This window comes from Streptomyces sp. NPDC026672 (genome assembly GCF_040638185.1).
Taxonomy (GTDB): domain Bacteria; phylum Actinomycetota; class Actinomycetes; order Streptomycetales; family Streptomycetaceae; genus Streptomyces.
Map to the genome: position 1 here is coordinate 1 of NZ_JBEZXS010000012.1, position 230,686 is coordinate 230,686.

A 230,686-nucleotide genomic window follows, 5' to 3' on the forward strand; every position below is an offset into this window, starting at 1 on the left:
ACGAGGGCGATCCTCCGCCTTGCGATTGCACGCACCAGACGCCGCGGGCCCCGCCCTCCGGGCGGACGGCGCTACTTTCGAAACACGCCCTAGGCGTCCGCCGGGTCCGGCCCGCGCCCCTTCGGAGTGGTGTCCCGGGCCCCGTAGAATCACTGCGTGGCAGGACGGATCAACGACGAGGACGTGAAGGCGGTACGGGACGCCGTCCCGATCGACGCCGTCGTGTCGGAATACCTCCAGCTGCGGAACGCGGGCGGCGGCAACCTCAAGGGCCTCTGCCCGTTCCACGACGAGAAGTCGCCGTCCTTCCAGGTCAGCCCCAGCAAGGGACTCTTCCACTGCTTCGGCTGCCAGGAGGGCGGCGACACCCTCACCTTCGTGATGAAGGTCGACCACCTCTCCTTCTCTGAGGCCGTCGAGCGCCTGGCCGCCCAGGCCGGCATCACCCTGCGCTACGAGGAGGGCGGCTACAACCCCTCCCACCAGCGCGGCGAACGCATCCGCCTGGTCGAGGCCCACAAGGTCGCCGCGCAGTGGTACGCGGAACAGCTCGCGACCAGCCCCGAGGCCGAGACCGGCCGCCTCTTCCTCGCCGAGCGCGGCTTCGACCAGGCCGCCGCCGTCCACTTCGGCGTCGGCTACAGCCCCCAGGGCTGGGACCACCTCACCCGCTTCCTGCGCGGCAAGGGCTTCACCGACAAGGAGCTCGTCCTCTCCGGCCTCGCCCAGGAGGGCCGCCGCGGTCCCATCGACCGCTTCCGGGGCCGTCTGATGTGGCCCATCCGCGACATCGGCGGCGAGGTCGTCGGCTTCGGCGCCCGCAAGCTGTACGAGGCGGACAACGGCCCCAAGTACCTCAACACCCCCGACACCGCGATCTACAAGAAGTCCCAGGTCCTCTACGGCATCGACCTCGCCAAGAAGGAGATCGCCAAGTCCAGCCGCGCGGTTGTCGTCGAGGGCTACACCGACGTCATGGCCTGCCACCTCGCCGGCGTCCCCACCGCCATCGCGACCTGCGGCACGGCCTTCGGCGGCGACCACATCAAGATCCTGCGCCGGCTGCTGATGGACAACGGCAGCGCCCGCGTGATCTTCACCTTCGACGGCGACGCGGCCGGCCAGAAGGCGGCGCTGCGGGCCTTCGAGGACGACCAGAAGTTCGCCGCCGAGACGTACATCGCCATCGCCCCCGACGGCATGGACCCCTGCGAGCTGCGCCTCGCCAAGGGCGACGAGGCGGTCGCCGACCTGGTCGAACCCCGCACCCCGCTCTTCGAGTTCGCGCTCCGCCAGATCGTCGCCCGCTACGACCTCGACACCCCGGCGGGCCGCGCCGCCGCCCTGGACGAGGCCGCCCCGATCGTCGCCCGCATCAAGAACAGCGGCGCCCAGCACGAGGTCGCCGTCCAGCTCGCCGGCATGCTCGGCATCCTCGACACCCAGTTCGTGGTCAAGCGGGTCGCCCAGCTGGCGCGCTGGGCCCGCGAGCGGGGCGGCAAGGGCCCCGCCCCGGCCCAGGACAGGCGCCGTCCCCAGGAGGCGCAGGCCGCCCGTCCCACCGCCCAGGGAGCCGCCCTCAACCTGCGCAACCCGGTGTACGCCACCGAACGCGAGCTGCTGAAACTCGCCCTCCAGCGCCCCGAGTTGGTCGCCCCCGCCTTCGACGCGTACGGCGTGGACGAGTTCACCGCGCCGCCCTACGCGGCCGTGCGCGAGGCCGTCATGGAGGCGGGCGGCGTCGAGTTCGGCGTCCGGGACCCTCAGGAGTACCTGGTCCGCGTCCGCGAGGCCGCCCCCGACGACTCGGTGCGCGCGATGGTCACGGAACTCGCGGTCGAGGCGATCATGCGCCGCACGGTCGACGACAACTACGCGGGCGAACAACTCGTCTGGGTCCGCAGACGCGCCGTCGACCGCCGCATCCAGGAGATCCAGATCACCCTGACCCGGCTCGGCAGCGGCGGTGACCCGGCCCATCTGGCCTCCGTGCAGAACGAGTTGTGGGTCCTCCAGCAGTACGGACAGGCCCTGCGCGAGCAGGGCGCGAACGCGCTGTAGGCGCGCGGTCACCGCCCGGACGCAAAAAGTCACCGCACGCCCCTCGTGGCAGCGATGTGTCGTACCCCACACTGGGTGCGGTGCCTGAGTCCTCGGAGCGCGGCCGATCCGACCCCCACGGGTCCTACACCCCCGCGGTTCCGTTCATCTCGTACGGGACGGACAGCGGCGAGGCCGTCGACTCCGCCCCCGAAGTACCGCTGCCGCTCACCCGGGCAGCGATCATCCTGGAGGTCGCCCCCGTGCAGACCCAGACCCTCACCCAGACCGACAGCAGCACGAACGGCGTGCCCGACGCGGGGAGCGAGGTCTGCGCGGCCGTACCGCCCCAGAACCGTGTCGCGCTCCACCCCGAGGCGGAACCGGAGGCCGTGCCCGAGCCGGCCGAGCCGCCCGCCGAGGAGCTGACCGACGGGGCCCCCGAGCCCGTCGAGCCGCCCGCCGCCCGCGCCGAGACCGGCGGGCCCTCCTCGGACCTGTTCCGCCAGTACCTGCGCGAGATCGGCCGTATCCCGCTGCTCACGGCCGCCGAGGAGGTCGAACTCGCCCGCTCCGTCGAGGCCGGTCTGTTCGCCGAGGAGCGGCTGGGCAGCACGCCCGGCCTCGACGAGCGGCTCGCCCTCGACCTGGACCGCCTCGTCGTCATGGGGCGGATGGCGAAGCGCCGGCTCATCGAGGCGAACCTGCGGCTCGTGGTCTCCGTCGCCAAGCGGTACATCGGCCGCGGCCTGACCATGCTCGACCTGGTGCAGGAGGGCAACCTCGGGCTGATCCGGGCCGTCGAGAAGTTCGACTACGCGCGCGGCTACAAGTTCTCGACGTACGCCACCTGGTGGATCCGGCAGGCCATGTCCCGCGCCCTGGCCGACCAGGCGCGCACCATCCGCGTCCCCGTGCACGTCGTCGAGCTGATCAACCGGGTCGTCCGGGTGCAGCGGCGGCTGCTCCAGGAGCGCGGGTACGAGCCCACGGCGGAGGAGGTCGCGGCACAGCTCGACCTGGCGCCGGAGCGGGTCGGCGAGGTGCTGCGGCTCGCCCAGGAACCGGTGTCGCTGCACGCGCCCGTGGGCGAGGAGGACGACGTCGCGCTCGGGGACCTCATCGAGGACGGCGACGCCGCGAGCCCGGTCGAGTCTGCCGCGTTCCTGCTGCTCAAGGAGCATCTGGAGGCGGTGCTCTCCACGCTGGGCGAGCGGGAGCGCAAGGTGGTCCAGCTGCGGTACGGGCTGGCCGACGGGCGGCCGCGCACGCTGGAGGAGATAGGCCGCATCTTCGGCGTCACGCGGGAGCGGATCCGGCAGATCGAGTCGAAGACGCTCAACAAACTCCGCGACCACGCCTTCGCGGATCAGCTACGGGGTTACTTGGACTGAACGGCCTCGCGGTACAGCCCCGCGCCCCTCCGGGGCGCGGGGCTGCCGGCGTCAGTCGATCTCGGCCACCGCCTGGGCGAACTGGGCCTTGTAGAGGCGGGCGTAGGCGCCCTCCGCGGCCAACAGCTCGGCGTGGGCGCCCTGTTCGACGATCGAGCCGTTCTCCATCACCAGGATCGTGTCCGCGTCCCGGATGGTCGACAGCCGGTGCGCGATCACGAACGACGTGCGTCCCGACGCCAGTTTGGCCATCGCCTTCTGGATCAGCACCTCCGTCCGCGTGTCCACGGAACTCGTCGCCTCGTCCAGCACCAGGATCACCGGGTCGGACAGGAACGCCCGCGCGATGGTGATGAGCTGCTTCTCACCGGCGCTGACCCCCGTGCCCTCGTCGTCGATCACGGTGTCGTAGCCGTCGGGCAGGGTACGGACGAACCGGTCCGCGTGGGCCGCCCGCGCCGCCTCCTCGATCTCCCCGCGCGTCACCTCGCGCGAGGCGCCGTACGCGATGTTCTCCGCGATCGTGCCGCCGAACAGCCAGGTGTCCTGGAGCACCATGCCGATGCCGGCGCGCAGTTCGTCCCGGGACATCCGCGCGACGTCCACCCCGTCGAGGGTGATCCGCCCGCCGGAGACGTCGTAGAACCGCATCAGCAGATTGACCAGCGTGGTCTTGCCCGCGCCGGTCGGTCCGACGATCGCGACCGTGTGACCGGGCTCGACCTTCAGCGACAGGTCCTCGATGAGCGGCTTCTCCGGGTCGTACCGGAACGACACGTGCTCCAGCGCCACCCGGCCGCGCAGTTCGGCGGGCCGCTCGGCCGGCACCGGGTCGGCCTCCTGCTCGTCCGCGTCCAGGAGTTCGAAGACCCGCTCCGCCGAGGCGACGCCCGACTGCACCAGGTTCGCCATCGAGGCGACCTGCGTCAGCGGCATCGAGAACTGCCGCGAGTACTGGACGAACGCCTGCACGTCACCGATCGACAGCGTGCCGGAGGCGACCCGCAGACCGCCGACGACCGCGACGAGCACGTAGTTGATGTTCGACACGAACATCATCAGCGGCTGCATCACCCCGCTGTTGAACTGCGCCCGGAACCCGGCCTCGTACAGCGCCTCGTTCTGCTCGGCGAACTGCCGGGCCGACTCGTCCTGTCGGCCGAACACCTTCACCAGGGTGTGCCCGGTGTACATCTCCTCGACGTGCGCGTTCAGTTTGCCGGTGGAGCGCCACTGCTGCACGAAGTGCGGCTGCGACCGCTTGCCGACGCGCGTGGCGACCACGAACGACAGCGGCACGGTCACCAGCGCGACCAGCGCCAGGATCCAGGAGACGTAGAACATCATCGCGAGCACACCGATGATCGTCAGCACCGAGTTGATGAGCTGGCCCATCGACTGCTGGAGCGTCTGGCCGATGTTGTCGATGTCGTTGGTCGCCCGGGACAGCACCTCGCCGCGCTGGCGCTTGTCGAAGTACGACAGCGGCAGCCGCGACAGCTTCGCCTGCACGTCCTGCCGCATCCGGAACATGGTCCGGTTGACGGAGCGGTTGACCAGCCGGGTCGCCACGGCCATCAGCAGACCGGCCACCAGGAACGTGCTCACGGCGAGCAGCAGGACCTGGCCCACGGCGTCGAAGTCGATGCCCCTGCCCGGGGTGAAGGCGGTGCTCCGGAGCATGTCCGCCAGCTCGTTGTCGCCCCGCGCGCGCATCGCGGCGAGCGCCTGCTCCTTGGACATCCCGCCCCGCAGCTGCCGGCCGACGATGCCGGCGAAGACCAGGTCGGTGGCGTGGCCGAGGATCTTCGGCCCGATCACGCTGAGCGTCACGCTGAGCACCACGCACGCCAGCAGGACGTAGATGGTGACGCGTTCGGGCCGGAAGCGGGCGACGAGCCGCTTGCCGGACCCCTTGAAGTCCATCGAGCGCTGGTCCGGGCCGCCCCCGGCCATCATGCGTCCCATGGGCCCGGCCATCAGGCAGCCTCCGCTTCCGTGAGCTGGGAGAGCACGATCTCCCGGTAGGTCTCGTTGTCCGCCATCAGCTCGTGGTGCCGGCCCGTGCCGACGACCAGGCCCTCGTCCAGGACCACGATCCGGTCGGCGTCCCGGATGGTCGCCACCCGCTGGGCGACGATCACCACCGTCGACTCGGCGGTCTCCCGGCCGAGCGCCGCGCGCAGGGCCGCGTCGGTGGCGTAGTCCAGCGCGGAGAACGAGTCGTCGAAGAGGTAGATCTCCGGGCGCTGCACCAGCGCCCGGGCGATCGCGAGGCGCTGGCGCTGGCCGCCGGAGACATTGGTGCCGCCCTGCGCGATCGGCGCGTTCAGACCGCCCTCCAGATCGGTGACGAAGCCCTTGGCCTGCGCCACCTCCAGCGCGTGCCACAGCTCCTCGTCGGTGGCGTCCGGATTGCCGTAGCGCAGGTTGGTGGCCACCGTGCCCGCGAACAGGTACGGCTTCTGCGGCACCATGCCGACCGTCCGGGCGAGCAGCTTCGGATCGACCTCCTCGACGGGCACGCCGTCCACGAGGACCTCGCCCTCGGTCGCGTCGAACAGCCGCGGGACCAGCCCGAGCAGGGTCGACTTGCCGCTGCCGGTCGAGCCGATGACGGCGGTCGTCTCGCCCGGCCGGGCCACCAGCTCGACGGCGCGCAGCACCGGCTCCTCGGCACCCGGATAGCGGAACCCGGCGCCGCGGATCTCCAGATGGCCGTGCCGGCGCAGCTCGGTGACCGGGGCGAGCGGCGGCACCACGCTGGACTCGGTGTCCAGGACCTCCTCGATGCGCTCGGCGCACACCTCGGCGCGCGGCACCATCATGAACATGAACGTGGCCATCATCACGGACATGACGATCTGCATCAGATAGGCGAGGAACGCGGTCAGGTCGCCGATCTGCATACCGCCGCTGTCGATGCGGTGGGCGCCGAACCAGACGACCGCGATGGACGAGACGTTGACCACCGTCATGACGATGGGGAACATCAGCGCGAGCATCCGGCCCGTGGCCAGCTGCATCTCGGTGAGTTCCGCGTTCGACCTCCCGAAGCGCTCCTGCTCGTACTCGTCGCGGACGAAGGCGCGGATGACGCGGTTGCCGGTGATCTGCTCGCGCAGCACCCGGTTCACCGTGTCCAGCCGCTTCTGCATCGCGCGGAACAGCGGCCGCAGCCGGCGCACGATCAGCGTCACGCAGATGCCGAGCACCGGCACCACGGCGAGCAGCACCCCGGACAGCGGCACGTCGAGGCCGAGCGCCAGCACGATGCCGCCGACGCACATGATGGGCGCCGACACCATCAGCGTGAACGTCATCAGGACCAGCATCTGGACCTGCTGCACGTCGTTGGTGGTGCGCGTGATGAGTGACGGGGCACCGAAGTGACCCACCTCACGCGCGGAGAAGGACTGCACCCGGTCGAAGACGGCGGCGCGCACGTCCCTGCCGAGCGCCGAGGCGGTGCGCGCGCCGTAGTAGACGGCGCCGATGTTGCACACGACCTGGACGAGGGAGACACCGATCATCACGGCGCCGGAGGACAGGATGTAATCCGTGTCACCCTTCACCACGCCGTTGTCGATGATGTGCGCATTCAGCGTGGGCAGGTAGAGGGTGGCGCAGGTCTGGAGGAGCTGAAGCAGCACCAGCAGGGTGATGGGTTTCTTGTAGGGCCTGAGATAGGTCCGCAGAAGTCGTATGAGCACGCTACGTCTCTCGGAGTCGGCGGGTGAGGGGCCGTCGTCCGCCCCTGGCCCCTATCGTCGGACACTCCACCGGTGTTACCTCAACCGATTAATCCAACAGCAGACCAAGGATTCCGCCGCGGCCCCCTCCGCCCCGCCCGGGTACGGCTCCGCTCACACCCGGAAGGCCCCCGGATGGGTCTGTTCGCGCACGGAGACGTACTGCTGGCGCACCGCCTGACCCACGGCCAGCTCGTCGCCCGGCTCCAGCACCTGGGCCGCCGCGCCCCGCCACACGGGCGGATTACGGGGGTCGAGGGTGCCCTGCGACGCGCCGAGCGCCCAGGCCGCCTGCCGGGCGGCCCCGATCGCCGCGTAGTCCGCGGGCTGCGGTACGACGACCTGCACGCCGAACAGCGAGGGCGCCGCGGCCTGCACGGCGGTCAGCTCGGCGGCCTGCCCGAGCAGGAAGACCCGCCGTACGTCCACGCCCCGGCCGCGCAGCACGTCCAGCGCGTCGGCGAGCCCGCACAGCATGCCCTCGAAGGCGGCCCGCGCCAGGTGTTCCGGCCGCATCGACTCGCGCCGCAGCCCGGCGAGGGTGCCGGCGGTGTGCGGCAGGTTCGGCGTCCGCTCGCCCTCCAGGTAGGGGAGCATGACCAGGCCGTGGGAGCCGGGCGTCGACTTCATCGCCAGGTCGGACAGGCTCTCCAGGTCGGACAGGCCGAGGAGTTCGGCGGTGCCGCGCAGGGTGCGCACGGCGTTCAGGGTGGTCACCACCGGCAGGTGCATGCCGGTGGCGTCGGCGAGCGAGGTGATCATCCCGGACTGGTCGACGAGCGCCTCGGGGTGGACGGCCATCACGGAACCGGAGGCGCCGAGCGAGACCACCGCGTCGCCGAGCCCGATGCCCAGCCCGAACGCGGCGGCCATCGTCTCCCCGGTGCCCGCCGAGATCAGCAGCCCCTCCGGAGTCGTACCGGCCGCGTCCGAGGGGCCGATCACCTCGGGCAGCACGGCCTGGTGACCGAGCGCCAGCTCGACCAGGTCCGGCCGGTAGCCGCCGGTGGCGGCGGACCAGTAGCCGGTGCCGGAGACGCCGCCCCGGTCGGTGGTCCGGCGCAGCGGCCGGCCCAGCAGCTGCCACACCAGCCAGTCGTGCGCCTGGAGCAGCAGCGCCGTGCGCTGGGCGTTCTCGGGTTCGCTGCGGGCGAGCCAGCGCAGCTTGGTCACCGGCTGCGCGGCCTGCGGCACGGAGCCCACGGCCTGCGCCCAGGCCTCGCGCCCGCCGAGCGCGTCCACCAGGTCGGCCGCGGCGACCTGGGCCCGCCGGTCCCCGCCGACCATCGCGGGGCGGACGGTGTTGCCCTGCGCGTCCAGCGGGATCAGCGCGTTCTGCTGCGCGGACACGCCGATGGCCTGCACGCCCTCCAGCAGCCCGCCCCCGGCGGCCTCGCCGAGCGAGAGCAGCCAGGACTGCGGGTCGACGTCGGAGGGCCGGCCGCCCTCGGTGTTCTCCACCGGGTGCGGTGCGTATCCCTGGCGCAGCACGGCCCCCGTGTCCGCGTCGCAGACGACGATGCGAGTGAAATCGGGTGAGCTGTCCAGCCCGGCGACTATCCCCATGCCAACTGATTTTGCCGTATGGCTCCGCCTGGGTCGGCCGTGGCCGGGTTCCTTCCGGTGACGGCGGTCGGTGGGGGGTTACGGGGGTTTGGCCGCCGGGGAGGGCCGCCTTGCGGGTGGCCGCGCTTTACGGGTGGCCACGTCCGGGTGGCTACGCCCTAGGGGTGGCCGCGTCCTACGGGTGGCCGCTGCCCCACTCGTCCTCGCCCGTGCCGTTCGTACGGTCCCGCAGCGAGCGGACCCGCTGCGCCACGGACTCGGGGACGCGGTCGCCGACCCGGTCGCTGACCGAGTGCAGCGCCTTGCCCGCGAAGTGGCGGCCCTGCTGGGCGGCGGTCTCCGCGGTGTTGCGGACGGCGGGGTTCTGCGCGATCTGCTGAGCGGACTTCTTCAGCTGCTCGTAGCGCTGGCGTCCCGCCTTCGTGCCCAGTACGTAACCCAGGGCCAGTCCGGCGACGAACGTGAGCCGGTAGCGCATGGCGGCCACCCTTCCCTTGCTTCGGTCTCTGGTGCGGCTTCGGCGCGGGGGAGTACCGATTGGCGGAGCACCCCCCTGCTTGCGCTAATGTATGTGTCGCAGCGAGCACGCGCCGCCTGGCGGATACCCAGGTAGCTGCGTTCGATGCAACGAGGCATTCCTCCGTAGCTCAATTGGCAGAGCAGCCGGCTGTTAACCGGCAGGTTACTGGTTCGAGTCCAGTCGGGGGAGCTCGGTCCTCCGTAGCTCAATTGGCAGAGCAGCCGGCTGTTAACCGGCAGGTTACTGGTTCGAGTCCAGTCGGGGGAGCATGCTGAACGAGGACCCTGAGGGGTCCTTTTTCATGTTCGGTCCATGCCCGATTCCGTGTCCGCGGGAACCGGGCGGGCCTCGGCGCGGTCATCAAGGTCATGAAGGCCGACCATCCGAGGCAGGAGATCGTATGAGCGGCTATGCTGCGGCAGACGGCGCGCACACGTGTACGCGACACGCCGCTATGGGGCGGTAGCTCAGCCGGTTAGAGCAGCGGACTCATAATCCGCCGGCCGTGGGTTCGAGTCCCACCCGCCCCACCATTCGCTGCGCGAGCAGAAACCTTCCGACCAGTAACTTTCCTGGTCGGGGCGAGGGTGTGAGGGTCCTGGCGACCCTGTCATGATCATGATTTCATGATCGTCTGGACGGATTCTGGACGCCGATTCCGCTCAAGTCGGGTGTGGCGCCTGTGGGATGGTTCGTGTCGGCGTCGAGCGGGCCTCCGCCGGCTCGTCTCGTAGCGGGAATAGACCCATGGGAACGCCTCGACGTTCGGCGCGCTGCCCTGGGGTGGTCTGTTTGTGGTCTCTGGCCTGCCCAATGTTGGTGATGTATCCTGGGTGCATACATCGTGGATGTTGGAGGTGTCCGATGTCCGTCACGCAGATTGATCTCGATGACGAGGCGCTGGCCGAGGCCATGCGGCTCATGGGTGTCACGACGAAGAAGGAGACCGTCAACGCGGCGCTTCGGGACTACGTGGCGCGGATCAAGCGGCTTGAGGCCGCGGAGAAGCTGGCCGCGCGAGGTGCGCGTGGTGAGTTCGAGCAGGCCGCGGCGGCGCATGACGCCGAGAAGCGTGCCCGACGCGAGGCCTTCGAGTGATCACGTATCTGGTGGACACCTCGGCTCTGTGGCATCTGTTCCGCACCCCAGGCGCGCTGCGTCCCTGGGAGGGACACGTCGCCGCCGGGGTGTTCCACCTCTGCGAGCCGACACGGGCCGAATTTCTCTACTCGGCAACCAGCCCGTCCCATCGGGATGAGCTCGCAGAGGAACTGGACGCGCTCTGCTTGCTCTCTCCGGTTCCGAAGAACGCCTGGCGTTGGGTCGACACCGCCCAGTACAAGCTGACCCAGCGGGGTCAGCACCGCGCCGCTGGAGCGATCGACCTGCTGGTGTGCGCGACTGCTGTGCACCATGGGCACACTGTCCTCCACGTGGACAATGACTTCGCGACAGTGGCCGGAGTCCTCAAGGAAGTCCAGCAGCGAGACGCACGAGCCTGATCTTCTGGAGGGGATCGGCGATCGTGGTGAGTGTGGCGGCCAGGGTGGCGTTGGCCCGGTAGTCGGCCCAGGTCCACCAGCGCACGTTGGTGTCGCGCCGCCCCTGACGACCACTGTCCCATCGGGGTGGACCAGTTCCGAGCCGCTCTCGCGTGCCTGGGCGAGCGCGGTCTCGGCACGCCAGGTGAGGGTGACCGGCGGGTCGGCACCGAGGAGCACTTCCCGTGCCGCGCGAGTCAGTTCGTACGAGGCGGTCCGGCTGTACCCTGTTCCTCCCCAGCGCGCCTTGCCGCCGCCATCGACCGGTTCGACGAAGCATTGCCGCCGGGACCGGTCGATGTACATCACCTGCCGGCTCTGCCCGGCGAGGAGCAGGCGTCGAGGCCCCACCACCTCTTCGGTCAGCAGCGCGGGATTGATCGTGCCGATCTCGGTACGTCCCGGGAGCACCGTGAATTCCGGAGCCGCGGTGAACACCGCGGTGAGGACCATGAAGTGCCGGTAGCCGAAGCGGCGTTCCGAAGGGACCGAGCCCTCCCCACCATTCCTGCCACAGCCGGTTCCCGACTCGATGCTCCTGCAGACAGAGGGCCGGCACTTGTTGCGCAACGATGTGCCGAGGCTCCGGTGGGGCCACCACCGGCTCCACCCAACCGCGCGACCACAGCAGCAGGGCTGCCGCAGCGATCAGTCCGTCCTCGTCGACGGTGAGGAACAGACAGTTGCGGTAAGCGGCCAGGTCGCCGGGGGCGATATCGATCCCGCGGATGTCACGCTCACTCCGTCGGGGCCGGCCCCGATGTCGTCGCCGGTGGCGGGGAGTGGACGCCGGACAGGCCCTGGTGGATTGAGGGGATGCTCCAGATGGAGGCCGTTAGTGCGGTCGGGCCGGCTTGTACGCCTCGTCCGGCAGATCGAGCACGCATGCGAGCCGGGATCGCGGTGGAAGGGGGCGAGGATGTCCGGCGGGGTGTCGGGCCGGGCCATGGTGCCGTCGCCGGGGGCAGGGTGCTCGCGTCGGATGCGCAGGGCGGTGCGGTACGTCGGCCCGCGGGTTCGAGTCCCACCCGCCCCACCACGCGCTGCGCGAGGGGAAACCTTCTGTCCCCGTGATGACGCGGAGTTCCGCAGGACGGCCCGCCTGAACGTGGGTTCGGGCGGGCCGCGGGGGAGGTCAGGGACCAGGGGTCAGCACAGGCAGGGGTCCGTGGTTTGTCCCAGGGCGATGATGTCCTCGTCCCTCAGCGCGCCCGAATATGCTTGTACCTCGTCCACGTCGCCGTGCAGGTACTCGCCCCAGCCGTCACCGACCTGGGCCCGGCCGATCTGGAGGGCGCCGTTGCTGGGCCGGCCGTCGGGGAGGGTCGTGGTCGCCTGGGTGTTGGTGTAGCCGTCGAGGTAGAGCTTGATCGTGTCGGTGGCGTCGTCGTAGACCACGGCGAGGCGATGGCCCTCGCCCTCGCCGCCGTCCGCGCCCGCGATCTGGGACACCACCCTCTCGGGGGCTCCGGCCTCGTCCTTCTCCGGCATCACCAGTTGCCAGGTGTGCGTGGACGGCTCGTAACGCACCTTGAAGGCGTCGGTGTGCTCACCGGCCTGCGACAGCACGGTCATCGGGTGGGCGGGATCGGAGTCCGCGAGGCGTACGACGACGCCGAGGGTAAAGCTGTCCCCGGTGTCCACGACGGGCCCGTCGGCAGCGCCATACCCGTTCTCGCCGTCCAGACGCAGATGTCCCTCGCCGACGAGTGGCGGCGGTACGTAGGTGCAGTCGGGGTCGATGTCCGGGATGCAGGAATCGTCGGAGCCCCGGTAGATCGAGGCGCCCGTGCCGATCCGCAGCGGCGTGCGGTCCGACTGCTCGGGGCTCACACCGTCCGTTGCGTTCTCCAGCGACCAGTGGCCGAGCAGCTTCGGCTTGCGGTACGCCAGTTCGGCCGCCTCGTCCGGCACCACGACCCGGTCGTGAACCTGTACGTCACCGATGTCCCCGTGCCACCGGTCCCGGTAGCCGGCAGCCCCGCGGACGCGCCCGATCTGGAAGGCTCCGGCCGCCTCGGCGGGAGTCGCGTCGGCCGCGGTCCCGACCTCGTGGCCGTTGACGTACAGCAGCGCCTTCCCGGTCTCGGCGTCGTAGAGCCCCAGCAGATGTGTCCACTCGCCGGTTTCGGGGGCACCGCCGGACACCCGCGCGCCGCCGATCGCGAACGACCAGGCGGGCCCCGAGTCCTGACGGTGCAGACCGAGGCTGAAACCGGGCGCCCCGTCGGCGTCCTGGCTGGCGACGGTCATGTTCCGGTCGGTCTCGGCGGGCCGTACCCACGCGCTCAGCGCGAAGGTCCTGCGGATGTCGGCCGCCGGGGCCTCCGGGGTGAGAAAGCCGTGGCCGCTGCCGTCGAGGCTGACCGTGGCGGTGGTCGTGGTGCCCGCGGGCGCCGGGCCGCCGAAGGTCACGCCGGTCCCGGCACGGGCGGCGGTGCCGGTCTCTGCGGCGGCCGAGCGGGAGCCCGCCGGGTCGTCCAGCCTCCAGTGGGCGACGGGAGCACGGCCGGCCTTCACGTTGAAGTCGTAACGTGACTCCGCGCTGCTGCGGCCCGACCGGTCGATCGCGCGGACCGTCAGCGACTTGGGTCCCGAAGTGAGCGGCAGATACGGAATGGTCACGGCCGCGCCCGGCCGCTCCACGGGGACGGTTCCATGGGGGCCGCCCAGGAAGCCGTACGTGTACGACACCACGTCGTCGGAGGGCGAGTCCACGGTGAAGTGGCCGTAGACGCCCACTCCGTCCACCCAGAACACCTCCTCCGGCTCGGGGTAGTCGGGAGAGGTGATCGTGGCCTTCTCCGGACTCGTGTCGTCGTACACGAACGAGCAGACCGAGCCGTCGCCCTCGTCGCTCCATGCGGAGGTCGACTCACCGTCGTTCGCGCGGACGTGCCAGGAGATGACGGTGTTCGCCGGGATGTCGTTCGGCACCGTCCAGTACTGGCTCTGCCCCGACGTCAGGGTGATGGTGGTGTAGGTGCGCCGCTGTTCCACGCCTGCCGTGTCCGTCCACCAGGCTTCGAACTCGCCGCTGACCGGGCTGGCCTCGGAGGGCTGGTTGTCCTCCTCGGGGTCGTACAGCACTGCGCCGAGTCGGGGCGGCGCCGAGACGTACGGAGTGTCTTCGCCGGTCGCGCATGCCTTGCCTCCCGACCGGAGGTCCTGGACCAGCGGCTGCCTCGGCGGCAGGTTGTCCACCGCGTGCGCCGTCCCGGCGGCCGCGGCCAGCAGCGCCGCCGCACAGCTCCCCACCACTGTCCGTCTGTGTCGGCCCGTCCATCCGAATCTGGTCAAGTGGCCCTCCCCTGTTGGCGCGTGAGAATTGTGGATCACACAAGTGCACGAAGTTAACAGAGGCCACCGACAGCACAGGAGGGGTTTTTCCGCGCATGCCGCCGGGCGGGGAAGGGCGGCCGAGCGCAGCACACGTCGTCGGCGGGTCCGGCCTCACGCCGTCGCGGGGGTGCTCTCGATCTCACGCGCGGCCGTGCTGCCCAGCAGACGCAAAGCCGCCTCGGAAGGTGAGCCAGGTTCGGCCGTACGGGCGATCAGGCGCCGGCCGGACGAGCCTCACCCCCGGGATACGGGTGCGCACCGGATGGCGGGCCCAGCGGGAGGCGAACTCATCGCATGGAAAGGTGGGTTGGCCTACCAGTTCGGCCGGCCGCAGCGAGGCGACCGCGAGCCGCGCCTCGTCGTGCCAGTCGGTGTACAGCGCGCGGTAGCGGTCATCCAGGAACAGCATCCGCGTCACGTTGGGCCGGGTGGCCGGCGTCTCGGGGCTGTCCGAGGGTAGATGTGCGGCGAGCAGTGCGTGCCCCGGCCGGTCAGCAGACCCGCCGGACGGGGAAACCGCCGTGACACGGTGGCGGCGTGTTCGGCGTGCCGTCAAGCCGGTCGTCGATCCACACGGCGGCGATCACCGCGAGGGCGATCAGCGCCAGGGCGACCGCGCCGCGCACGTGGAGCGGGTACGCGTCCCACTTCTGCCGCCGCGCGCTCGGCTTCCGCCGGTGCTCCACCCACCCCGCTGCCGGTCGCCGCCCCGTCCTGGTGGCCAGGGTGACACCCTTGTTCGGGTGGCCGGCCTCCTTCGCGTGCTGTGCCGCCGCCGTCATCTCGAAGCCGGGACGCGTGGGCACGTCGTCACCGCAGTGGCGACACACGAAGTGAGGCATGGGCAGAGCGTAGCCATGGCCGCCAGGAGCCCGGGCTTGAATGCTCTGCCCTCAGCGGCCGCACACCGACCCTGAAAGAGCCGGGTCATGACCGACGTCACGCGCTTGCCGCGCCCGCGAGAGCGCCTTTCCGGCCGAGGGAGAGTCGCGGGCATCGGGGACGGGCAGCATGCCGACGGTATCCATGAAGCCGGGCCTTTTAGAGCTTGCCGCCGATTTCGCAGGCTCGGCACGGCGGGCGGCCGCAGGTGCACTGGGTGATGGCTTCGAGGACGTTGCGGTCGTGGTAGAGGCATTCGTCCTTGCAGGTGTGGCGGGGGATGAATCCCGCCGGGATCTCGCCGGGCCACGGCTCGTGGCCGTCACGGCAGCGGGCGAAGCGTTCGGGGTCGGTGGCGTGCAGGTCGTGCATGCTCGACCGCGCCTCCTCCTCCATTTCCCGCACTCGCTCCACCAGGCTCTTGAGCTCGGCGGCGAGGCTGGAGTACCGGTCGGTGCCGGTCCTCACGTGTGCGGCCCGCAGCGCCATGGCCGCGTTGCCCAAAAAGCGGCCGGCATCCTGGAGATCGGTCACGTGATGCAACTGAATGCCGTTCACGCCCCGGACCCACACGGCGTCCATGTTGCTCACTGATCCACCTTCCCGGCGTTCGCCTCGAATATCTTGCGAAACAGTATGCGCGGCGCCGCTGCCTCCGCATAGAAAAAATCCTTCTGTTTAGCAAACTAAACGTCTCGGCCGCACCCTGCCAGCAGATTCGGGGTGAGTCGGGTCACAGGAAAGGGATCACAGGAAAGGGGGCACAGGAAAAAGATCAAGCGCAACAGGCATGGCACTGCCGAAGGTCCATTAGCCACTGATGTGGTGGATCTTCGGCCGTGTCTTTTGGTGGATCTTCTTTATCCGGTGACCGTGTAGGAGCGCGCTCCCGTCCCGGCGAGTCCACCGCCGTCGACGATCAGGTACTCGGAACGGATGGGGCGCCCTTCGAACCAGCACTCAAGGATCTCCCGGGTGCCGGCCGCGTAACGGGCCTGCGCCGAGAGGGTCGAACCGGACACGTGCGGTGTCATCGCCTCGTACGGCATGGTGCGCCAGGGGTGGTCCGGCGGAGGCGGCTGCGGATACCAGACGTCACCGGCGTAACCGGCCAGTTGGCCGCTGTTGAGGGCCCGCACCACGGCATCCCGGTCGACGATGAGCGCGCGGGCGGTGTTGACGATGTACGCACCGCGCTTCATGGCCCCCAGCAGCTCGTCGTCGAAGAGGTTCCGCGTCTGCGGGTGCAGGGGGGTGTGGATCGACAGCACGTCGACCGCGGAGGCCAGCGAGCGGGCGTCGGGGTGCCAGGTCAGCTCCAGCTCCTCCTCGACGTCCTTCGGCAGCCGGTGTACGTCGCAGTAGTGCAGTCTGACGTCGAACGGCTTGAGGCGGCGCAGTACCGCCTGGCCGATGCGGCCGGAGCCGAGGACGCCGACGTCCATGCCTTCGAGGTCGTAGGCGCGCGAGACGCTGTCGGCGATGTTCCAGCCCTTCTTGGCGGTCACCCAGTCGTGGGCCGGCATGTAGTTGTGCACCAGGGTCAGGATCTGCATGACGGCGTGCTCGGACACGCTGATGCTGTTGCTGAAGGTCACCTCCGCCACCGTCATACGGTGGTTGATGGCGCTCGGCAGGTCGACGTGGTCCGACCCGATCCCCGCCGTGATCGCGAGTTTGAGCCGGGGGGCGGAAGTGATCCGCTCGGGGGTCAGATAAGCGGGCCAGAAGGGCTGCGAAATCACCACGTCCGCGTCGGGCAGTTCACGGTCCAGGGTGGAGTCAGGCGCTTCCTTGTCGCTGGTGACGACATAGGTGTGACCTCGGTCCTCCAGGAACCGGCGCAGTCCCAGTTCTCCCGAGACGCTGCCGAGGAGCTGTCCCGGGGTGAAATCCAGGCCCTGCGGCGTCGGTGTCGTCTGACCGCCCGGATATTCGCTGATGGTCGGAATGTCGGCGCGGGCGTAATCGGGAGGATAACCGCCCACGGGGTCGGGATAGAGCACCGCAAGGATCTTCGCCATGGCCGTCCTCCGTCAATGGGGCCTTAAATTTTAGTTGAGCGTGCGTCGGCGCTGCAATCCCCGCCAATATGCTGCGGGCGGGCCGGTGGATAAGGATGCAGGTATTCGGCGGGGGCCTGCGGCGGGAGGCGGCCACTGCGCCGTCGCGGCGCTCGACGTCCGCGGCGGTCCGCCCGTCGGCCGGGCCGTCACCGGTCCGGGCCCGGCGGGCGGTCGGTCGTGCCAATTGTCGGCGTCGGATTCTGTTACGCCTGCTCCCCGGCGAAGCGTCCCGGGAAAGAGGCGGGGCCGGTCGTCCGGGCTTGACACGTGGATTTACGAGAGGTCTCCTTGAAGGTAGGGAACAGGCTGTGGCGTGCATTCATTCAGGCACGCTTCGTATGATCGGGTCGGCCGGCCTCCACAGACGTTCGGAGTGCTGATGGCAACCTATGAATATCTATGCAGCCGCTGCGGGTCCTTCGATGTGAAGTTGGAAATCGGGACGGCGCCCAAATCCTACGGCTGCCCTGTGTGTGCGGGCGCCGCGAGACGTGTGTATTCCGCGCCGGGTCTCTCGCGGACCTCGAATGAGGTCGCCGCCCTCCGTGTCCGGGAGGAACGGGCGCGTGAGGCCCCGGAAGTGGTCTCCCAGCCGCCGCCGCGCAGCAGGGCGCCGCGGCCCCCGCACCCCGCACTCCCGCGGCTGCCGCGTCTCTGAGGGTGGTGGTCGGCCCCCGAGGGCGGTGGTCGGCGCAGCGGAATTACTCCACGCGGACTTAGGAGGTGTGTCCCCGTGGGAAACGTGGGACTGCTCTTTGTCGGTGCGGTGCTCTTCATGAACGGACTGCTCCTGCTCGGCAAGGTCGATGCGCGAGCGGCCGCGGTGTTCAACCTTTTCGTGGGCGCACTGCAGGTACTGACACCGACGTATCTCATCTTCACCGCAGGCGACGACCCCATGAAGATCCTGGCGGCATCCGGGATCTACCTCTTCGGATTCACGTATCTCTACGTGGGTATCGGCCTGCTCGCCGGTCTCGACAGCACCGGCGTCGGCTATTACTCGCTGTTCGTGGCAATTGCCGCCCTGGGGTACTCGTTCGTCAATTTCCGACTCTTCAAGGACTACCCCTTCGGCGTCATCTGGCTCTACTGGGCATTCCTGTGGCTCCTGTTCTTCTTGCTGCTCGGCCTCAAGATGGACAACCTCAGGGTCTACACCGGTTGGGTCACGGCGATCGAGGGCTGGGTCACCGGCGTGATTCCCGCCGGGCTGCTGCTTTCCGGCTACTGGAAGCACCCCACCGAGATCGCCATCGCACTGGCGGTCTTCGGCGTCGTCGTGTTCGCGGGGCTGTGGCCACGCACCCATAGGACACCCCGGCCGACCTCGGCCGCCCCGCCGGCAGGAAGCGTGGGCGCGCCGACGTGACCGGGTCAGAAATGAGGAGTTCTCATGCCTGACATTCTTTTCACAGTGGACCAGAGCAAGTCGATGCGTGAACAGGACGTTCCTGGACACAACCGGTGGCACCCGGACGTTCCCACCGTCGCCATGGTGCGGCCGGGAGCGGAATTCCGCCTGGAGTGCCGCGACTGGACCGACTGCCAGGTCGGCAACAACGAATCCGCCAACGACGTCCGCGACATCGACCTGACCATTCCGCACATGCTCAGCGGCCCGATCGGTGTGGAGGGCGCGGAACCGGGCGACCTGCTCGTCGTGGACCTCCTTGATCTCGGTCCCGTTCCGCAGCAGACCGGAGACGCGGCGGGCCAGGGCTGGGGCTACACCGGCGTCTTCGCCAAGGCCAACGGCGGCGGCTTCCTGACCGACTACTTCCCGGACGCCTACAAGGCGATATGGGACTTCCACGGGCAGCAGGCCGTCTCCCGCCACCTGCCGGGGATCCGCTTCACGGGGATCACCCACCCAGGGCTGTTCGGAACCGCTCCCTCCGCCGAGATGCTCACCCGCTGGAACGCCCGGGAGCAGGCGCTGATCGACACCGACCCGAACCGGGTCCCGCCGCTCGCCGTGCCGCCGGACACCACCAACGCGCTCGCGGGCAAGGCCACCGGGGATCTCGCCCGACGCATCACCGAGGAGGGCGCACGCACGGTGCCGGCCCGTGAGAACGGCGGCAACCAGGACATCAAGAACTTCACCCGGGGTTCGAGGGTCTTCTTCCCCGTGCACGTCAAGGACGCCAAACTCTCCGGGGGCGACCTGCACTTCAGTCAGGGCGACGGAGAGATCACCTTCTGCGGCGCCATCGAGATGGGCGGCTACGTCGACTTCCACGTCGACCTGATCAAGGGCGGCATGGAGACGTACGGCATCACCACCAACCCCGTGTTCATCCCGGGCAACGTCGAGCCGCGGTACACGGAGTTCCTCACCTTCATCGGGGTCTCCGTCGACCACGACACGGACACGAACTACTACCTGGACGCGACGCTGGCCTACCGCCGGGCCTGCCTCAACGCCGTCGAGTACTTCAAGAAGTTCGGCTACAGCGGAGAGCAGGCCTACCTGCTGCTCGGCTCCTCCCCCATAGAGGGACGCATCAGCGGCATCGTCGACATCCCCAACGCCTGCTGCTCGCTGTACGTACCCACCGCCATGTTCGACTTCGACGTCCGGCCGAGCGCCGCCGGACCGGCGAAGGCCGACCGGGGCCAGTGCGCGTTGGTCACGGCCTGAACCCGACAACGGGGGATACCTGAAACCGACAACGGGGGACAGGAGAAATCCCCTCCGCCGATCGCCGCAGCAGGGGCGGTCGGCGGAGGGGGTTCAGGCGCCGGCGGTCAGGGTGTCGGCGGTCAGGGCGGCGGCGTAGCGGGCGACCGAGACGCGGTAGCTCGGCAGATGGCCGGACAGGGCGGTGAGGGCGAGGGACACGGCCTCGCGTTCGCGGCCGAGGTCGGTCAGGGCCAGGGCGAGGAACGCGGTGAGCGCGTCGTCGAGGTGGTCCGAGGTCCTCGCGCGTTCCGTGAGCAGCAGGTCGGCCGCGGCCTGCGGGTGGCCGAGCGTGCGCAGGGTGCTGGCCAGCTGGATCACGGCCTGCCGGTGGCGGTCGCCGTCCAGGCCGCCCGCCAGGGCCTCCCGGTACAGCTCCACGGCGCGTTCGCCCAGGTCGGTCGCGTCATGGGCGGACGCCTGCTCGAAGGCGGCGACGGGGTGCCCCGGCGCCAGCTCGTCGGTCAGGGTGGTCATCCTCGCGCGGAAGTCCGCCGCGTCGTGGTCGTCGAAGGCGTCCCACAGGGCGGCGCAGCGTGCTTCCCACTCCGGTGTGGTCCTCATGGCCATGGTCATCACCACAGCCTCGCAGACCCCGGCCGGCGCGTACCCGGTGCGGGGGCGGCTCCGGACAACCGGAAACACGCCTCGGTAGTTGAGGAATCAATTAGTTCGGGTGGGTGTTGGGGCGGGCATGAAGCGCATCGGTTTTCTGTCGTTCGGGCACTGGTCCGACACCCGGCACTCCCAGACGCGGTCGGCCGCCGACGCGTTGCTCCAGGCCGTCGACCTGGCCGTGGCGGCCGAGGAACTGGGGGCGGACGGCGCCTACTTCCGCGTCCACCACTTCGCCCGGCAGCTCGCCTCGCCCTTCCCGCTGCTCGCCGCGATCGGTGCCAGGACCTCGCGCATCGAGATCGGCACCGGTGTGATCGACATGCGCTACGAGAACCCCCTCCACATGGCCGAGGACGCCGGCGCGGCCGACCTCATCTCCGGCGGCAGGCTCCAGCTCGGCGTCAGCCGCGGCTCCCCGGAGCAGGTCATCGACGGCTGGCGCTACTTCGGTTACGCCCCCGGCGAGGGCGACACCGACGCGGACATGGCCCGCAAGCACACCGAGGTGCTGCTCACCGTCCTCCAGGGCGAGGGCTTCGCCCGGCCCAACCCGCGGCCGATGTTCGCCAACCCGCCCGGACCACTGCGGATCGAGCCGTACTCCGCGGGACTGCGCGAGCGCATCTGGTGGGGCGCGGGCTCCAACGGCACCGCGGTCTGGGCGGCCAAGCTCGGCATGAACCTGATGAGTTCGACCCTCAAGAACGACGAGGGCGGCGCCCCCTTCCATGTGCAGCAGGCCGCACAGATCCGCGCGTTCCGCGAGGCGTGGGCCGAGGCGGGCCACGAGCACGAGCCGCGCGTCTCCGTGTCGCGCAGCGTCTTCGCGCTCACCAGCGACCAGGACCGTGCCTACTTCGGACGCGAGGGCGACAGCGCCGACCAGATCGGCCGGATCGACGCCGACACCCGCGCGATCTTCGGCCGCACCTACGCCGCGGAGCCGGACGTGCTGGTGAAGCAGCTCGCCGACGACGAGGCGGTCGCCGAGGCCGACACGCTGCTGCTGACCGTCCCCAACCAGCTCGGCGTGGACTACAACAGTCACGTGCTGGAGAACGTCCTCACCCATGTCGCGCCCGCCCTCGGCTGGCGCTGACCCCCATATCCACCACCCCCATGTCCACCACCCCACCCCACCCTCACCCGCCGGGAGCGACCGTGAGCAACGTCCTGATCATCGGGGGGACCGGGTACACCGGTGCCCACATCGCCGCCGAGGCGGCCACGCGCGGCCACGAGGTGACCTCGTACTCCCGCTCGGCCCCCGCGAGCCCGGCCGCCGGTGTGACGTACGCGCACGGCCCGGCCGAGGACGCCGCCGGGCTGATCGCCGGCCGGGACGCGGTCGTCGCGACGCTCGCCCCGCGCGGCGACCTGACGGACCGGCTCGCCGGCCTCTACCGGGACTTCGCCGCCGCCGCGCTCGACACCGGCGCCCGGTTCGTCGTCATCGGCGGGTTCTCGTCGCTGCGCCCCGCGCCCGGCGCGCCCCGGTTCGCCGACGGGGACGTACCGGAGGAGCTCAGGTCCGAGGTGGAGGTCATGGAGGGTTTCCGGCAGTGGCTGACCACCGCCGCGCCCGAGGGGCTCGACTGGACCTTCGTCTCGCCCGCGGGTGGTTACGGCGCCTGGGCGGCCGGCGAGCGGACCGGGACGTACCGGCTCGGCGGCGAGGTCGCCCTGTTCGACGCGGAGGGCCGGTCGGAGATCTCCGGCGCCGACTTCGCGCTGGCCGTCGTCGACGAGATCGAGCGCCACCGGCACTCGCGTGCCCATATCTCGGTCGCCTACTGAGCAGGTGTCGGCACCGGCCGTCCAGAACCGCGCACATCCCGTCATGACGACCCAACTGCCCGCCTCGCCGGGCAGGTTCGGTCATGAGGATTGTTCTCGTTCCGCCGCGGAGGCATGACATATGCCTGCGTGGGAACGATCTGGCGTACGGGCGCGCGGGCGAGGCCGGAGATCCGGCCCTCGGCACGAGCCTCGTACCTGACAGCGACTGCGAGGCAGTACGAGGCATGAGGAGGGCGTCATGGACCGCCGGATCCGTGTACGAGTCAGCCGCCGGCCCGCCGCTCCCCGCGGCCAGGAGATCGACCGCAGGACCCCGTCGGGGCGCATCCTGCCGTACTGACCCGGTGCGCCGGGCCGTTCCCGCGGGCGTCCTCAGGCGGCCAGCGGGTTGAGGACCAGGGGCTCGATCCTGCCCTCCAGCATGGCCCCGATGCCCTGGACGGCGCACACGTCCGGCCGTTCCGCGATGTGCACCGGCATGCCCGTCGCCTCGCGCAGCATCTGGTCCAGGCCGGGGAGCAGCGCGGAGCCGCCGACCATCATGATCCCGCGGTCGGCGAGATCGGCCACCAGGTCGGGCGGGCACTCCCGCAGCACCTTGCCGATGCCGTCGAGCACGGCCGTCAGCGGGGCGTGGATCGCCTCGCGCACCGCGGCGGTGTCGACGCGCACCGACCGGGCGAGGCCGGTGGCGACGTCCCGGCCGTGGATCTCGGTGGACGTGGGGCCGTGCGCGGTCAGTCCGTTGCCGGACAGGGCCAGTTGGAGCGGCCGTACCGACTGGCTCGGCAGCATCAGTTCGTGCTCGTGCCGCAGGTGCTGCACGATCGCGTGGTCCACGGCCTCCCCGCCGACCGGGAAGCGCTCGGCCGTGACGATCGACCCCAGGGACAGCACGGCCACCTGGGTCGCCGCCGCGCCGCACACGATGATCATCGTGCCCTCGGGGCGTTCCACGGGCAGCCCGCAGCCGACCGCCGCGGCGATCAGCGTGTCCACCAGCTCCACGCGCCGCGCCCCGAGCCCCACCAGCGTCTCGATGGTGGCGCGTTGGGCCAGCGGGTCGGCGTCGTGCGGGGTGCAGGCCGCGGCCCGCAGCCGGGGCTTGCGGCGCAGCGCGCGGCGCACCTTGTCGCCGATCAGATGGCGCAGCATGCGCTGGGCCATCTCGATGTCGACGACGGTGCCCCCGCTGACGGGGCGTACCACCCGGATGTAGGCGGGCGTACGGCCCGTCATCCGCTCCGCGAGTTCGCCCACGGCGATGAGCGCGCCGGTCCTGGTGTTCACGGCCGCGGCGGACGGCTGGTCGACGACGAGCCCGGCGCCCCTCACGTACACCCGGGTGCGGGCCGCTCCCAGGTCGACGGCGAAGTGACAGCGGCGCAACTGCTCCAGGCTGACGGTCATCGCAGATCCTCCCGAGTGGCCGGGCCGTGGGCGCCCGCCGGGCGGCGGGGTTCTCTACGCATCCTCCGGGCGTGGCACGGGCGGCGCCTTCTGGAGGGGGCCGGGCGGGGTGCGGCCGAACGGATGAGCACCGGTGCGGATCACGCCCAGCTCGGCCAGGTCCTGCGGCCGGATGCGGAGCCGGTCGGCCGTCGCCCCGGCCTCCTCCGGCGGGCGCTTCAGGATGGCCGCCGCCAGTTCGGGCGCGATGACGGAGAAGTAACTGTCGGGTACGGCCCAGGTGTTGCCGGGCGCGGCCAGCGCGAGCGCGCCGCCCGAACCGCCCTCGCCGATCAGCAGCGTCGTCACGGGTGTGCGCGCCGTCGCGACCGCCGTGAACAGGTCCGCGATCGCGGGCCCCGCGCCCTGTCGTTCGGCCTCGGCGTCGTTGGCCGCGCCGGGGGTGTCCACCAGGGTCAGCACCGGGATGCCGAGCCGGTCCGCGAGCCGGATCAGCCGGGCCGCCGTACGGTAGCCGGCCGGGCGGGTGGCCGCCCCGGTCTGCGCCGCGTACGCCACCGTACGGCCCCCGTGCGTGCCGAAGCCGCACCGGATTCCCTCGGGGTCCCGGCCGCCGCAGCGGTCCCCGGAGATCTCGGCACGCTCGGTGAAGTAGGCGTCCAAGTAGGCGTCCGCGTGCGGGCGTTCGGGGGAGCGGGCGCGCAGCACCGACTCCCGGCCGGTGGCCGGGGGCGCGGTCGTGCCGAGCGCGGCGGGCGGGGGTGCCTGGTCCGCGGGGCGGGTCAGCAGCCGCAGCCACCGCGCCAGTGTGTCCCGCAGCTCGGCGGGCGCTACGAGCGCGTCCGCCGAACCGGCCGCGACCTGGGCCTCCGCGGTGTACGCGGCCGGGTCGGCGTCGGCCGGGCGCACCCGCGAGCCGGCGAAGCCGACCTGGGCGCCGGGCAGCGCCAGGACCACGTCGGCGCCCGCGCCCAGGGTGGCCCAGCCACCGCCCGTGGTCGGGTCCCGCAGCACCGAGACCTGCGGCAGTCCGGCCTCCCGGGTGAGCGCCGACTGCCGTGCCACGCGCTGGAGTTGGGTGAGCGCGACCATGCCCTCCTGCATCCGGCTGCCGCCCGTGGCGACCAGCGCGACCACCGGCAGCCGGTGGGTGCGGGCGTGGACGTACGCCGACTCCAGCCGGTCGCCGGTGCGTTCGCCCAGCGAGCCGCCGAGGAAGCCGAACTCGAAGGCGATCAGCACCGCACGGGTGCCACCGACGGAGGCGGTGCCGCAGACGACGGACTCCTCCTCGCCGGTGCGGGCGGCGGCGCGGGCGCGCGAGGCGTCGTAGCCGGGCCAGGAGATCGGTCCGTCCACCGCCGACTCCCGTGCGGGGTACGGGAGTTCGCTGAAGGTGTACGGGTCCTGGACCAGGTCGAGCACCTCGCGCGCCGACGGCCGCTCAGGCATGGCCCAGCGCCCGCTTCATGATCTTCCCCATGTCGTTGCGGGGGAGTTCGGTCAGGTGGCGGACGACGCGGGGGCGCTTGTGCGGGGCGAGCCTGCGGGCCACGTGGTCGGCCAACTCCTCGTCGCGCGGCGGGTTCGCCGCGTCCTCGGGGACGATCCAGGCCACGATCCGCTCGCCCAGGTCCGCGTCCGGCTCCCCGGTGACGGCCGCCTCGCGCACCCCGGGGTGCTCCAGCAGGGCGTTCTCGATCTCACCGGCGCCGATCTTGTAACCGCCGCTCTTGATCAGGTCGGTGGCCTTGCGGCCGACGATGCGGACGTAGCCGTCGGGCTCGCGCACCGCCATGTCGCCGGTGCGGAACCAGCCGTCGGCGGTGAAGGCGGCGGCGGTGGCGTCGGGGCGGTTGAGGTACTCGGTGAACAGGTTCGGGCCGCGCACCTGGATCTCGCCGACGGTCTGCCCGTCGTACGCGGCGAGGACCGTGCCGTCCTCCTCGACCAGGCGCAGCTCCACGCCGGGCAGCGGCACGCCGACCGTGCCCGCGCGGGGCTCGCCGTCGGCGCGGACGCTGGTGTTCATCAGCGTCTCCGTCATGCCGTACCGCTCGATCACCCGCTGTCCGGTCGCCGCCGTGATGCGCTCGTGGTCGTGGACGGGCAGCGCGGCCGAGCCGGACACCAGGAGCCGGGCCCGGCCGAGCGCCTTCGCCAGGGCGGGGTCGCCGGGCAGGGCCTCGGCGATGCGGTGGTACATCGTCGGGACGCCGAACAGCATGGTCGCGCCGTCGGTCAGCTCCCGGGCCACCCCCTGGGTGTCGAAGCGGCCGAGGTGGCGCACGCAGCCGCCGCGGCGCAGCGGGCCGAGGACGCCGAGGACCAGGCCGTGCACGTGGAACAGGGGCAGGCCGTGCACGAGGACGTCGTCGCCGGTCCACTGCCAGGCGTCGGCGAGGGCGTCCAGGGTCGCGGCGAGGGCGCGGCGGGGGACGACGGCGCCCTTGGGCGGGCCGGTGGTGCCGGAGGTGTAGACGATCAGGGCGGGGTCGTCGTCGGCCGTGCGGTCCTCGGGCAGGTCGCCCGAGCCGTGCACGTCGACGTCCGCGCGCTCCGTCCGCGCGAGCGCGGGCGGGAGTTCGGCGCCCGGTGCCGTCAGGACGAGGGCGGGGGCGCTGTCGGAGAGGATGTGCGCGAGCTCCTTCTCGCCCGACTTGGGGTTGAGGGGCACGGCGGGGACGCCGGCGAGCAGGGCGCCCACCACCGCGACGGCCGTCTCCAGCTCGGGGGTGGCCCACACGGCCACCCGGCCGGCGCCCCGGACACGGGCGGCGACGGCGCCGGCCGCGGCGGCGAGCTCCCCGTAGGTCAGCGCCCGGCCGTCGCCGGTGAACTTCAGGGCGACGCGCTCGCCGGGACCGCCCGTCAGGGCCGGAAAGAGGGTGGACACGCGGCGCACTCCTAGCCACTCGGGGACGACGCCTACCTTCCTACCCCAGCGGCCCCCCGAACACGACCGCACCCAAGCGGTGCGCTAGGGGAACCCAACGGGGAGAGCGGGCGCCGGCACGTTCCGGGCCACGGGTCCACCGTGGCCGGCCGCACAGCTCCCCGCGCCCCTTTGGTCGGACGGGTGGACGGAGTTGGTGGTTCTGCCTGTCATGTGGGCGGTCACCTGCACCACGACCGTGTCCAGGCGGTGTGCAAAGAGAGGTCCGGGGGTGCCGGTTCGTTTCAGGCCGCGGGTCCGCCGCGGCCGGCCGCGCAGTTCCCCGCGCCCCTCTGGGGGCGGTGGGGCCGGCCCCTGTCAGAAGTCCGACTGGGTCACGTCCGCCACCGCGCAGCAGGTACGCGCGGGAGTCGCCGATGTGTGTCAGGGCCAGGCGGGAGCCCGTCCACAGCAGTGCGGTCAGTGTGGTGCCCGCCTCCTCGTCGCTGGCCGCCTCGCGGGCGGCCTCGCTCGCGGCGTCCGTCGCCGCTTCCAGGAGGTTCAGTACGGCGGCGCCGGACAGTTCGGTGGTCTCCAGGTGTTTCAGGGCCTCCACGGCCGCGCTGCTCGCGGGGGCGCCCGTGGGGCCGTAGCCGTCGGCCACGGCCAGGAGGCGGGGGCCCGCGTAGGCGGTGTCCTGGTTGGTGGGGCGTGTCCGTCCGGCGTCCGAACGGGCCGAGTGCCGCAGTTCCAGCATGGCGGTGTCCTTCCTCACGTCGTCGGTCAGGTGTGCGACGAGGAACGTGGCGAGGTCCCGTCGTGCGGCCGTCTCCGCCTCGACCCGTGCCCAGTACGCCCGGATCTCCCGCGCGGCCTCCCGCGCGGGCAGGGCGCACACCTCGCGGATCCGGGCCAGCGGCATGCCGAGCCGCCGCAGCCAGGCCACGAGCCGGGCGCGCTCCAACTGGCTCACGGCGTAGTAGCGGTAGCCGGTGTCCGGGTCGACCCGGGCGGGGCGCAGCAGGTCCAGTTCGTCGTACAGGCGCAGGGCCTTGGGGGAGAGGCGGCCGGCCTTCGCGAAGGCGCCGATCGTCAGCATGGTCTCCTCCACGTCCCACCCCGTCCCGCTCGTCGTCGTGCTCCCGATGCTGCGGCTTCACCAAGGGTGAAGGTCAAACCCGTTGCCGTGGGTCCCGGAGACACGGTTAGCCTGCGGGGGATCAGTCGGACGTCCGTACGAACAGGGAGCCCCCGTGCCTCGTGTCGCCCTCGCCACCTACGACCCCGGGACCGAGCCCCACCGGGACCGCGACCTGCCGGTGCTGGTGCGGGCGCTGACCGACGCCGGGGCCGGGGCCACCGTCGTGGCCTGGGACGACACCGCCGCCGACTGGAGCGCCTTCGATCTCGTCGTCATCCGCTCCACCTGGGACTACAGCTGGCGCGCCGCCGAGTTCGTCGCCTGGGCCGAGCGCGTCGCCGCGGCGACCCGGCTCGCCAACCCGGCCCCGGTCGTGCGCTGGAACACCGACAAGCGCTACCTCGGCGACCTCGCAGCGGCCGGCGTCCCCGTCGTCCCGACCCGCTACCTCGCCCCCGGTGGCACCGACGGACTGCCCGCCGACCGGGAGTTCGTGATCAAGCCGACCTTCGGGGCGGGCGCCCGGTTCGCCGCTCGGTACACGCCAGGGGAGCACGAGCGGGCCGTACGGCACCTGGCGCGGATGCACGAGGAGGGGCTCACCGCGATGGTCCAGCCCTACATGGCGGGCATAGACGCCGGCGGCGAGCGGGCCCTCCAGTTCTACGGCGGCCGGCTGCTGCACGCCAGCCGCAAGCGCGCCGTCCTCGCGCCCGGCACCGCCTACGACGCCGTCAAGGTGCCGCACCCCGACCTGGAGCCGTGGACCGCGACCCCGGCCGAACTCGCCGTCGCCGAGCGGGCGTTGGCCGCCGTGCCCGGCGCGCCCGAGCTGCTGTACGCGCGGGTGGACCTGGTCGACGGCGACGACGGCGGCCCGCGGGTGATGGAACTGGAGCTGGTCGAGCCCAATCTGTTCCTCTTCCTGCACCCGGGATCGCCGGCCGCGGTCGCCGAGGCGATGCTGGCCGCCGCCACGCGCTGACGGCCAGGCGCCGACGACCACGTGCTGACGGCGGCGCGCCGACCTGACGCAACCACGGCCGCGCGCCCACCCGTACGCGCTGACGGCCGCGCGCCCACCCGTACGCGCTGACGACCGCGCGCCCACCCCCACCCGCCGATCGCTACGACCGGGCCGCCGTCCGCTGGAGCAGTCCCCAGGTGAACTCGGCCACGACCTCCCGCCGTACGCCCCGCGCGTCCGGCGCCGTGAACGCCAGTCCCCACCGGGTGGGCGCCGTGCCCTCCAGGGGACGGGCGGGCGCGAACGCGCGGGCCGCCTCGTCGACCGTGCAGGACCAGGGCGTGAGGTCGTCCAGGGTCGCGAGCCGGGGCGCGGGGGCGCCGGGCGCGCGCACCAGCCACTCGTTCCAGACCGCGCCCTCGGGGGAGAGCAGCACCTCGAAGCGCAGATCGGGCCAGAGCGGCAGCCGCCACCGCAGGGCCGTGCACTCCAGGTCGCCGATCACGCGCTTCGCCTCCTCCTCGGGGGCGCCCAGGACCGAGCGGTGGCGGGCGGCGGCCGAGCGCGCCCAGCGGGAGCGGACCATCGCCTGCCAGCGCTTGTTGGCCTCCCGCATCCGCGCGAGCGGCACGCCCAGTTCCCGCCGGGCGTCGTCGACGAGCTCGGGGTTGTGGTCAGCCATGCGGCGCAGCAGCACCAGCTGGAAGTCGAGCGGGGTGAAGGGCTCGGCGGGACGCTTCGCGGAGTCGGGCATGGCACCCATGCTCGCGCAACCCGGCCGCGCGCGACTGCTTGTGGGTGTCCGGCCGCGGGACGGTGGGGGCTTGTCGCGCAGTTCCCCGCGCCCTTCGGGGCGCTCCTGTGCGCCCCGAAGCCCCGGCGCCGGAAATCACGCATTGCCCGGACAACCCGCCATGACTAGCCTGTGATGGTCGTTCGCCATGCCGATCGTCTGTTGAAATATCGAACACAGACGCCGAGACCACCAGGGAGGGGGCCGGACCATGGGACGCCTCGTACCCGCCGTGACCCGTGCTCTCGACATACTCGAACTGTTCCTCGACGGGGACGGCACGCTGTCCGCCCCCGACATCGTGCGCCGGCTCCGGCTGCCGCGCACGACCGTGCACGAACTGGTCACCACGCTCGCCGCACGCTCGTACATCGTGCCCGTACCCGGACAGCCCGGACGATACCGGCTCGGTGTGCGGCCCTACCAGCTCGGCAGCCGGTACGCCGAGCAGCTCGACCTCGCCGCCGAGGGCCAGCAGGTCGCCCGCTCGGTCGCCGAGACCTGCGACGAGACGGTGCACGTGGCCATCCTCGACGGCACCGACGTGATCTACATCGCCAAGGTCGACTCCACGCACGCGGTGCGCATGGTGTCGGCGGCGGGGCGGCGGTTGCCCGCCCACTGCACCTCGGTCGGCAAGATGCTGCTCGCGTCGCTGCCCGAGCCCGAACTGACCGCGCGCATCCCCGACGGTACGGAGCTCACCGCCATGACACCCGACAGCATCACCGACCCGGGGGCGCTGCGCGCGGCGCTCGCCGGCATCCGGGAGAAGGGGATCGCGGTCGAGAACCGCGAGTCCAACCCGGACGTCAGCTGTGTCGCGGCGCCGGTGCGCGACCGTGCGGGGCAGGTCGTCGCCGCCCTGTCCATCTCGGTGCCGATGATCCGCTGGAGCGACGAACGCCGCGTGGAACTGGAGCAGTTGGCGGCCAAGGGCGCCGCCGAACTCTCCGAGCGGCTGGGCCACAGGACCGCGGCGTGACGGCGTACGAGGTCGCGGTGCGCGCGACGGCGGAACTGGGCGAGGGGCCCACCTGGGACGCGGGGGCCGGACGGCTGATCTGGGTCGACATCCTGGGCGCGCGGGTGCACGCCTACGACCCCGCGACGGGGCACCGCACGGTCCGCACCACGCACCAGCACGTGGGCGCCGCGAAGCCGCGGGCGGGCGGCGGCCTGGTCCTCAACCTCCGTGACGGGGTGGGCCTGCTGGACCCGGACGACGGCTTCCGCTGGCTGCACCGCGAGCCGGTACCCGGCCGCCGGGGCAACGACGCCGCGGTGGCGCCCGACGGCTCGCTGTGGGCGGGCACGATGCGCTACGACGAGGCGGCGGGCGGCGGTACGTTCGCGCGGTTCACCGGGGCGGGCGCGGCGAGCACGGTCCTGCCGTCGGTGACGGTCAGCAACGGCACCGGCTGGAGCCCCGACGGACGCCTGCTCTACTACATCGACACCCCGACCCGGCGGGTGGACGTCTTCGACCACGACGGCGAACGGGCCGCGAACCGGCGGGAGTTCGTGACGGTCCCGGAGTCGGCCGGCTATCCCGACGGGCTCACGGTCGACGCGGACGGCTGTGTGTGGGTGGCCCTGTGGGACGGCGCGGCGCTGCACCGCTACACCCCGGAGGGCACCCTGGACAGGGTGATCCCCCTGCCCACCCCGCGCACCACGGCCTGCGCCTTCGGCGGCGCCGACCTGACGGACCTCTACGTCACCACGGCCCGCACGGGCCTCGCCGCCCCGGACCCCCTGGCGGGTTCCCTGCTGGTGATCCCGGGAGCGGGCCAGGGGGTACGACAACCGGTGTTCGCGGGCTAGCCGGCCCCACCGCGGGCACCGACCGGGCCCCCTACAGAACCCCCGCCGCCTTCCACTCCTCCGCGGTCAGCGGGGGCCCGGTCAGCGCCGGTTTCAGCGGTCCCACCACCGCCCCCAGCACCACCCGCGGCGCGAGCAGCGTCTCCGCGCCGCGCTCCAGCGACGTCACGTCCGTCACCCGCCGCGCGATCCGCCCGTTGCCCGTCGCCGTCCGCAACAGCCGTCCCACGTACGCCGACATCACCCGCTCCCGCAGCGTCGGGCCGCTCTCGGTCGCCCCCGGGTAGAACACGTCCGACCCGGTCGACAGGTCCCACGCCGTACGGGCCGCGCGCCCCACGGCCCGCTGCACCTCCCGCGCCAGCCCCGGCGCCCCCACCCCCTGCCGGGACACCACGTCCCGCACGGCGACCGCCGTCTGCGCGGCCACCGCCATCCCGTGCCCGTACACCGGGTTCAGCGCGCACACCGCGTCCCCGAGCACCACGAAGTTCTCGGGCCACACCGGCATCCGCTCGTAGAAGTACCGCCGGTTGGCCGTGGTCCGGGTGAACGCGACGTCCTCGCCCAGCGGTTCGGCGTTGACCATCAGCTCGGCGATCACGGGATGCGCCAGCTCCTCCCGCGCGAACCGCTCGAAGTCCCCCGGGTCGACGCCCGGTTCCCCGCCCCGGCCGCCGTACAGGGTGATCATCCACTTGCCGTCCTCGACGGGCATCAGCACCCCGCCCCGGCCGGGCCGCCCGCTCCGCGGATCGGCCTGCACGGTGACGATGGGGAACCCGCCGCGCGCGGACTCCGGCGCCCGGAACACCCGTGTCGCGTAGGCGATCCCGGAGTCCACCTCGCGCCGCTCGGGCGCGGGCAGCCCCATCGAGGTCAGCCAGTGCGGCGTCCGCGATCCGCGCCCGGTCGCGTCCACGACGAGATCCGCGTCGAGCCTGCGCCCGGCCCCGTTGCTCCCGCCGCTCCCGTCGCCCCCGCCGACCGCCCGGGTCCGTACGCCCGTCACCGCCACGTCCGTGCCGAGCAGCCCCACCGCCTCGGTGCGTTCCAGGAGTTCGATCCGCCCGTCGGCCAGCACCTGCGCGCGCACCACCGAGTCCAGCAGGTCCCGGCTGCCCGGCAGCACGAACGCGGACTCGGCCCAGCGCCGGTACCAGCCGTACGGGGACAGCGCCACCATGTCCGTCGTCACCGGCAGCCGGGTCACCCCGGCCGCCCGCAGCCGCTCCGTCACCCCCGGCAGCAGCAGCTCCAGCGCCCGCGCGCCACCCGACCACAGGTGGTGCACGTGCCGGGCCTGCGGCAGCCCCCGGCGCGGCTCGGGCCCGTCGGGCAGCGCGTCCCGCTCGACCACCACGACCCGGTCGGCGTAGGGGGTCAGGGCCCGGGCGGCGAGCAGCCCGGCGAGGGAGCCGCCGAGGACGACGGCGGTGGTGGTGCGCTCACTCATGTACGGCAACGCTCTCTGCTGGGACGGCCGCACGCGCGCGGACCGCCGCGATCTCGTCGGGATGACGGAGGGCTCGGGACACGGCCCCGATCTCCTGGAGCAGGTTCGTGGTGTCGGGCCCGGTGGCCCCCTCGGGCGGTTCCGGCGTGCGGCCCCGGGCCTCGACGGCGTCCAGGACGGCCACCGCGGAGGCCAGCGCACGCGCCCACGGCTCCGGATGCCCGAGGTCCAGCGCGGCGGCGTACGCCCGGCCGCCCGCCTCGGTGTCGATGTGCCGGGCCAGCGGCAGCAGGACGTCCCTGATGTACGTCTCGCGCCGGGTGAGCCGGAGTTCGAGCGTGGCGCGCAGCACGAGGGGGACGCCGGAGCCGCTGACGGTCCGCATCAGGTGGTACAGGGGCCGCAGTTCGCGGTGGGCGAGCCGCAGCCGCCAGCGGTCGTGGAGGTACTGGCCGGCGTGCGGCAGGATGAAGCCGACCGCGATCACGATGGCGGACAGGGCGGCGACCAGCGGCGCCAGATTGGTGCTCAGCCAGTCCAGGTCCCGGCCGAACCAGCGCGCGGCGACGGCCGTCAGCTTCGACCCGTCGAAGATCAGGTTCAGCGCGTAGCCGCCGCCGAGCAGCTTCAGTCCCCAGCGCAGCCAGGCGTCCAGGCCCTCGGTGCGCACCCAGTTCCAGATCAGCCGGGACGTGATGAGGCAGGCGACGAAGTGCGCGACGAGGTAGAGCAGGATCTCCTCGCGCATGAACGGGGTGGTGGCGTAGTAGGTGTCCAGGTCCCGCAGCCGCTCCACCGGGGCGTCCGCCAGCGCGAACAGCACCCACAGGGCGGCGATCACGCCCGAGTAGCCGCACACGATCCAGCGCATCGCGCGGCGGGTGGCGGCCGAGCGTTCCGACAGGCCGTTGCGCCAGGCGACGATCAGCAGCAGACAGGAGCCGCAGAACGCGGTGAGCAGCGAATAGCACCAGGGCGCCGAGATGTTGGGCACGCCGGTGACCCGGTTGGTCCAGGCGATCGTGGACGGCGTGACGAACACGAACACCGTGCAGGCGAGCAGCAGCAGACCGCCGACCGCGCGCAGCAGCGGGTCCCGCCACAGCCGGATGATCGTGGGCAGCTTGATCACCAGGGCCACGGTCAGCACGGCGGTGGGTATCCAGAAGGAGATGGAGAAGTCGTCCAGGACGCCCGCGGGCGCCTCGGCCGTGCCGTTCACCGCGTCGCTCCGCCGCGGCCGCGGTAGCCGAACGCCCGCTGGAGGGGGTCGGGCCGGGCCGCGAGCCCGGTGACCAGCGAGCGGAACCGGGTGGCGAGCCGGTGGCCGAAGTCGTCGGCCTCGGCCTCGTCGGACTTGCGGGAGCCGTTGCGGGCGGCCACCGTCAGGGCGGCGTCGCTCAGCCCCGGCGCGTCCGCGAGGGCGCGGGCGGCCTCGGCGCCGAGCCGGTGGTGGTGCCGGTGCCCGGCGTGCAGATGCCACAACTCGTGGCCGAGGATGACCAGTTGCTGCACGGCCTCGGCCCGTTCCTCGACGATGACCAGGTCGAAGTCCGCGAACTCCAGCCACAGCCCGGTGACGTCGATCTCGTCGGGGAACCGCTCGAAGCGCAGCTCGACGGGGCGTCCGCCGCGCAGCGTGCTCATCTCCTCGCACAGGGCCACGCACAACTCCCGTACACCGACGGGCGGGTGGGGCCGGGTGCGGACCGCGCGGGCGAGTCCGGCGGCGAGTGCGCGCTTGCCGGCGCCGGCCCGCAGGCCCGGCGGCTTCGCGGCGATCCGGGCCGCCCACTGCCGCGCGCCCGCGACGTCCATTGCCTCCCCTTTCGCCCGCCGAACGGCGGCTCGTCCGACACTACGCGTCCGGACGTGTCCGCGTCATGCGATCCGGCGGCTGTTGTTCAAGGGAGAACGACCGTCTTCGCGGGTGGGCGGGCGTGGGGCGTCACCGGCGTCGTCTCACCGGCCGGGGGAGTCGACAGCCGTCACGGGAATCCCTCCCGCCGCACTTCCGAGCAGCGCCAGCCGGACCTTCCCGGGCCCCGAGACGGTGGTGCCGTCGTGGAGCACGGCGAGCGCGAGCGTGTTGGCGCCGCGGGTGCGCAGGATGCCGTTCGGGAGGACGAAGGTGTGCTGCGGGCCCACGTCGTTGATGTACTGGCCCATGTTCCAGCCGTTCAGGAACACCTGGACGCGGTAGGCGCGTTCGGGATCGTCCTCCAGGACCAGTCCCACCGAGGCGTCGACGCCCGCCGGCACCGACAGCTTGAACGTGGTCCGGTACCAGGTCACGCCCTGCCCCCGGTCCGCGCGCGGGAAGGCGGCCGCGGACCAGCGGCGGTCGTCGAAGCCCGGCAGGTGCCAGCCCGCCCGCTCCCCGTGCAGGCCGCCGTTGTTCTGCGGCCCGCGCACGGGGTCGGGCGCCGCCTCGCCCCGGATGCGCCAGGTCACCGCGGGATCGGCCCCCTCGAACGCGACCCGGGTGAGTCCGCGCGCCACCTTGTGGGTGTCGAGGGCCTTGCCGTCCTGGTCGTGCTGCATCCGCCGGACGAGCACCGACAGCACGTGCCGGCCCGGCGCGCGCAGCGCCCTGCGCGTCCTCCTGGACAGCCCGTCCAGCGACAGGGTGGCGGTGGCCGTCCAACTGCCCTGCCGGACCGTGTCCTTGCCGGGCACGGGCATCCGGTGCGAGCCGAGCGGCACCCCGTCCAGCCAGGCCATCAGCATGCCCTGGGTGCCGGTGCTGTAGGCGAGCGACACGGACTCCAGGCCCTCGCCGCCCTCGAAGCGGCCCCGGTACCAGACGTCCCCGTAGTGGAAGCCGTAGTCGTCGGCGAACAGGACCGGCCCGTCCTCGGGCACGGGGGTGGTGCTGAACGACGTGGTCCGGTCGGCGACGGTCCAGTCCGAGTCGTCGAACCCGGGCGCCGACTCGGGGTTCTCGGTCCTGCGCCGCCAGCCGCCGAGCGCCGGCAGCGCGATCGGCTCCACGCCGGCGAGCAGCGCCTCGGCGACGAGGCTCCCGCCGCGGGTGACCCTGGTGCGCACCGGGCGCCCGTTCCACTCCACGGCGCCGATGCCGCGCGGCCCCCACACCTCAAGACCCGTCGCCCGGACCGTGTCGCCGGTCAGCCGTACCGTCGGGCCGTCGAGCGTGACACCGCGCACCAGCGCCGGGCCGTAGACCAGCACGGTCCCCGACGGGGTGTCGTACGGGAACAGCCGGGTGGCGGTCGTGTCGTCGGCGAACAGGAGCAGCAGCGGTCGTCCGCTGTCGCCGCGCTCGATCAGCACCCGGGCCAGACCGCCCCGGCCGAGCTCCACGTTGACGTGCAGCTCGCCCCGGTCGTACACCCAGGCGGTCTCCTCGTCGAGCCGGGTGACCCGTGGCTCGCTCGGGCAGTCCAGCACGAGGTGCGCCATCTCGCCGTAGCGCCCGGTGAACACGGCGACGTCCTGCGGGCCGGAGGTGAGCACCAGCATGGGCTGCGCGGTGGCGTACTTCAGCTTGCGCCCGCCGAGCGCGAGTCCCGCGGTCAGCAGCCGGGCGTCGTGCGCGGGGACGGTGAGCCGGAGGTCGCCGCCCGCGGTGGGCAGGGTGCTGGAGACCTCGGCGGCGGAGTCGTTGCGCGCCACGTACACATGGGTGCCGGTGTCCGGGTTGGTGAGGTGGTAGACCTTCAGCCCCTCGGCCCGCACGTCGGCGGCCCGGTCCAGCTTGGCGAAGTCCGGGACGTGCCGCAGGAGATGGCCGATCTGGTGCATCGGCGCGATCTTCGGGGTGACGTTGCGGGCCTCGTCGATGGCTGCGCCGTAGTCGTACGACGTGTAGACGACCGGCGCGGGCAGCCAGCCCCAGGAGGTGCCGCCGAAGGTCATGTAGACGTTGTGCAGGGTGAGGCCGTTGGCGAGGTTGGTGAGGTAGAAGCGGCGTTCGTAGGCCGCGTCCCGGGTGCGGCGGGACTCGGCGTAGCCCTTGCCCTGGAACTCCACCCCGCCCCACGGGTCGAACCAGCCGCCGCCGAACTCCGGTACGAAGCCGGGGGTACGGGGGCTGGCGGTGGCGCCGCCCTTGAGGCCGCCGGGCCCGAAGTGGCCCCAGTCGGGCGGGGGTTGGGAGGGCGAGGGGTAGCCGTCGAACCCGTAGAGCCACTTGCCGCTCTCGCCGCCGGTGTCGAACGAGCCCGGGATCCAGTGGCCGTTGCGGCCCTTGTCGTTGTGGAACAGGGGCACGTCGACACCGTCCGCCCGGACCTTGCGGTACAGGTGCGCCATGTAGTCGCGGCCGGTGGCCTCGGTGACGTGGGCGTCGTACTCGTTCTCGATCTGGTACAGCAGGACCGTGCCGTCGCCGTGGGTGAACAGGTGCCGGCGCACGATCCGGTTCACCGCCGTCAGCCACCCGTCGACGTGCGACAGGTACGTCGGGTCGGCCGTGCGTGCCGTGCCCTCGGTGGCCGTGAGCCAGCCCGGGAAGCCGCCCGCGTCGATCTCGGCGTTGATGTACGGGCCCGGACGCACGACGACGTACAGCCCGGTCTCGGCGGCCGTGCGCAGGAACAGGTCCAGGTCGCGGACGCCGGTGAAGTCGTAGCGGCCGGGGGCGGGGGAGTGGACGTTCCAGGAGACGTAGATGCTGACCGCGTTGTACCCGTGCGCCCGCATCTTCTGGAGGACGTCGCGCCACAGGGAGGGGCTCGGCAACCGGAAGGGGTGCATCTCACCCGACCAGACCACCAGGCGTCTGCCGTCCACCAGCAGCGAGTACCGGTCGTGGCCGACCGTGTGCGCACGGCCGTCGGCGCCGGGCGGGGCCGGTGCGGGACCGGTCGGCACGCTGCGCGCGGCGTACGCCGGGGGCGCCACCGGGCCGCCGCTGCCGCCCAGGGCGAAGCCGAGCGCGGCCGAGCCGGCCAGGGCACTGAAGGAACGTCTGCTGAGCGCCAAGGGAGCCTCCCGGGCGATCTTACGGGGCGCGGGCCCGGCCATTGTCCACGGCCACACCCCCCACAACGCCCCCATGAGCCCTCAGCACGCCCGAATTACCCGATACGGACGCCACCGGAGCCTGCCGCGGAGGGGCAGCGCCCCGAAGGGGCGCGGGGCTGTGTCGATGTGCGGCTCCGCCGCGTGGGCGCGACCAGCCACAACGGCGCCGCACCCGTAGCGGACAACGCCTCGCAGGGGCAGCGCCCCGGAGGGGCGCGAGGCTGTGTCGATCTGCGGCTCCGCCGCGCGGGCGCGACCAGCCACGACGGCGCAGCAGACGAACGACGGCACCTCGCGGCACGACCGGTGTTTCGCGGCGCACCCGGTGGAGCTACCCCGCTTGGTTCATGCCCGCCGCGTCCGGCCAGCTCTGGGCGTTGGGCCACCCCGTGGCGGGCGCCGTGGTCAGCCCCTGCGGCGGAGCCGTCATGCCGCGCACCTGGGCCGCCGTGAGACCACCGCGCGCCGGCACGCCCGGCGGGGTGAGGCCGGGGGAAACCGGGGGCGCCTGCGGCGGGACCGGGGTGGAGGCCACCATCGGGATCGGCCCCGTGGAGACCGCGGCCGCGGGGGCCGGGGCGACCGGGACCTGCGGCGGCACGGGCGCGGCGACCGGGACCTGGACGGGCACGGGCACCGGCGCGGCGACCGGGACCTGCGCGACCGGGACCTGGGCCTGGACGGCGACCGGGATCTGCGGTGCCACCGGGGCCGCGGCGACCGCCGGGGTGGGGTGGGCTGCCGCCGGCATCGGGATCCCGCCATGGGGGTGGGCGGCGGGGAGCGGCATTCCGGTGCCGGCGGCCGTCTGGACGGGGCCGGCCATGGCGCTCGCGGCCAGCCCCATGATTCCCGCGCCGTTGGTCTCGCTGACCAACCGGTCGACCGCCGCCGTACCCGAGCTGTAGCTGGTCCCAGTGCCCGGCTCGGGCACGGCGGCTCCCCTCCCGGACCCGTAGAGCACCGACTCCAGGCCGGACACCAGGCGACGCACGTCCACCTGGGGGCGCACCACGAGCCGCAGGAAGCGGCTGGAAGACCCGATCTTGTTGCCGCACTCGCGGACCAGGATGCGGTGCTCGGTGAGCATCCGGTCCCGGACCACGGTGCCCTCGGCGCCCACGGGAAGGCGCACGAAAAGGAAGTTGCCCTGCGAGGGGTAGACCGTCAGACCGGGCAGGGCCGACAGCCTGCTCGCCATGTCCTGACGGTCACGGCGCACCTGGAGCAGGCTCTGCGCGTACTCCGTGCCGTGCTCCTTCAGCATGAACACCACGTGCTCCGCGAAGGAGTTGAGGTTCCACTTCGGCAGCATCGAGCGGATCTTCCCGGCCAGCGCCGGGTTCGCCACGAGATAGCCGAAGCGGATGCCGTGCAGGCCGAAGTTCTTGCCCAGGCTGCGCAGCACGACGACGTTCGGGCGCAGCATCGCCTCCTGGACGACGCTCGGTTCGGCCTCCGCGTCCGCGAACTCCAGGAAGGACTCGTCGATCACCACCAGATCGAGGTCCGCCATCGCGTCCATGAACTGCACCAGCGCCTGCTTGTGCTGGTACCCGCCGTCGGGGTTGTTGGGGTTGCAGACCACGGCGACCTTGGTGCCGCGGGCGCGGATGAACTCGCCGTACTGGCCGAGGTCGAGGGCGAACCCGTTCGACTCCTGGAGCGGGTACATGTCGACCCGCTTGCCCGTCTCCATCGGCTGGTCGGTCCAGCGGCCGAAGGTGGGGACGGGGATCGCCAGCGACTCCCGCACCAGCAGGTGGTCGATCCAGGTGATGAGTTCGGTCGAGCCGTTGCCCATGGCCACGCACTGCGGGGGCAGTTGGAGCAGGCTGCACAGCTCGGCCGTGATGGTGTCGGCGCCGCTCGGGTAGTACGTGATGATGTCCCGCAGCCGGGCCGCCATCTCGTCGAACATCGCCGGCGTGGGGAAGTACGGGTTGCAGGGGATGCAGAAGTCCACCGGGCCGGTTCCGTCGCCGCCCTCCCGCGTCAGCGCCGCCATCGACGGGCTGTGCGCCGCGCCGCCGCGGAAGAGCGAGGTGACGTTGTCGGCCATGGAACCTCCGTCCGGCGCGAGCCCGGCGGGGACGTCCGGGCTCGTCGTTCTGGGTGGCCCGCGCGGGGGAGCACGGGCCGCCCTCTCATACGGAGACACGGGTGGCGTTGTTCAACTCGTGTGAAAAAAGTGTGAGTTGGCCACTCTCCGGGTACGGCCGCTCACCGATCGGACCCGTCAGTCGCTCACCGATCGGACCCGTCGGCCGCTCACGAACCGGACCGCCGCTTGTTCCACACGTCGAAGCCCACCGCGGCGAGCAGGGCGAGCCCCTTGATGACCTGCTGCCAGTCGGTGCCGACGCTCAGCAGGTTCATGCCGTTGTTCAGCACACCGAGGACGAGACCGCCGATGATGGCGCCGAGGACGGTGCCCACACCGCCGCTCATGGAGGCGCCGCCGATGAACGAGGAGGCGATCGCCTCCAGTTCGAAGTTGACGCCCGCCTTCGGCGAGGCCGCGTTGAGCCGGGCGGCGACCACAAGACCCGCCAGGGCCGCCAGGACACCCATGTTGAGGAAGACGTAGAAGGTGACCTTCTTGTCCTTCACCCCGGACAGCTTGGCCGCGGGCAGGTTGCCGCCGATCGCGTAGATGTGCCGGCCGAACACCGCGTTGCGCATGACGTAGCCGTAGCCGACCACCAGCGCGCCCAGGATGATCAGCACGATCGGGGCACCCTTGTAGCTGGCGAGCAGCAGGGTGACCACCAGGATCGCGGCGGTCAGCGCGACCAGCTTGAGCAGGAACAGCCGTCCGGGCAGCACGTCCAGGGCGAACTCCTGCTGCCGGCGCCGGTCGCGCACCTCCTGCCACACCACCGCGGCGATCAGGACGAGCCCGAGGAGCAGGGTGAGGTTGTGGTAGTTGGTGTCCGGGCCGACCTCGGGCAGGAAGCCGTTGCCCATCTTCTGCAGTCCGCCGGGGAAGGGGCCGAGGGTCTGCCCCTTCAGCAGGATCTCGGTGAGCCCGCGGAACAGCAGCATCCCGGCGAGGGTGACGATGAACGAGGGGATGCCCAGATAGGCGATCATGAAGCCCTGGAGCGCGCCCGCCACCGCGCCGACCAGCAGGCACAGCACCAGCGCGAACGGCCACGCCATCCCGTGCTGCACGGTCAGCACGGCCGCGAACGAGCCCACGAACGCGGTCAGCGAACCCACCGACAGATCGATGTGCCCGGCGATGATCACCAGCATCATGCCGATCGCGAGGATCAGGATGTAGCTGTTCTGGAGCACCAGGTTGGAGACGTTGCGCGGCAGCAGCAGGTCGCCGTCGGTCCACACGGCGAACAGCACGACGATCAGACCGAGGGCGATCAGCATGCCGTACTGGCGCATGTTGCGGCGCAGCCCGTCCAGCACCAGCCGGAGCAGGCCCCGGCCGCCGGCCGCCGCGCCGCCGCCCGGCGGCGCCGGGGCCGGGCTCTTGGCGGTGACATCCGTGCTCATCGTGACCCCTCTTCGTCCGTGTGGTCGTCGTCGGCGTGGCCCGCGTCCGCGCGGTCGCCGTCCGCCGGGCCCGTGCCGGCCCGGCTTCCGGCCGTCAGGTCCTTGTCCGCGTGACTGTCGTCCGTTCGGTGCCGCGGCGCGCCGTCCCTGGTCATGTGCCGCATCAGCACCTCCTGGGTGGCCTCGGCCCGCGGCACCTCACCGGTCAGCCGGCCCGCGGCCATGGTGTAGATGCGGTCGCACATGCCGAGCAGTTCGGGCAGCTCGGAGGAGATGAAGACGACCGCCTTGCCCTCGGCGGCCAGCCGGTCGATGACCGTGTAGATCTCGTACTTGGCCCCCACGTCGATGCCGCGCGTGGGCTCGTCGAGGATCAGCACGTCCGGCCCCGCGAAGATCCACTTGCTGAGGACGACCTTCTGCTGGTTGCCGCCGGACAGCCGGCCGACCGTCTCGAACACCGTGGGCGCCTTGATGTTCATGGAGGTGCGGAAGCCCTCGGCGACCTGACGCTCCTCGTGCTCGTCGACCACGCCCCGCCGCGCCACCTTGCGCAGCGCGGTCAGGGAGATGTTGCGGCCGACGGTGTCGATGAGGTTGAGGCCGTAGTGCTTGCGGTCCTCGGTGACGTAGGCGATGCCGTGCCCGACCGCCTCCGGGACGGTCCTGGTGCGGATCTCGGTGCCGTCCTTGAGGACCGTGCCGCTCGCGTGCCGGCCGTACGTCCGCCCGAACACGCTCATCGCCAGCTCGGTCCGGCCGGCGCCCATCAGGCCCGCGATGCCGACGATCTCCCCGCGCCGCACGTGCAGCGAGACACCGTCGACGACCTTGCGCTGCTGGTCGACGGGGTGGTGCACGGTCCAGTCGCGGATCTCCAGCGCGGGCGCCGCGCCCTCCTCCGCGTGGTGCGGGGTGCGGTCGGGGAAGCGGTGGTCGAGGTCGCGGCCGACCATGCCCGCGATGATCCGTTCCTCGGTCGTCCCCGGCGCCCGCACGTCGAGCGTCTCGATGGAGCGGCCGTCGCGCAGGATCGTCACCGAGTCGGCGACCCGCCGGATCTCGTTCAGCTTGTGGGAAATGATGATCGAGGTGATGCCCTGCTTCTTCAACTCCAGGATGAGATCGAGGAGTTTGCCGCTGTCCTCGTCGTTCAGGGCCGCCGTCGGCTCGTCGAGGATGAGCAGCTTCACCTCCTTCGACAGCGCCTTGGCGATCTCCACGAGCTGCTGCTTGCCCACGCCGATGTCGGTGACCCGGGTCTCCGGGTGGTCGTGCAGGCCCACCCGGCGCAGCAGCGCGGTGGCGTGCCTGAGCGTCTCGTTCCAGTCGATGAGCCCGCGCCGGGCGTGCTCGTTGCCGAGGAAGATGTTCTCCGCGAGGGACAGGAACGGCACCAGGGCCAGCTCCTGGTGGATGATGACGATGCCGTGCCGCTCGCTCGCCCGGATGTCCCGGAACCGGCACTCCTCGCCCTCGAAGAGGATCTCGCCCTCGTAACTGCCGTGCGGATGAACGCCGGAGAGGACCTTCATCAGGGTGGACTTGCCGGCGCCGTTCTCCCCGCAGATGGCGTGGACCTCGCCCCGGCGGACGGTCAGCGTGACGTCCGACAGCGCCTTGACTCCGGGAAAGGTCTTGACGATCGAGCGCATCTCCAGGACGGGTCCCGCCATGGTCGTACCCTCCAATCCGTAGGTGGGGACGCTTACTTGAGCTCGGAGTCGGTGTAGTAGCCGCCCTTGACCAGTACGTCCTCGTAGTTGGTCTGGTCGACGCTCACCGGCTGGAGCAGGTACGAGGGCACGACCTTGCTGCCGTTGTCGTAGGTCTTGGTGTCGTTGACCTCGGGCTTCTTCTTGTTGAGCACGTCGTCGACCATCCCGGCGGCGACGTCGGCGAGCTTGCGGGTGTCCTTGTAGACGGTCTGCGTCTGCTCACCGGCGATGATCGACTTCACCGAGGCCAGCTCGGCGTCCTGACCGGTGATCACCGGCAGCGGCTTGCTCTTGGAGCCGTAGCCGTCGGACTTCAACGCGGACAGCACACCGATGGAGATGCCGTCGTACGGCGAGAGCACCGCGTCGACCCGCTGGCTCTTGTAGGACGAGGTGAGGACGTCGTCCATGCGCTTCTGCGCGGTCGCCCCGTCCCAGCGCAGCGTGGTGACCTGGTTGAGCGCGGTCTGCCCGGAGCGCACGACCAGCTTCTTGCTGTCGATGTACGGCTTCAGGACGCTCATCGCGCCGCCGAAGAAGTACTTGGTGTTGTTGTCGTCGTTGGAGCCCGCGAACAGCTCGATGTTGAAGGGACCCTTGCCGTCCTTCAGGCCCAGCTTGTCGACGATGTAGTTCGCCTGGAGCTCGCCGACCTTGCTGTTGTCGAAGGAGGCGTAGTAGTCGACGTTCTTGCTGCCGAGGATCAGCCGGTCGTAGGCGATGACCGGGATGTGGGCGTCCGCGGCCTCCTGGAGCACGTTGTTGAGGGACTTGTTGTCGATCGCCGCGATGATCAGGCCCTTGACGCCCTGGGTGATCAGGTTCTCGATCTGCGAGACCTGCTGGTCCGGGTCGTCCTCGCCGTAGACCAGCTTGGTCTGGTAGCCCTTGGCCTTGAGGTTCTTGACGACGTTGTCGCCGTCCGCGATCCAGCGCTCGGACGACTTGGTCGGCATCGCGACCCCGATGGTGCCGCCCTTGGCGTCCGCGGAGTCGTCCTCGCTGCCACCGGAGCTGTTTTGGCCACAGGCGGACAGAGTGAGAGCGAGAGCGGCCGCCCCGGCTGTGAGGATGAGGGCGCTGCTACGAGTGCGCATGGTGATCGGTCCCTGTTCTTCTCGTCGTTGAGATGGGGTGAGCTGTTCGAGCGGGTTCGGCGAAGGCTCCGTAAGGGGCGCGGGGCTGAGTCGATGTGCGGCTCCGCCGCGTGGGCGCGACCAGCCACAGACGGGCCCGCAGCTCCCATCGGTCATCAGCCAGAACCTTCGGCGGGGAATTCGACGGGGAAGCGGTGGAGAGATCCCGGCAGACGGGACCCGAGCGGCGCCATACCCCCTTCCGCACCATGCCGGGCGAGCAGATCCAACGCGAGTCGCCCCCGCCGCACCCGCTCCCGCGCGGTGTCCAGCGTCACGTCCCGCAGATGGGTGCCCCACGGATAGATGCCGGGCGCCTTCGACAGGCCGAACTTGAGATAGAGCGGGGCGCCGCGCCGGATCAGCTCGGCGACCTCGTACATCCGGACGTAGCCGCCGAGGTCGTCCGGCGCCTCGATGTACATGTCCATGGGCGCGGCCGACACCCGCCGGATCTCGGTGAGGTGATCGAGCGTCAGATCGCTGGGCACGTTGACGGAGTCGGCGCCCAGCCGCTCGATCACCGCGTAGGAGGCCGGGTTGACCGGTCCGACCAGCGCGGAGACCTTGAGCGTGGTGTCCGCCGGGAGGATGCCCGCCGTGCGCGCCCGGTGCAGCGTCCACAGCACGCCCTCGTCGGCGACGAGCAGACACCTGACACCCAGTTCGGTCGCCCGTACGGCGTCCTCGACGCACCCGGCGACGGCGTCGTGGCCGCGGGCGCGCAGCCCCCCGCCGCGCGAGTCGGAGCGCACCGAACCGCCGATGTCCCAGGTGCCGCGCGGGCCCGTGAACAGACACAGTTCGATGTCGCGCTCGGCGGTGGCCTCGACCATCTCGGTGATCTCGGCGTCGGTCAGCATCCACACGCCGCTGCCCTGGCTGATCCGGTGGATCGGCACGTCGAGCCGCGCGGACTCCTTGAGGACGACCGCCAGGGCCTCGGGACCCTCGCACGAGGGGATCTCGGTGCGCCAGCGGCCACCGCCGGGGAAGGAGTGGGCGGAGGCGTCGGCGGGGTCGAGGGCGGGGGCGCCCAGACCGAGGGCGGTGAGCACCTGCTCGCCGGGCCTGCGGACTGCGGTGGCGGAAGAGTCGGTCACAGGCTGTCCTTCGTGTTCGGTATGTCGTACGCGGTTCGCGCACCGGGGCGGAAAGGGGCCCGGCGGCGGACCCGGGAAGGGGGCGTGACGGGGCGCCGCTACGGGCGCAGCAGCACCTTGCCGACCTTCGGGTCGCCCGCCCCCACCAGCTCGATGGCCTGCGCGAACCCGGCGAGGGGCAGCTCGTGCGTGACGAGCGGCAGCGGATCGAGCAGTCCGGCCCCGAACACCCGCACCGTGTGCGCCCAGGCGTCGGGCGGCGCCCCGAAGACGGTGTGCACCTCCAACTGCCGTACGACGAGATCGGTGGGGTCGAGGCCCGCGGCGCCCGGTGCCGGGATGCCCGTGAGGACGAGCCGGCCGCCGCGCCGCAGCAGGGCGGCGCCGGTGCGCGCGGCGGTGGCGGACCCGGCGGTCTCCACGACCACGTCGAAGCCGCCGGGCAGCTCCTCGTCGCGGGTGCGGAAGCCGGTGGCGCCGAACCGCAGGGACAGCTCCTCCCGGTCCCGTCGGGTGCCCACGACCAGCAGCTCGGCCGGCGAGTTCGCCCTGAGGAACTGCACGGCGAACATCCCGAGCGTCCCGGTGCCGACCACCGCGACCCGCTCACCGGGCCGGGCGGCCGCCTTGAGCGCGGCGGCGGCGACACACGCGGCGGGTTCCAGGAGGGCGGCGGCGGTGAGGTCCGCGTCGTCGGGCAGGACGTGCAGCAGCCGGGCGGGGAGGGTGAGGGTGCCGGCCATGGCGCCCGGCCGGGTGAAGCCGGTCTCCTCGTACCCGGCGGTGCACAGGGTGGTCTCGCCCGCGTGACAGCGGTCGCACACCTGGCAGTTGCGGAAGCCCTCGCCGACCACCTTGCGGCCGACCAGGCCGAGCGGCACCCCGGCGCCCACCGCGCGCACCGTGCCGGACCACTCGTGGCCGGGGACGAGCGGGTAACGGACGTACCCCTCGGGCCGGTTGCCCTGGTAGACCTCGCGGTCGCTGCCGCAGATCCCGGCCGCGTGCACGGCGACGAGCGCCTCGCCGGGTTCGGGCTCGCGCGGCTCGTGCGGTACGACCCGGTGGACCCCCGGCGCCTCGATCACGACGGCGTCGCTCATGGCCGGCCGCCCTTCGGCCGCCGCTGCTCCCAGCCCTCGGCCCACAGGTCGAACCGGGCCTGCTGCTGCGGGAATTCGGCGGCGGCGTCGGTGTCGAGCTCGACGCCGAGACCGGGGGCGTCGGAGAGCCGGAAGTAGCCGTCGACGACCTCGGGGGCGCCCTTGACCACCTTCTTGATCTCCGCGTCGGCGAAGTCGTTGAAGTGTTCGAGGATCTTGAAGTTCGGTGTGGAGAAGCCGACCTGGAGGGAGGCGGCGGTCAGGACCGGGCCGCCGACGTTGTGCGGGGCGACGAGCACGTAGTGCGTCTCGGCCGTGGCCGCCAGCTTGCGGGTCTCCCAGATGCCGCCGATGTGGCCGACGTCCGGCTGCACGATGTCGACGGCCTGGCTGTCGAACAGCTCGCGGAACTCGATCCGGTCGTGGATGCGCTCCCCGGTGGCGATCGGCAGATCGACCTTGGCGGCGACCTTCTCCAGCGCCTTCAGGTTCTCCGGCGGCACCGGCTCCTCCAGCCAGGCCGGCTTGAAGGGCGCCATCTCGTGGGCGAGGCGGACGGCGGTGGCGGGGGAGAAGCGGCCGTGCATCTCCAGCATCAGCTCGGTGTCCGGGCCGATGGCGTCGCGCACCGCCTCGATCAACGACACGGCGTACAGGCTCTGTCGGTGGTCCAGCTCGTAGTGGCCCGTGCCGAACGGGTCGATCTTCAGGGCCCGGTAGCCGCGGGCGACGACCTCCTGCGCGGCCTTGTGGTACGCCTCGGGGGTCCGCTCGGTGGTGTACCAGCCGTTGGCGTACGCCTTCACCCGGTCGGTGACGCTGCCGCCCAGCAGCTGCCAGACGGGCACGCCGAGCGCCTTGCCCTTGATGTCCCAGCACGCCATCTCGACCACCGCGATGCCGGACATCACGATCTCCCCGGCCCGGCCGAAGTCGCCGTACTTCATCCGGCGCACGAGGTCTTCCAGGGCGAACGGGTCGGAACCCAGAATGTGGTTGGCCTCGGCCTCCCGCAGATAGCCGATCAGCGCGTCGGTGTGGCCCAGCATCCGGGTCTCGCCGACCCCCGTGATCCCCTCGTCGGTGTGCACCTGGACATAGGTCAGGTTGCGCCACGGCGTCCCGACCACATGGGTGCTGATTCCGGTGATGCGCACGGCAGTTGCCCCTCGGCTGTTCGAGATTTCGTCATGCGTTCGAAATTCTGGCGAGACAGTAGGGAGGGGGTGGTGGGGGTGTCAATGGGTCGCGTCGATAACGGTTTCGACAAGGGATGCGGCAATTGCTCGGAGTCGTCGCGCAACTCACCACGCCGATATGGCGAGTTCACCACACAATTTTCACAGCAGCCCCTATGAACGTTACCTGCGAGGAACTTAGTCTTCCCGCGTCATGGACTACTGCCACCCGTGCCGACGGCACCTCAACGGCGCCCTCGCCTGCCCGGGGTGCGGCACGCCGGTCGAACAGCTCCGCGCGCAGGCCCCGGAGCCGGACGACGCTCCCGCCGCCCCCGCCGCCCCTGCCTCTTCGTATCCCGCCGTCGCGGCGGCGGACGAGGACGCGTACGGCGACGGCCGCGACGATCCGGACGGCCGTGACGACCCGGGCGAGGACGCGTACGACGACGAGGACCCGGACGAGGACGACGAGCCGCACGGCCGCACCGGCCGGCGCCGTTCGGGCGGGCGCGACGGGGCCGCGGACGGCAGCAGGCGTGACCGCAAGGCGGCGGCACACCGCCGCCGGCGCCGCCGGGTCCTGCTGGTCGTCGCGGGCTTCCTGCTGGCGGCGGGCGGCCTCAGCCTGGCCGAACTCGGCACGGACGCCCCCTTCTCCACCTCCCGGCCCGCTGCCGCCGGGGACGAGTCGGCCGACGGCGGCGCGGCCACCGCAGGGCCGGACGAGACGGCGGAGCCGGTCGGCGCGAAGGACTCGCCGGCCCCGGACGACCCGGCCTCGCCCAGCGCGTCCGCCTCCCCTTCGCCCTCGGAGTCGGCCTCGGACGAGGCGTCGGAGTCCCCCGACGACAAGGCGACCGACGGCTCGGCCCAGTCCGGGACGACACCCGCGGACAGCCCGGCGAAGCCGCCCTCGCGGCCGACGACCCGCCCGCCGTCCAGCCCGACGGCCAAGCCCTCGACCCCGCCGGCCTCGCCCAAGCCGTCGCCCACGAAGACCTGCGACCGCTTCCTGTGGTGGTGCACCTGACCTCCGGCCGCGGGCCGGGCGTCAGAGCTTGACGATCATCTTCCCCGTGTTGTCGCCGCGCAGCACGCCGAGGAACGCCTCCACCGCCCGGTCGATGCCCTCGACCACGGTCTCGCGGTACTTGAGCGCGCCCGACGCCACCCAGGGCCCGACCTCCTGGACGAACTGCGGCTGGAGGTCGTAGTGGTCGCCGACGAGGAAGCCCTCGATGCGGCCGCGGGTCTGGATGAGCCGTGCCAGGTTCTTCGGGCCCGGGACCGGCTCGGTGGTGTTGTAGACGGAGATCATCCCGCAGACGGCGATGCGACCGCGCAGGTTGAGGGAGCCGATGGCCGCCTCCAGGTGCTCACCGCCGACGTTGTCGAAGTAGACGTCGATCCCGTCGGGGGCCGCGGCGCGCAGCTGCTTGCCCACCGGCCCGTCCTTGTAGTTGAACGCCGCGTCGAAGCCGTACTCCTCGACGAGCAGCCGCACCTTGTCGTCGGACCCGGCCGAGCCGACGACCCGTGAGGCGCCCTTGAGCCGGGCGATCTGCCCGACCTGGCTGCCCACGGCACCGGCCGCGCCGGAGACGAACACGGTGTCGCCCTCCTGGAAGGCGGCGGTGCGCAGCAGACCGGCGTACGCGGTGAGCCCGGTCATGCCGAGCACACCGAGGTACGCCGACAGGGGCGCGGCCTGCGGGTCGACCTTGACGGCGCTCTTGGCGTCCACCACGGCGTACTCGCGCCAGCCCAGGAAGTGCAGCACGCGGTCGCCCACCGCGAAACCCTCGGCGGCGGAGGCGACGACCTCGCCGACGGCACCGCCGAGCATGACCCGGCCCAGCTCGAAGGGGGCGGCGTACGACTTGGCCGCACTCATCCGGCCGCGCATGTACGGGTCCACGGAGAGGTACTCGTTCCGTACGAGCACCTGGCCCGCGCCGGGCTCGGGCGGCTCGGTCTCGACCAGCGCGAAGTCCTCGGGCTTCGGCCAGCCGACGGGGCGGCTGAGGAGGTGCCATTCGCGGTTGGTCATCACGGTGCCCTTTCCGGTTTACTTCAGTGTCTGAAACAACCATGCGGCTGAATATTTCAGGATGTCAAGTAAGCGGGTATCGTGGAGGGCATGTCCGCATCCGACACACCCCGACCCGACGCACTCACCCTGGAGGTCGTCGAGCTCATCGGTGACGTGGTGGCCCGCTTCCACGCCGACTACGAGGACGCGGCGGCCGAGCACGCACTGACCGGAGCGCAGGCCCGGCTGCTGAGGCTGCTCTGCCTCGAACCGCTGCCGATGCGCAAGCTCGCCAACAAGCTGAAGTGCGAGCCGTCGAACGTGACCGGGATCGTGGACCGTCTGGAGTCCCGCGGCCTGGTCGAGCGCCGCCCCGACCCCTCCGACCGCCGGGTGAAGCTCGCGGTGGTCACGGAGGAGGGCCGCCGGGTGACCGGACGGCTGCGCGAGCACCTCCGCTTCGCCCGCGAACCCCTCGCGGGCCTCTCGGACGACGAACGCCGCTCCCTGCGCGACCTGCTGACCCGGATGCGGGACGCGTAACGCCTGGCGGCGGGCCTGGCCGTGGTCCGCAGGGACCGCCGACCGGAGTCTTGGCCGAACTGGTGGGTTGGCCGAACTGGTGGGTTGGCCGAACTGGTGGGTTGGCCGGTCGGTCGGAGGGCTGGCCGGTCGGAGGGGTGGCCGGCTGTCGGTCGGCTCGGTGCGGTGGCCGGTCGGTCGGCTGTCTGCCGACCTGGCGGGGTGGCCGGGCAGTCGGACAGTTGGGTGGCCGGAGGTGGCTCAGCCGGTCGGCCGATGGTCGGCTCGGTGGAGCGGTCGGCCGGTGGAGCGGTCGGGTGGAAGCGGTTCGTCGGGCGGTAGTGGTCGGGCGGCCGGTGGGGCGGGGCTGCCGGGCGGTCGGGCGGCCGGTGGGATTGGGGGCAGCCCCGCGGCCGCCGCCCCCGCGGGCTGCCCGACCGGGCGGTGGGTCAGGTCGTTGCGAGCAACCGCCGGGCCAGTGTGCGGAGTTGTTCGTCCGGGTGGTGGGGACCGGCCTGGGGCACGTCGCCGAGCAGGCGGCGCGGTGAGTGGGCGAGGTGGCGCAGCACGGGCCGCAGTTCGTCGGGGACCCGCCCGATCGCGGCGAGCGTTTCGAGGGCGTGGAGGCCGACCGGGGTGGGGCCGACCAGCTCGCTGAGGACGGACACGGCACGCTCCGGGGACCCGGTGATCCCGTGGTGCGCCTCGGCGGCCGAGGCCCGCGTCCACTCGTACCCGGCGGTCAGCAGCGCCTCGACGGCCGGCAGCAGGGGAGCGGCGGCGGGGCCGAGCGGCCGGAGCGCGCCCAGGTACCAGTGGGTGGGGCCCCGGCCCGCGAGCAGCCCCTCGACGGTGCGCAGCGTCGGGCCCGCGTCGCCGGTCAGCAGGTACCGGGCCTCGGCCGCCGCGGCGCGCAGCGAGCCGTCACCGCTCTCCAGGGCCTTGTCCAGCAAGGTGCCGACCTCCGGGGCGCGGGCGCCGAGCGTCCCGAGCAGCCGGGCGGCGACGATCGCCGCGCGGCGGGTGCGCAGGCAGTCCACGAGTTCGGGCTCGGCCGGCAGGGCGGCGGCGCCGAACGGTTCGAGGGCCCCGACCAGGGCGATGGCCTCGTTGCCGGTGGCGCCCGCCGCGAGCGCGCGGCGGACCGCGGGTATCAGCAGGTCGCCGGCCTCGGGGAACGACCGGGCGGCCGTGCGCAGCACGTACGCGTCGCCGTGCCCGGCCGCCGCCTCCAGGGCCCAGGGGTCGCGGACGGCCAGCAGCGCGGTCAGCGCGGCCTTCGCGACCCCCTCGTCCCCGTCGCCCGCGTGACGGCGCAGCGTGTCCAGGAGACCGGCGTCCGGCTCGGGCACGCCCGTGATCCAGCGGCCGATCGTGCGCAGCCGGGGGACCAGGCCCTCCGCGTCGTGCCGGTGGGCCAGGCCGGCCGCCAGCAGGGCCAGCACCTCCGCCTCCCGGTCGCGCCAGGTCTCCACGATCTCCCGGGCCAGCCAGAAGCCGCGCGAGCCGACGTCCCCCTCGGCGATCCAGTGTCCGGCCACGGCGAGACCGGCGTCCGGGTCCTCGGTGAGCAGCCGGTGCAGGCGCTCCTCCAGGGTGAGGGTGCCCGACCACGGGTAGTCGTCGTCGCCCGGGTCGGGATCGGCGCCGTCGCGCGCGAGGACCGCCACCGGGCCGGGCGCGTACGGCGGCCCGGACCGCTCGGCGGTGAGCACGGCCGCCGCCAGCCTGACCTCGGGCAGCGCGTCGTCGAGCGGCAGTGCCTCCCCGCCGAACCGGGCCAGCGTGATCATCGCGTCCGCCCGCACCGCCGGCACCGGGTCCCCGTCGTACAGCGCCTCGGTCCGGGCCACCGCCGCGGCCCGCGCCCCGTCCGGCAGCAGCTCGGCCACGGCCGCGACCACCCGCAGCGCCGCCCGGCGCACCCCGCGCTCCGGGTCGTCCAGACAGGGCAGCAGACCGGGCAGCACCCGGCACAGCTCGGCGCAGATGCCGGCGACCGCGCTGCCGGACCAGTGCGGCGAGACGACGTCCTCGGGGTCGTGGTCGGCGAGCACGGCGAGCAGCATCAGCAGTTCGTCGCGCTTGCCCGGGGCGTGCAGGACGGCGTGCGCGAGGAACGGGACCGAGGGCGCCGAGGCCGGATACACCGAGCCCTGGTGGTGGATGTTGCCGAACAGTTCGTAGATCGCCTCGCCGGCCGTCTCCCCGCCCTCGTACAGCGCCCTGATCAGCTCCGGCACGTCCTCGGCCGAACCGTAGGCGTGCGTCAGCTCGTGCCACCGGACGTCGTCCAGTTCGGCGGGGGATCTCATGGCGGGCGCTCCTCGGCTGATCGGGTGCGGCGACCCTATCGATCACCACTGACACCGGGCCCGCGCGCACCGGCCAGATAGGGTGCGCGCATGCGTGAACTCGGGGTGGGTTTCGGTTATCTCCTCAAGGGCCAGCGGTGGGTGGCCCGGCACGGCAGGCAGTACGGCTTCGGCCTGCTGCCCGGCCTGATCACCCTCGTGCTGTACGTCGCCGCGCTCGTCTGCCTCGCGCTGTGGGGCGAGGACTTCGTCGCCTGGTCGACGCCCTTCGCGGACGACTGGTCCAGCCCCTGGCTCGGCCTCTTCCGCGGCTTCCTCACCGCCGTGCTGTTCGCCCTCGGGCTGCTGCTGGCCGTCCTCACCTTCACCGCCGTGACCCTGCTGGTCGGCCAGCCCTTCTACGAGAACCTCTCCGAGACCGTCGACCGGGACGTCTCGCCCGACGGCACCGCACCCGAGTCCGGCCGGCCCCTCTGGCGCGAGCTGTGGGTCTCCGCCCGCGACAGCCTGCGCATCCTGGTCCGCGCGGCCCTGTGGGGCGTCCTGCTGTTCGCGCTGGGCTTCCTCCCGTTCGTCGGGCAGACCGCGATCCCGGTGATCGGGTTCTTCGTCACCGGGTTCTTCCTCACCGAGGAGCTGACCGCCGTCGCCCTCCAGCGCCGCGACGTCGACCTGCGCGCCCGCCTCGCCCTGCTGCGCTCCCGCAAGATGCTCGTCTGGGGCTTCGGCACCCCGCTCGGCCTCGCCTTCCTCGTCCCGTTCGTCGCCGTGTTCCTGATGCCGGGGGCGGTCGCCGGGGCGACGCTCCTCGCCCGCGAGCTGAGGGGCGAGGAGGTCAAGGAGGGCGACGACGCCGACGCCGATGCCGAGGCCCGGGGCGACCGCGTCACCTCCTGAGCGCGTGCCGCCCCGCCGGCCGGCGGCGGTGGGTCACTTCACGAACGTCACTTCACGAACGTCACTTCACGGACGTCCCTTCACGAACGTCGCGTCCGCGGCCACCGTGACGATCGACCGTATCTGGCCGATGATGTCGAGCCGGTTGCGCACGAACTCCGGGTCCGTGACCGTGCCGGTCGCCGGGTCGGTGTTCCCGGCGCCGAACTGGAGCACCGGCGTGTGCACATGGCCGCCCGGCAGTGTGTCGTGCAGCCCCAGCCGGTCCCGCAGCAGCGTGGCCCGGTAGGCGATCTCGTTGGAGAGGTAGTCGCCGCCGCCCCCGGCCCGCGCCGTGGACCCCTCGGTCGGCCCGTCGGGCCGCACCACGGGGGCGCTCCCGCCCGCCGGGATCTCCGTGACCTCCGTGTGGTCGAACACCGGGAACCGGCCCGTGTCCGCGGCCGTGATCGCCGCGTACGGCAGGGTGGTCGTCGTCCACTGGGGCTGCGAGGCCGGGTCGGCGACCGGGACCGTCTCGGTGCGGGACACGTTGTCGTTGTCGGGGAAGCCGCCCCGCCACGCCCCGTTGGTCCGCTCGACGTCGATGCGCCCCACCCGGCCCTGGCTCACCGTGGTGAACAGGTCCACCTTCGGCAGGTACGGCCGCAGCGTCCGCTCCACCGCCCCGTCGGCGAAGTCCTGCCAGCGCACCGGGAACACGGCCGTCTCGATCCGCGCCGGGCCCTTCGACGTACGGATCACCGTGCCGTCGAGCGCCAGCGCGGTCGCTCCGGACGGGTTGGAGATCCGGATGTCCCGGTCCAGCGTGAAGGGGTCGAAGCCGGTGACCAGGATGCGCTTGACGCCCTTGCCGTGCGGATACACCAGGTCGCTCCCGCCGCGCGAGGTGCGCTCCAACGCGTCGAGGAGCCGGGTGCGTTGCGTGTCCGAGAGGCCGAACCCGGGCTCGTACGCGCGCACTTCGCGCGTCATCCCGAGCCGCGCCCAGTACAGCGGCCGGTCGTCGTCCCGGCTCAGGTCGCCGCCCGCAGGACCGCGGCCCTGCGCCCGGTCGACGGCCCGCCGCCACAGCGCCGACCCCTGCCGTTCGACGACCCGGCGGGCCTGCGCGTAGGAGTGCGCGCCGTCGAGCGCGCGGGCGAACTCCGGGGCCACCGCGTCGAATCCGGAGCGCCGCAGGATCTCCTGCGGCACGGCCTGGTCGAGGCGGCGCTCCTCGACGGTGGGGGAGGGCGCGGCCGACGCCGAGGCGGAGGCGGTGGGGGCCGTCAGCCCGGCCAGCAGGGTCAGTCCGAGGACGCCGATCCGAACGCGTATGGAGGTCAAGGGAGTTCAGGTCCTTCCGTCGCTGTGGGGCGCGTGGTGCGGGACGGCGGCAGTATCGCCCGGGACGACCTGCGCGGTCCATGGCGCCCGGTTTCCCGCGGCCGGGAGGTGTCACCGGCCCGTGGCGAGGAAGGATCGAGGAGGGATCAAGGAAGGACCACGGTGTCCACGACGGCGACGAGGAGGGCGGCGGGATGACGGCGACCCCGGCGGACCGGGCCCGGGAGGCGGTCGTGGAGTCCGCCCTGCGCCGACTCGACCTGGACGCCAAGGCCCGGCTGCTGGCCGGCCGGGACATGTGGAGCCTGCCCGCGCTGCCGGAGATCGGACTGGGCTCCCTCGTCATGTCCGACGGCCCGATCGGGGTGCGGGGCGTGCGCTGGACCGCCGATGACCCCTCCCTGGCCCTGCCCTCCCCGACCGCCCTCGCCGCCACCTGGGACCCGGACCTGGCCCGCCGCGCCGGTGTGCTGCTCGCCCAGGAGGCCCGCCGCAAGGGCGTCCACCTGCTGCTCGCGCCCACCGTCAACCTGCACCGCTCCCCGCTCGGCGGACGCCACTTCGAGGCGTACAGCGAGGACCCGCATCTCACCGCCCGCATCGGCACCGGATACGTCCGCGGGGTGCAGTCCGGCGGAGTCGGCGTCACCGTCAAGCACTTCGTCGCCAACGACGCCGAGACCGAGCGTTTCACCGTGGACAACGTGATCGGCGAACGCGCCCTGCACGAGCTGTACCTGGCCCCCTTCGAGGAGATCGTCGCGCACGCCCGCCCCTGGGGGATCATGACCGCGTACAACGCGGTCAACGGCACCACGATGACCGAGCACCGCCACCTCGTGCGGGACGTCCTGCGCGGCGCGTGGGGCTTCGACGGTGTCAACGTCTCCGACTGGCGGGCCGCCCGCTCCACGGCCGCCGCGATCGAGGGCGGCCTCGACGTCGCTATGCCCGGCCCGCACACCGTGTACGGCCCGGCGCTGGCCCGTGCCGTGCGCGCCGGCGAGGTGTCCGAGGAGGCCGTCGACACCGCCGTGCGCAACGTGCTGCGTCTCGCCGCCCGCGTCGGCGTCCTCGCGGGCGCCGGACCCGTCGTCACCGAGCCGCCCCCGCCCGTCGACGGCGAGGCCCTGGCCCGCGAGATCGCCCGCCGCTCCTTCGTACTGCTGCGCAACGAGGACGGAGCGCTGCCGCTGCGGCCGGGCCGGGTCGCCCTCATCGGCGGCGCCGCCCGGGACGCGCGCATCCAGGGCGGCGGCGCCGCCACGGTCTTCCCGGCCCGGGTCGTCTCCCCGCTCGACGCCCTCACCGCGGCCCTCCCCGAGGGCTGCGTCGACTACGCCGTGGGCGCCGACCCGAACACCGAACTCGCCGTCGGCGCACCGGGGTTCGCACTGCGGGCGGTGTGCCGCGACGCTGCGGGCGAGGTCGTGGGCAGCGCCGGTGCGCCCGGCGGGCTGATCCGCTGGACGGGCTCCGACCTGCCCGCGGGCGTCACCCTCGACACCCTGCACACCGTCGAACTGACCGGCACCTTCACCCCGCGCGAGAGCGGCACCCACACCTTCGGCGTCAAGGGCGTCGGCGCCCTCACCCTCGCCGTCGACGGCACCACCCACTACGTCGGCCTCCAACTGCCCGCCACCGAGGGCCCGTTCACCACGTCCTTCGACGCCCCCGTACCCCGGGCCCGGGTGGGTCTCACCGCCGGCCGCCCGGTCCGCGTCTCCCTCACCCACGTCCTGCGCCACCGTGCCGACGTCCCGCTCAGGGTCGTGGACCTCGCCGTCGCCCACCTCGGCCCGCGCCGCGACCCGGCCGAACTCGTCGCCGAGGCCGTCGAGACGGCCCGCGCCGCCGACACCGCCGTTGTCGTGGTCGCCACCACCGAACGCGTCGAGTCCGAGGGCTTCGACCGCACCGACCTGCGCCTCCCCGGCCACCAGGACGACCTGGTCCGCGCCGTCGCCGCCGCCAACCCCCGCACGGTCGTCGTCGTCAACTCCGGCTCACCGGTGGAACTCCCGTGGCGCGAGGAGGTCGCCGCCGTGCTGCTGAGCTGGTTCCCCGGACAGGAGGGCGGCGCCGCCCTCGCCGACGTGCTGACCGGCGCCCACGAACCCGGCGGCCGGCTGCCCACCACCTGGGGCTCCCTCGCCGACGCCCCGGTCACCCAGGTCGCCCCGCAGGACGGCCGACTCGTCTACCACGAGGGCGTGTTCATCGGCCACCGCGCCTGGGAGCGGGCCGGGCGCACCCCGTCGTACCCCTTCGGTCACGGCCTCGGCTACACCGAGTGGACCTACGAGTCCCTGACGGTGAGCGGTACCGCCGTCACCGTGCGGCTGCGCAACTCCGGTGCGCGCACCGGCCGCGAGACCGTGCAGCTCTACCTCTCACCGGCCGCGCCCGACCCCGAGCGGCCCCGCCACCGGCTCGCCGGGTTCGCCGGCGTCACCGCGGTGCCCGGCGAGAGCGTCGAGGTCACCGTCGAGCTGCCGCGCCGCGCGTTCGAGATCCGCGACGGGAACACCTGGGCGTTTGTGAAGGGTTCGTACGAGATCGCCGCCGGCCGCTCGATCACCGACCTCCGCCTCGCCGCCCCGATTAACGTCTGACGTGGGACGGCTTCCCTCCCGAGCAGCCCCGGTCCGGGACCTGACACCCGGACCGGGGCTCGGCGGCGCCGACGGGCCCGTGCCCTACGACCGCGCCCCGAAGCCGTACACCGACTCCGACCGGTACACCCCGCCCGGCCGCAGCAGGGTGCTGGGGAAGTCCGGGCGATTGGGCGAGTCGGGGAAGTGCTGGGTCTCCAGGGCGATCGCGTCACCGGGCGAGAACGGCTCACCGACGTGCTCGGCGGTGTAGAGCTGCACCCCGGGCTCGGTCGTCGCCACCGTCAGCACCCGTCCGGTCGCCGGGTCGTGCAGCTCGGCCACCTCGACCGGTGTGCTCGTGACGCCCTTGTCGAGCACGAAGTTGTGGTCGTAGCCGGAGCCCACCTCGCGCGCCGCGCGGAAGTCGAAGCGCGTCCCGGTCACGTCCCGCGACTCGCCCTCCGGGATGCCGTCCTCGCCGACCGGCGTGAACCGGGAGGCGGCGAGCCGCAGTTCGTGACCGCCCGCGTAACCCGCCCCGGCCAGGTTGAAGTAGCTGTGGTTGGTGAGGTTCACCACGGTCGGCGCGTCCGTCACCGCCTCGTACGCGATCCGCAGCGCCCCGGACGCGTCCAGGGTGTAGGTCGCGGAGACCTCCAGACGGCCCGGGAAGCCCTCCTCGCCGTGCGGACTGACCCGGCTCAGCCGGACGCCGTGCTCGACCGGCTCCGCGTCCCACACGCGCTTGTCGAAGCCGTTCGGCCCGCCGTGCAGGTTGTTGGGCCCGTCGTTGGGTTCCAGCGCGTACGTCAGATCGTCCAGCGGGAAGCGGGCACCGCCGATCCGGTTGGCGTAACGGCCGATCAGCGCGCCGAGGAAGGGCTCCGGGTGGTTCAGATAGCCGTCGAGGTCCGCGAACCCCAGCACGACGTTCGCCGCGCGCCCGTCCCGGTCCGGGACCTCGACGGACTGCACGATCCCGCCGTACGTCAGGACCCTCACCCGCGTGTCCCCGCGCTCCAGCGTCCAGCGGTGGACGGGCATGCCGTCGGAAAGTGTGCCGAAAAGGTCGCTCATGCCGGAAACCCTAGTGCCCCGGCAGGCGACGTCTGCCCGTGGTGAACGTCGCCTGCCGGGGCACTAGGTCACGGGCTCCTCGGCGGTGACGGTCCGGTAGGCGATCGCGGCGAGCCGCCGCTGTCCGTCCGCGCTCGGGTGGAACCAGTCCCAGTGGCTCAGCTGGTCCGTGCCGAACGCGAAGTCGAAGACCGCGCCCCCGTCGAAGCGGCACCGCGGGTCCTTGGCGCACACCTCGCCCAGCACCTTGTTGTAGTCCTGCACCCGCTGCTGCACCGTGTCCCGGCGCAGCGTCGCCGCCGAGTCCAGGGCGTCCGCGTCGCCGAGCATCGACGGGCAGATGCCCAGCTTCCACACCTGCCTGCCCAGCGGGTTCGTACGCCCCTGGGACCACAGGCGCTTGAGGTTGGGCACGCTCGCCACGTACACCTGCGCCCTCGGCAGCGCGCGGCGCAGCGTGGCGAGGGTGTCCTCGAACTCGGCGCGGAAGTCGGCCACCGGGGTCATCGCCGCGGCGGAGGACCGGCAGGCGTCGTTGGCGCCGGCCATCACCGTCACCAACGCGGGCCTGTGCGCCACCGCCTGGGCCATCTGCGCGGGCAGGTCCGCCATCCGGGCGCCCGTCCGGGCGTAGTTCCAGCTGCGGTCGGCCGCCCGGGTGCGCCCGAGCAGCCGGACGGCCAGGCTGTCGACCTGGGTGCTGGTGCCCGTCGCCCAGGACACCTCGGGGCAGTCCGAGAGCACCGTGCAGGCGTCGAAACCACGGGTGATGGAGTCGCCGACGGCCGCGACCGAGGACGGGCTGCGGTCCCACACGGGGGTCGGACGGGCCGTGGTGCGCCGGGGGGCGGGCGTGTGGTCCCCGGCCGCGTCGCAGGCCGCGGCGGCCGGGAGGAACGCCGCCAGCGCGAGCGCGAGGGCGGCGCGGCGACGCCGGTGTCGGATCAGCATGCCCAGGTCCATCCCCTTTTCGTACCGTCATGATCCTCAACCCATGACAACGCGTGCGGGTTCCCGGCGGGCGGCGTGCGACGGCTCACACCCGCACAGGCGTCCCCCCGGGTGAATGGCGGGTGTTCCTGACACCGGGACCGACGGTACGTCACACTCCCCGGTCCGGCGCACGGTAGCCTCGCCATCAGCGCGACCGTCGTGCCACGGCCGCCCTGCCCGACCGTTATGTCCCGCTCTGCCCGGAGGTCCCGGTGACGACACGTGGAGTTCTGTACGTGCACTCCGCGCCGCGCGCGCTGTGCCCGCACGTCGAGTGGGCCATCGCCGGGGTGCTCGGCACCCGCGTCAGCCTCGACTGGATCCGGCAGCCGGCCGCGCCCGGCACCTGGCGCTCCGAGTTCTCCTGGAAGGGCGAGGTCGGCACGGCCTCCAAGCTGGCGTCCGCGCTGCGCGGTTGGCATCTGCTGCGCTTCGAGGTGACCGCGGAGCCCTGCCCCACCGCCGAGGGCGAGCGCTACAGCTGCACCCCCGACCTGGGCATCTTCCACGCGGTCACCGGCATCCACGGCGACATCCTGATCCCCGAGGACCGGCTGCGCGCGGCGCTGCTGCGCAGCAAGCGCGGGGAGACCGACCTGGAGGCCGAACTCGCCAAGCTCCTCGGCAAGCCCTGGGACGACGAACTGGAGCCCTTCCGCTACGCGGGCGAGGGCGCCCCGGTCCGCTGGCTCCACCAGGTCGTGTGACGCGCCACCCGCACATGAAAGGGGCTCCACCGTCAGGTGGAGCCCCTTTCACGTGAGCGTGCTTCTCAGACCGTCCGGAAGGCCAGGACGACGTTGTGGCCGCCGAAGCCGAACGAGTCGTTCAGCGCGGCGATACGGCCCTCCACGGGCAGCTTGCGGGCCTCTCCCCGGACCACGTCCGCGGCGGCCTCCGCCTCCGGGTCGAGGTTGTCGACGTTGATGGTCGGCGGAGCCAGCCGGTGGTAGAGCGCGAGCACGACCGCCACCGACTCCACCCCGCCCGCACCGCCGAGCAGGTGACCCGTCATCGACTTCGTCGCGGAGACGGCCATGTGGTCCGCGTCGTCGCCGAACACCTTGCGCAGCGCCTTCAGCTCGGCCACGTCACCGGCAGGCGTCGAGGTGGCGTGCGCGTTGACGTGCACGATCTCCGCCGGGTCCAGGTCGGTGTTGTCCAGCAGGTTCTGCAGCGCGTGCGAGATGCCGCGGCCCTCGGGCTCCGGCTGCACGATGTCGTGGGCGTCGGCGGAGATGCCCTGGCCGACCGCCTCCGCGTACACCCGGGCGCCACGCTTGGCGGCGTGCTCGGCGGACTCCAGGACGATCACGCCCGCGCCCTCGCCGAGGACGAAGCCGTCACGGTCCACGTCGTAGGGGCGCGAGGCACCCTGCGGGTTCTCGTTGTTCTTGGACATCGCCATCATGTTGCCGAACGCGGCGATGGGCAGCGGGTGGATCGCCGCCTCGGTGCCGCCCGCGACCACGACGTCGGCGCGTCCGGTACGGATCATCTCGATGGCGTAACCGATGGCCTCGGCGCCCGACGCGCAGGCGGAGACCGGGGTGTGCACGCCGGCGCGCGCGCCGACGAGCAGGCCGACGTTGGCCGAGGGGCCGTTCGGCATCAGCATGGGGACGGTGTGCGGGGAGACGCGGCGTACGCCCTTCTCCTTCAGCACGTCGTACTGGTCCAGTAGGGTCGTCACGCCGCCGATGCCGGAGGCGATGACCGTGCCGAGCCGGTCGGGGTCGATGGACGCGTCGTCACCGGCCCTGGCGGTGAAGCCGGCGTCGGCCCACGCCTCCTGGGCGGCGATCAGCGCGAACTGCGCCGAACGGTCGAGCCTGCGGGCCTGGGTCCGCGGGATGACCTCCAGGGGTTCCACGGCGATGGTCGCCGCGATGCGGACCGCCTGGTCGGCGGCCCACTCCTGCTCCAGGGGCTTGACGCCGGAGGTGCCGGCGATCAGGCCCTCCCAGGTAGAGGCTGCGTCGCCACCCAGCGGTGTGGTTGCGCCGATACCGGTGACGACCACGGTGCGATTGGTCGGGCTCACGGGAATTCTTCTCCAACGAGTACGAGGATTCAGCGGCGCCACCGCCGGGTGGCGGGGCTTGCAGCCTCAGACCTGAGGGTGACTCAGCTCTGGTGCTTGAGGATGTAGTCGGTCGCGTCGCCGACAGTCTTGAGGTTCTTGACGTCCTCGTCCGGGATCTTGACGTCGAAACGCTCTTCGGCGGCGACGACGACCTCGACCATGGACAGCGAGTCGACGTCCAGGTCGTCGGTGAAGGACTTGTCCAGCTGGACGTCCTCAACCGGGATGCCGGCGATCTCGTTCACGATGTCGGCGAGACCGGCGACGATCTCTTCCTGAGTGGCGGCCATGTTGGCGCTCCTTCGTTGTGAATCCAGAGGGTGTGGCGGTGGTGCTCAACCCGTACCGGACGCATGATCCGGCACGGAGTGCCTAGGGGAGGGTAACGACCGTCGCGGCGTACACGAGACCCGCCCCGAAACCGATGACGAGCGCGGTGTCGCCGCTCTTCGCCTCGCCGGTCGCCAGGAGCCGCTCCATCGCGAGCGGGATCGAGGCGGCCGAGGTGTTGCCGGTGGTGCGGATGTCACGGGCGACCGTGACGTGCTCCGGCAGTCTGAGGGTCTTCACCATCGAGTCGATGATCCGCACGTTGGCCTGGTGCGGGATGAAGACGTCCAGCTCGTCCGGGGTGATCCCGGCCGCGTCCAGCGCCTGCTGCGCGACCTTCGCCATCTCGAACACGGCCCAGCGGAACACCGCCTGGCCCTCCTGGGTGATGGCGGGGAACTTGACGTTGCCCGCGCTGTCGAGGGGGAGCCCGGAGACGTCGTCGCTCCGGAAGCGGTCCCACGGCACGGTCTGCTTGATGGTCTCGGACTTGTCGCCCTCGGAGCCCCAGACGGTGGGGCCGATCGCGGGCTCCTGCGAGGGGCCGACCACGACCGCGCCCGCGCCGTCGCCGAACAGGAAGGCGGTGGCCCGGTCCTCCCGGTCGGTCAGGTCGGACAGCCGCTCCACGCCGATGACCAGCACGTGCTCGGCCGAGCCCTCGACGACCATCCCCTTGGCGAGCGTCAGCCCGTAGCCGAAGCCCGCGCAGCCCGCCGAGATGTCGAAGGCGGCGGCCTTGTCCGTGCCCAGCTTGTCGGCGATCTCCGTCGCCACGGCCGGGGTCTGGCTGAAGTGCGAGACGGTCGAGACGACAACGGCGCCGATCTGCTCGGCGGAGATGCCCGCGTCCGCGATCGCCTTGCCCGCGGCCTCGATCGACATGGCCGCGACGGTCTCCTCGGGGCCCGCCCAGTGCCGGGTCTCGATGCCGGAGCGCGAGCGGATCCACTCGTCGGACGAGTCGATCTTCTCCAGGATCACCTCGTTGGGCACCACCCGGGTCGGGCGGTACCCGCCGACCCCGAGGATGCGCGCGTACGGGGCGCCCTTGCTCGGCTTGATCTTCGACATGATCGTACGGCTCCTTGGGGCGTCAGGCGTGGGAGTGCTCGGCGATCAGGGCGCGGGCCGCGTCGAGGTCGTCGGGGGTCTTCAGGGCGAGCGTGCGGACACCGGGCAGGGCGCGCTTGGCCAGGCCGGTCAGGGTGCCGCCGGGGCACACCTCGATCAGCGCGGTGACGCCCAGCTCCTGGAAGGTGCGCATGCACAGGTCCCAGCGGACCGGGTTGGCGACCTGGCCGACCAGGCGCTCCAGCACCTCGGCACCGCCGGTCACCGCCTGCCCGTCCTTGTTGGAGACGTACGTGACCTTCGGGTCCGCAGGGGAGAGGTCCGCGGCGGCCTCGGCGAGCGTCTCGACGGCGGGGGCCATGTGGTGGGTGTGGAAGGCGCCGGCGACCTTCAGCGGGACGACCTTGCGGACGCCCTCGGGCTTGTCGTCGTTCAGCGCGGCGAGCTGCTCCAGCGTGCCCGCGGCGACGATCTGGCCCGCGCCGTTGATGTTGGCCGGGGTCAGACCGAGCTTCTCCAGGTGCGCTACGGAGGTGTCGGGGTCGCCGCCGAGCAGGGCCGACATGCCGGTCTCGGTGATCGCGGCGGCGTCGGCCATCGCGAGGCCGCGCTTGCGCACGAGGCCGAGGGCGGCGGTGTCGGGCAGGACACCGGCGAAGGCGGCGGCGGTGATCTCGCCGACGCTGTGGCCGGCGACCGCGCCGGGGGAGACGTCACCGAGTGCCGTGGCGGACAGGATCCCGGCGGCGACGAGCAGCGGCTGGGCCACCGCGGTGTCACGGATGGCGTCCGCGTCGGCCCGGCTGCCGTAGTGGGCCAGGTCGAGTCCGATGGCGTCCGACCAGTCGGCGACACGGTCGGCGGCGCCGGGCAGGTCGAGCCAGGGGGTCAGGAAGCCGGGCGTCTGGGCGCCCTGGCCGGGAGCGACGAGTACAAGCACTCTCACACTCTCTCTTGGGGACGGCTGAAGCCGCCCGTGGGGACAGGGACGAAGAACAGGAGGGGGTTTTGTGGGCCCCCTACAAAAGGCTAGGACTGGGGATCTCCATCGACCAGACGCCCCAGGATCAGTGCGATCCGCAGCGTGAACGCGGATCGTACATCGGATGGCGACCAACCGGTGACGTCAGTCACACGTCGGAGCCGGTAGCGCACGGTGTTCGGGTGGACGAAGAGCATCCGGGCGGCCCCCTCCAGGCTGCTCGCCTGTTCGAGGTAGACGGAGAGAGTCTCCAGAAGGGCCGAACCCGCTTCCTCCAACGGTCTGTAGATCTCCTCCACCAGCTGTTCACGCGCACTGGGATCACCGGCGATGGCGCGCTCCGGAAGCAGATCGTCCGCCAGGACCGGGCGGGGCGCGTCCTGCCAGGCGGAGCAGGCCTTGAGCCCCGCGGCGGCGGCCTGGGCGGAGCGGGTGGCGGCCAGCAGGTCGGGCACGACGGGGCCGGCGACGACCGGTCCCGCGGCGAACGGGCCGATCAGTGACCTGGCGACGGCGAGCGGGTTGTCGCTGCCGCCCGCGATCACCACCAGGCGGTCGCCGAGCACACCGGTGAGGACCTGGAGCTTGGCGTGGCGGGAGGCCCGCCGGATCGCCTCGACGGTGAGTTCGCTGTCGCCGTCGGGCGCGGTGCCGAGCACGACGCACACGTGCTCGGGGGAGTTCCAGCCGAGCGCGGCGGCCCGGCTGACGGCGCCCTCGTCGGCCTCGCCGCTGAGAACGGCGTTGACGACCAGGGACTCCAGACGGGCGTCCCAGGCACCGCGTGCCTCGGCGGCCTGGGCGTAGACCTGGGCGGTGGCGAAGGCGATCTCGCGGGCGTACACCAGCAGCGCCTCGCGCAGTACGGCCTCGTCGCCGGGGGCGGCCACCTCGTCGATGGCCGACTCCATGACCTCGATGGTGGTGCGCACCATCTCCACGGTCTGGCGCAGGGTGATGGCCCGGGTCAGCTCGCGCGGCGCGGTGCCGAACACGTCCGTCGAGATGGCCTGCGGGGCGTCCGGGTGCCGGAACCACTCGGTGAAGGCGGCGATGCCCGCCTGGGCCACGAGCCCGATCCAGGAACGGTTCTCCGGGGGCATGGCCCGGTACCACGGCAGGGTCTCGTCCATGCGCGCGATGGCCTGGGCGGCGAGGGAGCCGGACGACTTCTCCAGCCGCCTCAGGGTCGCGGAGTGGGCGTGGACGTCGTGCGCGGCCGGGTCGGGCCGCCGGGATTCGGGTTCGGGCACGGGGACAAGACTGCCCTATCGGGATGCCTCGGTCCCCCAGGGGTCGCCGTTGCCCCCGCCGCACGCCGCCGTCCCGGCCACGGCGCGTCCACGGCGCCGTGGGGCCGGTGGGGCGGGCGGGACGTGTGGGAACGGGTGGGTGCCGGGTCTACGGTGGGGGTGTGACGGTCGTGCGGCGGAGCGGGGAGCGGTATGCGGGCGGGGAGCCGGGGGAGGGGATCGAGTCCCGGCACGCCTTCTCGTTCGGGGCGCACTACGACCCCGACAACCTCCGGTTCGGGGCGATCATCGCCTGCAACGAGGAGCGGCTGGCGCCCGGCGCCGGGTTCGACGAGCATCCGCACAGCCACACCGAGATCGTCACCTGGGTGGTCGAGGGCGAGCTGACGCACCGTGACTCGACGGGGCACGAGACGCTGGTGCGCCCCGGCGACGTGCAGCGCCTGAGCTCGGCGGGCGGGGTGCGCCACGTGGAGCGCAACGACGGGACCGTCCCGCTGACCTTCGTGCAGATGTGGCTGGCCCCCCGCGACCCCGGCGGCGACCCGGCCTACGAGGTCGTCCGCGGCATCGCCGACTCCACCCCGTACGCGGTCCCCGAGGCCGGCGCGATGCTGCATGTGCGCCGACTGGTCCCCGGCGAACGCACGGCGGTGCCCGACGCGCCGTACGTGTACGTCCACGTGGTGCGCGGCGAGGTGGATTTGGCCGGTGAAGAACTCGCCCCGGGCGACGCGGCCCGCATCACTGAGGCGCGGGACCTTGAGGCGGTGGCCCGCACCCCGGCCGAGCTGCTGCTGTGGGAGATGGCCACCTGAGATCCACCGTAGGGGCCACGACATGCCGTCCGTCGGCTGCGGCATCGTCGTGGCCGCTCGCGCAGTTCCCCGCGCCCCTGCGGGGTGCTCCTCGCCGAAGCGTCAGCCGAGTTCCGCTAGGACCGCGTCCGTGAATGCCGGCCACGCCTCGGCCGCCCAGGGGCCGAACGCGCGGTCCGTCAGGGCGACGGCCGCCGCACCGGCCTCCGGGTCCACCCACAGGAACGTGCCGGACTGCCCGAAGTGGCCGAACGTGCGCGGCGAGGACGACGCGCCCGTCCAGTGCGGGGACTTGGAGTCGCGGATCTCCAGGCCGAGCCCCCAGTCGTTCGGGTTCTGGTGCCCGTACCCCGGCAGTACGCCCTTGGTCCCCGGGAACTGCACGGTCATCGCCTCGGCGACCGTCCGCGGGTCGAGCAGCCGGGGCGCCTGGAGCTCCGCCGCGAACCGCAGCAGGTCCGCCACCGTCGACACGCCGTCCTTCGCCGGCGACCCCGTCAGGGACGTCGACGTCATCCCCAGCGGCGCCAGGACCGCCTGGCGCAGGTACTCCCCGAAGGGAATGTCCGTCGCCTTGGTGATGTGGTCGCCGAGCTGCTCGAACCCGGCGTTGGAGTACAGCCGCCGCTCACCGGGCGGTGCCGTCACCCGGTGCTCGTCGAAGGCCAGTCCCGAGGTGTGGGCGAGCAGATGACGGACCGTCGCCCCGGGCGGCCCGGCCGGCTCGTCGAGTTCGACGGCACCCTCCTCGTAGGCGACGAGCACGGCGTAGGCGGTGAGCGGCTTGGTGACCGAGGCCAGCGGGAAGGGCCGGTCGGCGGGGCCGTGGACGCCGGCGACGGTGCCGTCGGCCCGTACGACACCCGCGGCGGCGGTGGGCACGGGCCAGTTCTCGATCAGCGCGAGGCTCTGGAGCGACATGCGGACGAGCCTAAGGGCTCAGAGGGTCAGCTCCAGCAAGGGGTCGGGCTTGGGCCGGAAGCCCAGGGAGTCGTAGAGCGGGCGGGCCTCGGCGGACGCGGTGAGCTGGACCTGGGCGGCGCCGCGGGAGCGGAACCAGTCGAGGAGTTCGCCCATGCACGCGCGGGCGTATCCGCGTCGGCGGGCGTCGGGGTCGGTGGCGACGCTGAACACGAAGCCGACGGTGCCCAGCGGGTTGCCGGTGCGGCCGATCCGGTACTCGATCGTTCCGGCGACCAGTGACGCCAGGACGCCCGGCCGCTCGGGGTGGTCCACCACGAACGCGGCGAAGTCGCCCTCCGACCCGCCCAGGCGCTCGCGCAGACTGGGCAGGGACTCCCCGTGCCAGTCCGTGGAACGGTCGGTTCCAAACATCGAATCGATCATTACTTGACGCAGACGCAGCACTTCTCGCGCGTCTCCGGGCACGGCCCGACGCACAACAATCATGAACCGAACGCTAGTCACCCCGCGCCGGGCTCGTCCCGCTCTTTCCCGTCGGCGCGGGTTGCTTCGAGCGCACTCGAAGGTCATAGCGTGGAGGTCATGACGGTGATGCAGACCAGGCACGCGGACACCGACCGGTCCCGGAACCCCGCCGACGAGCCCCGGCCCACGCGGCGCGACGGACAGGACACGTACACGATCAGCGAGGTCGTCGCCGTCACCGGCCTGACCGCCCACACCCTGCGCTGGTACGAGCGGATCGGTCTGATGCCGCACGTCGACCGCTCGCACACCGGCCAGCGCCGCTACACCAACGGCGACCTGGACTGGCTGGACCTCGTGACCAAGCTGCGGCTGACGGGCATGCCGGTGGCGGACATGGTGCGCTACGCGGAACTGGTGCGCGAGGGCGAGCACACCTACCCGGAGCGCCACGAACTGCTGATGGCCACCCGCCGGGACGTGCTGTCGAGGATCGCCGAACTGCAGGACACGCTCGCCGTGCTCGACCGGAAGATCGGCTTCTACGGCGACGCGGGCCAGTGCTACGAGAACGGTCTGGTCGCCCCGCGCCGGGCCGCTACAGCTCCGCCAGCAGTTCGGCCTTCTTGACGGAGAACTCCTCGTCCGTGACCAGCCCCGCCCGGTGCAGTTCCCCCAGGTGCCGGATGCGCTCGGCGATGTCCGCCGGGTCGCGGCGGGGGTCCGGGACACGCGCCCCGGGCGTCGCGGTCACCGCGGCCACCGGACCGTGCGCCCGGACCGCGGCCAGCACGGCCGCCGCGAACGGCAGCGACTCGTGGACCGGACCGTAGCCCAGGCCGAACACCACCGTCGCCGGGTCCTGGTCGGGCGGCGCGGGCCGGTCGGCCGGCGGGTCGCGGTGCAGCAGCCGCAGGTGCCCCTCGAAGACCTCGGGCGAGCGCCACTCGACCCCGCTCAGGTCGGCGACCGGGAAACTCTGGTCGCCGGCCTTCCACTTCGCCGAGGACGCGCCCGTCCAGAACCAGCGGAAGTGCACGGACGTCCCGTCGAAGGACGCCTTCGCGTCGTACGCCTTGAAGTGCATCGGCGCCTCGGGCGGCGGCACCAGATGCCGTTCCGCGGGGCCCGACTCGGTCAGCAGGGGGCGCAGTTCGTCCGCGTAGTACTCGGCGAGGGTCTCGCGCTCGGCGGGCAGCACGAGGCGGTAGGGGTCGTGCCCCTCCTTCAACTGTCCTGCCGCGGCCTCGACGAGGGGATCGGCACCGGGGCGGGGCAGGGCCCGCAGCACCACCGTGCCGCGCCGGCCGGGGGCGACGCCCACGCCTTCGAGGGCGGAGAGGGGGACACGCCGTTCACCCAGGGCCTGGAAGAGCTTCGGTGTTCGAATCCCCCTCTCGTAGCGGATGAGCACGGAGTCGGACTCGAACTCCCAGGCGGCATGAAATCCGGCCAGTACGTCACCCATGCGGGTCATCGTATGCGGCACACCCTCGTCCGCGCCCTCCCTTCGCGGACCGCAGTTCCTGCGCTTCTACGCGCGTTTTGCGGCCGTCGTACCGGGCAAACCCACCCTGCACGTGTCACTGCCTCCGGCGCAGCGCACCGATCGGTACGCGCCAACACCGATGTCCGCGAGGTTGCGCAGGCTGTCCGTGCCCGGTTCGAAATAGCCGCTGTGTCCCTGCGCGTCGTGCGCGGACAGCACCCGCGCGCCGAACGCGGCCGACACCGGGTCCGCGCCGTGCCCGAGCCCCCCGACCTCCAGGTACGGCACGTCCTGCACCCAGTCCGACGCGTCCCGCATCGACCACACCCGCGCGTCCGTGCCCAGGTGGGCGGCCTTGGCGACCCGCATCCCGGGGCTCGCGGCCACGGCTATGTCGGTGACCCGCTCCGGCATGCCGCGCGCGGCGACCCCACAGACCACCGAGCCGTAGCTGTGGCAGAACATCGAGAGCGGCGCCCGGCCGGGCAGCGCCCGCAGCAGGGCGTTCAGCCGTACGGCCCCGTCCTCGGCGCGCATCGCCGTGGCCGCCTCGACCCCGAGGCCGTCGGGCGCGGTGTAGTCGGCCCAGGCGATCACCGCCGTACGGGTCGCCGGGCCCGCCGCGCGCTCGGCCGCGTACAGCGCCTCGGCCATGCCGGCCGTCGCGGAGTACTTGTGGCTGGTCTTCTGGTAGGTGAGCAGGTCCGTGTCGACGCCGGGGACGACGACCGAGACCCGCTCGGCCCGCGTCAGGTCGCCGAACACCTCCGCGATCCGGCCCGAGCCGCCGGGGTCGAAGGCGAGGATCTGCCGCCCCTTCGCCATCAGCGCCTCGTAGCGGTGCATACGGCGGCCCGCCTGCTGCTGGCCCGCGGGCGTGAGCCGGCTGTCGTGCATGCGCTTCTTCTCGTCCGCGCGCGCCTCGCCGAGGGCGACCCGGTTGGCGCGGTAGCGCAGCGCGACGGGGGCGCCGTTCATGTTGCCGACCGCGAGGGGGTAGCGCTCCGCGAGGCGGGTGCGCTCGTGCCTGCCGAGGCCGGCGAAGAAGCGGGCGATCAGGGCCGGCGCGGCGTGCGGGTCCGGCAGCCGTCGGCCGTGGACGCTGCCGTCCTCCCACGCGTCGAGCGAGGTCTGGAGGGCGGTGGACTCACGGTGGCTGTGCAGGGCCGTCCAGCCCGTCGTCGCGAGCATCACGAACACGACGGCCAGGGCGAGCAGGGCACGCCAGACGTTGAGTTGCGGGGAGGTGTCGAAGGAAGTCACTGGGAGGACACCCTAGGAGAACGGGCGGGTCGCGAGGAAACCGAGTGGCGGTTATCACGTTTCACCGCCCGTGACTCCGGTCTCAGGACGCGCGCCAGTTCCCGGTCAGGGCCGAGCCGACCTGATCGAGGTGGGACGCGGTCAGCTCGCGCATCGCCGTGACGCTGAAGTCGTCGCCGGTCGACCACCGGCGCTCGGTCACCCGTATCACCGCGCCGAACACCGCCACCGCCAGCCGCGGCCGGGGGTCGGCCGCCGTGTCCAGGCCCTCGCGGTCGGCCAGCACCCGGGCCAGCTCCTCCTCGGTCTCCGCCGAACGGCGCAGGTGCACGGCGAGCAGGACCGGCGTCGACTCGATCACCCGGTACATGCGCAGGTAGAGCTCGATCGGGACGACGGACGCGATGGTCTCGTGCATGGTGTCCCAGCCCTCGAGCACGGCCCGGCGCAGCGCCTCCATGGGCGCCTCGTGCGGCGGGCGCTCGCGCACCGCCCTGACGAAGTGCGCCTCGGCGACCTCCTGGAGGGCGAAGGCGGCCTCCAGCTTGCCGGCGAAGTACCGGAAGAAGGTGCGCTGGGAGACCTCGACGGCGTCGGCGATCTCGTCGACGGTCGTCTCCTCGTACCCCTGGGTGGTGAACAGTTCGACGGCGGCCCTCAGCAGCGCGTCCCGGGTACGCCGCTTCTTGCGTTCACGCAGCGTCTCGACGCACGTCTCCTTCAAACCGTTCTCCCGGTTCACGTTCTATGTGAGTGACGTGACAGTTACCGACTTGTGAATTGGTTTGTCAACTGTCAGAGGCTGTCATTAGCGTGTGCAGTATGACTAGTCAGACCACCATCGACACAGCGGGGCCGGGGGACCGGGCGCCGTCCGTGCCGTCCGACCCGGCTCCTGCCGCCGGCCTGCGCGGCCACCCGTGGTTCACTCTCATCACCGTCGCCGTAGGGGTCATGATGGTGGCCCTCGACGGCACCATCGTGGCCATCGCCAACCCGGCCATCGCGAAGGACCTGCACGCGAGCTTCTCCGACGTGCAGTGGATCACCAACGCCTACTTCCTCGCCCTCGCGGTCGCCCTGATCACCGCGGGCAAGCTCGGCGACCGCTTCGGCCACCGGCAGACCTTCCTGATCGGCGTGACCGGCTTCGCCGCCGCCTCGGGCGCCATCGGCCTGTCCGACAGCATCGCCGCGGTCGTCACCTTCCGCGTCTTCCAGGGCCTGTTCGGCGCGCTGCTCATGCCGGCCGCGCTCGGTCTGCTGCGCGCCACCTTCCCGGCCGAGAAGCTCAACATGGCCATCGGCATCTGGGGCATGGTCATCGGCGCGTCCACCGCGGGCGGCCCGATCCTCGGCGGTGTCCTCGTCGAGCACGTGAACTGGCAGTCGGTCTTCTTCATCAACGTGCCGGTCGGTCTGCTCGCGCTGGTCCTCGGTGTCCTGATCCTGCTCGACCACCGCGCGGAGAACGCGCCGCGCTCCTTCGACGTGCTCGGCATCGCGCTGCTGTCCGGCGCGATGTTCTGCCTGGTCTGGGCGCTCATCAAGGCCCCCGAGTGGGGCTGGGGCGCCGGCCGGACGTGGACGTTCATCGTCGTGTCCCTGGTGGGCTTCGCGCTCTTCGCGTTCTGGGAGACGCGGGTGAAGGAACCGCTGATCCCGCTGGGTCTGTTCCGGTCCGTCCCGCTGTCGGCCGGTGTGGTCCTCATGATGCTCATGGCGATCGCCTTCATGGGCGGTCTGTTCTTCGTGACGTTCTACCTCCAGAACGTGCACGGCATGAGCCCGATCGACGCGGGTCTGCATCTGCTGCCGCTCACCGGCATGATGATCGTCGGTTCGCCGCTGGCCGGCGCCGCGATCACCAAGCTCGGCCCGCGCGTCCCGCTCGCGGGCGGCATGCTGGCCACCGCGGCCGCCATGTACGGCATGTCCACGCTGGACACGGACACCGGCGGCCTCACCATGTCGATCTGGTTCGCGCTGCTCGGTCTCGGCCTCGCGCCGGTCATGGTCGGCGCCACCGAGGTCATCGTCGGCAACGCGCCCATGGAGCTGTCCGGTGTGGCCGGCGGTCTCCAGCAGGCGGCCATGCAGATCGGCGGCAGCCTCGGTACGGCCGTGCTGGGCGCCGTGATGGCCTCCAAGGTCGACAGCGACCTGGCGGGCAACTGGACCGGGGCGGGGCTGCCGAAGCTCACGCCGGCGCAGCTGGACCAGGCGTCGGAGGCGGTGCAGGTGGGCGTCGCCCCCGTCACCAAGGAGATGCCCCAGCCGATCGTCGAGAAGGTCACGGCCGTCGCCCACGACACGTTCATGTCCGGCATGAGCCTCGCGTCCCTGGTGGCTGCGGGCGTCGCCACGGTCGCCATCTTCGTGGCCCTCCTGACCAAACGAGGCGAAAACGCCGACGCGGGCGCGGGAATGGGCCACATCTGACCAACGGCACGTTGTCACCTGCGGCACCCTGCGCCCCGTAAGGGGCGCGGGGAACTGCGCGACAAGCCACAGCGACGCCGCGGACGACGCACGGCGGATCGTGGCGCGGGCGGGCGCGGGCGGTGATCACCTGGTGCCGGGGAGCGCAGTGTGCGCCCCGAAGGGGCGCGGGGCTGTATCGATGTGCGGCTCCGCCGCGTGGGCGCGACCAGCCACGGCGATGCCGCGGACGACGCACGGCGCTTCGTGACGCGGGCGGGCGCGGGCGGTGATCACCTGGTGCCGGGGAGTACGGCTCGCGCCCGGCCAGGTGCCACCCGCGCCCACTCAAAAGCGGCCCGGGCTCAGCGCAGCGTTACGCGTCGCCGCCCGCCGCCCCCGGATCCGCCGCGCTGACGTCCAGGAGCTGGTAACGGTCGATCGCCTGCTTCAGCACCGAGCGGTCGACCTTCCCCTCCCGCGCGAGCTCCGTCAGCACCGCCACCACGATCGACTCCGCGTCGATGTGGAAGAACCGCCGCGCCCCGCCCCGCGTGTCCGCGAACCCGAACCCGTCGGCCCCCAGGGACTGGTACGTGCCGGGCACCCACCGCGCGATCTGGTCCGGAACCGACCGCATCCAGTCGGACACGGCCACGAACGGCCCCTCCGCCCCGCTCAGCTTCCGCGTCACGTACGGCACCCGCTGCTCCTCCTCCGGGTGGAGGAGGTTGTACCGCTCGACGTCCACCGCCTCGCGCCGCAGCTCGTTCCAGGACGTCGCCGACCACACGTCGGCCCGCACGTTCCAGTCGTTCGCGAGGAGCCGCTGAGCCTCCAGCGCCCACGGCACGGCCACCCCGGACGCCAGCACCTGCGCCGGCACCGTCCCGGCCGTGCCCGCGCTCAGCCGGTGGATGCCCTTGAGGATGCCCTCGACGTCCACGTCGGCCGGCTCGGCCGGGTGCCGGATCGGCTCGTTGTAGACGGTGAGGTAGTAGAAGACGTCCTCGCCGTGCGGGTGCTCGGCGTCCCCGCCGTACATCCGCCGCAGACCGTCCTGCACGATGTGCGCGATCTCGTACCCGTACGCCGGGTCGTACGCCACGCACGCCGGGTTGGTCGAGGCGAGCAGCTGCGAGTGGCCGTCGGCGTGCTGGAGCCCCTCACCGGTCAGCGTCGTGCGCCCCGCGGTCGCGCCCAGGACGAAGCCGCGCGCCAGCTGGTCGGCCATCTGCCAGAACTGGTCACCCGTGCGCTGGAAACCGAACATCGAGTAGAAGACGTACACCGGGATCAGCGGCTCGCCGTGCGTCGCGTACGCCGAGCCCGCCGCGATCAGCGACGCCGTGCAGCCCGCCTCCGAGATGCCGTCGTGCAGCATCTGGCCCGTCGGCGACTCCTTGTACGCCAGCAGCAGCTCGCGGTCCACCGACTCGTACTGCTGCCCGAGCGGATTGTAGATCTTCGCACTCGGGAAGAAGGAGTCCATGCCGAACGTGCGGTACTCGTCCGGCGCGATCAGCACAAACCGGCGGCCGAGTTCCTTGTCCCGCATGAGGTCCTTGAGGAGGCGGACAAAGGCCATGGTCGTCGCGATGGACTGCTGGCCCGTCCCCTTCTTCACGGTCGCGTACGTCTTGTCGTCCGGCAGTGCCAGCGGCGCCGAGCGCACGACACGGGTCGGGACGTATCCGCCGAGCCCCTTGCGCCGGTCGTGCATGTACTGGATCTCCTCCGAGTCCCGACCCGGGTGGTAGTACGGCGGCAGGCCGGACTCCAGCTCTCGGTCGGAGATCGGCAGGTGCAGCCGGTCGCGGAAGCCCTTGAGGTCGGCGACCGTCAGCTTCTTCATCTGGTGCGTGGCGTTGCGGCCCTCGAAGTTGGGGCCCAGCGTCCAGCCCTTGATCGTCTTGGCGAGGATCACCGTCGGCTGGCCCTTGTGCGCCTTGGCCGCCGAGAACGCCGCGAAGATCTTTCGGTGGTCGTGGCCGCCGCGCCCCAGGTGCAGGATCTGGTCGTCGGTCATGTTCTCGACCATGGCGCGCAGCCGGTGGTCGTCCCCGAAGAAGCGGTCGCGGATGTACGCGCCCGACTCGGTGGCGTACGTCTGGAACTGTCCGTCCGGCGTGGTGTTCATGCGGTTGACCAGCACGCCGTCGCGGTCCAGGGCCAGCAGCGGGTCCCAGGTGCGGTCCCAGACCAGCTTGATGACGTTCCACCCGGCGCCCCGGAAGACCGACTCCAGCTCCTGGATGATCTTGCCGTTGCCGCGTACGGGACCGTCGAGCCGCTGGAGGTTGCAGTTGACGACGAAGGTCAGGTTGTCGAGGCCCTCGCGGGCGGCGATGGACAGCTGGCCCAGCGACTCGGGCTCGTCCATCTCCCCGTCGCCGAGGAACGCCCACACGTGCGACCTGGAGGTGTCCGCGATGCCGCGCGCCTCCATGTAGCGGTTCATTCGCGCCTGGTAGATCGCGCCGAGCGGGCCGAGGCCCATGGAGACGGTCGGGAACTCCCAGAAGTCCGGCATGGAGCGCGGGTGCGGGTAGCTGGACAGCCCGTCGGGGTACTTCGACTTCTCCTGGCGGAAGCCGTCCAGCTGCGCCTCGCTGAGCCGGTCGAGCAGGAACGCCCGCGCGTAGATGCCCGGGGAGGCGTGGCCCTGGAAGAAGACCTGGTCGCCGCCGTCCCCCTCGTCCTTGCCGCGGAAGAAGTGGTTGAAGCCGACGTCGTAGAGGGAGGCGGAGGAGGCGAAGGTGGCGATGTGGCCGCCGACGCCGATGCCCGGACGCTGGGCGCGGGAGACCATGACGGCCGCGTTCCAGCGGGTCGCGTTGAGGATCTTGCGCTCGATCTCCTCGTTGCCGGGGAAGAACGGCTCGTCCTTGGTGGCGATGGTGTTGACGTAGTCCGTGCTGCGCATCTCGGGCACGGCCACGCGCTTCTCGCGGGCCCGCTCGATCAGGCGGAGCATCAGATAGCGGGCCCGCTCCCGGCCGCGCTCGTCCACGGCGGCGTCGAGGGAGTCGAGCCACTCCTGGGTCTCTTCGGGGTCGAAGTCAGGAACCTGACTCGGAAGGCCGCCAATGATGATCGGGTTTCGATCGGATCCGGAAGCCACGCTGGTCCTTACCTGTCGGAGGGCTGAGTTGTCGCGTCTGCGCGGTACGCGTCCGTGCCTGCACCGTCCCCCATCGTGTACCTCACGACGGTCCGCGTCATCTCTACCCCGGGGTTTACCCCTGGGTGATCGAGGTGTTCGTCCGGTACACAGGGGGCGGACTCGGGCGGGCCCGACCAAAACGAACGATACGCCCGTGACCCGGGGTGATTGGGGAACCTGTTCGATCGCTCGGTCCTCGAAGGGTTCCCCGGAGAACAAAAGGGGCAGAAAGGTGTGATGTGAGCCGCCCGGGATCGGGGTACCGTGCCAGGAGTTGCGGCGACACGGCCCGGATCGTCACCGTTTCGGCGGTCTGGACGGCCGGGTACTTGCGCGATCCGTCCCGCCCGTGTGGACTACGGCCAATGCTTCGCGCACGCGCGTGGCTGAGTTATTCACCAAGACATGATCAGGAGGCAACCCGTGAGCGCGACCGCGGACCACGCGGAGGAGCGGACGAGCCCTGCCGGCAGGCTGGGGTTCCAGCCCGAGCAGGTGGTCCAGGAGATCGGCTTCGACGACGACGTCGACCAGGAGCTCCGCGAGTCCATCGAGGAAGTCATCGGCAGCGACCTGGTCGACGAGGACTACGACGACGTGGCCGACGCCGTTGTGCTGTGGTTCCGCGACGAGGACGGTGACCTGACCGATGCGCTGGTGGACGCCACCACGTACATCGAGGAGGGCGGATCCATCCTGCTCCTGACGCCGAAGACCGGCCGTACCGGGTACGTGGAGCCGAGCGACATCTCGGAGGCCGCGACGACCGCGGGGCTCTCGGCGTCCAAGAGCGTCAGTGTCGGCAAGGACTGGAGCGGCTCGCGTCTGGTGACGCCGAAGGCCGCCAAGTCGAAGCGCTGACCCCCGAGCAGCTGGACGGGCTGGTTTCGCCGGGCCGGGCCGAAAGGCCCGGCCCGGCCGCCGCATGTCCTGCGCGGGGTGCTGCGTAGGGTGTCTCCCACCCGAACAGCCCCTCCGAAGGGATGCAGGATCATGACGATCCAGGTCGGCGACGAGGCGCCCGACTTCGAGCTCAAGGACAACCACGGCCGCCCGGTGCGGCTGTCCCGGTTCCGCGGCGAGAAGAACGTGGTGCTGGTCTTCTTCCCCTTCGCCTTCACCAGCGTGTGCACGGGCGAGCTCTGCGCACTGCGCGACAACCTGCCGCGGTTCGTCAACGACGACACCCAGCTCCTCGCCCTCTCCAACGACTCCGTCCCCACCCTGCGCGTCTTCGGCGAGCAGGAGGGCCTGGAGTACCCGCTGCTGAGCGATTTCTGGCCGCACGGCGCGGTCTCGCGCGCCTACGGCGTCCTCGCCGAGGACAAGGGCTGCGCCGTCCGCGGCACCTTCATCATCGACAAGCGGGGTGTCGTGCGCTGGACGGTGGTCAACGACATGCCCGACGCCCGGGACCTCGACGCGTACACGAAGGCGCTCGACACCCTGTGATTCTTCGGCTCCAGGGCCTGCGGGCGGCGGGAACCCGTCACTAGGATCGAATCGTTGATCCGGTATCCGACGCACGACGGGGCTCCCCGCCCCTGGACACCACATGGAGGACTCGTGGGAGTCAGCCTGAGCAAGGGCGGCAACGTATCGCTGACGAAGGAGGCCCCGGGCCTGACCGCCGTCATCGTCGGTCTGGGGTGGGACGTCCGTACGACGACCGGCACGGACTTCGACCTCGACGCCAGCGCCCTGCTGCTGAACACGGCGGGCAAGGTCGGCAGCGACCAGAACTTCGTCTTCTTCAACAACCTCAAGAGCCCGGACGGCTCGGTCGAGCACACCGGCGACAACCTCACCGGTGAGGGTGAGGGCGACGACGAGCAGATCAAGGTCGACCTCGCGACCGTCCCGGCCGACGTCGACAAGATCGTCTTCCCGGTGTCGATCTACGACGCGGAGAACCGCCAGCAGTCGTTCGGCCAGGTCCGCAACGCGTTCATCCGCGTCGTCAACCAGGCCGGCGGCGCCGAGATCGCGCGCTACGACCTGAGCGAGGACGCCTCCACGGAGACCGCGATGGTCTTCGGCGAGCTGTACCGCAACGGCGCGGAGTGGAAGTTCCGCGCCATCGGCCAGGGCTACGCGTCGGGGCTGCGCGGCATCGCGCAGGACTTCGGCGTCAACGTCTGAGGCCGGGCGACCGGGCGCCCCGTCCGGCGCCGCGCCCCCGCGCGCGGCGCCGGACCCGCAGGACAACCGAAGAGGCACCACCAAGGGGAGGACCAGCACCATGGGCGTCACGCTCGCCAAGGGAGGGAACGTCTCCCTCTCGAAAGCCGCACCGAACCTCACCAACGTCATGATCGGACTCGGCTGGGACGCCCGCTCGACCACCGGCGCCCCCTTCGATCTCGACGCCAGCGCGCTGCTGTGCCACGAGGGACGGGTCCTGGGCGACGAGTGGTTCGTGTTCTACAACCAGCTCACGAGTCCGGACGGCTCGGTCGAGCACACCGGCGACAACCTCACCGGTGAGGGCGAGGGCGACGACGAGAGCATCCTGGTCGACCTGCCGAAGGTGCCCGCTACCTGCGACAAGATCATTTTCCCCGTCTCGATCCACATGGCCGACGAGCGCGGCCAGACCTTCGGCCAGGTCTCCAACGCGTTCATCCGCGTGGTCAACCAGGCCGACGGCCAGGAACTCGCGCGCTACGACCTCAGCGAGGACGCTTCCACCGAAACCGCCATGATCTTCGGCGAGCTCTACCGGTACCAGGGCGAATGGAAGTTCCGGGCAGTGGGACAGGGGTACGCGTCCGGGCTGAGGGGCATCGCTCTAGACTTCGGAGTCAACGTTTCGTAAAGCCGAGTACGGCGCGGGGGAAACCTTCTCTCAGACACCGTCTGGGGGCGCCCCCTACACATGATGGGGTAGCCAGTGCTTCTGAAAACCTTCGGCTGGTCGTTCGCGGTCACCGCGATCGGCCTGGTCTTGGCGGTTCTCTACGGGGGGTGGACCGCATTCGGCATCGTGGCCATCCTGTCGGTCCTCGAAATCTCGCTGTCGTTCGACAACGCGGTGGTCAACGCCGGAATCCTGAAGAAGATGTCCGCCTTCTGGCAGAAGATCTTCCTCACGGTCGGCGTGCTCATCGCCGTCTTCGGCATGCGGCTGGTCTTCCCGGTCGTCATCGTCGCCATCAGCGCCAAGATGGGTCCCGTCGAGGCGGTCGACCTCGCGCTCAACAACAAGGACCGCTACCAGGAACTGGTGACCGACGCCCACCCGGCGATCGCGGCCTTCGGCGGCATGTTCCTGCTGATGATCTTCCTCGACTTCATCTTCGAGGAGCGGGACGTGCAGTGGCTGCGCTGGATCGAGCGCCCCCTCGCGAAGCTCGGCAAGGTCGACATGCTGTCGGTCTGCATCGCCCTCGTCGTCCTGCTGATCACCGCCTTCACCTTCGCGACCCACGCCCACCAGCACGGCGGCGCCCATGTCGACAAGGCGCAGACCGTTCTGATCTCCGGCATCGCCGGCCTGATCACGTACATGGTCGTCGGCGGCCTCTCCGGCTTCTTCGAGGACCGGCTCGAGGCGCAGGAGGAACGCGAGCACGAGGAGGAGGAAGAGGCCGTCCGCAGCGGGAAGAAACGTTCGGCGATCCTGCTGGCCGGCAAGGCCGCGTTCTTCATGTTCCTCTACCTGGAGGTCCTGGACGCGTCCTTCTCCTTCGACGGCGTGATCGGCGCGTTCGCCATCACCAACGACATCGTCCTCATGGCCCTCGGCCTCGGCATCGGCGCGATGTACGTCCGGTCGCTCACCGTGTACCTGGTCCGCCAGGGCACCCTGGACGACTACGTCTACCTGGAGCACGGCGCCCACTACGCGATCGGCGCGCTGGCCGTGATCCTCATGGTCACCATCCAGTACCAGATCAACGAGGTCATCACCGGTCTGGTAGGCGTCGTCCTGATCGGCTGGTCGTTCTGGTCCTCCGTGCGCCGCAACCGCGCGCTCGCGGCGGCCGAGGGCAGCGCCGGCTCGGACGAGAAGACGGAAGTGCCGTCCGGGGTCTGACGGCGGGGGTCCGGCGTCCGGGACCGAAAACCGGGGTGTGACACCCCTGCGGACGAGGAACGCTCTGAAGACGGGGCGGCCGTACACCGGCCGCCCCGCGGGCGTGGACAGGTGCACCGGTGCAGTGGGGGCGGAATGGGATTCTTCGACGGACTGCTGGGCGGACGGGCGGCCGACTTCGACTCGGGCAGCGCCGCGACGAACTCCATCCAGCTCACCAAGCGGCACCAGCAGGTGTCGCTCACCAAACAGGACGCGGCCACGGGCCATCTGCGCGTCAACCTGGCCTGGCGGATGCGGACGTCCGACATCGGGGGCGTCGAGCGCACGAGCCTGTTCCGGCACCCCTTCAAGGCGCTCAAGCCGCCGGAGGTCATGGGACACGGGCAGAGCATGGTCAACGTCGACCTCGACCTCGGCTGCCTCTACGAGCTGGCGGACGGCTCCAAGGGCGTCGTCCAGCCCCTCGGCGGCTACCTCGGGGACGTGAACGCACCGCCGTACGTCAAGCTCAGCGGCGACGACCGGTTCGGCTCGGCGTCCGGCGAGACGATGTACGTCAACCTCGACCACCGCGAGAACATCAAGCGCCTGCTGGTGTTCGTCTACATCTACGACCAGACGCCCGCGTTCGACCGCACGCACGCGATCGTGACCCTGTACCCCAGCAACGGCCCGCGCATCGAGATCGGCCTCGACGAACGCCACCCCCAGGCCCGCTCCTGCGCGGTGGTGATGATCGAGAACGTCAAGGGCGAACTGATGGTCCGCCGCGAGGTGAAGTTCGTCTACGGCTTCCAGGGCGAACTGGACCGCCTCTACGGCTGGGGCCTCCAATGGGGCCGAGGCTACAAAACAAAGGTCGAGTAAGCAGGAACGCCGACTGGAGCGCCCCGTCAGGGGCGCGGGGAACTGCGCGATCAGCCCCCACCGGCCCGCACGCGCCGTCCTGGACAGCCCCCCGCCCCCTGGGCGCAACCCCACTCAGCGAGGTATGAACTGCGGCCCCTGCGGCGGCAGCCGCACCTCCGGTCCCCGCACGGCAGTGACAGGCGGCGGATACCCGTACCCCGCGGCCTGCCCCGTCTGCGCCGCCTGCGGATACCCGTACGCCGGCTGCGGATACCCATACGCCGAAGCCGCCTGCGAAGGCACCGCAGCGGTCGGCTGCTCCGGAGGCAACGGCACCGAAACCTCCGCCTGGGCCACCGCAGGCTCCGGCTCCCGCTCGGGCTCCCCCTCGGACTCGTCCACCGAGATCCCGAAGTCCGTCGCCAGCCCCTTCAACCCGTCCGAATAGCCCTCACCGAGCGCCCGGAACTTCCAGGAGTCCCCCCGCCGGTACAGCTCCCCGCAGATCAGCGCCGTCTCCGCACCCGTCTCCGGCTGGACGTCGAAGTACGCCAGCGCCTCCCCGTCCGCCGCCTGCGCGTCGTACAGCATGATCCGCAGCGACCGCACCTGGTCGAACGGGACCCCGTCCGCCGAGGCGACCAGCAGGATCCGGCCGACATCCCCCTCGACACCGGTCAGATCCGTCTGGATCGTGTCGGTCAGGCCCTCGGCGGTCCGCTTCTTGCCGAGCCGCCACACCTTCCCGGAAGGGTGCCGGGGCTGGTTGTAGAAGACGAAGTCCTCGTCGGAGCGCACACGACCGTCGGGGCCGAGGAGCAGCGCCGACGCGTCGATGTCCGGTACCCCCTGCCCGGGGGTCCAGCGCAGCACGGCGCGTACCGTCGTGACCTCCAGCGGGACGTTCGACCCCTTCAGCATCGCGTGCGTCATGCGGTCATCCTGCCCTCTCGGTCCTGGTCACGACAATGCGGGGTGCCGCGGCGCCGACCACCGTCCACCATGGGTATGTGTGCCTGCGTTACCTGAAATTCATGCCCCGCGGGAACCTCCGACATGGATCCGTACGTACTATTACCGGCCACCCATCCACGACATCCACTGCCTCACCTTGTGCCACGGGGGAGTTCCATGCGTCATTTCGGGCACATCGCCCCTGAGGTGCGGCAGCGCCTCTTCCTTCAGGAGCCGGGCGAGTTCACCGCCGACTCCCCGGCCCGGCTGCTGTCCGCCGCCCTGGGCGCCACGCTCTACAGCCCCGCCACGCGGCCGAGGCTCGCCGACGATGTCGTCAAGCAGGCCGAGCGCGGTGTGGTCTCGATGGTGCTGTGCCTGGAGGACTCCATCGCCGACGCCGAGGTGCTGGAGGGCGAGGAGAACCTCGTACGCCAGTTCGCCGACCTGGACTCCCGGCCGGTCACGACGCTGCCGCTGCTCTTCATCCGCGTCCGTACGCCCGGCCAGATCCCCGACCTGGTGCGCCGCCTCGGGCCCACGGTCCGGCTGCTGTCCGGATTCGTCCTGCCGAAGTTCACCGAGGAGCGCGGCATCCCCTTCCTGGAAGCGCTCTCCGGCGCCGAGGCCGCCAGCGGACGGCGGCTGTTCGCGATGCCCGTCCTGGAGTCGCCCGAACTGCTCTACCGCGAGTCCCGGGTGGAGACCCTGGAGGGCATCTTCCGCGCGGTCGACAAGTACCGCGACCGGGTCCTCGCGCTGCGCCTCGGCGTGACCGACTTCTGCTCCTCGTACGGACTGCGCCGGGCGCCCGACATGACGGCCTACGACGTGCAGATCGTCGCCTCCGTCATCGCCGACGTCGTGAACATGCTGGCGCGGGCCGACGGCACCGGCTTCACGGTCACCGGGCCCGTGTGGGAGTACTTCCGCATCTCCGAGCGCATGTTCAAGCCATTGCTGCGCACCAGCCCCTTCCTGGAGGGGCAGGCCGTCGAACTGCGTGAGACCCTCATCGAGCACGCCATGGACGGCCTGCTGCGGGAGATCTCCCTCGACCAGGCCAACGGGCTGCTCGGCAAGACCTGCATCCACCCCTCCCACGTGCTGCCGGTGCACGCCCTGTCCGTGGTGAGCCACGAGGAGTTCAGCGACGCCCAGGACATCCTGCGGCCCGAGCGCGGCGGCGGGGGCGTGCTCAGGTCGGCGTACACGAACAAGATGAACGAGGTGAAGCCGCACCGCGCCTGGGCCGAGCGGACCCTGCTGCGGGCCGAGGTGTTCGGCGTGGCCCACGAGGACACCGGCTTCGTGGAGCTGCTCGCCGCCGGAACAGCCGAGTGACCGCCGCCGAGCCGAGGGACGCATGAATCACGCAGTGAACGACGGGGTCTGGTCCGGGAGTTGGGTCGCCGAGCGGCTCGGCGTCCGGCTGGAGGGCGATGCCGCGCTGCCCGGCCTGCTGGGGCTCGCGCTACGCCGCAACCCCAAGCGCGCGCATCTGCTCGTCTCCAACGTGCTCGGCAAGCACGTGCCCCAGTCGCCGGCCGTGGTGTACGGACAGGGGGTCGCCCTCGGCCGCCGGGTGCGCGAACTGCTCGGCGACACGGAGGCGGCGTCGGCGGTGGTGCTCGGGTACGCGGAGACGGCGACCGGACTCGGCCACTCCGTCGCGGACGGCCTCGGACTCGCGCCGTACCTGCACTCCACGCGCCGGCCCGTCGACGGGGTCGCGCGGGCGGGCGGCTTCGAGGAGGCCCACTCCCACGCCACGTCGCACCTGCTGCTGCCCGAGGACCCCGCGCTGCTCGCCGGGAACGGGCCGCTGGTGCTGGTCGACGACGAGTTCTCCACCGGCAACACGGTCCTCAACACCGTCCGTGACCTGCACGCCCGTTATCCGCGCGAGCGGTACGTCGTGGTGGCCCTGGTCGACATGCGGTCGCCCGCCGACGCGGGGCGCCTCGCGGATTTCGCGGCGGAGATCGGGGCGCGGGTGGACCTGGTGGCGGCGGCCTCCGGAACGGTGCGCCTGCCGGCGGACGTCCTGGAAAAAGGCCGGCAACTGGTCGCCCGGTACGAGGGTGAGGGTGGCGAGGGCGAGGGGGGTGCGGCGGGTGGTTCGTCGTCCGCGGCACCGTCGTGGCCGCTCGCGGAGTTCCCCGCGCCCCTGGGGAGTTGGCCCCGAGGCCCGCTTCAGGAGCGCCCCGAAGGGGCGCGGGGAACTGCGCGACCAGCCCCCACCGACCCGCACCCGAACGGTCACCGCGCCTCACGCATAGAACTGCGCTGGCCCCGGCGCCTGCCGGACGGCGGCCGACACGGGTTCACCCCCGCCCACCGCACTCGCCTGGAGACCGCGCTGCCCACGATGGGCGCCCGGATCGCCGAGGCCCTGCCGGCCGACGCGCGGAGCGTCCTCGTGCTGGGCTTCGAGGAGTTGATGTACGCGCCGCTGCGGCTCGCCCGCGAGCTGGAACCCCTCGTGCCCGGCGAGGTGCGCTACTCCACCACCACCCGCTCACCCGTCCTCGCCGTCGACGACCCCGGCTACGCCATACGCAGCCGCCTCGTCTTCCCCGCCCACGACGACCCGGCCGACGGCCCCGGCGAGCGCTACGCGTACAACGTCGCGGGCGCCGGCTTCGACGCCGTCGTCGCCGTCGTCGACTCCACCGCCGACACCCCCGAACTGCACTCGCCCGAAGGGCTGTTGGCCCAGCTCGGCGCGCATGTCCCGCATGTCCTGCTCGCCGTCGTACCGTCGTACGTGCCCGAGTCCCCGTACGTACCCGAAAGGCCGGCCATGCTGCCCGAGCCCCTCCGCGGCCCCGCATTCTCCTCGTACGCGCCCGACGAGGTCGGCTGGCTGCTCCAGGACCTCTCGGACACGACCCTGGAGGCGCCCACCGAGGAGCGCGAGGAGGCCATCCAGAGCGGCGGCGCGCACTACGCCGAGTCGCTGCCGGTCGAGTACCAGCCCAGCGACCAGTACCAGGAGCTGTTCCACGCGGCCCTCGCCACCTCCGCCGCCCGGATCGCCCAGGCCGTCGGCGTCGTCACCGAGACCGTCGTCGCCGAACGCTCGCCGCGCCCGGTGCTGGTCTCCCTCGCCCGCGCCGGTACGCCCGTGGGCATACTGATGCGCCGCTGGGCGCGGTTCCGGTACGACCTGGACCTGCCGCACTACGCCGTCTCCATCGTGCGCGGGCGCGGCATCGACGCCAACGCGCTGCGCTGGCTGGCCGCCCACCACGACCCCCGGGACGTCGTGTTCGTCGACGGCTGGACGGGCAAGGGCGCCATCACCCGCGAACTCGCCGACGCCGTACGGGAGTTCGAGGAGTCCGACGGCATCACCGGCTTCGACCCGGAGATCGCGGTGCTCGCCGACCCGGGCTCCTGCGTACGGACGTACGGCACCCGCGCCGACTTCCTCATCCCGTCGGCGTGCCTCAACTCCACGGTCTCCGGCCTGATCTCCCGCACGGTCCTGCGCGCGGACCTCGTCGGGCCGCACGACTTCCACGGCGCGAAGTTCTACCGCGAACTCGCCGGCGCCGACGTGTCCGTGGCCTTCCTGGACACCGTCGCCGCCCGCTTCCCGGAGGTCACCGACGCCGTGGACGCGGCGGTGAAGGAGCTCGCCGCCACCGACCGCGCCCCCACCTGGGAGGGCTGGGCGGCGGTCGAGCGCATCAGTGAGGAGTACGGCATCCACGACGTCAACCTCGTCAAACCCGGCGTCGGCGAGACCACGCGGGTGCTGCTGCGGCGGGTGCCCTGGCGGATACTGGCCCGTGCCGGAGCGGGCGCCGACCTCGACCACGTGCGGCTGCTGGCCGAGCAGAGAGGCGTACCGGTGGAGGAGGTCGGTGAACTCCCGTACACCTGTGTCGGGTTGATCCACCCCAAGTACACGCGCGGGGCGACGGGTGCCGACGGCCGGGCGGTGAACGTCTGATGCCGGTGCTGGTGGCGAGCGACCTCGACCGTACGCTGATCTACTCCGCGGCGGCCCTGGGGCTGACCATGCCGGACGCGCGGGCGCCCCGGCTGCTGTGCGTGGAGGTCCACGAGAGTCGGCCGCTGTCGTACCTGACGGAGACGGCGTCCCGGTTGCTGACCGAGCTGGGTGACACCGCGGTGTTCGTCCCGACGACCACCCGCACCCGCAAGCAGTACCTGCGGATCAACCTGCCCGGACCGGCGCCGGCGTACGCGATCTGCGCCAACGGGGGGCACCTGCTGGTGGACGGGGTCTCGGACCCCGACTGGCACGCGTCGGTGCAGGCCCGGCTGGCCGACGAGTGCGCGCCGCTCGCGGAGGTGCGGGAGCATCTGGAGGCCAGCGCCGATCCGGCGTGGGTGCGCAAGCACCGTGTCGCCGAGGACCTGTTCGTCTACCTCGTCGTCGAGCGTGAGCTGCTGCCCGAGGAATGGGTCAAGGAGCTTGCGGTGTGGGCGGAGAACCGCGGTTGGACGATGTCCGTCCAGGGCCGCAAGGTGTACGCCGTGCCGAAGCCGCTGACCAAGAGCGCGGCCGTGCGCGAGGTCGCCCGCCGCACGGGGGCGGAGCTGACGCTGGCCGCGGGGGACTCCGTTTTGGACGCCGATCTGCTCCTCGCCGCGGATCGGGGCTGGCGCCCCGGGCACGGCGAACTGGCCGACACGGACTGGACGACCCCGACGGTCACGGCCCTCCCGGAACGGGGGGTACTGGCCGGCGAACGAATCCTCAGAGAGCTCCTGAGGACGGCCCAACAGGGCCCGATGGCCTGAGCCCCGGTCGCGCCTGCGGCCCGGCGGGGGCTGATCGCGCAGTTCCCCGGGCCCCTGGGATGTTGCCCCTGAGGTCGGCCTCAGGAGTGCTCCGACCTGAGCCCCGGTCGAGGCCGCGGCCCGGCGGGGGCTGGCCGCGCAGTTCCCCGCGCCCCTGACGGGGCGTTGCGGTCGTTGGCCGGGTGCGGCTTTGTCGTGGTTGCTCGCGCAGTTCCCCGCGCCCCTTCGGGGCGCTCCTGAAGCGGGCCTCGGCGCCGACTCCCCAGGGGCGCGGGGAACTGCGCGACAAGCCCCCACCGGGCCGCGGCCGTGTTCCTACCCGCAGCACCCGCCACCGCAGCAACCGCCCCCGCCCCCGCCCCCCGCCTGCGGCGCCCGCGGCGCCCGCGGCGCGGTGCTGACGCCGCCGACAGCCACCGTCGACAGCAACTTCACCGTGTCGGCGTGACCCGCAGGGCACTCCGCAGGGGACGCCGATTCAGCCATCGGCCGGGACAGTTCGAACGTGTCGCCGCAGGCACGGCAGCGGTACTCGTAGCGAGGCATGCCCACAGGCTAACCGCTGCGGCCGCGTCAGGCCCGGTGCTGTGCCGGAGGCTCCTGCGGCCCGGCCGTCGCCTCAGGGTGCCTCGCCCGCCAGTACGGGTTGTCGGGCGGGAGGGTCGAACTGACCCTGCCGTACATCCCGAAGAACATCAGCAGCACCCCCACGACAAAGCTGAACAGCACGTTCTGGATGCGGAACGCGAGGAAGTTGTGGGCGGTGTCGAGCAGTCCCAGGTTCAGGAACCCGCTCAGGATGAACAGCACCCCGAGCACCATGTTCAGCGTCGACGCGAAGTTGCCGCCGACGACCATGCCCACGCACAGCAGCAGCCCGACGCAGATCGACAGCACGCTCAGCGTGCCGTTGGTGTTCAGACCGAGCGCGGTGTTGTCGCCGGTGTCGAAGAACCCGATGTTGTTCGTCAGACCGAGGATGCCGAAGGCGAGCAGGAACAGCCCCATCAGGCCGGCTCCCACCCGGTAGACCTGGCTCAGCCGGTGATCGACGGGCAGGTGATCGTCGAACTGGATCCGCTTGCGCGACGCCGAGTGCAGTGCGTGTGCAGCCATCTCCGCCTCCCTGGGCGCGTGTGGAGGCCGTACGTACTACCCAATATCCGCCCACCCCCGCCCCCCGGCAAACGCCGGTTCCGGACGGACCGCCGCCGCTCAGTGCGGGCCGCCCCCGCGTTCCTCACGGATGCGCGAGACGACCGACGCCACGGTCCGCCGTACCGCCTCCGTCTCGGTCAGGAAGTGCCAGTAGTCCGGGTGCCGCCCCTCCAGCGTGGCGATCGCCCGCTCCAGCCGGGCCACCGACTCGTCCAGCGGCCCCGCGTGCCGCGGGTCGGGCGTCGAGCGGCCCGCCATGGCCAGCCGCTGCGCGTCCCGGATCGCGAACCGCGTCCGCTCGATCTCCTGCTGCGGGTCCTTCTGCACGGCGTTCAGCCGCCGCAGCCGCTCGCCCGCGGCCGACACCGCCTCGTCGGTGGTGTTCAGCAGCGCCCGCACCGTCGACAGCAGCGCCGCCGCGTCCGCCCAGCGCTGCGCGTCCCGCGCGGCCCGCGCCTCCGCGAGCTTCGCCTCCGCCTGCCGTACGTCGCGCCCGGCCTCCTCCGGCACGTGCTGGAGGTCCTGCCAGCAGGCCGCCGTGAACCGGCGCCGCAGCTCGCTCAGCACCGGATCGACCTGCCCGGCACGCGTGGTCAGCGCCTGTGCGCGCGTGCGCAGGCTGACCAGCCGGTGGTCGATCTCCGCGGCCTTCTCCGGCAGCCGCTCCGCCTCCGTCCGGATCGCCTCGGCCTCCCGGGCGACCCGCTCGGCCCGCTCCAGGGTCTGCGGCACACCGTGCCGGCCGGCGCCCTGGTTGAGCTTCGTCAGCTCGGGCCCGAGCGCGGCGAGACGGGCGGCGAGGTCGTCGGCGCCCAGCCCCGAGGCGCGGGCCGCGTCCAGCGCGTTCGACGCGCCCAGCAGCGCCTGCCGGGCCCGCTCCACGGCGGGCGCGAGCCGGGCGAGCTGGGTCTCGGCCTTGCCGAGCAGCGGGCCCAGGCCCTCGCCGAAACGGTCCAGGTCCTGTTTGACGCGGACCAGTTCGTCCTTGGCGGCCCTCAGTTCCGTGCGCGCCCGGACCGCGGCCGACGCCTCCAGGTCGTCGCGGTCGAGGTCATGCGCGTCCACGGCCTCGATGTAGCGGTGGCTGGCCTCGTCTATGCGTCGGCCGAGACCGTCGAAGTCGGCGACGGCGCGGCGGGCGGCGGGGGAGTCGTCCACGGCCGTGATGGTCTCCACGGAGATCCGCAGGTCCCGTTGCGCGGTGTCCAGTTCGTAGAACGCGGCGGCCGCGTCGTCCTTCGCGGCCTGCGCCTGCGCCCGTTCGTTCTCGGCCCGCCCGCCGAACCAGCGGCGCGTGCCGCCGCCGGCGAACGCGACGGGCAGCGCGAGGGCGACGAGCACGGGCAGGCCGAGGAGGGTGAGGGCGTCCCGCAGGGGCGAGGGTGAGGGTCCGGAGGGTCCGCGCCTGGGCCGTGTGCACGGCGGGTGCGGCTGCGAAGGTGTCGTGGCCGGTGTCGCCGTCACATCCCTCTCCCGTGCTGTGCTGCGCCCTGGGCTGGTGCCATTGTCCCACCCGTGAAGGACGAACACACGGCCCGGTCAGTTCGCGGTTCGCACCGTGACTTTCCCGTCCCGGGTGCGGGCGGTGACCTCGTGGGCGCTCGCCGGGTCGCGCGGCACGGACACGTGCACGCCGCCGTCGTCGCTGTGCGCGCTCACGCGGTACGGCGCGTGCGGCAGCGAGACGGTCACGGAGCCGTCGGAGCTGCGGGCGTCCACCAGGTCGGGCACGGTGCGCAGCCGGAGCCGTACCGAGCCGTCGGAGGTGGTCGTGCGCACCCGGCGGGAGGCGACGTCGGCGCGTACGGAGCCGTCGTCCGTGTGCAGGTCCAGGGGGCCGGTGGAGTCGGTGACGCGCACGGACCCGTCGTGCGTACGGACCGACAGCGCGTCGCGGAACCCGCGTGCCGTGACGCTGCCGTCGTCGTCCGCCACCTTGACGGCGACCCCGCGCGGGACCTCGATCCGGTGCCGGGCGGCGCAGTCGGCGACGAGGCCGGAGCAGGTGACCCGCAGGGTGAGCCGGTCGTCCTTCATGGCCCAGCGGACGTGCGGGTCGCGCCCGACGAGGACGGACGCCTGGAACCAGCGGGTCACCCGGACCCGGTCCCCGCTCCCGCCGGAGACGATCTCCAGCGCCGAGTCGTCGGAGTCCACGGTGAGCACCCGCCCGTGCAGCGGGAAGCTCCGCCGGTCGGGGTGCTCGTCCCCGGAGGCGGAGGCGCCGCAGGCGGTGACCGCGAGGAGCAGCACCCCGAGCCCGGCGACGGCAGGAACGGAACGACGACGGTTCATGAGAATCCCCCTGGAGGAACCGATGGTGACCTCCACGACGCTAGGGACCCGGCGCCCCGCCGACGATCCTGCGCACTACCGGATCGGGGGTGGGGGTAACCCCCTGATTCGGGTTTGCGGTGCACCGTCGGCGGCAATGTAGGCTGTCGACCGATTCGGGGTGCGTAGCTCAGGGGTAGAGCGCCTGCCTTACAAGCAGGATGTCGGCGGTTCGAAACCGTCCGCGCCCACCGGTGACCGTCCGCGGGCGGACATGATCGAGGCCCGGAGCGTGGGGAGTTCCCCGCTCCGGGCCTCGGCCGTTCCCGGTGGGCCCGTCGTGTCAGTGGTGGGCCGGCCGTGTCAGTTGATGTGCAGGTGGATGTCCGGGGTGTCCGTGGGGTGCACCTCGACGTGGGTCAGGTCGGGGACCGTGATCGTCGGGTGGTGGGCGGCGGCCCTGGGGCCCACGCCCACCACGCGCATGCCCGCCGCGAGCCCCGCCGCGATGCCCGCTCCCGAGTCCTCGAAGACGACGCAGTCCGCGGGGGAGACGCCCAGGTCGGCCGCCGCCTTCAGGAAGCCCTCGGGGTCGGGCTTGCTCGCGCCCACCGACTCGGCCGTGATCCGGAGCGCGGGCAGGGGGAGGCCGGCCGCGGCCATGCGGGCCGTGGACAGGGCGACGTCCGCCGAGGTGACCAGGGCGTGCGGCAGGCCCCGCAGCGAGGCCAGGAACCGTGCGGCGCCCGGGACCTCGATCACGCCGTCCATGTCCGACGTCTCCTGCGCGAGCAGCACCGCGTTGTCCGCGTGGTTCTCCTCCGGCGTGCGGTCGGGCAGCAGGACGGCCATGGAGGCGTGGCCCTGGCGGCCGTGGACCACGCCGAACACCGCGTCGCCGTCCAGACCGTGGGTGGCCGCCCAGCGCCGCCAGACGCGCTCGACGACGGCGTCCGAGTTCACGAGCGTGCCGTCCATGTCGAGCAGCAGGGCGCGGGCGGTGAGGACGGTGGTCGGCACGAGCGGCTCCAGGTGGGACGGGAGGGGCGGGGAGGGGACGGGATGAGACGGGGGCAGGGGCGGGAGTGACGGGTTTCCGAAAGAAGGGGCGGTGAACCCCGGAGGGCGCCCCCTGTGGGACTGCGGCCCCCGGAGGGGCACACGGCGCCCCCGGCAGGGACAAGGCGGCCCCGCCCGCCGGTCAGGGGAAGCGGGCGGGAGCCACTTTGTTTCTCCACGGTACAAAATGAGGAGGCCATCCCGCCACCGCACCCGCGAGCATTCACCCGGTGTTCAGCTCACCCGGCGTTCGACGCACGCGGCGTCCAACCCGTGCGGCGATTGGTTCACGCGGCCACCGCCTCCCACAGGCTCCACACCCCGAGGCCCAGCATCAGCACCGCCGCGACCCGCGTGATCAACCGCAGCGGCACCCGCTTCATCAGCGCCTTCCCGCCCACGATCCCGAGCCCGGCCACCGCCCACAGCGCCAGCACCGCGCCGACGCCGACGGAGAGCGGATCGTCGTAACGGGCCGCGAGGTTGGCCGTCATGATCTGCGTGAGGTCACCGAACTCGGCGACCAGGATGAGCATGAAGCCCGCCCCGGCGACCTTCCAGAAGGACTGGTTCTCGGGTTGCCTCACGTGCTCCTCCCCGTCGTCCTTCTTCAGCAGCAGCATCGCCCCGCCGCCGAGGAAGAGCACACCGGTCAGGGCGTGCACGATCTGCTGGGGGAGCAGGGTCAGCACGCTGCCGGCCGCGACGGCGAGCGCGACGTGCAGCGTGAAGGCGGCGGCGACGCCCGCGAAGACGTACGAGGCGCGGTAGCGGGTGCCGAGGACGAGGCCGGCGAGCGCGGTCTTGTCCGGCAGTTCGGCGAGGAAGACGACGCCGAACACGAGTGCCGTCACGGTCAAGCTGATCAAGGTTCCTCAATCGGTCGGGGGCCGCCCGCCGAGAGTGTGGGTCCTTCGCCACGACGACACCCCGGCAGGACAGCGCACTGGGCGCCCCCGCCGTCCGGCGCGGGCGTGCACTGCTTGCCGAAGGTCTCGCTGGCCAACCCCGTACGAGGTTCGCCTCCGGGCGCCGGCTCAGACGTGCTGAGCAGTGTGTCGACGGTCCGGCGAAGAGCTACTCCCCTTCAACGCCGTCCATGGTACGGGACCGCGCACCTGGACCCTGACGTCGGATGTCTCACCCGTGGGGCCGGTCACCGCGGAGGCAATTCCACCGCGTGTCTTGTTGTGTCATGTGCACGTCACTAACTTCTTACCGGGCGCACTCCTGCCCGCAATGCGGCGCCGCGAGCATTCCCCCGCCCGCGGTTCCCACACCCTCACCCTCCAAGGGAGTTCGCATGCCGAAGTTCTACGCGCGTCGACGTGTCGGCATACTCGCGGCCCTCACCGGCCTGGTCGCCTCCGTCGCCCTGTTCAACTCGCCGAGCGCCTCCGCCGCCCTGCCCACCCCGGTCAGCGGCGCCACCGCCCGCAGCTACCTCTCCCAGCTCACCGTGGCCACCGAGAACCGCACCGGCTACAACCGGGACCTCTTCCCGACCTGGATCACCATCAGCGGCACCTGCAACACCCGCGAGTACATCCTCAAGCGCGACGGCTCCAACGTCGTCACCGACTCCGCCTGCGTCGCCCAGAGCGGCAGTTGGTACTCCCCGTACGACGGCGCCACCTGGAGCGCCGCCTCCGACGTCGACATCGACCACCTCGTCCCGCTCGCCGAGGCGTGGGACTCCGGCGCGAGCAAGTGGACCACCGCCCAGCGCCAGGCGTTCGCCAACGACGTCACCCGCCCCCAGCTCCTCGCCGTCACCGACAACGTCAACCAGTCCAAGGGCGACCAGGACCCGGCCACCTGGATGCCGTCGCGCACGGCCTACCGCTGCACCTACGTCCGCGCCTGGGTCCAGGTGAAGTACTACTACGGCCTCTCCGTCGACTCCGCGGAGAAGACGGCCCTCACCAGCTACCTGAGCGGCTGCTGACCGCCCCCGTACGCCCCCCGGCCCCGCATCCGTGCGTATTCTCCACGTCGGAACCTCCCCGCTCGCCCCCGTCGTTCCGTACCGTACGGGGCGACGGAGGAGAGTGATCGTGGGCGGACTGTGCCTGGGGCCCCTGTTGAGGTACGCCGACGGCTCGTCGGCGACCGTCTGGGTCGAGACGAGCCGTCCGTGCGCCGCCGAGGTGCGCTGCGCCGACGGGGCGGGCGGCACCGCCCGCACCTTCCAAGTGGCGGGCCACCACTACGCGTTGATCCGGGTCGACGGGCTCACCCCGGGCACGTCGACGCCGTACGAGGTGCTCCTCGACGGTGCGAGCGTGTGGCCGCCGCCGGATTCCCGCTTCCCGCCCTCCGTCATCCGCACCCCCGACGGCACGGCCGACGTCCGCGTCGCCTTCGGCTCCTGCCGCTGGGCCGCGCCCCCGGCCGACGCGCACGACCCCGTCGGCCCCGACGCCCTCGACTCGCTCGCCGCCCGGATCGCCGCCGACCCCGAGGGCGAACGCCCGGACGTCCTGCTGCTGTTGGGCGACCAGGTGTACGCCGACGAGACCTCCGACGACACCCGCCGCTGGCTCGCCGCCCGCCGCGACCTGACCGAGCCCCCGGGCAGCGAGGTCGCGGACTACGAGGAGTACACCCGGCTCTACTACGAGTCCTGGCTCGACCCCGAGGTGCGCTGGCTGCTGTCCACGGTGCCCAGTTGCATGATCTTCGACGACCACGACCTCATCGACGACTGGAACACCTCCGCCTCCTGGCTCGCCGACATGCGGGCCACCGACTGGTGGCAGGAGCGGCTGCTGAGCGGGCTGATCTCGTACTGGGTCCACCAGCACCTCGGCAACCTCTCCCCGGCCGAACTGGCCGACGACCCGCTGTACGCCGAGGTGCGCGCCGTGCCCGACGGCACCGACGCGCTGCGCGCCTTCGCCGCCAAGGCCGACGCCGACCCGGCCGCCGTGCGCTGGAGCTACCGCCGCGACTTCGGCCGCGTACGGCTGCTCATGGTCGACAGCCGGGCCGCGCGCGTGCTCGACGAGGACGGCCGCTCGATGCTCGACCCGGGGGAGGAGGCGTGGCTGCGCGACCAGGTCCTCGCCGACCGCGGGTCCTACGACCACCTCCTCGTCGGCACCTCGCTGCCCTGGCTGCTGCCGCACCTGGTGCACGACGCCGAGACCTGGGACGCGGCGCTGTGCCGGGGCGACCGCGGGCCGCGCTGGGCCCGCTTCGGGGAGCGGCTGCGGCGCGCGGCCGACCTGGAGCACTGGTCGGCCTTCCCCACGTCCTTCGCCATGCTGAGCGCGCTGCTCGCCGAGGCCGGGTCGGGACCGGACGCGCCCGCCACCATCTGCGTGCTGTCCGGGGACGTGCACCACGCGTACGTCGCCGAGCCGTCCTGGCCCTCCGGCGGGCCCGACGCCCGTGTGCTCCAGCTCACCTGCTCGCCCGTGCACAACTCCGTGCCGCTCTCGATACGCATGGGCTTCCGGTTCGGCTGGAGCGCGCCGGCCAGGCTGCTCGGGCGGCGCCTGCGACGGCACGGCCGCTGCCCCCGACCGCCGGTCGCCTGGCGGAAGACCGGCGGCCCCTGGTTCGGCAACCAGCTCATGACCCTTGCCCTGCGCGGCCGTTCGGCCACGCTGCGGCTGGAGCAGGCCCAGCAGGACGGCACCCTGCGAACCGTGGAGGAGTCCACCCTCACCCGTGCATGAGGGACAACTGTGACCTGTGGGACGCGCGTTGGCTTCCGTGTCGGCCCCCGGCATGATGAAGCGGGCCGTCCGCTTACGACGGCCGTTCCGCTGCCAAGCGCCCCACACGCCCGGGAGTCTCACCTTTGTCTGCACCGACCGAGGAATCCGCAGTCGTCTCCGTCGCCCTGGTCGGCGCCGGCCCCCGCGGTACCAGCGTCCTGGAGCGCCTCTGCGCCTCCGCACCCGAACTCCTGCCGCCCGGCGCGCGGTTGACGGTCCACGTGATCGACCCGGCGCCGCCGGGGCCGGGCCGCGTCTGGCGCGCCGCGCAGTCGCCCGAGCTGCTGATGAACACCGTCGCCGGGCAGGTGACGCTGTTCACGGACGACAGCGTGGACTGCTCGGGCCCGATCCTGCCCGGCCCGAGCCTGCACGAATGGGCCGGCGGTGAGCTGGGCCCGGACGACTACCCGACCCGCGCCCACTACGGCCGCTACCTTGAGTGGGTGTTCGCCCGGCTGGTGGCCGGGGCACCGGAGAACGTACGGGTCGAGACGCACCGGGCCCGCGCGGTACGGCTCGCCGACGCCCCGGACGGACGGCAGACGCTGACGCTCGACGACGGGCGGACCCTCACCGGGCTCGCCGCCGTCGTGCTGGCGCAGGGGCACCTCCCGGCGGTCGCCGACCCCGCCCTGCGCGAACTCGCCGCGCACGCCGGACGGCACGGGCTGCGCCACATTCCGCCGGCCAACCCCGCCGACGTCGACCTCTCCGCGCTCGCGCCCGGCGAACCCGTGCTGCTGCGCGGGCTCGGTCTCAACTTCTTCGACCACCTGGCCCTGTTGACCACCGGCCGCGGCGGTCGCTTCCTGCCCACCGAGGGCGGCGGGTTGCGCTACCTGCCGTCGGGCGAGGAGCCGCGCCTGTACGCGGGTTCGCGGCGCGGGGTGCCGTACCAGGCGCGCGGCGACAACGCGAAGGGCCCCTACGGCCGGCACACCCCGCTGGTGCTCACCCCGGAGGCGGTGGCGGCCCTGCGCAAGCGCGCGGACTCCGGCGAGGCCCCGGACTTCCGCGCGGACGTGTGGCCCCTGGTGGCCAAGGAGGTGGAGACCGTCTACTACGCCACCCTCCTGCGCCTCTCGGCCGGCGCCGAAGTGCCCGCAGGACGCGGCGACTTCGCGGAGCGGTTCCTCGCGCTGCCGCACGGCGACCCCCGGGAGGCGGCGCTGCTCGACGAGTTCGGGGTGGCGCGGGCCGCGCGGTGGAACTGGGAGCGGCTGGCCCGGCCGTACGGGGAGCGGGAGTTCGGCGGTACGGCGCGGTGGCGGGAGTGGCTGCTCGGGCATCTGCGCGAGGACGCGGCCGAGGCCCGGCTCGGGAACGTCGACGGGCCGCTGAAGGCCGCGCTGGACGTGCTGCGCGACCTGCGCAACGAGATACGGCTGGTCGTGGACCACGGGGGGCTGTCCGGCACGTCGCGCCGGGACGACCTGGACGGCTGGTACACCCCGCTCAACGCGTTCCTCTCCATAGGCCCGCCACGCCGCCGCGTCGAGGAACTTCTCGCGCTGGTCGAGGCGGACGTGGTGACGGTGCTCGGCCCGGGACTGGAGGTCCGGCCTCAGGACGGCGCGTGGGTGGCCCGTTCGCCCCGGGTGCCCGGTTCGCAGGTGCGGGTGACGACGCTGGTCGAGGCCCGGCTGCCGGAACCCGATCTGCGGCGCACGGCCGACGCGTTGCTTGCGGGGCTGTGGCGGGCGGGGGAGTGCCGGCCGCATGTCGTGGACGGTTACGAGACGGGTGGGGTGGACGTAACAGAGCGGCCGTACCGTCTGATCGACCGTCAGGGCCGTGCGCACCCGCGCCGGTTCGCCTTCGGGGTGCCGACCGAGGGCGTGCACTGGGTGACGGCGGCGGGTGTGCGGCCGGGAGTCGATTCGGTCACGCTGTCCGACGCCGACGCGGTCGCGCGGGCCGTGCTACGTGCGACAACTCCCGGGGCTGAGGTGGCCGGAGAGACGGAATCATGGCCAAATGTTGAACTTGCAAGCGTAGATTAGGTCTGCCTAACCTTGATCCCTCATCGGTACCGCCGTGCCCCCACGGACCGGTCGGTCACCCCGGCCGGTCACACCGAAACCGAGGGAGTTGCCCCCACATGTCCGGACGCCTCGACAGCGCCCAGCCCTACGTCATAGGCATGTTCCGCATCGTCATCGGCCTGCTGTTCGCCGTGCACGGAACCGCCACGCTCTTCGGTGTGCTCGGCGGCACCACCACGGACGCCGGCACCTGGCCCGGCTGGTACGCGGCGGTGATCCAGCTCGTCGCCGGCAGCCTGGTGCTGCTCGGCCTCGGCACCCGCGGCGCCGCGCTCGTCGCCTCGGGTTCGATGGCCTTCGCGTACTTCGACGTCCACCAGGAGGCGGCCCTGTGGCCGATCCAGAACGGCGGCGAGCAGGCGGCCCTGTTCTGCTGGGCCTTCCTGCTGCTGGTCTTCACCGGGTCCGGCGCGTTCGGCCTCGACCGGGTGCTCGCGCGGCGCTCGGCGGGCCGGCCGCGGGCGGCGGAGGCGGCCGAGCAGGCACCGGTCGCGGTCTGACCGTTTCCGGTTCCGTTTCCGGTTCCGGTTCTGTCTTCGGTCGCGGTTCCGGTTGCGGATTCGTCCGTGCCCGTCATCGTTCGTACGGTGGCGTCCCTTCCGGTCACGGGAGGGACGCCAGGTATTTCCCTATTCTCCACAGCCCCCTGTGACCCTACCGTCACTCGGGCGGCGTACGCTGTATGGCTGTCATCGGGGGAAGTACGGGGAGATGTCTTGCTGGAGAGTGTGGGGTCGCTGACCGCCGGCCCGTGGATCTACGCCATGGTGGCGTTGTCGGTGTTGCTGGACGTGTTCCTGCCCGTGCTGCCGAGCGGGGTGCTGGTGATCACCGCGGCCACCGCGGCCGCCGCCGGGTCCGGTGCGGCGACCGGGGACGTCCCGCACCAGGTGCCCGACATCCTCTTCCTGATCCTGTCCGCGACCACCGCGTCCGTGCTCGGCGACCTCGTGGCGTTCCGGCTGGCCCGGCGCGGCGGTGAGCGGCTGGACCGCGCGATCGCCCGCTCCCGGCGGCTGACCACCGCGCGGGAACGGCTCGGTACGGCCCTGTCCCGGGGCGGCGGGCTGCTCGTGGTCCTCGCCCGGTTCGCGCCCGCCGGGCGTTCGGTGGTCTCCCTGTGCGCGGGCGCGGCGCACCGCCGGGTGCGCGACTTCCTGCCCTGGTCGGCGCTGGCGGGCCTGTCCTGGGCCGGCTACAGCGTGGCCCTCGGCTACTACGGCGCCCAGTGGCTCGGCGCGACCTGGATCGCGACGGCGGTGTCCCTGGCGGCGCTGTTCGGGGCGGGCGTGGCGGCGACGTACCTGATGCGCCGGGGGCCCCAGGGCGCGTAGCCGCCGCGGGCCGCCGTGCGGGGCGGGTGCCCCGGGCGGTGGGGTGGGTTCAGCCGGCCTTCTGCGCGGGCTGGGCGCCGCGGACCTCCAGGTCGGACAGGAGGGCGGCCGTGGCCTCGGCGACGGCGTCGACCGCGCGGTCGAAGACCTCCTTGTTGTGGGCCGCGGGGGCGCGGAAGCCGGAGACCTTGCGCACGTACTGGAGCGCGGCGGCCCTGATCTCGTCCTGCGTGGCCTCTTCGGGCAGCGCGGGCGGGCGGAGTGTCTTGATGCTGCGGCACATGCGTCCAGTCTCGCGCACGCCCCTCCTCGCGCCCACACCCGCGCCCGTATCCGCGTTCACACACACGTTCGCGTGAACCTCGTGAACGAACTCGCTTCGCAAAATCGAACAGGCGTAGCATTGTCGCCGTGGCTGAGACCTATGACTTTCCGAGTGACCTCCTTGCCGGTCAGGAGGAGCTGCATCAGGTCCGGGCCGAGCTGTCGGCCCTGCTGAAGCGCCTGCCCTGGTCCGTGGAACCGCTGGACGGGTTCAGCGACACCCAGGGCTGGCGCATGGTGGAGCGGCCCGCGTCGCCCGGCTGGACGGCCGACGAGCAGGCGGAGGTGGAGAAGCTGCGCCGCCGCGAACACGAACTGGCCGTGTTCGTCAGCGGGCACCGCTTCTGGGCAGAGGTGGACGCCGGGGAGCGGGTCGAGGCGCGCATGAGGCTCAAGCGCGCGGAGCCCGACGGGCGGTGAGCGCGGGGCTCAGGACCGGTCGGTCTCCGACTCCAGCCTGGCCCGGGTGGCCGGTCCGTAGACGCCGGGTTCGTCGCCCTTGACGCCGCGGGTCCACTGATAGGTGCGTACGGCGTCCTCGGTGCGCTTGTCGAAGGTGCCGCTGGGCCTGCCGAACATGGCTCCGGCCTCGCGCAGGCGGCGCTGGAGGTCCATGACCTCGGGGCCCTGGTCGCCGCGGCGCAGCACCGGGTCGGCGGCGGGCGGGGGCGGTGCGGCGGGGGTGCTGGACGTGGTCGTCCCGCTCGGGCGGGCCGTGGCGGACGCGGTGGGGGAGGGCGGGGCGCTGGACTCGGTGGCTGACGGGGTGGCCGACGGGGTCGGGTCGGCGGTGGGGTCGGTGGCCGAGGCGGTGGGGGAGGCCGAGGGGGTCGTCGCGCTCGTGGCGGGGGCCGTGGGGGGCGTGGTCGTCGCGTCGGGCACGCTCTCCCGCAGTTCCTGCGGGGCGGCGCCGTCCCGGGCGGGGCTTTCGTAGGAGAACAGTCCGCTGGCGACGCCGGCGACGGCCACGGTGGCCACGGCGGCACCGGTCACAGCGAGCAACACGGCCCGCCGAGACCGCCGCCGCCGCCTCGCCCGCGGCGCGCCCGACGGTCCTGCCGCGCCCCCCGCTTCCCGCTCGACCAGCTCCGGCTCCCCCGGCCCGGAACCCCCCACGACCCGCAACGCCACGGTGGCATCCCCACCCCCAGAACTCCACCCAACCCGAGGATCCACCCCGCCCCCGGCGCCCTGCGTCACACCGGGCCCAGCGGCAACCCCCGCGCCCGCGTCGGGGCTGGCGGCCCCTGCCGCGCCCGCGTGGTGCCCGGCGACATGCGCCGCCCCCGCCCCGGCCCCCGACGCCCCCACGCCGGGCAGACCACCCGTCCCGGCCCCGGCCGCCCCCGTGCCGGACTCGTAGGCCCCCGCCGCCGCGCCCGCATGGTGTCCGGCGGTGCCGACATGGCCTCCCCCGGCTCCGCCGACCCCCGCCGTTCCGGCACCGGACAGACCGTCCGCCCCGCCCCCGGCGGCCCCCATGCCGGGCCCGGCGGCATGCGCCGCGCCCGCTCCGACGCCCGCCGCCCCCGTGCCGGGCCCGTAGGCCCCCGTCGAGCTGGTGTGGTGGTCCGGGGCGCCGACGTGGCCTCCACCGGCTCCCCCGGCCTCCGCCGCTCCGGCACCGGGCAATCCGCCCGCGCCGACCATGCCGGGCCCGGCGGCATGCGCCGTCCCCGCCCCGGCCCCCGACGCCTCCGCGCCGGGCCCAGTTGCATGCGCCGTCCCCGGGAACGGGTTTGTGGCAACGATGTCAGTTGGTGGGGTTCCCTCCAGGGGAGTGGTGGGCTGGGGGTTGAGTTCTACGTACGGGCGTATGCGGAGGGGGTTGAAGTCCTCCGCCTCGGCCGCCTCCGCCGTGCGTGTGTCGCGGAGGGCGTCGGCCGCCTCCGTGGTGCAGGTGCACGCCGGGGTGTTGGCCGGCGTGCGTGGCGTGCCGCACTGCGGGCACCTGGTGTTGGTCTCGTCGGTCACTTCGTTCCGTCCCATCCCCTCGCGTCCCCTCGCGAGCTTCAGAGATTATGCAGATCTTCCACACAACTCGTTCGCAAGGTCCCGGAATACGGAATTCCAAACGGACTCGACAGGCCATAACGGATGCCACCCGCCAGGATGGAGGATGTTCACGAGGACCCGGGAGGTCTCATGGCCCTGGACACGCACGCCACGCAACGCGACGGGGACAGCGTCTCCGGCAACGTCCTCGTCCCGATGGGTGCCCTGCTCCTCGGACTTCTGCTCGCCGCCCTCGACCAGACCATCGTGTCGACGGCGCTCCCCACCATCGTCAGCGACCTCGGCGGTCTGGAGCACCTGTCCTGGGTGGTCACGGCGTACCTCCTGGCCTCCACCGCCGCGACCCCGCTGTGGGGCAAGCTCGGTGACCAGTACGGCCGCAAGCGGCTGTTCCAGATCGCGATCGTCATCTTCCTGATCGGCTCCGCCCTGTGCGGCATGGCCCAGGACATGCCCCAGCTCATCGGCTTCCGCGCCCTGCAAGGACTCGGCGGCGGCGGACTCATCGTGCTGTCCATGGCGATCGTCGGCGACATCGTCCCGCCCCGCGACCGCGGCCGCTACCAGGGCCTGTTCGGCGCGGTGTTCGGCGCCACCAGCGTACTCGGCCCGCTGCTCGGCGGGGTGTTCACCGAGCACCTCAGCTGGCGCTGGGTCTTCTACGTCAATCTGCCCGTCGGCGTCGTCGCCCTCGCCGTGATCGCCACCGCCCTGCGCATCCCGCGCCGCACGGCGAGCCACGTCATCGACTACCTCGGCACCTCCCTGATCGCCGCCGTCGCCACCTGCCTGGTCCTCGTCGCCTCCCTCGGCGGCACCACCTGGGCGTGGGGCTCGCCCCAGATCGTCGGCCTGGCCGTGCTCGGCGCGCTGCTGGCCGTGGCGTTCGTCGCCGCCGAGCGCCGGGCCGCCGAACCGGTGCTGCCGCTCAAGCTGTTCGGCATCCGCACCTTCTCCCTGGCCGCCGTGATCAGCTTCATCATCGGCTTCGCCATGTTCGGCGCGATGACCTATCTGCCGACCTTCCTCCAGGTCGTGCACGGCGTCTCCCCGACCATGTCCGGCGTGCACATGCTGCCGATGGTGGCGGGCCTGCTGCTGTCCTCGACCACGTCCGGCCAGATCGTCAGCCGCACCGGCCGCTGGAAGGTGTTCCCGATCCTGGGCACCGCCGTCACGACGATCGGGCTGCTCCTGCTGCACCGGCTCGACGAGCACAGCTCCACCACCGTGATGAGCGTGTACTTCTTCGTGTTCGGCCTCGGTCTCGGCCTGGTGATGCAGGTCCTCGTGCTGATCGTGCAGAACGCCGTGTCGTACGAGGACCTGGGCGTCGCCACCTCCGGCGCGACCTTCTTCCGCTCGATCGGCGCCTCGTTCGGCGTGGCCATCTTCGGCACGGTCTTCGCCGGCCGCCTCGCCGACGAACTCACCGCCGCCTTCCGGGGCGTACGGCTGCCGTCCGGGGTGTCGGCGGACGCCCTCCAGGCCGATCCGCGGGGCATCGGCGCGCTGCCGCCCGCGCTGCGTCCGGCGGCGCTGCACGCGTTCTCGACCTCGATCACCGACGTGTTCCTGTACGCCGCGCCGGTCGCCGTCCTCGGCTTTCTGCTGGCGTGGTTCCTGAAGGAGGACCGGCTGCGGGCGTCGGTGACCGCGCCGGACGTCACCGAGACGCTGGCCTCCAACCCGGTCGAGCGGTCCTCGTACGACGAGGTGTGCCGCGCCCTGTCGGTGCTGGGCACGCGCGAGGGGCGCCGGGAGGTCTACCGGAAGATCACCGACCGGGCCGGCTACGACCTGCTGCCGGTGGCGAGCTGGCTGCTGCTGCGGATGCGCAGGTACGGCTCGGTGGAGCCCGGGGTGCTGGCCGAGAGCGGGATCGTCCCGCTGCACGTGATCCTGGACGGGGCCCGGCAGGTCGAGGAGCGGCAGCTCGCCGTGCGCGCGGGGCTGGACCTCGCGCTCACCGCGTCCGGCAGCGAGGTCGCCGAACGGCTCGCGCGGGCCCGTGAGGAGTCCCTGGCGGAGCTGCTGGGCGACTGGTGGGGTCCGGACCGGCCCACCGACCTCACGCGTCTGGTGAAGGAGCTGACGGACGAGCTGTGCGGTTCCCGCCGCGAACAGCCCCAGGACGGCCCCCCGGGCAACCACCGCCCTACGGGCGTGTCCTGACCCCCAGTTCCTTCCGGAACCAGTGCTCGGCGTAGACGTCGTCGTTGTGCCGCGCGCCCTCCGTGTACCCGAGCCGTGCGTACAGGGCCCGCGCCTCCACCAGGTCGCTCCGGGTGTCCAGCACGATCCGCCGCGCGCCGAGTCCGCGGGCCGCGTCCTCGGCGGCGGTGACCAGGAGGGCCGCGCCGCCCGTGCCGCGCAGCGCGGGCCGCACGAACACCCGGGTCAGCTCGGCGGTGTCCGCGTCCAGCAGCCGGACCCCCGCCGACCCGGCCGGCCCGTTCCCGTACCGCCCGATCAGCAACTGCCCGCCCGGTGGGGTCAGTTCGGCCCCCGTGCGGGCGGCGATCTCGCGCTCCAGCTCGGCCGGGTCGGTGCGGTGCCCCTCGTGCAGCAGGTACCAGCGGTCGCTGACCTCGGTGTAGTAGGCCCGCCACAGCTCGGCCGCGGTGGGCGAGTCGTACGGCTCGGGGGAGACGGTCCAGGTCATGGACGGCATTGTCGGCGGACCGAGGCACCCCCGCGCAACGGGGTTTCCGGGCGCGGCCGAGTGCGGCGGCGGCCGGCGCGTTGACGCATGCCGATATGGGAATATGATGGCGCCATGGCACGAGCGGCGACGACCTCGGACGCGTTCAACGCGATAGCGGAACCGCAGCGGCGGGAGATCCTGGTGCTGCTGCGGGGCGGTGAGCGGCCGGTGACCGAGCTGGCGCGGGACCTGGGGATGACCCAGCCGCAGGCGTCCAAGCACCTGCGGGTCCTCCGGGAGGTGGGGCTGGTGCGCGTCCGCGGAGTGGGCAAGCAGCGGCTCTACGGCCTGGACGCCCGCGGGCTGCGGCCGGTCCACGAGTGGGTGGGCGGCTTCGAGCGGTTCTGGAGCGGGAGCTTCGACCGGCTGGACGCGTTCGTGCGGGAGCTGGAGCAGGAGAGACAGGAGGGACAGGACGATGGCGACGACCAGTAGCGGCGGCGAGGCCGCCCACGCGCACGCGACCGCGGACCGCGAGGTCGTGATCTCCCGGGTGATCGGCGCCCCGCGGGAGGTGGTGTTCGAGGCGTTCACGAGCGTCCGGCACCTGTCGCGGTGGTGGGGACCGGAAGGGTTCACGACCACGACGCGGTCCTTCGAGTTCCGCGTCGGCGGGGTGTGGGACTTCGTGATGCACGGGCCGGACGGGACCGACTACCAGGAGTGGATCACCTGGCGGGAGATCGCCCCGCCGGAGCGGATCGCGCTGCTGCACGGCGAGTCCCGCGACGACCCGAACGCCTTCGAGTCGGACCTGACCTTCGAGCCGGCCGGCGGGCACACCCGGATCGTGATGCGCACGGTGTTCCCCACCAGGGAACTCCGCGACGAGGCCGTGGAGAAGTACCACGCGATCGAGGGCGGCGAGCAGACGCTGCGCAACCTGGAGGTCTACGTCACCACGACCGAGCAGGAGACCGGACGGGAAGGGACGGTGCGCTGATGGCCGGGAAGGTGTTCTTCAGCGTGACGATGTCGCTGGACGGCTTCATGGCGCCCGACGCCGTGCCCGTCGAGTACGTGTTCTCGCCCGAGGGCCGGGACGACCCGAGGGTCCGGCGCTGGATGACGAAGTGGTCGGAGCTCCAGGCGTGGCTGCTGCCGCAGCGCTGGTTCCGGGAGAACCTCAAGCTCGGCGAGGGCGGCGAGGAAGGACTCGACAACGACGTCGCGCGGGCGACGTACGAGCGCACCGGCGCGAGCGTCATGGGCAGGCGCATGTTCGACGGCGGCGAGCGGGCGTGGCCGGAGGAGGCGCCGTTCCACACCCCGGTGTTCGTCCTCACCCACACCGGGCGCGCCCCGTGGGAGCGGCCGGGCGGCACCACCTTCCACTTCGTCGAAGACGGCATCGAGAGCGCGCTGCGACGGGCCCGCGAGGCCGCCGGCGACCGCGACGTGCGCATCGCCGGCGGCGCCGAGACGATCCAGGAGTACCTGGACGGCGGCCTGATCGACGAGTTCTCGATCACCCTCGCGCCCGTGCTGTTCGGCACCGGCATCCGCCTGTTCGACCGCGTCGACCCCGACCGCCTCACGCTGGAACAGACCCGCACGGACGCCTCGTCCCGCGTGACCCACCTGACCTACACCACCGCGAAACGCTAGCTAGACGCCGTCCGGGAGGGCCCGGCGGCGGTGCCACTCGCGGACGATCTCCTCGACGTCGTACGGCTTGCGGCCCAGCGGGGGGCCGGGCGGCGGTTTGAACATCATGTCGCGGATCTTCACGTTCACCTCGGTGATGATCTGCCGCGCGATCCGCTCCGAGGGCGCCGCGTACGCCGCCGCGAGCGCGTCCTCCGCCTCCTTGCGCAACGCCAGCGCCGGCGGCAGCATCGCGAGCCCCTCACGGGCCAACTTCCGCTTGACCCACCACAGTTCGTCGTACGCCGTGTCCGTGCCCGGCGGCAACGGCTCGCCCGCGCCCGCCAGTCCGTCGAACTCACCGCGCCCCTGCGCGTCGCGGATCTGCTTGTCGACCCAGGACTCGAACGGGACACCGGGTGGCTTTCGCTCGGTCATGCCTTCATTGTGCCGGACGCGGCACGGCCGGGCGATTTATCATTCGGCCGCTGTGCATGCGCAGTTCAGCACAGTCACGACCTACGCCGGAATCCTTCGGTTCCACACGCACTTCAGGGGGAACGCACGTGCTCGAACTCACGATGGCCACCGTCTCCGGGACGGACGCGGGCGCCACGGCCGGCATGCTCATGGCCGACGCGCCCAGCGATCCGGGCGCCGTGCTGCGGGTCGGCCGGGACGGGGCGGTGTGCCGCCTCGCCACGCCCGAGGACTGGCTGTTCGTCTCCCGCGTGCACCTGGAGTTCCTGTGCGGCCCCGACGGCGTCTGGCAGGTGACCTGGCTGCGCGGCTCCCAGCCCGACCCGTCCTCCGAGGTCCGGCTGACCGTCGGCGAGTACGCCCAGTCCCTCGCCTACGGCGGCAGCGTCCGGCTGCCGCGCGGCGGCTCCGGCGAGGTCGTCGTCGCCGACCGCACCGGACCGCGCACCGTCAACGTCGGCTTCTACCACGAGGCCTAGTGCCCCGACAGGCAACGTTCGCCCCGTCGCGACGCCCGGCACGCACTCTCGCCGCACCGGGCACACACCCGAGTACATCCAGTACGAGGGCGTGCACCCGGCACGCCGGGAGCACGCACCGGACGTCGCTCCTCGACGGGCAAACGTCGCCCGCCGGGGCACTAGCGGCCGCAGGCCGGATTCAGGCCAGCACCCGGGCGAGCGCGAAGCCGTCGTGGCCCTTGCTGCCCACCGTCTGGAGGGCGGCACCGGTCAGCCGCGGGTGGGTGGCCATCAGGTCGATGGCGGCACGGGTGCCGAGCACGTCCGGGTCGGAGTTGCCCAGGTCGGCCACCCGGCCGCCGCGCACCACGTTGTCCACGACGATCAGGCTGCCCGCGCGGGTGAGCCGCAGCGCCCACTCCACGTAGTACGGATTGTTGGCCTTGTCGGCGTCGACGAAGACCAGGTCGAAGGGGGCCGGGTTCTCGTCGGCCAGCTTCGGCAGCGCCTCCAGGGCCGGGCCCACCCGCACCTCGACCACCCGCTCCAGCCCGGCCCGCGCGATGTTGCGGGTGGCGACCTCCGCGTTGTGCGCGCTGTACTCCAGCGAGATCAGCCGGCCGTCCTCGGGCAGCGCGCGGGCCAGCCAGATCGTGCTGTAACCGCCGAGCGTGCCGATCTCCAGGATGTTCCGGGCGCCCTGGATCTCGGCGAGGAGCCGCAGGAACTTGCCCTGGTTCGGGCTGACCGCGATGGCCGGCAGCCCCGCGGCCTCGCTCTCGCGCAGGGCCGAGGCCAGCGCCTCGTCGTCCGGCGCGAGCCGGCTGGAGAAGTAGAGATCGACGTCGTCCCACAGCTGCGAGTCGCTCATGCACCCACGCCTTCCGTACCCGGTGAGGAGTCCCAATCTAGTGAGGAATCCGGACGCCGTGTGATCGATCTCGCTCCCCGCGGAAGCAACCTCACCCCCCTCGGACTATCGTCATCCGGACAAAAGGCGAGCGGACGTCAGGTGAAGCACGGGTTTCCCGCGTCCCCTCTCCGGGGGTGGCGCGGACCCACGGCGGTCCGCGGGACTACACCCGCGCGACGGCGCGCGGGGACGACGGGGCGGGAGGCCGACGAGGCGTGGCGAACGTGGAACACAGCGGGCAACCGGCGGAGACGTTCTCCGGCTCGACGGCCGGGGCACGCCTGAGAGCCGCCAGACTCGCCCTGTGGGCGGTGGTCGCGGTCCTCGGCGTGCGGCAGATGGCCGCCGTCCTCGGCACCCCCAGCGGAGAGCGCCTGACGGACCTGGAGACCTGGGTCGGCCCCGGCGGCGTCCTGCACGTCACCGGCTCCCTCTACGACTCCTCGCGCTTCACCGGCACCCCCTTCGCCGGCCTCGTCCTCAAACCCCTCACCAACGCCGCCGAGCAGGCCCTCGGCTGGGGCTGGACCTTCGGCACCCTGCTCCTCGTCGTCGCGCTCGGCCTGGTCGCCGCCCGCGCCCTGCCCCGGCCCATCAGCCGCCGCACCGCGCTGCTGGCCGCGCCCGTCGCGATCAGCCTGCTCATGGTGTCGCTGCCGGTCCGCAACACGCTGTGGCTCGGCCAGACCAGCATCATCCCGGTCCTGCTCGTCCTGCTCGGCTGCTTCACCGTGCGCGGCGAACGCGCCGGCGGCCTGTGCATAGGCGTCGCCGCCGCGCTCCAGCCCACCGTGCTGCTGTTCGCCCCGCTGCTGTGGTTCACCGGCCGCCGCCGGGCCGCCGTCGCCGGCGCCGCCACCTTCGTCGCGGCCACCGCGCTCGCCTGGGCCGCGATGCCGCACGACTCGTACATCTACTGGGTCCACCACCTGGCCGGGGCGGGTCTTGGCGGTCAGGCCGACGCCCTCGCCAACCAGTCCCTGCACGGCGCCCTGCTGCGTCTCGGGCTCTCCGGGCCCCTGGAGATCACGGCCAGTCTGCTGCTGGGCGCGGCCGTCGCCGCGGTCGCCCTGCGCCGGGCCGTGCGCTACGCCCACGACGGCCAGCTCCTGCTCGCCGTCGCCGTCACCGGCTGCGCCGCCGTCGTCGTCTCCCCGACCACCTGGCAGCACCAACTGCTGTGGGTGTTGCTCGCGGCCGTCGGCCGGGTCGGCAAGCGCGCCTCGGACCGCTACGTCTGGCCCGTCGCCGTGATCCTGGTGACCACCCTCCCGGCCAGGATGATGCTGCCGAACATGGCGCAGCTGTACCCGCTGCGGGACAACCTCGTGCTGCTCGCCGCGATCGCCGCCGCGACGCTCGTGCCGTTCCTGCCGCGCACCTCGCCGTCCTACGCCGCCCCCGTCCCCACGCGGTACGCCGAGCCCGTCCCCGCCCGCTTCCGGCGGGTGCCCCTGCTGCCGTTCCTGCGCCCGGTCCTCAGCCGCCCCAACCTGCTGCTCGAACTGCTCCTCATCCGCGTCACCTACGCGGTGTACCAGCAGATCCGGCTCGCGGCGACCGGCGGCGACCAGGCGGCCGGGCGGGCGACCGCCGAGCGGCACGGCCGCGAGATCGTCTCGATCGAGCGGTTCCTGCACATCGACGTCGAACACGCGCTCAACCACGCCGTCGTGAAGATCGGCTGGCTGCGCGACTTCTTCGACTTCTACTACGAGTCGTTCCACTTCGTGGTCCCGCTGACCGTCATGGCCGTCCTGTACTGGCGCCGCCCGTCCGACTACCGCTGGGCCCGCTCCGCCCTCGGCGTCGCCACCCTGCTCGCCCTGGTCGGCTTCTGGCTGTTCCCGCTGGCGCCGCCCCGGCTGATGCCGGGACTCGGCTTCATCGACAGCGTGCACGGCGTCCAGGACCTCTCCTCGCCCGACTACGGCGCCATGACGGCGATCACCAACCAGTACGCGGCGATGCCCTCGCTGCACTTCGGCTGGTCCCTGTGGTGCGGTGTCGTGATCGCCGTGCTGGCGCCCCGGTGGTGGATGAAGGCCCTGGGCATGCTGCACCCGCTGCTGACGGTCACCGCGATCGTGGCGACCGCCAACCACTGGGTGCTGGACGCGGTCGGCGGCGCGACGGTGGTCGGCGCGGGCTTCGCCCTGGTCTACGTCCTGTCGGGCCCCCGAGCGGCCGCCCAGGAGACCCCCGCGCGATCGGCCCCCGACCGCGTCCCGGCCCCGTCGAGACTCCCGAACTGACTCGTGCGGGGCCGTTGTCCGTGTGCTGCCGGTGGGTTACGGGCGAGGGCTGCCCGTGGGCCACGGCTCGTGGTCCGAGGTGCACTCGAACCACACCGTCTTGCCGCCCTCGTCCGTGGGCGACACCCCCCACTTGTCGACCACGGCGTCGAGCAGCGTCAGCCCCCGCCCGCCCTCGGCCTCGTCGTCCGACGCGCGCGGGCGGCACGGGAGTTCGCCGTGACCGTCCGTCACCTCCACGCGTACGCCGACGGTCTGGCGCGCGAACATCACCGTGCAGCGCCGGTCCGGGACATGGCGTACGACATTGGTGACCAACTCGCTCACCGCCAGCTCCAGGGCGTCCGTGAGCTGCGCGAGTCCCCATTCGGCGAGCAGTGAGCGGACGATGCTGCGGATGTGCCGTACCGAGTGCGCGTCGACGACGAGGTGCATGCGGTAGTGGGGGATAGGGGGAATCTTGAGTTTCACAGGACGAGGCTGACCTGCTGTGACTACCCTCGGCCATGGCATGGATACAACGGGTCCGACCGTGGGCCGCGTTGCGCGAGAGGGGACCGTCCGTGACCAATGTCAATGCGCTCGACCCGAGTGCATCACCGCTTGACTACTACGGCTTCGAACTCCGCCGACTCCGGGAGGCGGCGGGTCTGACTCAACGACAACTCGGTGACATCCTCAGCTACACGGGGTCGCTCATCGGTCAGATCGAAACTGCTCGGAAGTTGCCCACGGCGGAGTTCAGCCAACGGGCCGACGCCGCGCTGGAGACGGGTGGGTTACTGTCCCGACTCGTGGATCTGGTCATGAAGAGTCAACTTCCGGCCTGGTTTCAGCAGATCGGTGAGCTGGAGTCGCGGGCAACAGAGATCTGTGCGTATCAATCGTTCATGGTTCTTGGGCTTCTTCAGACCAAGGCGTACGCAACTGCGGTCTTTGGCGCGCTGCATCATGACAACCTCGAAGACCGCACCGCCGTACGACTGGCCCGTGGACGAATCTTCAAGAAGAGTGACCCGCCGACCTTTTGGGCCGTTCTTAGCGAGGCTGCGCTGTACTTGGAGATCGGCGGGCGGAGAGTCATGCGCGAGCAGTTGGCGCACCTGGCGTCATTCGAGCACAACCCCGGGATCAACATCCAGGTGTTGCCGTTCTCTGCCGGAGCTCATGCGGCCTTGCCGGGCTCGTTTGACCTCTTCCGCTTCACGAACGACCCCACCGTCTTCTACAAGGAGGGGTACGGCGGCGGTTACACGACTGCCAATCCGGACATCGTCAGAGATTGCTCGCTCCGTTACGATTTTTTGCAGGCCGCCGCGCTGTCCATCAAGGACTCGGCGGAGTTGATGCGGCATGTGATGGAGGACCGCTATGGAGAGAAAGTGGCGTAAGTCCAGCTACAGCAGTGACCAGGGCGGCCAGTGCGTCGAGTGCGCACCCCTCGGCGGACCCACCTGGAACACAACCACCTGTACGGCGATGGCCGTCCGGGACTCCAAGGTCCCGAACGGCCCCGTGCTGACCCTCACCCCCGCGGTCTTCAAGACCTTCGTGGAGTGGGCCCGCACCTGCTGAACCCGAGTGGAACGGCTCAGTACCAGCCGTTGGCCTGCCAGAAGTTCCACGCGTCGGCCGGGCTGCCGTAGCGGGAGTTCATGTAGTCCAGGCCCCACTTGATCTGCGTGGCCGGGTTGGTCTTCCAGTCGGAGCCTGCGGACGACATCTTCGAGGCGGGCAGCGCCTGGACCAGACCGTAGGCGCCGGACGAGCTGTTGGTGGCGGTGACGTTCCAGCCGCTCTCGTGCGACACGATCTTGCTGAACGCGTTGTACTGGGCGGCGTCCGGGATCATCTTGTGCGCGACGGCCTGCGCGGAGGACGCCGAGCCGGTGGCGGCCTGGGCGGGACCCGAGGCCAGGACCATGCCGGTCGCGGCGGCGGCGACGGCGACGGTGGCGAGGGCCTTCTTCGGAGCGGCGACGCGACGGATGAACGAGACGGACACAGTGAACCTCTTCGTCGGGGACGTGGGGATCGCCGTAGCCCGTGACCTTTGTGCGGCGGTGGGGCGTACGTCGGCGCCGCGGCCCGGGTGGGCTCGTCGGCGCCTGGCGACGGGAACCAGAGAAACAGGCCGACGAGGCGTCCGCAATGACCCCTTTTACTAGTTGTGGCCGGATGGAGGGTAAAGGCCGGTTGTGTGACGCGGCTCGCATTGCGCAGGTCAGCAGGGGTGCGTGTGCTGACATTCCGGACAAGTCGCCCTACGAAGGTGGATCGTAGGTGACCTGCGTCATGTGGGATGGTTCACCGGGCGGCTGACCGTCCGCGTGCGCACGGTCGCGTACGGCTGATGATCCGGGGGCCTCGAATGTGACGGCGGTCTCGAAGGCGGCGCGGCGGGTGGCCCGGCGCAGGGCGCGCAGCAGGGCGGGGCCGAGGACGAGGGTGAGGACGACCGTGCAGACGGCCCGGCCGAGGTCCCAGCCGAGGGAGGTGGCCACGCAGTACGCCGCGAAACGGGCCAGGTTGGCGGGGACGGCGGCGTGCGGGTCGAAGGCGATGCCCGAGGCGAGGGCACCCATGAAGGGCCAGCCGGCCAGGTTCATGACCGTGCCGTAGGCGAACGCGGCGAGGAAGCCGTAGACGCCGAGCAGGGCGAGTTCCGGGCGGCCGCGCAGGCGGCGGGGGCCGGGGAGGAGGCCGGCGCCCATGGTGAACCAGCCCATCGCGAGCATCTGGAACGGCAGCCAGGGGCCGACACCGCCGGTGAGCAGGGCGGACGTGAACATGGTGAGCGAGCCGAGGGCGTAGCCGAAGCCCGGACCGAGGACACGGCCGCTGAGGACCATGAGGAAGAACATGGGCTCGATGCCGGCGGTGCCCGCGCCGATGGGGCGCAGGGCCGCGCCGGTCGCGGCGAGGACACCGAGCATGGCGACGGCCTTCGGGCCGAGTCCCGACTCGGAGAGTGCGGCGGCGGCCACGGCGACGAGGAGGGCGAGCAGGCCGGCGAAGAGCCAGGGGGCGTCCTGGGCGTGGGCGCTCAGCTGCGCGTCCGGGGGCGCGAGGAAGGGCCAGCCGAAGGCGACGACACCGGTGGCGCCGGTGAGGAGGAGGGCGGCGGTGGAGCGGGGGGCGAGGCGGACGGGACGTGGGGGTGAGGGTGAGGGTGAGGGTGGGGTCATGCGAGGGCCTCGCGGACCTGGGTGACGGTGAGCCACGGCTGCGGGGCGAGGATCTTGGTGACCTGGGGGGCGAACGAGGGGGAGGAGGTCACCACGTCCGCCATCGGGCCGTCGGCGATGACCTCTCCGCCGGCGAGCAGGACCACCCGGTGGGCGATCTCGGCGGCGAGCTCCACGTCGTGGGTGGCCAGCACGATGGCGTGGCCCTTGGCGGCGAGGTCGCGCAGCATGACGGCCAGGCGGGACTTCGCGGCGTAGTCCAGTCCCCGGGTGGGCTCGTCGAGGAGGAGCAGGGGAGGGCGGGCCGTCAGGACGACGGCGAGGGCGAGCGCGAGGCGGCGGCCCTCGGAGAGGTCACGCGGGTGGGTGGCGTCGGCCACGCCCGGGAGCAGGTCGGAGACGAGGGCGCGGCAGGTGCCCGGGGCGGCGCCCGCGTCCCGGTCGGCGGCGGCGCACTCGGCGGCGACCGTGTCGGCGTACAGGAGGTCGCGGGGTTCCTGCGGGACGAGCCCGACACGGCGGACGAGGTCGCGGGGCGCGGCCCTGTGGGGGACGGCGCCGCCGACGTCGACGGTGCCGGTGTCCGGGGCGACGACCCCGGCGAGCACCCCGAGCAGGGTCGACTTCCCGGCCCCGTTGCGGCCCATCAGGGCGACGGTCTCCCCGGGCGCGACGGCGAGGTCCACGTCCCGCAGCGCCCGCACGCTCCCCCGCCTGACCCCGGCCCCACGCAGCTCGGCGACACCGGCGGGGACACCGGGCCCGGCCTGCTCCCGCCCGGGGCGGGGAAAGGGGGGCCGGGGGAGCCGGAGGAAACGCCGCCGGGCGGGCGGGGGCGGGGGCCGGAGCGCGGGCGCGGGCGGGGGCGTGACCGGCTCACCCCCGCGGGTCCGCCCGGCGGTGGGCGCCGGGAGTGGGGGCCGGTCGGAGGGCGGGTCGGTCACGGGGGTCTGTTCGGTGGTGGGTGTCGGGGGGTGGGGTCGGTCAGGGGCCGGGGCGGTGGCGGGGGTCTGTTTGGTGGTGGGTGTCGAGGGGTGGGGCCGGTCAGGGGGCGGGTCGGTCGCGGGGGTCCGTCCGGTGGTGGGTGTCGGGGGGTGGGGTCGGCCGGGGGCCGGGGCGTCGTCGTTCGGGGTGTCGGTCGTGCGGGCCGGGGTGGGGGTGCGGGTGGAGAGGCGGGTGCGGAGGGGGGCGGCCCGGCGGCGGGCGTTCCTGACGGTCAGGGGGAGGGGGTCCCAGCCGGCGAGGCGGCCCAGGGCGACCACCGGCGGGTGGACCGGGGACGTCGCCATCACCTCCGCCGGGTCGCCCAGGACGAGCGGCGCCCCGGGCGAGGCCAGCAGCGCGACCCGGTCGGCGTACTGGATCACCCGCTCCAGCCGGTGCTCGGCCATCAGCACCGTCGTACCGAGGTCGTGCACCAGCCGCTGGAGCACCGCCAGCACCTCCTCCGCCGCCGCGGGATCGAGCGCCGACGTGGGCTCGTCCAGCACCAGCACCTGAGGATGCGGCGTCAGCACCGAGCCGATCGCCACCCGCTGCCGCTGCCCGCCGGACAGCGTGGCGATCGGCCGCTCCCGCAGCTCCGCCAACCCCAGCAGATCCAGCGCCTCCTCCACCCGCCGCCGCATCACCGCCGGTGCGATCCCCAACGACTCCATGCCGTAGGCGAGTTCGTCCTCCACGGTGTCCGTCACGAAGTGCGCCGACGGGTCCTGCCCCACCGTGCCCACCACATCGGCCAGTTCCCGCGGCCGGTGCGTGCGCGTGTCCCGCCCCGCCACGGTCACCCGCCCGCGCAGCGTCCCGCCGGTGAAGTGCGGCACAAGGCCGCTCACCGCGCCGAGCACCGTCGACTTGCCCACCCCCGACGGACCGACGAGCAGCACGAGTTCACCCTCGGGCACCTCGAAGTCAACCCCGCGCACGGTTGGTGCGGCGGCGCCCTCGTAGGTCACGCTGACATCCTCGAAGCGGATCACGACGACTCCCGGGGGACGGTGAAGGCGGGCAACAGGGCGAGCAGGACGACCGCGGCGGGCCACAGCGGCAGCGTCGGCGCCGTCAGCGGTACGACCCCGGGGTGCAGCCCGGCGGGATCGCGCACCCCGGCGTACGCGAGCAGCGCGGCCACCGCCGCCCCCGACGCGGCCACGGTCCAGGCCCGCACGCCCCACGGGTCGGGCCGGTACCGGGTGCGGGGCGAGCGCCGGCCGCCGAGCCGGAGCCCCGCCAGCGCCGCGAGGACCCCGGCGAGCAGCACCGGCATCCCGTACGCGCCGCCCTCCGCGGTCAGCAGCCCGTACGTCCCCGCGCACACCCCGAGCAGCCCGCCCAGGGTGAGCGCGGTGGTCGTACGGCGCACCCGCGCGGGTACGGCGGCGGTGCGGCCGTACCCGCGCGCGTCCATCGCGGCCGCCAGCGCGACCGAGCGCTCCAGCGCGCCCTCCAGCACCGGCAGGCCGACCTGGAGCAGCCCCCGCAGCCCTCGATCGGGGCGGCCCCGCAACCGACGTGCGGCACGCAGCCGTCGGACGTCGGCGACGAGGTGGGGGGCGAAGGTGAGCGCCACCACCACGGCCACGCCCATCTCGTACAGCGCGCCCGGCAGCGACTTGAGCAGGCGGGCCGGGTCGGCGAGCGCGTTCGCCGCGCCGACGCAGACCAGCAGCGCGGCCAGGCGCAGGCCGTCGTAGAGCGCGTACACGACCGACTCGGCGGTCACCCGCCCGCCCAGCCGGATGCCCTGCGCCCAGTGGGGGAGCGGGACTTCGGGCAGCGTGACGAGCACATGCGTCCCGGGGACGCCGGAACCGAGGACGACCGCGAAGACCACCCGGACGACCAGCACGGCGAGGGCGAGGCGCACGAACGCGGCGTAGGAGCGGGACCGGGGGGAGGTGGGGGAGCGGTGCGTGGCGACGACGTACGCCGTCGCCGCCATCAGCAGGCCCAGCAGGAGGGGGTTGGTGGTCCGCATGGCGGCGGTACCCATGCCGAGTGCCCAGAGCCACCAGGCGCCGGGGTGGAGGTGGAGGGGGCGTAGGGGGAGGGGGCGTTGTGGTGCGGGGTGGTCAGGCATGTCGGCGGCGTCGGGTCTGCCAGAGGGCGGCTGCGGTCAGGAGGAGCACGGCGGCTGCGCCGGTGAGGAGGCCGACGGAGGGGCCGCCGGTGTTCTTGTGGGCGGCGGGGGCGGGGGTGTTGTCGCCGTTGCCCTGGCCCTGGTCCTTGTGGTCGGCGATCTGGTCGCCGCAGCCCTTGGCCGGATAACCGGTGATGGCGCAGAGGAGGGCGTTGGTGTCGTAGCGCAGGGGCGGGGCCACCGAGGCCAGCGCCTCCGCGGTCGTCGCGTCGGGCGCCACCCGCGCGCAGGCGGTACGGGGCGCGGGCGGCGTCTCCCCGGCCGGGGCGTCCGCCGCCGTACCGAAGTCGAGCACCAGCGCCACCCGCTTCGCCCCGCCCCGCGCCGGGGTCCCCGCGCAGATCGTCCCGAAGTCCGCGTCGCCGCGCGGGCGTTGGGCGTCGGCGGAGTCCGCGCTCACCGCGAACCTGAACCCCTGCACCTCGCCGTCGGCGGGCCGTGCGGTGGACGGACCCTCGGTGGCGTATGTCCAGCGTGCGCCGTCGCGCTGCCAGAAGGACCAGTAGCGGTAGCCGACGGCATGAGCCTGACCGACGGCGGCCACGAGGACGAACAGGGTGAGCAGCAGGAGGGTGGTGTGGTGGGCGGGGGTGTGGTGAGTGGGGCTGTGGCGGGCGGAGGTGTGATGAGTGGGGCTGTGGCGGGCGGGGCTGCGGCGCGTGGGGGTCACGGCTTGCGCCTCCCGCGGCCGCTGATCAGGAAGCCGATGCCGATGCCGGCGACGAGGAAGGTGCCGACGGTCCACCACACGTTGGTGCCCGAGCCGTCGGAGTCGTGGCCCGAGTCCTTGCCGGAGCTCTTGCCGGAGTCCTTGCTGGAGTCCTTGCCGGAGTTCGTGTCGGCGGCCTTGTTGTCGGCCTTCTCCCCGTCCTTCCCGGCCGTACCCTCCGCGGCGGCAGCGGCAGGCGCCGGTCCGGTCGCGTTCAGGGCGCGGACGAGGTCCGTACCGCCGAAGTCGCGCGGATCGCCCCCGGCGGCGTTGGCCGCGAAGATCAACTGGGCCCAGGCGGCGGGCCCGCTCTGCTCGGCCCAGGCCCCGGCGTTCTTCTCCAACCAGGCCAGCGGCTTCCCGGCCCGCCCGGCACCGCCCTGCGCGGCGAGCGCGACGACCGCGTCGGCGGTGTTGCCGTAGTCGGGCTGGGCGGGGGCGCCGGCGAGGGCGGAGGTGAGGTGGCCGTTGTCGGCCAGGGCCCGGGTGAGGTAGGCGGCACCGTTGGCGGCGGCGCGGTCGGGGGTGGGGGCGCCGGAGTCGGAGCACTGGGTGCTGGATCTGGTGCCGGACCCGGTGCTGGCCCCGGTGGTGGCGCCGGTGGTGGCGCCCCCCTTGCCCGCGTGGTTGATCGCGACCTTGCCTGTGATGTCCATGCCCTTGCCGAGGGCGGCCACGACGGCGGCGGCGGTCGCGTCCGCGTTGGCCGTGAGGGCGCCCTTCTTGTCGGGCTGGTAGGCGAACGCGCCCTGCTTCGCACAGGGCAGGGCGAGCTTGAGCAGGGCGTCGTAGGGGGACTTGCCGTTCTTGACGACGTCCTCCGGTTCGTCCCCGGAGGAGGCGAGCGCGCCGACGACGACGGACGTCGAGTTGGCGTCGCTGGGTCCGCCGGGCGCGTAGCCCCAGCCGCCGTCGGCGTTCTGCACGGACTTGAGCCAGGCCACGGCCCGGCCCGAGACGGCGTCCCGCCCGCCGACGGCCGTGAGCGCCTGGACGGCGGCGGCCGTGCTGTTGCTGTCGACCATGGTCCTGGCGTCGCAGGGCTTGGCGGCCGGGTCGGGCCGGAAGGCGGGGAAGGCGCCGTTCGCACACTGCTGTCCGGCCAGCCAGTCCACGGCCGCGGCGGCGGGCCGCTCACCGACGGAACGCTGCGCGAGCAGGGCGAGGGACTGCCGCCAGACACCGTCGTACTGCGGGTCGGCGCGACCGAAGAGCCCGGAGGGGAGGGCGGGGGTGGGGGACGGAGAAGGGGAGGCCGGGGCGGTGGCCGGGCCGGCGGCGAGGGCCGGGGCGGCGGCGAGGGCGGGGGCGGCCGAAGCGAGGACCCCGACGGTGGCCCCGACCGCGGTTGCGACCGAGATTGCGGCCGTGACGCCGACCGCGGTCAGGGCCGCTGAGCTGCGGTGGACGTTCATGGGTGGGCTGCCTCTCCCTGCGGGTGCGGGTGCGGGAGGCGGGCAGCACGGGACGACGGGACATCCCGGCGGCTCGGCTCCGTAGACCTCGACGGTGCGGCGCGCGGCGGGTGCCGGGCGCGTGGTGAGCCGGTCAACGTTCCGGTCGGGGCGATCCGGCTCACCGCCTCTCGGCGGCTCACGGCTGCGGGTCAGCGCCGGAATTGCACCGGCTTCCCCCCGTACGGGTGTGATGACGACCGACTCACTCTACAAGCCGAAAAAAGATCATGAATTTGGGGGGTTCTTTATCGCTATGTGCGTTTTATCCTGGAAGTGGCCTACGGGACGAGTGAGGGAGTTCGACCGGAGTAGCCGACTCGGGCGCGACGCCGTGGTTAGCTCGCGGCATCCGCTGGGGCCGACGTCGACGGTCGGGCTGAGAGGCCGAACGGCAGTGGTCGGGCCGAACGGCGACCCCTACCACCTGATCCGGACAATACCGGCGAAGGGAACCCGCCTCGTAGGTCCTTCGTGTGCCGGGCCCGGTCACGGAACAAGATTCAGTTCACCGTCGCCGACGAGCCCCTGGTGACCGAACCGTTCACCGACCGCCAGGAGCACTTGGTGATCACGCGACCCGATGCGCAGGCAGGACGCTTTCAGCACCCGCAGGAAGAGCCGGAAGCCGAGGTCGGCGTCGGCCTCCTCGACCACGCCGACCAGGGCGGGCACCAGCCCTGGGAGAGGGACGGTGTCCCAGGCGCCTTTGTCCGCCGCGGCGGTCAGCCGGGGTGCGAAGCGGTCGATGGCCTCCAGCACCGCCTCACGCAGAGCGGAGTCGGCAGGCGGCACGGGCGGGGGCGGACCGAACCCGAAATCCAGCAGACACCGCACGTCCCGGCCGAGCAGGGTGTGCCCCGGCGCGGGAATGTCGGCCACCGAGCGCTCGGCAACGAGGAAGAGGGCTTCCTTGCGACCGACGTCCACAAGACAGTCGAGTTCCGGCACCGTCAGGGTCAGATCCAAGTCATGGCACTGACTGGACATCCAGGAAAGCCCGAATTCAGCGGTCACGATTGTTCTCCAGTTCTTCGGTCGGACGGTGTACTTCATCGGACACACTTGACGTGCCCCGAGGATGCGCGCCTTCAAGGCATTCGTCTCCGATGACAAATGATCCGGCCGGTGTGGAGGAGACCGTGGCCACCTCCACACCGGCCGTAACTTGTTTCGGGCTGCGCTAGCCGTCGAAGACGGCGTCCAGGTCGCTGAGGGCGTACTCGCCATAGTCGAAGGCTGCTGCCAGCTCTACGAACGAGGTGTACTGCTCAGCTGTGATCGCGGCGCGGTGCGATACCTGACGGGCGTTCGGCAGGGCATGCACCAGGAGTCGGAAAGCGAGGTCGGGCGTGCAGGAGCCGACCGTCTTTTCCAGGGTGTCCGCCATTTTCGGGGCCAGGTGGTGACGTACTTCCCGTAGGAGTGCCGTGACTTGGCCGGCGAGTTCGGGTCCGTCGTACTGGTCCGCCGGCGGTAAGTGGCGCGGTGGAGTCCGGCGTGACAGCCAGGCGTCGCAGAGGTCGACCACCTGCCGCATCCAGGCCGAGGCGTCCTCGGCCCCGGCGACCTGGTAGAAGGTCGGACCGCTGTCCGCGCACGATTTCCAGACGGCCGCGTTCTCGTCGGCATCGAGCCCGTCCGCGAGTTGCTGTGCGTCACGGCGTACGAGGAGCACCTCCTCGGGGTCGAGTTCTTCTACGAAGTGGTACGTCACGATGGCGGCAGGCGTCGACCCTGTGTGGTGCGCGTCCTGGTGGAAGAAGCTCATCAGCCACGGGAGGCCAAACATGAACTCACTGAATCGTGCCGTCATCTCTGGCTTTTCCTCCCTTGAAGAAGAAGGGATTTTCGGCTTCGCGGTGACGTGTCTATGACGAGGATGGGGCGAGACTCAGTTCGCCCTCGTCGACGAGGTCCCGGTAGCCGAAGCGTTCGCCGAGTGCCAGGAGTGCATGGTGATCAGGCGGGCTGATGGGCAGGAAGGATGCCTTCAGCACCCGCAGGAAGAGCCGGAAGCCGAGGTCGGCGTCGGCCTTCTCGACGACACCTGTCAGGGCAGGCACCATGCCGGGCAGGGGGAAGATGTCATTCTCCGTTGTGGCTGTCAGTTGGGGTGCCACGCGATTGATCGCCTCTACGACCGCCTCGCTTAGACCGGGGTCGGTGGTCGGTGCGGGTGGGGGTGGAGTGAACCCGGGGTCCGCCCGCTGTTCGGCGTTGAGCCACGCTGTTTCGACCCCGGCCAGCCAGTCCCTCATGCTCTCTTTTTCCCACTTGGGATCGAAGTGCGTTCTGGCCCCGCCGACCCAAACGGTGCGCAGCACGGAGTCATTGAGAGGGGAGTCCAGCAGACGTCGTACGTCCTGGCCAAGCAGGGTGTGGCCCGGGGCGGGTATGTCCGTCACCGAACGCTCGGCGACGAGGAAGAGGGCCTCCTTGCGACCGACATCCACGAGGCAGTCCAACTCCGGCACGGTCAGGGTCTGTTCCATCCAGTCGCACTGCCTGGACATCCAGGAGAGCCCGAACTCAGCGGTCACGATCACCTTTCCGGGCAGGCGGTGGGAACGGTGACGAAGCTGGTGCCTGCCGCGGTGATGCTCTCACCGGCACGGGCACGCCAGCCAGCGGTTTTCCGGCCCCGAACACTCTGTACAGCCATCGCTCAACATTCAGTAGAGGGCGAAGGTTCATGGAAGTCTTTTACGAAGACCGCAGTGCCGTAGGTGTGCCCGTCTGCCTTCTCGGCATGGAAACCCGCCGAGGTGAGGATTCCCAGGAGGGCGTCCCGCATGCAGGTCTGGACCGTTTCGTAATGACGAATTAGATAAGGCAGGTTTGAAGGGGCGACTCCGTCCGCCAGAAGGTTCACGGCGGCGGTTGTCAGTTCGGCCTCCGTGTTCCATTCCACCAGCACACCGCCGACGGCGAGAGGATCCACGTGAACCTCCGCCCCGGGCCTGCCCTCGGACCCGTCTCCGAGGTCACCCCGGTGAACAGGAATCCCGGCTCGGGCCAGTGCGCGGCAAGCCTCTTCAGCCACTGCGGTCCGCTGGGCGATGATATCCGGCGGGGCCTTCAGCGGCAGATTGGAGCCGTTCTCGGTCATGCATCCTTCACCTCTCCACCGGATTCCGTAATGAACGTGGGCCTCAGTGCCGGTGGTAGGTCGGCCATCGTTCACGCCGACGGGGTGAGATTCAGTTCGCCTTCGTCGACGAGGTCCCGGTAGCCGAAGCGTTCGCCGAGCGTCAGGAGCGCATGGTGGTCCGGCGGGCTGATGGGTAGGCAGTATGCCTTCAGTACCCGCAGGAAGAGCCGGAAGCCGAGGTCGGCGTTGGCCCTCTCGACCACGTCGGTCAACGCCGGCACCATGCCAACGAGAGGGACGGCCGAGATGCCTTTGTCCGCTGCCGCAGTCAGCCCGGGTGCCACGCGGTCGATTGCCTCCAGGACCGCCTCGCGCAGAGCGGGGTCCGTCGACGGTGCGGGCGGGGGTGGGGTGAACCCTGGGTCTGTCCGCCGCTCGGCGTTCAGCCACGACGTTTCGACCCCGGCCAGCCAGTCTCTCAGGCTCTCTTTGTCCGCCTTGGGATCGAAGGCGAATCCGGCCCCGCCGACCCATACTGTGCGCAGCACGGAGTCGTCGAGAGGGGAGTCCAGCAGACGTCGTACGTCCTGGCCGAGCAGGGTGTGGCCCGGGGCGGGGATGGCGGTCACCGAGCGTTCGGCGACGAGGAGGAGGGCTTCCTTGCTGCCGGTCTCCACGAGGCAGTCCAACTCCGGCACCGTCAGGGTCTGTTCCATGCAGTCGCACTGCATGGAAATCCAGGAGAGCCCGAATTCCGCGGTCACGATCGTCCTTCCGAATGGGCGGTGCAGACGACCCTGCTTCTTCAGGGGTCCCGCCAGCCGGTCAATGTATTCGAGGCTGGGTTTCAGCACTGAGGGCAGTTCGGCCATCATTCCGAACACGAGAACGTGATTCGGTTTGCGTCGTCGTTTTCCAATTCCGATGAGGAGGCTGTTCGCAGTGAACTGCATCATGCCCGGATCGCATCTCCACTCCACGGATAGGGGTGCCGAGGCCAACTTCCTCCGACCGGGCCCGCACAGCCTCCGCGGACTGACGGAAGACCAGGCAGGCCCCGGGCAGCGACTTCGGTATCCCGTCATACGAAAACGTCGGTCCCCACGGCCATAACCGGGTCGTGGGGGCCGACGTGACGCGAGGGTCGAACTGGCCAACAATGTGGCCAGCGTGCGACTGCCGGGCCGATGATGCGCGAAGAGAGTTAGTTTAGGTTCTGTTGGCACGCCTTGAGTGCGAATTCTCCGAAGCTGTCCGCGATTTTCTCCATGAGTCCGCCGTCGAGGACTCCCGGGTTCCAGGCGAAGATCGGGTACTCGCCGTCCTTGTCAGGCTGAGAAGTGTCGAGCACGACGACGCCCCAGACGTCGTCGTGCATGACGACCATGAAGTGGTGGGGAAGCCCGAGTGCTTCGCGATCGGCTTTGGTGTAGGCAGGGGTGCCCAGCAACTCCTCTCCTCCGGCCGGTGTCTGGTACACGCCGAGGAACTCGGTGGGAGGGACGTCCCACGTACCGAACTCCTCGATCAGATGCCGATAGGAGGGTGGAAAGACAAGAGCCAGCTCGGACTCCGCCCTGGCGATCATCTCGGGTGAACAGCCGTTGCCATGATGCGCCAGACCCTCGTTTTCCCGCACGAGACCGATCACCTGAACCGCTGTCTGTAGACCGTTTGTCATGAGAAGTCCTTTGCCCTGTTCTTCCAGTACGCTGATTTCCACTTCTCGAACTCCGGCCGGTCGATCCCACTGGGAATCTTGGTGCCGGCCTTCCAGTGCAACTGGGAGTAGTTGTCGAAGTGCATCGCATCCGAGACCTCGGCGACCGGTCCGTCCTGCGTCTGAAGCATGTGATGGAGGTTCAAGGGCTTGTCCAGCCCGCCACCACCCGTTCTGCCCGGGCCCATAGGGGCAAGGCCCTGCGTCATTCGCTTCAGGTTGGTCCGCATCTCGCCCAGTGCCTTGGCGCCGGTGGCCAGTGCCTTGGTGGCGTCCCGGTTGGCGGTGACCATCTGGTTGCGCTGGGTGGCCTGGGAGGCGATCTCCTGCTGCCACTCCGCGGAGGCGGCGGCCACTTCCTTGCCGAGGACCTTGCTCGGGTCGATCGGACTGCGCCACGAGCACGCCGCGAACCGTGTCTTCAAGTCCTCCACCGCGAGCCGGAACGCCAGGCTGTCCGGGTCCGGAGCGGTGCGCGGGAAGCCACCGGCGGAGAGGAACATGCGGGCGTCGTCCGCGTTCACGTCGGTGAAGAGGTCGTCGCCGTCGAGCAGGTCCTCGAAAGCCTGCTTCTCGGCGAAGGCCAGCTGCCACTCATCGGTGGGCAGGGTGGGGTCGGGGCTGCTGTAGAGCGGGGTGCCCAGGTCCGTGACCGCCTTGACGGTCGCCTCGTCGGCCACGGGGGTGGGGTTGTCGTAGAGGGTGTCCTCGGGCTTCCACCGCTGGTCACCGAGCCAAGTCGAGTAGCCGACCTGATGGAAGAAGTCGCCTTCGGCGTCGCTGGGCGCAGGCGGCCAGTAGAAGTCGGCGTCGGACTTGAAGCCGCCGGGGGCGGACAGACCCGACAGCGCGTTCTTCCAGGCATCCCGGCGCGGATCCAGCGTCGCGCTCTCCTGGACGATGAGCTCCCTGTCCTTGTCGTACGCGACGGACAGCGGGGTGTTGTTCCAGTACTCGCGGTTCGCGGCGACGCGCAGTTGTTCCGGGCTCTGGTTCAGGGCGTTCTGTGCCAGGCCGCCCATCTCCGTGCCGCCCAGCCGCAGCGCGTCGGTCATGAGGCACTGGTCCTGCCGCAGTTGCTCGGCGGTCTTGGCGTCGAAGCCGTCGTAGCTGTCGGCGACCGTGGCGCTGTCGGGCAGCGACCCGCCGGCCGGGGACCCGGGGCCGAGCAGACCCGCCAGCACCGCCGCGGCGGCCACCAGGGGGAGAAGGGAACCGGAGGCTAAGCCCCCCCGCTTCGTGCGGGAGCGGGCGCGAACAGTGGATCTGCTCGACGAGGTGTCAGGTGATCTGTGGGGGCGTCTGAAGCGCAACGGAGCATCCTTCGGCCGGGATGAAGGCAGCCGGGGACGGACCGGGCCGAGAGCGGCGGGCCCTGACGACGGCTCCCCCTGCCGCCCTGTCACCGCACATCGGAGGAACACCCTTGTCCCCGCCGGACGCGGCGGCCTCATTCACGCACGTGCCAAGATCACCCCACAAGATCCCGCAGAGTGCTTGACCGAAAACGCAGCGCAGTCGGATGAGGTGAATGTGTGTGCAGGGCATGGGGCTCCTGTGAAGAAACGGTGAGTTGTCGCGTCACGCCGCTAGCGGTTTTGACCGAAACCTGTCAGCTGTGCGCATCGTCGCCATCTGTGCCCGGTGTCGGCTCCGGTGTCGTCAGGTCGATCAGGCGGCAGGCCGTTTCGATGTCCGCTCCCACCTGGGCGATCGACGCGCGGCCCGAGAGCCAGGTGATCAGGGCCGAGTGCCAGGTGTGCTCGATCACCCGCACCGCCGACAACTGCCACGCCCCCGGCGCAGCGACCCCCGTCGCGTCCAGGATGATCGCCGTCGTCTGTCGGGAGACCTGGTCCACCTCGGGAGAGACACTGCGGTCGGCGAAGGTCAGCGCGCGGACCATCGCGTCCGCCAGCAGCGGCTCGCGCTGGAGTGCGCGGAACGCGCGCATCAGCGTCTCCGCCACCCGCTCGCCCGGCGTGTCACCCGTCGGCGGCTTCTTGGCCAGCGTGCCGTGCAGCCGCTCCAACTGGTCCTGCATCGTCGCGACCAGCAGATGCACCTTCGAGGGGAAGTACCGGTACAGCGTGCCCAGCGCGACCTGCGAGGACTCCGCCACCTCGCGCATCTGCACGGCGTCGAACCCGCCCCGGGCCGCCAGTTGCGCGCTCGCCCGCAGGATGCGCCGGCGCCGGGCCTCCTGCCGCTCGGTCAGCGGCGGCGAGCCCGGCTGTCTCGCGTGGCCGGTACTGGCTTCCACCTTGGCTTCCGCTGGCATGGGTCCCGTCCGTGACACTCGGTGAGGGCAGGTGATCGCACAGCATGGCAGGGTCCGCGCCGTGGCACGAATCACCTGATCCCCTGCTCGCAGCGCCCCTACCTGCCGGTAGATTCAGAGCCTCCTGAACGATCAAGTCTGAAACTTGTTCTAGATTATCGTCCCGGCGTACGCTCGCCGGACGTGCATGGAGAAGGGGGTCGGAGTGACCGCTGAGGCCAGGGATGCGGGCGCCCGGAAGGACTCCGCAGCCGACGGCGGGCGACCGCTCGACATCGCGCTTCTCACCTATAAAGGGAACCCGTTCTGTGGCGGTCAGGGCGTCTACGTACGGCATCTGTCGCGCGAGCTGGCCAGGCTCGGGCACCGTGTCGAGGTCATCGGCTCCCAGCCCTACCCGGTCCTCGACGAGGGACTCGACGGACTGACCCTCACCGAACTGCCCAGCCTCGACCTCTACCGCCAGCCCGACCCCTTCCGCACCCCCCGCCGCGAGGAGTACCGCGACTGGGTCGACGCGCTCGAAGTGGCGACCATGTGGACCGGCGGCTTCCCCGAACCCCTCACCTTCTCGCTGCGCGCCCGGCGCCATCTGCGGGCCCGGCGCGGCGAGTTCGACGTCGTGCACGACAATCAGACGCTCGGTTACGGGCTGTTGGGCGACATAGGCGCCCCGCTCGTCACGACGATCCACCACCCCATCACCGTGGACCGGCAGTTGGAGCTGGACGCGGCCGAGGGCCGGATGCGCCGCTACTCCGTGCGCCGCTGGTACGCGTTCACCCGCATGCAGAAGCGGGTCGCCCGCCGGCTGCCCTCCGTGCTCACCGTCTCCGGCACCTCCCGGCAGGAGATCGTCGGCCACCTCCGGGTCGAGCCGGACCGGGTCCACGTCGTGCACATCGGCGCCGACACCGACCTCTTCTCGCCGGACCCCTCCGTGCCCGTCGTCCCCGGCCGGATCGTCACCACCTCCAGCGCCGACGTCCCCCTCAAGGGGCTCGTGCACCTCGTCGAGGCGCTCGCCAAGGTGCGCACCGAGCACCCCGGCGCGCACCTCGTGGTCGTCGGCAAGCGGGCCGAGGACGGACCGGTCGCCCACCTCATCGAGCGCTACGGCCTGGAGCACGCCGTCGAGTTCGTGAAGGGCATCTCGGACGCCGAACTGGTCGACCTGGTGCGCTCGGCCGAGGTCGCCTGCGTGCCCTCGCTCTACGAGGGGTTCTCGCTGCCGGCCGCCGAGGCCATGGCCACGGGGACACCGCTCGTCGCCACCACCGGCGGGGCCATCCCCGAGGTCGCGGGACCCGACGGCGAGACCTGTCTCGCGGTGCCGCCCGGCGACGCGGGCGCCCTCGCCACCGCCCTCGGCCGGCTGCTGTCCGACCCCGGCCTGCGCACCCGCCTCGGTGCGGCCGGCCGCGCCCGCGTCCTCGCCCGCTTCACCTGGACCCGAGCGGCCGAGGGCACGGTGGCCCACTACCGCGAGGCCATGGCCGACGCCCCCCACCACCGACCCGTCGGCACCGTCACCTCCTCCGCCCCGCCGGCCGGGGCCGGGGACCGCGCGGCCGGAATCGCCGCACGCGGCGGCGTCGGTGTCTACCCCGAACCCGAAAGCAGGGCCTCGTGCTGACCGTCGACTTCTCCCGGTTTCCGCTCGCCGCGGGCGACCGTGTGCTGGACCTCGGCTGCGGGGCCGGGCGGCACGCCTTCGAGTGCTACCGGCGCGGCGCCCGCGTCGTGGCCCTCGACCGCAACGGCGAGGAGATCCGCGAGGTCGCCAAGTGGTTCGCGGCGATGGAGGAGGCCGGCGAGGCCCCCGCGGGCGCCACCGCCACCGCCATGGAGGGCGACGCCCTCGCCCTGCCCTTCCCCGACGAGTCCTTCGACGTCGTCATCATCTCCGAGGTCATGGAACACATCCCCGACGACAAGGGTGTGCTCGCCGAGATGGTCCGGGTCCTCAGGCCCGGCGGCCGCATCGCCGTCACCGTCCCCCGCTACGGCCCCGAGAAGGTCTGCTGGGCCCTCTCCGACGCCTACCACGAGGTCGAGGGCGGCCACATCCGCATCTACAAGGCCGACGAACTGCTCGCCAAGATGCGCGAGGCCGGCCTCAAGCCGTACGGCACCCACCACGCCCACGCCCTGCACTCCCCGTACTGGTGGCTCAAGTGCGCCTTCGGCGTGGACAACGACCAGGTGCTGCCCGTGAAGGCGTACCACAAGCTGCTGGTCTGGGACATCATGAAGAAGCCCCTCGCCACCCGCGTCGCCGAACAGGCCCTCAACCCCCTCATCGGCAAGAGCTTCGTGGCCTACGCGACCAAGCCCCACCTCCCGTCGGCGGCCGGCCGGTGACCGCACCCCGGACAGAACACCTCGTCCTGCCCGGGGTCCTCACCGCCGAGCAGGCCGCCGCGACCGTCCGGGGCGTCCTCGCCGTACAGCGGGAGGACGGCGCCATCCCCTGGTTCCGCGGCCACCACCTCGACCCGTGGGACCACACCGAGGCCGCCATGGCCCTCGACGCGGCCGGTGAACACGCCGCCGCCGAGCGGGCGTACACCTGGCTCGCCCGGCACCAGAACGAGGACGGCTCCTGGTACGCCGCCTACGCCGACGGCGCCCACGACGACGTCACCGACCCCGCCCGCGAGTCCAACTTCGTCGCCTACGTGGCCGTCGGCGTCTGGCACCACTACCTGTCAACCGGCGACGACACCTTCCTGGACCGCATGTGGCCCTCGGTATACGCGGCGATCGAATGGGTGCTGAGCCTCCAGCGGCCCGGCGGCCAGATCGGCTGGCGCGTCGACGCCGACGGCACCCCGGCCGACGACGCGCTGCTGACCGGGAGTTCGTCCGTCCACCACGCCCTGCGCTGCGCCCTCGCCATCGCCGACCAGCGTGAAGAGGCCCAGCCCGACTGGGAGTTGGCCCTCGGCTCGCTGCGCCACGCGATCCGCAGGCACCCCGAGCGCTTCCTCGACAAGAGCCGCTACTCGATGGACTGGTACTACCCGATCCTCGGCGGCGCCCTCACCGGCCCGGAGGCCAAGTCCCGCATGGAGGAGTCCTGGGACCGTTTTGTGGTCCCAGGACTCGGTGTCCGCTGTGTGGTGCCCAACCCTTGGGTCACCGGCGGCGAGTCCTGTGAACTCGCCCTGGCCCTGTGGGCGATGGGCGAATCGGACCGCGCACTGGAGATCCTCCAGTCGGTGCGCCACCTGCGCGACCCGGACTCGGGCCTCTACTGGACGGGGTACGTCTTCGACGACGACACCGTCTGGCCCCGGGAGTTGACCACCTGGACGGCGGGCTCGCTCCTGCTCGCCGTCGCCGCGCTCGGCGGCCACGAGGCCACCTGCGCGGTGTTCGGCGGCGAGCTGCTTCCGGCCGGCCTGGACCCCGACTGCTGCGACTAGCCGCGCACCGACTGCGACGACGGGCCGCGCGACATCGGGGAACGGCGGGTCAGTGCCGGTGCATCCGGCCGGCCACGGCATGGCCGACGAAGAGGTACACCACGGCGGCGAGGCCGTAACCGGCCACGACCCGGGCCCACGCCTCGTCGAAGGTGAACAGGTCGTGCGACCAACCCGCCAGCCAGGCCGCCGCGTTGTGCACGAACTGCACGAGGTCGTTGCCGCGGTTGGCGTCGAGCAGGTACATCACGATCCACAGGCCCAGGATGAAGGCCATGACGTCGGCGACCACGGCGATCACCGTGCCCGCCTGATTGGCACCGTTGCGATATCGAGTGGACATGTCCTTCGGATTGCCGCTCGTTCCCTCGTGAAACAGGAACGTGCGAAACCGGGGACGGGGGGGTGGGAAACGGGGGACGGGAGAACGGCGACGGCCCCCCGCCCGGCAGGGGCGAGGGGCCGTGATCCGTCGGTGCGGGCGCTCAGCCGCGCTGGATGCCGGAGGTGTCCTGGAGCAGGCCCCGGCGGCCGTCCTGGGTCTGCGCGATCAGCTGCTGGCCGCGCTGCTCCACCGCCAGGTACCAGGTGCCCGGCGCCAGTTCGGCGATCGGCGCCGGCGAGCCGTCCTCCGCGAACAGCGGACGCGGCACCGGCACGGCGAACCAGAACGGCGAGAACTCCGGCGCCGGAGTGGCCGGCGGCTGCTGCTGGCCGTAGGGCTGCTGCGGCTGACCGCCGTACGACTGCTGCGCGCCCGGATAGCCGTAACCGGCCGGGGGCTGCGCGCCGTACGGCTGCGGGGCCGGCGGCTTGGGCGCCGGGATCAGACCCGCCTGGAGGGCCGGGACCAGCGGGGTCGCGACGGCCGCCGCGGCCATCACCAGCGTGGCGATCAGGGCGAGGATCAGACCCGTGCCCGCGCTCGGGCCGTTCGTGGAGTTGCCGATGTTGTTCGCGCCGCCCGCGGGGTCGATGACGTTGCCGAGCGCGCTCCAGGCCGCGAACACCGTGAACGCGACCCCGAACTGGCCCAGGTCGAGACCGGCGACCTTGCGGGGCTGGGGCAGGGCGCGGGAGACGATGACGAGCGCGGCCCCGATGATCCCCGCGAGCACCACACCGAGCAGGACCGGACCGCTGGCCCACAGGCTCGGGAGGTCGAAGCCGGCCGGGGCCGAGTCGTACGAGTAGTTGTCGAGGAACGACGCGATGAACAGCAACACCGCTGCTCCGATCACCACGCCGTCGCCCCGAGTGAGGGAGCGGATGTTCACCTTAGGTCCTTCGTAGGTCGTCTCGTCGTCGGTAGGCGGGGGACGACCTTATCGTCCGCCCGATCACGGTGTCCGCCGGGATCGGCAGGTCGGTCCCTACCCGCGCAGGAAACTCACGATTCCCTCAGAGATCCCCTCGGCCGCCTTCTGCCGCCACGCGCCGCTCGTGAGCAGCGCCGCGTCCTTGCCGTCACGCATGTTCCCGCACTCGATGAAGACCTTCGGGACCGTGGAAAGGTTGAGTCCGCCGAGGTCGGTCCGGGTGACCAGGCCGGTTCCGTCGCCGATGTAGTTCGAGGGGGCGCTGCCGGTGGCCCGGACGAAGTTCCCCGCGATGCGCTCGCCCAGCGCCCGGGAGGGCGCGAGGATCGGTCGGGTGTCCGCGGCGCCGGCGTGCACGGACCCCGGCATGATGACGTGGAAGCCGCGGTTGCCGGCCGCCGAGCCGTCGGCGTGGATGGAGACGGCGGCGTCCGCGTGCGCGGTGTTGCCGATCCGGGCGCGCTCGTCCACGCACGGGCCCCAGTCGGGGGTGCCGTTGTCGTGGGTCAGCTTCACCGTGGCGCCCTGCTGCTCCAGGAGCGTGCGCAGGCGGTGCGCGACGTCGAGCGTGAACTCGGCCTCCGGGTAACCGTCGTTGGTGGCGGTGCCCGTGGTGTCGCACTCCTTGCGGGCGTTGCCGACGTCCACCTTGCGGTTGATCTCGGCGGTGTGCCGGTAGTTGCCGGTGTTGTGCCCCGGGTCGATGACGACGACCTTGCCCGCGAGGGGTTCGCCGTCGGCGGAGGCCGGGGCCGAAGGGGCGGGGGAGCCCGGTGGGCCCGGTGAGTCGGCCGCGGGCGGCGGGGCGACACGGGAGGAGACGGGGCCCGGCGACGCGGCGGAGGCGGAGCCACCGGCCTTGTCGTCCGAGCCGCCGGGCGCGCCCACGGCCTGGTACACGAGCCAGCCGATCAACGCCCCCGGCACCAGCGCGGCGACCGCGACGACCAGCGGACCGCGCCGTCGCCGGCGCTCCTGCGGGGGATCAAAGTCCGGTCCTACGTACGACACGCGCCCACCCTATCGGCTGCCCCCTACACCAACCCCGCCCCGACACCGGGGCCCGCGGTTCTGCGCAGCACGCGCAGCGACCCCGTGTGCGGAAGCTCCGTGTACGCGCCGGAGGCCAGCGCCCGGAGGTAGACGCGGTACGGGGCCTGGCCCGTGAACTCGTCCTGGGGGTCGGGGAAGACGTCGTGGACGACCAGGAGACCGCCCTCCGCGAGATGGGGGGTCCAGCCCTCGTAGTCGGCCGTGGCGTGCTCGTCGGTGTGACCGCCGTCCACGAAGACCAGGCCGAGCGGTGTGTTCCACAGCGCCGCGACCTTCGGGGAGCGCCCGACCAGCGCGATCACGTGCTCCTCGAGACCGGCCCGGTACAGCGTCCGCCGGAACGACGGCAGCGTGTCCATCAGCCCGACCTCGGGATCGACCGTCTCCGGATCGTGGTACTCCCAGCCCGGCTGCTGCTCCTCGCTGCCCCGGTGGTGGTCCACGGTGAGCGCGGTCACCCCGGCCTGCCGCGCCACGTCCGCGAGCAGGATCGTCGAGCGCCCGCAGTACGTGCCGACCTCCAGCAGCGGCAGCCCCAGCCGCGCCGCCTCCACGGCGGCCGCGTACAGCGCGAGCCCCTCGTCCACGGGCATGAACCCCTTGGCCGCCGTGAAGGCGTCCAGGATCTCGGGCTTGGGTGCCGCGGCCATGCAGCCCGCCTTTCCCCTCGGTCGTCCGTCGCTTCGGCCGCCCATGCTGCCGTACCCCCCGCCGCACGGGGCGACGGGGGGTACGGAAGGCACGACGGCGGGAGAAAGCGAGAGGACCCAGGGGAACCGGGGGAGGCCAGGGGAAGCCGGGGGAGGGCTCAGGCGGTGACGGTCTCGCCCGGCAGCGACAGGTCCAGGTCCACCGCCCGGTCGTCCCCCGCGTGCGTCGCCGACGAGGCGTGCGGCCCGTGCCCCGTGGCCCGCGCCGCGAGCACGTACGGGCCCTCCGTCGGCACCGCGAGCGCGTAGCTGCCGTCCTCGCCGGAGAGCGTGGCGCCCGCCTGCCGGCCCCGCCGGTCGATCAGCGTGACCTTGGCCCGCGCGACGGGGGCGCCGGCGGCGTCCAGGACGCGGCCCCGGAACCCGCTCAGCACCTCCTCGGCGTGCGCGATGCCGGCCTCCTCCTCGCTGCTGGCCCGCAGCTGCGTGTGCTGCGCCGCCCGGTTCTGCCGGGGCAGGAACAGCGCGAGCACCAGACCCACCGCCACGGCGGCGGTCGCGATCAGGAAGGAGACATGGAAGCCGTGCATGGTCGGGACCGCCACCCCGCCCACGTCGTTCGCGGTGTTCGCCAGCACCATGCCGATCACGGCGCTGGAGACGGACGTACCGATCGACCGCATCAGCGTGTTGAGGCCGTTCGCCGCGCCCGTCTCCGACGCGGGCACCGCGCCGACGATCAGGGCGGGCAGCGAGGAGTAGGCGAGGCCGATGCCCGCGCCGAGGATCACCGAGGTGAGGACCGTCTGCCAGGCGGCGTCCATCAGGCGCAGCCCGCCGCCGTAGCCGATGCCGATGACGACCAGGCCGATCACCAGGGTCGCCCGGGGGCCGTAGCGGGCCGACAGCCGCGCGTACACCGGCGCCGTGAACATCATCGTCAGACCCAGCGGGGCCACGCACAGACCGGCGACGACCATCGACTGGCCGAGGCCGTAGCCGGTGGCGGTGGGCAGCTGGAGGAGCTGGGGCAGGACCAGGGAGACGACGTAGAAGGAGACGCCGACCATGATCGAGGCGAGGTTGGTGAGCAGCACCTCGCGGCGGGCGGTGGTGCGCAGGTCGACCAGCGGGGCCTTCAGGCGCAGCTCCAGCACGCCCCACAGCAGCAGGACGACCAGGGCCGCGGCGAACAGTCCGAGCGTGGTGCCGGAGGACCAGCCCCAGTCGCTGCCCTTGGTGATCGGCAGCAGGAACAGGACCAGACCGGCGGACAGCCCGAGCGCGCCCAGCAGGTCGAAGGAGCCCTCGGCGCGCGTCGGCGACTCGGGTACGACGAGGAGGGTCAGGACGATGGACAGCACACCGAGGCCGGCGGCGCCGTAGAACAGGGCGTGCCAGTCCGCGTGCTGCGCGACCAGGGCGGCGGCGGGCAGCGCGAGACCGCCGCCGACGCCGATCGAGGAGCTCATCAGGGCCATTGCGGAGCCGAGCCGCTCGCGCGGGAGCATGTCGCGCATCAGGCCGATGCCGAGCGGGATGGCGCCCATCGCGAAGCCCTGGAGCGTACGGCCCAGGATCATGACGAGCAACGCACTTGTGAAGGCGCTGATCAGCGCGCCGACCACCATGACGGCGAGGCTGAGTATCAGCATGCGCCGCTTGCCGTACAGGTCGCCGAGGCGGCCCATGATGGGGGTGGCCACGGCTCCCGACAGCAGCGTGGACGTCAGGACCCAGGTGGCGTTGCTGGGCTCGGTGCCGAGCAGCTGCGGCAGATCCTTGATGACCGGGACGAGCAGGGTCTGCATCACCGCGACCACGATGCCCGCGAAGGCGAGCACGGGCACGAGGGCGCCGCTCGCTCTCCGGGTGGGCTGGTCGGTCGTGTGCGTCATGGGGAATGGCCTCCGGGCCGGAAGAAGAAGGTGGTCGATGATCCGCGCGGGCGAGTACTGGCTCAACCTCGTATGCACAGGCAACTATTCCGTTGCTTCGAGCCGCTAACGAATCCTTGACCTTCCCATGAAGATCTGATCACCCGTCAGGTTCAGAGCCAGCCCTGCTGCCTGGCCTCCCGCATCGCTTCCATCCGGTTGCGGGTGCCCGTCTTGCCGATGGCGGAGGACAGGTAGTTGCGGACGGTGGACTCCGACAGGTGCAGCTTCGCGGCGATGTCGGCGACCGTCGCCCCGTCCACGGACGCCTTCAGCACGTCGCACTCGCGGGCGGTGAGCGGGCTGGGACCGGCGCTCAGCGCGGCGGCGGCCAGCGCCGGGTCGATGACCGTCTCCCCGGCGAGGACGCGGCGGATCGACACGGCGAGGTCCTCCACCGGGCCGTCCTTGACCAGGAAGCCGGCGGCGCCCGCCTCCATGGCCCGGCGCAGATAGCCGGGGCGGCCGAAGGTGGTGAGGATCAGCACACGGCAGCCGGGCACCCGCTCGCGCAGCTCGGCCGCCGCGTCCAGACCGCTCCTGCCGGGCAGTTCGATGTCCAGGAGGGCGACGTCCGGCCGGTGGGTCAGCGCGGCGTCCACGATGGCGTCGCCCGCGGCGACCTGGGCGACGACTTCGATGTCCGCCTCCAGCCCCAGCAACAGGGCCAGCGCCCCCCGCATCATCCCCTGGTCCTCGGCGAGCAGCACCCTGATGTTCGTCACGCCCCAAGGGTAGTGACCGCGGGGCGGTCCCCAGGCCGTGATTCCTGCGACGTGATCTCTACGGCGTGATCTCCACGGTGTGATTCCTGCGGCGTGATTCCTACGGCGCTGTCCCTACGACGTGACCGGAGCCGACGGGGTGGGGTCCAGCGGGGAACCCGTCGGTTCCACGGGGAGTTCCGCCGTCACCGTGAAGCCGGAGCGGCCGCGCGCGGCGTGCAGGGAGCCGCCCGCCGTCGCGAGGCGTTCGGTGAGGCCCTTGAGACCGGTGCCGCCGATGCCCTCCCGTGGCTCGGTGACCACCGCGCCCGTACCGTTGTCGTTCACCGTGAGCCGTACGCGCCCCGCGCTCCCCTCCACGGTGATCTCGCAGCGCGTGGCGTCGCTGTGCCGGACCACATTGGTCACCGCCTCGCGCACCACCCACCCCAGCAGCGCCTCCGTCTGCGGCGCGAGCGGCGTCCCGGACTGCTTCACCACCGGCTCCACCCGCGCCGCGGACAGCGCGGACGCGGCCCGTTCCAGCTCCGTCGCGAGGCTCCCCTCCCGGTACCCGGTCACCGCCTCCCGGATCTCGGTCAGCGCCTGCCGCCCCACGGACTCGATGTCCCCGATCTGCGCGAGCGCCGCGTCCAGGTCCCGCCCCGCCAGTCGCCGCGCCGCCTCCGACTTCACCACGATCACCGAGAGCGTGTGGCCGAGCAGGTCGTGCAGGTCCCGCGAGAACCGCAGCCGCTCCTTCTCCACCGCCCGCCGGGCCAGTTCCTCCCGTGCGGCCCGCAACTCCCGCACCGCCTCGGACAGGGAGAGGATCGCCGCGGTCACCATCGTCGCCAGGAACGTGCTGTACGCGATGTTCACCGCGTTCCAGCCGTCCCGCACCCCCGACACCACCCCCGCGACCGCGGTCAGCGCCAGCCCGAACCGCCCCAGCCGCGGCCCCCGCAGCACCGCCCCGGCCGCCAGCCCCAACAGCGGGAAGAACAACAGCCAGTTGCCGCCGTACCCGATGGCCAGCGCACAGGTCACCAGCCCCATCAGCACCAGCGCCGCCCGCGTGCTCGCGTTCCGCCGCTTCTCGCGGTCGAACGCCCGGAACACCACGTACACGTACAGCGAGTTGAAGACGAGCAGACCGAGCCCGCCCACCCACGGGTTGGCCGCCTCCCCCTGGAGCAGGTTGGACAGCGAGCCCAGCCCCATCAGGAGCCACGGCAACAGCGAGAAACCGGTGGGCGGCGGACCCGGGTGCTCGGGCATCACCCCGCCCGGCTCCCCGGTCCACCCGGCGTCCTGCTGCGCGGCCCGGAACCGGTCCATGTCCTCCTGCCACCGCAGCCGCGCCAGCCGCAACGCGCCCAGTCGGCAGGAGATCCTCCGCCACCACCTCATGCCCAACGCCCCCCGGGGTCAGATGTCGTCCGCGCCACGGCGGTACGAGACTACGGCGTAGGCGCCGAACGCCAGCACCCACACGGCCAGCACCAGCAGCGCCCCGGCCGTCGGCGCGTGCCCGTCCGCGACCGCGGTGCCGAGCTGGGAGAAACGGTTGGTGGGGGTGTACGCCGACACCGTGCGCAGCCACTCGGGGAACAGCGTGACGGGGAACCACAGCCCGCCCACCACCGCGAGCCCCAGGTTGCACACCATGTTCGCCACCCCGGTCGCCGGGCCGGTCAGCCGGTAGCCGTTGCCCAGGCCGAGCAGGGTGAAGGGGATCGAGCCCAGCCACAGCAGCAGCGCGATCACCACCCACTGCCAGACGTCCAGCCGCACCCCGTTGAGCAGCCCGCCCGCCAGGAGCACCGCCACGATCGCCGGCACCACCGTCACCGCGCCGGTCAGCGCCCGCCCGGCCACCACCTCGCGCGGTGTCATCGGCGTCACCCTGAGCTGCCGCAGCCAGCCCACCGCCCGGTCCTCGGCGACCGCGCCGCCGGTGTTCAGGGCGGAGCCGACCGCGCCGTAGGCCGCCATGCCGATCATGGAGGCGGTCCGCCAGTCCGCGTCGGTCGTCCCGATGTTGGTGAACAGCACGTACATCATCACCGGCATCGCGACCCCGCCCACCACGTACCCGGTGTCGCGCAGCGTCCGGCGCACTTCGAGCCTCAGGTAGTCCCACATCACACGGCCTCCGCTTCCAGCGAGTCGGTACCGGATTCCAGCGGCTCGCCGCCGGGCGGCGCCTCGTGCGAGGTCAGCGCGAGGAACGCGTCGTCGAGGGAGGCCAGCGCGACCTCCAGGCCCCGGACCGCGTTCAGCCCGGCCAGGGCCATCACGGTCGCGTCGGAGTCGTCCGTGCGCAGCAGCGCCCGGTCCCCGCGCACCTCCAGCGACCGCACACCGGGCAGCAGGGCGAGGCCGTCGGGGTCCCGTCCCGCCAGGTCGAGGGAGACCAGGTTGCCGCCCGCCGCCCGGCGCAGCTCCTCGCCCGTGCCGTCCGCGACGACCCGGCCCCGGTCGATCACCACGATCCGGTCGGCGTACACGTCGGCCTCCTCCAGGTAGTGCGTGGAGAACAGCACGGTGTGGCCGCGGCTGGCGTAGGAGCGCATCGACGCCCAGAACGCGTGCCGCGCCTCCACGTCCAGCGCGGCGGTCGGCTCGTCCAGGACCAGCAGCGCGGGATTGCCGGCGAGCGCCATCGCGAACCGCACCCGCTGGAGCTGCCCGCCCGACAGCCGGGTCACCCGCCGCTCGGTCAGATCGGTGATCCCGGCCAGTTCCAGGGCCCGCTCCACCGGCATCGGCTCCGGGTAGCGGGAGGCGACGAAGCCCACCAGCTCCCCGACGGTGACCCGGGGCACGGCCCGCGCCTCCTGGAGCATCGCGCCCACCCGGCCGGCCCGTACCGACCGGCCGGGCTCGGCGCCGAACAGCTCGACCCGGCCCGCGTCGGGCTCGCGCAGACCGAGCAGCAGCGAGATGGTCGTGGACTTGCCCGCGCCGTTGCGGCCGAGCAGCGCGACGGTCTCGCCGCGCCGGATCTCCAGATCGATGCCGTCGACGGCGCGCACCGCGCCGTACGTCTTGACCGCCCCCGTGAAGGACACGGCGGGGTGTTCCGTCTGTGTCATGTCTACGACGGTAGGGGCCGGGGGAGCACGCACGGCAGAGGCGGTTGTACGGACCCGGACAGTACAAATGTCACCGGTGGGGGCGCGATCGGTCAGGGGCGGGCCGCGATCGGTCGGGGGCGGGGCGCGATCGGTTACAACGGGGTGTGCCCATTGACGCAGCCACCGCCCTCGCCGCCCCGCCCCTCGTCACGGAGATCGTCTGGGACGACCGGGACGTACGGCTCTACCACCTCGGCATCGGCGCAGGCCGCCCCGCCACCGACCCCGGCGAACTGCGCTACACGCTGGAGACCCGGCTGCGGGTGCTGCCGAGCTTCGCCACCGTGGCCGGCGGCGGCCCGCCCGGCGTCATCCGCGGTCTGTCCGTACCCGGCGTCGACGTCGACCTCGCCGCGGTGCTGCACGGCGGCCAGTCGCTGGAGATCCACCGTCCCCTCCCGGCGCGGGGCCGCGCCACGGCGACCGGGCGGATCACCGCGGTGCACGACAAGGGCGGCGCGGCCCTGCTCGTCCTGCGCACGGAAGTCGCCGACGCCGACGGCCCGTTGTGGACCGACGAGGCGCGGATCTTCGTACGCGGCGAGGGCGCCCCGGGCGGCGACCGCGGGCCCCTCGCCCGCCCCGCACCGCCCGCCGGGGAACCCGACGCGGTCGTCGAGCGCGCCGTCCGCGAGGACCAGGCCCTGCTCTACCGGCTCACCGGCGACACCAACCCGCTGCACGCCGACCCCGGCTTCGCCCGCGGCGCCGGGTTCGACCGTCCCGTGCTGCACGGGCTGTGCACGTACGGCATCACGCTGAAGGCCGTGGTCGACACCCTGCTCGACGGCGACACGGAGCGGGTGCGGTCGTACGACGCCCGGTTCGCCGGGGTGGTGTACCCGGGGGAGACGCTGCGGGTGCGCATGTGGCGCGGGCGGGGCGGCGCGGACGTGGTGCGGGCCGAGGTGAGCGCCGTCGAACGGGCGGGGGCGCCGGTGCTCACGGACACGGTGGTGCGGGTCGGGTGAGCGTTGCGGGCATGGAAAAGGGGGCCGCCCCGGTCGGGCGGCCCCCTCCTTCTTCTCGCGTACCCGTCAGGCCGCGGCCTCGGCCTGTTCCGGCCGGCGGTGGCGGCCGCGGGGGGCCGTCTCGCCGTCCTGGCCCGAGACCGGACCCCGGTGCTTGCCGTGTCCGTCAGGCTCCTGGGAGCCGGTGGACAGCGGCTGCGTTGTACTGGTGTCGCTCATCGGAACTACTCACCCCGTCGACATGATCCTTCTGACAGCCGGAAGAGTGTAACCAAGTCCCCTCGGGCCGTTTCCAGGAGCCCTCGCCAACCGGCACTACTTCGTTACAAGACGTGCCAGGGGCGCTTGCTGCAAGGGCACAGGACGCACCACGACCGGCTCCCGAGGCTCCGGTTCCCCTCCGGCGGCAGCCTCGGGGATCCCTTCGGCGGTCCCTACGCCGGTCCCTTCGGCGTCCAGGTACTCCGGCCCCTCCGGTTCGGGCCGCGCCTCCCGCGCCGCGGCCCGCGGCAGCACCGGCCGCGCCACCCCGCACGGCTCCTCCGCCGTGGCGTACGGCAGCCGCAGCGTCCCGTCCGCCGTCCACAGCCCGGACCCGGTGAGCCAGCCCCGCGGCGCCGGAAGGTGCTGCAATCGCCGCCCTGCCGGACGCCACACCGCCACCCAGGTGCCGAACGCGCCGTCCACGCGCAGCGCCACCCCGCAGTGCTCCGGCGTCAGCACCTGCCCCGGCTGGATCGCGAACGGCGTCACCACGCACTCCGGAACCCGCAGGCACTCCGGGAAGCGGACCGGCAGCGTGCTGCCCAGCACACCCCAGCCCAATCGTTCCTGCCCGGGACTGGGCGCGTCCGAGGCGATCAGCAGCAGTCCGCTGTCCGGGTCCGCGAGCAGCAGCCGGTCGTCGCTGTCGGCCGAGATCTGGAGCAGCGGGGACACCTCGCCGCCCCGCTCCAGATCCACCACGACCGCCTTGGTGCGCCCGCCCGCCTCCCGGTCCAGGGCCAGCATCCGCCCCCTCCGGTCCAGCCACGCCCCGCCCGAGCAGCGCCCGGGGACCTCCGCGAGCAGTTCGGGCCCGAAGCCGCCGCCGGCCACCAGCCACAGCGCCGTGGACCGGGCGCCGACGGCGACGGCGTACGCCCGGCGCCCGCACGGCGCGGGCGGCAGCAGCCGCAGCCGGGTCGCCGGGTCCGGGCACTCCACCGCGCCCAGCGGCAGCTCACCGGTGCCGGGACCGGTCGGGTACAGCAGCAAGAAGGCGTGCCGCCCGTCCACCAGCCGGTGGATGAGGACACGGCCGTCCCCCATCGGCTGGAGTCCGGTGCCGGGCTCCTCCGGCTGGTTGCCGGGCAGCGACACGGCGTACGGCTCGGGGCCGTCCAGGGTCCAGCGCTCCGGGAACCAGGAGCCGCCGGCCACCGCGAGCCGGGCGGCGTAGGCGCCGTCCGCCGTGATGGTGCAGGCCGGCGCGGGCCGCTCCCGCACCTCCCGCGCCCCCTGTGCCCCCTGCGCTCCCCGCACCTCTTGCGCCCTCTGGTCCGCACCGGCAGCCGAGGGCTCGATCGCACAGGCCGTCATCGTTCGGTCACCTCCTGCGACGAACCTAGTTTTCGTACGCACAGGCGGGGGACCGGCCTGCGGCCGCTTCACACATAAGGGTGTCCACGCCGCGGTTCGCCTGAGGAAACCGGGGCGAATGTGCTGGGCGGGGGCCTTCCGGGCAGAGCCGGTAGGTCCGCGCAGGACGGCCAGGTAGCCTTTTCCCCGTGCCCCGTCTCTCTGAAGTCATCACCGTGCTGGAGACCCTGTGGCCCGCCGAACGGGCCGAGTCCTGGGACGCGGTCGGCACCGTCACGGGCGACCCCGACCAGGAGGTCTCCCGCGTCCTGTTCGCCGTGGACCCCGTGCGGGACGTCGTCGACGAGGCCGTGGAACTGGGCGCCGACCTGCTGGTCACCCACCACCCGCTCTATCTGCGCGGGACGACCACGGTCGCGGCGTCCACCTTCAAGGGCCGCGTCGTGCACACGCTGATCAAGCACGACATCGCGCTGCACGTCGCCCACACCAACGCCGACACGGCCGACCCGGGCGTCAGCGACGCGCTCGCCGGCGCCCTGGACCTGCGGGTCGTGGGCCCCCTCGTGCCCGACCCCACCGACCCCTCGGGCCGCCGCGGCCTCGGCCGGATCTGCGCCCTCGACCACCCGGTCACCGTGCGCGAACTGGCCGCCCGCGCCGCCGAGCGGCTGCCCGCCACCGCACAGGGCGTGCGCGTCGCGGGCGACCCGGACGCGACCGTGCGCACGGTCGCGGTCAGCGGCGGCTCCGGCGACAGCCTCTTCGACCAGGTGCGCGCCGCCGGCGTGGACGCCTTCCTCACCGCCGACCTGCGCCACCACCCGGCCTCCGAGGCCGTCCACCACAGTCCCCTCGCGCTGCTCGACGCGGCGCACTGGGCCACCGAGTGGCCCTGGTGCGAGCTGGCCGCAGCCCAGCTCGACGAAATCTCCGACCGCAACGGATGGGACCTGCGCGTCCACATCTCGACGACGGTCACCGACCCCTGGACCACCCACGCGGCGTCCGCCCGCCCGTCGCCCGCCACCGCCCTCACAAGGAGCGCTTCACGCGCCCCCTCGGAATCGCACACCCCTGGAGCCCCCAACTGAACGCCGCGCCCGCCGACCAGATCCGACTCCTCGACGTCCAGGCCCTCGACGTCCGCCTCCAGCAGCTGGCGCACAAGCGGAAGTCGCTGCCCGAGCACGCCGAGATCGAGTCGCTGAACAAGGACGCCACCCAGCTGCGCGACCTGCTCGTGGCCGCGCAGACCGAGGAGAGCGACTGCGCCCGCGAGCAGACCAAGGCCGAGCAGGACGTGGACCAGGTGCGCCGGCGTGCCGCCCGCGACCAGCAGCGCCTCGACTCCGGCGCGGTCACCTCCCCGAAGGACCTGGAGAACCTCCAGCGGGAGATCGTCTCCCTCGCCAAGCGCCAGGGCGACCTGGAGGACGTCGTCCTGGAGGTCATGGAGCGCCGGGAGGCCGCGCAGGAGCGGGTCGCCGAACTGACCGAGCGGGTCGGGTCGGTGCAGGGCAAGGTCGACGACGCGACCGGGCGCCGGGACGGCGCGTTCGCGGAGATCGACCGCGAGGCGGGCTCGGTCACCAAGGAGCGCGAGGTCGTGGCCGCGTCCGTACCCGCGGACCTGCTCAAGCTGTACGACAAGCTGCGCGAGCAGCAGGGCGGCATCGGCGCGGCGAAGCTGTACCAGCGCACCTGCCAGGGCTGCCGCCAGGAGCTGGCCATCACCGACATCAACGAGATCCGCAAGGCCGCGCCGGACACGGTGGTGCGGTGCGAGAACTGCCGTCGCATCCTGGTGCGCACGGCCGAGTCGGGACTGTAGCCGGAGCTGCGGAAGGGCGTGCGGGCGTGCGGGAGTTCATCGTCGAGGCGGACGGCGGCTCACGGGGCAACCCGGGACCGGCGGGGTACGGCGCCGTCGTCCTGGAGGCGGCGTCGGGGCAGGTCGTGGCGGAGGCGGCCGAGTACATCGGCGTCGCCACGAACAACGTCGCCGAGTACCGGGGGCTGATCGCCGGGCTGCGCGCCGCGCACGACCTCGATCCGACGGCCACCGTGCGGGTGCGCATGGACTCCAAGCTCGTCGTCGAGCAGATGTCGGGCCGCTGGAAGATCAAGCACCCCGACATGAAGCCCCTGGCGGCGGAGGCGAGCCGTGTCTTCCCGCCGACCTCCGTCACGTACGAGTGGATCCCCCGCGACCGCAACAAGCACGCCGACCACCTGGCCAACGAGGCGATGGACGCGGGCAGCAGGGGGGAGCTGTGGTCGGTGGAGAACGGGGTTCCCCGGGCGGGGACGGCCGGTGAGGCGCCGCCTCGGGCCGGTGCGGACGTACGGGCGGCGCGCGGTGTCGCGGCCGCGACGGGTCGGGGCGACGCCCCGGAAGGGGCGGAGGACATGGCTTCGGTGGGGGGTACCGGTCGGGCGGAGGCGTCCGTGTCCGGTGTCGGTGACGCGCGGGTGGCTCGGGCGGCCGCCGAGCCGCGGGAGCGGGCCGCCGCCTCCACGGGGTGGTCCGGGTCCGCCGACCTCGGGGCGCCCGCCACCTTTGTGCTGCTGCGGCACGGCGAGACGCCGCTGACTCCGCAGAAGCGGTTCTCGGGCAGCGGGGGCACCGATCCCGCGCTGTCGGACGTGGGGCGCGACCAGGCCGAGCGGGCCGGGCGCGCGCTCGCCCGGCGCGGCACCGTGCAGCACGTCATCGCCTCCCCCCTGACCCGTACCCGCGAGACCGCGGGCATCGTCGGCGCCCACCTGGGCCTGGACGTGACGATCGACGACGGCCTGCGTGAGACGGACTTCGGTGCCTGGGAGGGGCTGACCTTCGGCGAGGTGCGCGAGCGCCACCCGGACGACCTCGACGCCTGGCTCGCCGACCCGGACGCCGAACCGACCGGCGGCGGCGAGAGCTTCGCGGCGACCGGCGTCCGCATCGCCGCCACCCGCGACAAGCTGGTCGCGGCGTACGCGGGCCGCACGGTCCTGCTGGTCACCCACGTCACCCCGATCAAGACCTTCGTCCGCCTCGCCCTCGGCGCCCCGCCGGAGTCCCTGTTCCGCATGGAACTCTCCGCGGCCTCGCTGTCGGCGGTGTCCTACTACGCGGACGGCAACGCCAGCGTCCGCCTCTTCAACGACACGTCCCACTTGCGGTGACGAAGACGCTCCGCTCGGCCGGCTGACAGGTCTTACGCTCGCTGGCCGGCAGGCTCCGCGTTTGCTGATCGACGCGCCCCGTCTGCTCATGGCCGGCGCGTCCGACTTCCGCCGACCGGCGCGTCCCGCTTGTGCTGGGTGGCGTGTCATGTTTCCGCCGGTCGGCAGGTTCCGCGTTTGCTGATCGGCGCTTCCTGCCTGTGCTGAGCGGCGCGTCCCGCTCCCGCCGACCGGCCTGTCCCGCCTTCGCCGGCCGGCATGCCGAACGTCCGCTGACCGGTACCGCACGGCACCCACCGGGCGTCGGCCGGCCGCTAGGCCCTCGTTCGCAGGGCTGCCGCCTCCCGCGCCAGGGTCTCCACCCGGGGCCAGTCGCGGGCGGCGAGGGCGTCCGGGGGGAGCATCCACGTCCCGCCCACGCAGCCGACGTTGGGCAGGGCGAGGTACTCCGCCGCGTTCGCCGGACCGATGCCACCGGTCGGGCAGAACCGCGCCTGCGGCAGCGGCCCCGCCAGCGACCTCAGATACGCCGTGCCGCCCGCCGCCTGCGCGGGGAAGAACTTCATCTCCCGCACCCCGCGTTCCAGCAGCGCCACGACCTCCGACGTGGTCGACACCCCCGGCAGACACGGCACCCCCGACGCCCGCATCGCCGTCAGCAGCCCGTCCGTCCAGCCGGGGCTCACCAGGAACCGCGCCCCCGCCGCCACGGCCAGGCCCACCTGCTCAGGGGTGAGTACCGTCCCGGCCCCGACCACGGCGTCCGGCACCTCGGCGGCCACCGCCCGGATCGCGTCCAGCGCGGCGGGCGTGCGCAGCGTGACCTCGATGGCGGGCAGCCCGCCCGCCACCAGCGCCCGCGCGAGCGGTACGGCGTCGGCGGCGTCCTCGATCACCACGACGGGGACGACGGGCGCGAGATCCAGCACGGAGGCAGCGGCGGGCATGCCCCTCATCCTGCCCGCCACCCGCACCCTGCGCAAAGGGCGTTGCGCATGCTGCAATACGCTCGCCGTACGGCTCAGGGGCCCGCCCCGTGTCGGCGCTCAGTGGACCTCGGTCACCAGCACGTCCAGCGCCCACGCCTGCCCCGCCTTCGAGGGAGCCGTGGCCTCCACGACGTACCCCAGGTCCCGCAGCGCCTCCACCAGCCGCGCCGGATCCTCCGGCACCACCCCCGACGACAACAGGCTCCGTACGATCCGCCCCTTCGTCGCCTTGTTGAAGTGGCTGACCACCTTGCCGGTCGGCGCGTGCAGCACCCGTACCGACGCCGTACGCCCCGCGACCTCCCCCTTCGGCTTCCACGCCGCCGCGTACGCCGCCGACCGCAGATCGAGGACCAGCCCCGCGCCCGCCGCCTCCGGCAGCACCGCGGCCATCGGCGCCCGCCAGTGCGCCCCCAGCGCCCCGAGCCCCGGCAGCTTCACCCCCATCGAGCAGCGGTACGACGGAATCCGGTCCGTCACCCGCACCGCGCCCCACAGCCCCGAGAACACCAGCAGCGACCGGCCCGCCCGCCGCTTGGCCGCCGTGTCGAGGGAGGCCAGGTCCAGCGCGTCGTACAGCACCCCCGTGTAGATCTCCCCGGCCGGCCGCGCCCCCGCCGTCCGCAGCCCGGCGTTCTTCGCGACCTCACCCCGCAGCCCCTCGCTCAGCCCGAGCACCTCGCGCGCCTTCTCCTCGTCCGCCGCGCACAGCTCCACCAGCTCGTCGAGCACGGCCTCCCGCGCGGCGCCCAGCCCCGGCAGCGACAGCGACTCCGCCTTCAACGGGGCGCCGCGCCCCGACGACGCCTTGCCTTCGGAGGGCGGCAGCAGCACCAGCAACACGAACTCCTTCACTAGGACCTGCGCGCCAGCGTACGGCGCCAGGCGCGACACCCGACCCGCGGCATGGAACCGGCCCTGCGGGCGTTGCACCCTGTGGGAGCGGCGGTGAGCGGGCACGGGGAGCGGGCATGGCGGAGACGGCACGGTGGACAAGAGCACGGCTCGGCCTGTGCGGCCCACCCCTCGACCTGCTCACGGCCCGCTTCGACAAGCACGTCTACGCCCCGCACGCGCACGAGGAGTACACCATCGGCGTCTGCGTCGGGGGCACCGAGATCATCGACTACCGCGGCGGCACCGTCCGTACCGGCCCCGGCTCCGTCGTCGTCCTCGCCCCCGGCGAGATGCACACCGGCGGCCCCGCCACCCCCACCGGCGGCTACGCATACCGCGCCCTGTACGCCGACCCCGCACTCCTCGCCGACGGCGCCCTCGGCGGCCGTCCGCACTTCCGCGAACCCCTGCTCGACGACCCCGAACTCGCCGTCGCCTTCCAGCGCGCCCACGCCGAACTCAGCGTCCGCCCCGACCCGTTGGAGGCCGAGTGCCGGCTGCCGTGGCTGCTCACGGCCCTCACCCGGCGCCACTCCACCTCCCGCGCGGCAGCCGACGGCATCCCCGGCGCCGACCGCGTCGCCCGCACCGTCCGCGACCGCCTCGCCGACGAACTCACCGCCCCGCCGTCGCTCGCCTCCCTCGCCGCCGACCTCGGCATGTCCCGCTACCAGCTGCTGCGCGCCTTCCGTACGACCATGGGCGTACCGCCGTACGCCTGGCTCGCCCAGCACCGTGTCAACCGGGCGCGCACCCTGCTGGAGTCCGGGCTGCGCCCCGCCGAGGTGGCGCAGCTCGTGGGCTTCGCCGACCAGGCGCACCTGACGCGCTGGTTCCGGCGGGTGCTCGGGGTGACCCCGGCGGCGTACCGCAACAGCGTTCAAGACGGCAGGTGGTGAGGGCGCCAGACTCCCCGTATGACTGCACGCGGCTGGTTTCTGTTCTCCCTGATGGGAGTGGTCTGGGGCATCCCCTACCTGATGATCAAAGTGGCGGTGGACGCGGTGTCCCCGTCCATGGTGGTGTTCACCCGCTGCGCACTCGGCGCGCTGCTGCTGCTCCCGTTCGCCCTCCGCCAGGGCGGCCTGGCCCGGACCGTACGCGCCCACTGGCGGCCCATGCTGGCCTTCGCGTGCATCGAGATCATCGGCCCCTGGTTCACCCTGACCGACGCCGAACGCCATCTGTCCAGCTCGACGGCGGGGCTGCTGATCGCCGGGGTGCCGATCGTGGGCGTGGCGGTGTCCCGCTTCTTCGGTGACACGGAACGGCTGGGGGTACGGCGGACCACGGGCCTCTCGCTGGGCCTCGCGGGCGTCGGCGTGCTCACGGTGCCCCATCTGACCGGCGGCGACGCGCGCTCCCTCGGCGAGGTGCTGCTGACGGTGATCGGTTATGCCACGGCGCCCCTGATCGCGGCCCGCCGCCTGAAGGACGTGCCGTCCCTGCACCTGACGGCCCCCTGCCTGGCGCTGGCCGCCGTGGTCTACGCCCCCGCGGCGGCGCTGACCTGGCCGTCGCACACCCCGTCCGCGTCGGTGCTCGTGGCCCTGGCCGGCCTGGGCGTGATCTGCACGGCGGTCGCCTTCGTGGCCTTCCTGGAACTCATCAAGGAGGCGGGCCCGACCAGGGCGACGGTGATCACGTACGTCAACCCTGCGGTGGCGGTGGCGGCGGGCGCCCTGTTCCTGGACGAGCCGTTCACGACGGGGGTGGCGGCGGCGTTCGCCCTGATTCTGGCGGGGTCGGTGTTGGCCACGGGGGCGACGAGCGGCGGCGCCGCGCAGGAACCGACAGGGCTTGACCCGGTGACAACCCAGACCGGCTTGCCCGCCCCGGAGGGTCTTCCCGCCCCGGAGGGTCTGCCCGTCCCGGAGGGTCTGCCCGTCCCGGAGGGTCTGCCCGTCCCGGAGGGACTGTCCGGCCTGGAGGGTCTGCCCGGCCTGGAGGGTCTGCCCGGGTCGGACGGGGAGGCGGCCGGGGAGGCGGCCGGGGCCCGGTAACATGGTCGACACGGCAGACGAGCCGGGCGGGCGGCCGCGTGGAGTCCCTTGACGGGGGCTTCCCGAGGAACGTCCGGGCTCCACAGGGCAGGGTGGTGGCTAACGGCCACCCGGGGTGACCCGCGGGACAGTGCCACAGAAAACAGACCGCCGGGGACCTCGGTCCTCGGTAAGGGTGAAACGGTGGTGTAAGAGACCACCAGTGCCCAGGGTGACCTGGGCAGCTAGGTAAACCCCACCTGGAGCAAGGTCAAAAGGAGCGCGCCGTGAAGCGCGCTCTGCGCGGACGTCCGAGGGCTGCCCGCCCGAGTCCGCGGGTAGACCGCACGAGGCCGACGGCAACGCCGGCCCTAGATGGATGGCCGTCACCCCGACGTCCGCGAGGACCCGGGACACAGAACCCGGCGTACAGCCCGACTCGTCTGCCTCATGGCCCTAACCTGGGAGTTTGCCCAGGTCAGGGATGTCTTTGTTGAAAAGGGGTTCCCGCTTCTACCTGCCCATTCCCAAGAGTTCCGGCGTGACTGTGCAACGGTTATGAGATGCGGGAACGGTCGGCAGGGTGTGACTTGGCTTGTCAGATGTGCTGTCGAGTGAGCGGTTGCAGGTTCGACCCCTGGAATGGGATGAGCGAGCAGAACGGTCTGACCGCGCCGGTGGCGAGGGGACCGATGGCGACGAGATACCGGGGTCCTCCGTCGTCAGGGCACTGCATATGTGTCGATCCCGTCGTCAGGCGTGGGCAGTCTCGGCCTCGTCGTCCGGCGTCGTGGACAGTCCGGCCGCGTCGGCGAGATCTGGGTCGTCCAGGCTCTTGTTTCCAGCAGGTGTGTCCGACTCCTCGTTCGAAGTCCGGTCGCCGTCGGCGAGTGTCGGGAGGACGTATGCCTGGGCCAACCCCGCGAGGTGGAGGGGGAGGGGGAGAGATAGGGCGGCGGCGTAGTCCGGGGCCTGGCGGAGCTGGTGCATGGCGAGGGCCAGCGCCTCGGGGTCGTCGGGCTTTTCCAGTACGGGGGCTGCCGAGTCGTCATCTTCGTGGCATCCCAGTACCGCGATCTCCATCAGGGTCGGGTTCCAGGCGCTGGTGCCCGCCTGCGAGGTGAGATTGCCCGCTGCGTTGACCCGGGTGGCGAGGCGGTCGAGTGCGGGGGAGATCGCATGGGTGCCGGGGCGTTCGGTGGTGCTGTAGAAGACCCGCTCGCGCGCCGAAGCCCCGTACTGCTGCTGGGGTTTCTGTGCCCAGAAGCCGGCCGGCTGCCCGTGGGGCTTGCCCGGGTCGGCCAGCCCCCACCACTGGGCGCTCTCGCGACCGCCGCATCCGCGCACGCGTACGAGGCGCAGTTCGTCGTCCAGTCGTCCTGCCGGGGCGTGGCCGGTCTTGGTCAGGTCGCGCTCGGTCTGGCCGTCCTGGAGCCATGGCCAGTGCAGTCGGCTGTTCTGAGCGTGGGTGATCAGCGCGGTGGGTTGCCCTCGGAGGGAGTGCAGTACGCGTTGGAGGAATGCCGCAGTCTCCCTGCGCTGTTGGGCGAGGTTGCTGCGCCACTGCTTGCCGGTGACCCTAGGGGCATCGGGACGTGCGTCATCGTCTGGAGTCTCGGGTTCCGTGAACGCTTCGGGGTCGATCTCCGCCTGTTTCACCAGACCGAGGAGGAACTGCGGATAGGGCACCCATTCCCCCGCGGTGTCATCCCAGCCGCGTACGGCTGCGAGGCCTTCCCCGGCCGGGAGCGGGGTGACGAGGACGGCCACAGGCAGGTGCTTGGGCAACCGGGTCGGGCCGTCCTTGCGACGTTTCACCATCCACACCGCCGCGTATTGCAACGAGTCCGGAAGATCATCATCGAGGGTGTGCTGGGGCAGGACGCGGACGCCGAGCTGGCGCAGTCCGTCGAGCCACGAGCTGTACGTGCGGTGGTCGAGGCTTTCCGCATTGTCGATCTGCCGGTCGATGGACGGGGTGACGACGAACTGAGTCAGCAGGCCTGCGTCGGCGCACCCGAGGCGGATGGCGAACTTGGGGTCAGCCGACGATGGGCGGAACGTACTGCGGTGTGCGACTTCCACGAGGGCGAGTTCGGGGCGGGAGGGGTCCGCGCCGTCCGCGCGGAGCCAGGCGCGCAGGGCGCGGCGCCGTTCGGCGACGGCCGCCGCGAGAGCCGCGCCTTTGGCCTTGACCGCCGCGTCGGGCACGAGCCGGTCGCCCAGTCCGTCGGCGAGGGGCAGGCAGTGCAGCCGGAGTGTGACCTCCGCCGTCCGCCACTCCAGGACGACCGGCGCTCCGGGCGTGGCCTCGTCGAAGTCCCGGTCCGTGACGTGGGCGGCACTGGCGCCGCCGTCGCCGTCGAGGCCCAGTGCCTTGGCGAACTGTTTCACTGCCTCGCTGCGTACCTCGGGCGACTGCCATAGCAGCCGGGCCTCCACCACGGGCTGGCTGGCCTGTTCCGGGCCGTGGGAGGCGATCCGGGCCTGCGCCGCGAGTGCCACGCGGCGTGCCTGGGTCTCGCGCAGCAGCTCGGCTTTCTTGGCCTCGTCGGTCCTGGGCTTGGGCCGCCGGTTCTGCGGCGCGCCGATGCCCTTCCCGCGTCCGCGCGTGAGGTCGGGTACCCGGGCCAGTGTTTCAGGGAGGGCTTGCTCGGCCCATTCGGTGAGCTGGGCCCGCTGGTTGGGCATGAAGCCGGGGCCGATCTCGTGCTTGCCCATCCTGGTGCTGTGGACCACGGCGGCTCGGACGCCACGGCCTTCGCCGATCCAGGAGACCGGTTCGGTGAGGAGCTGTTCGGGGTCGGGAAAGTTGCCGGCGAGGCTGAGTCCGCGCAGGATGCCGGCGGTGTCGTTCTCCGACCAGATGAAAGTGTCGGCGGCCCGGTCGCGGCGCAGGCGTGCCAGTGCGTAGCGTTCGGTGGCCGGTGCGCCGGGCAGCCAGGGGATGGTGGGCCGCAGGTAGACGGTAGTGGCCTCCCGGTAGGGCAGGTTGAGGCGTTTGGTGGTGGTCCGAGGGTGGGTCGCCCAGCGGCGTACACCCCAGTGCAGGTGGAGGCGCGGCCTAGGGTCGAACGGCGTGGTGTGCAGGGAGATGTTCAGAAGGACGGAGAACCACCACTCCTTGCGTTTGACGGTCCGGCCCAGGGGCTGCGACATGAGTTCCGCGCCCTGGTCGCGAGGTCCGCGGGGCAGCGCCCGGAACCGCAGCTCCCCGCCCTCGAATGGGAAGGGGTCGAGGGTCAGGATGCGGCGTGCCAGGGCGTCGGTGGCGAGTTGGAACTGGCGCGGTTCCGGGGCGGCAGTGCCGCCCCGGGTGGTCGGGGTGGTGAGGAGTTCGACGCCGCTGACCGGCTGCCACTCGGGCAGGTTCTGCTTCAGCTCGGTGCTGCTCGCGAGCAACAGCGAGCGGAACCGGGGATCCTCTGCGGAGTCCTTGGGACCGAGGGTACGCAGCCAGGCGTCGAGGAGTTGCTGCATGGAACGGCCCGGGAGGGGGTCGGGCGCCGAGGCCGGTACATACATCCAGAAGTCCTCGGCGGCCTGCGGCCCCGGTTCCACGGGGATCCGCGGCCGGGGGCGGACGATCACATCGGGGGCGAGGGTCTGGAGCACACCGTCGAGTCGGCGGGTGGGCAGCGTCGGCTGCCGCTTCTCCTCGTCCCGCCCGTGGTTGTGCAGTTCGAGGAGTCCGGCGTGCCAGTGCTCGGGGAAAGGGAGTGCGTGGAAGTCCTCGGTCCAGGGGGTGCCCTCCTCGGCCAGGTGGTACGCGGATCGGCGGATGTTCTTGTACATGTCGGTTCTCCCTGCGATGTCCGTACGTGGCGGGTGCGGTTGCCCGCTAACAGTGCTGCCCAGGGCGGTGGTTGGCGTGCCTCAGTCGACCGATCGCGGGCCGGGTGATGTCCCCATGGCGCACAGTGCTTCGTACAGCGGGCGGTAGAGCAGCTTGACGAGTGCGGCGTCGGCGGGATCGGTGCGCGCGCCGTACCCGACGGTGCCGGTGTCCGTGTCGGTGTGCGCGAAGTACGGCGCCAGAACGTCCCGTAGCTTGACCAGCAGCCCGGGGTCGCCTGCGCGGCGTGGACGCCGGTTCTGGCCGGTGAAGGGCGCCTGTGCCTCGGCGAGTTGCGGTGCGAAGGCCGCGTCGACGAACACGACGCGGGCGGGTACGCCACCGCGGACGAGGCGCCCGATGACCTGCCAGATGGTGACGAGCTGGTCCCAGACGAAGGACTTCTTCTCGTCATCGGAGAGCGAGGAGTAGATGTAGGGCCGTGACAGTACGTGCCGCCACACGCCGCGTGCGGTGGTCCTGAAAGCGCTGCCTGCCGCGTTGAGGTCCCCCGCCTGGGTGACCATGTCGCTGAACGTCCCTTCGTCCGGCAGCTTCAGTTGACCGCGTACGAACCGCGTCGCCCAGTCGTTGATAGCGAAGACCGCCAGGGAGAGGTCGTCGGGGCGGGGGTGCGGGCGGACCAGGAAGAACACCGTCCCGAACGCCGCCACCTTCTCCTCGCCGGGCCGTTGGGGGGCGGTGAGGATGTTGTGGCCTCGCTCCACGGCGAGGAGGGGCGCCACGAGCAGTTCGGCGTCCGGGTCGTCGGCGAAGGACGCGAGGTCCCCACGCCGGACCGCTCCTGCGCCCGATTCCGTGGCCGGCGCCTGGCTTCGTGCCGACGCAGTCCCGTCGACGGCGGCCTCCAGTTCGGCGTCGTCGGCGGCCAGGACGCGTACCCGGCCACGCCAGCGCGGAATCTCGTTCAGGGCGGTGGCGGCCACTTTGGCTTCCGCGTAGCTTCCCACCAGGAGCAGGGCGCGTTTGCGGCGCTGGTCGGGGATTCGGGCGAGTTCGCTCTGGAGAGGGGAGGAATTGCCGTCGCTCCGGGATCGGGCGAGCCGGTCGATCATCAGGCGCAGGACGTCCTCGCGCTGGTCGGGGTCCTGGCCGGAGAGCCGGATCGGCTGTCCTGCGGCGTCGTAGAGAAACTCGGTGCGGAACACGGTCTTCCGGATGGCGTCGAGAGCCTTGGGCTGCGGTTTCAGCACGGCGTGGACGGGGACGAGGACGTGGGCCCGGGTAGAGGTGCCGGCCCAACTGGTGCCCGACATCAGCAGCACGTGTGGGCCTGCCTTGCCGAGGCTTGGATCGGCGCCGAGCTGGGGAAGACCCAGGAGCAGTTCCCGGCCCACGCCCGCACAACGGAAGAAGCGCAGGGTGCCGGTGCGGTGTCCGTCCTTGTTGCGGGCGGCGGCCCGTTCGTCCACTAGATACTGGAAGCCCAGGACGTTGCCCATGGGCGCTTCGGGCAGCAGTGGCGCGTAGTCGAGGGGTGGGCGGCGGGTCAGCTCGTGGGCCGCGGAGTCCAGCCGTAGCGCTGCCTCCACCTGAGGCCACAGGAACGTCACCCTGTCCAGGCGTTGGTGCAGGGCGGCGAGGACGAGGGTGAACTCCAGCCGCCGTGCGTTGAGTTCACGCCACTCCTCGGTCAGAGGTACGTCCTCGGGGGCAGACTCCTTGCCTCGCTTGTCAGCGGACATGGGGCGCTGTTCTGGGCCCGGCGCTCCGACGAGGAAGGAGTCGAGGAGCGCGCGGACTCGGCGTCGTGTCCGCTTCTCGTCGAGGGTGTGCAGGACGTCGTGGGCGAGGGCCGTGAGCTCGTCGGCGGGAGTTCCGTAGGGGCCGCGTCCGCCGAGCGGATCGTCGCGGAACGTGTCGAAGAACCCGGTGATCTCGGTGCGTCGCTGCGCCCACGGTGCGTCGGGGATGTGGGAGTCGCCATCGGCCCCGAGCCCTTCCTCGTCCTCGTAGAGTGCGCTCTCGTCCTCGACATCCCCTTCGTTCGTGCTGTCCGGCCACCCGGCGGCCTGGCCTCGCGTCAGCGGGTACCAGGCTTGCAGCAGCTTCTCCTGGAGGGTCCAGGCGCTGAAGTAGTCGATCTGCGCCCAGTCCCGCAGGCCTCCGTCGTCGATGAGCATGGCGTACAGCCGGTCCGCGGCGGAACCTACGACGTCCAGGGCGGCGGACCACCGTTCCACGTCCTGGTCGGAGAGCTGCAGCCGTCCCTGCCGGGCGAGTTCGGCGATCTCATGGGTCTGCAGCTGGTCGAGCCAAGAGTCGGAGACACCGGTGGTGACGAGCGTGGCCGACGGGGCGAACATCTGGTCGAGCTGCATCTGTACGCGGTCGGCCTCGTCGACGACGACGATGTCGCTGCGCAGGCAGGCCAGCTCCAGATAGCGCAGGCGCTCGGCGTTGAGCTGACGCGGAACCGCGGTCTGGACGAGACTGGCCGGGTTGGCCACCCAGATCAGCGCGTCCACGAGGTCACGGGCGGCGGAGTGCCGGGGGCAGTCGCTCCACAGCGGGCAGGCGTGCGGGGTGCCCAGGTCCTCCTCGTCGGTGTCGGTGTCGTCCGCGGCGGCCTCCCTGTCGGCGGCGCCTCGGGCTCGTTCGAGCTCGCGTACCGCGCGCTCGGCCGCGGGCTCCTCGGCGGCGTCCTGGCGCCGAGCGGGGTGAAGGGCACCGCATGGCGCGTCGGTGTAGCGCAGCGGCTCGGACGTGTCGAGTGCGCGCAGGGCGTCCAGCGGGCATGCGGTGCTGAGGTGGGCGAAGACGGGTCCGGTGTGCGCCAGTAGGGAGTGCTGTCCCCGTGCGGCGAGTCTGCGGTGCAGCCGCTGGGTGTGCTGGGGCCGCGTCGTTCCCCCCTGGACCAGGGCGGCGCTCAAGCCGAGCGTGCGGAACAGCTCGGTCAGCGTCAGCTGTTCGGCCACGTCGCCGACGACGAGAGTGATGCGCAGGCCGTTGTGGTATGCCCAGACGGCGAGCAGGGTCATCAAGGTCGACTTACCGGCGCCGACCATGCCGACGAGGTGGGTGAGCCGGTCGAGCGGCAGCGCGGACGCCGCTTCGAAGACGGTCCCGTCCGGGGTACGGGTGTCGAGGTCGAGTTGGGCGAGACGCTGCTCCCAGCTCCCCGCCTTGAGCCCGCGCCGCTGCTCCTCCGCGTCCATCCACCGTGCAACATCCGCGAGTTCGTCGAGTGGCACGTCGAGGGAACCTGCGGCGGCGGGGCGTTCGGCGGTGAGGGGGTGGCCGGGGAAGGGGTCCCGTACGAGATCGGCGGGGACCGTGACGGAAGTGCGCCGGTGGCGGCGGTCCATGAAGCGATGCTCGCCCGCCTCCGCCGGGGGAAGCACCTTCGTGGCGAAGCCGGGGAGGTTTGTGAGCGCGGCGTCGTAGGTGGTGAAGCGGTCGGCCGCCACCTTGAGGGGGACCCGATGGGCGCGCTCCCCGGCCGCCGGGACGCGGTACGCGCGCAGCCGTTCGGGCAGTTCCAGGTAGGCGTCCAGGCTCTGTTGCCACATCCGGCCGCGGCGCATCGGCCAGAGCAGGTGCCGGGCCGCGGCCAGCGCGACCTGTTCGGTGGTGCCAGTGGGGAGCTTTGAGGCCCGTGCGAAGGCGAGGCCGTAGCCGCCGAGGAGCGTCCACGCCCCGTCGGCAGCGTGACCGGGCGCCACGGTCTCCATCAGCCGCAGAGCGAGCTCGACCTGGCAGAGCAGAGCGGGCCGGGTCCCGGCGTGCTCTTCGGGCCAAGGCCTCAGTGCGGCGACGACCGGCTGGTACCAACTGCTGCGGTCACGCATGGTCTGCTCCCTTCTTCCCGGCGCCGTCGGTCGCCGCCGTCTGACTTCCGGGCCGGGACGACGCCGTGCGTGCCCCGCTGTGCTCCCTGGCGGGAGGCACGGTGTGCGGGGGCGCGATGGACGTGTCCGGCCCGCGTTCGCCGGACAGCCGCATCCGCGCGGTCCGTTTCAACTGGTCGTCCGTCAGCAGCCGCAGACCGCCCGCCCCTGCGCCCCGCTCCTTGGCGTACATGGCCAGGTAGTCACGGCGGGCGCGCACCCGGAATGCGGGCACCACCCAACAGGCCTCGTCGTACGGGGGCTCGGGGCGGACGGCGGTGGCGGTGCGTCCGAGAAAGGCGGGGTGTGCCCAGTCCTTGACATCGACGGCCCACACGTGACCGTCGGGGAAGGTGATGCGAAGGTCGTACGCGTCGAAGCCGGGCCACATCTCGATGGCGAGGCCCAGGTCGCGTAGCTCGCCCTCCAGCAAGACCTCGGCGCGTCCGGGCCCGGTGACGAACTGCCTCAGAGGTTTCCGCAGTTGACGCAGCTCGCCCACCTCGGACGCGACGAGTTCCCGGCCGTGCGGTGGGGGACCTTGGTGCCGGCACTGGTCACGCTCGCACCACCATTCGGTGTCGGACACCGGATGGAGCAGGGTCAGGCAGCGGTGACAGCACAGGTACGCGCCGTCCCGGCGGAACCCGAGCGGGACGGGGGCATAGATCTCCTCGACGAGGAAGCGCACGGGGTCGAGGAAGAGATCGGTGCTCACCTCGGCCCAGTCCGCCTCGGTGAGGACGGGCCGATTCACTAGGAGGCGACGGAAGGCCGTGTACGACTCGGGTGACGACACGGCCCGGCAGGCGCGCAGGGCCTCGTGGATCACCAGGCGGTCGTACTGCCGTCCGGTGCTGTCGCCATACCCCTGCACGGCGAGCTCGTGGCAGAGCTGCGCGGGCTCTCCGGAATCCTCGTCGATCAGCCGGTCCGCCGTGTCGAACAGGTCGGTGGGCAGCCGGTCTAGGGGCCAGCTGCCCAAGGGTCGGGCGCGGGCCCAGCGCATCATCTCGGGCACCCCTGCCGGGGGCTTGGCGCCGTTGCGCAGGCATTGGAGTACCAGGGCATCCAGAGCCCGCTGCGCGCCGGCCGGGTAAGGCAGAGTGAAGGAGTCGAGGCGGTCGACGGCCGCCAGGTGCAGTACGGCGGTGGCCACGTCCCGCAGGAGGACGACATCGGGGTTGGACAGCCAGTCTGGTACGAGCTGTTGGTCAGGCATGGGGCGTGGCGTCTCCTTGGGGCGAGGTCAGCGTGTCGGGGCTCGGCGGGCGCGGATGGTCGGTGACGTAGGCGGTGCCGGGCCGACACCAGGTCCGGGCCTGACAGCCGTGGCAGTGGCGTCCGGTCCTCGGTTCGTAGGTGGTGTCGTCCAGGAGCGGCTGGGCGAGTTCGGCGATGACGGCCCGGGCTTCGTCGACGTTCTCGGCGCGGCCGGGGTCGACAGGTTCGAGCCGACTCTGCCCGTGGCCTTCACGTAGGTGCTCCAGCTCGACCCAGGAGCGGCGCGGGTCGTCGCCGAGCGCGCCCGCGTGGAACAGCAATACGCCGAGAGCGAGTTGGGGATAGGTGTGGAGCAGAGAGTCGCGTTCCCACAGCGGGTGGGCCGACGTCTTGGTCTCGCGCCAGATCCACCGGCCGCGGTGGGTGTACACCAGGTCGGGTACGGCGAGGACGACGATGTCGAGTTCGGGCACGTAGGCCGTGACCCGATGCTGTACGAGAACCTGCTCGTCGGCGTCAAGTCCGTTGAGAGGGCACAGGAGCCGGTGTTCCGCGAGCATCCCGGCGGCCTCGCGTGCGGAGGTGTCGTCGAGTGCGGCCCTGGCCCGCACCGCCATCGGCTCGGGGATCTCCCGGTCCCGGCAGCCGCGCACCGGGCGTTCGGCGTGCTCTGCGTCGAGCCAGGCGTCGACGGCTCTGCCGCGCCGTGCCCCCCGGTCCTCGGCCGAGAGGTCGTTGAGGTGCAGTCGCCGCACCAGGTGGTACTGGGCGGGGCACTCGGCGTACAGCCGCAGGTCCCAGACGGAGACGGAGCGGCGTTCACGTGCGAGAGCTGGAGGGCGGCCCCCCCACAGCCGTGGGGTGCGTTTCAGAGCCGTGCAGCCGGCGATGGCCTTGCAGCCGACACAACTCTCCCCGGGCTGCACGCCGAGTCCGGTGGCAGCCGTGACGAAGGCAGGCACAGCGTCGTCCCTGAACCGCTGCCTCGACCCGGCGGGGTCTTCGGAGAGCAGCTCCTCCACGGACCCGTCGGCGCACCCGACGTCGAAGACGCGGACCAATCGGGGCAAGCTGGTTTTCTCGGTCGCGGTGGCCGGAGGCAGGGCGCGTTGCTTGCGGCGAGGAGTGGGCGCGCCGAAGGCCATCACCTGTGCCACGGCCCCGATTTCCGCGTTGGGGCGGCCGGTCTTGGCCCGGCCCATGGAAGGCAGCCACAGGTCGCGCACCCTTCCGTCGGAGGAGGCGTACATGCGGCCCCAGAGAGTGTGCTCGTACTGCCGGGCGCCACGGGCGTCGGGAGCGTCCGTGCGGGAAGTGCGCCACGTCCATGGCTGCATCACCGGCCTGGTCTCAGGCAGTCCGGCCTCAACGGCGGCTGCCTGTTCGCGGGTACGGGCGGCCACGTAGCGCTCCAGGGCGTGGGCGGTCCAGGCCAAGTGGGCGGGGTGGACCGGGGCGCCCCATCCCCGGAAGGGACCGCGGGTGCCCCGGAGTTCCTCGCGTACCCGCTCCACGGACCATCCGTCGTGTTCCAGCAGGTCGAGGGCCGTGAACAGCGGGCCGAACCCGAACTCCTCGCGGGGTGGCCGCCGGAACGGCACGGTTGGATCGGCGACGAGCAGGGGCCGCATCGCGGTGCGTCGGTGGGTGGGGCAGGCCGCGTCGTCGGGCCGGGCCATCCGGGGGCTCGCTCTGATCAACCAGTCGTGGCCGGTGACACCGGGTGGGTTCTGCATGGTGACCCCCGTGGCAGGCGGTATGGGCAGGAGGGTGCCCAGAGCAACGGGAGTTCGAGGACGCCCGGGCGCCACTCGAGCATGGCACAACTTTGTGAACTGAGTCCATGGACGGCTCGTGTCTGGAACCTTTCACGATACGCTGGTGGGACTGATGCGCAGTGGTGCGAAGGGGCACAGTGGTGGACGCGGATACATACAAGCCCGGCGTGGGTGATCTGGTCGACGGGCGCTACGAGTTGAAGGACTCTCTGGGCAAGGGCGGGATGGCCCAGGTCTGGCGTGCTCGAGAGGTGTCCGGGGGGCGCGAGGTGGCTGTGAAGTTCCTGCGCCACGACTCCGAGGACCTGTACTGCCTCGACCCGTACGAGCGGGATGCCGAACTCGCTGTCAGAAACGCCCGGTTCCGGCGCGAGGCCAACCTCCTGGGCGCGCTCGACCACCCGGGCATCACCGAACTGTACGGGAGCGGATCGCACCAGGGCGTCCCCTACATCGCCATGCGCCTGGTGACCGGAGTGAGTCTGCGGACCTTCCTCGACGAGCACAGCCCCCTGCCTCTGGCCACGGCGGTTGCCGTCGCCATCCAGGTGGCAGGGGCGTTGGCCTGCGCACACACGCTCCCGGTCGTACACCGGGACCTCAAACCCGCGAACATCATGATTGATGCAGAGGGGTGGGCCGTCCTCATCGACTTCGGCATCGCCAAGCCGCTGCACGTAGACGCCACCCGTTACACGGCGCACGGTTCGACGCTTGGCACCCGCGGCTATCTGGCGCCGGAGCAGCTTCTGGAGCGCGAGCCCACCACGCGCACGGATGTCTACTGCTTCGGCTGCATCTTCTACGAACTCCTCGCCGGGCGGCCCCCGTTCCCGCTCGGCGCGGAGTCCGGCTTGACCGACAAGCACCTCAATGAGGAGCCGCTGCCACCGAGCACGTACGCCGCGGGCATCGCGGAGCCGATCGACGATCTCGTACTGCGGATGCTCGCCAAGAAGCCCGAGCAGCGCCCGGCCGTTGACGAGGTCCTGGAGGTCCTCGACCCGTTCGCCCCGGGGGTCGGCGATCCCGAACCCCGGCCTCGCACCCACCCCGACCCCACCGCCCCCCTGCGCCGGCCGCGGGACCGGGCTGTTCGTCCGCGCCCGGTCGCTCTCACGCTGCCTGTCGCGTCCGCGCCGGCCGACGAGTGGCTGGACGCCCGTGTGGTGGAACAGCTCTGCGCGCAGGCCGAGTCGGAGATCGCGTCCGGTGAGCCGGGCGACGCGACCGACCGGCTGCACGGTCTGACAGAACGGGTCCGCAAGGAGTGGGGTGAGCGGCGCCCTCTGGTGCGTCGCGTGTGGCAGGGGGCTGCGGACGGATTCCGCCTCTCCGGCAACTTCGGCGCTGCGGCCCGTCTCTACCAAGCCGTCGACAGCGATCTCATTCACGGGGACGGTCCGGCCGAGCGGGCCGATCGCGCGCTGATCCGGCTGCGCACGGCCGAGTGCCGGCTCACCTTCGGGGAACTGGAGGCGGCCATCGCGGCGGTTGACGCGGCGGGCCGCACCGCTGCCGGACTGCCACCGGAACTCGCGGCTCGGGTCGAGGCCGTATGCCACGCGGTCGACGCCCAGCTCACGGCCCGCCTGGCCGAGCCCAGGCGCGGGGAGGTGTGACCCCGGCCGATGCGGGCGAGCCGATGTGCTACGCCTGGTTGGCCAGGCGTCCGGCCGCCAGTTCGTCGCCAAGGTCGCGGGCAAGGCTGGTGCCGAGGTCGGCCGCGCGGCGCAACAGCCGTTCGAAGGCAATGAGTTCGCGGAACGCCTCTCCGTAGCGCCGTTGTTCTCCGAGGGGAACCTGGCGGATCTGAAGCCGGCGGACGTCGATGCGGGAGGAGTTCGTGGTGTGGGTGCCGGCCTGCCGGGCATTGGCGGGAGCACGCAGTGAACCGGCGAGGAACCAGGCGTCGAGCTGTTCGGGCTGTACCCGCACGGCATGCAGTTGTGGGCCGAGGGCGGTCGGCGGCCCCTCGTGGACCCAGGCGGAGAAGGCACGGGCGACGCCCACCACCACGATGTCCCCGGGTTCGGCGATCACGGCCTCGCCGACCGCCGCGGTGCCGGGAGCGAGCCAGCTGCGGGGTTCGCCGTCCACCAGAAGATCGGGGACGGTGAGGAGGGGGAGGCCGTCGTCGGACGGCGGGCCGGCGTGGATCGATTCCTCCGGCGGCTGCTGGCCGCCGCGCAGGGTGAGCGCCCCGGCCCGGGCGAGCTCGGCGACTGTGGTCGCCGTCGGTGTGTCCGCCTCGGCCGCGGCGAGGTCGAGCGCCGCGAGCAGCCTGGCCGACTTGTTCACGTTCGCGGTGAGCCCGGTGAACTCCCGCCAGGATGTGGCCAGTCGGGGTGCCGTGTCCGCTAGGGACGGGGCAATGTGGCGTCCAGGGGTTAGGTCGACCTCGTCGTTGAGGAGTTCGATGACGGGCACGTGCCGTACGTAGGCAGGGGCCTGAGGGAAGTCTGCCTCTTCGACGGCCTCGCGCACGAAAGCGCTGATCGCCGCCCAGTCGGGGGTCCACTTCTCCTCAGCGTCCCGGGGGAACCGCGAGGCCGCGTCGGCGACCAGCAGTCGATCGCCCACCGGTGCGCCTTCCCCGTGGACGGGCATCCGCAGCACCCACAGGTGCAGGGAGACGCTGTGCGGTGCGGCGCAGCCCGGCGGCAGCGCGACGACGGCGCGCAGTTGCCCGGTGCGCAGCAGCGAGCCGCGGATGCGTCGGCCGGCCTTCCTGGCCGCGACGGCGGGCGGCAGCAACAGTACCGCGACGCCGCCGGGCCGCAGCTGGGCCAGGCAGTGCTGGACCCAGGCGAGTTCGGGCTCGGTGCGGGGGGGAAGGCCGTGGCTCCAGCGGCCGTCGGTGGCCAACTCCTCGTATCCCCAGTCCCGTTCGTTGAAGGGCGGGTTGCACAGGACGATTTCGGCGAGGGTGCCGGAGAACGGGTCGTCGCGTAGGGAGTCCGCAGCCCGTACGGAGACCTGCGCCCACTCCTTCTCCCTGTGGCCCTCCCTCTCGGCGAGGGCCATGCGGGAGTCCGCCAGCGAGGCGAGGACGGCATCCCGGTCGCTACCGAGCAGCGTGAGTGCCTCGGCGCCGGACGCCCTCGCGGCGTCGGCCGCGGCCAGGAGGAGATGCCCGGGGCCGCAAGCAGGGTCCATGACCGTGGTGCGGCCGGAGTTGCCCGGGCTGTCGCCCGCCACGCCGCCTGCCGCCCTGAGGGCGAGTTCTGCCATGAGGGATGCCAGTGGTTCCGGGGTCGTGGCGATCTGGCGCACGTGGACGTCGAGCCAGCGACGCAGCAGAAACGCGAACGTTTCCGTGCCCCCTTCACGCTGTCCGAGATCCACGGCCCGTTCGATCAGCGCCCGTGTGTCGGCACGGATCTCCTCGCCTTCGTCACTCGCCCGCCCGGAGAGGAGCCGTCCTACCTCGGCGATCGCGGCCCCGGTCTCGTCACGCCCGCCGAGCGCCTCGAAACCGGGCCAGAGCCATTCCCTCTCGGCGGACCTCTTCAACTTCTTGTTGTCGCGCAGCCAGCCCTCGATGTCGGTCAAGGAGAACTGAGGGTTGGTGTCGGTGCCGGCGATCCGCTCGGGGAAGGACGGATGCCGCCGCCGCCAGTTGCTCACCGCCGCTCGTCCCACACCCGCAAGGCGGGCGATTTCGGCCAAGGTCACCGGTACGGCGCGCGACGTGGACATCTACACTCCCAGGGCATTTCTAGTGGAGGGACGACTTTCCCCTCGGTCATGGGTGTGTGATCAAGCCACCCTTCCTCCAAACTGCATTGGTCAGCGTACATGACCATTGACTTTGTTCACAGATGCGTCAGGCGGGCTTGGGGGCGTACGTCACGTTCTGGTCGGCCAGGCGCGCGGGTCAGCGCTACGGCTGGCCGTGCCGCCCTGGCGTTGCCCCCGTCCGCCCGGGTCGGTCGTTCCGTCCCGATGCTGCCCATGCCCGCACCGGCCGGGCCTCGGGTCCCATCGGGTGGGTGAAGGGCCGCAGCGGGTCCACTTCGGCCCACGGGAGGAGCGCCTGTTCGGGGGTACGGCGCTCGGGCAGCCACACGGCGAGGCGCCGCCACACCTCGCCGGCGTGGGCGGGCCGCTCGTCGGGATCCTTGGCCAGCAACTGGAGCACCAGGTTCTCCAGTTCGGAGGGGATGCCCGCGCGGAGCCTTCCGGGCGGCAGGGGCGGCTGCTCAAGGATCATGCCGGGCAGCATCAGTTCGGATTCGTGCGTGAAGACCGGCTCGCCCGTCAGCATCGCGTACAGCAGGCAGCCCAGCGCGTACAGATCGGTGCGGGGGTCGACCGGCTTGCCCCGCACCTGTTCCGGCGCCATGCACTCCAGGCTGCCGGGGCGCTCACCGGTCGTGGTGAGGCCTGTGGTGTCCGGGTCGAGGAAGGCGGCGACGCCGAAGTCCAGGACCTTGACCACGCCGTCCGTGCGGATCACGACGTTGCTGCCCTTGAGGTCGCGATGCACGACGTCGCGGGCGTGCACGGAACCCAGGACCGAGGCGATCTGGACGCCGATCGACGCGGTCTCCTCGATGGAGAGCGGGCCCTCCTCGACGATCCGGTCGTCGAGCGGGGGCCCGATCACGTACTGCATGACGAGAAAGCGGGTGCCGTTCTCCTCGCCGAGGTCGTAGACGGTGGCGAGGCCCGCGTGGTCGAGTCGCGCGACGGCCTGTGCCTCCCGGCGGAACCTTTCGGCGTCGCGGGCGCGCTGCTCCTCGGTGAGTCCGGGATCGACGTTCATGGTCTTCAGTGCCACGTCGCGGCCCAGGTTCTCGTCGTGGGCGAGCCAGACGACTCCCATGCCGCCCCGGCCGATGAGACGCTTGATCCGGTAGCGACCGGCGATCAGTGTTCCGGTTTCCATTTGCGCTGCGGCCCGTCCCCTCCGTGCCCTGCCGCGCCCTGCCCGGGCTGGTGTCAGGGAGAGTGTGACACGGCGGTGCTTCGAATGCCGCCCGCGCGACGCTTTATTCGTTGACTGAGTTCACATGGTCTTGCTCTAATGGGGTGAAGGCGGGGCGGTTCGTCCCGTGCGCCTCACCCACTACGGTGATGCGTGGATTACGTCGGGAGCTAGTGAGGATCACGTGGACGTCTTCGAGGTGCACCGTCGGCTCATCCGGGACTACAAGGAATACACGTCCGGATCAGTGGTGATCGACGACCCGCGGATCGGCGAGAAAGTGTCCAAGTCCCTTGCCGACGGCGACCAGTGGCCCGACCCCTGGCTCTCGCTCAACCCGAGCTTCGCGAGCGGCGGCACCGTCGACGACCTCGCCGACGACCTCGGCCTCCTCCACCCCGAGTGCAAGCGGATCTTCCGCACCGGCAAGGACAAGCGGGGTGCGACGATCCGTCCCATCCGCTTCCACCGGCACCAGCGTGACGCCATCGAGGCCGCCGACTCGAAGGACTCGTACGTCCTGACGACCGGCACCGGCTCCGGAAAGAGCCTCGGCTACATCGTGCCCATCGTTAGCCGGATCCTGAGCGAGAAGCGTGCCGGAGACCCCCCGAGCATCAAGGCGATCATCGTCTACCCGATGAACGCGCTGGCCAACAGCCAGCGGGGCGAGCTGAGGAAGTTCCTCACCGCCGGATACGGCGAGGGCGACGAGCCCATCACGTACGCCCGTTACACCGGCCAGGAGAAGCAGTCCGAGAAGGACGCGGTCCTCGACACCCCCCCGGACATCCTGCTCACCAACTACGTGATGCTGGAGCTGATGCTCACCCGCCCCGAGGAGCGCAAGCGGCTCATCGGCCGGGCCAAGGGCCTGCGCTTCCTCGTCCTGGACGAACTGCACACCTATCGCGGCCGTCAGGGAGCCGACGTCGCCCTGCTGGTCCGGCGTGTGCGCGAGGCGTGCGAGTCACCCGCCCTGCAGTGCGTCGGTACCTCCGCCACCATGTCCACCAAGGGCACCCCCGCCGCCCGCCGCCGTGAGGTCGCCGAGGTCGCCTCCACCCTGTTCGACACGGAGATCTCCCCGGACCGGGTGGTGGGCGAGACTCTGGTCCGCGCGACCGGCGACAAGACCCCCACGCGTGCCGAACTCGCCGCCCGCGTAAGGGAGAACAACCCTCCGCTGGAGTACGACGCACTTAAGGCCGACCCGCTGGCCCGTTGGGTCGAGACGGCCTTCGGCCTCACCGAGACCACCGATGAGGACGGCACCCGCCTGCTGGTGCGCGCCAAGCCCACCACCGTGGAACTCGCCGCGCGCGCCCTGCGCGAGGACGCCTTCGACATCCCGCGCGACGCCCCCGAGGACGAGCAGTACACTGCCTGCGCCAAGGCCATCCGGTCCACCCTCCGGGCCGGCACACAGGTCCGCGACGCCGACGACCGCGCGCTGTTCGCGTTCCGCCTCCACCAGTTCCTCTCCAAGGGCGGCTCGGCGTACGTCTCCCTGGAGCCGGCGGACAGCCGCCACATCACCCGCACCTACCAGCAGCGGGTGCCCGGAGAGCCGGAGAAGCTCCTGCTGCCGCTGTCCTTCTGCCGCGAGTGCGGCCAGGAGTACCTCACCGTGGCCCGCGAGCAGAGCGACGACGGCAAGGTCTCCTTCCGCACCCGTGAGGATGCGGACGACGAGCAGGGTTACCTCTACCTCTCGGCCACCAACCCGTGGCCCGAGCGTGTCACGGACGCGATTGACCAGCGCCGCTTCCCCGACAGCTGGCTCACCCTCGACCCGAAGAAGGGCACGCCCGTCCTCACTGCGAGCCGCAAGAAGCGCGCCCCGCAGCCCGTGTGGGTGAGACCCGACGGCACGGCGGTGAACAAGGACGGGGACGGCCTGTACGCCGCCTACGTGCCCGCCCCGTTCCTGTTCTGCCTGGAGTGCGGGGTCAGCTACGAGCAGGTCAGGGAGCGCGACTTCGCGAAGCTGATGACACTCGACCAGGAGGGCCGCTCCACCGCCACCTCCGTCGTCAGTGCCTCCATCGTCCGCCACCTCAAGAGCCTGCCCGCGAGTGAACTCGACGACGATGCCCGCAAGTTGCTCACGTTCGTCGACAACCGGCAGGACGCGAGCCTGCAGGCGGGGCACTTCAACGACTTCGTCATGGTCACCCAGCTGCGCGGCGCCCTCTACCGCGCCATGCTGAAGGCGGGGGAGTCGGGCCTGCGCTGGAAGCGGCTGGGCGAAGAGGTCGTGGCCGCCATGGGGTTGGCCCGCCACGAGTACGCCAACAACCCCACCGAGGTGGAGGCGCTCGCCGAGGAGACGCTGAGCGCCTTGGCTCAGGTGGCCGAGTACCGGCTCTTCCTCGACCTGGAACGCGGCTGGCGGATCACCATGCCCAACCTGGAGCAGACCGGTCTGCTGGGCCTGGAGTACGCGGGCCTCGACCAGATCGCCCAGGACGAGGAGCGCTGGCAGCGCGCCGCCGGACCGCTGCGCACCGCGACCCCTGCCACCCGGCTCGACCTGGCCCGCGTCCTCATGGACGAGCTGCGCCGCCAGCGCGCCGTGGACACCCCGTACTTCACCGAGGCCAAGTTCAACGAGCTGGGCAAGGAGTCCGCCAAGCTCAACGACGCCTGGGCCATCGCCGAGACGGAGTCCGCGCCCCCCGCGCCCGGCGTCGCGGTGGCCCGCTCCGGCCGGCCCGGCCGCTCCGGGCGCACCCGCAGCGAGCTGAACCTCACCGGCCGCACCGCCTTCGGCCGCCACGTCCGCAAGTCGGAGACCTTCCCGGACTGGAGCCACGACCTCTCCCTCGACGACGCCCAGAAGGTGATCAGCGACCTGCTGGAGGTTCTCGCCGACGGCGGTGTCCTGAGCCGGATCACCCAGGGCCGGGGTGAGGACCCCGGCTACCAGATCCACCACCCGGTGATCCGCTGGCACGCCCGCGACGACGAGCACGGCGCCGTGGACCGGCTGCGCCGCACCTACCGCACCGGCCGGGGCCCCCGCGTCAACGCCTTCTTCAAGGGTCTCTACAAGGAGGTCGCGTCCACCTTCGCCGGACTGCATGCCGCAGAGCACACCGCGCAGGTCCACCCGGACGTCCGCGAGGAGCGGGAGAAGCTGTTCAGCAAGGGGCTGCCGCTGCCCCTGCTGTACTGCTCGCCCACGATGGAGCTCGGCGTCGACATCGCCAGCCTCAACGCCGTCAACCTCCGCAACGTCCCGCCGACCCCCGCGAACTACGCCCAGCGCTCGGGCCGCGCGGGCCGCTCGGGCCAGCCCGCGCTGGTTACCACGTACTGCGCTACCGGCAACAGCCACGACCAGTACTACTTCACCCGCTCCGACCAGATGGTCGCGGGCACCGTCGCCGCGCCCCGCCTCGACCTGGCCAACGAGGACCTGCTCGCCTCGCACGTGCACGCCATCTGGCTCGCCGAGACCCGCCTGGAACTCGGCCGCACCATGACCAGGATCCTCGACACCGACGGCAAGACCCCCTCGCTGGAGCTGCTGCCCGAGGTGCGGGAGCAGATCGGCGGGCCGGCCGCCCAGCAGCGCGCCCTCGTCCGGGCCCGCACCGTCCTCGCGGGCTGTGTCGACGCCCTGCGCGAGACGTCCTGGTGGCACGAGCAGTGGCTGGAGGACACCGTCGCCAAGGCCCCCGGGCGCTTCGACGAGAAGTGCGGACGCTGGCGGAACCTCTACCGCAAGGCCCTGGAGGAGCGGGAGATCCAGCACGACAACATTCGCAACCGCACGGCGACCGGCCGCTCCCAGGCCCAGGCCGTCCGCCGCCGCGCCCAGGCGGAGAACCAGATCGCCCTCCTGGAGAACAGGCAGGGCGGCGAGCGCACGGTGCTGTCCGACTTCTACCCGTATCGCTACTTCGCCTCCGAGGGCTTCCTGCCCGGCTACTCCTTCCCCCGGCTGCCGCTCGCCGCGTACATCCCCGGCACCGGCCGCACCAGCCGCGGCTACGACGGCGACTACCTCCAGCGGTCCCGCTTCATCGCGATCCGCGAGTTCGGGCCGGGCGCGCTGATCTACCACGAGGGCAGCCGGTTCAAGGTGGACCGGGTGCAGCTGCCGCCGGACACCAGCGGCGAACTGACCACCGAGAGCGCCAAGGTGTGCCAGGGCTGCGGCTATCTGTCCCCCGAGGAGCGGCGCGAGGACACCTGCCTGGGCTGCGGCAGCTCGTACGGCGACCCCCGCACCGGGCTGCTGCACCTGCACACCGTCTTCACCCACCGCCGCGACCGGATCTCCTCCGACGAGGAGGAGCGCCAGCGCACGGGCTACGCGGTGGAGATCTCCTACCGTTTCAAGCAGCATGAGGATGGCCGGGACGGTTCGCTGCGGGCCGAGGCGAAGGCCGCGGCCGGCCGCCTCCTCGCCGAACTGGTCTACGGCGACAGCGCCACCGTCCGGCTCACCAACCTGGGCTACCGTCGCTCGGTTGCCAAGGGCGACATCGGCTTCTGGCTCGACCCGGTCACCGGCCAGTGGCTGGCCGGCTCCACCGGCAGGCCGAGCACGAGCGCGCCCGGCCGGGAGACCCCGGTGGAGGACGAGGGCCTCGCCGACGCGGAGAAGGTCGTGCGCAAGATCCCCGTCATCCCGTACGTCCAGGACACCCGCAACATCCTTGTCCTCAAGCTGGCGGCCCCCGTCGACAAGGACACTGCGATCACCCTCCAGTACGCGCTGGAGCGGGGCATCGAGGCCGAGTTCCAGCTGGAGGACTCCGAGCTGGACACCGAGGAGCTGCCGCCGCACGACGGTCCCCGCGAGCGGTTGCTGTTCATCGAGAGCGCCGAGGGCGGCGCGGGCGTGCTGCGCCGTCTCCAGGCCGAGCCCGACGCGCTCGCCCGCGCCGCCCGCCGGGCCCTGGAGATCGCGCACTTCGACCAGGTCGGGCGCGACCGGGGAGCCGAGAAGCGCAATGGCGACCCATGCGAGAAGGGCTGCTACGACTGCCTGCTCTCCTTCGGCAACCAGCGCCACCACCGGATGATCGACCGCCACCTGGTGAAGCAGCTGCTGATGGACTTCGCGGGCGGCGAGGTCGGCTCCAGCCACGCGGGCCGCACTCGCGACGAGCAGGCCGACGCGCTCATCGAGGGCGCCGACTCCTCCCTTGAGGAGCGGTTCGTCGCCTACCTCAGGACCCACGGCCACCGCCTGCCCGACCACCAGCAGGTCAGGCTGAGCGCGGCCCTGTCCAAGCCTGACTTCGTGTACGACACCTCCTTCGGCCCCGTCGCGGTCTTCGTCGACGGCCCGCACCACGACCACGCCGAAACGACGCTGCGCGACGAGGAGGCAGCGGAGCGGCTGAAGGAGATCGGCTGGGAGGTCATCCGCATCCGTTACGACGACGACTGGTCGAAGGCAGTCGCCGACTACCCTTCTGTGTTCGGCGAAGCGCGCCGCTGACCTCGGGGATGGGGCGGACCCCATCGGCCCGCCCCGTCCCACGGCTCGCCGACGAGCCGTCCGGCCACCGCCCCGGCCGACCCCTACCGCCCCATCCCCGGAAGGCCCGCATGACGACCGCCGCCCAGCCGACCCGGCAGTACGCCGTCGGCTCCCTCGTCCACGCCCGGGGCCGTGAGTGGGTCGTGCTGCCCGACTCCACACCCGACCTGCTCGTCCTGCGCCCGCTCGGCGGCGCCGACGACGACATCGCGGGCGTCCTGCCCGGCCTGGAGACCGTCGTCCCCGCCACCTTCGCCCCGCCCACCCCCTCCGACCTGGGAGACCAGCAGGCCGCCGGGCTGCTGCGCACCGCCCTGCGCATCGGCTTCCGCTCCGGCGCGGGCCCGTTCCGTTCGCTCGCCTCGATCGCCGTCGACCCCCGCCCCTACCAGCTGGTTCCGCTGCTGATGGCGCTGCGTCAGGACACCGTCCGGTTGCTGATCGCCGACGACGTCGGTATCGGCAAGACCGTGGAGGCCGGGCTGATCGCCGCTGAACTGCTGGCGCAGGGCGACGCCCGAGGCCTGGTCGTGCTGTGCTCGCCTGCTCTGGCCGAGCAGTGGCGGGCCGAGCTGTACGGCAAGTTCGGCGTCGATGCCCGCCTCGTGCTGCCGTCCACGATCGGCCGCCTGGAGCGCGAGACCCCGTACGGCCAGTCGGTGTTCCGCCCCGACGGCGCGTACGTCGTCTCCACCGACTTCATCAAGTCCCCCCGCCACCGGGAGGACTTCCTGCGCAACTGCCCCGACCTGGTGATCGTCGACGAGGCGCATTCCTGCGTCTCGGACACCACGGTCGGCGCGTCCGCCCGTTCCTCCCAGCAGCGGTACGCGCTGCTGCGCGCCCTCGCCGACCAAACCGACCGCCACCTCCTGCTGGTCACGGCCACCCCGCACAGCGGCAAGGAGGAGCCCTTCCGCCGACTGATCGGCCTGCTCGACGACCGCCTGGCCGCCGTCCCCCTTGACACCGACGCAGGCCGCAGGCTCCTCGCCGGGTTCTTCGTGCAGCGCCGCCGCGCCGACATCCGCGAGGACTTCCAGGACGGCGCGCACTTCCCGTCCTCCCGGGACACCGCCGAGACCGCCTACACCCTGCACCGCGACTACAAGAAGCTCCTCGACGAGGTCCTGTCGTACGCTCGCGAGACCGTACGCGCGGCCGACGGCGCCCTCCAGCAGCGCCAGCGCTGGTGGTCCACCCTCGCCCTGCTGCGCACCCTGACCTCCTCCCCGGCCGCCGCCGTGCAGTCCCTGAACACACGCGCCGGCGTCGAGGAGGCGGACACCCCTGCCGAGGCGGACCGTACCGGGGAGCGCACCGTCTCCGACCCGGCCGACAGCGAGACCCCCGAGTCCGCGGACGCGGTACCGGGCACCCGCCTCCCCACGGACACCGGCGCCGAGACCGACGACGAGGCCGACGACGAGGAGAAGGCCCGCCTGGTCGCGATGGCCGAGTCGGCCAAGAAGCTGTACGGCCCGACCCGCGACGCCAAGCTGAAGAAGCTGATCAGCACCGTCTCCGACCTCCTCGACGAGGGCTACCGGCCCATCGTCTTCTGCCGCTACATCGCGACAGCCGACTACGTGGCGGACCACCTCAAGAAGGTCCTCAACAAGAAGGGCGCCGAGCACCCGGTCGCGGTCGCCTCCGTCACCGGGCAACTCTCGCCCGACCAGCGCGTCACCCGCATCGCCGAGCTGACCGGCACCGACGAGGACGGCAACCCCGCGCCCGAGCGCCGCGTCCTGGTCGCCACCGACTGCCTGTCCGAGGGTGTCAACCTCCAGGAGTCCTTCGACGCCGTCGTCCACTACGACCTCGCCTGGAACCCGACCCGCCACGAGCAGCGCGAGGGCCGCGTCGACCGCTTCGGTCAGCGCACCGACGTCGTCAAGGCACTCACCCTGTACGGCGCTGACAACCCCGTCGACGGCATCGTCCTCAACGTCCTGCTGCGCAAGCACGAGCGCATCCGCCGTGTCACCGGCATCTCCGTGCCCGTGCCGCAGGAGTCCGAGAGCGCCATGCAGGCCGTCTTCGAGGGTCTGATCCTGCGCGGCGAGCGGTCGGCGTACGAGCAGGAGGGGCTGTTCGCGCAGGAGGAGGTGGCCGAGCAGCTGGAGATCGCCTGGCAGTCCTCCGCCGAACGGGAGAAGCGCTACCGCTCCCGCTACGCCCAGCTCACCATTAAGAAGGACGAGGTGGCCGCCGAGGTCGACGAGATCCGTGCCGCGCTCGGCACCGGCGAGGAGGTACGGGACTTCACCCGCCGCGCCCTGGGCGCCCTGCGCGGTATGCCCGCGGCGACGAAGCAGGGCGGCTTTACCGCGCACACCGACGCCCTCCCGCAGGGCCTGCGCGACACCGTCTCCCACGCGCTCGGCCCCCGCCACCCCCGCCCGGTCGTCTTCCACGACGCCCCCAGCGCCCCGCGCGGCGAGGCCGCCCTCACCCGCACCGACCCGGTGGTCGCCGCCGTCGCCCGCTTCGTGCTGGACGCGGCCCTCGACGACGCCGGCAAGGTCCCCGAGTGGCAGCGCCCCGCCCGCCGCTGCGGAGTCGTCCGTACCAAGGCCGTGGAGCGGAACACCACGCTCCTGCTGGTGCGCCACCGCTTCCAGCTGAACCTGCCCGCCCGTGACGGCTCGGTCCGCGAGCAGCTCGCCGAGGACGCCCGCGTGGTCGCCTACCGAGGCCGGCCCGACGCCCCCGAGTGGCTGCCGGAGGACGAGGCCGTGGCCCTCCTCGACGCCCGCGCCACACAGAACACCGACCCCAAGTTCGCCACCGAGCACATCGCCGAGATCCTGGCCGCCCTGCCTGCGATCATGCCGGAACTACGGGACCAGTCGGCCGAGCTGGGACGCACCCTGGAGGCCTCGCACCGCAGGGTCCGCACCGCTTCCCGCGCCCGTCTCGCGGGCCTGAAGGTCGTCCCCCAGGGCGACCCGGACATCCTGGGCGTGTACCACTACCGCCCGGCCCCGACGTTCCCCCAGGGAGTGGGCGCATGAGCACCGCCAGGACCCTCGTCACCGACACCGTCGCCGCTGTCGGCGGCCTCCTGCCGTACGACCTCCTGGTCCGCATCAAGGAGGGCAAGGAGCAGACCGGCTCCAAGCCCGCCGACTACCGCCTGTACGCCAAGGGCGACTCGGTACGGGATGCCGCCGAGCGCTCCTGGGGCTACCTGCGCGGCGTGTGGGCCGCCTACCAGGACGCTCTGGTCCGCGACGGCGCTGACGCCGACCCCGGCGTGCACGCGGTCGGCGTCACCACCGAACGCTGGCTGCTGCCCCTCTTCGAGCAGCTCGGCTTCGGCGCCCTCACCCCCGTCCCCGCGCCCGGCCTGCCTTCCCGCGACGGAGAGAAGGACTTCGAGGTCAGCCACCAGTGGGCACACGTCCCCGTCCACCTCACAGGCTGGAACGTCCCCCTCGACACGCGCACCACCGAACTGGCCAAGCAGGCCCCCCAGTCGATGGTGCAGGAGTACCTCAACCGCTCGGCGGACTCCACCCTCTGGGGCGTCCTCTCCAACGGCCGCCAGCTGCGCCTGCTGCGCGAGTCCGCATCCCTCACCGGCGCCGCGTTCATCGAGTTCGACCTCCGGGCGATCTTCGACGGCGACCGCTCCGACGACTTCGTCCTCCTGTGGCGCCTGCTGCACCGCACCCGCTTCGAGCCCCGCGCCGAGGGTGAGCCGGCCGCGACCTGCCCCTTGGAGAAGTGGCGCACCGAGGCCATCGACAGCGGCACCCGCGCCCTGAAGGAACTCCGCAAGGGCGTCGAGAAGGCCCTGACCGTGATCGGCTCGGGCCTGATCGCCCACCCCGACAACGCGGACCTCCGCGACGCCCTGCGCACCCGCGACAAGAACGTCCGCGACGACCTGCACCCCGCCCTACTGCGTCTCGCCTACCGCCTGCTGTTCCTTTTCGTCACCGAGGACCGAGACCTGCTCCTGCACCCCGACGCCACCGAGCAGGCCCGCGACACGTACGAGAAGTACTTCTCCACGGCCCGCCTGCGCCGCGTCGCCCGCCGCACCGGCACCCTCCACGGCGACCAGTGGCAGGCGCTGCGGCTGGTCATCGAGGGCCTCGGTACCCCAGGCGGCCGCCCTGAACTTGGTCTGCCCGCCCTCGGCGGCCTCTTCGAACCCACCCCCACGGACCGGATCCTGGACGGCCTGAGCCTGTCCAACCAGTCCCTGTACGAGGCCGTACGTGCCCTGTCCGAGGTGTACGACATCAAGCTCGGCCGCCCCCGCAAGGTCGACTACCGCCACCTCGGCGCCGACGAACTCGGCTCGGTCTACGAGTCACTGCTCGAACTGGAGCCGCGCCTCGGCGAGGGCAACGAGTACGTCCTGGCCAAGCTGGACGGCAACGACCGCAAGACGTCCGGTTCCTACTACACCCCGTCCCCCCTCATCGACTGCCTCCTCGACTCTGCCCTCGACCCGGTCATCGATCAGGCCGTCAAGTCCGGTACGACGCAGAAGGAGCGCGAGGACGCACTGCTCGCCCTGACGGTGTGCGACCCCGCCTGCGGCTCCGGCCACTTCCTGGTCGCCGCCGCCCGCCGCATCGCCCGCCGCCTCGCCGAGATCCGCACAGACGACCCCGAGCCGAGCGCCGAGGACGTACGGCACGCGCTGCGGGACGTCATCGCGCGGTGCGTGTACGGCGTCGACCTCAACGAGATGGCCGTTGAGCTGGCCAAGGTGTCCCTGTGGATTGAGGCAATGAGGCCGGGCCGTCCGCTCACCTTCCTCGACGCCCACATCAAGCATGGCAACGGCCTCCTGGGCACCACGCCGAAGCTGCTCGCCGAGGGCCTGCCCGACGAGGCATTCAAGCCGCTGGAGGGCGACGATTCGAAGCACGTCACCGACCTGAAGAAGCGCAACGCGGCGGAGCGGACAGCGTGGAAGATCGCGCTGCGCCACGGGGCGAACCAGGATGCCCTGTTCGCGGAGGAGGAGGTGCTGGCCGAGTCCAACGCGGGGTTCGGCGAGACGGTCTCGGCGATCACAGGGACGGACTCGCAGGAACTGGAGGACGTCCGGAACCAGGCCAAGGCATACCGCGAACTGACCACCTCCCCGGATTACATCCGGGCCCTGGAGCTGGCCGACGCGTGGTGCGCGGCGTTCGTATGGAAGAAGACGAAGACGGCGACACCGCCCGCGCTGACCACGAAGTCGCTGCTCACGCTGCACTCCGAGGACGGCGGCGCGAGCCTGCCGGGCGGCACGGTGAAGGAGGTCCTGCGGCTCCGGGAGGAGTACCACTTCTTCCACTGGCACCTGGAGTTCCCGGAGGTGTTCCGGGTTCCTGCGGATGTGGGAGCGCCGGGGGTGGACGAGAGGACCGGGTGGAAGGGCGGGTTCAGCTGTGTGCTGGGGAATCCGCCGTGGGAGACCCTTGAGTTCAAGACCGAGGAGCACTTTGCCACTGTTGCCCCGAAGATCGCCAAGGCAGCGAACCAGGCGGCACGTCAGGCCCTGATCGACGAGCTCGCGGAGAGCGAGGACGAGGCAGATCGGGAACTGCACGCCGAATACATCGCTGACAAGCGGCTGTCCGACGGCTTCTCCCATCTCGCGCGCTGGTCGGCCCGGTTTCCGCTGGCCGCGCGCGGCAAGCTGAACACGTACCCGCTGTTCGCGGAGGCGGCGTCGCATGGGATCGCGCCGCGAGGGCGGTTCGGGCTGGTCCTGCAGACGGGCATCGCCACGGACGCGACGACGGCACCGTTCTTCTCCGACTTGGTGCGCTCGAAGCGGCTGGTGTCGTTCCTGGACTTCAAGAACGAGGCGTTCGTGCTGAGCCGGGACGTGGACCATCGCGTGCGCTTCTGCCTGCTTACGGTCACAGGCCCGGCGGCGCGGGTTGATGAGGCTTCCTTCGCGTTCGGGACCTGGTATATGGAGGATCTGCCGGAGCGTCGTTTCGCCATGCCGCTGGAGGAGATCCTGCTGGTCAACCCGAACACCGGGAACCTCCCGGTCTTCGAGACCCGGCGTGACGCGGAGATCACCTTCGGCGTATACAGCCGAGTCCCGGTTCTGCTCAAGGAGCCGGACGCGCACGGCAGGGGCGGCAGCAACCCGTGGGGGCTGACCTTCCGGCAGGGCCTGTTCAACATGGCCTCCGACTCCCACCTGTTCCGGGGCAAGCAGGAACTGGAAGACGAGGGCTGGCAGTTGACCGGCAACGTCTTCACGCGCATCGATGAAGAGGGGAAGACGCGCCGCTATCTCCCGCTGTACGAGGCGAAGATGCTCCACCACTTCGACCACCGCCTCGGCACGTACGAGGGCCAGACCCAGGCCCAGGCCAACATCGGCACCCTCCCGCGCGTGACGCCGGAACAGCACGACGACCCCGACTTCGCGCCGTTGCCCCGGTACTGGGCGCCGGAGTTCGACGTGGACTCTGGTAAGCGGGATAAGAAGCTGAACCCGATCATGTGGCCCGGAGTTAAGACGCGGCTGGCGGACAAGGAGTGGTACGAGGACTGGCTGTTGGGGTGGCGTGACATCTGCCGGACCTCGGACCGTCGGACCATGATCAACACGGCTCTGCGTCGCACTGCCGTTCCTGACGGCACGTTGTTGATGTTGCCTTCCTTTGGCAATCCTGCGCTGCTCCAGGCGGCGCTGTCCTCGTACGTGCTCGACTTCGTGGCACGTCAGAAGTTCAGCGGTACACACCTGAAGTTCTTCACGGCCCACCAGCTTCCAGTGCCCGGCCCCGAGACAGGCGACCAGCCGTGTCCATGGAGCGGCGGCGAGACCGTGGCGGAGTGGATTGCCGCAAGAGTGGCTGAACTTGCGTACACCGCTAGTGACATGGAGGCCTTCGCTAGAGCGATCGGTGTGGCGGGACGCCCGTTCCGGTGGGATGAGGAACGGCGTGGATTGCTGCGTGCAGAGCTGGACGCTGCCTTTTTCCACCTCTACGGACTGGCTCGCGATGACGCGGAGTACGTCATGGACGCGTTCTCCCGTCTCAAGAGCGACGAGGAAGCCGCCCATGGCAGTTACCGCACCAAGGACCTCATCCTCGACATCTACGACCGTATGGAAGAGGCCCGCGTAACCGGCGACGAGTACCGAACCGTGCTGGACCCGCCGCCGGGGAAGGGCCCGCGTCACGCTGCCTGAGTGCCGCAGCCTCGGGCGGGTGGGTCAGAGCCCGTCCCGCCCGAGGTCCGTGACGAACCCGGCCCACGCGCCCCGCGTGAACGCGAGCTGCGGACCGTAGCCCCGTTCCTTGGAGTCCCGTACGCGGACGGCGGTCCCATCGACGGCGACCTCCAGGCATTCGCCGCCCTCGTTGCCGCTGTAGCTGCTCTTGAACCAAACAAGTCGCGCGGGTTCCGCAGTGTTCATCGTTCCCCCAGCAAGTTTTCGATCAGGGATAGGGACTCGCGCATGGTGAGCGCTTGTTCCCTGATGCTGCCGTACCGTGCGGCCAGGATACGGACTTCCTCAGGGTCCGTGATCAACCGGCTGGAGTTCTGTGCCTCGGTGTATCCCAACTGTGCTTTCCCCTTGGGCGTGAGGAGCACGAACGCACCGCCCATCCCCGCGTGCTCGCTGCGGTCGGTCGGCATCACTTGCAGCTCCACATTGCGCAGTCGCCCGAGTTTGAGCAGCTGCTCCAGCTGCTCCCCGTGGACTTCTTGCCCGCCGAGAGGGCGCCGCAACACGGTCTCCTCGATGACGGCGCTGATCATGGGCGGAGGTCAACTGGTCAGGATCTCCTGACGGCCCATCCGAGAGATCACCCGATGCTCGATCGTCTCCTCATCCAGCAGCGGCTTGCGCATCTCGTACAGGGCACGGGTCCGCCGCTCGGTTTGCAACAGGCCCGGAATATCATGGTTGTTGTAGAAGTTGATCTCAACCGCGTCCCGCTCCAACCGCGCATAATCCCTGAACCACTCCGGATGCCGCACCCTCCTCCTCGCCAGCGCCCGCTCCACATCCTCCGCCGTAGCCGCGAACGGCCCCCCATACCCCAGCAACTCATCGACCGCGACCAACAGATCAGGCTGAGGAGTCCGCCGCCCCCGCTCTACGGAGGAGATCGTCTCCTCGCTTTACCCGAGCCGTTCGCCCAGCTCCTTCTGGCTCATCCCGGCCCGTACCCGCGCGACCTTGATCTGCCGCCCGAGCGCCCGGAACAGGTCGGCCACCTCGTCCGTACCGTCCGCCTCACCGCCGGTGGGAACCCCCGAACCGCCCGCCTGTGCCGCCATCCCATACCACCGCCCACTTTCGTCGTACCAGGGGCGAACCGCCGAACGTCCGGCCAGGTCACGGCCGTACGCCCGAACATCCCACCCTCCGCACCTGGACAGTCACTCTCCGTACCTCCCCACCTCCTCCACGCCGTAGAACCACTCCGTCACCCTCGGTGAGGTGATCCAGTAAACTGTCACCGTCGCCGGTGAACCGACCGCCACCATCCACCACTTCCGCCTCACGTTCCCCACCAGCAGACACGGCGCCCACACCGCCCGCCACGCCGCCGAACGCTGGCTCGCCGACCAGCGGGGCTGCCCGGAGGTCGCGGCCGGCGACGAGGGCGCGGCCACGGCCTCCCTCCTCATCGCGGAACTCACCGCGAACGCCGCCCTGCACGGCCGCGTACGGGGCCGCCACGCCCGCCTCGCCCTGACCCTCACGGCCGGCACCCTGCGGATCGAGGTCACGGACGCCCGAGGCGACCGTCTCCCCGCACCGACGCGTGACGCGGACGGCGAGTCCGGGCGCGGCCTGCTCCTCGTCGCCTCACTCGCCGACGCCTGGGGCTGCGAGCCCCACCATCCCGGAGGGAAGACGGTCTGGGCCGAGTGCGTCTGGCGGAGAACCGCGACCCGGCAGTAACATGCGTCGAAAGAATAGAACGCGCGAGCTATTTTCTGTTCGGGCCCCGAGGGCCACGCCGCCCCGTCATACTGAGGCAACGCGCCAAGAGGCCGGAACCAGACGCCCTGCGTCCTTCGAACAAGTACGACGGAGTAGAAGGATGACGACGACAACGATCACGGACGAGCAGCACCGCCTGCTCCTGCTCTGCGCCCTCAGACATGAGGGCGAGACGCTCGACTGGAAGCTGCTGGCCAGGGTCGCGCAGCGACCGGGCGGGCTCGACGAGCTGTACCGGGGGCGGGTGCCCGAGAAGTCGAAGGCGGCCGCGAAGGCCGAGGCCCTGCTCGGCGCGACGCTCGGCTCCCTCCAGGACGAGGAGGAGCGGGTGGCCGCCGAGACGGAGGCCGCCGAGCGGACCGGCGCCCGCCTGGTCACCGTCCTGGACGACGACTATCCGGCGAACCTGCGCCTGATCCCCGACCTGCCGCCCTTCCTGTGGGTCCGGGGGAGTCTTGAGGACCGGGACGCCCGATCCGTGGCCGTCGTCGGGACGCGTGACGTGAGCGAGGACGGACGCAGGCGGGCGGCACGGATGGCCCGCGGGCTGGTCGAGCACTCCGTCGTGGTGACGTCCGGCCTGGCCCGGGGGGTCGACACCGCCGCCCACACGGCGACCCTGGACGCGGGCGGCCGGACGGTCGCCGTGATCGGCACGGGCATCGCCGCGCCCATGTACCCGGCGGAGAACGGGAGCCTCGCCGCACGGATCGTCGCCGAGGGCGGTGCCGTCGTCTCCCAGTTCTGGCCGACGTCCGGCCCGGCCCGCTGGACCTTCCCCCGCCGCAACGTCACCATGAGCGGCTTCACCCAGGGCACGGTCGTCATCGAGGCCTCCCGCACCTCGGGTGCAAAGATGCAGGCGCGCATCGCCTCGGAGCACGGCAAGCGGGCGTTCCTGCTGCGCTCGCTGGTCGTCGCCCAGCCGTGGGCGGCGAAGATGCTGGAGGAGGGGCGCGCGACCGTGGTCGACGAACTGACCGACGTACTGGACGGGCTGGCCGGCGCGGAACAGATGCGCAAGGCGGGTGAGCAGCGCCAGCAGCTCGCGCTGGCCATCCTGTGAGACACGTCGAGGGACTCGACCCCCTCGGCTTCCCGCACTGCGCCCGCTGCCCGTACTACCTGGGCGGCAGCGCCTCCATATGCGCCACCTGCGCGGCCCGCTCCCTGGAACCCGTCCCCGACGCCCACTGCCCGGTGTGCAGCCAGGCCCTCGGAACGGCACGCCGCTGCTCCAACGCGTTATGCGAACTACCGCCGGGCGAGCGGGGGTTCAGCCGGGTCGACGCCATCGCTATGTTCTCGGGCGACCTGGAGAACGCGGTCCGGCGCCTCAAGTACGACGGGGCCTGGGGCTGGGCCACCATCTTCGGGCGCCTGGTCGTCGGGTGGATGGAGCGCAACCCGGACCGGATGGCCGACGTCGATTTAATCGTCGGCAACCCCACCTGGACGGGCCGCACCCCGATCCAGCACATCGAGACGATCCTCAAGGCCGCCGCAGTCGAGGACGCGGCCGGCCGCTGGCCTTTCCCGACATCCCCGGTCCTGGTCAAGCCGGTGGACACCGAGCGCTCGGCCGGAAAGAACCGCGAGGCCAAACGCCTCGCGGCCGCCGCCCACGCCAAGGCCATCCGCATCGAGCGCCGTGTTGAGGACCGCACCATCCTCCTCTTCGACGACCTGTTCACCACCGGCCAGCAGATGCAGGCCGTCGCCCGCCTGCTGCGGGACGCGGGCGCCGCCGAGGTACGGGGACTCGTCCTCGCCCGAGCGCCCTGGCGCGGCACGGACCGCCAGGGCGCACTCTTCGACTCGTGAGAGAGGAGGTCGCCGCGCAGGCCGTCGGCCCGGCGCCCGCTCGCTCAGGCGGTGTCCCGCTTCTCCCAGCGGTCCCGGAACCATGCCAAGGTCTCGGTGAGCAACTCGCGGTTGCCGTTCTTCTCCAGCAGCGACAGACGGAAGTTGGGCCGCAGCTCCAGCTTGCCCTCCGGGATGTCGACGCCGTCAAGCTCGTTGAGCCGCCCGAGGAGTTCGGCGCGCAGTGCGCGGTCGGTGAACGGTTCGCGTGCGGCCAGATACTGGAACACCACCTCCGCCGTGCCGCCCCGCCCGCCGCCCGGGTACAGCGTCAACGGCCAGATCCCGCGGCCCGGCGCGCCCGCCTCCCCGAGCATGAGGAACGCGCTCGTCGTGACCTGACCCGCACCGTGCCCGATCCAGCCGCCCAGCTCCTCCCAGCGGGTGAACAGCGCGCGGACCGCTTCCACCGTCTCGGGGGAGTCGTCCGCCGCGAGCTGACGGAAGAACCGGTCGGCGCGCGTCTCCTCGCCCTGGCCGCCACCCGGCGCACGCTGCGCGGTCTCCTCGCCGTCGGCCCGGTCGTCGTCCTCGGCGACCAGCAGGGCGAGGTCGTCGGCGGTGAGGCGCTGTGCCGGATCAGCGGCTCCGTTCACGGTGAAACGGACGCCGTCGGCGCTCAGCCGGGCACGCACATCACCCCCCTCGTCCTCGGACGTCCAACGGAAGCCGTCGGAGACCTTGCCCTCGGAGGTGAGTACCCGGTACGCGTTGGCCACCCTCGGCGTGCTCGCCATGTGGTTGCCCACGGCCTGGGCACCGAAGCCGAGGAACGCGGCGAGATCGCCGTACGACGTCCACGTGCCGTGGGGGAGCGCCGCGAGCACCTCGTGGGCCAGGAGCCAGTCCCTGCTGCGCTCCGCGCGGCCGACTCCACGCAGCGGGGCCGGCCACAGCGTGACCGCGCGGTCGGCGAGTTCGTCGGCACGGGCGCGGATCTCCTTCACGCCCCAGCGTTCGGTCGCGGCGATGCGGCGGTTCATCTCCAGGTGGCTGCCCCGCAACAGGTCCTGCTTGCGCTCGAAGGGACGGTTCGACAGCTCCGAGTTGACCGCGGTGAGCGTCAGGTTCCCCAGGGTGTGCTGCAACCGGGAGTGCAGATCCTCCGCCCGCTCTCCGTCGGCCGCGTCCTCCTCCAGCATCCTCAGCCACTCGTCGCCGGGCGACTGCGGCATGACGTGCTCGATGGTGAGCTGGGCGGTGGCGAAGTCCACCGGCTCGGGGTGCTCATAGCTCTCCTCCAGCCGCTGCAGGACCATCTTGCGCTGGTGCCAGCGTCCGAACTGGTAGAAGGGCGCCTTCTGGATCTTCTCGCGCAGCTCGTCGTCGTCGGGCCAGAACCGGTTGTCGGCGGAGAGCAGCTGGTGCAGCCCGTCGGCGACGGGCACGTCGAGCGGGAGCTGCCCCGGTATGGCCTGGAAGATCCTGTTGAGATTGTTCGTCGGCACCCGGCACATCATCCGGCGCACCAGGAAGCTCTCTATGTACGACATCGCACGGGCCGTGTCCGCAGAGTCGAGCTCTCCGCGCTCGCGCCGGTCCAGCAGCAGCATCAAAGCGGGGTAGGTGACCTGGGCCTGCCAGGCGTCCAGGCGGCTCAGATGGGCGCGGACCGACGCGTCCTGCTCCTCCTCGGGGTGCAGCAGCCGGCGGAAGAGGGTGGCACGGCGGTACAGCTCCCCTGATGTACGCCTCGATCTCCTCCTCGCTCGCCTCGCCGTGTTCGAACCGCTGCTGCTGGGACGCGTACAGGTCCTGGCGGCGCACCCGGTCGTTTCCGTCGAGGACCAGCTGCAGCCACATGAGCTGTTCCAGCTCTTCGTTGCTCAGGCTGTCCTGCAGCGGCAGCCAGTAGGTCTCGTAGACCTGCTCACCGAGGGTGTGCAGCTTCATGAACAGGTAGTTGCGCAGCAGGTCGGCCTGACTGAGCTTGAGCCCGGTGTTGTTGAGTGACTCGAAGATCCGGTGCACGTTGTCACCGCGCTCGGCGGTCACCGCCACCAGCGTCAGCCGGGAGGTGATGGCCTGCTCGATGCGGAACACATCCTGCGGGGCCGCGGGATCGGCCGCCTCGACCAGCTTGCGGCGGAAGAAACCGTAGGCCGCGTTCACGCTGCCCCCGGTGGACTGCTCCGTGCGCGGGCCCCGGACGTGCGCGGCGAACTGCGGCCGGTCCGCCTGGGTCGGCAGCAACCGGAAGTGGTCGCTGCCACCCTTCCACTTGTTGATCAGGTATTGCTCGTCGATGCGCTCGGCCTCGCCCGGCTCGGCGTCCCTGATGTGATCGCGGATCGCCGCCAGGGCGAGGGAGAGCGTGGTCAGCCTCTGCTGGCTGTCGACGACGAGCCAACGGGGAAAGGTCGCATCGTTCTGCGGGGACGGAGCGAGCACGACGGATCCCAGGAAGTGCGTACTCGCCTTCTCCTCGCGCTCCAGCAGCCCGGCCTGCTCCAGGATGTCGCCCCACAACTGTCTGAGCTGCTTCTCCGTCCAGGAATACGTCCGCTGATAGAGCGGCACCTGGAACTGCTGGGCCCTCCCCTGCACGAGGTCGGCGAACAGCGTCTCCTTCGCCTGCATCGTGGTCCCCCTCGGTGATCGACGCGGTCGTGGCACGTGGGAACGACCTTAGGGCCTCTCCCTGACAGTCAGGGGCGCTTCAGCCCTCGTCCAGGCACGCACACCACAGCGCGTAGGCCCGGTCCATCTCGTCCAGTGCCGCCCGGGTGAACCGGGCGTCCAGGAAGGCTCGGTCGACGATCCGTTCCGCGAGTGCGACCAGGTGCGCCGAGACGTGCTCCACCCGCTCTCCGCGCACCCGGTCCTGTACCTCCTCCAGGCGTTCCTGACGCTCCCACAGGTCGGCGAGGCTCGCGCCCGGCTCCTCCTCGCCGTCGTACACGGACGGTACGCGGGGCAGCAGGTCGGCGGTGAGGGCGGGGACGGAGTCCGGGGTGATCGGCTCGTCAGGTCCGCCGTTGCCGAGGATGCGATTGGCGATGGTACGGACGGCCTCGGAGTGTTCGACACGCGCCGCCTGGGCCCGCAGGGCACCGAGCAGTGCCGGGACCTCGGTCCGGGCCCGGCGCCGCAGGGTCTCCGCGAGTGCGGTCGTCAGGTCCTCGCTCAGGTCCGAGGCGTCGTCCAGTACGTCGTTCGCCGCGCTGACCTCCTCGAAGGCGCGCTGCGCGGTGCGGGCCGCCTCGGTGAGCAGGGCGATGTCCTCGGCGTTCGGCTTCACGCCCGCCTTCAGCCGGGCCACGGCCGCGTCCAGCGGGTCACCGGCCAGATCGAAGAGGTCCACGCAGTCGTCTTCCAGGGCGAGTTGGCCGTCCGTATCCGGTTCCAGCAGTGTCATCTCCCCAACAACCTCAGCGCTCGCGATGCCCCTGTGGCGTGCGGCAACTCCTGCGACGCATCATGGAGGTTCGTAAACACAGTCGACAGATTCATCCCAGCTGCGATCCAAGAACCGCTCACTGCACGCCGTCAAGGATCCGCCAGACCTTCTGGTAGGCCGTTCCCCTGGCCCCGAGGACCGACTGCCACGCGGCATCCGGAAGCGCGGCCAGCCGGGCGCGGGCGTCGACGGGCCGGGCGCGGCCCTGGTCGCCGACGATGGCCAGGGCGAGACGCCCGGCCGCCGACCGGGGCACTCCCGCGAGCCGCATGGCGATGGCGTCCTCGGAGCGCACGCCATAGAAGGCGTACGACGGGATGTTCCGCAGCTCGCGTTGGGTCTCGACGGGTAGCGTCGCGAACTCCTGCCCGAGCGTCAGTGACTGGAGCGCCGACAGTCCCCAGGACACCGTCGGTGCCATGTCGCCGAAGAGTCGCTGACAGCACTTGGTGATCGCCTTGAGGCTGTCGGACTTGCCTGGTTTTGTGAAATGGTCGGTGGCCAGTTGTGGTACGGACGCGCCGTTCACCCAGTCCTGGATGACGCGGGCGATGTAGTCGCCACTGCGGCCCTCGTGCTCGTCCGTGATCTCGTAGAGGCTCTCCCTGAGCTCGGGCACTTCGAGCATCACCCCGACCAACCGGGCCAACGGTTTGCGGTCGCCCTCGAAAAGAGGCGAGTACCAGATCTCACGGTTGATCCGCGCATCGCTCAGCCGCTTCAGCGTGCCCGCCACGCTCTCCCACGAGAAGCCCGTGCTGTCCACGAGCCCCAGCGCCTTGCCCGAGAGACGTTCCGCGTACTCCCGCACACTGCGGGTCAGTTCGGCTGCCCAGCCGCCGTTCACGCGGCGCAGGCTCTGAAAGCCGAGGGTGCCGCGTAGGACCTGCTCGATCTCCTCGGCGAACTCTTCGTGGTCCCCGATCTGCCGGTACGTGTGGGCCAGGTACTGCACAAAGGCCGACCACTGGGGGAGGGCCGACAGTGTGTGCAGGTCGAGATGGCCGTACGAGGTCATGGCGCTGTCCACCATGTCGATGAGCGTGGAGTTCAGCTCGGCGACCTGGCGGCCCACGAAGTTCCGGAGTTTCCGGGCCCGTTCCTCGTCGGTCGCGGCCAGCGCGATGAGGCCCACCTCACCCTGCTCGACGCGACCCGCCCGCCCCGCCAGGTTCCAGAAGTCCGAGGCGGGGATGTCGGTCCCGTACGGGAACTGGTGTGAGGCCAGGACGACGTTCGCCACGGGGAAGTTGACGCCCTGGGCGATGGTCGTTGTGGACACCAGGTGGGCCAGGTCTCCTGTCTCCATCAGGTATTCCGTCAGCACGCGGATGTCGTCCGGCAGGCCGCGATGGTGGATGCCGACCCCCTTGGCGAGCAGCCCGCTGAGCGGGAAGTCCGCGCCGAACTCCTCCTCGACCACCTCCTGCACCGCCCGCAGGTCCTCGCCGGCCTCGGTCACGTGTGCCCGGTCGTCCGCGATCTGCTGGGCGATCGACCAGGCGAAGTCCGGTCGCTGGGCCAGTGTGATGGTCTGCCCGCGGTCGCCGAGGGCCGAGGCCGTCGCCGCGGCCAGTTTGCCGGGACTGCCTGCCTGGGACCAGGACAGGCCGAGCGGTCGGTACCGGTCCAGGGGCAGATCGTCGGGCACGCTGAGCGTTCTCCGGCTGGTGACGAGGGTCTCCAGATTGACTCGGAATCCGCCCTTGCCCGTGGCCCGTTCGCGATGGGCGAGCGCCACGATGCGGTCGTTCGGTGTCCAGTCCACGGCCAGCCCGACCGACTGCCGGCTGCCGCTGTCCAGCCACTCGGCGATGACATCGCCGTTATCGATGAAGGGAGTCAGGAGTAGGAAGCCCGCGTCCTGGGCCTCCCGGTTGACCGTGGCCAGCAATAGCTCCAGCTTGATTCCGCGTTTGTCCACGCCGAGGTGGTGTGCCTCGTCGGCCACCACCAGACACAGCGGGCGCCCGATCCTTTCCTGCCAGCTGGCGCGGAGCAGCAGGTCGAGCTTCTCCGGCGTGGACACCAGCACCCGGAACTGCCGCTCGCCGCGGTCCGTGAGCATGTCCTCTTCCAGACCATCGAACTCCAGGGCGGGACTGACCCGTTCCACTCCGATGCCGAGGTCGGCGAAGTCGCGGCGCAGCCGACGCGTCACCTGGTTCACGAGTGCCCGGTTCGGGGCGACGTACGCGACCCAGCCCTGCTGCTTGTCGTAGGCGTTGAGGGCCTGGAGGATCCGGAACTGGGCGATCAGGGTCTTGCCCGCGCTGGTGGGCAGGCTGACCACCACACTGCGGTGCGCCGTGCGGATCAGGCCCTGCTCGGCGAGAGCAACACGCTGCGGCGGCAGTACCTCGAAGATCGGGCGGGGTCGATGCCGGTCGACGAGGGAGGCGACGAAGGCGTTCACCTCCGGGCTGACCGCGCGTGCCACCGTCCACAGGCTGTTGTCGATGATCTGGTCCGCCGTGGCGGTCAACAGCCGTACGAGAACCTCAAGATCGGGGTCCGAGGAAGCCATGGCCGCTTCCAGCGCGCGATCGCAGTGCGACTGCACGCGCTCGCGCACGCCGTAGTGACGGCTGGGGCGTTTCTCGCGCATGACGTGACCGGTGGCCAGGTATTGGGCGAGCAGTTCCGCCGTCTTGAGCAGGTGGTAGTGGGCGGCCAGCGACCAGGCAGCCGGACGGGCGTCGTACCCCGCCGCCGAGAGGTACGCCTCCTCCCGCCCGGCCTGCTCGCCCCTCAGCCCGGCGATGAGGTGGTCGAGGGCGTCAAGATCGTCCCACCCGCGCTTACGCAGCAACAGCAACCAGGCGTCGGCGGTTCCGCGGCGCACGCGGGTCTCCCAGTCCGCCTCCGGGTCGGGAGGAGAGGGCAGTCCCACGTTCGCGAGCAGCCGGGCGGCGAGCGGGGTCTCGTCCGCGATCCAGCCCAGACAGGCCGTGCGCAGCAGTTCGAGACGCGCCTCGGCGGAGTCGCCTCCGGGCAGCCGGGCACGCGCGAGGGCGAACATCTGCTCACACAACCGCCGGGTGGATTCCGCCTTCGGGTCCTCCGCGATTGCGTCCCAGGCCAGCAGGTCCAGGGCGTCCACCGCGAAGTCGACAGCCTCCCGGCTGCCCGGGGAGCCCTCGGGAACCTCCCCGTCGACGGCCCGCAGGGCGGAACGGATCAGCACACGCTGCGCCCTCTCACCGGCATCCTCCACCAGGTCCGGGTCCAGGGCGCCTTCGAGCCAGCCGAGGTCAGCCAAGGTCACGCACCCCCACGTGTTGGGGCCATGTGGTCATGGCCACCGGGAGGTACCAGGCCGTCAGCAGGGCGTGCATCGGCTCGACGACCGTCTTCGCCAGGTGGGCGGCGCGGTCGCTGAGGTCCTTGTCCTGCGGCGTCGTGTCACGCACCAGGCAGCCGAACAGCTGGATGTCCTTGCCCTGCGATTTCACCCAACGGTTCACGGCAGTACGGTAGGCCGCCTTGTGCTCAGGTGTCCGGCAGCGGGCGTTCAGCCACTTCATGAGTGTGAGGTGGTCGTCCTTGCGTGACAGCCGCTTCAACTGCTCGATCATTCCCTTCGCCCCGACCATCACACCCGGCGGGCAGTCCTCCTGGGACGACGACTTAACCTCGCCGAACAGCAGCCGCGCCGAACCGTCCGCCACACAGAGGCCGACCAGATCGGCACCCGGCAGGCTCGCCTTGCGGGTACGCCGGTCCCGGGCACCGTCCCACACCCACAGAGCGCCGTGCCAGTGCTCCAGCAGCACCTCGGCGAGCGCCTCACCGACCTGCCACGGCAGGGGCTCGGGCTCGGCCTCCAGAAGGGTGCTGATGAACTCGGTCTCCATGTCCGTGGCGGCCAGGGAACGCAGCCCGGACAGGAACTCCCGGGTGGCCTCCAGATCGCCGACCCGCTCGGCCCACGGTCCGGCTCCCAACTCCCGCATCACGTCGGCCGTCAGCTCGACGCCGCTCCATGACACGGCCCCGTCCGAGCCGCCGTACACCTCGATCCCGCGCGAGACACGCGGCATGGCGTCGCTGCCTTCCCCCGCCACTCGTACGTCCTTCCCCCACGCGGCGCCGGTGCGCCGCCCCCCGTGTGACCGTCCGCCGACGCGGCCCGCCCGGGTACGGGCGGGAGCCGGAGCGAGTGGTGCTCGCGACCATTCCTGAGACCGACGGTGTGATCAGAATTCTCTCCATCTCCCCGCCGACTTGTCCACGCCGCGTGTCCGCCTGTGGACGGACTGTGCCGCAAGCGCCGTCAGAGGAGTGGGAGGCAGGCTCCGACGCTCTTGCCCGAAGGTGGATACGGGGGGTGCCCCACTCCTGCGGGGACCACGGAGGTTTTCGTAAACTGAGTCAACAGATAGTCTGTTGGTCGGTGTTGTCGAAGGGTGGGGAACATGCCGCAGATCGCGATCACCAACACGTTCTGGGAGGGCGTCGACCGGCTGGACAAGCCGGCCCGCGTCCGCGTCCACAAGGCGATGGCCAAGTTCCAGCAGTTGACGGTTCCGCAACTCCACGCGGACAAGGGGCTGCACCTGGAGTCGGTGGTGAGCTCGCGTGACCCGCGGATGCGGACCATCCGCGTCGACGACGGCCTGCGGATAGTGCTGCTCGCGCCCGACGACGGCAGCGACCTCTTCGTCTTCGTCCATGTCGTCCCTCACGACAAGGCCTACTCCTGGGCCCGCCGACGGCTCTACACGGTCAACTCCGTGACCCGCTGCCTCGAAGTGCGCGACCTGACCGCCATGGAGCAGATCACCCCGCTCTTCGCTCAGGAGGCTGCCGCGGCCCCCCAACTCCTGTTCGCCCCCTGGTCGGACACCGTCCTGCGGCACCTCGGCGTCGACGACGTCACCCTGAGGGCGGCCCGCACCGTCACCAGTAAGGCGCAGCTTGAGGCGTTCGGGTCGCTGATGCCGGAGGACCAGTACGAGGCGCTGTGGCTGCTCGCCGAGGGCCTCGACCCCGACGACATCTACCGGGACCTCGTCGCCGTACGCCAGAGGACGACCGTCGCCGAGAGCGCGGCGGGGGAGGACACCGCCGGGGACGACCTGGCCGCCGCCGTCACCCGCACCCGCAGCCGCATCGCGCTCGTCACCGGCCCCGACGAACTTGCCGACATCCTGACCAAGCCCTTCGCCGCTTGGCGGATCTTCCTCCACCCCACCCAGCGGCGCATCGCCTACCGGCCCGACTATGCCGGACCCGCCCAGATCACCGGCGGCCCCGGCACCGGAAAGACGGTCGTCGCCCTGCACCGGGTCAAGCACCTCCTGGACCGGGCACCCGACACGCGCGTCCTCCTCACCACCTACACCGGGGCCCTGGCCCGCTCCCTGCAGAGCAGCCTCGCCCTGCTGCTCGACCATGACCCGGCGCTGCTCGCCCGTGTCGACGTCACCACCGTCGACGCCGTCGCCCACCGCGTCGTACGGCAACTGCGCGGCAACCCGGGGACCGCGCTCGGCGACCGGGACGAGCGCACCCGTTGGCAGCGCGTGGCCCGCCGCCTCGAACTGCCGTGGAACGAGGCGTTCCTGTCCCAGGAGTACCGGCACGTGGTCCTCGCCCAGGACCTGTGGAGCGAGGAGGAGTACCTGGCGTGCGAACGGCGTGGACGCGGCAGCGCGCTCGGGCAGGCGCAGCGGCGGCGCGTGTGGGAGGCCGTGACCCTGTTCGAGGACGGCCTGACCCGTGACCGGGCGCACACCTGGCTCCAGGTCTGCGCCGAGGCCACCCGGCTGCTGCGCGACAAGCCGGGTGCGGGACCGTTGTACGACCATGTCGTCGTGGACGAGGCGCAGGACCTGCACCCGGCGCAGTGGCGCCTGCTGCGGGTCCTGGCCCCCGACGGACCCGACGACCTGTTCGTCACCGGCGACCCGCACCAGCGGATCTACGACGCCCGGGTCTCGCTGCGCTCCCTCGGCATCTCCGTCGCGGGACGCAGCGGACGACTGCGCGTCAACTACCGCTCCACCGAGGAGATCCTGCGCTGGGCCCGCCGCCTGCTCGACAGCGAGCCCGTCGCCGACCTGACCGGCGACGCCCACGACACCCTCACCGGATACCGCTCGCTGCTGCACGGCGCACAGCCCGTGTGTGAGGGGCACGGGAGTGAGAACGAGGAGGCTGACGCGGTCGTCTGCCGAGTGCGCGACTGGATGGACGCCGGGGTCGCGCCCTCGGACATTGCCGTCTGCGCCCGCTTCAACACCCTGGCGGGCAAGCTCGGCGACCGCCTCGCCGCGGCCGGCATCCCCGTGGTGCGGGTGCGGGACGGGGAACCGGACAGCGCGGTCGGGGTGCGGGTGTCGACGCTGCACAGCATGAAGGGCCTGGAGTACCGGTGCGTCGCCGTCGCCGGAGTCACCCGTTCCGCCTTCCCGTTCGCGCCGGCCGTCACCCCGGCCGAAGTGGACCGCATCCAGCACACCACCGACCTGGCCGCCGAGCGATGCTTGCTGTTCGTCGCCTGCACCCGGGCGCGGGAGGCGCTGTATGTGTCGTACAGCGGGCGGGCCAGTGAGTTCCTCACGGCGTGATGTTCGAGTGTGGGCTCCGGCACGGCCTCAGTCCGGAACTCCATGGATCTTGCCGACTCCCGTGCGGTGGCGACGGACAGTCGTGATCTCGCGCCCGTCGTGCACCACTCGGAACCACTCGTCCGCCACCTGGACGGTGACGGTCCTGGCGTGCCACTGCATGCCCACGTGAATCCTCTGATGGCCGACCACGATGAACCCTCCGGGCCTGTAGACCTTTCGGCGCACACAGGGGATGTCGGAGGCGAACTCGGGGGGCGGCCCGTCCGTGTCGCTGGGTGGCCCGGTCACGCCGCTCGGTACGGCGTGCGACGGCTCGCGGACCGGACGGGAGGCGCGGATGCGGTTCTCGTTGATCCGCCCTAGCAGCTTCGCCAAGGCCTTGGACTCGATCTGGCGGATCCGCTCCCGGGTGCGGTTCAGCTCTGCTCCGATTGCTTCGAGGGTGAGCTCAGGGCCGTCGTCGAGTCCGAGCCGGAGGGTCATCACCTGGCGCTCTCGTTCGGAGAGGCAGCTGAGCAGCTCACGGACTTCTTCCGGGGACAGTCCACCGTAGTAGAAGTCCGGTTCGGTCCAGTGCGGGCCCTGAATGCTCCGGTCCGCTTCTTCGTGCAAGGCGTCGTCCCCGATGGACTCGGTCAGGTCTTCCAGGGGGAGTACGCGGCGGACCCGGGCCAGCAGGTCGTGCGCCTCGTCGACGGTGACACCCGCGCGGGCGGCCACCGTGGGGAGAGCGTCGGCGGGTGAGTCGTGCCCCGACTCCCGTGCCGCCTTCCGCAGTGCGGCCAGGGTTTCGTGCGCGTGGACGGGGATGCGTATCGTGCGGCCCTTGTCCGCCAGGGCCCGTGTGATTGCCTGCCGGATCCACGGGACGGCGTACGACGAGAACTTGTGCCCCTTGAGGTGGTCGAACTTCTCGATGGCGCGCAGCAGGCCCAGGTTGCCCTCCTGGATCAGATCCAGGAGGTCCAGACCGCGCCCTGCGTACCAGGTGGCCGTACTCACCACCAGCCGCAGGTTCGCCTGGGCGAACTCCGTGAACGCCAATTCCCCGAGCCGGACCAGCTGTTCCAGCTCACGCCGCAGCTTCGGGGGGAGCTTCCCGCCGGCCTCGTCCAACCGCGCGCGAGCCAGTAGTCCCGCCTCGACGGCCTGGGCCAACTCCGCCTCCTGCTGCCGGGACAGCAGCGGGAACCTGCCGATTTCCTTGCGGTAGTGCGTGAAAGAGTCGCCCACGGCCTGACGTGGGGAATCGTCCTCCTCTGGGGACTCGGCGGCGGGCTCGGGGCGGGGGCGTGGCGGAGGCGGGGCGGAGGGAACGGCGGGACCGAGCGCTCGCACGGTCAACGCGGAAAGATCCAGCCTGCTGTCCTGGTGCAGCTCAAGAGTGAAGCACGGTGGTCTGCGTGGTTCCGGCTCCGGCCCCGCTGGAACCTGGCGTTCACTCTGTGTGTCGCTCAACGTCCGCGTGGTTGGGGGAAGTCCTGGCGCGGCCGGGGCCGCCGAACCGCCTCCCAGACCGAACGCGGCCACCGCGGCCGGAGGCAGTGCGACCCCCTCCGCCATCACCCGGCCCAGCACCTCGGCCACCACCGCGGTGTCCACGCCGACCAGCAGCCCCCGCAAGGCCGCCGGAGTCAGGGCTCGCTGTGGCCCCGCGGCAGTCACCAGCGCCTCATGCAGCACGTCCCGCGTCCCGGCCTCGGTGTCCGTCGTCATCAGCGTGCCCCCCCATGTGCCGTACTGCGGTGCGACGAGCCTTCTCGCATTGCACCACCCGCCACTGACAATCAGTCACGCCCCGGCTAGAGCGCACCGTTCACCTGCGGATTCCCCATGCTCCTTATGTGAAGGAATGGTAGAACGTACAACGATGGTCGGTCCCGGGCGAGATCGCGTACGTCCGAGGCGGGAGGGGCGGGACATGCTGGTTGATCCCACGCAGTTGCTGGACGACTGCGAGCGGGCCTGGCGCGAGGCGGGGGAGCCGCCCGCTGGCGGACTGGAACCGGCCGCCGCCGTACGGACCGCGCTCGTCCTGGAAGCGCTGGTGGCGTACCGGCTACTCGCGGACCACTCCGACCTCCCGCGCGACACGGTGTTCGCACGCTGGCCCGCCTGCGCGGTCCACACCGTGGCCCTGGCCGGCGGTCCGGAACTTCCCCGTCTGGTGGCCGAAGCACATGCGCGCGTGCTCGCGGCACGCCCCGACCTGAGGGCACACGGAGCCGCCCCGGAGAGCGCCGGGGAGTGGAGCCGCGCCGTGGACGAGGCCGCTTGCTCGCTGGGCTGGACATGGCGCGCCCCGACCGCCCCGACCGCGACGGACGATCCGGTCGCCCCGTCCCGCAGTGCCGCGCCTCCCCCCGAGCTCCGTCTCGGCCCCGGCGCGGGCACTGTGCTGCTGACCCTGCCCGGCGAGCCGGACGCGGGGGACTGGCAACTGTCCGCCGACGGTGAGGTGTTCGCGGTCCGGGCGCCCTACTGGGTGCTGCCCGGCCCCGTGCGCCGTGTCGAGGCGACGGATGCGACGGGAACCACCCATGTCTCGGCCCTCGTGGACCCGGGCACCGCCCTGCTGGCCTTCGACGCCGACGGCCATCGCATCCCCCCGGACGAGCCCCTTCCCGCCGCCGAGACCTGCCTCCTGCACGCGGGCACCCTGCAGACCGAGGGCGCCGACCCCGGCGTCGTGGAACTGCCCACCCCGTACGGCTGGAACGGCTGGACCCTGAGCCGGGTGTCGCTGACCGGGGTGACACGGATACGGGCCTCCGCCGCGGTCCCGGGCAGCTGGCTGGACGTCGCCGTCGGACGGCCGCTCGGCTGGGAGGGCGGTGCCACGCTGCCCTGGCTCATGGGCGACGACGGGGCACCCATGTGGCACCGTCCGCCCGCTCTCCGGCTCCCGCGGCGCGTCGGCGAGCAGGACGCGCGACTCTGGCAGGCCGAAGTGCGCCGCCCCGGTCACGAGGAGCCTCTCGCCCGTCACACCGGCGCCCCCGGGGCGCTCCTCGACCCGTGGCAGGACGTACCCCGCCCGCTTCTGGGACCGTACGAGATCCTCGTCCACCGCGTCGGCTCCCGGCGCAGGCGCCGACTGGCGGCCTTCCTCGCCGAGGGCATCACGGCCGAACCGACCGCCGAGTGGCGTCTGCTCGCCCCGCACGGAGGCCTGGCCCCCGCTCGGCTGACCCTCGCCGCCGACGGACCGGTCACCGCCTCCGCGCACACCGTCGCGTTCTCTCCGTACGAGATCGCCAAGACGCTGGTTCTGGGCGACGGGATCCGTCGGTTCGCCGTGGAGGCGCGCATCCCGCACTCCGAGGTCCGCCTCGAACTCGCTGGCAGCCCCCAGACCTGGTCCGTCCGGCCGATCGACATCGACGCGACGGACCTGGCCGGGGAGAGCGCCCTGACCGTCCGCCTGCCGGAACAGGCGGTGGCGGTGACCCCCTTGCTGGCACTGGTCGTCGAGGGGACGACCCTGCACACCCTGCGTCCGGAACGCCGCACCCGCACGCGCAGAGGAGACCTCCGGTACTCCCTGGCGGCCTTGGCGGACACCGTGCGCGACTGCGTGAAAGCCGAGGTACGGCTGCTGGTCGCGGGGGAGAGCGTCCATGTCGCGACCGTGCGCACCCAGCCCATCGCGGAGGACGTCGTACCGGACGGCGGCCGACTGCTGCTGCGGGGCCTGCGGCACCCGGGCGAACTGACCGCCCGCCTGTACGCCGTCTTCGCCCCATGGGAGCAGCCGTTGACGGCCACGGTCGACCAGAGCGGCCGTATCCCGCTGCCCTCGGCCTGGCGGTCCCACGGCCCCCTGATCGTGCGCCTGAAAGCGGGCGCCCCCACACCCACCGCTCCCGGATGGCCCCGTCTGCGCGACCGCGAAACCCTTGTACTGCGCCGGTCCCCGTGGACGTTCGCCGTCGGCCATGGAACCGGCGCCAGGATGTCGGAGTACCTGGCCGGACATGGCGCGCTGCCGCGCGGTACCGATGCGATCCCCTACCAGTGGATCGTGGCCGCCCGCGGACGCGACCTGCAGGCGTGCGGAGCCAGGCAGACGGCACCGGCGGAATGCCGCGGCGCCCTCGCGGACGCCGGACCCACCGCCCTCACGGGAGCGGCCGACAGCGCGCTGCGCTCCGGCGAACTCGCCTCCGTGCTAGCGGGCAGCGGTCTTGCCGCCCTGCGGATACGGGAGGTGGCGGACCCTGCCACCGTACGTCACGTCTGGCGGCAGGCACCTTTGTGTGCGCTGCTGCTCACGGCCCCGTTGCTGCCGTATCTCTCTGGTGACCCCGCCTATGACGTCGACGAGCTCTACCCGGAGGAGGCAGAACTCCTCGGTGAGGTGGGCCAGTTCCTGGGCGACGCCACCGCGGCGTTGCTGGCCGGGCAGGCGGATCCGAGTGGTGCGGTCGGCCGGTTCGACGCCCAGACCCGTGCCCTCGACCAGCTCCCCGAACTCCAGCAGCAGGCCGTGTGGCGCAGTGCCCGTGTCGTCCCGCGGGGCCTGCTGGACCCCGACACCCGTGCCGACGCCGCCTGGCAGGCGTTCCGTGCCCGCAAGGACCTCCAATACCACGCTACCCGTGAGGAGTTCCGCGACGGCCTGGACGCCGTAGCGGTCTTCCTGGACGACGGACACCCCGACCTGGCCCAGGCCTTCCGCGGACGGGACCCCGGTCAGTTGCACGGGCCGGGCGAAGCCTGGCTGCGGATCCCCCAACTGTCCCTGGGATGCGCGCTGATCGCGAGGCTCGCCGCCGCCGGCGACGCCCGCGCCGCAGGCCTGGAACGGGGACTGCGCCACCTGTGGACGCCCGTCGCCTCCCACGCGCCGGATCTCACCGCCGTCGACATCGCCCTCGCGGAATGCCTGGTCACCGCGGAGGCTGTGCACAGCACCGGCTGACCACCGGTTCCCGTCCCGCCCCTACCGCAGCGGTACCGCCCCACCTCTCGTCCGAAGACAGCCCTCATCTCGGAGCCTCCCGTGCACAGCCTCGACCCGCTCGCCACCTCCACCGTGATCAGCGACACCTACCGCCGCTATCTGCGTTCCCTGCTGCCCCTGCGCGAGCCCAGCGTGGCCGAGGCCCTCGGTCACGCCATTGACACCAGCCCGCTGCTCACCAAAGGGCCCCTGCTGGAGGCCACCCCCGCCTACGCGCCGGGCGCCACCCTGAACGAGCTCGTCGCAGAGGGCGTGCTTGACCCCGCGTTCCGGCAGCTGACCGGCCCCGCGCTGCCCGCCGACCGCCCCCTGTACCGGCACCAGGAACAGGCGCTGCGCAAGGCGGTCGCCGGACGCAACCTCGTCGTGGCCACCGGCACCGGCTCCGGCAAGACCGAGAGCTTCCTCCTGCCCGTCCTCAACGCCCTCGCCGCCGAACACGCCCGCGGCACCCTCGGACCCGGCGTCCGCGCCCTGCTGCTCTACCCGATGAACGCCCTGGCCAACGACCAGATGAAGCGACTGCGCCGACTGCTCGCGGACACCCCCCACATCACCTTCGGCCGCTACACCGGCGACACCAAGGACGATCCGCAGCGCGCCGCCGACACCTTCGAGCAGCTCAACCCCGGCGAACCGCGCCTGCCCAACGAGCTGCTCAGCCGCCGCGAGATGCGCGCCACACCGCCCCACGTCCTGCTCACCAACTACGCCATGCTGGAGTACCTGCTGCTCCGCCCCCAGGACATGGACCTCTTCGAGGGAGAGCAGGCGGGTTCCTGGCGGTTCGTCGTCGTCGACGAGGCCCACGTCTACGACGGAGCGCGCGGCGCGGAACTCGCCATGCTGCTGCGCCGCTTGAAGGACCGTGTGGGGCAGGGGCGGGAGATCCAGGCCATCGCCACCAGTGCCACCGTCGGCGCGGAGGAGAACCCGGCCGCCGTCACCGCCTTCGCCCAGGCCCTCTTCGACGTCCCCTTCCGCTGGGACGCGAGCGACCCGGCGGCCCAGGACCTGGTCACCGCCACCCGGGTCGCCACACCCGACGGCCTGCACTGGGGGCCGCTGCCGACCACCGAGTACCTGCGCCTGGCCACGACCGCCGACCCCGAACCGGAGATCGTGTCGGCCGCGCGCATGCACGGCCTGCCCACCGGCACGACCGCGGCCACCGCCCTCGCAACCGAGGCCGGCACCGCGGCTCTGCGCCGGGCCCTCGCCGACGGACCCCGGCCCGTGAACGAGATCGCCCGCGACGTCTTCCCCGGTGACCCCGTCGGACCCGCGGCGGTCACCGCGCTCATCCAACTCGCCAGCCAGGTGACCGACACCGACGGCGCTCCCGTGCTCTCCGCCCGCTACCACCTCTTCGCACGCGCCACGGAAGGCGCCTTCACCTGCCTCGACCCGGCAGGCCCCCACCTCGACCTGGCCCGCCACGAGACCTGTGCGCGGTGTGCCCGCCCCTCCTTCGAGCTGGGCGCCTGCCGCCGCTGCGGTGCCGTACACCTGCACGGCACCTTCACCGGCAAGGGGGCACAAGCCCGCCTCACACACCGCAAGTCTCCCGACAGCCCCCACACCTGGCTGCTCCTCGACGGGGACGGCTCGGACACCGGTGCCGACGAGGACGACGAGACACTCGGCGACAGCGCCAAGGGAGGCCTCAAGGAACGCAGACTGTGCACCCGCTGCGCGGCCGTGCACCCCGCAGCCACGGCATCGTGCACCGCTCCCGGATGCGGCGGCACCGAACTGCGCCGCGTCCACCAGCTCGACACCCACGAGGGCACCCCGGCCGCATGCCTCGCCTGCGGAGCGCGCGGTCACGGCATGATCCGCCTGTTCGAGGCGGGCAACGAGGCTTCGGCCGCCGTCCTCAGCACCGCCCTCTACCAGGCGCTGCCTCCGGCGACCGACGGTCCGGCCGCCGCACTGCCCGGACAGGGCCGCAAGTTGCTGTTCTTCAGCGACAGCCGACAGGCCGCCGCGTACTTCGCGCCCTACCTGGAGGACTCCTACACCCGCATCCAGCACCGGCGCCTGATCACCCAGGCCGTCCGGCAGGGCTGCCCCGACCCCGACGAGCCCCTGCACATCGACGACCTCGTCGCCCACACCATCCGCGCCGCCGACCGCGCCGGAGTCTTCCGCCGCAACGACTCCCGCCAGGCCAGGCAGCGCGAAGTGGCCTTGTGGGTGATGCAGGAAGTGCTCAGCCTGGACGACCGACAGTCACTCGAAGGCCTCGGCCTGCTCCGGATCGACATCGACCGCGAGCCCTTCTGGCAGCCGCCCGCCACCCTCACCTCACTCGGCCTCACGGACGACGAGGCATGGCTGCTGCTGCAGGAACTCCTGCGCACCCTGCGCAACCAAGGTGCGCTCACCATGCCGGAGGACGTCGACGCGGGCGACGAGGCGTTCGCCCCGCGCAAGGGGCCCATCTGGGTCCGCTCCCAGGGCTCCGAGGCCAAGCGGAGGGTGATCAGCTGGCTGCCCAGCGCCGCGGGCGCCTCGAACCGACGTGTCGACTACCTCGTACGCGTACTCGACGCCCTCGGCCACCAGGGCGAACGACGGGCCACCGCCCTCGATGTTCTGAACCGCCTGTGGACCGACCTCACGGCAGGCCACCTCGCCGACTGGCTGCCGTCCGAAAGCCAACCGGGGATCGGTGTCGTCCGCCGACTCGACCACGCCTGGCTGCGGTTGCGGCCGGTGACGGCGGACAGCGGTCCGCTGTACGCCTGCGACCGCTGCCGCCGCATCACCACGGTGTCCGTGCGCGGTGTGTGCCCGACGCTGCGCTGCACAGGACGCCTGGAGGACTTCAAGCCGTCGCCCGAGACGGACGAGCACCTGCGGCGCCTCTACCTGACCTTCGACCCCGTTCCCCTGCGCGCCCAGGAGCACACCGCGCAGTGGACCGGGGAGAAGGCCGCCGAGATCCAGGGGGAGTTCGTCCGAGGTCAGGTCAACGCCCTGTCCTGCTCCACCACCTTCGAACTCGGCGTCGACGTGGGTGAACTCCAGGCCGTTGTCCTGCGCAACATGCCGCCCTCCACCGCCAACTACGTCCAGCGCGCCGGCCGCGCCGGCCGCCGCGCCGACTCGGCCGCGCTGGTCCTCACCTACGCACAACGGCGCCCCCACGACCTCGCTCGGTTCGCGGAGCCCGAGCGGATGATCGCCGGGGAGGTACGGGCCCCGATCGTCCCCGTCGACAACGTCCGGATCGACCGCCGCCACGCCCACTCCATCGCGCTCGCCGCCTTCTTCCGTGCCATGAAGGACGAGCGGGGCCGGATCTGGCGCAAGGCGGGCGAGTTCTTCCTTCCCGACGACACCACCGGCGAGATCGCCGCCCACACCGTGCGCGACTGGCTGACGCCTGTCCCGGAGGGCGTCATGGCCTCCCTGCGCCGGGTTCTCACCGACACGGTCCAAAGCGAGATCGGCATCGACTCCGGCGACTGGGTCGCCGAACTGGACCGACTCCTGCGGGCCGCACAGCAGATCCTCGACCAGGACGTCACCTCGTACAGCGATCGCCGCGACCAGGCCGCGGCCGCCCGCAAGTACCGGCAGGCGGAGATGTACGAGAAGGTCATCCGCAACCTCACCCAGCGCGAACTGCTCGGCGTCCTCGCCAACCGCAACGTGCTGCCCAAGTACGGCTTCCCCGTGGACACCGTCGAACTGCGCATCCCCCAGGAGGGTGGCGCCGTCTCGGGGCAACTGGAACTCACCCGCGATCTGAGCGCCGCTGTCCACGAGTACGCCCCGGGGGCCGAGATCGTCGCGGGCGGCCACCTGTGGGCGTCCGCCGGTGTCTACCGGCTGCCGGACCGCGAACTGGTCAGCCGCCACTACGCCGTGTGCGCCGCCTGCGGCCGCTATCGGGAGGCCACCGAACCCGTGGACTCCGTCTGCGCCGCCTGCGGCACGCAGTCTGCGGCCGCGCAACGCCGGTATGTGGAACCGGTCTACGGTTTCGTCGCCGCGCGTGGACCACAGCGCCGCCCGGGGCAGACCCCGCCACGACGGGCCTGGTACGGCGACGTCCACATGTCCACCGACACCGCCGACCTCCAGGAAGGTGCGACCACCTTCGTCTCTGGCCACACCACACACTGGTCGGCGGGCACCCGGGGAGAGATGGTGGTCGTCTCCGAGGGACCGGCTGGCGCCGGATACCAGATCTGCGACTGGTGCGGTTGGGGCCGTCCGAACGCCCAGGCCGGGCCTCTGCGCGGCGGCCACCCTCATCTGCTGAAAGACACCCAGTGCACGGGACCCCTCCGGGTCGTCTCCCTCGCTCACCGATACCAGACCGACTTGCTCCAGATCCATCTGGACCCGCTCACGGCCCTGACCGCCACCGCGGCCCGTCTGCGCTCCGGCCTGTACGCACTGCTCGAAGGCGCCGCCACGCACCTGGAGGTCAGCCGCGACGACATCGACGGTACGGTTCACACCGGCACCGACGGCATGCCGTCGCTGCTGCTTTTCGACACCACTCCGGGTGGTGCGGGCAACGCCGTGTCCATGGGCAAGCAGCTCGAACCGGTTGTCTCTGCCGCACTTTCTCGGGTGGCAGCCTGCGAGTGCGGCCCGGAGAGCAGCTGCTACGCCTGCCTACGGAACTTCCGCAACGAGCGCTTCCACGAGCTGCTGAGCCGCCGCGCGGCCATCGCACTCCTCGATGCCCTGACTGGCAACGTGAGCTGAAGGGATGAGACGCGATGTACAGACACGGAAAGACACGACGTCAACCGGAACCATTCGCCGCAGGGCAGCGGGTCGGGCAACGAAGGGGCGAAAATCCTGATCGTCTGCCGATGCCTGCCGTGCGTAGAGGTGGCCATGATCCCACTGGCGGGCCGCAGGTCGATCGATGTGAAGCAGGTCGTGTTTCCACGCCACCTGACTTCGCTTCAGCCCCAAGGCCTCACCCTGGCGCAGTCCAGCGCAGGCCCCCAGACCTTGACGCGTGGTGTGACGTCTGGGAGTTCGATCCGCGCCACGATGTTGGGTGCCAAGCGAAGCCTCCAGAACGGCCGTCCTGGAGGTCTTCGTATGCCTGGATCCTCAGCGGAAGCAGACGTCCCCATCGCGGTTCGACCGAGGTCGATTCCGAGTGCCTTCAGCGGGTTCAAGGCCTGATCAACACCGTCCGACCTGGGCCGGTTCGGACCAAACCGGTGGGCGATTGCCTCTGACTGGCTCCGAGTAGCTCGGTCGAACCCGGGTTGAACCAGAGCGGTTTCCTCTGACTGCCTCCGATCGCCTCTGCAACCCGACCTAGCAGGTCACAGCCGATCAGGCCCGCGAAAGCGCAGGTCAGAAATGTGCTCCAGGGGTCGTGACGGACGTACAGGGTCGTACGCCTGAGCGATCACCCCCGGCCGCCAGGGCTCAGTTCGCGGTGGTGGTTCCGCGGTAGGAATCCTGATATGGGCAGATAGTGGCTTCCGGGTGCTGTAGGTTCCCGCCATGGCCACGAGTAAAGTGATCGAGAACCCCGAGTCGCGCTTCTCCGCGGTGCTCGTGGGTGCGGCGAAGCTTCCGGGTGTGCGTATCAGCAGGGAGGCGTACCTCCGGAAGGCGCTGGCTCGCTATTGTTCTGAGGATGAAATTCGCAGGGCTATTGAGGAGACGCCGGCAGCGGCTGGTATTCCTCTCGAGGTTCTGGACAAAGCGGCCAACGATTCCATCGGCTACGAATCCGCCAAGGCCAGTGCCCTCTCCGCGGCCGCTGGAATACCCGGCTTCATCGCCCTTCCCGCCACGGTGCCCGCCGATCTGGCCCAGTACTTCGGCCACATGCTGCGCATCGCGCAGAAACTCGCCTACCTCTACAGCTGGCCCGATCTTTTCGACGGTGACGGCGACGACATCGATGACGCGACCATGGGGGTGCTCACGCTCTTCTTCGGCGTGATGTTCGGCACCCAATCGGCCAACGCCGCCGTGGGGAAGGTCGCGGGGATGATGTCGAAGCAGGTCGCCAAGAAGCTTCCCCAGAAGGCACTCACCCAGGGCGTCATCTACCCGATAGTGAAAAAGGTCGCCGCCTATCTCGGTGTTCAGATGACGAAGCAGACCTTTGCGAAGTCCGTGTCGAAGGCCATCCCCGTCGTCGGAGCCGTCATTTCCGGCGGGCTCACTCTCGCTACCTACCTTCCCATGGCCAAAAGGCTGAAGAAGCATCTCGCCGGCTTGGAGCTGACGAAGCCGACGCACCGCGTGGTGAATACGGAAGGCGTAGAAATTCGTGAGCCCATCGTCACGGAATATGCTGAGGAGGCATAAGAGGTTTCTGTGCCGCAAGGGGCCACGTCCTTCGGTACAACCTTCCGGAATGCCGGCGGTCTGAACTAGCACATACCTGTGCGAGCTATAGGGGGGTAGTCATGCGAAGGTTGGGCATCGCACTGGCCGCGGTGATGCTGTCGGCCGGCAGCCTGTTGGCCGGCGCTGTTCCGGCGGCGGCCGTGCCGACGGCGGTGGACTGTGCCGTGACGTGGGGAAGCCTGGACAAGTCCGGTGCCGCCGTCGACTCCAGGCGGCTGACCGGCGTGAGGGCCGGACAGCACGAGTGCTTCGACCGTCTGGTCTTCGACACCCAGGGCACGGCGGCGGACCCGATCGGCTACACCGTCCGCTACGTCGACGTACTGCACCAGGACCCGAGTGACATCGTGGTTCCGATCAAGGGCGGAGCCATCCTGGAGATCTCGCTGTTCTCCCCGCGCTACGACCCGGCGACCGGAGTGCCCTACCCGCCGCTTCCGTCCGTCGGCGTCGCGGGGTACCGGACCTTCAGGGAGTTCAAGTTCACGGGTGGCTCCGAGGGTTACACCCAGGCCGGACTGGGCGTCCGCGCCCGGCTGCCGTTCCGGGTCTTCCAGACGGCCAACCACCTCGTGCTGGACGTGGCCCACACCTGGTGACCCCGTACGACCGGGGCGCGTTTCCGCTCCGGGACCTGCCGTGCCCCGGAGGGCACGGCAGGTTTGGGGGTCAGGTTGTGGGGCTGCGACGGGGAACTACGCCGTTGGGCCGGGTCCATTCCGTCGCCGGGGACCAGGGTTTGGGCTTGTTGGTGCCGTTGGTGGCCTTCGGGATCGGGCGGTGGTCGTGGTTGGTGTGTTGGAAGCCGATCGTGTAGGTCCGGGTGAACGAGCCGTTCGGTGAAGTCACCTTGATCGTGCGGGTTGTGAAGCGGGGGGTGGGCGATGACAGGAGCGGGCTGTTGTCCGTGACCTTCACTCGGGCGCCCGGCTCGGCCGGTACCGCCGACACGGCGGGGAGCTTTCCGTTGTTCGGCCAGTCGACGACGTACGTCGAGACGTTCGGGTCGAAGCCGTCGAGCGGGATGCCTCCTACCGTGATCGCGCGGGCGTCGGCGACGCTCGCCTTCGTGGCGTTCGTGGAGTTGGTCACCGTGACCGACCCGTCGGCGTTCACGACCACGTGGGCCGCCATCGCCGCCGCCAGGTTGATCCGCTGCCAGCTCGCCCCGCCGTCCGCGGTGAGGTCGAGCGGGTAGCCGGAGTCCGTCGCGGTCTGTTCGAGGACCTGTGTGCGCTGCTCGGTGGTGAGGTCGGGGAAGGCTGTGAGCAGCAGGGCCGCCGCGTCGGACGGGGCCTTGAGCGTCTGCCCGGCCTTCCCCACCTGGGAGAAGCCATAGGTCAGGCGCCGCGTGTACAGGTCGATGTCCTGCGCCGTGCTCAGACCGGCGTAGGAGTCGCCCGCGCAGGCCGCGAGCGTGTCGCCGTAGCCCTCCTTCGCGCACTGCGCGAGCAGCACGTTCTCCATCTCGGTGTGGGCCTGCATCAGCAGCTTCGCGAAGTCGGGGTCCGCCCACCGGTGGGCCACGGTGGCCTGTCCGGTGATCCGGCCGCCCATGACGTCGAGCGGGTAGTGGAACCCGAGGACGATGCGGTTGTCCCCGTACTCCGAGGTGCGCGCCAGGATCGACGGGGCCAGCTCCGGCAGCAGCGTGGCGAGGATCGTCCCCGCCTCGTAACCGCCGTACGTGTGGCCGCTCGGGTACGAGCCGCTGGTGGTCAGGCTGCCGTACGAGCCGTCCTGCGACTCGTACACGTCACCGCCGTCGCCGACGAACCCGAGCCGCACGTACGGGCGCAGGTAGCCGAAGTGGTCCTTCGCCGCGTCGTGGGCGTCGATGCCCTTGGTGACGCGGGAGAACAGCGCGCTGGTCTTGGGCAGTTGGCCGTTCTTGAGGGCGTCGTCGTAGATCTGGCCGAGCCTTGAGCCGAGGCCGTCGGCCATCGTCACGGTGGCGCTGTTCGTCGCGTCGACCTCCGCCCGGTCCACCTCCTTCTGCGTCGCCGCGTTGTTGATGGACACGGCGATCCTGTCGTTCTCCGCGGTGGGCGAAGTGCCGCCCGGCACCTTCGTGTTGGCGGCGAGGATGTCGGAGCGGAGGTCGTTGATGCCGCTGAGCAGGTTGTTGAAGTAATCGCTCCCGTCGCCGGTCGCCGGCCACTTGTCCGACGTGTAGGTCGCGTTCAGCGTGTCGTCCGGGAACGGGGACGGCTCGTACGCCGGGTCAGCGGCATCCAACGGGGCGGGCGCCACGGGGTCGTCCGAGGTTCCCGCCAGGGTGACCGCGGTGACGGTGGCCGTGTGCGCCCCGGCTCTCCCCGCGGTCGTGAGCAGCGCCGTGTCCGCCGTCGCGGGCACGTGCGCGGTGGTTCCGTCGCCGAGGGCCACGGTGTAGCCGATGACCGGGAATCCGCCGTCGTCGGCCGCCCGCCAGGTCACACGGACCTGCCTGCCGTCGGTGAGCACACCGGTCACGGTCGGCTTCTGCGGCTTGCCGCCGCCGGTCACCACGGGTGCCGTGGCGGCGCTCGGCTGCGAGGCGCCGACGGTGTTCACTGCCTGGACGCGCGCCGTGTACGACCTGCCGGCCGGGAGCCAGGTGAACGTCGTGCTCCGGCTGTTCGCGTCGTGGATCTCGACCCGGTGGCCGTCATCGAGGGTGATCCGGTAGCCGGTGAGCGGCGAGCCGCCCGTGTCCCCGGGGGCGGACCAGGCGACGGTCACGCTCGTGCCGGACGAGGTCGCCGACACCGCGTCGGGTGCGGCCGGCACCGTCCTGGGCTTCGTCCTGAGCCCGGACACGGCCCGGTCCAGGGCCTCGTACCGTGCGGTGAGGGTCGCGTCCGTCGACGTGTCGTCGTCGATCGCGGTCCGCGCCGCGGACAGTGCCGTGGTGAACGCCTTCCACGACGCGTCCGTGTAGCGGGAGTTGGTGAGGGCCGACGCGGTCGTGACCAGGTCCTCCAGCCTCAGCCGAGGGAGGGGGACCAACTGGTCGGCGGCGAGGGTGAGGCTGCGGGTCCGGGTGTCGACCTCCGGCCGGGTCGCGTCGTCGGCGTCCACGAGGGCTTGTGCGGCGGCGAGTTCGCGCCGGTACACGCCGAAGTCGATCGTGTCGTACCGCTCCGCGTCACCGGACAGTCCCGCGTACCGGTCGATCGCCTTCCGCAGGGCGGACTTGTCCGTGACGGCGGGTGTGTCGACGTGGTCGAAGGTGATCCGGCCCAGGTTCGCGACGTACGGGTGCGAGGAGTCCGGGGTCGTCGTCAGCCGCAGGTGGACGGTGTGCGTGCCGGTGATCGCCCTGGGCAGCGTCAGGCTCGTCGTCCCGCCCGACGACCACGCGCTCCCGGTGACGGGCAACGGCACGGTCGCGTACGGCGTTCCGGGGTCGGCCGGGTCGAAGGAGTCCAGGTAGAGCTGGACGGCCGAACCGGTGCCGCAGCGGGAGGAGTTGTTGACGTAGGTGATGGTGACGGTGCTCTTCGAGGAGTCGCCGAAGTCGATGGCGCCGTAGTCGAGCCAGGCACCGTCGTAGGTGCCGCCGAGGTCCGTGGTGGACCCCGCGCCGCTCCAGCCGACCGGCTCGCTCTTGAGCCCGCCGCCGCTGTGGGAGCGGAACGCCGTGGCGTCGAACGCCACGGGGGCGTCGGCGTCACGCGTCAGGGTCAGCGAGTAGACGTTGGCCACGTAGGGCTGGGCGCTGGTCTGCGTGCTGGAGACGAAGTCGGCGTACACGTCCTGGACGCCGGTGAAGACGCCCGGGGCGAGCCGCACGGTCGTGGTGGCGACGGTTCCCCAGCCCGAACCGGTGTAGTCGAGGGGGATGTCGACGCTCTTCGGGCCGTCCTTCGCACCGAGGTGCAGTTCGATGTGCGAGTCCGACGCCGTGCGTGTCTGCGGCTTGTCGTAGCGGACGGTGACGGTGTCGGCGCCGTCGCGGAGGTCCGTGTCCTTCCACTCCGCCCACGCGCCGTTCGACACGTTCTCGAAGATGCCGTTGGCGAGGTTGAGCGGGAGCGAGCCGTTGCCGGTCGTGGTGGTGTTCGCCGCGGTCAGCGTGGCGAGCGTGGTCGAGGCGGACGAGGAGACCTCGTTCGGCGAGAACTGGTACCAGTCGAAGTTCGACACCCACTGCTGGCCGGACGGGGCGTGGAACACGAACGTCGCGCTCTTCGCGCCCAGCAGGGCGTCCGGGTCGGTGACGGCCGCCTGCACCGTGGTGTAGTTCTGCCAACCGCCGGTCCCGGGGAGCGCGACGGTGGCGACGACGGGGCCGTCGGCCGTGCCGGCGTGGACGTCGACGCTGCTCGGACGCGCGGTCGTGGCCTGCGAGTTCGCGTAGCGGACCGAGACGCTCCGCGGGGCTACACCGCCGAAGTCCAGCTTGGTGTACCGCTCCCACGCGCCCTCGGTGACGCCGCCGAGGTCGCCGTCCGAGAAGTACGCCTCCTTCACCAGGCTCGGGCCCTGCATCTCCTGGGGGTCCTCGGCCTGGAGGACGGCGTAACCGCCCTCGTTGATGGTGAGCGCGTCGACGGCGGAGTGCAGCGCCTCGTCCGCGGCCATGAGCGTGCCCGTCCCGGAGGCGGTGTCCGCGAGGACGGTCCGCGCACGTTCGAGCGCCGACCGGAACAGACTCCAGGAGCCGTCCGAGTAGTTGCCGCCGCGCACCAGCGACGCCTGCTCGACGAACGCGCCGAGGGCCTTGCGCCGCACCGCGGCGGCGGAGACGAGGAGCGGGTCGGTCGGGGACGTCCCGGCGCCGGTCACCGTCGAGGCCCGTACGCCGTGGGCGAAGGCCGTGTCGCGGAACGTGACGCCGAAGCGCACGTCGACGTCCGTGGTGCCGGTGAGCGACAGCGTCGCCGTCCGCCTGTCGTCGACGCGGAGGTCCGCGGTGACGCCCTTCGGCAGGCCGGTCACGCTCGCCGCGCCGGTCCTGGTGAGGCTGGTGCCCTTGCGGGCGGCGAACGACGCCGGTCCCGACAGGGTGAGCTTCATGCCGCCGTCGACGGTGCCGTCCGCGGCGGTGTCCACGGTGTCCGGGTGGGCGGAGACGACGGTGTCGCCCTCGTCCGTGCCCGTGCCGCCGTCACCCGTGTCGCCCGAGTCGGTGTTCAGCGAGTACGCGGGCTCGGTGCGGGCGCCCCACGAGGAGGGCTTGGAGCCCATCGTGAAGTCCAGGGTGCCGCCGGCGATGATCTGCGCGTAGTCGAGCCAGGTGTTGTCGAACCGCTTGCCGTTGAGGGTCGCGCCCTGCACGTAGTAGGCGCTCGGGGACACGCCGTCGGCCTTCACCGTGAACCGGGTGCCGTTGGCGTAGCTGATCGTCGTGGAGTCGAAGAACGGGCTGCCGATCTGGAACTGGCTGGAGCCCGCGGTCACCGGGAACAGGCCGAGCGCGGCGCCGACGAACATGGTCGACATGGTGCCGGCGTCGTTGTCCATGGTCGGCAGGAAGCCGTTCGGGGACAGCTTGTAGACCTGGGTCCTGACCGGCGGGGTGAACTGGCCGCCGGAGCTGGGGGCTTCGTTGGTGGAGCCCGTCGCGATGTAGCGGTTCCAGGTGGTGCCGGTGTAGATGGCGCGCACCCACTTCTGCGTCAGGCTCGGCTCACCGACGTAGTTGAAGAGGTAGGGGGCCTGGAGGTCGATCTCGTTCGCGTTGGAGTGCAGCATGGTCGAGCCGTCGTCGACGGTGGAGTCCTCGCCGAACATGTGCTCGATCGCGGCCTTGCCGGCCTTCTCGCCGCCCATGGCCTGGACGAGGCCGCCCATGTCGTACGCGTCGTACCAGTGGTACTGCCACAGCGTGCCCTGGTAGAGGCCCGCCGCCTCGAACTTCTCGTAGTCGGCGCTCTGCCAGTCGCCGCCCGCGGCGCGCGGGGTGAGCAGACCGACCTTCGTACCGTCCGCCGCGCTCCAGGCGCCGGACTTCACGAGGTTGTCGATCGCCATGGTCGACTGGGTACGCAGCTTCTTCGCGTCGTCCTTCCTGCCGAGCGCGTCGGCGACGACGGACAGCGCCCACTGGTCGTAGCCGCGCTGGACCGTCGTACCGGGGTCACCGGCGACGTAGCCCTGCCGCAGCTGCGCCCCCGTGTAGTACCCGGCGTACGACAGCAGCGCCGGGTACGCCTCGTCGAGCCGGTCGAAGTTCTTGAAGCCCTTCGACAGCGCGTCGGCGACCAGCACGGCCGAGCGCTCCCACCGCACGGTCGGGACCGAGTGGGTGAGGCTGCCGAGGCTCTTGCCGGAGGTGTGCGCGTCGGCGAAGAGTTCGATGAGCGACTGCACCATGTCCCGGTAGGTGGCCGGGTCGATGTACGCCTCGACGGAGTACTTGCGGAAGTCGTCCCAGGTGGACCAACCGTCGTAGTACGTGAAGCCGTTGGCCCGGTGCACCGCCCCGTCGACACCGCGGTACGTGCCGCTGGTGCTGGTGGCGTTCACCGGCAGCGCGTACATGCGGTACAGGTGCGTGTAGAACTCCTTGGTCAGCGTCGACCCGGGGTCGGACTTCGCGGAGGAGCGCACGTCGACGGCGCCGAGCGCGCTGTTCCAGTCCGCCTTCGTCCGGGCGCGCGCCTGGTCGAAGGTGAGGTCGCCCACCTCGTTGCGCTGGTCGGTCGTGGCCTGTTCGGCGCTGATCGGCGAGAGCGTGATGCGCAGTTCGACGTCGTCCCCGACGGACTTGTCGAACCCGAGGACGGCGCCGGTGTCGGTGCCGTCCTGCGCGGTCGCGTCGCTCAGCCTGCCGTCGTTGCCCCAGCTCTCGAGGGAGGTCACGGGGACGTTCGTGGTGGCGGCGTAGTACAGCTTGTACGAGGCGCCGTTGAACGATCCCGCGATGAGCCCGGTGAGCGAGGTGGTCCCGTCCGGGAGCGTCGTCGCGTTCATCGTGGAGCGGGTACGGCTGGTGAAGTTGTTCGCGAGGTCGAGGACCAGCTCGGGGTCCGACCCGGCGGGGAAGCTGTACCGCTCGAGCGCCGTGCGCGTGGTCGCGGTCATCTCGGCCCTGACGGTGCCGGGGCCCGGTGTCACCGACGAACCGGTTCCGGAGAGCGCCCCGAGGCCCACCTGGTAGTAGCCGGGCGTCGCGGTCTCGTCGTCGTGGCGGTACGCGTGCGCGTACGTGCTGGGAGCGGGGCGCTTGTCGTACCGCACCGACGTCGGGACGACCAGCAGGTCGCCACCGCCTCCCGAGCCGCGACGCCGTCGAGGTTCGTGGCGGTGAACCCGGCGATGTGGTCCTCGTCGTAGTCGTACCCGGAGTGGTTGCGGCCCGGCGTCGTCATCGGGTTGACCTTGGCCAGGCCGTGGGGCGCCTGGGCGCCGGGCAGGTCGTTGCCGTCGTCGGCGGCGGTCGACACGAACGGGTCCACGAGCTTCGTGTAGTCGGTGCCGGTGGTGCCGCCCGTGCCGGTGGACCCGGAAGTCCCGGTGGACTTGGCGGACTCGGCCGGGAAGGGCGCCGCCGCGGCCGTGCCGCCGCCCGCCAGTGCGGCGAGGCCGAGCGCCCCGGTGACCAGGAGGGCGACCGTCGCGCGCAGGGGCCGGCCGGGCCGACGGGCGGGTCTCGGACGGAGCGCGCGGGGTGCGCGGGGCGTAGGGGGACGGGATCTGACGGGCATGTGACCTCTCCAGCGTCGTGAAGTACGCGCACGGTCCGGCCTCGTCGTAGACAACGTTGTCAGCTCGGACGCCGGGCGTGCGTCCCAGAGCGGGACGGTGGTGGACACGGGGTGCGGGGATCACATCCGCCATGTTCACAACCGTCCGCAATGGGACACGGAGAAGGCGTACGGCGGGAGAACGGAGTTCGTCCAGTGCGGGCGTGCCGGACGCCACGCAGACGATGTGGCGTCCGTGCGCGGGCGGGGCTTTCCGGCACGGGGCGTCGGCCGGGCCCGGTGTGGTGGACTGTCCCCCATGTCGACTCTCTTCTCCCGGATCCTCGACGGTGAACTGCCCGCGCGGTTCGTCTGGCAGGACCCCGATGTCGCCGCGTTCCTCAGCATCGCCCCGCTGACGCCCGGTCACACCCTGGTGGTGCCCCGGCAGGAAGTGGACCAGTGGACGGACGCGGACGGCGCGGTGCTGGCCCGCTGCGTCACCGTGGCGCAGGCGATCGGCCGAGGGGTGCGGCGGGCCTGGGACGCGCCCCGGGCCGGGCTGGTCATCGCGGGGTTCGAGGTGCCGCATCTGCACGTCCACGTCGCTCCCGCCTGGGGCATGGCCGACTTCGACTTCTCCCGCGCGCAGGTCGAGAAGGACGAGGCCGCGCTCGACGAGGCCGCGACGCGGCTGCGGAGCGCGCTGCGTGAGCTCGGGTTCGGGGAGTACGTGGCGGCCGACGACTGACGGGTGTCAGCGGCCGGGGGCCGGTGAGGGCCGGACGTCGCGGCGTGTTCCCTCCACCTTCGAGGTGGGGAGGCGCCCGGCCTTGGAGGTGCCCGTCAGGGAATCGCCGTCGACCGTCACGGCGAACACCAGGTTCAGGCGCAGGGGCTTGGTGATGGCCTGGTTCCAGGTGAGCCGGTCTCCGTCGAGGACGACGTCAGCGAGCGGGACTTCTTCTCCCGCTCCGTGGGCGGTTCCGGTGAGGGCGCCGGCCTCGCGCCGGAACTCGGCCACGGCCTTGATCCTGCCGATGGGGGTGGCGATGGACAGGTCCCAAGTACCTTCGACGGACATGCTGTTGCTCTTCCTTACGGTGCGAGGAGGGGGCGTGGTCGGGTGCGACGGGGCGTCGGGGCGTCGGCTCAGAGCCGGGCGGGTTCGGGGCCGCTGTTGCGCCAGACGGTGCCGCGGCGCTCGTGGGCGAACAGCTCCTCGACCGCGTGGGCGATACGGGGGCCCACTTCGCGCTCCAGCAGGTACAGGGCCAGGTCGAGTCCGGAGGTGACGCCCGCGCCGGTGACCAGGTCGCCGTCGTCGACGACCCGGGCGTCGACCGCGTGGACGCCGGTCGCGTCGAGCATGTCCAGGCCCAGGTGGTGGGTGGTGGCGTGCCGTCCCTCGATCAGACCGGCCATGGCCAGGACCAGCGAGCCGCCGCACACGGCGCCGACGGTCACCTCGGGATTCCCCATCGCCGCCTTCAGCAGGCCGGGCAGCTCGGTGGTCAGGGTGCGGCCCAGCAGCACCGGGACGAACTCGTCCCGCTGCCATTCCCCGGCCCCCGCGTCGTGGTCGGGAACCTCGCCGGGTTCTCCTACGCGGCCGGAGGCGCCGGGGACCAGGATCAGACCGGCGCGTGTGGGATCGAGGGTGCCCGTGGCGCGCAGCGGCAGCGCGCCGGTGCCGCTGACGACCTCGCGCGGGCCCTCGGCGGAGACGAGCTCGACGCCGACCGCTCCCGCGGAGGCGGTACCGCCCGCGTACAGCACTTCGTAGGGCGCGATCACATCGAGGGGATCGAAGCCGTCGAACAGAACGATCTGCGCGTGCATGGAAAAGTTCCTCGGGGGTGGGGTGGGGTGAGGCGGCGGGGCGAGTGCGCCGGGCGCCTCGTACGCCCCGAACGTACCGACCCTCCGCCGGGCTCCCCAGTGGCGTAAATGACATTGTTCAACGGGATATCGCCAACGGGGGCGGGCACGAGGAGCGTCATCGCGAGGGCGGGGCGCGTGCAGAGCGTGGAGCGAGCAATACCGGTCTTTTGGGTTTTAACGTGTCGGTCGACATGGGATCCGGCGGCGTGATTCAGCCACGATGTCGCGTGCATGCCGGGGCGGATCGAAGGCATCCCGTCCGCGCGACTGGTGCGGGCGGGAGTTGTGTAAATCCCGCCTCTGATTTCGGCTGACATCCTTTGTTCACCGGGGATTTCCTCCCATTCTGCACATCGGCCAATCATGTTATTGCCGCGATTTACTTATCAAGCGCAATAAATAGGATTCTTCGGTCGTGTCTCATTCTCTTCCCAAGATCCTTGCTGTGTGAAGGTTCTTGGTGTTCTGTGTGGTGGCTTTGTCGATGTTCGGGGTTGTCGATATTCACGCTGTGGGGTGGGGCTCGGTGCGTGCGCGTTCTCGAAGACGTGGTTGGACGAACGGCGCGTTGGCGGCAGTGACCGCCGGCGCGCTGCTGCTGGGACCGCTGCCCGGGATGGCGCAGGCGGTCGAGCAGTCCGTGGCGTCCGGGGAGGCTTCCGCCGGGCAGACAGAGGCCGCGCAGGCGTTGGTGAAGGCTCACGACACGGGTGAGCGGGTCGAGGTGGTGGGCGAGCGGTCGTCGGACACGACCGTGTACGCCAACCCCGACGGTGCCACGATGACGTTGGAGGAGTCGGCGGTCCCGGTGCGCGTGCCGACCGCCGACGGCGGGTGGCAGGCCCCGGACGCGACGCTGGTGCGCAGGGCGGACGGAACCGTGGCGCCGAAGGCCGCCGCGGTGGCGATGGAGTTCTCCGGCGGTAGGTCCGAGGACCCGCTCGTACGGATCGAAGACCACGGCCAGTCCCTCGCGCTGGGCTGGCCCGGTTCCCTCCCGCAGCCGGAGTTGAACGGTACGAGTGCCCTGTACCGCGACGTACTCGACGGCGTGGACCTGAAGGTCACCGCGTCCACCGAGGGCTTCCGGCATGTGCTGATCGTCAAAACCCCTCAGGCGGCGGCCCAGCCGGAACTGCGGGAGATCGGCTACACCCTGGCCACGGCCGGTCTGAGCATCGCCGAGAACAATTCCGGGGGCTACAACGCCGTCGACGAGAACGGCAACTGGGTGTTCAGGGCGCCTAGGGCCCAGATGTGGGACTCGGCCGAAGCTTCCACCCCCGTGACGAACCCCGTCACCCGTGCCGGGGCCACGGCAGCCGGTTCTGTTGAGGCGGCCGGGGACAACGGTTCCGGGACCGAGCCGACGCCAGGGGCGAAGGTACGCCCGATGGACGTCGAGGCGGACCAGGACTCGCTGACGGTCACCCCCGACGCGGACATGCTCTCCCAGACCGCCGCTGAGGACTTCCCGCTCTACATCGACCCCTCCGTGTCCTGGGGCGAGGCCGAGCGCACTCTCCTGCGTTCCGACGGGTACGCGTCGTACGGCTGGGGCAACGGCGATGACAACCAGGGCCAAGGCGTCGGCAAGTGCGGCAGCTGGAACGGTTTCTTCTGTGGTCCCGGCTATGTCCAGCGCCTGTACTTCGAGTTCGCGCCGGACTCGCTCAAGGGCAAGCACGTCCTGGACGCGACGTTCCGGGTGACCGAACCGTGGGCGTTCCAGTGCGATCCGCGCTGGGTGCAGCTGTACCGCATGAACAACATCTCGTCCTCCACGACTTGGGCCTCACGTCCGTCCGCCCTGGATCTGGTGGGCGACCGCAATGTCTCCGCCGGGCGTGGTTCGTCGTGCGACCCGGACACGCCGCCGGCGCCGATCGAGTTCAACGACGATCCCAACGAGAGCTACGAGAACCTCACCCCGACGGTGAAGTCCTTCGCCGACGGCGCGTTCTCACGTCTGACCCTGATGCTGAAGGCCAAGGACGAGGGCGACGCCTCGGCGTGGAAGAGGTTCCGCAACGACGCGGTCCTGGCCGTCACCTATGTGGGGGAGCCCGCGGTGCCCACCAGCCCGTCGGTTGCCTCGTCCTGCGAGACCGGTGAGGGGGACCCGGCATGGATCTCGGACCCGACGCCGAGGTTCGGCGCTCAGGTGCAGTCGGCTTCGGGAGGTGAGAGCGGAGCGCAACTGAGAGCCCACTTCTACGTCCAGCAGAAGACGTCGAGCGGTTGGTCGGTCGTGGCGACCGAACCGATCCGCCCGTCGAGCGGGTTCGTCGGGGACAACGCCACGGTGACGGTGGACTCGCCGATCACGCTGGCACAGAACACCCCCTATCGCATGGCGGTGTTCACCCGCTCCTACCCGGACAGCGGGAGTGCCCTGGAGAGCCACAGCACGGTGACCACGAAGGGCTGGTGCTACTTCACGATCGACTCGACCCGGCCGAAGCCTCCGGTCGTCTCCACCCCCGCGGGCGCCGTGTACGCGGTGTGCCCGGTCGACGGGAACAGCTGTGGCGCGGCGACCGGTGGTCCGGGAACAGCAGGGCAGTTCACCTTCACCAAGAACGCCGCAGACAACAACATTGCTGCTTTCGAGTACAAGTTGGCCACCGACAAGGCATGGACCAAGGTGTCGGGGACGAGCTCGGTCACCCGCTCGATCAAGCCCGCTCTGTCAGGTGTGCAGCTGTTGTACGTACGGGCGGTGGATAGTGTGGGCTCGGGTCAGGCGGGGGAGACCATCGCGGTCCGGTTCATCGTCGCCGAGAGCGAAGGCCCATCAGGGCTCTGGCATTTCGATGACGCCGCCCCGGGCTCGGGCGGCACTGCGGCGGCCGACAAGGGGACGGCGCCCGGCAGCCGACACAACCTGACTCTGCACGAAGCGGGCGCCGGCTGGTCGTCGCTCGCCCGTGCGGGCGAGGCGGACCGCTCGCTGTGGCTGAACGACACGACGAGCAGCGGGCAGCAGACCGGGTACGCGGAATCCTCCGGGCCGGTGGTGAACACACAGTCCTCGTTCACCGTCTCCGCGTGGGCCTATTTGAAGGACAGTTCCGCCTTCCGCACGGTGCTGTCCCAGACCAGCAGTGACAACAAGGGCTTCTCGCTCTACTACTCGCCCAGCGTCGGCCGTTGGGTTTTCCTGATGGCCTGGTACGAGAACGGCGTCCGCAAGTACGTCGGTGCCAACGCCGATCTGTCGCCCGGGGTCACCCAGGGCGCGTGGACCCATCTGGCCGGTGTCTACGACGGCGACGAGCACACCCTGGCCCTGTTCGTGAACGGGAAGCAGCAGGGAGATCCGGTCGAGGTTCCCACCGCCGGGTGGGCGACGTCGGTCGACGGGAACCTGCAGATGGGGCGCAACAGCGACACCTTCGGCAGCTACGACAACTACTGGAAGGGCCGGGTCGACGAGGTCGCTGTCTATCAGAAGGCCCTGTCGGTCCCCGAGGTCGCCAAGGTGGGCAAGCTCCTGAACACGGACGGGAGCGGACGGGCCGTGGAACTGGTCGCCGACTGGCAGCCCCAGGGCAGTACGGGTACGGCCGCGCTCGCGGACACGGTGAGTGGTTACGGCCGGAGCCTGCAGCTCAACGGCGGGGCCTCGGTTGCCGACGACGCGATCCTCCTCGACGGCGTCGACGATTCCCTCACCACGCCTGGGCCGGTGGTGGACGACCGGGAGTCCTTCACGGTGACCACCGAAGTCGAGCTCGATTCCGAGGTGGTGATGGGCAAGCCGGTCGGCTATTCGGCGCAGATCCTCGGGCAGCGGACCGCGGACGGCTCGGCCTGGGGCCTGTGGTACCAGCGAACCGGGTCCGAGGACTACATCGACGACGAGACGGGCGACTTGCTGACGAGGTCCGTGGGGTTCTGGCGCTTCGGCCGCCTCAACAGTGACGGGTCGTTCACCGCGGTCAACTCCGAGTCGGCGGCGGCCGATGGTGCGGTCCGCCTGACCGGTGTGTACGACGCCCAGGAACAGGTCATCCGGTTGTACCTGGCGTCTGTCCCGAACGACACGGAGACCGCGTACACCGCGGTGATCGGTTCAGGTGATTTCGCGGTCGGCAAGGGCTTCGTGAACAGCGCCTGGGACCACTATCTGCCCGGCCGTATCACTGACCTCAGGATGTGGGTCGGCGCGGCGGAGGAGAACCAAGTCGGGCCGTTGGTGGGGGCGCAGGACGACGAGAGCACTCAGGTGCCCGACTGACCCCGTCCGGCTGCCCGCCCCACGTCCACCTGGCGCGGGCAGCCGACGCAGACAGCATTTGCATCACCCGTACGGCGCGGCACGCATGGGGCCGCTGTTCATCCTCGGTTGTTTCGGACCCTGATGGGGGTTGTTGGTGTTCGGAAGACGGGTGCCGCGTCGTCGACGGCGGCATGGGCGGAGCAAGTTCACGCTGGTTCTGGCGATGACCGTGGCGGTGACGGCAGCGGGGCTGACCCCTGTCGTACAGGCGGCGGAGTCCTCGCATCAACTGAAGCCGCTGTGGGAGCGGAAGGTCAGCAGGACCGAGGTGGTCACCGGCCTCGGTGCCAGGGCCGAGCGGGACAAGGCCGCAGCCGCGCGAAAGAAGAACGAGGAGCAGTCCAAGACCGCGAGGAGTCAGCAGGAGGCGGTCTGGCCGCGAGGTGGCGAGAACCACCTGAGCATCACACCTGCGGACAAGACCTCTGCAGCTCCCGTCGGTGGGCTCTCCGTTGCCATCAGCACTCCGAAGTCCGCGAAGGCCGCGAAGTCCGCCAAGACCCCGGCCACCGGTGAGGCACGGGTTCGTGTACTGGGCCACAAGGCCGCGGCAACGCTGGGAATCAAGGGCGTCGTGCTGTCGGCGGAGGCTTCACAGGCCGGCTCCGCGGACGTGCGTGTGGGATACGGCGAGTTCGCCTCCGCGTACGGCGGCGGCTGGTCCGGCAGGCTGGGGTTGGTCCGGCTTCCGGAGTGCGCCCTGACCACACCGCAGAAGGCCGAGTGCCGTACCACCACGAAGGTGGCGTCGGCCAACGACATTTCCCGGCAGTCCGTCACCGGCACGACCGCCCTGTCGGCCTCCGCTCCCACAGTGCTGGCCCTGGCGGCGACCACCTCGGGTGAATCGGCCTCGGGCGCGGGCACCTACGCGGCCACCCAGCTGTCCCCGTCGGCCACTTGGGAAGCGGGAGGGTCGTCGGGCGCGTTCACCTGGTCCTACCCGATGACGGTTCCCCCGGCCCCCGGCCCGGCCCCCTCGTTGTCCCTCGGGTACGACTCGGGCTCGGTGGACGGGAAGACCGCGTCGACGAACAACCAGTCCACGCAGGTCGGTGAGGGCTTCGACCTGTCCGCCAACTCGTACGTCGAGCGCACTTACGGGGCGTGCGACGAGGACGGGCAACCGGACAAGTTCGACCTGTGCTGGAAGATCGACAACGCCAGCCTGGTCCTGAACGGCAAGTCGTCCGAGTTGGTCAAGGACGACACGACGGGCACCTGGCGGCTGAAGGACGACGACGCCTCGACGGTGACACTGTCGACGGGCGCGGAGAACGGCGACAACAACGGCGAGTACTGGACGGTCACCACTGGAGACGGCACCCGCTACGTCTTCGGCCTGAACAAGCTTGCGGGTGCGGGCACCGAGCGCACCAACTCGGTATGGACCACACCGGTGTTCGGCGACGACTCCGGCGAGCCGGGCTACGACCAGGGCAGCGCGTTCGCGGACCGCGCGGTGACGCAGGCATGGCGGTGGAACCTCGACTACGTCGAGGACCTGCACGACAACGCGATGTCGTACTGGTACACCAAGGAGACCAACTCCTACGCCAAGAACGACGCGGCCACGGCCACCGGCTCGTACACCCGTGGCGGCTACCTCACCAAGATCCTCTACGGCCAGCGTGCCGACGCCCTGTTCACCGGAGTGACCCCGGGCAAGGTCGAGTTCACGTACGCGGAGCGTTGCACCGCCTCCGACTGCTCGAACCTCACCGACTCCACCGCTCCGAACTGGCCGGACGTACCCTTCGACGTCATCTGCGCGTCGGGCGCCGACTGCGATGCCACCGGCCCCACGTTCTTCTCCCGCAAGCGGCTGACCGGCATCGACACCTTTGTGTGGTCGGCCGGCACCAGCGCTTTCGCTCCGGTGGACACCTGGGACCTCACCCAGCAGTACCTGGACGGCGGGGACATCGGTGACACCACCGACCAGACCCTGACGCTCAAGAGCGTCAAGCACACCGGGAAGAACGGCACCGCGATCGGCCTCAACCCGGTGACCTTCACCTACGACATGCGCCCCAACCGGGTCGACGGGGAACGGGACGACATCCTGCCGCTGACCCGGCCGCGCATCCGCACCGTCACCTCGGAGACCGGCGCCGTCACCGACGTGACCCTCTCGGGCCAGGAGTGTGTCCGGGGCAGCAACATGCCGGCGGCCGAGGACGACAACTCCACGTCCTGCTACCCGCAGTACTGGCACATCAACGGTGCCGAGGACGCCTCGATCGACTGGTTCCACAAGTACCGGGTCACGGACGTGGTCACCAGCGACCCCACCGGACACAGCGCGACCATGGAGAGCCACTACGCCTACTCCGGTCCGGCCTGGCGCTACGACGACTCGCCGTTCACACCCACCGACGAACGCACCTGGTCTCTGTGGCAGGGCTACCGCACCGTCACCGTCACCCAGGGATCCGGCTCCGACCTGTCCAAGGTGACGTCGGTGTACCTCCAGGGCATGGACGGCGACCGGCTCCTGAAGGCGGACGGCAGCCTCGATCCCGACGCCCGGCGCGACGTGACAGTGCCGGGGATCGGGTTCACCGGACTGAGCGTGCCGGACCAGAAGGACAACGAGCCCTACAACGGCTTCCTGCGTGAGCAGATCACCTACAACGGCACCACGCCCGTCTCCGTCACGGTCAACGACCCGTGGTCGAAGAGGACGGCCACGCAGCACAAGTCGTACGCCGACACCGAGGCGTACTACGTGCGCACCGGTAAGGCAGCCACGTACACCTACCTCACGGCAAACCAGTCCTGGCGTTCGGCGGCCGTCAGCACCACGTTCGACGACTTCGGCTTGCCGGTGAAGGTCGACAACACCGGGGACACGGCGAAGACGGGCGACGAGACCTGTACCCGCACCTGGTACGCCCGCAACGCCGACCTGGGCATCAACTCCCTCGCCTCCCGGAGCCGGACGGTGGGCAGGGCGTGCTCGGTCGGTGAGGCGGACCTCTCACTTCCGTCGGGCGTGGCCTCTGCCGGGGACGTCGTCTCCGACACCGCGACCGTCTACGACAACACCGCGGCCACGGCCTGGACCGCCTCCCAGACCCCGACCAAGGGTGAGGCGAACTGGACAGGCCGTGCCTCGGCCTACCCGGCCGGTGTGTCCGGCGGCGAACGGAGCCCGTCCGCCTGGCAGACCGTCAGCAAGACCACCTTCGACAAGCTGGGCCGCCTGCTGACCGCGACGGACGCGGGCAACAACACCACCACGACCACCTACACCCCCACGGACGTCGGCCCGGTCACCCGCACCCAGGTCAAGGACCCCAAGCTCTTCAGCACCTCCACCTTTCTCGATCCGGCGCGCGGCCAGCCCCTGAGGGTGTTCGACCCGAACAACCGGGTCACGGAAACCACGTACGACGCGCTCGGCCGCACCACGGCGGTGTGGCTGCCCGACCGCATCCGCGGCGGCCAGCAGAGCGCCAGCTACGTCTACGACTACTCCGTCTCCAGCACCGCCCCGTCCTGGACATCCACGGGCACGCTCAAGGCGGACGGCGACACCTACTCCACCGCCTTCACCATCTACGACGCCCTGCTGCGCCCCCTTCAGACCCAGTCGCCGGGTGCCACCAGCGGCCGGATCCTGACCGACACCCGCTACGACAGCCGGGGCCTGGCCTACGAGGCGTACGCCGACATCTTCGACACCTCCGACCCGTCGGGCACGTACGCCCAGGCCGAGTTCGGTGAAACGCCCAGCCTCACCAAGACGGGGTACGACGCGGCCGGCCGGCCGGTGACGACGGCGTTCCTGGTCGGCGGGGTGCAGAAGTGGCAGACCACGGCCACCTACACCGGTGACTCCACCGCGACCAGCGGCATCCCCGGTGGTTCGGCCACCCGCACCATCACCGACGCCCTCGGCCGCACGACCGAGACGCGTCAGTACGCGAGCACGTCGCCGACCGACAGCGAGTACGGCGGTTCCGTCGGCGCGGACTACACCCGCACACGCTTCACCTACACCCCCGACGGCAAGCAGAAGACGATCACCGGCCCCGACGACGCCGCCTGGTCCTACGCCTACGACCTCTACGGTCGCCAGACCACCGCGAGCGACCCGGACAAGGGGACGACGACCACCGGCTACACGGCGCTCGACCAGGTGTCCTGGACGAAGGGCGCGGCCGGGCAGGCAGTCGTCTCCGCCTACGACGTGCTCGGCCGGGTCACCGACACCTGGAAGGCCGCCTCAGGGGCGAACCTGACCGACCCCACCGTCCTCGCCGCGCAGAAGACGGACACCAACAAGCTCACCCATCTCGCCTACGACACCGTCGCTTCCGGCAAGGGGCAGGCCGCCACCTCCACCCGTTACGTCGGCGGAGCCGCAGGCAAGGCGTACACCCAGAGCGTCACGGAGTACGACAGCCGCTACCGCGTCACCGGATCCAGCATCACCCTTCCGTCCGACGACCCGATGGTCACCTCCGGGGCCCTGGCCACCAACACCCTCAAGTTCACGGCTTTCTACAACACCGACGGCACTCTCAAGCAGACCACCGAACCGGCCGCCGGTGGTCTTGCGTCCGAAACCCTCAGCTACGGCTACTCCGACCGGGGTCTGCCCACCACCCTCGCCAGCGGGTCCAATCGCATCGTCCTGGGCACCACCTACACCGATCTGGGCCGGGTTTCCCTTCTCAAGCTGGGTGTCTCCGAGGCGGAAGGCACCGGCAGGATCGAAATCACCAACAACTACGAGGACGGCACTCACCGGCTTCTTCAGACACAGGTCCGCGCCACGTCGCACGCCTACGACGCGCTCAACCTGCACTACAGCTACGACGACGCCGGCAACGTCACCAAGATCTCGGATGCGACTTCGGTTCCTGGTGGGGGCGGGGCCGACACCCAGTGCTACACCTACGACGGCTACCAGCGTCTGACCGAGGCGTGGACGCCGACCGACGCCGACTGCTCGGCCGACCGCCGCACCACGACGAACCTCGGTGGTGCCGCTCCCTATTGGTCCAGCTACACGTACAACAGCGCCGGCCAGCGGGCCACGGAGACGACTCACGCCGCCAGCGGTGCCACCGCGAAGACGTACTGCTACAAGGGAGGAAGCAGCCAGCCGCACACGCTGCTCAACACGGCCGCCGGTCCCTGTGCCAATACGACGGCGACGTACGCGTACGACGCGGACGGCAACACCACCAAGCGGCCTGACGGCACCACGAGCCAGACCCTGACGTGGAACGACGAGGGCAGACTGGCCCAGCTGACGGAGAACCCGGGCGGGACGGCACGCACCACCCAGTACGTCTACGGTGCCGACGGCGGCCTCCTCATCCGCCGCAGCACCGCGAGCGACGGCGAGACCGTCCTCTACCTCGGGGCCACGGAGGTCCACCTCAAGGCGGGCAAGAAGTGGGCCAACCGCTACTACGCCTTCGCGGGCAGCGCCGTCGCCCTGCGCAGCAACCAGACCGGTACGGAGAAGATCAGCTACCTGTCCGGTGACCAGCACGGCACCAGCACCACTGCCATCACGTCGGACACCCAGGCCCTGACCAAGCGTTACCTGACCCCCTTCGGCGCGGACCGCGGCACCCCCGTCCTGGGTCCCTGGCCCGACGACAAGGGCTTCCTCGGCAAGACCGCCGACACGGACACCGGCCTCACCCATGTCGGTGCCCGTGAATACGACCCGTCCATCGGCCAGTTCATCAGCGTGGACCCGGTCCTGGACCCGAGCCGGCACCAGTCGCTCAACGGCTACAGCTACGCCAACAACAGTCCCGTCACCTTCAGTGACCCGACGGGCCTGTACCTCGACGACGGAACCGGCCAGAGCGAACCGAATCCCAGGGCCACTGGCAAGACACGCTCGAATGTCGGCGTTCCTCGCGGTGGCGTCGGGCCTGGTGGCTGTTATTACACCTGTGCGCCGGCACGCGCCTCCAATGGCGGTTCCCACGGGGGCTCCAACGGCGGTGGCGGGGGAGGCGGTGGCTGGTTCAGCGATTTTGTCGGCACTGTGGTCGACCAGGCAAAAACGAGTGTCATCTCTCTCGTCGAGGCCCCGTACCAGCAACTGAAGACCGACAAGGAGTGCGTCTTCGACGGTGAGGGATGCGCAGACGCCTTCACCCAACTGCTTCTCGGCTCCAACCCGGCTCTGGCGGGCGCGATGGCGGGTACAGCGCGAGTGCAGGAGATCTACGGGGACTACGCGAACGGCGACAGCGCCGAGGGCACCGGGAAGCTGCTCTTCGACGTGGCCCTGCTTGCGGCAACACGAGGCGCAGGTGCTGAGGTCGAGGGCGAAAGCGTTGTCAGCAGATTCCTGAGCGCAACCAAGGAAGCTTGCAGTTTCACCCCCTCCACCCTGGTCCTGATGGCCGACGGCAAGACCAAGGCCATCGGCGACATCGAGCCCGGAGACGCGGTTGAGGCCGCCGATCCTGCCGACGGAAAGCACGAAGGGCTCCGCGAGGTCACCGCCACTCACGTCAACCACGACTATGACCTCGTCGACCTCCGCGTCCAGGGCGAAGACGGCAGCACGGCCACCCTTCACACCACGTCCAAGCACCCCTTCTGGGACGACACCCTCCACACCTGGGTGCCCGCCGGCGCCCTCAGCACAGGCCACGCCCTCAACACCGCCGCCAACCACCACGTCCAGATCACCGCCGTCATTCCCCGCCCCGGCGACCGAGACATGTACAACCTCACGGTCAACGACCTCCACGCGTACTATGTGCTGGCTGGGGCGACGCCGGTCCTGGTTCACAATTGCGGCGGTGCTCTGCTTGATCGAGCCCGCGAGCTTTATGCGACGCGGGCCGACGAGGCATCGACAGTTGCGGTTGCCCGAGTTCGGAACGTGAATACGGGTCGATCTGAAACGTGGGTTGCAACTGAACGCACGGGTCTGCCCGATGAATGGAGGGGTGGCAATGCGCCGCTGCGCGGCGAGCGCTACATCCCCGGGCAAGGCCATGCCGAGGCTACGATCATGAATCGCTTGGGGAGCGACTGGGAGATCACAGGGATGGCTTCGTCGACTAGGATGTGCCCTGCATGCTTCGCGCAAGCGACAGGTCCAGGCATGGGCCTCACACCAAGCCCGATCGGCAAGGGCGCCGGAGTGTCGAGTACTGGAAACACGCCATGGCGAGTGGTTCTAGGGGGTGGCGGCTGATGGACTTGTGGAGTTTGACCGGAGGCCTGTCTCTCGCCAGGATGCGACCCATTCTTGAGGTTGCGGGGGCCTCCCACCTGGCAGAGATCGATGACATCGTCGCTGGGTGCAGTGGTCCAGCAGTTCCTGGAGGTGCAGAGAAGATTGCCTCGCTGAGGAGCTGGCGAAGCGAGATCGGTGCCCTGGAGGACTCGTCTGCCCCGTCATATTTTCAATCGACAGCTGCTGGCGTAGCGATTCTGGTGGCGTCGCAAGAGGTGCCTTCAGACGATCGCGAATGGCGGATCAGATCCAGCGTGGGGAACTTCTGGGATTCCTGCGATGATCTGTTGCAGGCCGGTGGCGGATACTCAAGGGCTGAGTTTCAGGGAATCAAGACGACTCTACGGGGAGTTGAGGACATATGGCGCGAGGGTGATTTCCGCTTGTTGTCCGAAGAGGGGGCCGATGTCGCGGAATTGTACGCGGAACGCCTCTCTAAGATTCGCTCCAGTTACCCGAAGCGTCGGCAGATTGCGCGAGTCGTAGCGGAGTGTGCCGAGTGGAATACTCCGACAATTTCCCCGTGATTCCTGGCGGGATTGTCGGAATCTGGTAGCAGTGCGACGGAGCCCTCATCGACAGTGATGTCGATGAGGGCTCCGTGCCGTTTGACGGCAACGCTGACGGCAACGTCAGCGGACGGCGACCGCAGTGGGCGGGTCGTCAGGGGCGTCGTCCTGACCGCCGAGGGCGTGGCCCAAGGCGTCGATGGCGTCACGCTGGAGTCGGAGCCGTACGTGGGCGTAGACGCCGGCGGTGACGCCGATGTGGGCGTGGCCGAGGAGTTCCTTGATGACGACGAGGTCGACGCCCTGTTCCAGGAGCAGGGTGGCGGTCGAGTGGCGGAGGTCGTGGAAGCGGATGCGTCGGAGGCCGGCCCGGTTGAGGAAGCTGCGGAAGCGGCGGGTGAGGTTGGCCGGGTCGAGAGGCCGTCCGGTGGGCGTGGTGAATACGAGCCCGCTGTCGCTCCAGTCCGATCCTGCTGTCCCTCGCTCCTTGTCCTGCCGTCCTCTGTGCTCCTTGAGGGAGTGGAGGCATTCGGTGGGGAGGGCGATGCGGCGCTCGGACGCCCGGGTCTTGGTGGGGAGGTGGGTGAGGCCGCCGGTTCGGGTGCGCTGGAGCGAGCGCCGGATGCTGGCCGTCCCGGCGATGAGGTAGAGGTCTTCCCAGTGGAGGCCAAGGAGTTCGCCCTTGCGGAGTCCGGTGCGCAGGGCGAGTTCGTACAGTGCGTGCAGCCGGTCGGTCCGGGCCGCGTCGAGGAACTGACGGGCCTCGGCCGTCGTGAAGGGCTCGAAGCGCCTGGGCCGGGGTGCGGTGGTTTTGACGTTTCGTGCGATGTTGCGAGGCAGCTCGTCCTCCCGGACGGCGTGTTCCAGGGCGGACTTGAGCACCGAGTGCAACGTAGGTCACGGTCAAGGGCGACAGTCGCTTCTGGCAGCACTCGCCGACCGCGCAGCACTGCTTCTGTTCGTTGTCGAGTCCCTGGGTGCAGCACTGGCAGGTGGTGCGGAGCCGGTCGAGGAAGGCGCGGACATCCTTGGCGGTGAGCCGCGCGATCTTCTTGGGGCCGAGGCCGGGGATGAGGTGAAGGCGGACGCAGGTGGCGTAGCGGGTGTGGGTGTTCTCGCGGAGCCGCTGGACGGCGACGCTGCCCAGCCAGTAGGTCAGATAGTCACCGACGGTGCTGTCGGCGGTGGCGACGGGCAGCCCGCGGTCGCTGGCGGCGATTTTCTCGGTGAGTTTGTCGGCCGCCTTTCTGCGGGTGGTGCCGTAGACGCGGATGCGTTTGCTGGTGCCGTCGGCGGCGAGGACGTAGCCGGCGGCTTCCCAGCGCCCGTCCTTGCGCTGGTAGATGGTGCCCTCGCCATTGGCACGGGCAGTCTTGCGCTTGGGGGCGGTCATCGGGCGGCCTCTTCCAGGTGGCGCTGGACGTAGTCGTCCAGGGTGTGGGCGGGTATACGGCGGGCGCGGCCGATGGTCAGGGAGGCCAGGCGGCGGGTGCGCATCAGGTCGTAGAGGGCGGAGCGGCCGATCTTGAGGCGGGCCATTGCCTCGGGGACGGTGAGGAGTTCGTCGTCATGCACGAGTGGTCACCGCCGGTTCGCGCGTCGGGCCGCCGCCGATGAGTGCGGCGAGGCGTTCGAGGTCGGGGGTGAGGCCGGTGCCGTCGTAGGCCCAGTGGGCGAGGACGACGGCGGTCGGGGAGGGAGGAGGGGTGTGGCGGCGGTGCCAGGCGGCGCGGGCGGCCCGGAGGGCGCCGAGGGTGGTGGAGTAGGCGCGGGTCTTGGTGGAGAAGTGGCCGCGGAAGCCGAGCATGTGGGCCCACTTGCGCAGGTTCAGGTACTTGAGGTCCTCGCGGGCACCGAGGGCCCAAGCGGTGCGAATCATGCGGGCGGCGTGCTCGGGCACGGACTCAAACCAGAGGTCGGTGATCCTCTTCAGCCGGTGGTCGAGGGTGCCGGTCGCGGCTTCGGTGCCCTTGGTGGCGTACTTGGCGACGTATCCCGCGACCTTGCCCTCGGTAATAGCGGTCCCGCCCTCGAAGGCCGTTGACCGGATGATCCTGGTGTCGATCTGCTCGCCGAAGGTGAAGGAGTGGGCGCGGCCGTTGATCTTGGGCCCGTCGACGTGGGCGCGGGTGGCCGCGATTCGGATGGCGTAGGCGAGGAGTTCGGGGGTGGCCCAGGCGGGTGGCGGGCTGTAGGGGCCTGCGGGGCCGTCGAGGCGGATCACGGCGTGGAAGTGGATCAGGCCGCGCTGCTGGTACTCGGCGACCTTGGCGTACGAGACCCGGACGGCCTTGTGCAGCAGACGCTGAGGGGTACCGGCTGCGGCTGCGATGGTGCGGCGCAGGTGGAGCATCAAGCGGGCCCACAGAGCCGGGGCGTGGGCGTTCCACAGCACCGCGCCCGCGTAGTCGTACCGCTCGGGGTCGAGCGGTGTACCGAGGTAGGGGTCTCCCTTGGTGTGGGTGCGTCCGCAGCGGCAGCGGCTCGCGCCGGAAGCCGCGTGCGACGATCACTCCGGGTTTGGGCTGGGTGATCCGGATGCGGCGCATGCCCCAGGCGTCGCACAGGCCCTCGTCGGCGTCCTGCCAGGCAGTCAGCCCCACCTGTGGCAGCGCGTCGGCGGTGACGGTGACGCCGAAGGGGTCAGCGCGGGTGTGCAGGCGGGGCACCAGCACGCGCGGCTTCGGCAGCTGCTCCTGCGGGCCGTACTGCTGGAGCACGGTGGGGGTGGCGTCCTTGACGGCCAGACCGAGCATCGGCGCGAGCCGCTTCCAGCCCCACCGCATCCGCCGCGCCTGCCGCAGACTGACACGGGTCTCGGCATCGGCCCGGTACCAGCGGGCGGTTTCCCGGTTTGGACGGGCCGGAAATAGCTGATAGACGGCACGGAAGGCGGCGGGGTGGCGGGCGTAAAGGCGACGCGGCGCGGGCGCAGGCCGATGGGCAGCGGGGTGCAGCTGACGTTCGAGGTCGTCGCCGAGGCCGTGCGCGAGCGGATCCGCTCGGGTGGGCTGCGGCCGGGTGACGCGTTGCCGACGCAGGCCATGCTGATGCAGGAGTTCGGGGCGTCGAGCCTGACCGTGCAGAAGGCCATGGCCCTGCTGAAGCAGGACGGGTGGGCGGTCTCCTGCCCCGGCAAGGGCGCCTTCGTCGCACACCGCGACCACGACGCCGACGATGCTGATGACCTCGACAGTCCGGAGGCGACCGCACCCGTCGGCGGGATGACGGCCCGCGTCGAGGCACTGGAACGGGCACTGGCCGACGCCGTCGAGCAGATCGCCGACCTTCGTGGCCGCGTCGAAGCCCTGGAGATGGGCAGCGGGCGGGGCCGCTGACCCGCCGTGCCGGGCGGCCGGGGGCCGCCCGGCGGGTGCGTCCAGATTTTCTGTACGAGGTTCAAGGTGGCGCCCGCCCGCCAGAGCTGGCCACCGTCGCCGACCGACCCGCCGTCGGGCGAGCAGCCGACGCCCGCGCGAGGCACAGGCAGACGGCCAGACCCAGGCGCGAGCGGGACTTGACTTGGTGCCGCCGGAGCCAAGTTGTGGGCGTTGGAGCCCTCGCGCTTCGCACAGCAAGTTGTCGCCCACGACCGTCCTACGGCCGGATCGCAGGCACGGGCCGACCAGGGGGCCGACCTTCACGCCCGCCGCCGGACTCGCCGAGGGCGGTGGTCGGCGTTGCCTCCGGCGGGGGCGAAGCTCCCGACCACCCGTCGGGGGCTGATTCCTCCCGCCCCGGCCCCGCGCCGCCAGACTGGGCGACGCGCCAGCCCCGCCGTACGCTGCCTCTCCCGCTCGGGCCCGATCCCGCCGAAAGAAGGCCGACCCTGCACCACCTCGGCCGGTTGCCGCTGGTTTGCGGGTGGCGCCGTGGCAGCAGGACGAAGGGGGAGTGCGGGGGTGTGCGACGCTGGGGTCGCGGCGACGGCACACGACCTGAACTGCGAAGTCGCGCTCTCGCTCCCCGTGCCATATATCATCGGCGATATGGACAGCGGGCGGTACTCGATCGAGATCGAGCCGGAGGTGCGGCTGTGGCTGGAGAACATTCCCACCCATCACTACAAGCAGGCCGAACGCGTCGCCGACCTGCTCGCCGAGCAGCCCACCACGCTCGACGAACCGCACTCCCGCCACCTGGGCGGCAAGCTCCGCGAGCTGCGCTTCCGCCTGGGCGATGCCCATCAGCGGATCACCTACTGGCTGGCGCCCGGCCGACGTGTCGTGCTGCTCACCGTGTTCCGCAAGACCAAGATGCGCGAGCAGGCCGAAGTGGACCGCGCCCACGCCGCACAGCGATGGTGCGAGGCAGAGCATGAAGCCGCCGCCGAGCACGACCTCTACAGCCGCAACCTCAAGGAGAACCGATGAACCACAGCGAATGGAGGACCCGTCGCCACCGCCGGCTGCTGGGCGAACACCTGGACGCCGACCCCGAGTACGACCGGGTCTACGAAGAGGCCGGCCTCGCCATGACGTTGGGCAAGGCCGTCCACGACCGGCGTAAGCAACTGGGCTTGAGCGAGGCCGACCTCGCCGAGCGCATGCACGTCGACGTCGATGACATCGAAGGCATCGAGACGGCCACCGAGCTGCCTCCCATCGCGGTCATCATGCGCCTGGCCCGCGCACTGGACCTCACGGTGGACGTACACCTCGCCGGCGGAGACGAGCCCACCGTCACCATCGTCGCCCCAGCGGCCTGAGGCGGGGAGGAGCCATGCAGGACCCGCCTTCCGCGCTCGCCCGTGAACTCGGGCAACTCGTCCACGACCGGCGCATCAAGCTCGGGCTCTCCCAGGCCGAGCTGGCCGAGCGGTGCGGGATGAAGCAGCCGCAGATCTCTCGCTTTGAAGGCGGCGGGACCGTGCCCACGCTTCCCCTCCTGCGCCGCCTGGCTCAGGCTCTCGGCGCCGACCTGACCATCAGCCTCACCCCGCACGACGAAGCCGCTTGACACGCATTCGGAATTCCTGGAATTCCCGAGGCGGTGTAGACCACTGACGGCAGTAGTGACGGCAACACCAGCAGACTCCAGAGCACGAGCACGAATATCCGGCGACTGTCAAATCGCCCGCTGACCAGCAAACTTGCAGGTAGGAGCGGCCTGGCCTGCACACGTACTATGTGCTTGCTGGCTCTACGCCGGTTTTAGTGCACAATTGTGCAGCGCCGAAGATTCGGATTTCTCCGGCTTCATCGGACTGGGCCACGAATGGTGCGCACATGCGCGTTGGCGGTTCTGAAGTGCGCGTCTTCCTGAATGGTGAAGGGGGAGTCGGTTTCAAAGGTATTCGTCTTAGTAACGGAATGGCTAGTAAGCGCGATGTGGAGACTGCCCGAAGTGCCATTATGGACAATCCGGAGCTGAGGGCCAACCTCATCGACAAAGCGCGATCAGCTATGGGTGACATGAATGACCGCAACTGGGGGAATTTGCGCAACCGGGCGCCTGAAATGCACTTCCTGATCAAGGCGCTGGAGAAGATCGAGTGACGGCTATCAGCTTCCTTGCGCGGGTGGCGGTGACGGGGAACGTTGCAGGTCTGGGCCTCGGTAGCTCGGCTGACCAGGTCTACGATGTGCTGGGAGGGCGGTGCGTCGCGGACCGTAGGAAGAAGTCTCTCCGTCTAGATTATGGCCTTCTGGAATTCAGCTTTTTCGCTGGATCCTGCGAGGGTATCGCCGTCCAGGTTCATCGACTATCAGGCGGGGCTGAACGGGTTATTCCTGATTCCCTGAGATCTTCTCTTTCTGGACTTTCGCGAACGGTTTCATTCGAAGCTCTTCGCCGTGCAATCGAAAGGGATGGCTATTTTTTAGAGGAGCTCCGAAGGCAATCTGGATATCGAAGTTATCGCGTGGTGAAATCTCACGTGATTCTCTTCGTCGTCGATGAATCTGCGGGCGAAGGCGAGTTGCTCACGACTGGAGATCTGTGGTCGATCATGATCTCTGGGGACGGTTGACGGCAATGCGGTGCGACGCCGGAGCCACCATGAGTGAGTGCGGCCGAGGAGTTCCTTGGTGTTGGCGAAGTCGGCGCCCTGTTCCAGGGGCGAGGTGGCAATGGCATGGTGTCGGGCGGGCTCGGTGAGCGGCGGATGAGTTGGGCTGTGGTCCAGGCTCGGTAGTCCGTCGGTGAAGTGTGGGCGCGATGCGGAGTGGGGGAGACGGGTGTCCGGTGCATGGGCCGGGGCAGCCGGCTGTGTCGTGGTGGCGTCCGCTGACGCCCGGCTCCCCGTCGCCTGGCCAAAGCCGCCCCCTTGACCGGTCGGAGTCCTGCTGGTGCGCTTGGGGGATCGGGTCGGACGGGATCGGGGGGCGCCGTCGTGGGCAGGTCGGTTCCACTTGCGTCGGAGCGGGGCCGGGGCCTCGGCGGTGAGGGGGCGGCGGCCCGATGACGGAACGGCGTGGCGGTGCCGTCGCCGCCGTCGCGGCCGGTGGTGCGATCACCACCATGCTGATCGGTCTCGTCACCAACGCCGTGTCCGACGAGGCCCGTTGGCCCGGCGCCCTCGGCTGGGTCCAGCGGCACGCGTGGCTGTCGTTCACCGCGCTGGGCATCGCCCTGGTCGGGCTGACCGCGCTGCTCGCGGGGCTGTCCGAGACACGGGACCCCGCCGGGACGGGGAGACCGCCGGTGCCCGACGACCCGGTGGGGCCGCCCGGGGCCGCGCTCGTGCTGCGCTCCCTGCCGAGGGACGCCACCGCCTTCACCGACAGGACCGTGGAACTCCAGCAGTTGATGATGTCCGTGCGGGCCGCGCAGGACGCCGGGCGGCCGCTGCCCGTCCATGTGATCGACGGGATGCCCGGCGTCGGCAAGACCACGTTCGCCGTGCACGCGGGACACCTGCTCTCCGCGCGCTTCCCCGACGGACAGCTGTTCGTGAACCTCAACGGGCACACCCCGGGGCAGAGTCCGGTCCACCCCGCCGAGGCGCTGGCCTCGCTGCTCGCGGCGACCGGTGTGCCGGCCCAGCACATACCGGTCGGGGACGACACCGGCGCCGTCACGGAGGCGCGCGCGGCGATGTGGCGGGGTCGTCTCGCGGACAAGAGGGCGCTGCTCATCCTCGACAACGCGGCCAGTTCCCGGCAGTTGGAGCCGCTGCTGCCCGGTGGGAGCGACTGCCTGGTGCTGGTGACGAGCCGCAAACGGCTCGCCGTGCACGAGGAGGTGGTCCTGCCGGTCGACGCCCTTCCGCCGGGCCACGCCGTCGAGTTGTTCGTACGGCTCAGCGGACGCAGCGCCGAGGCGCTGGGCGCGCGGGTGGCAGAGGAACTGGTCGGCGCGTGCGGACATCTGCCGCTCGGTGTGTCCCTGCTCGCGGCCCGGCTGAGGCACCACCCGGCGTGGAGCGCGGAGGACCTCAGGGAGCGGCTGGCGGCGGCCCGGGACCGGCTGGGGGAACTGCACGCCGGTGAGCGGGCCGTCATCGCCGCCTTCGAGCTGTCGTACCGTGATCTGCCGACGGCCCGGCGGGACTTCTTCAGGAGCCTTGGTTTCTACCCGGGTACAGACATATCGGAGCACGCCGGAGCCGCGCTCGCCTCGACGACCGTCGGGGAGGCGCGCGGTCATCTGGAGGCGCTCTACGACGACCACCTGATCGACGAACACCCCGGCAGCCGTTACCGGCTCCACGACCTGTTGCGCGACTACTCACGTCGCCTCGCCGACGAGGGAGGCAGCATGGAACACGTTCATGCCGTCCAACGTGTGTGTATGTACTACCTGGCCACCCTCGCCGTGGCGAACACCTACATCGTCCGCAGCGGCGCCGCCTTACCCCCGCCGCCGTCCGGTGCCGCCGAGGTGGCGACACCGGCGCTGGAGTCCCGTACGGCCGCGGTCGGTTGGCTGGAGAGCGAGCGGGCCAACGTGCTGTCCTGCATCGAGCAGGCGAACAACCTGGCCCTGCACGACCTCGTGATCGGCCTGGCCGCGGCGATGGCGCCCTTCCTGCGGCAGTCGGGCCCCTGGGACCAGGCGGTCGGCCTGCACCGGACGGCCGCCGAGGCGGCGCGGCGCACCGGCGACCGGCGGGCCCTGGCCGGCGCCCTGGCCGAACTCGGCGTCGTACGGCGCTTCATGGCCGCGTACGGCGAGGCCACCGAGGCGCTGAACGAGGCGGCGCGGCGCTACGACGAGGCCGGCGACCGCAAGGGCCGGGCCGACGCCCTGAACCAGGCGGGCATCGTCCGGTACTTGACCGCGGACAACGAGGCGGCGATCCGCGCGCAGACCGAAGCCCTCGCCGTCTACCGGGAGTTGGGGGACCGGCTGGGGCAGGCGAACGCGCTCGCGGACCTCGGCATGGTGCGCCGGCAGACGAGCAGGTTCGAGGCGGCCGTGGCGGCGCAGTCCGAGGCGCTGGCGATCTACCGCGAGCTGGGCGACCGGTACGGCGAGGCCAACTCGCTGCGTGACCTGGGCGTCGTGCACTGTCTGACGGGCGAGTACGTGCTGGCGGCGCAGCGTCACTACGAGGCGTTCGACATCTACCGCCTGCTCGACGACCGGGTCCACCAGGCGTACGCGCTCAACGAACTCGGTGTCGTCGGACGCATCACCGGGAACCTTGCCGCGGCGCGGGACGCCCACACCCGGGCGCTGGAGTACTACACCGACCTCGGCGACCGGTTCGGGCGGGCCAACAGCGTCTGCCGGCTGGGTGCCCTGGACCGTGCGGTCGGCAACGGGCCCGAGGCGGTACGGCAGTTGGAGCAGGCCCTCGCCGTCTACCGCGACCTGGGCAGCCGGGGCGGTGAGGCGGCGGCTCTGAGCGAGCTGGGTGCCGCGCGCGGCGCCGCCGGGGACCGGGTCGCCGCCGAGGAGGCGTTCGGGCGCAGCGTGGAACTCGCCCGCGAGCTGGGCGACCGGTGCGCCGAGGCGGAAGTCCTCAATCACTGGGGGGAGTTGCTGCGCTCCGTGGGCGAACCGGACGCCGGGCACGAGCGTTTCGAGCGGGCGTTGCGGCTGGCCCGTGAGGTGCACTGCCCGCTGGAGGAGGCCAAGGCGCTGGAGGGGATGGGCCGTTGCGGACGTACGGTCCAGGGTGCCGGCGCGGCCGAGGAGTCGCTGCGGGCGGCGGGCGCGATCTACCGGAGGCTGGGCCTGACGGCCGCGGTGGACGAGGTCGACCGGCTGCTGGCACAGTGACACCGGCGGCGGTGGCCACACATGGTCATCAACTCGTCGCGCAGAGTGTCCGAATCGCGTCTCACGCCCGTGGCGCGTGAACTGGTAGCGTGGAGTCTAATTTAAGCTTTCAACTATCGAGGGCCGCGCCCGGTTCCGCCGCACGGCCCGCCTGGGGGACGTTGACGTGGGCTTAGATCGGGCTTCTGCGACCGAACACGGTGACGCCGACGGGACGGAGACCGTCCCGCGATCCGCGGTGCTGGACCGCGTCGCCGTCCGCGTGCGGCAACGCCTCGCCCAGGAGGCGGCGTCGCCCGAGCAGGCCGGCGACGGTGGCCATCAGGCGTCCCTCGTCCGGCTGGCGCCGCTGTAAGAGCGTCGACCGATGACGCTCCCGCTCGTACCCTTCCGGTCGTACGTCCTCAAGACGGCGAACCGCTGCAACATCGACTGCGACTACTGCTACGTCTTCCACTCGCCCGACCGGTCGTGGCGGGAGCTCCCCCCGCGCATGGACGTCGAGGTCGCCCGCGCGACCGCGCGGCGCATCCGCGAACACGCCGCGGCCCACGGCCTGGAGGCGGTCGACGTCGTCCTGCACGGCGGCGAACCGCTGCTCACCGGCCGGCGGCACGTCCGCGACCTGCTGACCGCCATCCGCGCGGAGATCCCCCCGGGCGGACCGGAGCTGCGCTTCGCCGTGCAGACCAACGGGACGCTCCTGTCGGAGAGTTGGCTCGACCTCTTCGAGGAGTTCGACGTCGCCGTGGGCGTGAGCCTCGACGGGCCGCCGCGCGCCAACGACCGGCACCGGCTGACCCACACCTCCCGCTCCAGCGCGGCGGCGGCCGAACGCGGCATCCGGCTGCTGCGCACCAGACCGCGCCTGTTCGCCGGGCTGCTGGCC

Annotated in this window: 174 protein-coding genes, 4 tRNA genes, 1 other RNA gene, 6 pseudogenes and 1 riboswitch (1 of these 186 cut by a window edge); of the genes and pseudogenes, 81 read left to right on the forward strand and 104 right to left on the reverse strand. The window is 71.4% G+C overall.

Going from position 1 to position 230,686, the window contains the following annotated elements:
* Positions 1 to 156 precede the first annotated feature (156 nt).
* Positions 157 to 2,061 (forward strand): DNA primase, encoded by a 1,905-nt coding sequence (dnaG, locus tag AB0F77_RS16055; RefSeq protein WP_361947777.1) that lies wholly within the window; start codon positions 157 to 159, stop codon positions 2,059 to 2,061.
* Between the two features lie 80 nt (positions 2,062 to 2,141).
* The gene (locus tag AB0F77_RS16060) at positions 2,142 to 3,434 is read left to right on the forward strand and encodes an RNA polymerase sigma factor (RefSeq protein WP_361947780.1); all 1,293 of its coding nucleotides are present in this window, start codon (positions 2,142 to 2,144) and stop codon (positions 3,432 to 3,434) included.
* Positions 3,435 to 3,485: 51 nt separating this feature from the next.
* Here AB0F77_RS16060 and AB0F77_RS16065 read toward each other — a convergent pair whose 3' ends face one another.
* From AB0F77_RS16065 to AB0F77_RS16080, 4 genes are all read right to left on the reverse strand, one after another.
* Positions 3,486 to 5,414, reverse strand: coding sequence for an ABC transporter ATP-binding protein (locus AB0F77_RS16065; protein WP_361947783.1), 1,929 nt, complete (start codon positions 5,412 to 5,414; stop codon positions 3,486 to 3,488).
* Positions 5,414 to 7,147, reverse strand: coding sequence for an ABC transporter ATP-binding protein (locus AB0F77_RS16070; RefSeq protein WP_361947786.1), 1,734 nt, complete (start codon positions 7,145 to 7,147; stop codon positions 5,414 to 5,416). The genes AB0F77_RS16065 and AB0F77_RS16070 overlap by 1 nt, the downstream gene beginning before the upstream one ends.
* A 153-nt stretch (positions 7,148 to 7,300) precedes the next feature.
* A complete protein-coding gene (locus tag AB0F77_RS16075; RefSeq protein ID WP_361947789.1) occupies positions 7,301 to 8,752 on the reverse strand; it encodes an FGGY family carbohydrate kinase in 1,452 nt (483 codons plus the stop codon).
* Positions 8,753 to 8,927: 175 nt separating this feature from the next.
* Complete coding sequence (locus AB0F77_RS16080; protein WP_361947792.1) at positions 8,928 to 9,230, reverse strand: YtxH domain-containing protein; 303 nt, start codon at positions 9,228 to 9,230, stop codon at positions 8,928 to 8,930.
* Between the two features lie 158 nt (positions 9,231 to 9,388).
* Between AB0F77_RS16080 and AB0F77_RS16085 the strand changes: the two genes are divergently transcribed.
* The 5 genes from AB0F77_RS16085 to AB0F77_RS16105 all read left to right on the forward strand — a co-directional run bounded on the left by AB0F77_RS16085 (position 9,389) and on the right by AB0F77_RS16105 (position 10,774).
* Positions 9,389 to 9,461, forward strand: a tRNA-Asn gene (locus AB0F77_RS16085).
* Between the two features lie 5 nt (positions 9,462 to 9,466).
* Positions 9,467 to 9,539 (forward strand) — tRNA-Asn (locus AB0F77_RS16090).
* A gap of 189 nt (positions 9,540 to 9,728) precedes the next feature.
* Positions 9,729 to 9,805, forward strand: a tRNA-Ile gene (locus tag AB0F77_RS16095).
* Between the two features lie 331 nt (positions 9,806 to 10,136).
* Complete coding sequence (locus AB0F77_RS16100; RefSeq protein WP_053672219.1) at positions 10,137 to 10,370, forward strand: type II toxin-antitoxin system VapB family antitoxin; 234 nt, start codon at positions 10,137 to 10,139, stop codon at positions 10,368 to 10,370.
* Positions 10,367 to 10,774 (forward strand): PIN domain nuclease, encoded by a 408-nt coding sequence (locus AB0F77_RS16105; RefSeq protein ID WP_361947796.1) that lies wholly within the window; start codon positions 10,367 to 10,369, stop codon positions 10,772 to 10,774. The genes AB0F77_RS16100 and AB0F77_RS16105 overlap by 4 nt, the downstream gene beginning before the upstream one ends.
* Position 10,775: 1 nt before the next feature.
* Here the strand turns inward: AB0F77_RS16105 and AB0F77_RS16110 are convergent.
* The 6 genes and pseudogenes from AB0F77_RS16110 to AB0F77_RS16135 all read right to left on the reverse strand — a co-directional run.
* A pseudogene (locus AB0F77_RS16110) lies at positions 10,776 to 11,501 on the reverse strand (ATP-dependent helicase); the annotation flags it as partial.
* Positions 11,502 to 11,962: 461 nt separating this feature from the next.
* The gene (locus AB0F77_RS16115; RefSeq protein WP_361947799.1) at positions 11,963 to 14,074 is read right to left on the reverse strand and encodes a LamG domain-containing protein; all 2,112 of its coding nucleotides are present in this window, start codon (positions 14,072 to 14,074) and stop codon (positions 11,963 to 11,965) included.
* Positions 14,075 to 14,294: 220 nt separating this feature from the next.
* Positions 14,295 to 14,573 carry a hypothetical protein gene (locus tag AB0F77_RS16120; RefSeq protein WP_361947802.1) on the reverse strand — a complete coding sequence of 93 codons (279 nt, stop codon included), beginning with the start codon at positions 14,571 to 14,573 and terminating at the stop codon, positions 14,295 to 14,297.
* 73 nt (positions 14,574 to 14,646) lie between these two features.
* Complete coding sequence (locus AB0F77_RS16125) at positions 14,647 to 14,997, reverse strand: hypothetical protein (protein ID WP_361947805.1); 351 nt, start codon at positions 14,995 to 14,997, stop codon at positions 14,647 to 14,649.
* 199 nt (positions 14,998 to 15,196) lie between these two features.
* Entirely contained in the window at positions 15,197 to 15,619 is a 423-nt protein-coding gene (locus AB0F77_RS16130) for a hypothetical protein (RefSeq protein WP_361947808.1), read from the reverse strand.
* Between the two features lie 278 nt (positions 15,620 to 15,897).
* Positions 15,898 to 17,061, reverse strand: a complete 1,164-nt coding sequence (locus AB0F77_RS16135) for an NAD-dependent formate dehydrogenase (RefSeq protein WP_361947811.1) — start codon at positions 17,059 to 17,061, stop codon at positions 15,898 to 15,900.
* Positions 17,062 to 17,482: 421 nt separating this feature from the next.
* Here AB0F77_RS16135 and AB0F77_RS16140 point away from each other — a divergent pair, with 421 nt between their 5' ends.
* The 3 genes from AB0F77_RS16140 to fmdA all read left to right on the forward strand — a co-directional run bounded on the left by AB0F77_RS16140 (position 17,483) and on the right by fmdA (position 19,750).
* Positions 17,483 to 17,761, forward strand: a complete 279-nt coding sequence (locus AB0F77_RS16140; protein WP_361947814.1) for an FmdB family zinc ribbon protein — start codon at positions 17,483 to 17,485, stop codon at positions 17,759 to 17,761.
* 75 nt (positions 17,762 to 17,836) lie between these two features.
* Positions 17,837 to 18,475, forward strand: a complete 639-nt coding sequence (locus AB0F77_RS16145; protein WP_361947817.1) for an AmiS/UreI family transporter — start codon at positions 17,837 to 17,839, stop codon at positions 18,473 to 18,475.
* A 24-nt stretch (positions 18,476 to 18,499) separates the two neighbouring features.
* On the forward strand, positions 18,500 to 19,750 hold the full coding sequence (gene fmdA, locus AB0F77_RS16150) for a formamidase (protein WP_361947820.1): 1,251 nt from the start codon (positions 18,500 to 18,502) through the stop codon (positions 19,748 to 19,750).
* Positions 19,751 to 19,843: 93 nt separating this feature from the next.
* Here the strand turns inward: fmdA and AB0F77_RS16155 are convergent, their stop codons facing one another.
* Positions 19,844 to 20,365, reverse strand: coding sequence for a tetratricopeptide repeat protein (locus AB0F77_RS16155; protein WP_361947823.1), 522 nt, complete (start codon positions 20,363 to 20,365; stop codon positions 19,844 to 19,846).
* Positions 20,366 to 20,483: 118 nt separating this feature from the next.
* On the opposite strand from AB0F77_RS16155, the gene AB0F77_RS16160 reads away from it, so the two are divergent.
* A complete protein-coding gene (locus tag AB0F77_RS16160; RefSeq protein ID WP_361947826.1) occupies positions 20,484 to 21,506 on the forward strand; it encodes an LLM class flavin-dependent oxidoreductase in 1,023 nt (340 codons plus the stop codon).
* Between the two features lie 62 nt (positions 21,507 to 21,568).
* A complete protein-coding gene (locus AB0F77_RS16165; RefSeq protein ID WP_361947829.1) occupies positions 21,569 to 22,204 on the forward strand; it encodes an NAD(P)H-binding protein in 636 nt (211 codons plus the stop codon).
* A gap of 375 nt (positions 22,205 to 22,579) precedes the next feature.
* On the opposite strand, the gene AB0F77_RS16170 is transcribed toward AB0F77_RS16165, so the two are convergent.
* The 4 genes from AB0F77_RS16170 to AB0F77_RS16185 are packed head-to-tail and all read right to left on the reverse strand — an operon-like array spanning position 22,580 to position 27,591.
* Positions 22,580 to 23,617 carry a rod shape-determining protein gene (locus AB0F77_RS16170; RefSeq protein ID WP_361947832.1) on the reverse strand — a complete coding sequence of 346 codons (1,038 nt, stop codon included), beginning with the start codon at positions 23,615 to 23,617 and terminating at the stop codon, positions 22,580 to 22,582.
* A gap of 54 nt (positions 23,618 to 23,671) precedes the next feature.
* Positions 23,672 to 25,069, reverse strand: coding sequence for a carboxyl transferase domain-containing protein (locus AB0F77_RS16175; RefSeq protein WP_361947835.1), 1,398 nt, complete (start codon positions 25,067 to 25,069; stop codon positions 23,672 to 23,674).
* A complete protein-coding gene (locus AB0F77_RS16180; RefSeq protein ID WP_361947838.1) occupies positions 25,062 to 26,513 on the reverse strand; it encodes an acyl-CoA synthetase in 1,452 nt (483 codons plus the stop codon). The genes AB0F77_RS16175 and AB0F77_RS16180 overlap by 8 nt, the downstream gene beginning before the upstream one ends.
* Before the next feature lie 40 nt (positions 26,514 to 26,553).
* Positions 26,554 to 27,591 carry a MerR family transcriptional regulator gene (locus AB0F77_RS16185; protein ID WP_361947841.1) on the reverse strand — a complete coding sequence of 346 codons (1,038 nt, stop codon included), beginning with the start codon at positions 27,589 to 27,591 and terminating at the stop codon, positions 26,554 to 26,556.
* A gap of 154 nt (positions 27,592 to 27,745) precedes the next feature.
* On the opposite strand from AB0F77_RS16185, the gene AB0F77_RS16190 reads away from it, so the two are divergent.
* Positions 27,746 to 28,618 carry a hypothetical protein gene (locus AB0F77_RS16190; protein ID WP_361947844.1) on the forward strand — a complete coding sequence of 291 codons (873 nt, stop codon included), beginning with the start codon at positions 27,746 to 27,748 and terminating at the stop codon, positions 28,616 to 28,618.
* A gap of 142 nt (positions 28,619 to 28,760) precedes the next feature.
* On the opposite strand, the gene AB0F77_RS16195 is transcribed toward AB0F77_RS16190, so the two are convergent.
* Positions 28,761 to 29,363 (reverse strand): hypothetical protein, encoded by a 603-nt coding sequence (locus AB0F77_RS16195; RefSeq protein ID WP_361947847.1) that lies wholly within the window; start codon positions 29,361 to 29,363, stop codon positions 28,761 to 28,763.
* 241 nt (positions 29,364 to 29,604) lie between these two features.
* On the opposite strand from AB0F77_RS16195, the gene AB0F77_RS16200 reads away from it, so the two are divergent.
* Positions 29,605 to 30,378, forward strand: a complete 774-nt coding sequence (locus AB0F77_RS16200) for an IclR family transcriptional regulator (RefSeq protein WP_361947850.1) — start codon at positions 29,605 to 29,607, stop codon at positions 30,376 to 30,378.
* On the forward strand, positions 30,375 to 31,220 hold the full coding sequence (locus AB0F77_RS16205) for an SMP-30/gluconolactonase/LRE family protein (protein ID WP_361947853.1): 846 nt from the start codon (positions 30,375 to 30,377) through the stop codon (positions 31,218 to 31,220). The genes AB0F77_RS16200 and AB0F77_RS16205 overlap by 4 nt, the downstream gene beginning before the upstream one ends.
* A 31-nt stretch (positions 31,221 to 31,251) precedes the next feature.
* On the opposite strand, the gene AB0F77_RS16210 is transcribed toward AB0F77_RS16205, so the two are convergent.
* The 11 genes from AB0F77_RS16210 to AB0F77_RS16260 all read right to left on the reverse strand — a co-directional run bounded on the left by AB0F77_RS16210 (position 31,252) and on the right by AB0F77_RS16260 (position 47,401).
* A complete protein-coding gene (locus AB0F77_RS16210) occupies positions 31,252 to 32,676 on the reverse strand; it encodes a pyridine nucleotide-disulfide oxidoreductase (protein WP_361947856.1) in 1,425 nt (474 codons plus the stop codon).
* Positions 32,669 to 33,898 (reverse strand): MAB_1171c family putative transporter, encoded by a 1,230-nt coding sequence (locus tag AB0F77_RS16215; protein ID WP_361947859.1) that lies wholly within the window; start codon positions 33,896 to 33,898, stop codon positions 32,669 to 32,671. The genes AB0F77_RS16210 and AB0F77_RS16215 overlap by 8 nt, the downstream gene beginning before the upstream one ends.
* Entirely contained in the window at positions 33,895 to 34,494 is a 600-nt protein-coding gene (locus AB0F77_RS16220) for a toxin-antitoxin system, toxin component family protein (RefSeq protein ID WP_361947862.1), read from the reverse strand. Before AB0F77_RS16220 ends, AB0F77_RS16215 begins: the two co-directional genes overlap by 4 nt.
* A 144-nt stretch (positions 34,495 to 34,638) precedes the next feature.
* Positions 34,639 to 37,626 (reverse strand): beta-galactosidase, encoded by a 2,988-nt coding sequence (locus tag AB0F77_RS16225; protein ID WP_361947864.1) that lies wholly within the window; start codon positions 37,624 to 37,626, stop codon positions 34,639 to 34,641.
* A gap of 373 nt (positions 37,627 to 37,999) precedes the next feature.
* Positions 38,000 to 39,730, reverse strand: a complete 1,731-nt coding sequence (locus tag AB0F77_RS16230; RefSeq protein ID WP_361947867.1) for a histidinol-phosphate transaminase — start codon at positions 39,728 to 39,730, stop codon at positions 38,000 to 38,002.
* A 209-nt stretch (positions 39,731 to 39,939) separates the two neighbouring features.
* Positions 39,940 to 41,184, reverse strand: coding sequence for a multiple monosaccharide ABC transporter permease (gene mmsB, locus AB0F77_RS16235; RefSeq protein ID WP_361947870.1), 1,245 nt, complete (start codon positions 41,182 to 41,184; stop codon positions 39,940 to 39,942).
* Positions 41,181 to 42,860: a multiple monosaccharide ABC transporter ATP-binding protein gene (mmsA, locus tag AB0F77_RS16240; protein ID WP_361947873.1), complete on the reverse strand. Its 1,680-nt coding sequence runs from the start codon at positions 42,858 to 42,860 to the stop codon at positions 41,181 to 41,183. The genes mmsB and mmsA overlap by 4 nt, the downstream gene beginning before the upstream one ends.
* Before the next feature lie 32 nt (positions 42,861 to 42,892).
* On the reverse strand, positions 42,893 to 43,999 hold the full coding sequence (chvE, locus tag AB0F77_RS16245; protein ID WP_361947876.1) for a multiple monosaccharide ABC transporter substrate-binding protein: 1,107 nt from the start codon (positions 43,997 to 43,999) through the stop codon (positions 42,893 to 42,895).
* 155 nt (positions 44,000 to 44,154) lie between these two features.
* Positions 44,155 to 45,141: a hypothetical protein gene (locus AB0F77_RS16250; protein WP_361947879.1), complete on the reverse strand. Its 987-nt coding sequence runs from the start codon at positions 45,139 to 45,141 to the stop codon at positions 44,155 to 44,157.
* A 98-nt stretch (positions 45,142 to 45,239) separates the two neighbouring features.
* Positions 45,240 to 46,244 carry an alcohol dehydrogenase catalytic domain-containing protein gene (locus tag AB0F77_RS16255; protein WP_361947882.1) on the reverse strand — a complete coding sequence of 335 codons (1,005 nt, stop codon included), beginning with the start codon at positions 46,242 to 46,244 and terminating at the stop codon, positions 45,240 to 45,242.
* Positions 46,241 to 47,401 carry a mandelate racemase/muconate lactonizing enzyme family protein gene (locus tag AB0F77_RS16260; RefSeq protein WP_361947885.1) on the reverse strand — a complete coding sequence of 387 codons (1,161 nt, stop codon included), beginning with the start codon at positions 47,399 to 47,401 and terminating at the stop codon, positions 46,241 to 46,243. Before AB0F77_RS16260 ends, AB0F77_RS16255 begins: the two co-directional genes overlap by 4 nt.
* 235 nt (positions 47,402 to 47,636) lie before the next feature.
* Between AB0F77_RS16260 and AB0F77_RS16265 the strand changes: the two genes are divergently transcribed.
* Positions 47,637 to 48,455 carry a hypothetical protein gene (locus tag AB0F77_RS16265; protein ID WP_361947888.1) on the forward strand — a complete coding sequence of 273 codons (819 nt, stop codon included), beginning with the start codon at positions 47,637 to 47,639 and terminating at the stop codon, positions 48,453 to 48,455.
* 21 nt (positions 48,456 to 48,476) lie between these two features.
* On the opposite strand, the gene AB0F77_RS16270 is transcribed toward AB0F77_RS16265, so the two are convergent.
* Positions 48,477 to 49,475, reverse strand: a complete 999-nt coding sequence (locus tag AB0F77_RS16270) for an NADP-dependent oxidoreductase (protein WP_361947891.1) — start codon at positions 49,473 to 49,475, stop codon at positions 48,477 to 48,479.
* Positions 49,476 to 49,565: 90 nt separating this feature from the next.
* On the opposite strand from AB0F77_RS16270, the gene AB0F77_RS16275 reads away from it, so the two are divergent.
* Entirely contained in the window at positions 49,566 to 50,000 is a 435-nt protein-coding gene (locus AB0F77_RS16275) for a MarR family transcriptional regulator (RefSeq protein ID WP_361947894.1), read from the forward strand.
* A gap of 428 nt (positions 50,001 to 50,428) precedes the next feature.
* On the opposite strand, the gene AB0F77_RS16280 is transcribed toward AB0F77_RS16275, so the two are convergent.
* Positions 50,429 to 52,294 carry a hypothetical protein gene (locus AB0F77_RS16280; RefSeq protein WP_361947897.1) on the reverse strand — a complete coding sequence of 622 codons (1,866 nt, stop codon included), beginning with the start codon at positions 52,292 to 52,294 and terminating at the stop codon, positions 50,429 to 50,431.
* A 90-nt stretch (positions 52,295 to 52,384) separates the two neighbouring features.
* On the opposite strand from AB0F77_RS16280, the gene AB0F77_RS16285 reads away from it, so the two are divergent.
* Positions 52,385 to 53,191, forward strand: a complete 807-nt coding sequence (locus AB0F77_RS16285; RefSeq protein WP_361947900.1) for an EI24 domain-containing protein — start codon at positions 52,385 to 52,387, stop codon at positions 53,189 to 53,191.
* A 66-nt stretch (positions 53,192 to 53,257) separates the two neighbouring features.
* On the opposite strand, the gene AB0F77_RS16290 is transcribed toward AB0F77_RS16285, so the two are convergent.
* Positions 53,258 to 54,520 carry a pyroglutamyl peptidase gene (locus tag AB0F77_RS16290; RefSeq protein ID WP_361947903.1) on the reverse strand — a complete coding sequence of 421 codons (1,263 nt, stop codon included), beginning with the start codon at positions 54,518 to 54,520 and terminating at the stop codon, positions 53,258 to 53,260.
* Positions 54,521 to 54,714: 194 nt separating this feature from the next.
* On the opposite strand from AB0F77_RS16290, the gene AB0F77_RS16295 reads away from it, so the two are divergent.
* Positions 54,715 to 57,138 (forward strand): glycoside hydrolase family 3 C-terminal domain-containing protein, encoded by a 2,424-nt coding sequence (locus AB0F77_RS16295; RefSeq protein WP_361947906.1) that lies wholly within the window; start codon positions 54,715 to 54,717, stop codon positions 57,136 to 57,138.
* Between the two features lie 84 nt (positions 57,139 to 57,222).
* Here AB0F77_RS16295 and AB0F77_RS16300 read toward each other — a convergent pair whose 3' ends face one another.
* Positions 57,223 to 58,197 (reverse strand): aldose epimerase family protein, encoded by a 975-nt coding sequence (locus tag AB0F77_RS16300; protein WP_361947909.1) that lies wholly within the window; start codon positions 58,195 to 58,197, stop codon positions 57,223 to 57,225.
* 63 nt (positions 58,198 to 58,260) lie between these two features.
* Entirely contained in the window at positions 58,261 to 59,148 is an 888-nt protein-coding gene (locus AB0F77_RS16305) for an SGNH/GDSL hydrolase family protein (protein ID WP_361947912.1), read from the reverse strand.
* Between the two features lie 254 nt (positions 59,149 to 59,402).
* Between AB0F77_RS16305 and AB0F77_RS16310 the strand changes: the two genes are divergently transcribed.
* Positions 59,403 to 59,897: a DUF3145 domain-containing protein gene (locus tag AB0F77_RS16310; protein ID WP_361947915.1), complete on the forward strand. Its 495-nt coding sequence runs from the start codon at positions 59,403 to 59,405 to the stop codon at positions 59,895 to 59,897.
* 65 nt (positions 59,898 to 59,962) lie between these two features.
* Here AB0F77_RS16310 and AB0F77_RS16315 read toward each other — a convergent pair whose 3' ends face one another.
* The 5 genes from AB0F77_RS16315 to fasR form a co-directional block, all read right to left on the reverse strand.
* The gene (locus tag AB0F77_RS16315) at positions 59,963 to 61,234 is read right to left on the reverse strand and encodes a beta-ketoacyl-[acyl-carrier-protein] synthase family protein (protein WP_361947918.1); all 1,272 of its coding nucleotides are present in this window, start codon (positions 61,232 to 61,234) and stop codon (positions 59,963 to 59,965) included.
* Between the two features lie 83 nt (positions 61,235 to 61,317).
* On the reverse strand, positions 61,318 to 61,566 hold the full coding sequence (locus AB0F77_RS16320; protein ID WP_361947921.1) for an acyl carrier protein: 249 nt from the start codon (positions 61,564 to 61,566) through the stop codon (positions 61,318 to 61,320).
* Between the two features lie 82 nt (positions 61,567 to 61,648).
* On the reverse strand, positions 61,649 to 62,680 hold the full coding sequence (locus tag AB0F77_RS16325; RefSeq protein WP_361947924.1) for a ketoacyl-ACP synthase III: 1,032 nt from the start codon (positions 62,678 to 62,680) through the stop codon (positions 61,649 to 61,651).
* Between the two features lie 22 nt (positions 62,681 to 62,702).
* Entirely contained in the window at positions 62,703 to 63,620 is a 918-nt protein-coding gene (locus tag AB0F77_RS16330; protein WP_361947927.1) for an ACP S-malonyltransferase, read from the reverse strand.
* 89 nt (positions 63,621 to 63,709) lie between these two features.
* Complete coding sequence (fasR, locus tag AB0F77_RS16335) at positions 63,710 to 64,915, reverse strand: fatty acid biosynthesis transcriptional regulator FasR (protein ID WP_361947930.1); 1,206 nt, start codon at positions 64,913 to 64,915, stop codon at positions 63,710 to 63,712.
* Positions 64,916 to 65,076: 161 nt separating this feature from the next.
* Between fasR and AB0F77_RS16340 the strand changes: the two genes are divergently transcribed.
* Positions 65,077 to 65,733, forward strand: a complete 657-nt coding sequence (locus tag AB0F77_RS16340) for a pirin family protein (protein ID WP_361947933.1) — start codon at positions 65,077 to 65,079, stop codon at positions 65,731 to 65,733.
* Between the two features lie 102 nt (positions 65,734 to 65,835).
* Here the strand turns inward: AB0F77_RS16340 and AB0F77_RS16345 are convergent, their stop codons facing one another.
* Both AB0F77_RS16345 and AB0F77_RS16350 read right to left on the reverse strand, forming a co-directional pair.
* Positions 65,836 to 66,654, reverse strand: a complete 819-nt coding sequence (locus AB0F77_RS16345; RefSeq protein ID WP_361947936.1) for a serine hydrolase domain-containing protein — start codon at positions 66,652 to 66,654, stop codon at positions 65,836 to 65,838.
* 18 nt (positions 66,655 to 66,672) lie between these two features.
* Complete coding sequence (locus tag AB0F77_RS16350) at positions 66,673 to 67,143, reverse strand: GNAT family N-acetyltransferase (RefSeq protein WP_361947939.1); 471 nt, start codon at positions 67,141 to 67,143, stop codon at positions 66,673 to 66,675.
* 96 nt (positions 67,144 to 67,239) lie between these two features.
* Between AB0F77_RS16350 and AB0F77_RS16355 the strand changes: the two genes are divergently transcribed.
* Entirely contained in the window at positions 67,240 to 67,752 is a 513-nt protein-coding gene (locus tag AB0F77_RS16355) for a MerR family transcriptional regulator (protein ID WP_361947942.1), read from the forward strand.
* Here the strand turns inward: AB0F77_RS16355 and AB0F77_RS16360 are convergent.
* The 3 genes from AB0F77_RS16360 to AB0F77_RS16370 form a co-directional block, all read right to left on the reverse strand.
* Positions 67,721 to 68,590 carry a DUF4429 domain-containing protein gene (locus tag AB0F77_RS16360; RefSeq protein ID WP_361947945.1) on the reverse strand — a complete coding sequence of 290 codons (870 nt, stop codon included), beginning with the start codon at positions 68,588 to 68,590 and terminating at the stop codon, positions 67,721 to 67,723. The two genes, AB0F77_RS16355 and AB0F77_RS16360, sit on opposite strands and share 32 nt — an antisense overlap.
* 66 nt (positions 68,591 to 68,656) lie before the next feature.
* Entirely contained in the window at positions 68,657 to 69,874 is a 1,218-nt protein-coding gene (locus tag AB0F77_RS16365; protein ID WP_361947948.1) for an alpha/beta hydrolase, read from the reverse strand.
* Between the two features lie 82 nt (positions 69,875 to 69,956).
* Complete coding sequence (locus AB0F77_RS16370; RefSeq protein WP_361947951.1) at positions 69,957 to 70,598, reverse strand: TetR family transcriptional regulator; 642 nt, start codon at positions 70,596 to 70,598, stop codon at positions 69,957 to 69,959.
* A gap of 98 nt (positions 70,599 to 70,696) precedes the next feature.
* Between AB0F77_RS16370 and AB0F77_RS16375 the strand changes: the two genes are divergently transcribed.
* The gene (locus tag AB0F77_RS16375; protein ID WP_361947954.1) at positions 70,697 to 72,316 is read left to right on the forward strand and encodes an MFS transporter; all 1,620 of its coding nucleotides are present in this window, start codon (positions 70,697 to 70,699) and stop codon (positions 72,314 to 72,316) included.
* 355 nt (positions 72,317 to 72,671) lie between these two features.
* Here AB0F77_RS16375 and aceE read toward each other — a convergent pair whose 3' ends face one another.
* Positions 72,672 to 75,419, reverse strand: a complete 2,748-nt coding sequence (gene aceE, locus AB0F77_RS16380; protein ID WP_361947958.1) for a pyruvate dehydrogenase (acetyl-transferring), homodimeric type — start codon at positions 75,417 to 75,419, stop codon at positions 72,672 to 72,674.
* 465 nt (positions 75,420 to 75,884) lie between these two features.
* Between aceE and AB0F77_RS16385 the strand changes: the two genes are divergently transcribed.
* The 6 genes from AB0F77_RS16385 (at position 75,885) to AB0F77_RS16410 (ending at position 80,370) form a co-directional block, all read left to right on the forward strand.
* Positions 75,885 to 76,322 carry a DUF3052 domain-containing protein gene (locus AB0F77_RS16385; RefSeq protein ID WP_361947961.1) on the forward strand — a complete coding sequence of 146 codons (438 nt, stop codon included), beginning with the start codon at positions 75,885 to 75,887 and terminating at the stop codon, positions 76,320 to 76,322.
* 132 nt (positions 76,323 to 76,454) lie between these two features.
* Positions 76,455 to 76,913: a peroxiredoxin gene (locus AB0F77_RS16390; RefSeq protein ID WP_361947964.1), complete on the forward strand. Its 459-nt coding sequence runs from the start codon at positions 76,455 to 76,457 to the stop codon at positions 76,911 to 76,913.
* Between the two features lie 114 nt (positions 76,914 to 77,027).
* A complete protein-coding gene (locus tag AB0F77_RS16395) occupies positions 77,028 to 77,603 on the forward strand; it encodes a TerD family protein (protein ID WP_361947967.1) in 576 nt (191 codons plus the stop codon).
* 100 nt (positions 77,604 to 77,703) lie between these two features.
* Complete coding sequence (locus tag AB0F77_RS16400) at positions 77,704 to 78,279, forward strand: TerD family protein (protein ID WP_361947970.1); 576 nt, start codon at positions 77,704 to 77,706, stop codon at positions 78,277 to 78,279.
* A 75-nt stretch (positions 78,280 to 78,354) separates the two neighbouring features.
* Complete coding sequence (locus AB0F77_RS16405) at positions 78,355 to 79,500, forward strand: DUF475 domain-containing protein (RefSeq protein WP_361947973.1); 1,146 nt, start codon at positions 78,355 to 78,357, stop codon at positions 79,498 to 79,500.
* 135 nt (positions 79,501 to 79,635) lie between these two features.
* Positions 79,636 to 80,370 carry a Tellurium resistance gene (locus AB0F77_RS16410; protein WP_361947976.1) on the forward strand — a complete coding sequence of 245 codons (735 nt, stop codon included), beginning with the start codon at positions 79,636 to 79,638 and terminating at the stop codon, positions 80,368 to 80,370.
* Positions 80,371 to 80,484: 114 nt separating this feature from the next.
* Here AB0F77_RS16410 and AB0F77_RS16415 read toward each other — a convergent pair whose 3' ends face one another.
* Positions 80,485 to 81,285: a TerD family protein gene (locus AB0F77_RS16415; protein ID WP_361947979.1), complete on the reverse strand. Its 801-nt coding sequence runs from the start codon at positions 81,283 to 81,285 to the stop codon at positions 80,485 to 80,487.
* Between the two features lie 198 nt (positions 81,286 to 81,483).
* Between AB0F77_RS16415 and AB0F77_RS16420 the strand changes: the two genes are divergently transcribed.
* The 3 genes from AB0F77_RS16420 to AB0F77_RS16430 are packed head-to-tail and all read left to right on the forward strand — an operon-like array spanning position 81,484 to position 86,088.
* Positions 81,484 to 82,650, forward strand: a complete 1,167-nt coding sequence (locus tag AB0F77_RS16420; protein WP_361947982.1) for an HpcH/HpaI aldolase/citrate lyase family protein — start codon at positions 81,484 to 81,486, stop codon at positions 82,648 to 82,650.
* Between the two features lie 22 nt (positions 82,651 to 82,672).
* Positions 82,673 to 85,270: a phosphoribosyltransferase gene (locus AB0F77_RS16425; RefSeq protein WP_361947985.1), complete on the forward strand. Its 2,598-nt coding sequence runs from the start codon at positions 82,673 to 82,675 to the stop codon at positions 85,268 to 85,270.
* Positions 85,270 to 86,088, forward strand: coding sequence for an HAD family hydrolase (locus AB0F77_RS16430; protein ID WP_361947988.1), 819 nt, complete (start codon positions 85,270 to 85,272; stop codon positions 86,086 to 86,088). Before AB0F77_RS16425 ends, AB0F77_RS16430 begins: the two co-directional genes overlap by 1 nt.
* Before the next feature lie 315 nt (positions 86,089 to 86,403).
* Here AB0F77_RS16430 and AB0F77_RS16435 read toward each other — a convergent pair whose 3' ends face one another.
* From AB0F77_RS16435 to AB0F77_RS16450, 4 genes are all read right to left on the reverse strand, one after another.
* Positions 86,404 to 86,634 (reverse strand): zinc ribbon domain-containing protein, encoded by a 231-nt coding sequence (locus tag AB0F77_RS16435; protein WP_361947991.1) that lies wholly within the window; start codon positions 86,632 to 86,634, stop codon positions 86,404 to 86,406.
* Positions 86,635 to 86,661: 27 nt separating this feature from the next.
* Complete coding sequence (locus AB0F77_RS16440) at positions 86,662 to 87,204, reverse strand: DUF4383 domain-containing protein (RefSeq protein ID WP_361947994.1); 543 nt, start codon at positions 87,202 to 87,204, stop codon at positions 86,662 to 86,664.
* A 99-nt stretch (positions 87,205 to 87,303) separates the two neighbouring features.
* The gene (locus tag AB0F77_RS16445; RefSeq protein ID WP_361947997.1) at positions 87,304 to 88,710 is read right to left on the reverse strand and encodes a hypothetical protein; all 1,407 of its coding nucleotides are present in this window, start codon (positions 88,708 to 88,710) and stop codon (positions 87,304 to 87,306) included.
* A gap of 75 nt (positions 88,711 to 88,785) precedes the next feature.
* Positions 88,786 to 89,541 carry a DUF4097 family beta strand repeat-containing protein gene (locus tag AB0F77_RS16450; RefSeq protein ID WP_361948000.1) on the reverse strand — a complete coding sequence of 252 codons (756 nt, stop codon included), beginning with the start codon at positions 89,539 to 89,541 and terminating at the stop codon, positions 88,786 to 88,788.
* A gap of 158 nt (positions 89,542 to 89,699) precedes the next feature.
* Between AB0F77_RS16450 and AB0F77_RS16455 the strand changes: the two genes are divergently transcribed.
* A tRNA-Val gene (locus AB0F77_RS16455) sits at positions 89,700 to 89,771 on the forward strand.
* Between the two features lie 112 nt (positions 89,772 to 89,883).
* Here AB0F77_RS16455 and AB0F77_RS16460 read toward each other — a convergent pair.
* Both AB0F77_RS16460 and AB0F77_RS16465 read right to left on the reverse strand, forming a co-directional pair.
* Positions 89,884 to 90,540, reverse strand: a complete 657-nt coding sequence (locus AB0F77_RS16460) for an HAD-IA family hydrolase (protein ID WP_361948003.1) — start codon at positions 90,538 to 90,540, stop codon at positions 89,884 to 89,886.
* Between the two features lie 326 nt (positions 90,541 to 90,866).
* Positions 90,867 to 91,448 carry a TMEM165/GDT1 family protein gene (locus AB0F77_RS16465; RefSeq protein ID WP_361948006.1) on the reverse strand — a complete coding sequence of 194 codons (582 nt, stop codon included), beginning with the start codon at positions 91,446 to 91,448 and terminating at the stop codon, positions 90,867 to 90,869.
* A gap of 434 nt (positions 91,449 to 91,882) precedes the next feature.
* Here AB0F77_RS16465 and AB0F77_RS16470 point away from each other — a divergent pair, with 434 nt between their 5' ends.
* The 5 genes from AB0F77_RS16470 (at position 91,883) to AB0F77_RS16490 (ending at position 97,689) form a co-directional block, all read left to right on the forward strand.
* A complete protein-coding gene (locus tag AB0F77_RS16470; RefSeq protein WP_361948009.1) occupies positions 91,883 to 92,527 on the forward strand; it encodes an HNH endonuclease family protein in 645 nt (214 codons plus the stop codon).
* A gap of 109 nt (positions 92,528 to 92,636) precedes the next feature.
* On the forward strand, positions 92,637 to 94,265 hold the full coding sequence (locus AB0F77_RS16475; protein ID WP_361948011.1) for an alkaline phosphatase D family protein: 1,629 nt from the start codon (positions 92,637 to 92,639) through the stop codon (positions 94,263 to 94,265).
* Between the two features lie 125 nt (positions 94,266 to 94,390).
* On the forward strand, positions 94,391 to 96,313 hold the full coding sequence (locus tag AB0F77_RS16480) for an FAD/NAD(P)-binding protein (protein ID WP_361948014.1): 1,923 nt from the start codon (positions 94,391 to 94,393) through the stop codon (positions 96,311 to 96,313).
* Between the two features lie 98 nt (positions 96,314 to 96,411).
* Positions 96,412 to 96,855: a DoxX family protein gene (locus tag AB0F77_RS16485; RefSeq protein ID WP_361948017.1), complete on the forward strand. Its 444-nt coding sequence runs from the start codon at positions 96,412 to 96,414 to the stop codon at positions 96,853 to 96,855.
* 216 nt (positions 96,856 to 97,071) lie between these two features.
* Positions 97,072 to 97,689 carry a VTT domain-containing protein gene (locus AB0F77_RS16490; RefSeq protein WP_361948020.1) on the forward strand — a complete coding sequence of 206 codons (618 nt, stop codon included), beginning with the start codon at positions 97,072 to 97,074 and terminating at the stop codon, positions 97,687 to 97,689.
* Positions 97,690 to 97,738: 49 nt separating this feature from the next.
* Here AB0F77_RS16490 and AB0F77_RS16495 read toward each other — a convergent pair whose 3' ends face one another.
* Positions 97,739 to 97,972, reverse strand: a complete 234-nt coding sequence (locus tag AB0F77_RS16495) for a DUF2277 domain-containing protein (protein ID WP_361948297.1) — start codon at positions 97,970 to 97,972, stop codon at positions 97,739 to 97,741.
* Positions 97,973 to 98,100: 128 nt separating this feature from the next.
* Between AB0F77_RS16495 and AB0F77_RS16500 the strand changes: the two genes are divergently transcribed.
* Positions 98,101 to 98,433 (forward strand): hypothetical protein, encoded by a 333-nt coding sequence (locus AB0F77_RS16500; protein WP_361948023.1) that lies wholly within the window; start codon positions 98,101 to 98,103, stop codon positions 98,431 to 98,433.
* Positions 98,434 to 98,442: 9 nt separating this feature from the next.
* Here AB0F77_RS16500 and AB0F77_RS16505 read toward each other — a convergent pair whose 3' ends face one another.
* Positions 98,443 to 99,018 (reverse strand): peptidoglycan-binding domain-containing protein, encoded by a 576-nt coding sequence (locus tag AB0F77_RS16505; protein ID WP_361948025.1) that lies wholly within the window; start codon positions 99,016 to 99,018, stop codon positions 98,443 to 98,445.
* 1,140 nt (positions 99,019 to 100,158) lie between these two features.
* On the opposite strand from AB0F77_RS16505, the gene AB0F77_RS16510 reads away from it, so the two are divergent.
* Positions 100,159 to 102,204, forward strand: a complete 2,046-nt coding sequence (locus tag AB0F77_RS16510; RefSeq protein WP_361948028.1) for an MDR family MFS transporter — start codon at positions 100,159 to 100,161, stop codon at positions 102,202 to 102,204.
* Here AB0F77_RS16510 and AB0F77_RS16515 read toward each other — a convergent pair.
* Positions 102,188 to 102,703 (reverse strand): GNAT family N-acetyltransferase, encoded by a 516-nt coding sequence (locus AB0F77_RS16515; protein WP_361948031.1) that lies wholly within the window; start codon positions 102,701 to 102,703, stop codon positions 102,188 to 102,190. The genes AB0F77_RS16510 and AB0F77_RS16515 overlap by 17 nt on opposite strands.
* A 105-nt stretch (positions 102,704 to 102,808) precedes the next feature.
* Here AB0F77_RS16515 and AB0F77_RS16520 point away from each other — a divergent pair, with 105 nt between their 5' ends.
* From AB0F77_RS16520 to AB0F77_RS16530, 3 genes are read left to right on the forward strand one after another with little or no spacing between them, the layout of a single operon-like run.
* Entirely contained in the window at positions 102,809 to 103,171 is a 363-nt protein-coding gene (locus AB0F77_RS16520; protein WP_361948034.1) for a metalloregulator ArsR/SmtB family transcription factor, read from the forward strand.
* On the forward strand, positions 103,155 to 103,679 hold the full coding sequence (locus AB0F77_RS16525) for an SRPBCC family protein (RefSeq protein ID WP_361948037.1): 525 nt from the start codon (positions 103,155 to 103,157) through the stop codon (positions 103,677 to 103,679). Before AB0F77_RS16520 ends, AB0F77_RS16525 begins: the two co-directional genes overlap by 17 nt.
* On the forward strand, positions 103,679 to 104,344 hold the full coding sequence (locus tag AB0F77_RS16530; protein ID WP_361948040.1) for a dihydrofolate reductase family protein: 666 nt from the start codon (positions 103,679 to 103,681) through the stop codon (positions 104,342 to 104,344). Before AB0F77_RS16525 ends, AB0F77_RS16530 begins: the two co-directional genes overlap by 1 nt.
* Here AB0F77_RS16530 and AB0F77_RS16535 read toward each other — a convergent pair whose 3' ends face one another.
* On the reverse strand, positions 104,345 to 104,761 hold the full coding sequence (locus AB0F77_RS16535) for a DUF1992 domain-containing protein (RefSeq protein ID WP_361948043.1): 417 nt from the start codon (positions 104,759 to 104,761) through the stop codon (positions 104,345 to 104,347).
* Between the two features lie 128 nt (positions 104,762 to 104,889).
* On the opposite strand from AB0F77_RS16535, the gene AB0F77_RS16540 reads away from it, so the two are divergent.
* Positions 104,890 to 105,282, forward strand: coding sequence for a hypothetical protein (locus AB0F77_RS16540; RefSeq protein ID WP_361948046.1), 393 nt, complete (start codon positions 104,890 to 104,892; stop codon positions 105,280 to 105,282).
* A gap of 181 nt (positions 105,283 to 105,463) precedes the next feature.
* Here AB0F77_RS16540 and AB0F77_RS16545 read toward each other — a convergent pair whose 3' ends face one another.
* A complete protein-coding gene (locus AB0F77_RS16545; RefSeq protein ID WP_361948049.1) occupies positions 105,464 to 106,135 on the reverse strand; it encodes an O-methyltransferase in 672 nt (223 codons plus the stop codon).
* 257 nt (positions 106,136 to 106,392) lie between these two features.
* Here AB0F77_RS16545 and AB0F77_RS16550 point away from each other — a divergent pair, with 257 nt between their 5' ends.
* The gene (locus tag AB0F77_RS16550; RefSeq protein ID WP_361948052.1) at positions 106,393 to 108,432 is read left to right on the forward strand and encodes a bifunctional glycosyltransferase 87/phosphatase PAP2 family protein; all 2,040 of its coding nucleotides are present in this window, start codon (positions 106,393 to 106,395) and stop codon (positions 108,430 to 108,432) included.
* 36 nt (positions 108,433 to 108,468) lie between these two features.
* Here AB0F77_RS16550 and AB0F77_RS16555 read toward each other — a convergent pair whose 3' ends face one another.
* The gene (locus AB0F77_RS16555) at positions 108,469 to 108,867 is read right to left on the reverse strand and encodes an ATP-binding protein (protein ID WP_361948300.1); all 399 of its coding nucleotides are present in this window, start codon (positions 108,865 to 108,867) and stop codon (positions 108,469 to 108,471) included.
* 128 nt (positions 108,868 to 108,995) lie between these two features.
* Here AB0F77_RS16555 and AB0F77_RS16560 point away from each other — a divergent pair, with 128 nt between their 5' ends.
* Complete coding sequence (locus tag AB0F77_RS16560) at positions 108,996 to 109,823, forward strand: helix-turn-helix transcriptional regulator (RefSeq protein ID WP_361948054.1); 828 nt, start codon at positions 108,996 to 108,998, stop codon at positions 109,821 to 109,823.
* The gene (locus AB0F77_RS16565) at positions 109,804 to 110,007 is read left to right on the forward strand and encodes a DUF397 domain-containing protein (protein WP_361948057.1); all 204 of its coding nucleotides are present in this window, start codon (positions 109,804 to 109,806) and stop codon (positions 110,005 to 110,007) included. Before AB0F77_RS16560 ends, AB0F77_RS16565 begins: the two co-directional genes overlap by 20 nt.
* Positions 110,008 to 110,023: 16 nt before the next feature.
* On the opposite strand, the gene AB0F77_RS16570 is transcribed toward AB0F77_RS16565, so the two are convergent.
* From AB0F77_RS16570 to AB0F77_RS16635, 14 genes are all read right to left on the reverse strand, one after another.
* Positions 110,024 to 110,437, reverse strand: coding sequence for a transglycosylase SLT domain-containing protein (locus AB0F77_RS16570; protein WP_361948060.1), 414 nt, complete (start codon positions 110,435 to 110,437; stop codon positions 110,024 to 110,026).
* 259 nt (positions 110,438 to 110,696) lie between these two features.
* The gene (locus tag AB0F77_RS16575) at positions 110,697 to 111,620 is read right to left on the reverse strand and encodes an ECF transporter S component (protein ID WP_361948063.1); all 924 of its coding nucleotides are present in this window, start codon (positions 111,618 to 111,620) and stop codon (positions 110,697 to 110,699) included.
* Positions 111,617 to 113,599: an ATP-binding cassette domain-containing protein gene (locus AB0F77_RS16580; RefSeq protein ID WP_361948066.1), complete on the reverse strand. Its 1,983-nt coding sequence runs from the start codon at positions 113,597 to 113,599 to the stop codon at positions 111,617 to 111,619. The genes AB0F77_RS16575 and AB0F77_RS16580 overlap by 4 nt, the downstream gene beginning before the upstream one ends.
* Entirely contained in the window at positions 113,596 to 114,699 is a 1,104-nt protein-coding gene (locus AB0F77_RS16585) for an energy-coupling factor transporter transmembrane component T (protein WP_361948069.1), read from the reverse strand. Before AB0F77_RS16585 ends, AB0F77_RS16580 begins: the two co-directional genes overlap by 4 nt.
* Complete coding sequence (locus tag AB0F77_RS16590) at positions 114,692 to 115,327, reverse strand: SCO2322 family protein (protein ID WP_361948302.1); 636 nt, start codon at positions 115,325 to 115,327, stop codon at positions 114,692 to 114,694. The genes AB0F77_RS16585 and AB0F77_RS16590 overlap by 8 nt, the downstream gene beginning before the upstream one ends.
* 98 nt (positions 115,328 to 115,425) lie before the next feature.
* Entirely contained in the window at positions 115,426 to 116,883 is a 1,458-nt protein-coding gene (locus tag AB0F77_RS16595; RefSeq protein WP_361948072.1) for a prenyltransferase/squalene oxidase repeat-containing protein, read from the reverse strand.
* 128 nt (positions 116,884 to 117,011) lie between these two features.
* A riboswitch (cobalamin riboswitch) is annotated at positions 117,012 to 117,143 on the reverse strand.
* A 268-nt stretch (positions 117,144 to 117,411) separates the two neighbouring features.
* Entirely contained in the window at positions 117,412 to 117,939 is a 528-nt protein-coding gene (locus tag AB0F77_RS16600) for a hypothetical protein (protein ID WP_361948075.1), read from the reverse strand.
* A gap of 166 nt (positions 117,940 to 118,105) precedes the next feature.
* Positions 118,106 to 118,714, reverse strand: coding sequence for a hypothetical protein (locus AB0F77_RS16605; RefSeq protein WP_361948078.1), 609 nt, complete (start codon positions 118,712 to 118,714; stop codon positions 118,106 to 118,108).
* Positions 118,715 to 118,793: 79 nt separating this feature from the next.
* Positions 118,794 to 119,465, reverse strand: a complete 672-nt coding sequence (locus tag AB0F77_RS16610) for a hypothetical protein (RefSeq protein ID WP_361948081.1) — start codon at positions 119,463 to 119,465, stop codon at positions 118,794 to 118,796.
* A 125-nt stretch (positions 119,466 to 119,590) separates the two neighbouring features.
* Entirely contained in the window at positions 119,591 to 120,034 is a 444-nt protein-coding gene (locus AB0F77_RS16615; RefSeq protein ID WP_361948084.1) for a hypothetical protein, read from the reverse strand.
* Positions 120,035 to 120,105: 71 nt separating this feature from the next.
* On the reverse strand, positions 120,106 to 120,972 hold the full coding sequence (locus AB0F77_RS16620; RefSeq protein ID WP_361948087.1) for a hypothetical protein: 867 nt from the start codon (positions 120,970 to 120,972) through the stop codon (positions 120,106 to 120,108).
* Between the two features lie 248 nt (positions 120,973 to 121,220).
* Positions 121,221 to 121,739 (reverse strand): SMI1/KNR4 family protein, encoded by a 519-nt coding sequence (locus tag AB0F77_RS16625; protein ID WP_361948090.1) that lies wholly within the window; start codon positions 121,737 to 121,739, stop codon positions 121,221 to 121,223.
* Positions 121,694 to 122,935: an HNH/ENDO VII family nuclease gene (locus tag AB0F77_RS16630; protein ID WP_361948093.1), complete on the reverse strand. Its 1,242-nt coding sequence runs from the start codon at positions 122,933 to 122,935 to the stop codon at positions 121,694 to 121,696. The genes AB0F77_RS16625 and AB0F77_RS16630 overlap by 46 nt, the downstream gene beginning before the upstream one ends.
* Positions 122,936 to 123,348: 413 nt before the next feature.
* Positions 123,349 to 124,017: a TetR family transcriptional regulator gene (locus tag AB0F77_RS16635; protein WP_361948096.1), complete on the reverse strand. Its 669-nt coding sequence runs from the start codon at positions 124,015 to 124,017 to the stop codon at positions 123,349 to 123,351.
* 205 nt (positions 124,018 to 124,222) lie between these two features.
* Between AB0F77_RS16635 and AB0F77_RS16640 the strand changes: the two genes are divergently transcribed.
* The 3 genes from AB0F77_RS16640 to AB0F77_RS16650 are packed head-to-tail and all read left to right on the forward strand — an operon-like array spanning position 124,223 to position 127,448.
* Complete coding sequence (locus AB0F77_RS16640; protein WP_361948099.1) at positions 124,223 to 125,653, forward strand: glycosyltransferase family 4 protein; 1,431 nt, start codon at positions 124,223 to 124,225, stop codon at positions 125,651 to 125,653.
* The gene (locus tag AB0F77_RS16645) at positions 125,647 to 126,381 is read left to right on the forward strand and encodes a class I SAM-dependent methyltransferase (protein ID WP_361948102.1); all 735 of its coding nucleotides are present in this window, start codon (positions 125,647 to 125,649) and stop codon (positions 126,379 to 126,381) included. Before AB0F77_RS16640 ends, AB0F77_RS16645 begins: the two co-directional genes overlap by 7 nt.
* Positions 126,378 to 127,448, forward strand: coding sequence for a prenyltransferase (locus AB0F77_RS16650; protein ID WP_361948105.1), 1,071 nt, complete (start codon positions 126,378 to 126,380; stop codon positions 127,446 to 127,448). Before AB0F77_RS16645 ends, AB0F77_RS16650 begins: the two co-directional genes overlap by 4 nt.
* A gap of 49 nt (positions 127,449 to 127,497) precedes the next feature.
* Here the strand turns inward: AB0F77_RS16650 and AB0F77_RS16655 are convergent, their stop codons facing one another.
* The 9 genes from AB0F77_RS16655 to AB0F77_RS16695 form a co-directional block, all read right to left on the reverse strand.
* Positions 127,498 to 127,791, reverse strand: a complete 294-nt coding sequence (locus tag AB0F77_RS16655; RefSeq protein ID WP_361948108.1) for a hypothetical protein — start codon at positions 127,789 to 127,791, stop codon at positions 127,498 to 127,500.
* Between the two features lie 142 nt (positions 127,792 to 127,933).
* On the reverse strand, positions 127,934 to 128,725 hold the full coding sequence (locus AB0F77_RS16660) for a hypothetical protein (protein WP_361948111.1): 792 nt from the start codon (positions 128,723 to 128,725) through the stop codon (positions 127,934 to 127,936).
* A gap of 96 nt (positions 128,726 to 128,821) precedes the next feature.
* Positions 128,822 to 129,778 (reverse strand): N-acetylmuramoyl-L-alanine amidase, encoded by a 957-nt coding sequence (locus tag AB0F77_RS16665; protein ID WP_361948114.1) that lies wholly within the window; start codon positions 129,776 to 129,778, stop codon positions 128,822 to 128,824.
* A 23-nt stretch (positions 129,779 to 129,801) separates the two neighbouring features.
* Entirely contained in the window at positions 129,802 to 130,470 is a 669-nt protein-coding gene (locus tag AB0F77_RS16670; RefSeq protein ID WP_361948117.1) for a class I SAM-dependent methyltransferase, read from the reverse strand.
* A 158-nt stretch (positions 130,471 to 130,628) separates the two neighbouring features.
* Positions 130,629 to 132,368, reverse strand: coding sequence for an MFS transporter (locus tag AB0F77_RS16675; RefSeq protein ID WP_361948120.1), 1,740 nt, complete (start codon positions 132,366 to 132,368; stop codon positions 130,629 to 130,631).
* Between the two features lie 152 nt (positions 132,369 to 132,520).
* Complete coding sequence (locus AB0F77_RS16680) at positions 132,521 to 133,132, reverse strand: response regulator transcription factor (protein ID WP_361948123.1); 612 nt, start codon at positions 133,130 to 133,132, stop codon at positions 132,521 to 132,523.
* Between the two features lie 114 nt (positions 133,133 to 133,246).
* On the reverse strand, positions 133,247 to 134,524 hold the full coding sequence (locus AB0F77_RS16685; RefSeq protein ID WP_361948126.1) for a sensor histidine kinase: 1,278 nt from the start codon (positions 134,522 to 134,524) through the stop codon (positions 133,247 to 133,249).
* Positions 134,525 to 134,542: 18 nt separating this feature from the next.
* Positions 134,543 to 135,259, reverse strand: a complete 717-nt coding sequence (locus AB0F77_RS16690; RefSeq protein WP_361948129.1) for an ABC transporter permease — start codon at positions 135,257 to 135,259, stop codon at positions 134,543 to 134,545.
* Positions 135,259 to 136,212, reverse strand: coding sequence for an ABC transporter ATP-binding protein (locus AB0F77_RS16695; protein ID WP_361948132.1), 954 nt, complete (start codon positions 136,210 to 136,212; stop codon positions 135,259 to 135,261). The genes AB0F77_RS16690 and AB0F77_RS16695 overlap by 1 nt, the downstream gene beginning before the upstream one ends.
* A gap of 146 nt (positions 136,213 to 136,358) precedes the next feature.
* On the opposite strand from AB0F77_RS16695, the gene AB0F77_RS16700 reads away from it, so the two are divergent.
* Positions 136,359 to 137,225, forward strand: a complete 867-nt coding sequence (locus tag AB0F77_RS16700; protein ID WP_361948135.1) for a MaoC/PaaZ C-terminal domain-containing protein — start codon at positions 136,359 to 136,361, stop codon at positions 137,223 to 137,225.
* Between the two features lie 66 nt (positions 137,226 to 137,291).
* Here AB0F77_RS16700 and AB0F77_RS16705 read toward each other — a convergent pair whose 3' ends face one another.
* On the reverse strand, positions 137,292 to 137,444 hold the full coding sequence (locus tag AB0F77_RS16705) for a hypothetical protein (RefSeq protein WP_361948138.1): 153 nt from the start codon (positions 137,442 to 137,444) through the stop codon (positions 137,292 to 137,294).
* 96 nt (positions 137,445 to 137,540) lie between these two features.
* Positions 137,541 to 138,806 carry a hypothetical protein gene (locus AB0F77_RS16710; protein ID WP_361948141.1) on the reverse strand — a complete coding sequence of 422 codons (1,266 nt, stop codon included), beginning with the start codon at positions 138,804 to 138,806 and terminating at the stop codon, positions 137,541 to 137,543.
* 188 nt (positions 138,807 to 138,994) lie between these two features.
* Here AB0F77_RS16710 and AB0F77_RS16715 point away from each other — a divergent pair, with 188 nt between their 5' ends.
* The 3 genes from AB0F77_RS16715 to AB0F77_RS16725 are packed head-to-tail and all read left to right on the forward strand — an operon-like array spanning position 138,995 to position 141,977.
* Positions 138,995 to 139,900, forward strand: a complete 906-nt coding sequence (locus AB0F77_RS16715) for a Nif3-like dinuclear metal center hexameric protein (protein ID WP_361948144.1) — start codon at positions 138,995 to 138,997, stop codon at positions 139,898 to 139,900.
* Positions 139,897 to 140,640, forward strand: a complete 744-nt coding sequence (locus AB0F77_RS16720) for a C4-type zinc ribbon domain-containing protein (protein WP_361948305.1) — start codon at positions 139,897 to 139,899, stop codon at positions 140,638 to 140,640. Before AB0F77_RS16715 ends, AB0F77_RS16720 begins: the two co-directional genes overlap by 4 nt.
* 26 nt (positions 140,641 to 140,666) lie before the next feature.
* Entirely contained in the window at positions 140,667 to 141,977 is a 1,311-nt protein-coding gene (locus AB0F77_RS16725) for a bifunctional RNase H/acid phosphatase (protein WP_361948147.1), read from the forward strand.
* 314 nt (positions 141,978 to 142,291) lie between these two features.
* On the opposite strand, the gene AB0F77_RS16730 is transcribed toward AB0F77_RS16725, so the two are convergent.
* Positions 142,292 to 142,924, reverse strand: coding sequence for a bifunctional 4-hydroxy-2-oxoglutarate aldolase/2-dehydro-3-deoxy-phosphogluconate aldolase (locus tag AB0F77_RS16730; RefSeq protein ID WP_361948150.1), 633 nt, complete (start codon positions 142,922 to 142,924; stop codon positions 142,292 to 142,294).
* A 99-nt stretch (positions 142,925 to 143,023) separates the two neighbouring features.
* Positions 143,024 to 143,806, reverse strand: a complete 783-nt coding sequence (gene yaaA, locus AB0F77_RS16735) for a peroxide stress protein YaaA (protein WP_361948153.1) — start codon at positions 143,804 to 143,806, stop codon at positions 143,024 to 143,026.
* Between the two features lie 131 nt (positions 143,807 to 143,937).
* On the opposite strand from yaaA, the gene AB0F77_RS16740 reads away from it, so the two are divergent.
* The 3 genes from AB0F77_RS16740 (at position 143,938) to rnpB (ending at position 146,291) form a co-directional block, all read left to right on the forward strand.
* Complete coding sequence (locus tag AB0F77_RS16740) at positions 143,938 to 144,762, forward strand: AraC family transcriptional regulator (RefSeq protein ID WP_361948156.1); 825 nt, start codon at positions 143,938 to 143,940, stop codon at positions 144,760 to 144,762.
* 18 nt (positions 144,763 to 144,780) lie between these two features.
* The gene (locus tag AB0F77_RS16745; RefSeq protein WP_361948159.1) at positions 144,781 to 145,866 is read left to right on the forward strand and encodes a DMT family transporter; all 1,086 of its coding nucleotides are present in this window, start codon (positions 144,781 to 144,783) and stop codon (positions 145,864 to 145,866) included.
* 18 nt (positions 145,867 to 145,884) lie between these two features.
* Positions 145,885 to 146,291: RNase P RNA component class A (rnpB, locus tag AB0F77_RS16750), an RNA gene on the forward strand.
* A 307-nt stretch (positions 146,292 to 146,598) separates the two neighbouring features.
* Here rnpB and AB0F77_RS16755 read toward each other — a convergent pair.
* The 4 genes from AB0F77_RS16755 to AB0F77_RS16770 all read right to left on the reverse strand — a co-directional run bounded on the left by AB0F77_RS16755 (position 146,599) and on the right by AB0F77_RS16770 (position 156,491).
* Positions 146,599 to 149,640 carry a DUF3962 domain-containing protein gene (locus AB0F77_RS16755; protein ID WP_361948162.1) on the reverse strand — a complete coding sequence of 1,014 codons (3,042 nt, stop codon included), beginning with the start codon at positions 149,638 to 149,640 and terminating at the stop codon, positions 146,599 to 146,601.
* Between the two features lie 81 nt (positions 149,641 to 149,721).
* A complete protein-coding gene (locus AB0F77_RS16760) occupies positions 149,722 to 153,492 on the reverse strand; it encodes a hypothetical protein (RefSeq protein ID WP_361948165.1) in 3,771 nt (1,256 codons plus the stop codon).
* Complete coding sequence (locus AB0F77_RS16765) at positions 153,485 to 154,753, reverse strand: hypothetical protein (protein WP_361948168.1); 1,269 nt, start codon at positions 154,751 to 154,753, stop codon at positions 153,485 to 153,487. The genes AB0F77_RS16760 and AB0F77_RS16765 overlap by 8 nt, the downstream gene beginning before the upstream one ends.
* Positions 154,746 to 156,491, reverse strand: coding sequence for a PD-(D/E)XK nuclease family protein (locus AB0F77_RS16770; protein WP_361948171.1), 1,746 nt, complete (start codon positions 156,489 to 156,491; stop codon positions 154,746 to 154,748). The genes AB0F77_RS16765 and AB0F77_RS16770 overlap by 8 nt, the downstream gene beginning before the upstream one ends.
* Before the next feature lie 209 nt (positions 156,492 to 156,700).
* Between AB0F77_RS16770 and AB0F77_RS16775 the strand changes: the two genes are divergently transcribed.
* Entirely contained in the window at positions 156,701 to 158,155 is a 1,455-nt protein-coding gene (locus AB0F77_RS16775; RefSeq protein ID WP_361948174.1) for a protein kinase, read from the forward strand.
* A 28-nt stretch (positions 158,156 to 158,183) separates the two neighbouring features.
* Here AB0F77_RS16775 and AB0F77_RS16780 read toward each other — a convergent pair whose 3' ends face one another.
* Positions 158,184 to 160,235: an N-6 DNA methylase gene (locus tag AB0F77_RS16780; protein ID WP_361948177.1), complete on the reverse strand. Its 2,052-nt coding sequence runs from the start codon at positions 160,233 to 160,235 to the stop codon at positions 158,184 to 158,186.
* Between the two features lie 184 nt (positions 160,236 to 160,419).
* Positions 160,420 to 161,427, reverse strand: coding sequence for a serine/threonine-protein kinase (locus AB0F77_RS16785; RefSeq protein WP_361948180.1), 1,008 nt, complete (start codon positions 161,425 to 161,427; stop codon positions 160,420 to 160,422).
* A 223-nt stretch (positions 161,428 to 161,650) separates the two neighbouring features.
* On the opposite strand from AB0F77_RS16785, the gene AB0F77_RS16790 reads away from it, so the two are divergent.
* The 3 genes from AB0F77_RS16790 to AB0F77_RS16800 all read left to right on the forward strand — a co-directional run bounded on the left by AB0F77_RS16790 (position 161,651) and on the right by AB0F77_RS16800 (position 174,155).
* Complete coding sequence (locus AB0F77_RS16790) at positions 161,651 to 166,930, forward strand: DEAD/DEAH box helicase (RefSeq protein WP_361948183.1); 5,280 nt, start codon at positions 161,651 to 161,653, stop codon at positions 166,928 to 166,930.
* Positions 166,931 to 167,040: 110 nt separating this feature from the next.
* Positions 167,041 to 169,992 carry a helicase-related protein gene (locus tag AB0F77_RS16795; RefSeq protein WP_361948186.1) on the forward strand — a complete coding sequence of 984 codons (2,952 nt, stop codon included), beginning with the start codon at positions 167,041 to 167,043 and terminating at the stop codon, positions 169,990 to 169,992.
* Entirely contained in the window at positions 169,989 to 174,155 is a 4,167-nt protein-coding gene (locus AB0F77_RS16800; RefSeq protein WP_361948189.1) for a DNA methyltransferase, read from the forward strand. The genes AB0F77_RS16795 and AB0F77_RS16800 overlap by 4 nt, the downstream gene beginning before the upstream one ends.
* Before the next feature lie 24 nt (positions 174,156 to 174,179).
* Here the strand turns inward: AB0F77_RS16800 and AB0F77_RS16805 are convergent, their stop codons facing one another.
* Both AB0F77_RS16805 and AB0F77_RS16810 read right to left on the reverse strand, forming a co-directional pair.
* The gene (locus AB0F77_RS16805) at positions 174,180 to 174,383 is read right to left on the reverse strand and encodes a DUF397 domain-containing protein (protein WP_361948192.1); all 204 of its coding nucleotides are present in this window, start codon (positions 174,381 to 174,383) and stop codon (positions 174,180 to 174,182) included.
* Positions 174,380 to 175,255 (reverse strand): annotated as a pseudogene (locus AB0F77_RS16810) (helix-turn-helix transcriptional regulator). Before AB0F77_RS16810 ends, AB0F77_RS16805 begins: the two are co-directional and overlap by 4 nt.
* Before the next feature lie 208 nt (positions 175,256 to 175,463).
* On the opposite strand from AB0F77_RS16810, the gene AB0F77_RS16815 reads away from it, so the two are divergent.
* The 3 genes from AB0F77_RS16815 to AB0F77_RS16825 all read left to right on the forward strand — a co-directional run bounded on the left by AB0F77_RS16815 (position 175,464) and on the right by AB0F77_RS16825 (position 177,752).
* Positions 175,464 to 175,886, forward strand: coding sequence for an ATP-binding protein (locus AB0F77_RS16815; protein WP_361948308.1), 423 nt, complete (start codon positions 175,464 to 175,466; stop codon positions 175,884 to 175,886).
* A 142-nt stretch (positions 175,887 to 176,028) separates the two neighbouring features.
* Positions 176,029 to 176,994 carry a DNA-processing protein DprA gene (locus AB0F77_RS16820; protein ID WP_361948195.1) on the forward strand — a complete coding sequence of 322 codons (966 nt, stop codon included), beginning with the start codon at positions 176,029 to 176,031 and terminating at the stop codon, positions 176,992 to 176,994.
* A complete protein-coding gene (locus AB0F77_RS16825; protein ID WP_361948198.1) occupies positions 176,991 to 177,752 on the forward strand; it encodes a phosphoribosyltransferase family protein in 762 nt (253 codons plus the stop codon). The genes AB0F77_RS16820 and AB0F77_RS16825 overlap by 4 nt, the downstream gene beginning before the upstream one ends.
* Positions 177,753 to 177,796: 44 nt before the next feature.
* Here AB0F77_RS16825 and AB0F77_RS16830 read toward each other — a convergent pair whose 3' ends face one another.
* The 5 genes from AB0F77_RS16830 to AB0F77_RS16850 all read right to left on the reverse strand — a co-directional run bounded on the left by AB0F77_RS16830 (position 177,797) and on the right by AB0F77_RS16850 (position 185,258).
* Positions 177,797 to 179,110, reverse strand: coding sequence for a DUF1524 domain-containing protein (locus AB0F77_RS16830; protein WP_361948311.1), 1,314 nt, complete (start codon positions 179,108 to 179,110; stop codon positions 177,797 to 177,799).
* The gene (locus tag AB0F77_RS16835) at positions 179,019 to 180,371 is read right to left on the reverse strand and encodes a DUF262 domain-containing protein (protein ID WP_361948201.1); all 1,353 of its coding nucleotides are present in this window, start codon (positions 180,369 to 180,371) and stop codon (positions 179,019 to 179,021) included. The genes AB0F77_RS16830 and AB0F77_RS16835 overlap by 92 nt, the downstream gene beginning before the upstream one ends.
* A 79-nt stretch (positions 180,372 to 180,450) precedes the next feature.
* A complete protein-coding gene (locus tag AB0F77_RS16840) occupies positions 180,451 to 181,149 on the reverse strand; it encodes a hypothetical protein (RefSeq protein ID WP_361948203.1) in 699 nt (232 codons plus the stop codon).
* Positions 181,150 to 181,267: 118 nt separating this feature from the next.
* Positions 181,268 to 184,453: a DEAD/DEAH box helicase gene (locus AB0F77_RS16845; RefSeq protein WP_361948206.1), complete on the reverse strand. Its 3,186-nt coding sequence runs from the start codon at positions 184,451 to 184,453 to the stop codon at positions 181,268 to 181,270.
* A complete protein-coding gene (locus AB0F77_RS16850) occupies positions 184,446 to 185,258 on the reverse strand; it encodes a hypothetical protein (protein ID WP_361948209.1) in 813 nt (270 codons plus the stop codon). The genes AB0F77_RS16845 and AB0F77_RS16850 overlap by 8 nt, the downstream gene beginning before the upstream one ends.
* A gap of 351 nt (positions 185,259 to 185,609) precedes the next feature.
* On the opposite strand from AB0F77_RS16850, the gene AB0F77_RS16855 reads away from it, so the two are divergent.
* Positions 185,610 to 187,766: a UvrD-helicase domain-containing protein gene (locus tag AB0F77_RS16855; RefSeq protein WP_361948212.1), complete on the forward strand. Its 2,157-nt coding sequence runs from the start codon at positions 185,610 to 185,612 to the stop codon at positions 187,764 to 187,766.
* Positions 187,767 to 187,793: 27 nt separating this feature from the next.
* Here the strand turns inward: AB0F77_RS16855 and AB0F77_RS16860 are convergent, their stop codons facing one another.
* Positions 187,794 to 189,002 carry a sigma-70 family RNA polymerase sigma factor gene (locus tag AB0F77_RS16860; RefSeq protein ID WP_361948215.1) on the reverse strand — a complete coding sequence of 403 codons (1,209 nt, stop codon included), beginning with the start codon at positions 189,000 to 189,002 and terminating at the stop codon, positions 187,794 to 187,796.
* 688 nt (positions 189,003 to 189,690) lie between these two features.
* Between AB0F77_RS16860 and AB0F77_RS16865 the strand changes: the two genes are divergently transcribed.
* From AB0F77_RS16865 to AB0F77_RS16880, 4 genes are all read left to right on the forward strand, one after another.
* Positions 189,691 to 192,693 (forward strand): hypothetical protein, encoded by a 3,003-nt coding sequence (locus AB0F77_RS16865; RefSeq protein WP_361948218.1) that lies wholly within the window; start codon positions 189,691 to 189,693, stop codon positions 192,691 to 192,693.
* 81 nt (positions 192,694 to 192,774) lie between these two features.
* On the forward strand, positions 192,775 to 197,469 hold the full coding sequence (locus AB0F77_RS16870) for a DEAD/DEAH box helicase (RefSeq protein ID WP_361948221.1): 4,695 nt from the start codon (positions 192,775 to 192,777) through the stop codon (positions 197,467 to 197,469).
* 765 nt (positions 197,470 to 198,234) lie between these two features.
* The gene (locus AB0F77_RS16875) at positions 198,235 to 199,053 is read left to right on the forward strand and encodes a hypothetical protein (RefSeq protein WP_361948224.1); all 819 of its coding nucleotides are present in this window, start codon (positions 198,235 to 198,237) and stop codon (positions 199,051 to 199,053) included.
* 101 nt (positions 199,054 to 199,154) lie between these two features.
* Positions 199,155 to 199,694, forward strand: coding sequence for a hypothetical protein (locus AB0F77_RS16880; protein WP_361948227.1), 540 nt, complete (start codon positions 199,155 to 199,157; stop codon positions 199,692 to 199,694).
* A gap of 70 nt (positions 199,695 to 199,764) precedes the next feature.
* On the opposite strand, the gene AB0F77_RS16885 is transcribed toward AB0F77_RS16880, so the two are convergent.
* On the reverse strand, positions 199,765 to 206,265 hold the full coding sequence (locus AB0F77_RS16885) for a glycoside hydrolase domain-containing protein (protein WP_361948230.1): 6,501 nt from the start codon (positions 206,263 to 206,265) through the stop codon (positions 199,765 to 199,767).
* 98 nt (positions 206,266 to 206,363) lie between these two features.
* Positions 206,364 to 206,732: pseudogene (locus AB0F77_RS16890) on the reverse strand (hypothetical protein); the annotation flags it as partial.
* Between the two features lie 298 nt (positions 206,733 to 207,030).
* On the opposite strand from AB0F77_RS16890, the gene AB0F77_RS16895 reads away from it, so the two are divergent.
* Positions 207,031 to 207,462, forward strand: coding sequence for an HIT family protein (locus AB0F77_RS16895; RefSeq protein WP_361948233.1), 432 nt, complete (start codon positions 207,031 to 207,033; stop codon positions 207,460 to 207,462).
* 6 nt (positions 207,463 to 207,468) lie between these two features.
* Here AB0F77_RS16895 and AB0F77_RS16900 read toward each other — a convergent pair whose 3' ends face one another.
* Complete coding sequence (locus tag AB0F77_RS16900; protein WP_361948235.1) at positions 207,469 to 207,795, reverse strand: hypothetical protein; 327 nt, start codon at positions 207,793 to 207,795, stop codon at positions 207,469 to 207,471.
* A gap of 68 nt (positions 207,796 to 207,863) precedes the next feature.
* Entirely contained in the window at positions 207,864 to 208,553 is a 690-nt protein-coding gene (locus tag AB0F77_RS16905) for a DJ-1/PfpI family protein (protein ID WP_361948238.1), read from the reverse strand.
* A gap of 619 nt (positions 208,554 to 209,172) precedes the next feature.
* Between AB0F77_RS16905 and AB0F77_RS16910 the strand changes: the two genes are divergently transcribed.
* Together AB0F77_RS16910 and AB0F77_RS16915 are read left to right on the forward strand one after the other, a co-directional pair.
* Complete coding sequence (locus tag AB0F77_RS16910) at positions 209,173 to 212,838, forward strand: LamG-like jellyroll fold domain-containing protein (RefSeq protein ID WP_361948314.1); 3,666 nt, start codon at positions 209,173 to 209,175, stop codon at positions 212,836 to 212,838.
* A gap of 205 nt (positions 212,839 to 213,043) precedes the next feature.
* Positions 213,044 to 220,075 carry an RHS repeat-associated core domain-containing protein gene (locus AB0F77_RS16915; protein ID WP_361948241.1) on the forward strand — a complete coding sequence of 2,344 codons (7,032 nt, stop codon included), beginning with the start codon at positions 213,044 to 213,046 and terminating at the stop codon, positions 220,073 to 220,075.
* Positions 220,076 to 220,749: 674 nt separating this feature from the next.
* Here the strand turns inward: AB0F77_RS16915 and AB0F77_RS16920 are convergent.
* The 3 genes and pseudogenes from AB0F77_RS16920 to AB0F77_RS16930 all read right to left on the reverse strand — a co-directional run.
* Positions 220,750 to 222,019, reverse strand: a pseudogene (locus AB0F77_RS16920) (tyrosine-type recombinase/integrase).
* Complete coding sequence (locus AB0F77_RS16925; protein ID WP_361948244.1) at positions 222,016 to 222,201, reverse strand: helix-turn-helix domain-containing protein; 186 nt, start codon at positions 222,199 to 222,201, stop codon at positions 222,016 to 222,018. Before AB0F77_RS16925 ends, AB0F77_RS16920 begins: the two are co-directional and overlap by 4 nt.
* Positions 222,194 to 223,096: pseudogene (locus AB0F77_RS16930) on the reverse strand (replication initiator); the annotation flags it as partial. The pseudogene AB0F77_RS16930 and the gene AB0F77_RS16925, both read right to left, overlap by 8 nt.
* A gap of 430 nt (positions 223,097 to 223,526) precedes the next feature.
* On the opposite strand from AB0F77_RS16930, the gene AB0F77_RS16935 reads away from it, so the two are divergent.
* The 9 genes and pseudogenes from AB0F77_RS16935 to AB0F77_RS16975 form a co-directional block, all read left to right on the forward strand.
* Positions 223,527 to 223,964, forward strand: coding sequence for a winged helix-turn-helix domain-containing protein (locus AB0F77_RS16935; RefSeq protein ID WP_361948247.1), 438 nt, complete (start codon positions 223,527 to 223,529; stop codon positions 223,962 to 223,964).
* Positions 223,965 to 224,615: 651 nt separating this feature from the next.
* Positions 224,616 to 224,999 (forward strand): type II toxin-antitoxin system RelE/ParE family toxin, encoded by a 384-nt coding sequence (locus tag AB0F77_RS16940; RefSeq protein ID WP_361948250.1) that lies wholly within the window; start codon positions 224,616 to 224,618, stop codon positions 224,997 to 224,999.
* Positions 224,996 to 225,334 carry a helix-turn-helix transcriptional regulator gene (locus tag AB0F77_RS16945; RefSeq protein ID WP_361948253.1) on the forward strand — a complete coding sequence of 113 codons (339 nt, stop codon included), beginning with the start codon at positions 224,996 to 224,998 and terminating at the stop codon, positions 225,332 to 225,334. Before AB0F77_RS16940 ends, AB0F77_RS16945 begins: the two co-directional genes overlap by 4 nt.
* Positions 225,335 to 225,363: 29 nt before the next feature.
* A pseudogene (locus AB0F77_RS16950) lies at positions 225,364 to 225,585 on the forward strand (helix-turn-helix transcriptional regulator); the annotation flags it as partial.
* A 269-nt stretch (positions 225,586 to 225,854) separates the two neighbouring features.
* On the forward strand, positions 225,855 to 226,124 hold the full coding sequence (locus tag AB0F77_RS16955) for a hypothetical protein (RefSeq protein WP_361948256.1): 270 nt from the start codon (positions 225,855 to 225,857) through the stop codon (positions 226,122 to 226,124).
* The gene (locus AB0F77_RS16960) at positions 226,121 to 226,597 is read left to right on the forward strand and encodes a hypothetical protein (RefSeq protein ID WP_361948259.1); all 477 of its coding nucleotides are present in this window, start codon (positions 226,121 to 226,123) and stop codon (positions 226,595 to 226,597) included. The genes AB0F77_RS16955 and AB0F77_RS16960 overlap by 4 nt, the downstream gene beginning before the upstream one ends.
* 431 nt (positions 226,598 to 227,028) lie before the next feature.
* Positions 227,029 to 229,797 carry a cyclophane-containing RiPP biosynthesis TPR protein HaaT gene (haaT, locus tag AB0F77_RS16965; RefSeq protein ID WP_361948261.1) on the forward strand — a complete coding sequence of 923 codons (2,769 nt, stop codon included), beginning with the start codon at positions 227,029 to 227,031 and terminating at the stop codon, positions 229,795 to 229,797.
* A gap of 238 nt (positions 229,798 to 230,035) precedes the next feature.
* Positions 230,036 to 230,152, forward strand: a complete 117-nt coding sequence (locus AB0F77_RS16970; RefSeq protein WP_361948317.1) for a hypothetical protein — start codon at positions 230,036 to 230,038, stop codon at positions 230,150 to 230,152.
* Between the two features lie 12 nt (positions 230,153 to 230,164).
* Positions 230,165 to 230,686, forward strand: the start of a protein-coding gene (locus tag AB0F77_RS16975) for an FxsB family cyclophane-forming radical SAM/SPASM peptide maturase (protein ID WP_361948264.1). It continues 636 nt past the right edge of the window; 522 of the gene's 1,158 nt are visible here — the first part of the coding sequence; its start codon is at positions 230,165 to 230,167; its stop codon lies beyond the right edge, outside the window.

Coding starts and splice junctions, on each gene's coding strand:
- AB0F77_RS16175 (WP_361947835.1), bottom strand. CDS start 25,069: ATGCCTGAGCGGCCGTCGGCGCGCGAGGTGCTCGACCTGGTCCAGGAC.
- AB0F77_RS16955 (WP_361948256.1), top strand. CDS start 225,855: ATGCGCGTTGGCGGTTCTGAAGTGCGCGTCTTCCTGAATGGTGAAGGG.
- AB0F77_RS16880 (WP_361948227.1), top strand. CDS start 199,155: ATGCGAAGGTTGGGCATCGCACTGGCCGCGGTGATGCTGTCGGCCGGC.
- AB0F77_RS16400 (WP_361947970.1), top strand. CDS start 77,704: ATGGGCGTCACGCTCGCCAAGGGAGGGAACGTCTCCCTCTCGAAAGCC.
- AB0F77_RS16410 (WP_361947976.1), top strand. CDS start 79,636: ATGGGATTCTTCGACGGACTGCTGGGCGGACGGGCGGCCGACTTCGAC.
- AB0F77_RS16200 (WP_361947850.1), top strand. CDS start 29,605: ATGGGACGCCTCGTACCCGCCGTGACCCGTGCTCTCGACATACTCGAA.
- AB0F77_RS16805 (WP_361948192.1), bottom strand. CDS start 174,383: ATGAACACTGCGGAACCCGCGCGACTTGTTTGGTTCAAGAGCAGCTAC.
- AB0F77_RS16065 (WP_361947783.1), bottom strand. CDS start 5,414: ATGGCCGGGCCCATGGGACGCATGATGGCCGGGGGCGGCCCGGACCAG.
- AB0F77_RS16565 (WP_361948057.1), top strand. CDS start 109,804: ATGGAGAGAAAGTGGCGTAAGTCCAGCTACAGCAGTGACCAGGGCGGC.
- AB0F77_RS16740 (WP_361948156.1), top strand. CDS start 143,938: ATGGCGGAGACGGCACGGTGGACAAGAGCACGGCTCGGCCTGTGCGGC.
- AB0F77_RS16300 (WP_361947909.1), bottom strand. CDS start 58,197: ATGAGCGACCTTTTCGGCACACTTTCCGACGGCATGCCCGTCCACCGC.
- AB0F77_RS16210 (WP_361947856.1), bottom strand. CDS start 32,676: ATGAGTGAGCGCACCACCACCGCCGTCGTCCTCGGCGGCTCCCTCGCC.
- AB0F77_RS16945 (WP_361948253.1), top strand. CDS start 224,996: ATGAACCACAGCGAATGGAGGACCCGTCGCCACCGCCGGCTGCTGGGC.
- AB0F77_RS16535 (WP_361948043.1), bottom strand. CDS start 104,761: ATGACCGAGCGAAAGCCACCCGGTGTCCCGTTCGAGTCCTGGGTCGAC.
- AB0F77_RS16690 (WP_361948129.1), bottom strand. CDS start 135,259: ATGTGGGACTACCTGAGGCTCGAAGTGCGCCGGACGCTGCGCGACACC.
- AB0F77_RS16785 (WP_361948180.1), bottom strand. CDS start 161,427: ATGGAAACCGGAACACTGATCGCCGGTCGCTACCGGATCAAGCGTCTC.
- AB0F77_RS16670 (WP_361948117.1), bottom strand. CDS start 130,470: ATGGCCGCGGCACCCAAGCCCGAGATCCTGGACGCCTTCACGGCGGCC.
- AB0F77_RS16325 (WP_361947924.1), bottom strand. CDS start 62,680: ATGTCGAAGATCAAGCCGAGCAAGGGCGCCCCGTACGCGCGCATCCTC.
- AB0F77_RS16080 (WP_361947792.1), bottom strand. CDS start 9,230: ATGCGCTACCGGCTCACGTTCGTCGCCGGACTGGCCCTGGGTTACGTA.
- AB0F77_RS16855 (WP_361948212.1), top strand. CDS start 185,610: ATGCCGCAGATCGCGATCACCAACACGTTCTGGGAGGGCGTCGACCGG.
- AB0F77_RS16710 (WP_361948141.1), bottom strand. CDS start 138,806: ATGACGGCCTGTGCGATCGAGCCCTCGGCTGCCGGTGCGGACCAGAGG.
- AB0F77_RS16355 (WP_361947942.1), top strand. CDS start 67,240: ATGACGGTGATGCAGACCAGGCACGCGGACACCGACCGGTCCCGGAAC.
- AB0F77_RS16125 (WP_361947805.1), bottom strand. CDS start 14,997: ATGCCTCACTTCGTGTGTCGCCACTGCGGTGACGACGTGCCCACGCGT.
- AB0F77_RS16875 (WP_361948224.1), top strand. CDS start 198,235: ATGGCCACGAGTAAAGTGATCGAGAACCCCGAGTCGCGCTTCTCCGCG.
- AB0F77_RS16755 (WP_361948162.1), bottom strand. CDS start 149,640: ATGTACAAGAACATCCGCCGATCCGCGTACCACCTGGCCGAGGAGGGC.
- AB0F77_RS16305 (WP_361947912.1), bottom strand. CDS start 59,148: ATGCTGATCCGACACCGGCGTCGCCGCGCCGCCCTCGCGCTCGCGCTG.
- AB0F77_RS16835 (WP_361948201.1), bottom strand. CDS start 180,371: ATGCAGGCGAAGGAGACGCTGTTCGCCGACCTCGTGCAGGGGAGGGCC.
- AB0F77_RS16905 (WP_361948238.1), bottom strand. CDS start 208,553: ATGCACGCGCAGATCGTTCTGTTCGACGGCTTCGATCCCCTCGATGTG.
- AB0F77_RS16705 (WP_361948138.1), bottom strand. CDS start 137,444: ATGAGCGACACCAGTACAACGCAGCCGCTGTCCACCGGCTCCCAGGAG.
- AB0F77_RS16615 (WP_361948084.1), bottom strand. CDS start 120,034: ATGACCGAGAACGGCTCCAATCTGCCGCTGAAGGCCCCGCCGGATATC.
- AB0F77_RS16730 (WP_361948150.1), bottom strand. CDS start 142,924: ATGCCCGCCGCTGCCTCCGTGCTGGATCTCGCGCCCGTCGTCCCCGTC.
- AB0F77_RS16425 (WP_361947985.1), top strand. CDS start 82,673: ATGAATCACGCAGTGAACGACGGGGTCTGGTCCGGGAGTTGGGTCGCC.
- AB0F77_RS16520 (WP_361948034.1), top strand. CDS start 102,809: ATGGCACGAGCGGCGACGACCTCGGACGCGTTCAACGCGATAGCGGAA.
- AB0F77_RS16765 (WP_361948168.1), bottom strand. CDS start 154,753: ATGCCTGACCAACAGCTCGTACCAGACTGGCTGTCCAACCCCGATGTC.
- AB0F77_RS16530 (WP_361948040.1), top strand. CDS start 103,679: ATGGCCGGGAAGGTGTTCTTCAGCGTGACGATGTCGCTGGACGGCTTC.
- AB0F77_RS16360 (WP_361947945.1), bottom strand. CDS start 68,590: ATGGGTGACGTACTGGCCGGATTTCATGCCGCCTGGGAGTTCGAGTCC.
- AB0F77_RS16675 (WP_361948120.1), bottom strand. CDS start 132,368: ATGACGCACACGACCGACCAGCCCACCCGGAGAGCGAGCGGCGCCCTC.
- AB0F77_RS16800 (WP_361948189.1), top strand. CDS start 169,989: ATGAGCACCGCCAGGACCCTCGTCACCGACACCGTCGCCGCTGTCGGC.
- AB0F77_RS16220 (WP_361947862.1), bottom strand. CDS start 34,494: ATGGACGTCGCGGGCGCGCGGCAGTGGGCGGCCCGGATCGCCGCGAAG.
- AB0F77_RS16545 (WP_361948049.1), bottom strand. CDS start 106,135: ATGAGCGACTCGCAGCTGTGGGACGACGTCGATCTCTACTTCTCCAGC.
- fmdA (WP_361947820.1), top strand. CDS start 18,500: ATGCCTGACATTCTTTTCACAGTGGACCAGAGCAAGTCGATGCGTGAA.
- AB0F77_RS16130 (WP_361947808.1), bottom strand. CDS start 15,619: ATGGACGCCGTGTGGGTCCGGGGCGTGAACGGCATTCAGTTGCATCAC.
- AB0F77_RS16770 (WP_361948171.1), bottom strand. CDS start 156,491: ATGCAGAACCCACCCGGTGTCACCGGCCACGACTGGTTGATCAGAGCG.
- chvE (WP_361947876.1), bottom strand. CDS start 43,999: ATGCGCACTCGTAGCAGCGCCCTCATCCTCACAGCCGGGGCGGCCGCT.
- AB0F77_RS16185 (WP_361947841.1), bottom strand. CDS start 27,591: ATGCTGACGATCGGCGCCTTCGCGAAGGCCGGCCGCCTCTCCCCCAAG.
- AB0F77_RS16435 (WP_361947991.1), bottom strand. CDS start 86,634: ATGCCTCGCTACGAGTACCGCTGCCGTGCCTGCGGCGACACGTTCGAA.
- AB0F77_RS16075 (WP_361947789.1), bottom strand. CDS start 8,752: ATGGGGATAGTCGCCGGGCTGGACAGCTCACCCGATTTCACTCGCATC.
- AB0F77_RS16495 (WP_361948297.1), bottom strand. CDS start 97,972: ATGTGCCGCAGCATCAAGACACTCCGCCCGCCCGCGCTGCCCGAAGAG.
- AB0F77_RS16760 (WP_361948165.1), bottom strand. CDS start 153,492: ATGCGTGACCGCAGCAGTTGGTACCAGCCGGTCGTCGCCGCACTGAGG.
- mmsB (WP_361947870.1), bottom strand. CDS start 41,184: ATGAGCACGGATGTCACCGCCAAGAGCCCGGCCCCGGCGCCGCCGGGC.
- AB0F77_RS16745 (WP_361948159.1), top strand. CDS start 144,781: ATGACTGCACGCGGCTGGTTTCTGTTCTCCCTGATGGGAGTGGTCTGG.
- mmsA (WP_361947873.1), bottom strand. CDS start 42,860: ATGGCGGGACCCGTCCTGGAGATGCGCTCGATCGTCAAGACCTTTCCC.
- AB0F77_RS16140 (WP_361947814.1), top strand. CDS start 17,483: ATGGCAACCTATGAATATCTATGCAGCCGCTGCGGGTCCTTCGATGTG.
- AB0F77_RS16450 (WP_361948000.1), bottom strand. CDS start 89,541: ATGAACCGTCGTCGTTCCGTTCCTGCCGTCGCCGGGCTCGGGGTGCTG.
- AB0F77_RS16940 (WP_361948250.1), top strand. CDS start 224,616: ATGGACAGCGGGCGGTACTCGATCGAGATCGAGCCGGAGGTGCGGCTG.
- AB0F77_RS16285 (WP_361947900.1), top strand. CDS start 52,385: ATGCGTGAACTCGGGGTGGGTTTCGGTTATCTCCTCAAGGGCCAGCGG.
- AB0F77_RS16440 (WP_361947994.1), bottom strand. CDS start 87,204: ATGGCTGCACACGCACTGCACTCGGCGTCGCGCAAGCGGATCCAGTTC.
- AB0F77_RS16635 (WP_361948096.1), bottom strand. CDS start 124,017: ATGCCAGCGGAAGCCAAGGTGGAAGCCAGTACCGGCCACGCGAGACAG.
- AB0F77_RS16575 (WP_361948063.1), bottom strand. CDS start 111,620: ATGACCCCACCCTCACCCTCACCCTCACCCCCACGTCCCGTCCGCCTC.
- AB0F77_RS16555 (WP_361948300.1), bottom strand. CDS start 108,867: ATGCACCTCGTCGTCGACGCGCACTCGGTACGGCACATCCGCAGCATC.
- AB0F77_RS16195 (WP_361947847.1), bottom strand. CDS start 29,363: ATGGGTGCCATGCCCGACTCCGCGAAGCGTCCCGCCGAGCCCTTCACC.
- AB0F77_RS16605 (WP_361948078.1), bottom strand. CDS start 118,714: ATGTTTGGCCTCCCGTGGCTGATGAGCTTCTTCCACCAGGACGCGCAC.
- AB0F77_RS16865 (WP_361948218.1), top strand. CDS start 189,691: ATGCTGGTTGATCCCACGCAGTTGCTGGACGACTGCGAGCGGGCCTGG.
- AB0F77_RS16485 (WP_361948017.1), top strand. CDS start 96,412: ATGTCCGGACGCCTCGACAGCGCCCAGCCCTACGTCATAGGCATGTTC.
- AB0F77_RS16375 (WP_361947954.1), top strand. CDS start 70,697: ATGACTAGTCAGACCACCATCGACACAGCGGGGCCGGGGGACCGGGCG.
- AB0F77_RS16595 (WP_361948072.1), bottom strand. CDS start 116,883: ATGAACGTCCACCGCAGCTCAGCGGCCCTGACCGCGGTCGGCGTCACG.
- AB0F77_RS16320 (WP_361947921.1), bottom strand. CDS start 61,566: ATGGCCGCCACTCAGGAAGAGATCGTCGCCGGTCTCGCCGACATCGTG.
- AB0F77_RS16840 (WP_361948203.1), bottom strand. CDS start 181,149: ATGACACTGCTGGAACCGGATACGGACGGCCAACTCGCCCTGGAAGAC.
- AB0F77_RS16795 (WP_361948186.1), top strand. CDS start 167,041: ATGACGACCGCCGCCCAGCCGACCCGGCAGTACGCCGTCGGCTCCCTC.
- AB0F77_RS16420 (WP_361947982.1), top strand. CDS start 81,484: ATGCGTCATTTCGGGCACATCGCCCCTGAGGTGCGGCAGCGCCTCTTC.
- AB0F77_RS16295 (WP_361947906.1), top strand. CDS start 54,715: ATGACGGCGACCCCGGCGGACCGGGCCCGGGAGGCGGTCGTGGAGTCC.
- AB0F77_RS16350 (WP_361947939.1), bottom strand. CDS start 67,143: ATGATTGTTGTGCGTCGGGCCGTGCCCGGAGACGCGCGAGAAGTGCTG.
- AB0F77_RS16100 (WP_053672219.1), top strand. CDS start 10,137: ATGTCCGTCACGCAGATTGATCTCGATGACGAGGCGCTGGCCGAGGCC.
- AB0F77_RS16780 (WP_361948177.1), bottom strand. CDS start 160,235: ATGTCCACGTCGCGCGCCGTACCGGTGACCTTGGCCGAAATCGCCCGC.
- AB0F77_RS16155 (WP_361947823.1), bottom strand. CDS start 20,365: ATGACCATGGCCATGAGGACCACACCGGAGTGGGAAGCACGCTGCGCC.
- AB0F77_RS16515 (WP_361948031.1), bottom strand. CDS start 102,703: ATGCCGTCCATGACCTGGACCGTCTCCCCCGAGCCGTACGACTCGCCC.
- AB0F77_RS16415 (WP_361947979.1), bottom strand. CDS start 81,285: ATGACGCACGCGATGCTGAAGGGGTCGAACGTCCCGCTGGAGGTCACG.
- AB0F77_RS16280 (WP_361947897.1), bottom strand. CDS start 52,294: ATGAGATCCCCCGCCGAACTGGACGACGTCCGGTGGCACGAGCTGACG.
- AB0F77_RS16510 (WP_361948028.1), top strand. CDS start 100,159: ATGGCCCTGGACACGCACGCCACGCAACGCGACGGGGACAGCGTCTCC.
- AB0F77_RS16685 (WP_361948126.1), bottom strand. CDS start 134,524: ATGAGGTGGTGGCGGAGGATCTCCTGCCGACTGGGCGCGTTGCGGCTG.
- AB0F77_RS16655 (WP_361948108.1), bottom strand. CDS start 127,791: ATGTCCACTCGATATCGCAACGGTGCCAATCAGGCGGGCACGGTGATC.
- AB0F77_RS16170 (WP_361947832.1), bottom strand. CDS start 23,617: ATGACCGTCAGCCTGGAGCAGTTGCGCCGCTGTCACTTCGCCGTCGAC.
- AB0F77_RS16525 (WP_361948037.1), top strand. CDS start 103,155: ATGGCGACGACCAGTAGCGGCGGCGAGGCCGCCCACGCGCACGCGACC.
- AB0F77_RS16695 (WP_361948132.1), bottom strand. CDS start 136,212: ATGACACAGACGGAACACCCCGCCGTGTCCTTCACGGGGGCGGTCAAG.
- AB0F77_RS16430 (WP_361947988.1), top strand. CDS start 85,270: ATGCCGGTGCTGGTGGCGAGCGACCTCGACCGTACGCTGATCTACTCC.
- AB0F77_RS16265 (WP_361947888.1), top strand. CDS start 47,637: ATGGACTACTGCCACCCGTGCCGACGGCACCTCAACGGCGCCCTCGCC.
- haaT (WP_361948261.1), top strand. CDS start 227,029: ATGACGGAACGGCGTGGCGGTGCCGTCGCCGCCGTCGCGGCCGGTGGT.
- AB0F77_RS16470 (WP_361948009.1), top strand. CDS start 91,883: ATGCCGAAGTTCTACGCGCGTCGACGTGTCGGCATACTCGCGGCCCTC.
- AB0F77_RS16820 (WP_361948195.1), top strand. CDS start 176,029: ATGACGACGACAACGATCACGGACGAGCAGCACCGCCTGCTCCTGCTC.
- AB0F77_RS16585 (WP_361948069.1), bottom strand. CDS start 114,699: ATGCCTGACCACCCCGCACCACAACGCCCCCTCCCCCTACGCCCCCTC.
- AB0F77_RS16230 (WP_361947867.1), bottom strand. CDS start 39,730: ATGGCCGACAACGTCACCTCGCTCTTCCGCGGCGGCGCGGCGCACAGC.
- AB0F77_RS16895 (WP_361948233.1), top strand. CDS start 207,031: ATGTCGACTCTCTTCTCCCGGATCCTCGACGGTGAACTGCCCGCGCGG.
- AB0F77_RS16390 (WP_361947964.1), top strand. CDS start 76,455: ATGACGATCCAGGTCGGCGACGAGGCGCCCGACTTCGAGCTCAAGGAC.
- AB0F77_RS16345 (WP_361947936.1), bottom strand. CDS start 66,654: ATGTCGCTCCAGAGCCTCGCGCTGATCGAGAACTGGCCCGTGCCCACC.
- AB0F77_RS16270 (WP_361947891.1), bottom strand. CDS start 49,475: ATGACCAACCGCGAATGGCACCTCCTCAGCCGCCCCGTCGGCTGGCCG.
- AB0F77_RS16915 (WP_361948241.1), top strand. CDS start 213,044: ATGACCGTGGCGGTGACGGCAGCGGGGCTGACCCCTGTCGTACAGGCG.
- AB0F77_RS16620 (WP_361948087.1), bottom strand. CDS start 120,972: ATGATGCAGTTCACTGCGAACAGCCTCCTCATCGGAATTGGAAAACGA.
- AB0F77_RS16275 (WP_361947894.1), top strand. CDS start 49,566: ATGTCCGCATCCGACACACCCCGACCCGACGCACTCACCCTGGAGGTC.
- AB0F77_RS16160 (WP_361947826.1), top strand. CDS start 20,484: ATGAAGCGCATCGGTTTTCTGTCGTTCGGGCACTGGTCCGACACCCGG.
- AB0F77_RS16255 (WP_361947882.1), bottom strand. CDS start 46,244: ATGAGCGACGCCGTCGTGATCGAGGCGCCGGGGGTCCACCGGGTCGTA.
- AB0F77_RS16900 (WP_361948235.1), bottom strand. CDS start 207,795: ATGTCCGTCGAAGGTACTTGGGACCTGTCCATCGCCACCCCCATCGGC.
- AB0F77_RS16135 (WP_361947811.1), bottom strand. CDS start 17,061: ATGGCGAAGATCCTTGCGGTGCTCTATCCCGACCCCGTGGGCGGTTAT.